166 protein-coding genes and 1 tRNA gene (2 of these 167 running past the window's edge) are annotated in these 230,686 nt (G+C 42.3%); 57 read left to right on the top strand and 110 right to left on the bottom strand.

Translation table 11 applies throughout. The annotated features are described in order from the left end of the window. On the bottom strand, window positions 1–931 hold the 5' portion of the coding sequence (locus tag DEO27_RS09140) for a beta-N-acetylhexosaminidase (protein WP_112569165.1). The gene continues 629 nt to the left of window position 1, outside the view; 931 of the gene's 1,560 nt are visible here — the first part of the coding sequence; it begins with the start codon at window positions 929–931; its stop codon lies beyond the left edge, outside the window. A gap of 417 nt (window positions 932–1,348) precedes the next feature. Here DEO27_RS09140 and nagA point away from each other — a divergent pair, with 417 nt between their 5' ends. The 5 genes from nagA to DEO27_RS09115 all read left to right on the top strand — a co-directional run bounded on the left by nagA (window position 1,349) and on the right by DEO27_RS09115 (window position 8,928). Beyond that, window positions 1,349–2,554, top strand: a complete 1,206-nt coding sequence (gene nagA, locus DEO27_RS09135; RefSeq protein ID WP_223818198.1) for an N-acetylglucosamine-6-phosphate deacetylase — start codon at window positions 1,349–1,351, stop codon at window positions 2,552–2,554. 23 nt (window positions 2,555–2,577) lie between these two features. Further along, window positions 2,578–3,333: a 6-phosphogluconolactonase gene (locus DEO27_RS09130; RefSeq protein WP_112569168.1), complete on the top strand. Its 756-nt coding sequence runs from the start codon at window positions 2,578–2,580 to the stop codon at window positions 3,331–3,333. A 35-nt stretch (window positions 3,334–3,368) separates the two neighbouring features. After that, window positions 3,369–3,980 carry a carbohydrate-binding family 9-like protein gene (locus DEO27_RS09125; RefSeq protein WP_112569170.1) on the top strand — a complete coding sequence of 204 codons (612 nt, stop codon included), beginning with the start codon at window positions 3,369–3,371 and terminating at the stop codon, window positions 3,978–3,980. 287 nt (window positions 3,981–4,267) lie between these two features. After that, window positions 4,268–7,291 carry a SusC/RagA family TonB-linked outer membrane protein gene (locus tag DEO27_RS09120; RefSeq protein ID WP_112569172.1) on the top strand — a complete coding sequence of 1,008 codons (3,024 nt, stop codon included), beginning with the start codon at window positions 4,268–4,270 and terminating at the stop codon, window positions 7,289–7,291. Window positions 7,292–7,296: 5 nt separating this feature from the next. Then, complete coding sequence (locus DEO27_RS09115) at window positions 7,297–8,928, top strand: RagB/SusD family nutrient uptake outer membrane protein (protein WP_112569174.1); 1,632 nt, start codon at window positions 7,297–7,299, stop codon at window positions 8,926–8,928. A gap of 183 nt (window positions 8,929–9,111) precedes the next feature. Here the strand turns inward: DEO27_RS09115 and DEO27_RS09110 are convergent, their stop codons facing one another. Next, window positions 9,112–10,173, bottom strand: coding sequence for a substrate-binding domain-containing protein (locus DEO27_RS09110; protein ID WP_112569176.1), 1,062 nt, complete (start codon window positions 10,171–10,173; stop codon window positions 9,112–9,114). A 189-nt stretch (window positions 10,174–10,362) separates the two neighbouring features. On the opposite strand from DEO27_RS09110, the gene DEO27_RS09105 reads away from it, so the two are divergent. The 4 genes from DEO27_RS09105 to DEO27_RS09090 all read left to right on the top strand — a co-directional run bounded on the left by DEO27_RS09105 (window position 10,363) and on the right by DEO27_RS09090 (window position 15,375). Next, complete coding sequence (locus DEO27_RS09105; RefSeq protein WP_112569178.1) at window positions 10,363–11,475, top strand: acyltransferase family protein; 1,113 nt, start codon at window positions 10,363–10,365, stop codon at window positions 11,473–11,475. A gap of 167 nt (window positions 11,476–11,642) precedes the next feature. After that, window positions 11,643–11,930, top strand: a complete 288-nt coding sequence (locus DEO27_RS09100) for a hypothetical protein (RefSeq protein WP_112569180.1) — start codon at window positions 11,643–11,645, stop codon at window positions 11,928–11,930. A gap of 173 nt (window positions 11,931–12,103) precedes the next feature. After that, complete coding sequence (locus DEO27_RS09095) at window positions 12,104–13,762, top strand: tetratricopeptide repeat protein (RefSeq protein ID WP_112569183.1); 1,659 nt, start codon at window positions 12,104–12,106, stop codon at window positions 13,760–13,762. Between the two features lie 110 nt (window positions 13,763–13,872). Continuing rightward, window positions 13,873–15,375 carry a glycoside hydrolase family 43 protein gene (locus DEO27_RS09090; protein ID WP_112569184.1) on the top strand — a complete coding sequence of 501 codons (1,503 nt, stop codon included), beginning with the start codon at window positions 13,873–13,875 and terminating at the stop codon, window positions 15,373–15,375. A gap of 99 nt (window positions 15,376–15,474) precedes the next feature. Here the strand turns inward: DEO27_RS09090 and DEO27_RS09085 are convergent, their stop codons facing one another. The 3 genes from DEO27_RS09085 to DEO27_RS09075 all read right to left on the bottom strand — a co-directional run bounded on the left by DEO27_RS09085 (window position 15,475) and on the right by DEO27_RS09075 (window position 19,817). Further along, the gene (locus DEO27_RS09085; protein ID WP_112569186.1) at window positions 15,475–16,377 is read right to left on the bottom strand and encodes a helix-turn-helix domain-containing protein; all 903 of its coding nucleotides are present in this window, start codon (window positions 16,375–16,377) and stop codon (window positions 15,475–15,477) included. Between the two features lie 31 nt (window positions 16,378–16,408). Next, window positions 16,409–17,224 (bottom strand): SDR family oxidoreductase, encoded by an 816-nt coding sequence (locus tag DEO27_RS09080; protein ID WP_112569187.1) that lies wholly within the window; start codon window positions 17,222–17,224, stop codon window positions 16,409–16,411. Between the two features lie 91 nt (window positions 17,225–17,315). Further along, the gene (locus DEO27_RS09075; protein ID WP_112569190.1) at window positions 17,316–19,817 is read right to left on the bottom strand and encodes a TonB-dependent receptor domain-containing protein; all 2,502 of its coding nucleotides are present in this window, start codon (window positions 19,815–19,817) and stop codon (window positions 17,316–17,318) included. 177 nt (window positions 19,818–19,994) lie between these two features. On the opposite strand from DEO27_RS09075, the gene DEO27_RS09070 reads away from it, so the two are divergent. Continuing rightward, window positions 19,995–20,972, top strand: a complete 978-nt coding sequence (locus DEO27_RS09070; protein WP_223818197.1) for a DUF1080 domain-containing protein — start codon at window positions 19,995–19,997, stop codon at window positions 20,970–20,972. Between the two features lie 88 nt (window positions 20,973–21,060). Here the strand turns inward: DEO27_RS09070 and DEO27_RS09065 are convergent, their stop codons facing one another. From DEO27_RS09065 to DEO27_RS08910, 32 genes are all read right to left on the bottom strand, one after another. Continuing rightward, complete coding sequence (locus DEO27_RS09065; protein ID WP_223818196.1) at window positions 21,061–21,900, bottom strand: ATP-binding protein; 840 nt, start codon at window positions 21,898–21,900, stop codon at window positions 21,061–21,063. A gap of 150 nt (window positions 21,901–22,050) precedes the next feature. Beyond that, window positions 22,051–22,299, bottom strand: a complete 249-nt coding sequence (locus DEO27_RS09060) for a hypothetical protein (protein ID WP_146749993.1) — start codon at window positions 22,297–22,299, stop codon at window positions 22,051–22,053. Between the two features lie 4 nt (window positions 22,300–22,303). Next, the gene (locus DEO27_RS09055) at window positions 22,304–25,723 is read right to left on the bottom strand and encodes a hypothetical protein (protein WP_146749994.1); all 3,420 of its coding nucleotides are present in this window, start codon (window positions 25,721–25,723) and stop codon (window positions 22,304–22,306) included. Between the two features lie 286 nt (window positions 25,724–26,009). Continuing rightward, window positions 26,010–26,600, bottom strand: a complete 591-nt coding sequence (locus DEO27_RS09050) for a porin family protein (protein WP_112569198.1) — start codon at window positions 26,598–26,600, stop codon at window positions 26,010–26,012. Between the two features lie 181 nt (window positions 26,601–26,781). Continuing rightward, complete coding sequence (locus tag DEO27_RS09045; protein ID WP_112569200.1) at window positions 26,782–28,107, bottom strand: TolC family protein; 1,326 nt, start codon at window positions 28,105–28,107, stop codon at window positions 26,782–26,784. 13 nt (window positions 28,108–28,120) lie between these two features. Continuing rightward, complete coding sequence (locus tag DEO27_RS09040; RefSeq protein ID WP_112569202.1) at window positions 28,121–28,798, bottom strand: ABC transporter ATP-binding protein; 678 nt, start codon at window positions 28,796–28,798, stop codon at window positions 28,121–28,123. Between the two features lie 344 nt (window positions 28,799–29,142). Continuing rightward, window positions 29,143–31,545 (bottom strand): ABC transporter permease, encoded by a 2,403-nt coding sequence (locus DEO27_RS09035; protein ID WP_112569203.1) that lies wholly within the window; start codon window positions 31,543–31,545, stop codon window positions 29,143–29,145. Between the two features lie 126 nt (window positions 31,546–31,671). After that, on the bottom strand, window positions 31,672–34,068 hold the full coding sequence (locus tag DEO27_RS09030; protein ID WP_112569205.1) for an ABC transporter permease: 2,397 nt from the start codon (window positions 34,066–34,068) through the stop codon (window positions 31,672–31,674). A 92-nt stretch (window positions 34,069–34,160) separates the two neighbouring features. Then, window positions 34,161–36,530, bottom strand: coding sequence for an ABC transporter permease (locus DEO27_RS09025; protein WP_112569207.1), 2,370 nt, complete (start codon window positions 36,528–36,530; stop codon window positions 34,161–34,163). A 97-nt stretch (window positions 36,531–36,627) separates the two neighbouring features. Continuing rightward, a complete protein-coding gene (locus tag DEO27_RS09020; protein ID WP_112569209.1) occupies window positions 36,628–39,006 on the bottom strand; it encodes an ABC transporter permease in 2,379 nt (792 codons plus the stop codon). Window positions 39,007–39,085: 79 nt separating this feature from the next. Then, window positions 39,086–41,473, bottom strand: coding sequence for an ABC transporter permease (locus DEO27_RS09015; protein ID WP_112569211.1), 2,388 nt, complete (start codon window positions 41,471–41,473; stop codon window positions 39,086–39,088). Window positions 41,474–41,552: 79 nt separating this feature from the next. After that, window positions 41,553–43,913: an ABC transporter permease gene (locus DEO27_RS09010; RefSeq protein ID WP_112569213.1), complete on the bottom strand. Its 2,361-nt coding sequence runs from the start codon at window positions 43,911–43,913 to the stop codon at window positions 41,553–41,555. Window positions 43,914–44,044: 131 nt separating this feature from the next. Beyond that, entirely contained in the window at window positions 44,045–46,462 is a 2,418-nt protein-coding gene (locus DEO27_RS09005; protein ID WP_112569215.1) for an ABC transporter permease, read from the bottom strand. Window positions 46,463–46,805: 343 nt separating this feature from the next. After that, a complete protein-coding gene (locus tag DEO27_RS09000) occupies window positions 46,806–49,220 on the bottom strand; it encodes an ABC transporter permease (protein ID WP_190295358.1) in 2,415 nt (804 codons plus the stop codon). A 281-nt stretch (window positions 49,221–49,501) separates the two neighbouring features. Next, window positions 49,502–51,898, bottom strand: a complete 2,397-nt coding sequence (locus DEO27_RS08995) for an ABC transporter permease (protein WP_112570654.1) — start codon at window positions 51,896–51,898, stop codon at window positions 49,502–49,504. 97 nt (window positions 51,899–51,995) lie between these two features. Continuing rightward, on the bottom strand, window positions 51,996–54,464 hold the full coding sequence (locus DEO27_RS08990) for an ABC transporter permease (protein ID WP_112570652.1): 2,469 nt from the start codon (window positions 54,462–54,464) through the stop codon (window positions 51,996–51,998). Window positions 54,465–54,534: 70 nt separating this feature from the next. Further along, window positions 54,535–56,952 carry an ABC transporter permease gene (locus tag DEO27_RS08985; protein ID WP_112570650.1) on the bottom strand — a complete coding sequence of 806 codons (2,418 nt, stop codon included), beginning with the start codon at window positions 56,950–56,952 and terminating at the stop codon, window positions 54,535–54,537. 84 nt (window positions 56,953–57,036) lie between these two features. Next, window positions 57,037–59,457 carry an ABC transporter permease gene (locus DEO27_RS08980; protein ID WP_112570648.1) on the bottom strand — a complete coding sequence of 807 codons (2,421 nt, stop codon included), beginning with the start codon at window positions 59,455–59,457 and terminating at the stop codon, window positions 57,037–57,039. A gap of 203 nt (window positions 59,458–59,660) precedes the next feature. Next, entirely contained in the window at window positions 59,661–60,698 is a 1,038-nt protein-coding gene (locus DEO27_RS08975) for a DUF4097 family beta strand repeat-containing protein (RefSeq protein ID WP_112570681.1), read from the bottom strand. Between the two features lie 161 nt (window positions 60,699–60,859). Next, window positions 60,860–63,235, bottom strand: coding sequence for an ABC transporter permease (locus DEO27_RS08970; protein ID WP_112570646.1), 2,376 nt, complete (start codon window positions 63,233–63,235; stop codon window positions 60,860–60,862). A 188-nt stretch (window positions 63,236–63,423) separates the two neighbouring features. Further along, window positions 63,424–65,847: an ABC transporter permease gene (locus tag DEO27_RS08965; protein WP_112570644.1), complete on the bottom strand. Its 2,424-nt coding sequence runs from the start codon at window positions 65,845–65,847 to the stop codon at window positions 63,424–63,426. A gap of 108 nt (window positions 65,848–65,955) precedes the next feature. Next, the gene (locus tag DEO27_RS08960; protein WP_112570642.1) at window positions 65,956–68,376 is read right to left on the bottom strand and encodes an ABC transporter permease; all 2,421 of its coding nucleotides are present in this window, start codon (window positions 68,374–68,376) and stop codon (window positions 65,956–65,958) included. A 72-nt stretch (window positions 68,377–68,448) separates the two neighbouring features. Beyond that, window positions 68,449–70,839: an ABC transporter permease gene (locus DEO27_RS08955; RefSeq protein WP_112570640.1), complete on the bottom strand. Its 2,391-nt coding sequence runs from the start codon at window positions 70,837–70,839 to the stop codon at window positions 68,449–68,451. A 239-nt stretch (window positions 70,840–71,078) separates the two neighbouring features. Beyond that, window positions 71,079–73,463 carry an ABC transporter permease gene (locus DEO27_RS08950; protein ID WP_112570638.1) on the bottom strand — a complete coding sequence of 795 codons (2,385 nt, stop codon included), beginning with the start codon at window positions 73,461–73,463 and terminating at the stop codon, window positions 71,079–71,081. A gap of 96 nt (window positions 73,464–73,559) precedes the next feature. Further along, the gene (locus tag DEO27_RS08945; protein ID WP_112570636.1) at window positions 73,560–75,926 is read right to left on the bottom strand and encodes an ABC transporter permease; all 2,367 of its coding nucleotides are present in this window, start codon (window positions 75,924–75,926) and stop codon (window positions 73,560–73,562) included. 106 nt (window positions 75,927–76,032) lie between these two features. Beyond that, window positions 76,033–78,417, bottom strand: coding sequence for an ABC transporter permease (locus DEO27_RS08940; RefSeq protein ID WP_112570635.1), 2,385 nt, complete (start codon window positions 78,415–78,417; stop codon window positions 76,033–76,035). Between the two features lie 78 nt (window positions 78,418–78,495). Next, window positions 78,496–80,862, bottom strand: coding sequence for an ABC transporter permease (locus DEO27_RS08935; RefSeq protein ID WP_112570634.1), 2,367 nt, complete (start codon window positions 80,860–80,862; stop codon window positions 78,496–78,498). Between the two features lie 120 nt (window positions 80,863–80,982). Next, a complete protein-coding gene (locus DEO27_RS08930; protein WP_223818195.1) occupies window positions 80,983–82,095 on the bottom strand; it encodes an ABC transporter permease in 1,113 nt (370 codons plus the stop codon). A 35-nt stretch (window positions 82,096–82,130) separates the two neighbouring features. After that, on the bottom strand, window positions 82,131–83,375 hold the full coding sequence (locus tag DEO27_RS08925; protein WP_112570632.1) for an ABC transporter permease: 1,245 nt from the start codon (window positions 83,373–83,375) through the stop codon (window positions 82,131–82,133). Window positions 83,376–83,436: 61 nt separating this feature from the next. Continuing rightward, window positions 83,437–85,806: an ABC transporter permease gene (locus DEO27_RS08920; protein WP_112570631.1), complete on the bottom strand. Its 2,370-nt coding sequence runs from the start codon at window positions 85,804–85,806 to the stop codon at window positions 83,437–83,439. 194 nt (window positions 85,807–86,000) lie between these two features. After that, window positions 86,001–86,678, bottom strand: coding sequence for an ABC transporter ATP-binding protein (locus tag DEO27_RS08915; protein ID WP_090525339.1), 678 nt, complete (start codon window positions 86,676–86,678; stop codon window positions 86,001–86,003). A 130-nt stretch (window positions 86,679–86,808) separates the two neighbouring features. Beyond that, window positions 86,809–88,065 carry an efflux RND transporter periplasmic adaptor subunit gene (locus tag DEO27_RS08910; protein ID WP_112570679.1) on the bottom strand — a complete coding sequence of 419 codons (1,257 nt, stop codon included), beginning with the start codon at window positions 88,063–88,065 and terminating at the stop codon, window positions 86,809–86,811. A gap of 473 nt (window positions 88,066–88,538) precedes the next feature. On the opposite strand from DEO27_RS08910, the gene DEO27_RS08905 reads away from it, so the two are divergent. From DEO27_RS08905 to DEO27_RS08895, 3 genes are all read left to right on the top strand, one after another. Then, on the top strand, window positions 88,539–89,897 hold the full coding sequence (locus DEO27_RS08905) for a sigma-54-dependent transcriptional regulator (protein WP_112570630.1): 1,359 nt from the start codon (window positions 88,539–88,541) through the stop codon (window positions 89,895–89,897). Beyond that, window positions 89,887–91,233 (top strand): sensor histidine kinase, encoded by a 1,347-nt coding sequence (locus DEO27_RS08900; protein ID WP_112570629.1) that lies wholly within the window; start codon window positions 89,887–89,889, stop codon window positions 91,231–91,233. Before DEO27_RS08905 ends, DEO27_RS08900 begins: the two co-directional genes overlap by 11 nt. Window positions 91,234–91,338: 105 nt before the next feature. Continuing rightward, window positions 91,339–91,869 (top strand): NADPH-dependent FMN reductase, encoded by a 531-nt coding sequence (locus DEO27_RS08895; RefSeq protein ID WP_112570628.1) that lies wholly within the window; start codon window positions 91,339–91,341, stop codon window positions 91,867–91,869. Window positions 91,870–92,020: 151 nt separating this feature from the next. Here the strand turns inward: DEO27_RS08895 and DEO27_RS08890 are convergent, their stop codons facing one another. Beyond that, the gene (locus tag DEO27_RS08890; RefSeq protein WP_112570677.1) at window positions 92,021–92,680 is read right to left on the bottom strand and encodes a YceH family protein; all 660 of its coding nucleotides are present in this window, start codon (window positions 92,678–92,680) and stop codon (window positions 92,021–92,023) included. Between the two features lie 111 nt (window positions 92,681–92,791). On the opposite strand from DEO27_RS08890, the gene DEO27_RS08885 reads away from it, so the two are divergent. Next, window positions 92,792–93,601, top strand: coding sequence for an MBL fold metallo-hydrolase (locus DEO27_RS08885; RefSeq protein ID WP_112570626.1), 810 nt, complete (start codon window positions 92,792–92,794; stop codon window positions 93,599–93,601). Here DEO27_RS08885 and DEO27_RS08880 read toward each other — a convergent pair whose 3' ends face one another. Together DEO27_RS08880 and DEO27_RS08875 are read right to left on the bottom strand one after the other, a co-directional pair. Further along, a complete protein-coding gene (locus DEO27_RS08880) occupies window positions 93,602–94,384 on the bottom strand; it encodes a zinc-dependent peptidase (RefSeq protein WP_112570624.1) in 783 nt (260 codons plus the stop codon). Between the two features lie 16 nt (window positions 94,385–94,400). Then, window positions 94,401–95,108 carry a DUF92 domain-containing protein gene (locus tag DEO27_RS08875; RefSeq protein ID WP_112570622.1) on the bottom strand — a complete coding sequence of 236 codons (708 nt, stop codon included), beginning with the start codon at window positions 95,106–95,108 and terminating at the stop codon, window positions 94,401–94,403. Between the two features lie 59 nt (window positions 95,109–95,167). On the opposite strand from DEO27_RS08875, the gene DEO27_RS08870 reads away from it, so the two are divergent. From DEO27_RS08870 to DEO27_RS08830, 9 genes are all read left to right on the top strand, one after another. Further along, entirely contained in the window at window positions 95,168–95,854 is a 687-nt protein-coding gene (locus tag DEO27_RS08870) for a class I SAM-dependent methyltransferase (protein ID WP_112570620.1), read from the top strand. A gap of 249 nt (window positions 95,855–96,103) precedes the next feature. Beyond that, complete coding sequence (locus tag DEO27_RS08865) at window positions 96,104–103,192, top strand: IPT/TIG domain-containing protein (protein ID WP_112570618.1); 7,089 nt, start codon at window positions 96,104–96,106, stop codon at window positions 103,190–103,192. After that, window positions 103,192–103,881 carry a hypothetical protein gene (locus DEO27_RS08860; RefSeq protein ID WP_112570616.1) on the top strand — a complete coding sequence of 230 codons (690 nt, stop codon included), beginning with the start codon at window positions 103,192–103,194 and terminating at the stop codon, window positions 103,879–103,881. The genes DEO27_RS08865 and DEO27_RS08860 overlap by 1 nt, the downstream gene beginning before the upstream one ends. A 99-nt stretch (window positions 103,882–103,980) precedes the next feature. Next, complete coding sequence (locus DEO27_RS08855; RefSeq protein WP_112570614.1) at window positions 103,981–104,835, top strand: pirin family protein; 855 nt, start codon at window positions 103,981–103,983, stop codon at window positions 104,833–104,835. Window positions 104,836–104,927: 92 nt separating this feature from the next. Next, window positions 104,928–105,902 (top strand): YeiH family protein, encoded by a 975-nt coding sequence (locus tag DEO27_RS08850; protein WP_112570612.1) that lies wholly within the window; start codon window positions 104,928–104,930, stop codon window positions 105,900–105,902. A 100-nt stretch (window positions 105,903–106,002) separates the two neighbouring features. Continuing rightward, on the top strand, window positions 106,003–106,932 hold the full coding sequence (locus DEO27_RS08845; RefSeq protein ID WP_112570610.1) for an AraC family transcriptional regulator: 930 nt from the start codon (window positions 106,003–106,005) through the stop codon (window positions 106,930–106,932). Window positions 106,933–107,043: 111 nt separating this feature from the next. Next, window positions 107,044–107,901, top strand: a complete 858-nt coding sequence (locus tag DEO27_RS08840) for an oxidoreductase (protein ID WP_112570608.1) — start codon at window positions 107,044–107,046, stop codon at window positions 107,899–107,901. Window positions 107,902–108,104: 203 nt separating this feature from the next. Continuing rightward, entirely contained in the window at window positions 108,105–108,902 is a 798-nt protein-coding gene (locus DEO27_RS08835) for a ThuA domain-containing protein (protein WP_112570606.1), read from the top strand. Window positions 108,903–109,157: 255 nt separating this feature from the next. Further along, window positions 109,158–112,070 carry a triple tyrosine motif-containing protein gene (locus DEO27_RS08830; RefSeq protein WP_112570604.1) on the top strand — a complete coding sequence of 971 codons (2,913 nt, stop codon included), beginning with the start codon at window positions 109,158–109,160 and terminating at the stop codon, window positions 112,068–112,070. Window positions 112,071–112,135: 65 nt separating this feature from the next. Here DEO27_RS08830 and DEO27_RS08825 read toward each other — a convergent pair whose 3' ends face one another. The 6 genes from DEO27_RS08825 to DEO27_RS08800 form a co-directional block, all read right to left on the bottom strand. Continuing rightward, complete coding sequence (locus DEO27_RS08825) at window positions 112,136–112,894, bottom strand: ThuA domain-containing protein (protein WP_112570602.1); 759 nt, start codon at window positions 112,892–112,894, stop codon at window positions 112,136–112,138. 19 nt (window positions 112,895–112,913) lie between these two features. Next, a complete protein-coding gene (locus DEO27_RS08820) occupies window positions 112,914–113,390 on the bottom strand; it encodes a hypothetical protein (protein ID WP_112570600.1) in 477 nt (158 codons plus the stop codon). 75 nt (window positions 113,391–113,465) lie between these two features. Beyond that, complete coding sequence (locus DEO27_RS08815) at window positions 113,466–114,224, bottom strand: ThuA domain-containing protein (RefSeq protein ID WP_112570598.1); 759 nt, start codon at window positions 114,222–114,224, stop codon at window positions 113,466–113,468. Window positions 114,225–114,249: 25 nt separating this feature from the next. Continuing rightward, complete coding sequence (locus tag DEO27_RS08810) at window positions 114,250–115,002, bottom strand: ThuA domain-containing protein (protein ID WP_112570596.1); 753 nt, start codon at window positions 115,000–115,002, stop codon at window positions 114,250–114,252. Between the two features lie 9 nt (window positions 115,003–115,011). Continuing rightward, window positions 115,012–116,145, bottom strand: a complete 1,134-nt coding sequence (locus DEO27_RS08805) for a redoxin family protein (RefSeq protein WP_112570594.1) — start codon at window positions 116,143–116,145, stop codon at window positions 115,012–115,014. Window positions 116,146–116,168: 23 nt separating this feature from the next. After that, entirely contained in the window at window positions 116,169–118,022 is a 1,854-nt protein-coding gene (locus DEO27_RS08800; RefSeq protein ID WP_112570592.1) for a glycoside hydrolase family 9 protein, read from the bottom strand. Between the two features lie 376 nt (window positions 118,023–118,398). Between DEO27_RS08800 and DEO27_RS08795 the strand changes: the two genes are divergently transcribed. From DEO27_RS08795 to DEO27_RS08770, 6 genes are all read left to right on the top strand, one after another. After that, window positions 118,399–118,836 carry a PTS sugar transporter subunit IIA gene (locus DEO27_RS08795; protein ID WP_112570590.1) on the top strand — a complete coding sequence of 146 codons (438 nt, stop codon included), beginning with the start codon at window positions 118,399–118,401 and terminating at the stop codon, window positions 118,834–118,836. After that, window positions 118,829–119,299: a PTS sugar transporter subunit IIB gene (locus DEO27_RS08790; protein ID WP_112570588.1), complete on the top strand. Its 471-nt coding sequence runs from the start codon at window positions 118,829–118,831 to the stop codon at window positions 119,297–119,299. The genes DEO27_RS08795 and DEO27_RS08790 overlap by 8 nt, the downstream gene beginning before the upstream one ends. Window positions 119,300–119,341: 42 nt before the next feature. Next, window positions 119,342–120,934 (top strand): PTS system mannose/fructose/sorbose family transporter subunit IID, encoded by a 1,593-nt coding sequence (locus DEO27_RS31700; protein ID WP_223818194.1) that lies wholly within the window; start codon window positions 119,342–119,344, stop codon window positions 120,932–120,934. 12 nt (window positions 120,935–120,946) lie between these two features. Beyond that, a complete protein-coding gene (gene ptsP / locus DEO27_RS08780; protein ID WP_112570578.1) occupies window positions 120,947–122,659 on the top strand; it encodes a phosphoenolpyruvate--protein phosphotransferase in 1,713 nt (570 codons plus the stop codon). Then, window positions 122,656–122,922, top strand: a complete 267-nt coding sequence (locus DEO27_RS08775) for an HPr family phosphocarrier protein (protein ID WP_112570576.1) — start codon at window positions 122,656–122,658, stop codon at window positions 122,920–122,922. The genes ptsP and DEO27_RS08775 overlap by 4 nt, the downstream gene beginning before the upstream one ends. A 167-nt stretch (window positions 122,923–123,089) precedes the next feature. Continuing rightward, window positions 123,090–123,848, top strand: coding sequence for a 6-phosphogluconolactonase (locus tag DEO27_RS08770; RefSeq protein WP_112570574.1), 759 nt, complete (start codon window positions 123,090–123,092; stop codon window positions 123,846–123,848). Window positions 123,849–124,114: 266 nt separating this feature from the next. On the opposite strand, the gene DEO27_RS08765 is transcribed toward DEO27_RS08770, so the two are convergent. The 4 genes from DEO27_RS08765 to DEO27_RS08750 all read right to left on the bottom strand — a co-directional run bounded on the left by DEO27_RS08765 (window position 124,115) and on the right by DEO27_RS08750 (window position 132,126). Then, window positions 124,115–125,263: a glycoside hydrolase family 18 protein gene (locus tag DEO27_RS08765; RefSeq protein WP_112570572.1), complete on the bottom strand. Its 1,149-nt coding sequence runs from the start codon at window positions 125,261–125,263 to the stop codon at window positions 124,115–124,117. Between the two features lie 23 nt (window positions 125,264–125,286). Then, window positions 125,287–126,546, bottom strand: coding sequence for a DUF5009 domain-containing protein (locus tag DEO27_RS08760; RefSeq protein WP_112570570.1), 1,260 nt, complete (start codon window positions 126,544–126,546; stop codon window positions 125,287–125,289). A 22-nt stretch (window positions 126,547–126,568) separates the two neighbouring features. Next, the gene (locus DEO27_RS08755; RefSeq protein ID WP_223818193.1) at window positions 126,569–129,565 is read right to left on the bottom strand and encodes a glycosyl hydrolase family 28-related protein; all 2,997 of its coding nucleotides are present in this window, start codon (window positions 129,563–129,565) and stop codon (window positions 126,569–126,571) included. Between the two features lie 1,067 nt (window positions 129,566–130,632). Beyond that, entirely contained in the window at window positions 130,633–132,126 is a 1,494-nt protein-coding gene (locus DEO27_RS08750) for a PLP-dependent aminotransferase family protein (RefSeq protein ID WP_112570568.1), read from the bottom strand. A gap of 84 nt (window positions 132,127–132,210) precedes the next feature. Between DEO27_RS08750 and DEO27_RS08745 the strand changes: the two genes are divergently transcribed. The 4 genes from DEO27_RS08745 (at window position 132,211) to DEO27_RS08730 (ending at window position 136,292) form a co-directional block, all read left to right on the top strand. Then, a complete protein-coding gene (locus DEO27_RS08745) occupies window positions 132,211–132,780 on the top strand; it encodes a DoxX family membrane protein (protein WP_112570566.1) in 570 nt (189 codons plus the stop codon). A gap of 29 nt (window positions 132,781–132,809) precedes the next feature. Beyond that, on the top strand, window positions 132,810–133,613 hold the full coding sequence (locus tag DEO27_RS08740) for an MBL fold metallo-hydrolase (RefSeq protein ID WP_112570564.1): 804 nt from the start codon (window positions 132,810–132,812) through the stop codon (window positions 133,611–133,613). Window positions 133,614–133,807: 194 nt separating this feature from the next. Further along, the gene (locus tag DEO27_RS08735; protein WP_112570562.1) at window positions 133,808–135,424 is read left to right on the top strand and encodes a carboxylesterase/lipase family protein; all 1,617 of its coding nucleotides are present in this window, start codon (window positions 133,808–133,810) and stop codon (window positions 135,422–135,424) included. Window positions 135,425–135,428: 4 nt separating this feature from the next. Continuing rightward, window positions 135,429–136,292 (top strand): alpha/beta hydrolase, encoded by an 864-nt coding sequence (locus DEO27_RS08730; protein WP_112570560.1) that lies wholly within the window; start codon window positions 135,429–135,431, stop codon window positions 136,290–136,292. Between the two features lie 60 nt (window positions 136,293–136,352). Here DEO27_RS08730 and DEO27_RS08725 read toward each other — a convergent pair whose 3' ends face one another. From DEO27_RS08725 to DEO27_RS08700, 6 genes are all read right to left on the bottom strand, one after another. Beyond that, on the bottom strand, window positions 136,353–137,120 hold the full coding sequence (locus DEO27_RS08725; protein WP_112570558.1) for a hypothetical protein: 768 nt from the start codon (window positions 137,118–137,120) through the stop codon (window positions 136,353–136,355). Window positions 137,121–137,493: 373 nt separating this feature from the next. Further along, window positions 137,494–138,870, bottom strand: coding sequence for an OmpA family protein (locus tag DEO27_RS08720; protein WP_112570556.1), 1,377 nt, complete (start codon window positions 138,868–138,870; stop codon window positions 137,494–137,496). Between the two features lie 310 nt (window positions 138,871–139,180). Beyond that, window positions 139,181–140,020, bottom strand: a complete 840-nt coding sequence (locus DEO27_RS08715) for a maleylpyruvate isomerase N-terminal domain-containing protein (protein WP_112570554.1) — start codon at window positions 140,018–140,020, stop codon at window positions 139,181–139,183. Between the two features lie 29 nt (window positions 140,021–140,049). Further along, the gene (locus DEO27_RS08710) at window positions 140,050–140,478 is read right to left on the bottom strand and encodes an OsmC family protein (protein WP_112570552.1); all 429 of its coding nucleotides are present in this window, start codon (window positions 140,476–140,478) and stop codon (window positions 140,050–140,052) included. Between the two features lie 90 nt (window positions 140,479–140,568). Continuing rightward, window positions 140,569–140,985, bottom strand: a complete 417-nt coding sequence (locus DEO27_RS08705; protein WP_112570550.1) for a DUF3052 family protein — start codon at window positions 140,983–140,985, stop codon at window positions 140,569–140,571. Then, entirely contained in the window at window positions 140,985–141,419 is a 435-nt protein-coding gene (locus DEO27_RS08700) for a DinB family protein (RefSeq protein ID WP_112570548.1), read from the bottom strand. Before DEO27_RS08700 ends, DEO27_RS08705 begins: the two co-directional genes overlap by 1 nt. 84 nt (window positions 141,420–141,503) lie before the next feature. Here DEO27_RS08700 and DEO27_RS08695 point away from each other — a divergent pair, with 84 nt between their 5' ends. The 3 genes from DEO27_RS08695 to DEO27_RS08685 all read left to right on the top strand — a co-directional run bounded on the left by DEO27_RS08695 (window position 141,504) and on the right by DEO27_RS08685 (window position 143,768). After that, window positions 141,504–142,751, top strand: a complete 1,248-nt coding sequence (locus DEO27_RS08695) for a nucleoside recognition domain-containing protein (protein WP_112570546.1) — start codon at window positions 141,504–141,506, stop codon at window positions 142,749–142,751. A gap of 72 nt (window positions 142,752–142,823) precedes the next feature. Beyond that, window positions 142,824–143,243, top strand: coding sequence for a hypothetical protein (locus tag DEO27_RS08690; protein ID WP_112570544.1), 420 nt, complete (start codon window positions 142,824–142,826; stop codon window positions 143,241–143,243). A gap of 111 nt (window positions 143,244–143,354) precedes the next feature. After that, a complete protein-coding gene (locus DEO27_RS08685) occupies window positions 143,355–143,768 on the top strand; it encodes an OsmC family protein (protein WP_112570541.1) in 414 nt (137 codons plus the stop codon). A 218-nt stretch (window positions 143,769–143,986) separates the two neighbouring features. Here the strand turns inward: DEO27_RS08685 and DEO27_RS08680 are convergent, their stop codons facing one another. Further along, window positions 143,987–144,604 carry a TetR/AcrR family transcriptional regulator gene (locus tag DEO27_RS08680; protein WP_112570539.1) on the bottom strand — a complete coding sequence of 206 codons (618 nt, stop codon included), beginning with the start codon at window positions 144,602–144,604 and terminating at the stop codon, window positions 143,987–143,989. Window positions 144,605–144,781: 177 nt separating this feature from the next. Here DEO27_RS08680 and DEO27_RS08675 point away from each other — a divergent pair, with 177 nt between their 5' ends. Next, window positions 144,782–145,909, top strand: coding sequence for a mechanosensitive ion channel family protein (locus DEO27_RS08675; RefSeq protein WP_112570537.1), 1,128 nt, complete (start codon window positions 144,782–144,784; stop codon window positions 145,907–145,909). Here the strand turns inward: DEO27_RS08675 and DEO27_RS08670 are convergent. After that, complete coding sequence (locus tag DEO27_RS08670; protein ID WP_112570535.1) at window positions 145,906–146,391, bottom strand: DUF4126 family protein; 486 nt, start codon at window positions 146,389–146,391, stop codon at window positions 145,906–145,908. The two genes, DEO27_RS08675 and DEO27_RS08670, sit on opposite strands and share 4 nt — an antisense overlap. A gap of 111 nt (window positions 146,392–146,502) precedes the next feature. Between DEO27_RS08670 and DEO27_RS08665 the strand changes: the two genes are divergently transcribed. Then, window positions 146,503–147,048, top strand: coding sequence for a hypothetical protein (locus DEO27_RS08665; RefSeq protein WP_223818192.1), 546 nt, complete (start codon window positions 146,503–146,505; stop codon window positions 147,046–147,048). A 66-nt stretch (window positions 147,049–147,114) separates the two neighbouring features. On the opposite strand, the gene DEO27_RS08660 is transcribed toward DEO27_RS08665, so the two are convergent. The 4 genes from DEO27_RS08660 to DEO27_RS08645 all read right to left on the bottom strand — a co-directional run bounded on the left by DEO27_RS08660 (window position 147,115) and on the right by DEO27_RS08645 (window position 153,741). Continuing rightward, a complete protein-coding gene (locus DEO27_RS08660; protein WP_112570533.1) occupies window positions 147,115–150,537 on the bottom strand; it encodes an efflux RND transporter permease subunit in 3,423 nt (1,140 codons plus the stop codon). Window positions 150,538–150,562: 25 nt separating this feature from the next. Continuing rightward, window positions 150,563–151,666 (bottom strand): efflux RND transporter periplasmic adaptor subunit, encoded by a 1,104-nt coding sequence (locus tag DEO27_RS08655; protein WP_112570671.1) that lies wholly within the window; start codon window positions 151,664–151,666, stop codon window positions 150,563–150,565. Window positions 151,667–151,699: 33 nt separating this feature from the next. Further along, window positions 151,700–153,052, bottom strand: a complete 1,353-nt coding sequence (locus DEO27_RS08650) for a TolC family protein (protein ID WP_112570531.1) — start codon at window positions 153,050–153,052, stop codon at window positions 151,700–151,702. 77 nt (window positions 153,053–153,129) lie between these two features. Continuing rightward, the gene (locus DEO27_RS08645) at window positions 153,130–153,741 is read right to left on the bottom strand and encodes a TetR/AcrR family transcriptional regulator (protein ID WP_112570529.1); all 612 of its coding nucleotides are present in this window, start codon (window positions 153,739–153,741) and stop codon (window positions 153,130–153,132) included. Between the two features lie 209 nt (window positions 153,742–153,950). Between DEO27_RS08645 and purB the strand changes: the two genes are divergently transcribed. The 4 genes from purB (at window position 153,951) to DEO27_RS08625 (ending at window position 157,365) form a co-directional block, all read left to right on the top strand. After that, complete coding sequence (purB, locus tag DEO27_RS08640; RefSeq protein WP_112570527.1) at window positions 153,951–155,294, top strand: adenylosuccinate lyase; 1,344 nt, start codon at window positions 153,951–153,953, stop codon at window positions 155,292–155,294. A 237-nt stretch (window positions 155,295–155,531) separates the two neighbouring features. Further along, a complete protein-coding gene (locus tag DEO27_RS08635) occupies window positions 155,532–156,083 on the top strand; it encodes a NifU family protein (protein WP_112570525.1) in 552 nt (183 codons plus the stop codon). Window positions 156,084–156,237: 154 nt separating this feature from the next. Next, the gene (locus DEO27_RS08630) at window positions 156,238–156,798 is read left to right on the top strand and encodes a Crp/Fnr family transcriptional regulator (protein ID WP_112570523.1); all 561 of its coding nucleotides are present in this window, start codon (window positions 156,238–156,240) and stop codon (window positions 156,796–156,798) included. Between the two features lie 96 nt (window positions 156,799–156,894). Further along, window positions 156,895–157,365, top strand: coding sequence for a RidA family protein (locus tag DEO27_RS08625; protein ID WP_223818191.1), 471 nt, complete (start codon window positions 156,895–156,897; stop codon window positions 157,363–157,365). Window positions 157,366–157,506: 141 nt separating this feature from the next. Here the strand turns inward: DEO27_RS08625 and DEO27_RS08620 are convergent, their stop codons facing one another. From DEO27_RS08620 to mtaB, 5 genes are all read right to left on the bottom strand, one after another. After that, entirely contained in the window at window positions 157,507–158,307 is an 801-nt protein-coding gene (locus DEO27_RS08620) for a hypothetical protein (RefSeq protein WP_112570521.1), read from the bottom strand. Window positions 158,308–158,403: 96 nt separating this feature from the next. After that, window positions 158,404–159,195: an inositol monophosphatase family protein gene (locus DEO27_RS08615; protein ID WP_112570519.1), complete on the bottom strand. Its 792-nt coding sequence runs from the start codon at window positions 159,193–159,195 to the stop codon at window positions 158,404–158,406. Continuing rightward, entirely contained in the window at window positions 159,161–159,649 is a 489-nt protein-coding gene (locus DEO27_RS08610; RefSeq protein WP_112570517.1) for a GtrA family protein, read from the bottom strand. Before DEO27_RS08610 ends, DEO27_RS08615 begins: the two co-directional genes overlap by 35 nt. After that, window positions 159,642–160,811, bottom strand: coding sequence for a prolipoprotein diacylglyceryl transferase (locus tag DEO27_RS08605; RefSeq protein ID WP_112570515.1), 1,170 nt, complete (start codon window positions 160,809–160,811; stop codon window positions 159,642–159,644). The genes DEO27_RS08610 and DEO27_RS08605 overlap by 8 nt, the downstream gene beginning before the upstream one ends. Before the next feature lie 28 nt (window positions 160,812–160,839). Beyond that, the gene (gene mtaB / locus DEO27_RS08600; RefSeq protein WP_112570513.1) at window positions 160,840–162,159 is read right to left on the bottom strand and encodes a tRNA (N(6)-L-threonylcarbamoyladenosine(37)-C(2))-methylthiotransferase MtaB; all 1,320 of its coding nucleotides are present in this window, start codon (window positions 162,157–162,159) and stop codon (window positions 160,840–160,842) included. 178 nt (window positions 162,160–162,337) lie between these two features. Between mtaB and DEO27_RS08595 the strand changes: the two genes are divergently transcribed. Continuing rightward, window positions 162,338–162,946 carry a hypothetical protein gene (locus DEO27_RS08595; RefSeq protein ID WP_112570511.1) on the top strand — a complete coding sequence of 203 codons (609 nt, stop codon included), beginning with the start codon at window positions 162,338–162,340 and terminating at the stop codon, window positions 162,944–162,946. 82 nt (window positions 162,947–163,028) lie between these two features. Here DEO27_RS08595 and DEO27_RS08590 read toward each other — a convergent pair whose 3' ends face one another. Beyond that, on the bottom strand, window positions 163,029–163,292 hold the full coding sequence (locus tag DEO27_RS08590) for a hypothetical protein (protein WP_112570509.1): 264 nt from the start codon (window positions 163,290–163,292) through the stop codon (window positions 163,029–163,031). A 6-nt stretch (window positions 163,293–163,298) separates the two neighbouring features. Between DEO27_RS08590 and DEO27_RS08585 the strand changes: the two genes are divergently transcribed. After that, window positions 163,299–164,057 (top strand): hypothetical protein, encoded by a 759-nt coding sequence (locus DEO27_RS08585; protein ID WP_112570507.1) that lies wholly within the window; start codon window positions 163,299–163,301, stop codon window positions 164,055–164,057. A 5-nt stretch (window positions 164,058–164,062) separates the two neighbouring features. On the opposite strand, the gene DEO27_RS08580 is transcribed toward DEO27_RS08585, so the two are convergent. The 7 genes from DEO27_RS08580 to DEO27_RS08550 all read right to left on the bottom strand — a co-directional run bounded on the left by DEO27_RS08580 (window position 164,063) and on the right by DEO27_RS08550 (window position 169,555). Next, the gene (locus DEO27_RS08580) at window positions 164,063–164,791 is read right to left on the bottom strand and encodes a (Fe-S)-binding protein (protein ID WP_112570505.1); all 729 of its coding nucleotides are present in this window, start codon (window positions 164,789–164,791) and stop codon (window positions 164,063–164,065) included. Window positions 164,792–164,804: 13 nt separating this feature from the next. Further along, window positions 164,805–166,127, bottom strand: coding sequence for an MFS transporter (locus DEO27_RS08575; protein ID WP_112570503.1), 1,323 nt, complete (start codon window positions 166,125–166,127; stop codon window positions 164,805–164,807). A gap of 57 nt (window positions 166,128–166,184) precedes the next feature. Beyond that, the gene (locus tag DEO27_RS08570; protein WP_190295357.1) at window positions 166,185–166,517 is read right to left on the bottom strand and encodes a YnfA family protein; all 333 of its coding nucleotides are present in this window, start codon (window positions 166,515–166,517) and stop codon (window positions 166,185–166,187) included. A 119-nt stretch (window positions 166,518–166,636) separates the two neighbouring features. Beyond that, window positions 166,637–167,161, bottom strand: coding sequence for a DinB family protein (locus DEO27_RS08565; RefSeq protein ID WP_112570499.1), 525 nt, complete (start codon window positions 167,159–167,161; stop codon window positions 166,637–166,639). 82 nt (window positions 167,162–167,243) lie between these two features. After that, on the bottom strand, window positions 167,244–167,591 hold the full coding sequence (locus tag DEO27_RS08560) for a hypothetical protein (RefSeq protein ID WP_112570497.1): 348 nt from the start codon (window positions 167,589–167,591) through the stop codon (window positions 167,244–167,246). Window positions 167,592–167,632: 41 nt separating this feature from the next. Beyond that, on the bottom strand, window positions 167,633–168,961 hold the full coding sequence (locus tag DEO27_RS08555; RefSeq protein ID WP_112570495.1) for an MFS transporter: 1,329 nt from the start codon (window positions 168,959–168,961) through the stop codon (window positions 167,633–167,635). Between the two features lie 69 nt (window positions 168,962–169,030). Further along, a complete protein-coding gene (locus DEO27_RS08550; RefSeq protein WP_112570493.1) occupies window positions 169,031–169,555 on the bottom strand; it encodes a hypothetical protein in 525 nt (174 codons plus the stop codon). A 75-nt stretch (window positions 169,556–169,630) separates the two neighbouring features. Here DEO27_RS08550 and DEO27_RS08545 point away from each other — a divergent pair, with 75 nt between their 5' ends. Next, entirely contained in the window at window positions 169,631–170,125 is a 495-nt protein-coding gene (locus DEO27_RS08545) for a hypothetical protein (protein ID WP_112570491.1), read from the top strand. Window positions 170,126–170,152: 27 nt separating this feature from the next. On the opposite strand, the gene DEO27_RS08540 is transcribed toward DEO27_RS08545, so the two are convergent. Then, the gene (locus DEO27_RS08540; RefSeq protein WP_112570490.1) at window positions 170,153–170,674 is read right to left on the bottom strand and encodes a GNAT family N-acetyltransferase; all 522 of its coding nucleotides are present in this window, start codon (window positions 170,672–170,674) and stop codon (window positions 170,153–170,155) included. Between the two features lie 180 nt (window positions 170,675–170,854). On the opposite strand from DEO27_RS08540, the gene DEO27_RS08535 reads away from it, so the two are divergent. After that, on the top strand, window positions 170,855–171,277 hold the full coding sequence (locus DEO27_RS08535; RefSeq protein WP_146750027.1) for a hypothetical protein: 423 nt from the start codon (window positions 170,855–170,857) through the stop codon (window positions 171,275–171,277). A 98-nt stretch (window positions 171,278–171,375) separates the two neighbouring features. Here DEO27_RS08535 and DEO27_RS08530 read toward each other — a convergent pair whose 3' ends face one another. The 5 genes from DEO27_RS08530 to DEO27_RS08510 all read right to left on the bottom strand — a co-directional run bounded on the left by DEO27_RS08530 (window position 171,376) and on the right by DEO27_RS08510 (window position 177,686). Then, window positions 171,376–173,115 carry a thiamine pyrophosphate-dependent enzyme gene (locus DEO27_RS08530; RefSeq protein WP_112570486.1) on the bottom strand — a complete coding sequence of 580 codons (1,740 nt, stop codon included), beginning with the start codon at window positions 173,113–173,115 and terminating at the stop codon, window positions 171,376–171,378. A 183-nt stretch (window positions 173,116–173,298) separates the two neighbouring features. After that, entirely contained in the window at window positions 173,299–174,408 is a 1,110-nt protein-coding gene (locus DEO27_RS08525) for an XdhC family protein (RefSeq protein WP_112570484.1), read from the bottom strand. 18 nt (window positions 174,409–174,426) lie between these two features. Next, the gene (locus DEO27_RS08520) at window positions 174,427–176,583 is read right to left on the bottom strand and encodes a xanthine dehydrogenase family protein molybdopterin-binding subunit (protein ID WP_112570482.1); all 2,157 of its coding nucleotides are present in this window, start codon (window positions 176,581–176,583) and stop codon (window positions 174,427–174,429) included. 27 nt (window positions 176,584–176,610) lie between these two features. Then, window positions 176,611–177,219 (bottom strand): c-type cytochrome, encoded by a 609-nt coding sequence (locus DEO27_RS08515; RefSeq protein WP_112570480.1) that lies wholly within the window; start codon window positions 177,217–177,219, stop codon window positions 176,611–176,613. Continuing rightward, window positions 177,216–177,686 carry a (2Fe-2S)-binding protein gene (locus DEO27_RS08510; RefSeq protein WP_112570478.1) on the bottom strand — a complete coding sequence of 157 codons (471 nt, stop codon included), beginning with the start codon at window positions 177,684–177,686 and terminating at the stop codon, window positions 177,216–177,218. The genes DEO27_RS08515 and DEO27_RS08510 overlap by 4 nt, the downstream gene beginning before the upstream one ends. A 288-nt stretch (window positions 177,687–177,974) precedes the next feature. Between DEO27_RS08510 and DEO27_RS08505 the strand changes: the two genes are divergently transcribed. After that, window positions 177,975–180,476, top strand: a complete 2,502-nt coding sequence (locus tag DEO27_RS08505) for a gliding motility-associated C-terminal domain-containing protein (RefSeq protein ID WP_112570476.1) — start codon at window positions 177,975–177,977, stop codon at window positions 180,474–180,476. A gap of 189 nt (window positions 180,477–180,665) precedes the next feature. Continuing rightward, window positions 180,666–180,747: transfer RNA gene (locus tag DEO27_RS08500), tRNA-Leu, on the top strand. A 236-nt stretch (window positions 180,748–180,983) separates the two neighbouring features. Here the strand turns inward: DEO27_RS08500 and DEO27_RS08495 are convergent. The 4 genes from DEO27_RS08495 to kdsA form a co-directional block, all read right to left on the bottom strand. Further along, window positions 180,984–182,387: an undecaprenyl-phosphate glucose phosphotransferase gene (locus tag DEO27_RS08495; RefSeq protein WP_112570474.1), complete on the bottom strand. Its 1,404-nt coding sequence runs from the start codon at window positions 182,385–182,387 to the stop codon at window positions 180,984–180,986. A 208-nt stretch (window positions 182,388–182,595) separates the two neighbouring features. Beyond that, window positions 182,596–183,927 (bottom strand): nucleotide sugar dehydrogenase, encoded by a 1,332-nt coding sequence (locus DEO27_RS08490; RefSeq protein WP_112570472.1) that lies wholly within the window; start codon window positions 183,925–183,927, stop codon window positions 182,596–182,598. Between the two features lie 110 nt (window positions 183,928–184,037). Further along, entirely contained in the window at window positions 184,038–184,973 is a 936-nt protein-coding gene (locus DEO27_RS08485) for an SIS domain-containing protein (protein ID WP_112570470.1), read from the bottom strand. A gap of 23 nt (window positions 184,974–184,996) precedes the next feature. Continuing rightward, on the bottom strand, window positions 184,997–185,773 hold the full coding sequence (gene kdsA, locus DEO27_RS08480) for a 3-deoxy-8-phosphooctulonate synthase (RefSeq protein ID WP_112570468.1): 777 nt from the start codon (window positions 185,771–185,773) through the stop codon (window positions 184,997–184,999). Between the two features lie 317 nt (window positions 185,774–186,090). On the opposite strand from kdsA, the gene DEO27_RS08475 reads away from it, so the two are divergent. The 5 genes from DEO27_RS08475 (at window position 186,091) to DEO27_RS08455 (ending at window position 189,547) form a co-directional block, all read left to right on the top strand. Then, window positions 186,091–186,420, top strand: a complete 330-nt coding sequence (locus DEO27_RS08475) for an ArsR/SmtB family transcription factor (protein WP_112570466.1) — start codon at window positions 186,091–186,093, stop codon at window positions 186,418–186,420. A 6-nt stretch (window positions 186,421–186,426) separates the two neighbouring features. After that, window positions 186,427–186,846, top strand: coding sequence for a VOC family protein (locus tag DEO27_RS08470; RefSeq protein WP_112570464.1), 420 nt, complete (start codon window positions 186,427–186,429; stop codon window positions 186,844–186,846). A 122-nt stretch (window positions 186,847–186,968) separates the two neighbouring features. Beyond that, a complete protein-coding gene (locus tag DEO27_RS08465; protein WP_112570463.1) occupies window positions 186,969–187,457 on the top strand; it encodes a VOC family protein in 489 nt (162 codons plus the stop codon). A gap of 24 nt (window positions 187,458–187,481) precedes the next feature. After that, the gene (locus DEO27_RS08460; RefSeq protein ID WP_112570461.1) at window positions 187,482–187,982 is read left to right on the top strand and encodes an SRPBCC family protein; all 501 of its coding nucleotides are present in this window, start codon (window positions 187,482–187,484) and stop codon (window positions 187,980–187,982) included. Window positions 187,983–188,167: 185 nt separating this feature from the next. Continuing rightward, window positions 188,168–189,547, top strand: a complete 1,380-nt coding sequence (locus DEO27_RS08455; protein WP_112570459.1) for an MFS transporter — start codon at window positions 188,168–188,170, stop codon at window positions 189,545–189,547. 65 nt (window positions 189,548–189,612) lie between these two features. Here DEO27_RS08455 and DEO27_RS08450 read toward each other — a convergent pair whose 3' ends face one another. Further along, entirely contained in the window at window positions 189,613–190,848 is a 1,236-nt protein-coding gene (locus tag DEO27_RS08450; protein ID WP_112570457.1) for an MFS transporter, read from the bottom strand. A 355-nt stretch (window positions 190,849–191,203) separates the two neighbouring features. Between DEO27_RS08450 and DEO27_RS08445 the strand changes: the two genes are divergently transcribed. Continuing rightward, the gene (locus DEO27_RS08445) at window positions 191,204–191,800 is read left to right on the top strand and encodes a TetR/AcrR family transcriptional regulator (RefSeq protein ID WP_112570455.1); all 597 of its coding nucleotides are present in this window, start codon (window positions 191,204–191,206) and stop codon (window positions 191,798–191,800) included. A gap of 5 nt (window positions 191,801–191,805) precedes the next feature. On the opposite strand, the gene DEO27_RS08440 is transcribed toward DEO27_RS08445, so the two are convergent. Then, entirely contained in the window at window positions 191,806–193,251 is a 1,446-nt protein-coding gene (locus DEO27_RS08440; protein ID WP_112570453.1) for a TlpA family protein disulfide reductase, read from the bottom strand. Window positions 193,252–193,528: 277 nt separating this feature from the next. On the opposite strand from DEO27_RS08440, the gene DEO27_RS08435 reads away from it, so the two are divergent. Then, a complete protein-coding gene (locus tag DEO27_RS08435) occupies window positions 193,529–195,892 on the top strand; it encodes an alpha-L-rhamnosidase C-terminal domain-containing protein (protein WP_112570451.1) in 2,364 nt (787 codons plus the stop codon). Window positions 195,893–196,020: 128 nt separating this feature from the next. Here the strand turns inward: DEO27_RS08435 and DEO27_RS08430 are convergent, their stop codons facing one another. From DEO27_RS08430 to DEO27_RS08330, 21 genes are all read right to left on the bottom strand, one after another. Continuing rightward, the gene (locus tag DEO27_RS08430; protein ID WP_112570449.1) at window positions 196,021–196,632 is read right to left on the bottom strand and encodes an MCP four helix bundle domain-containing protein; all 612 of its coding nucleotides are present in this window, start codon (window positions 196,630–196,632) and stop codon (window positions 196,021–196,023) included. A 108-nt stretch (window positions 196,633–196,740) separates the two neighbouring features. Continuing rightward, a complete protein-coding gene (locus DEO27_RS08425; protein ID WP_112570447.1) occupies window positions 196,741–197,763 on the bottom strand; it encodes a LacI family DNA-binding transcriptional regulator in 1,023 nt (340 codons plus the stop codon). 110 nt (window positions 197,764–197,873) lie between these two features. Beyond that, entirely contained in the window at window positions 197,874–199,109 is a 1,236-nt protein-coding gene (gene fucP, locus DEO27_RS08420; RefSeq protein ID WP_112570445.1) for an L-fucose:H+ symporter permease, read from the bottom strand. A 65-nt stretch (window positions 199,110–199,174) separates the two neighbouring features. Then, the gene (locus DEO27_RS08415; RefSeq protein ID WP_112570443.1) at window positions 199,175–202,144 is read right to left on the bottom strand and encodes a discoidin domain-containing protein; all 2,970 of its coding nucleotides are present in this window, start codon (window positions 202,142–202,144) and stop codon (window positions 199,175–199,177) included. 140 nt (window positions 202,145–202,284) lie between these two features. Then, window positions 202,285–204,561, bottom strand: a complete 2,277-nt coding sequence (locus DEO27_RS08410; RefSeq protein WP_112570441.1) for a GH92 family glycosyl hydrolase — start codon at window positions 204,559–204,561, stop codon at window positions 202,285–202,287. A gap of 142 nt (window positions 204,562–204,703) precedes the next feature. Continuing rightward, entirely contained in the window at window positions 204,704–205,894 is a 1,191-nt protein-coding gene (locus DEO27_RS08405; protein ID WP_112570439.1) for a DUF4185 domain-containing protein, read from the bottom strand. Between the two features lie 8 nt (window positions 205,895–205,902). Beyond that, window positions 205,903–207,078 carry a prolipoprotein diacylglyceryl transferase gene (locus DEO27_RS08400; protein WP_112570437.1) on the bottom strand — a complete coding sequence of 392 codons (1,176 nt, stop codon included), beginning with the start codon at window positions 207,076–207,078 and terminating at the stop codon, window positions 205,903–205,905. A gap of 84 nt (window positions 207,079–207,162) precedes the next feature. Then, complete coding sequence (locus DEO27_RS08395) at window positions 207,163–210,255, bottom strand: SusC/RagA family TonB-linked outer membrane protein (RefSeq protein WP_112570435.1); 3,093 nt, start codon at window positions 210,253–210,255, stop codon at window positions 207,163–207,165. Between the two features lie 40 nt (window positions 210,256–210,295). Further along, window positions 210,296–212,002, bottom strand: a complete 1,707-nt coding sequence (locus tag DEO27_RS08390; RefSeq protein ID WP_112570433.1) for a RagB/SusD family nutrient uptake outer membrane protein — start codon at window positions 212,000–212,002, stop codon at window positions 210,296–210,298. A 27-nt stretch (window positions 212,003–212,029) separates the two neighbouring features. Then, complete coding sequence (locus DEO27_RS08385; RefSeq protein WP_112570667.1) at window positions 212,030–215,128, bottom strand: SusC/RagA family TonB-linked outer membrane protein; 3,099 nt, start codon at window positions 215,126–215,128, stop codon at window positions 212,030–212,032. Between the two features lie 95 nt (window positions 215,129–215,223). Next, window positions 215,224–216,231: a DUF4961 domain-containing protein gene (locus DEO27_RS08380; protein WP_112570431.1), complete on the bottom strand. Its 1,008-nt coding sequence runs from the start codon at window positions 216,229–216,231 to the stop codon at window positions 215,224–215,226. Between the two features lie 25 nt (window positions 216,232–216,256). Continuing rightward, entirely contained in the window at window positions 216,257–216,700 is a 444-nt protein-coding gene (locus DEO27_RS08375; RefSeq protein ID WP_112570429.1) for a DUF5004 domain-containing protein, read from the bottom strand. A 27-nt stretch (window positions 216,701–216,727) separates the two neighbouring features. Next, window positions 216,728–218,479 (bottom strand): RagB/SusD family nutrient uptake outer membrane protein, encoded by a 1,752-nt coding sequence (locus DEO27_RS08370; RefSeq protein WP_112570427.1) that lies wholly within the window; start codon window positions 218,477–218,479, stop codon window positions 216,728–216,730. A 285-nt stretch (window positions 218,480–218,764) separates the two neighbouring features. Further along, window positions 218,765–219,595 (bottom strand): alpha/beta hydrolase, encoded by an 831-nt coding sequence (locus DEO27_RS08365; RefSeq protein WP_112570425.1) that lies wholly within the window; start codon window positions 219,593–219,595, stop codon window positions 218,765–218,767. A 15-nt stretch (window positions 219,596–219,610) separates the two neighbouring features. Then, complete coding sequence (locus DEO27_RS08360; RefSeq protein WP_112570424.1) at window positions 219,611–220,996, bottom strand: SGNH/GDSL hydrolase family protein; 1,386 nt, start codon at window positions 220,994–220,996, stop codon at window positions 219,611–219,613. A gap of 42 nt (window positions 220,997–221,038) precedes the next feature. After that, entirely contained in the window at window positions 221,039–222,733 is a 1,695-nt protein-coding gene (locus DEO27_RS08355) for an RICIN domain-containing protein (protein ID WP_112570422.1), read from the bottom strand. 124 nt (window positions 222,734–222,857) lie between these two features. Next, on the bottom strand, window positions 222,858–225,197 hold the full coding sequence (locus DEO27_RS08350) for a GH92 family glycosyl hydrolase (protein WP_112570420.1): 2,340 nt from the start codon (window positions 225,195–225,197) through the stop codon (window positions 222,858–222,860). Window positions 225,198–225,460: 263 nt separating this feature from the next. Beyond that, on the bottom strand, window positions 225,461–225,874 hold the full coding sequence (locus DEO27_RS08345; protein WP_112570418.1) for an SRPBCC family protein: 414 nt from the start codon (window positions 225,872–225,874) through the stop codon (window positions 225,461–225,463). Window positions 225,875–225,878: 4 nt separating this feature from the next. Beyond that, window positions 225,879–226,382, bottom strand: coding sequence for an SRPBCC family protein (locus tag DEO27_RS08340; protein WP_112570416.1), 504 nt, complete (start codon window positions 226,380–226,382; stop codon window positions 225,879–225,881). Further along, window positions 226,379–226,699, bottom strand: coding sequence for an ArsR/SmtB family transcription factor (locus DEO27_RS08335; protein ID WP_112570414.1), 321 nt, complete (start codon window positions 226,697–226,699; stop codon window positions 226,379–226,381). Before DEO27_RS08335 ends, DEO27_RS08340 begins: the two co-directional genes overlap by 4 nt. Window positions 226,700–226,753: 54 nt before the next feature. After that, window positions 226,754–227,134, bottom strand: a complete 381-nt coding sequence (locus DEO27_RS08330) for a DoxX family membrane protein (RefSeq protein ID WP_112570412.1) — start codon at window positions 227,132–227,134, stop codon at window positions 226,754–226,756. Between the two features lie 203 nt (window positions 227,135–227,337). Between DEO27_RS08330 and DEO27_RS08325 the strand changes: the two genes are divergently transcribed. After that, window positions 227,338–228,141, top strand: a complete 804-nt coding sequence (locus DEO27_RS08325; RefSeq protein WP_112570411.1) for a TPR end-of-group domain-containing protein — start codon at window positions 227,338–227,340, stop codon at window positions 228,139–228,141. Between the two features lie 48 nt (window positions 228,142–228,189). Here DEO27_RS08325 and DEO27_RS08320 read toward each other — a convergent pair whose 3' ends face one another. Together DEO27_RS08320 and DEO27_RS08315 are read right to left on the bottom strand one after the other, a co-directional pair. After that, window positions 228,190–229,389: a Gfo/Idh/MocA family protein gene (locus tag DEO27_RS08320; RefSeq protein ID WP_112570409.1), complete on the bottom strand. Its 1,200-nt coding sequence runs from the start codon at window positions 229,387–229,389 to the stop codon at window positions 228,190–228,192. 12 nt (window positions 229,390–229,401) lie between these two features. Continuing rightward, window positions 229,402–230,406, bottom strand: coding sequence for an FAD:protein FMN transferase (locus DEO27_RS08315; protein ID WP_112570407.1), 1,005 nt, complete (start codon window positions 230,404–230,406; stop codon window positions 229,402–229,404). Between the two features lie 68 nt (window positions 230,407–230,474). Here DEO27_RS08315 and DEO27_RS08310 point away from each other — a divergent pair, with 68 nt between their 5' ends. Then, on the top strand, window positions 230,475–230,686 hold the beginning of the coding sequence (locus DEO27_RS08310; protein ID WP_112570405.1) for an NUDIX hydrolase. It continues 355 nt past the right edge of the window; the window shows 212 of its 567 coding nt (coding positions 1–212); it begins with the start codon at window positions 230,475–230,477; its stop codon lies beyond the right edge, outside the window.

The raw sequence follows: 230,686 nt of genomic DNA, 5'->3' as shown, positions 1-230,686 counted from the left end.
ACCAGGAAGTCATCACCACGCCCTGATAATGTAAAGCTTTGATCTGCGGTATAAAATTGTGGATATTCTCGAAATGATTCCACCACTTTTCAATATAAAAATTATCGGGCTCGCTGCGAATAGATGGCGCACCCCATACTTCATAGCCACTGGCCAGCAGCTTATCACGGTTGCCAAAAAGATTTGGGTTCCAGCCATAATTCCAGTCAACAAAAACTGTTTCTTTAGGCAACAAGTGAATATAGTCCGGGTATTTCAGGGCGATATCTGCCCATACTACCGGTTTCTTGCCCAACCCGCTAACAATATCGCATATGAGTTTGATATGATCAAAGTATAATCGTGACAACCCTACTTCGGCAGCTTTCTTTTTACATTTTTCACAATGCCCCAATAAAAAGGTTTCGTCGCCACCAATGTGTACGTACGGCGAATCATGCAGGCTGATCATATCTTTAATCAGCTTGGTAAACAACTCCCGGTTCAGTTCATGTTCGCTTGGGCATACCTGCGAAAAATCCTTATCGTCTTCCCTTAATGCAGCATACTTATAATGCCTTAAGATGTATTCAACATGCCCAAAAGTTTGCTGTAACGGGATAACATCTATATGCAGACTGCCACAGTATTTTATAAAATCTTTTACCTCTGCCCTTGAATAAGCGTACTTATTAGAGATAACTACTTCCCCGCTATAAGGATATGAACCCTCCCACTCCATAATCAATGTATTGATGCCCTGGTTATGCAGTTTCAGCGCTAATTGTTTTAACGCCGGCATGGTCATTACCTGGATCCGCAGATCAACGTGAAAGGCTTTCACCTTTAACTTATTCTGCGCATGGCTTTGAATGTTAATCGAACAAAGTAATAACACCACTAATAAGTATTGCTTTGTAAGTTTCGTGAAATTGAGCCGAGGGTTTTTCATATCTTAATTTCGTTTTATCGTGTACGTACACGATAAAACGAAATTATCTTGTTGGTTTTAATTTTCCAAATATTATTATCCCTAAATTGAAATAAAATTTGGAGCGGTCAAATTGAGCTGCATTAAATTTCAGTTTATAATCATCAATTTAGAAACCAGCTGAATTACTACGAAAGCAAACGCCTCTCCTATTGTATTAGCATGGGCATTTACGCTCTATCTGCACAGATAATTAAAAAATATTTTTTTGATATTGAAAATTCACTATTATTGCATCGTGTACGTACACGAAAAATAAACCAAAGTAAAACTGAAAACATTTTTACCGATGATATATGGCTACCTTGCCGACGTTATATTACTGCCCTGTTACGCATATCTGGTATTTTTCGCGCTACGGGGTTACAAACTAAACACATGGAAACTAAGGACCAACTAATGTCACCTTTTTTAAAAATAAGCAACGCACGCATTATAACGCCCAACGGCATTTACCCTAACGGCACCTTGATAGCCGAAAACGGGCGGATCAAAGTCATTGAAAACGGCCCGGTTGATTTTACCTGCGACAATGAAATTGACGCCGGGGGAAATCTTTTATGTCCCGGTTTTATTGATATCCATGTGCATGGCGGAGGCGGTTTTGATTTTATGGATAACAACGTTGAAGCTTATTTAAAGATAGCCGAAATGCACGCGCGTTTTGGGACTACCGCCATGACCCCTACCAGCCTGAGCTCGAGCTTCACCGATTTGGAGAAGACATTGGAATGCTATGAATCAGCATCGCTGGTTAATATTAAAGGCGCTCAATTTATTGGTTTTCATATAGAAGGACCTTATGTTTCTATGGAACAAAAGGGAGCACAAAACCCGCTTTATATCAAAGATCCTGATCCAGCCGAATATACCCGGATTATTGAAAGATTCCCTTTCGTAAAACGCTGGAGCGCGGCTCCCGAACTGCCCGGAGCTATGGATTTTGGCAGATATCTGAAAAGCAAAAACGTATTAGCTGCAATAGCACATACCGATGCTGTTTTTGAGGATGTGATTGAAGCGTTTGATAATGGATTTACACATGTAACACATTTCTATAGCTGCATGTCCACTGTGTTCCGTAAAGATGCTTACCGCTATGCCGGCTCTGTTGAGGCTACGTATTTTCTGGATAATATGACGGTTGAGATCATTGCTGATGGCGTACACCTTCCCCCCGCCCTGCTCAAATTAGTCTGCAAACTGAAGGGATATGATAATATTTCATTGATTACCGATGCAATGCGAGCGGCCGGTTTGCCTCCCGGTGAAAGCTATCTCGGTACTTTGGAAGATAATTTTAAAGTTATTGTGGAAGATGATGTAGCTAAACTACCTGATCGCTCGGCGTTTGCGGGCAGCGTGGTAACATGTGATAAGTTGATTAAAAACATGGTTCAACTGGCAGATGTGCCACTGGGGGAAGCGATAAAAATGATGACGATTAACCCGGCCAGGGTAATGGGCGTTGATCAGCAAAAAGGTTCGTTAATAGTGGGCAAAGATGCAGACCTGGTATTAATGACCGACGACTTTAATGTCTTGCAAACCATTGTGAAAGGACAAACTATTTACAAGGCTTAAAAAAGGCTTTTTTTGATAATCAAATGAAAACGACATACGAAAACCTAAACGTAATCATCCTGGCCGACAGGCAAGCGCTCGGCGCGAAAGCTGCCGCCGATGCCGCAGTAACGATAAATAAATTACTGAGCGAAAAAGAGCATATCAACATCATTTTCGCGGCGGCCCCCTCACAGTCAGCTTTTTTAGAGAGCCTGAAAAATGATGATTCCGTTGAATGGGAAAGGATTAACGCTTTTCACATGGACGAGTACCTGGGTTTACCTGCAGATGCGCCTCAAAGCTTTGGGAACTTTTTAAAAGAAGCCATATTTGGTCACGCCAATTTCCGGAGCATAAATTACATAAATGGCAATACAACGGATATAAATACGGAACGTAAACGTTACGCCCGCCTGCTTAATCAAAACCCGCCTGATATTGTTTTTATGGGGATAGGCGAAAACACGCATCTTGCCTTTAATGAGCCCTTCCAAGCCGATTTTAATGACCCCGAGATTATCAAGATCGTAACACTCGACCCGGTTTGCCGCCAGCAGCAGGTTAATGATGGTTGTTTTAAACAACTTGAAGATGTACCGGTAAAAGCATTAACCCTTACCATACCGGTCTTAGTAGCAGCTAAGTATATATTTTGTATGGTACCGGGGATCAATAAAGCCGATGCGGTACGGAAAACACTGAATGAGCCGGTATCAGTTGAATTTCCGTCAACCATTCTGCGTGAACACCATAACGCTACCTTGTACCTTTATACTCAAAGTGCCTCGCTATTATAAGCTATCATTTCAAAGCCCTGATTGTACCATAAATCATGATCTCTACAGAAACAGTTATTCCGTTTTCTGCCGCAGGCAGCGATATGGCTGCGCTGAGCCTGCAACATGCTTTATGGAATACATCCTTACAACAGGAATCCCAAATTGGCATCGCCCATGATAGCAATGGTATATGGTTAGCTTTTGATGTCTGGGATAAATTTCTGCATTCTAAAAAAAGAAGTTTCAACGATGACGTTCACTTTGACAATTGCGTAGAGTTTTTTTTCCGATTCCCCGGCGATATAAACTATTATAATTTTGAGTTTAACTGTCTTGGTTCAATAAAAGCGGCTTACGGTCCGGATAGGTTTCAACGAAAGTTTTTACCTGCTTTGATACTGCACAAAATAGAACAAAACCTACAGGTTTCTATCAGCAACCAAAATAACACCGGGTTAATCAATTGGAAAATCAATGTTTATATCCCCCTTAACGCGTTGCTATTTAGCAATATATCCTCTCTTCAAAACATAACCTGCGAAGCCAATTTCACCCAATGCGGCGATATGCTCCCTCAACCTCATTATTTTTCGTGGGTTTACATTGATACCCCCTCTCCCGATTTCCATCGCCCTGAATTTTTCAGGCAGATACATTTCTCCTAAAGTTCTTTAAGCTCCTCCTCTATTTTCATCCTCCTAATTATCCTGATTTTATGGTCTTTATAGACCTAAAAACCTGCTTTTCCCGCTTTTTTAAACCTTTTTAGCCCTAATCGATAAATAAATTCCCAAAACGTTTGGAAAATTATTAAAAACAAATAAATTTGTTTACGTGTACGTACACGTTTATATTGTTACCGTTAACGTAACAATAATTCTTCTGCCAGTTTCTACCATTTTTAATCACAGATCAATGAATTAACATTTATTAAAACCAAACAATTAGAGCTATGATGAAACTACGACCACCTATCAACATGCATGCTTTTGCCTTAGACGGATACACCCTATCCCGGTGTTGGGGTAAGATGACATTGAAGTTTGCCGTGCTTTTTCTGTTTATTATAGGAAGCTACCGGGCAAGCGCGCAAAACTACCTGGTTAGCGGCCGGATAATTGACAGCCTAACGCTTCAGGGCGTAAGTGGCGCTACCATCAAAATTAAAAACACAACCAAAGGAACGGTTGCCAATCCCGACGGCTCCTTTAAAATTGAAGTAGCCGCCGGCGCTATTTTGGAAATCTCGGCAGTAAACTATCATCCTGTAGAGGTTAAGGCCAATCAATCGGCACCAATACAGATCATGATGACTTCCATCAACAAAACACTGGCCGATGTTGTTGTTATAGGCTATGGAACCGCCAAACGATCGGACGTTACGGGCTCGGTGTCATCGGTTCCCAAAGCCCGTTTAGCCGAAATACCGGCACCAAACGTGTTACAGGCAATGGAAGGTACCGTTGCTGGCGTTAACATCACCACAGGTACAAATGCCCCGGGGGAAAGTCCCAGCATTGTGGTGCGTGGCGTTAACACCATCACGGGAAGCTCTGATCCGTTGATTGTTATTGACGGAACGCCATTTCAAAGTCTTTCCTTAAATGACATCAACACCAATGACATTGCTTCAATAGATATATTAAAAGATGTATCGGCCACTGCCATTTATGGTACACGTGGTGCCAACGGTGTTTTACTGATCACTACCAAACATGGTAAAGCAGGTAAAGCGTCAATCTCTTTCAGTAACTATGCGGGGCCGGAATATTTTGCACATAAGGTGAAACCTATGGGCCCGGCGGAGTATGTGCAGAAATATGCCGACTATAAACTGGAAGCCGGTGTAGACAATAATTTCCCCGTTCCGAACCAATATGAGCAGGAAAATTATGCTGCCGGGAAAACTACCGACTGGCTAAAGGAAATTTCACAACAGGGCTTTATTCAGGACCATAACCTGAGCATTACAGGTGGCGGCAAGGATGTAAGATACTTTGTATCGGGCGATTACTTCAGCGAAAAAGGCTTGCTCAAAGGTTTCCAAAACAAACGCGGGAGCATCCGCTCAAACATTGATGCTACATTGGCCAGCTTTTTAACTGTTGGCGCTAACCTGTACATGACACTCAATAACTTTGACGGCGGTCGCGTAAACCTGCAGCAGGCTATGCAAATGAGTCCTTATGGTAGGTTTAAAGACCCGGATGGCAATTATACAATTTTCCCCATGTCGGGCGATCTGGCTTTTCAAAGCCCTATGCTCGGCCTTACAACAACAAGGAACGACAGGCGCGAGAACTTCATAACCAACGTTTATGCTGAAGTAAAACCATTCGCTGGGCTAAAATACCGTGTTAATGCCAGTTACAACTACCTCCCTACCCTGTATCAATACTACCAGGGAAGATTGGCCGGAGATATTACCAATGGCTCGGCAACGGTAAGCAATGGCGAACGGAACAACTGGGTGGTTGAAAACATTCTGACCTACGAAAAGAACTGGAATAAGCACCATATTGACTTTACCGGTCTTTATAGCGCCCAGCAGAACCGTGAGTATTCATCAACCATCAATGCATCAGGCTTTATTAACGATGCGCTGCAGTTTAATGCATTACAAGGCGCTTCTACGTTCTCGGCGTCTTCATCGTACATTAAAACTACCATTGTATCGCAAATGGCGAGGATCAATTACAGCTATGATAGCCGTTACCTGATAACAGCCACAGCCCGTCGAGACGGTTACTCGGCATTTGGCAGTAACACCAATAAATACGGTACATTTCCATCGGTTGCTGTGGCCTGGAACATGAGTAATGAATCGTTCATGAAAAAGGCTGAGTTTATTGACAACCTTAAACTACGTGGTTCATATGGTTTATCAGGCAACCAATCGGCGGTGGTACCTAACTCAACAGTTACTACGTTTTCAACCACCAGCATTCCGTCAGGTGGCAAACCTACAACTGGTATTGTTGCCGATATATTGGGCAACAGCGACCTGAAATGGGAAAGCACTTATGGCGCTAATATAGGTATCGATTTCAGCTTATTTAAAGGTCGCGTTAGTGGTACTATCGAAGGGTACAAAACCACCACAAAAAACCTGGTGCTTTACCGCCAGCTACCTGCCGCAACGGGCTATCTCAACATTGTATCCAACGTGGGTAAAGTTGGCAACAAAGGTATTGAGGTTACTTTACGCACCCAAAACATCATCAGCGGTGATTTCAGATGGGAAACCAACTTCAACTTCGCGGCCAACAACAACAAGATTCTCGACTTGTATGGCGACAAAAAAGACGATATCGGCAACCGCCTCTTTATTGGCAAACCTATTTATGTTATTTATGACTACAAGCAGGTTGGCGTATGGAAGGTTGGCGAAGATCCATCTAAACAAGATCCTGGCGCCATCCCCGGCGATTTGAAATTTGCCGATCTGGATCATAACGGCGTTATTACATCTGATGGTAAAGACCAGACTATCCTCGGCCAATCAACACCTAAATGGACAGGCGGTGTTACCAGCGCGTGGCATTATAAAAACTTTCACCTGAGTGTGTTCATCCAAACCGTACAGGGCGTTACCAAATATAACCAGCTAACTAATTTTGTTGACTATGGTGGCAGGCAAAACGTTGTGAGTGGCCTGGGCTACTGGACACCAACTAACCAAAGCGATGTCCGTCCGTCCATCAACTATGTAAATTACCTTAACTACGGCTATCCGCAAAAGGCAAACTTTACCCGTATTAAAGATGCTACTTTTAGCTATACCATGCCTAATTCATTGGCCGATAAGCTCAAGCTCAGCGCCCTTACTTTGTATGTAACCGGCCGTAACCTGGCAACTTTTACCAATTGGTTTGGATGGGATCCCGAAGCTAACTACGCCGCAACCGGCGACACCGGAGGCAATTATCCTTTGGTACGGACATTTATTATTGGCGCAAACATCACATTGAAATAAGCATTATGAAAACATATATCAAACTGCTAACGGTGCTGCTCGCCATAGGTGCGATGCTCAACTCCTGTAAAAAGGACTTTTTGAAGGAGACCGTTTACTCCAAATTTACCCCTGCGGCGCTCAAAGATTCACTTGCCTTTGAAGCGGGTATAGTAGGTTTACAATACACTTACAACCTCTGGAACAATCAAAACGAAAACCAGAATGGTAACCAGGGCTTTCTGTGCGTATGGCAAATGGGCACCGATGTGGCCTATAACAAAGCCATCGATGATCTGGACCCTATGGCCATACCCTACACAAACTATGAAAAACTTACCTCAAGGGATGTATCGATAGATTTTGTTTGGAGATGGTGCTACCTGCTCATTAACAACGCCAATAATGTGGTAACCAATATTGATCAACCAGAGTTAACCCTATCAACCGGCTTTAAAAATCGTATTAAGGGACAGGCCTTATTTTACAGAGGATTAGCCTATAATTACCTGGCTACCTTATTTGGCGGCGTGCCTATTATTACCACGCCGCTTACCGCGCCTAAAACTGATTTTGTACGCGCACCGCTTGATGATGTAAACAAGCTCATTGTACAGGACCTTACTTTTGCTAAACAAAACGCGCCAACGGTTGATCAATTAGCAGTAGCCTCAACACCACACACCGCTATGGCTTCTCAATTATTGGCAGAGGTTTACCTGAGGATGGGCAAAAACCCTGACGCTGAAACCGAGTGTAACTCCGTGATTAACAGCGGCTTTTTTAGCTTGATCAGGAACCGTTACGGCGTACATGCCAACCAACCCGGCGACGCCTTCGCCGATATGTTCATTTTTGGTAACCAGCGTCGTAACCAGGGCAATACCGAAGCCATCTGGGTGCAGGAAACAGAAAACCCGGCATCGGTACCTAACGGTGCAGGCCCGGATATTGACAGCAAGTTTCCGGGATATCACTTTACCGGTTCACAACACCGCAGGGCCTGGGGTAGCCGCTACTACAACACGCCGGGTATGATCATAGGCGATAGCTTGGGCGGCCGTGGTATCAGTCGGATGGCTTTAACATACTTTGTGCTTAACCTGTATGATAAGAATGACATGCGCAACTCGCAATACAACCTGCGTCGCAAATATTATTATAATGATCCGTCAAGCTCCCTTTACGGCAAATTGGTTACGGGGCCGGGTATTGACACCAACCGTAACATTGTACCCAAAACAAACAAGTGGGACCAGTTTGACCCTAACGATGAGTTTGGCAGCAGCATGATCAAGGATATGATCATCATGCGCCTGGGTGAAACCTATTTACTTAAAGCCGAAGCGCAATTTAAACAGGGCAACACAGCCGGTGCCGCCACAAGTATAAACGTACTGCGCGACAGGGCTCATGCCCCTTTAGTTAATTCAGGACAAATTACAATGGATTTTATATTGGATGAGCGCGTACGCGAATTGATTGCCGAAGAGAATCGCCGCATGACCCTGATGCGCACCAAAACACTGGTTGACAGGGTTAAAAACCGCGGGCAAAAGATCACCAGCATATCTGATAAGTATTTGTTGTTACCGATACCTCAATCAGAGATTGACCTGAATAAGGATGCTCAGTTAACACAAAACCCCGGCTATTAACAGCGTGCACCGTTAGGTGCTACCTATTTGTAGAATCATGATTAAATTATTTTCTGCGCCGTAGGTGCTACCCTAATGGAGAAGTTTATAGTCGATATGATAAGGGTAGCCTCTACGAGGCACTAATTTTATAATTAATTTATCTACAAATAGGTATCTCCTACGGGGAATCAAAACATTATTTTAATTTTTATAATAATGGAAGTTTTCTTTGGTGATGATATCTATCGGCATGTAGTTAGTACGTTCTGCATCACCTAAGCCAAAAAGATGTTTGTAGAGCGCCATGATACCCTGGTAACCTTGCTCTTTAGGGCGCTGACTGATAATAAATGAGATAGATTCATTTTCGAGGCAACGGATATTTTCTTCAATAAAATCATAGCCAATTAGGATTAGTTTTTGCGGGTGATCTGCCAGCACACGCGCCACCACGTTTACCCTTGAGTTGGTGACAAACAATACCCGCGCATTTGGGGCCGAAGCCAGCGCTTTACTAAGCTGTTTTTTAACCGATTGATTATCGGTATGGTTGATATTAAGCGTAAGTATCGTATTGGCAATATTATGTTCCTCAAAATACTTCCGGAAGCCTTGTTCCTTTCTTAGTAAATGGTGATCGAGTTCCAATTCGGTAGAGATATTGACTATAAATATATCGTCGGCTTCGCGGGCCATCATGCTGATAATCTGCGCCGCAAGCCTACCGCTTTGAAACAGGTCTGGCCCGATATAACTTAAGCTCTCCTGCCGGGGCAGATCAGAGTTGATAAAAACAAATGGGATATTGGCCTCCGTTAGCTTCTTGGTAAGCATAAGTGACTCTTCAATAAACGACGGTGCAAGTAACACCCCTTGTAAATCAGCAGCCAGTATCTGCTCGCTCGCAGTGGTAAAGCTATTTTTTGAATCTAAATCATAAAAGAAGTGCGTGACGCTTACTCCAAACTGCTTTAACTCGTCCACAGCTTGTGTGATACCCACCAGCGGGTACGACCAGTAATTGGTTTCGCTGGATGTTTTCGGGATAAGTACACCAATATTCACCTGGTCGCGACGGGCCAAAAGGCTGGCCATTTTATTGGGCCTGAAATTCAGTTCTTCAATAATGGCATTAACCTTTTTACGGGTTTCGTCTGATACACCCTTGCGGTTATGGATCACCCTGTCAACCGTACCGATAGAAACATTAGCGAGCCGGGCAATTTCCTTAACACCCGTTGAGTTTGAGTTACTTTCTTTCATGTTCAGACACCAAATATACAGACGAATTGAGTTATTCTATCTTCTTTTAAAAACACGTGTATTGTTGTTACACAAATCTTCACAAAACTAAAATAAATCTAAACGTGTACGTACACGTTTAGATTTATTTTAATTAAATTGCAGCATAATTCCTTTTGATCCATAAATATTTATAAGCCAACCCAATTAATGAACTCAGTAAAAGAGCGCCTCCAATCATTAGATGTTTTCCGTGGCCTTACTATTGCTGCCATGATCATTGTTAATACCCCCGGCGATCACGACCACGCTTTCGCCCTATTAAAGCATTCGGAATGGAACGGCTGTACCCCTACCGACCTGGTATTTCCCTGCTTTATTTTTATGATGGGTATTTCTATTGTTTTCGCTTTGCAGTCAAAAAAAGATTATCCTGAAAAACACAGCGATATTATTCTCAAAGCGCTAAAAAGGATGGTTTTGTTAATTCTAATCGGTTGGGGAATTCAGTTGGTGTATAATTTCAGCTTTAGCACATTGCGTTTCCCGGGCGTACTGCCCCGGTTAGGCGTTGTGTATTTTCTGTCGACAGTGATCTACCTATATATCCCTCAAAAAAGATGGAAATACGTTTTCGGAGGAATTTTAATCGGATATTATATTGTTGTCTGCCTTATCCCCTTGCAGGGTTCCTATGCTGTAACACCTACGCATAATATCGCTGCTGTTATAGACAGGTTTTTCCTTTCAGAAAAGCACCTCGCCAAATTTGCGTACACAGATCCCTGTGGCATAGTAGGCACTTTGCCGGCAGTTTGCTCGGCTATGGTAAGTTTATATGCGGGTGCGATATTAAAAGAGCTGAAACTATCTGCAAAAAATAAATTCGGTAGCCTTGCCGTCATGGGCTGCTTATTCACCATAGCCGGGTTGCTTTTCAGTCTGCTCTTTCCGTTAAACAAACCGCTTTGGTCAAGCTCATATGTTTTATATGCCGGCGGGATCTGTATGGTAGCTTTCGCGCTTTGCTACCTGCTTATCGATATTAAAAAAATCAAAATGCCTTATTGGATCTTCACCGTGTTTGGTATTAATGCTATTGCCTCCTATGTGCTATCTGAAGTATTGCCTGAACCTTTTGGATTAATTCATATCACAACAGCTCAGGGTAGAATTTCAGGGATGCATATTATTAACGATCTTGTTTTTAAGAACATAGTTGGCCCGCAGTGGGCATCTTTTATTACCGCTATTATATTTACACTGATAGTTTGGCTACCTATGTTAATATTTTATAAGAAGAAGATAATCGTGAAAATTTAGCGGTTACTGAAAGCCCCTTAACCAACCATCGCCATAACTGCCACAACAATACTGTAGGCCATGTATATGTTTCTTTTGGTAATACATGATCCCGATTAATTTAGGATATTTACAAATAAGCTGGCATTTACTTTCGTAACGCCAACTGTCGAAAAAACAAATACCCAATGAAAACTTTAGCAGAATTTAAAGCATCATTAACTGCAGAACAGCCAGACGGCGGACTTTCTGTACTATTAAAAAGTCTTTGGTATGATGGTAAAGGCGATTGGCATCAGGCGCATGCGCAGGTTGATCACCTGGGTGATCAGGCATCGGCCTGGGTGCACGCATATTTGCACCGCAAGGAAGGCGATATTGGAAATGCCGACTATTGGTATAGTAGAGCAAGGCAGACCAGGCCAAACATCTCTTTAGGAGAGGAATGGGAACAATTAGTATTACATTTTCTTTAATCGGACAAACCTGGTAGTTTCCACTGACAGGAATAGTAAGGCAGCTATATAAAAATTTATGGCTGCCTTTAATTTTATAGTTACTCCCGGCAAAAGCAAACAAATATTGTAATTTAAGTATTTGCTTATAAACCCATACACAATTCAACCTCAGATAGTTAATCATTTCAACTATGAAAGAAAAATTGTTTGCCATTGTCCCGCTTCTGCTTATTTCAACGGTTGTATTTTTCTCCTGCAAGGAAAAAAATACAGAACCATCAAAAGATCAGATCAATGAAATAGGACTTAAAAGAGGAGAGCTTGTTTTATGCGGATCGCCCGATAAACATTTTGGATCAGTTGAATTTGAAATATCTAATAAAGGAAAAATCAAAGACGATTTTAACCTTGCCGTGGCCCTACTGCACTCCTTTGAATACGACGAAGCAGAAAAGGCCTTCGCGAAAATAATTGATAAATCGCCGGATTGCGCAATGGCTTATTGGGGCGTGGCTATGTGCAATTATCATCCGCTTTGGACGCCGCCTACCAAAGCAGAGCTTAAAAAGGGCGCTAAAGCTGCCGAAATAGCCCGTTCCATTAAACCCAAATCGACCAGGGAAGCCGAATATATAGATGCGATCTCGTCCTTTTATCAAAACAGGGATAAATCAGATCATCATACCCGGAGCATCAATTTTGAAAACGGCATGGCCAAAGTATACAGGGATTTTCCTGAGGATAAAGAAGCAGCCGTATTTTATGCCCTTGCACTCGATGCCGCCGCCGATCCTGCCGATAAGACGTTCAAAAAGCAAAAAAAAGCAGGCGCCATTTTATATTCCCTTTACCCTAATGAGCCCAATCATCCCGGAATAGCACATTACATAATCCATACCTATGATTACCCTGGGTTAGCTCAACAGGCCTTGCCAATGGCCAGAAGATACGCCAATATAGCACCATCCTCGGCTCATGCACTTCATATGCCATCGCATATTTTTACACGTTTAGGTCTGTGGGATGAGGCCATAACTTCAAACCTCGCTTCTGTTTCGTCGGCGCAATGTTATGCACCTGCAGCCGGTATCAAGGGGCATTGGGACGAAGAGCTTCATGGGCTTGATTATCTGGTTTATGCATACCTGCAAAAAGGAGATAACAAGGATGCAAAAAAGCAATGCGACTATCTGCAAACCATTACAGAAGTGCATCCTGTAAATTTTAAAGTTGCTTATGCTTTTGCTGCCATTCCTTCACGTTACCTGTTCGAAAATAAATTATGGGATAAAGCCGCAAAGCTGACTGTATCACCTTTAAATTTTCCATGGAAAAACTTCCCGTGGCAAGCCGCCATTGTTCATTTCACACGATTAATGGGTGCTGTACACATCGGCAGTATGGACACCGCTAAAGCGGAATTGGCAAAACTAAACGTTATCCATGATACACTGACCATGCAAAAAGATTTGTACAAGGCAAACCAGGTACAAATACAGATTAAAGCAGCTGAAGCCTGGATGCAATTTAAAGCGGGAAAAAATGAAGACGCTCTCAATTTGATGAACCAGGCCGCCGACATGGAAGATAAAACAGAAAAGCACCCGGTTACACCCTGTGAAGTAATCCCGGCGCGAGAGCTTTTGGGCGATATGTTATTAGAGATGAATAAACCGGATAAAGCTTTGATAGCTTATCAGGCCGATCTGAAAACGCACCCTAATCGTTTTAACGGAACTTATGGGGTAATTATGGCAGCAAAAAAATCAGGAGAAAACATAACGGCCGAATCTTATCAGCGACAACTGTTAACGTTTGCTAACCCGAACAAGCCGGCATCAACTCATTAGTATGGTTATATCCAATTCAGGACAACTTATATTGAGCCAAACAAAAATCGGTTTAGCAACACTTCAATAGCGGAAAATAACGATATTGCCGTTCCAAAAACCAATACCTGATGAAATTATTAACCTTACGTTTCTTTGCTTTCCTGCTTTTATGGACAACCATAAATCAATGTACCGCCCAAACAACCACAGCTGTTATACCCGGTGATTTTCCGGATCCTACCGTTATTGCTACCCCCAACGGTTATTACGCAGCGGGAACATCATCAGAGTGGGCCCCGCATTTCCCTGTTTATCATTCAACCGACCTCAAGACCTGGAAACAGGTTGGATATGTGTTTGATAAGGCACCCGAATGGACTGTAGGATCATTCTGGGCGCCGGAATATTATCATATTAATAAAACCTACTACATTTATTATACTGCACGGCGTAAATCCGATAATGTTTCCTGCATCGGTGTAGCAACATCAAATTATCCCGATCATGGTTTTACAGACCGTGGAATTATCGTTGACCATGGGAAAGAAGCCATAGATCCTTTTATATACAATGACAATGGACAATTGTATATCTCATTCAAAGCATACGGCCTCGATAACCGCCCTATCGAACTCCTGGCTTGTAAACTTTCGGCAGATGGTTTGAAAACCGAAGGAGAAATGTTCTCGCTCTTGAAAGATGATAAACGTATAGGTATGGAGGGACAAAGCATCTTAAAAAACGGGAAGTATTACTACCTGTTTTATTCTGCCGGAGGTTGCTGTGGTGTACGTTGCAGCTACCATGTTAAGGTAGCAAGGGCTACCAGCTTTTCCGGTCCGTATGACAAGTATGACGGTGAAGAGTTGCTAAAACCTGCAGCTGGTTGGAAATGCAGCGGACACGGAACCTTCGTTAAAAGTACTACCGGACAATACTTTTATCTGTGCCACGCATACAATGAGCGTAGTGAAGTTTTCACTGGGCGCGAGGGCGTGTTGGCTACGCTTTCATGGCCCAAAAACAATGGATGGCCTATCATGAAAGCGGTTGCTACACCACGCCAGCTTCCAGGGATACATGATACCTTTACCACTAACAAGCCCGCACTATATTGGCAGTATGATTTCCACAACGCCAGCCCTGTTGTAAAACAAGGTAATGGCAAGTTTAATTTATCGGGCCAGGTGTCTGAAAAAAATAAAGCCGGGATTGTATATGGTGTTCGCCCGGTATCCGATCATTTCGATATGACTACGACTGTATCTAACAGCAATAACGCGCTTAAAGGCCTGGCCTTTTATGGCACTGTCAATTCGGCTTTAGGAATTGGCACTTCGGGTAAGCAAGTAAAATTATGGATGATTAAAGACGGCAGTTTTACTGTTATTGATTCTGTTACCATAGCATCTGATGCACCTGTACGACTTAAATTCAGTATGGCACCCGACAGAACCTGCAAAGCTTATTACGCCGCACCAAACCAGGATTGGAAAGAAATATCTGCCGGAAAAAGTATCCCTGTAGATTTTTTACCGCAATGGGACCGGCCTCAACGTATAGGCCTGTTTTTTAAAGGCGAGCCAACTGAAAGTGCCCAATTCAGCACATTTGATATTGTCAATAAATAAAGCTTACGGGCAAACTGTCCAACCCAATTATAACAAAAAAGACGGCCTATAAATGACCGTCTTTTTTGTTATATCAATTTCAGACCTCCAAAAAACCAATCAGTTGTTACTTCGGTATGCTTTTGGCGTAAAGCCGGTTTTGCTTTTGAAGATCTTTGTAAAATGTGAAGGATGATCAAACCCGAGCTGATAGGCAACTTCACTAACCGACTTACCCCTTTCCCAAAGTAACAGTTTCGCCTTTTCAATAAGCTGTAAATGAATATGCTCAAGCGTTGTTTTGCCGGTATATTTATGCAACAGATCGGACAGGTAATTAGGCGAGATAATAAGTTTCGAAGCAAAATATTTCACTTCCGGTAAGCCATCATTAACCAGTGTTTCACGTGTGAAATATTCGTTCAGCAATAGCTCAAAACGCTGCACAATGTCATGATTTGTTTTGGCCCGCGTCAAAAACTGGCGATCGTAAAATCGGTTACAATAACTAAGCAGTAATTCAATATTACTCACGATTAAGCCCTGGGTGTGCTTATCTATATTTTGTGAATATTCCCGTTCAATCTTTTTAACACAATCCAGCAGTACTTGCTTCTCCTCGTCCGAAACATGCAGGGCTTCATTCAAATCATACAGAAAAAAAGAATACTGATGAATATTTCGGCCAAGCACAGTACCGTTAATCAAATCCGGATGAAAGAATAAGGCCCAGCCCTCCTCCAACTGAACTTCAGGCTCCGAACTGATCACCTGTTCAGGAGCAGTGAACAACAGCGATCCTTCCTCAAAATCATAAAGCTGCCTGCCATAATGCAGGTTACCCTTGAAACTCTTGCAAGAGATGATATAAAGGGACATTTGGTAAGCCTCGCCTTGCTCCAACAAATTATGCCGGATTGTTTTAAGGTCGATAACCGAAACCAGCGGATGACGTGGCGTACCACATTGATAATGCCGGTGCAACTCATTGATGGAACGGATACGGATCAGTTCTTTTTTCATTTTTAAAGATATGAAATCTCCTTAAAGCGGATTAACTAAAGAAAACCTGGTCAAAATGCTTGCGAAACACCTCCCCGCCCATCTCAGTCCGGGTTTTATATAAGGCCTTTCCGTCTTCGCCTGCAATATACCTTAACTGATCCTTGCCATCAGTCACAGCTTCAAATACTACTTCAGCAATATCCTCGGCAGGTGTAAGGTTTTCAGGAAGTAAAAGATGGCTCATGATACTGTTAACCTTATCAATTGACGGTTGATAAGCTTCAACCTCGTGGATACCATGGGCCATTGAACGGCCTACGTAATCGGTTCTGATGCCGCCCGGTAAAATGTTTTTAATACCGATATTAAACTTCGAAAGCTCAAAATACATACTCTCGCTAAACCCTTCTATACCCCATTTGGTTGCATGATACATGGAGCTGAATGGAAAGGCAGTCATACCGCCCATAGATGATGTTGTTATAAATAATCCGCCACCCTGTTGCCTGAAATGCGGTATAAAAGCTTTGGTTACCCTGATAACGCCTAATAAATTGGTGTTTATCAATCCTGCTATCTGCTCGTCGTCATAACTTTCTAAGGGGCCAAATAATCCATGCCCTGCGTTGTTAAATACTACGTCGATCTTTCCTAAGCCGGCAGCCTTTGTTACACACTCGGTAATTTGTTTCGGGTCATTAACATCAAGGGGCAACAAGGTAACATTTGCCAGTGCTGATAGCTCTTGCTGATGTTGAGGTGAGCGCATGGTTGCTATAACATTCCATCCTTTGCTTTGAAATAATTTGGCGGTAGCTTTACCCAGGCCAGATGAGGCACCGGTGATAAATATTGTCTTTGTCATTGTTTTAATTTTTAATACAATACAAAGGTGGCTTTATACCGGGCCTTAAAATTATATCTTTCTCTGAATTACTTATACATTTCCCGGATGCTTATTTACTGTCATTATTGCTTCCGCTGTCTTTTAAGTCATCATTATTGATGGTCTTTTTAGGCTTTTTAGGTTTAGCCTGGCTAAGGCCGCCAATGCGGTAACTAAACCTGATTTCGAAACTGCGTACCTGTGTTATGTTAACCGCCTGCTGGCTGATATTACCCGAGTTAACCACCGTAGGCACGTGAAATCCGTTAGTCAGGAAGTTATCAAGCCCTATGCCTATGCTGCCCTTTTTCTTGGCGAAATATCTGTTAAAGCTAACGTTGTAAACCCCAAAACCTCCCTGGTAACCCTGTAACTGGATCTGGCGTGAACGACGGAATGTGAAAGCCTGAATAGAATATTTATCCGACAGATCATAGCTACCGAATAAACGGTAGTTAGCTACCCAGCCCTGGTTATTAGCGCGAAACAATGGATCAGGATCCTGGTTATCAAGGCTCAGGTGATACATATCAATACCACCATTGATGCTTAATTTATTGATTGGGGATAAATTGAATGAAAGGCTTAACCCGTAAGCATCCTGTTTGCCTAAGTTTTGGTACGATGTCCTCACTGTATCGCCGCTGCTTGTCCTGATAGTTTGGATAGCATCGTTGGTAGAGCGCATAAAGGCAGATACGTTAATGCTATTGTTTTTGATATGAGTGCTGTAGCCCAACTCAAAGTTATTGGTATACTCAGGCGAGAGCGCCGGGTTTCCTACAGTAACGTTAAGCGGGTTTGATGCCTGGATATTAGGGTTTAAAAACTCAAGCGATGGGCGCTGGATCCTACGCGTAAAACCAAACTTGATCATATCGCCATTATCAAACTTACGGGCCAGGTTTACACTTGGTACCAGTACACCGTAATTTGGAATATTAACTGATGAGCCGCTGTTAAAATCAGCCGTAATGTTGGTATACTCATACCTTGCACCGGCCTTAAGTGTGTAATTTTTAATAGGCGAAAGCGTATATGACAGGTAACCGGCCGCTACGTTTTGCTTGTAGCTGAAAGCGTTTGATAAACTGGATGATGATATAGGCTGGTAGTTAAGCGAGCCATCGGCAGCAGAAAAATAGGTATAATCACTGCTTACCGTTCTGATAATATCTTTGGCGCCAAACTCCAGCAATTGGTTCTTGAATGTAGGTGTTTGGTAATCAGCTTCAAAAGTAAGTTCTTTATTAACGCTGTTATTATTGTTTTTTAGGCCGCCGGTTGCCGCGCCACTGCTTTGATCCAGATAGATATTCTCGAAATTGTTATTCCGGTTATTCTGGCTGTATTCGGTCAATATACTGAACTCGCGCTCTGGCTTTTTGCCTGTAAGTGTATAAGTAAGGGTTGCGTCTACCTGGTTGGAGTTATTGGTGATCTTGTTCTGCTGCAGCATAGAGCTTGTCAGTTCATCATTAAGATAACTTTGTGTCAGGAAATTATTTTGCGTTGTGGGACGGTTATTGGCGCCTATTACCACGCCCAGGCTAAGCGAGTTATGTTCGCTGATATCATAGTCCATACCAAAATTATACCTACCAAACAGCGATTTATTTTTAGTTGTGGCACTTTGCGTAGTAAGGTAAGTATCATTTGAAGTAAGGCTGCTTACTGTTTGGCTGTTACTGAAAGAGCCCGGAGAGTTGTAGCTGCCGCGACCAAAACCGCCTAACGAAAAGTTAAACTTACCAACTTTATAACCGCCGTTAAGGCCAAGTCCGGATCCGCGGGTACCGGCGGTACTGTTAATGTTAAGCGTAAGCCCCTGTAGGGTATTTTGTTTTAATACGATATTGATGATGCCTCCTGAACCTTCGGCATCATACTTGGCCGATGGAGAAGTGATCACTTCCACGCTCTTAATCAGATCGGCAGGAATCTGCTTCAAGGCATCCGCAACACTGGCCGACATCATAGCCGATGGCTTGCCGTTAATGAGTACTTTGATATTCTGGCTCCCCCTCAAGCTTACGTTGCCGTCCATATCTACCGAAACCATAGGTACACGTTTCATCACGTCAGATGCGTCACCGCCACGTGCGGTAAGGTCATTTTCGGCATTATAAACCGTGCGGTCGATCTTTTCTTCAACCAAAGCCTTTTTCGCCGTTACCTGTACTTCATTCAAAAGTTTAGCATTGGGACTCAGCAAAACACGGCCCAGTTTTTTCGATTCGCCATCAGCAAGGTTAATTCCCGATATGGTTTTATCGGCATAACTTAAAAAACTGATCTTGACGTTATATATGCCCCTGTTTAATTTTCCGATAGAAAACTTACCATCTGTAGCTGTAAGCGAGCCGGATACTATTTTACCGCTGCTTTGGTCAATAATGGTTACCGTAGCATAATCAACGGGTTTACCACTTACCGAATCAAGCACCGTACCCGAAATACCGGATGAAAACTCATCGAGGTTAGAGGTTATGTTGCTTTTTACCCGGCTGCTTGCAGAGGAAGCTAAAACCGCCAGGATGAACAATATGAAGAGAGAGATTTTTTTCATCATTACTATTTATTACCGGCAAAAGAACCCAAAATCACAAACTTCCTAAACCGTAATAGACCGTGGGCAAAAACTAATCGACGTACAGGTAATAGTTATCGAAGTGTGTGTCAGCTTGACACATCAAAAAATCGATCGTTTAGTTAAAATATTGAATGTTAGTTTGTAGATTTAAATATTATGAGAAACCAAACTACCACTAACCAAACTACCACTTACCAATTTTTCCGCATGCAGGTTATCGCTGCATTGCTGCTTTTGATAATTTCGGAGGCAAAAGCCCAGCAGATAAAAGATCCTGCCGTTATCGGTCGCTGGGATATCACTATGGACAAAGGCGGCAAAAGTATTCCATCATGGCTGGAAGTTCAGAAATCTGGCACACACACGCTGATTGGCCGTTTTACTTATGCATTCGGAAGCGCACGACCGATATCGGAAGTAAAACCAAATAACGGAAAGTACAGCTTCTCTATCCCTCCGCAATGGGAAGAAGGAAACCGCAACATGGATTTTGAGTTTGAGGTTAAGGGCGAAGAGTTAAACGGCACGATGGTTTATACCGATGGCGTGACTTACCATTTTACAGGTGTGCGTGCACCGTCAATGACCCGGACAAAAGCACCGGTATGGGGTAAACCTGTTAAACTGTTTAATGGTACAGATACCAAAGGCTGGCATACCGATGGCAAAAATCAATGGGTAGTTGAATCCGGCATTTTAAGAAGCAAACACTCCGGCGCCAATCTTATCACCGATCAAAAATTTAGCGACTTTAAATTACATATCGAGTTTCGTTACCAAAAAGGCAGCAACAGCGGCGTTTATCTGAGAGGGCGTTATGAGGTACAGGTAATTGATACCAAAACCGGCGAACCGGAGCCTATTAACAACCAGTTCAGCGCTATTTATGGTTTCCTGCCTCCTAATAAAATGATGGCTAAAAATGCCGGCGAATGGCAATCATACGATATTACCCTTGTAGGCAGATTAGTTACTATTGTGGCTAATGGTACTATGGTAATATGCCAGCAGGAAATTCCGGGTATTACCGGCGGAGCTATCGACAGCAAAGAAGGTGAACCAGGGCCGCTATTGATTCAGGGCGATCACGGCCCTATCGATTACAGGAACATTGTTATTACTCCTGCTAAATAAAATACTAAACTATAAGAAGAAGCCCTGCCAACTTAGTTAGCAGGGCTTCTTTTTTTATTAATACCAGCCTAAATTATCTACCGGTATATTAATTATTTACGAGCTTATAGGCCATCACTTTCTTTGAGAAAAAAGTCGGCACGTATAAAATATGATTAACTGTATCATACCCCAGGTCGGCAGTACTCATCTTTTGCGCTTCTGAATCAAGCAGTACTTCTACTTTACCATCCGCAGACACATAAAATATATGCCCAGACCAGCAAGTGATCAGGAAATCGCCATTACCAACCGGTTCAAGGCCATCACCATTGCAAGTAATTGTCGCTAATTGAGATAAATTTCCTTTGCTATCGGCTTTCATAAACTTTGGCCCGCTCATAATATACAGGTCGTTACCTACTGCTTTAAGTCCGTTCACACCGGTTACCTGGGTTAAGAAGGTGGTTGCCTTTCCTTTTTCAACGCGGTGGATCTTGAAGGTTTTGCTATCTGATACATAAACCACACCTTTTGAATCAACGGTAACATCATTTAAAACTTTAGCGCTGTCGATAGCTATTTTATTGATCACTTTACCGGTTTTGATATCAATAACAACCAGTTCAGACAGATCGGCTACATATAACTTGTCGCCAAACCGTCCCATGCCTTTAGCAGAGTTTAAGCCTGTTGTAAAATCAAGGTCGATGATTTTGCCATCCAAACCTATTTTGGCAACCCCTCCTTTACCAACAGCGGTGTTGGAGTTTCCACCAATTTCGGATACGTATAAAATGTGTTTTTTAAAATCAGGTAAAACCGATTCGGGGACCCGTACAACGGAATCGGTTTCCCAAAGCTTTTCTAACCGGTGAGTTTGGGCAGAAACGCCCTGTACCATAAATGCCAGTAAAGCAGGTAGTGCACATTTAAAAAAGTGTTTCATAGCAGGTTGTTTTATTGGTCAAGATACAGATAATAGCACAACCGATTGAATATCAATATGATTTATTTCTGTAATAAAACAACACCGCTTTGCTTATGAAGACAGCAAGTAATTTTTGAGGAATATTTTAATGGAACTTAAATACAACCATTAAGCCCGTTGCTCAAGGCTTGTATTTGATTTATTTTGCCGGATCAGGTGCCGCGCGGTAAACACTACGGCTACTATCATTAACACCCATACCCAGGTATCTAAGGGACAACCATCAGGTCCGCCATCATTACCATCACAAAGCCCATCGCCCGGATCCGCAAAGGATAGGGATACCGTAAGCAAATTTATTATTGTAAAAGCTATTATGGATTTCCATTTTGATACGATCATAGATAATACACACATACTGTTATTGTTTAAAAAACATTCCACTTCCAATTCTATCACCCGTGCTTTCATTAACCGCAACTACTATGTAAAGGCCCCGGCTTAAACCGGTAACATTTTCCTGAATAGTGTTTGTGCCTGTTGCTGATAGTTTTTTGACAATTGCCCCCGAAGGACTAACTATATTTATTTTAACCTGATTGGCAGATGTTTGTTCTAATTTTATATTAACCGTACTGGCCGAAACTACTGTTGGATAAACCAGGAACTTGTTTACACCCGAACCTGGTTGTATTTGAAAAGTGAGTTTATCAGAAAGTTTATTTTCGCCTGTTACCAGGTTTTGGCTAAGCCTGTAAATGATTTGGCCTGTACCGGGTGTTGGATCGGTGTAAGCATATTTGCCGGCGCCTGTTGACCGCAGGCTATCTATAGTTAAAAACGTCTTGCCCCCGTCGGCACTTTTCTGAACGCCGAAACCTGTAAAATTGCTCTCGTTATTGGTTTCCCAGTTTAAGGTTATTCCCTGTGTAACCTTTTTTCCGGTAAAGCTTATTAGGCGGTAATCATGCCCCGGAACTATACCAATAGAAAGATAGAACCTGTCATGCGCATAGCTGGCCGCGTTCGATTCTACTTTGAACGCGTACACATCATTATGCACCACATCAAGCGAATCATTGGTGTATTTATCTTTCAGGTAGATGGAATACCTTGGATCGATATTCTTTTTTATTGGAGCTGTGAGCTTATATGTTCCATAATTGGAGAAAGTAACAATCAGGTTTATCCGCTTTAATTTTTCGAGGTTACTGGTGTAGTTGGCAAAACAGCCTATCGAATCGCTGCTTAAAGAATAAAACAGATCGCCCTGTCCCGATGGCTGATAATATGGAGCGTCCTCGCCCGGAACAAATTTGGCGGAGGCGTTTCCATCGAAATTGATATCGGTAGAGTTATGTATTATCGTATCCTGTGCCAATTCCATAGTAATACGAGGCAAAATATCTCCATCATTAGTTGGGAGGCTTGAAGCAAATGAAGCTGCGATATTTTTACCCGGATTGCCCACCACATTAAATACCGGAGGCGTTGGAGGGCTATAATTTGAATAAGCCACCTTCATGGATTCATCAAACTTAATAGCTGAGGCAGAAGTTGCTACAGTAAAAAAGCCCTGCCCGGATAAGGCATACCTGCTTGCGCCTGTCCCTGCAGATCCTGTAGTACCCACACTGGCGTCATATAATGCAAATTTGGTTGATGAACTATTGGTTCCCGTATTTGTATCCTTAATCAACATGTAGTAAAATTTATTGGTAGTGTTAGCAGCGTAAAGTGCATGAAGGTCAATTACAGAAGCATATGGATTACCAATAAGATTAAGGCCTTTCTTTATAGCCGGAGTACTTGCGCTATATGACAAAGTAGCGGGTGCACTTACCGCGGTTGCAGTATAATAGGTTGGCGGCGTAGCGGGGAAATTAATAATATTCGCGGTTAACTGCGCATTAGTGGCTCCAGAACCTTTAATAACCGCGCCAAAAAAGTTTAATGTGGCATTATCCGTTGCCGGGAATGGCCTCACAAACGGGTTCACCACACTCCTGCTTCCCCTGAAATAGTATAAAAACCCATTGGCTGCCGGCAAACCCTGGCTTGTTGAACTGAAGGGCTTGTATTCATTATTTACCACTTGATTTATATCAGTTGTAACAGGGGCGTTTTCATCGTAAACAAATACAGAAGGACTATTACCCGTAGCCGTAGCGTTATCGAAACCATTGGTTGAACCTCCCGGACCTGTTATATAAGTGGTCGCAATAAGCGGGATGAGATTATAGGTAGGAAGCGAGCCGGTTGTTGTAAATGTTGTTGTCGTATTCGTTACGGGTGATGACATCAGCATATATCGGCGCAATGTGCCCTTCACATAACGCTGAACATTGATACTGCCTGTTATAGAGCCAGCAGCCAGCGTGCCGATACTTGCGTCACCGGCAGATGTAGAAAGTAACGTAAGCGCTGTTGTAGTTGCAGTTGCGTTACCCACCGCAAGTATGGATGAAGTATTGACGTTTAAGGTGTAGGTAGGCGCAATAGTAAATTTACTGCCCGAGGCCATTGTTTTGGTTCCGCCTGTTGTAAAGGTTACATTATAAAAAGCTGTACCGTTAGTAGTAGCATCTGTAAGTGTTTGGGTTGTGCCATCAAAAGATATTAGGGCGGCTGAATTAGGCGTAAATGTGCCTGTGTTGGTATAGTTGCGCGCAATGGTCACGTTTCCCGCTCCCATGGCCATTGTTCCCGAATTATTCAGATCACGATTAATATCGGTTGTACCTGCTCCTCCGGTTATGGTAGAAGTATTATTCCAGTCGGTACCAACTATGGTAGAAGTACTTGCATTGGCAAATGTGGCAGGTGTACTGGTAGTTAAAATTGAATCTATTCGTAATACCCCCGTTCCGGTACCTATCTGGGCAGTTCCAGAGCCATTTATAGTAATATTATCATATTGCGCAATTGAAGTATTAATAGTTCCACCACCAGTACCAAATCCGGCAGTGCTTGTGGTATAAACAGTGGGAGAAGCTGCAGTATAAATCACTGTGCACTTGCCACCAGTTGTTGACGAACCATTAAAATTTACTGAAGCATATGGGGTTGGTATGGAGGCAAGCGCGTTAGCGTTGGTTAAAATGAGGGTAGGGTTAGAAACAGTGTTAGCGTTTTTATAAGTAGTAAAAGAGTTTATTGTAAAATAACCAGAATTAGATGAAGTACTATTATGATTGGTAATGGTAATTTGCCCGCCAATAGTCATCGTTCCTCCTTCTAACCTTACACCACTTCCGTTTTGCAATTTAACGTTAATGTGAATATTTACATTGTTCGTAACATTAAGCGTGTTTACTTCTAAAAACAAATAGGCCTGGTTAGTAACAGGGACAGATACAGATGCATTGCCAAATATAATATTACTACAGGTTATTGATCCGCTCCCTCTAATATCATTATATATAGTACCATTAGTACTACCAGTATAATCCTGAAAAATATTACCCGTAACCGTTAGTGTAGAGTTTACCGTAAAAACTGTACCAGTTAACGAAGTGCCTGTTAATATGGCTCCGGCAGTGCCATTGTACTGTTTTTGGCCAAAATTTACTGATGCTACTGTAATGTTGGAAGCTAACGTTGGTTGGATTAGATATGGACCTGATACAACCCCAAAATTAACGATGTCGTCTGTTCGTCCGCTTGCACCGGGATAAAGTGTACCAGTTCCCGTTCCCGTAACCGACCAATTACTTGGATTTGTCCAATCGGTGTTTAGTGCACCGGCTGTCCAGTTAAACGTATAAACTGCAAGAGCCTTACCCGCAAAAAAACAAAGATTTATAAGAATTAGTAAAACTGGTTTATATGATATTTTCAAGACGGCCCTCAAGCGCATAAGTAACCTTCGTTTATTATTAGTTACTTTTTACGAAGAAATTTCAAAAAAGGTTTCCCATCGAAATATAAATTAACCATTAATTAACAACACATAGCTCTAAAATGATTATTCATGTATTCATAAATTAGTCTGTATTCTGTAAACGGATTAAAAAACAAAGGCCTTTGATCCGGGTTAATCAACAGTAAAATTCAAAATATCGCCTAAAGCAAAAAAGACCGGCCGTTGCCGGCAGGTCTTCTTATATTTTTGAATAAGCTGGAAATTATAAAGAGAATAATTTATAAGCCAAAGAAAGGCTAAACAAGCTTACTCGAGTGTGCGAGTTATCATTACCATAGGCAACTTTGTTTAAACCACCTTCATAACGTAAGTCAACAGAAAAGCTGCTGATATCAACGCCCGCTCCTACCTGGATAGCATAGTTGGCATCTTTATACCTTAAAGCGGTTGCATCATTTAAAGCATCTCTATCTCTGCCTGTTGTAAATGAAAGTACAGGGCCACCATAAAAACGTCCGCCTAAGCCCAAGGCACCAACTTTAGCACCTATTAACAATGGAACATCAAAACTTTTAAAGCTTTGCTTGTTTGGAGTACCTCCATTGTTTACAGTAACGCTTTTATCAGCAAAATAAAGCTCCGGCTGAAAAATAAAGCCTAAGCCACCAATTCGTGCCCAAGCACCAGCCTGGTAGCCTGCTTTATTATCGTTATTAAAAACGCCGTTAGATGGAAAAGTTGAATAATTTAAACCGCCTTTCAAACCGAACGAAAAACTCGGTATAACCTGTGCCTTTGATATGCCGATTGACAGTAAAAAAATAGAGAAGATAAGTAAAATTGATTTTTTCATTTTTATTAGGTGTTTGGAGTGATGTATTAAAGGTTTTGCAAGCAATAATGTTTGCAAAACTGGCGCTAAAATAGAAATATCCGGCTAAACATAACCGATAAGTTCGGTAAAAGTTTAACCAGATATTTAACTGTTAATCGGTAATAAAAGTATAGGTTTTTATTAATCTTAAACAATTACATCAAAGCGCTAAGTTGCCCTGGTAATAATCAAGTATTTTGGTACGGATAAAATAATCATACCGTGCGTTAATCAGGTTGGTGTTAGCCTGATCATAGTTTGACTTAGCTATCACAAAATCAACCGAAGTAATGGCGCCCGAATTAAATTTAACTTCGGCAATACGGTACGATTCGGCGTAGGCATCAACCTGATCACGCAACAAGTGATAGCGCTCAAGTGCCGACGTCATGTTGATATAAGCCTGGTCGATATTCTGTTTTAACTGGATCTTGGTAAAATCGTTATTGTATTTAGCTGTTTGCAGATCAATACGGGCCAGTGCTACCTTGTTACGATTTTGGAAATAGTTAAGGATAGGAATGCTCAACCCAACCCCAAAACCAGAGCTGTAGTTATTTTTTAACTGCGAATAATAACCCGTATTACCAGTACTTGAATAGTTGGTTGCTAATGACCCGAATGCTGAGATAGTTGGCCACAAAGCACCTTTTGCTGATTTCACTTCCTTTTCGGCACTTTTTAAGCGCAGGTCATAAGCTTTAACCAATGCCAGGTCATTTAACGCCTTAGTATAAATCTCTTCGGCATTTTTATCATAACTTCCGGGCAACTGATCGGCAGATAGGCGAGCAAGTTTAACGCTCTTATCCAATGGCACATTCATGATCTGCAACAAGTTGATCTTTGAAATTCCCATCGCGGCCCTGGTATTAACCGCGCCAATCTTACTGGTAGCAAGTGTGCCTTTCAAATCATACAAAGTAGCAGGTGGCGTAGCACCGTCTTTATTCAATATTACCAACCTGTCTACCTGTTTCTGGGCTTGTTCAACTTGTATATCGGTTGCCTTTAGCAGATCTTCATTATCAAGCACCTGCAAATAGGCAGTAATAACATTTAAAGTAACCAGATCCTTCGCCTGTTGAAAATCCATTTTACCGGCCTGGTATGCCAATGAGTAACGTTTGATATTGTTGATAAGGCTCATGCCGTTAAACAATGTCAGGTTACTGTTCAGGTTATACTGTGCATAGGTAATTTGTTGTGTTACGTAATTATAGTTTGTAGGGTCCTGGCTACGACCATTGCTTATGTTATGACTTACGTTACCGTTAATGGTAGGCAGCAGGTTTTCGCGTGCCTGGTTATAGGCAATTTCCTGTGTTTGCATTTGCAATTCGCTCTTTTTTACATCGAGGTTGTTTTTAATTGCAAGATCAATACATTGCTGTAAAGTAAGCACAGAATCTGCCGGGGCCTGGCTGTAAGCCTTTAAGTTTCCAAATACAACAAGACCGAGAAATAGTAATTTATAGTATCGCATTTTATTATTGAGTTCAGAGTTTTCTTGATGAATCGATCCTGCCGTCCAACAGATCGATAATGCGCGAACCGTATTCGGCATTTTTTTCGGAGTGGGTAACCTGTATAATAGTTACGCCATCTTCTTTGTTAAGCTTGCGGAACAGCTCCATAATCTCCTCCCCTTGTTTTGAGTTAAGGTTACCTGTAGGTTCGTCGGCCAGTAACAATTTCGGCTTGGCGATGAGTGCGCGGGCTATACCCACCAACTGCTGTTGGCCGCCTGATAACTGTGCAGGGAAAAGGTCTTTTTTACCAACAATGCTAAAGCGGTCGAGCATATCGGCTACCATGGCTTTACGTTCGGCACTTTTAAAGTCCTGGTAAATAAGCGGGGTTTCAATGTTTTCGTAAACGGTAAGCTCGTCAATTAAGTGATATGCCTGGAAAACGAAACCGATGTATTGTTTATACAAAGCCGAACGCTGTTTTTCTTTAAGCTGATGCACTGCATGCCCCTCAAAGTAATGGTAACCATCTGACGGCTCGTCCAGCATACCGATGATATTTAGTAATGTTGATTTGCCAGAACCTGAAGGGCCCATGATGGAAATGAATTCGCCTTCGTCAACCTCAAGGCTCAGATCGTTCAGGATGATGTTTCTGTTGCCCCCTACCTGGAAATACTTTGAAATATGCTGCAGTGATAACATTTTTAATTATTGAATTAGTTTGTTTATAAATAAATGAGTTAAACAATAATACTCATCATTTTGCGATTAACATATCAATAACATACCAAAGTTATATCTAACTAACTATCAATGCATTAAATGATATTACCAAATTATTACTGTACGCTTATGTAACAGAATGCGTTCGATTATGATACAGTGTTTTTGGGGAGCTGAAAGGTAAAAGGCCAAAGGTTAAAGGTTTTTGGAGACACGGGCAGCCATTGCCCTCCTTTTCCAGCCTCCTGTACCTACGCCCTAAAACAACAAAAGCCGAAAGGAGTAAACCTTTCAGCTTTGGCCTTTTACCTTTCGCCTAAAAATCAATCTCCCGAGCGCAAGCTCTTCACCGGGTTAGCAAGAGCCGCCCTGAGTGATTGCACGCTTACAGTGATAAAGGCGATGAATATAGCCACGGCTCCGGCTGCAATAAATACCCAGATCTGGATGCTGATTTTATAAGCGAAATCCTGTAGCCAGCGGTGCATGGCGTACCAGGCTATCGGCGAGGCGATGATAACAGATATGATCACCAGTTTCAGAAAATCGCCGGAAACCAGCTTTACAATACTGAAAACGCTTGCTCCCAAAACTTTGCGCACGCCAACTTCCTTTACCCTTTGCCTGGTTGAAAATACCGCCAGTCCGAATAAACCCAGGCAGGAGATAAAAATAGTAACCAGGGTAAACGCGGTTAATATTGACCCTGTGCGCTGCTCGGCTTTATACATGTCATCAAACTCCTGATCGAGGAAATGATATTCAAACGGCGTGGCCGGATTAAAGGCAGTCCACTTTTCTTTTACTGCCGATATAGTTTGTGTAAGATTATTTCCGGATGTTTTGATAAGTACCTTGCCAAAATAATCCTCTGTAAACATTACTATAGGTGTAATTTCCTGGTGTACCGACGCAAAGTTGAAATTTTGTACCACTCCCCTTACTTCACCGGTTCGCCCGTTAAGGCCAATGTGTTTACCTACTGCTTCGTTAGCCTTCCAGCCCAGCGCGTTGGCTGCTTTTTCATTGATGATAAACCCATAGCTGCGTTTGTTTTCATCGGCCTCGGTCGAACGTTTTTCATCGGCATCTGTAAAATCAATGCCTTGCACCAGTTTAATACCAAGCGTTTTTAAAAAGTTGCGTTCAACAGGCAAAGCGGTTACCGAAAGGTTATAATCGCTGTTTTTACCGTCGGCGTGGTTAATGCTATATCCTCCATGAACATCTACCGGCGAATCATACGAGGCAGTCACATTAAGTACGCCTGGTAATCGCGTTACCTCGTTATTAAATGACTTAATATCTTTTAGCGATTTACCACCAATATCAATCACCATTACCTGCGACCTGTCGATACCGATATTTAAATGCTGGATATATTGTAATTGGCTACCCGCTATAACCGTACAGATCATGAAGAATACAGATACTACGAATTGAAAAATAACCAACGACCGGCGTAATGTCCTGCCACCCGAAGTATTGGTAAGTTTTCCTTTTAAAGTAACTATGGGGTTAAATGACGACAGGTATAACGACGGATAAGTTCCCGCTAAAAAAGTAACCACTATAAACAAACCGGCAAGCGCCATGATCAACCATGAAGTGTTCCAGGTTTGAAGGCTTAACTGCTGTCCTGAAAAATCGCTGAACCATTTAAAACTAATATCAGCCAAAAATAACCCGCCCAGCAATGATACAAGGGTGATCATGGCCGATTCTATGATAAACTGCGTAAAAAGCTGGGTCCGGGCCGCGCCCATTACCTTGCGTACACCTATTTCGTGCCCCCGCTCAATGGCTTTCGCTGTAACCAGGTTCAGGAAGTTAACACAGGCCAAAAGCAGTAGTATAACTGCCACGGCACCCAAAATATAAATGTATTTAATATTGCCCGATGGTGTGAGCGAATATGTAGCTTCGGATTTTAGGTGAACATCGGTCAACGGTTCAAGCGTGAACCACATTTTATGGCCCTGCCTGAAATCATCCTTGAACATATCGGCCACGTAGGTATTCATTTTTTGCTGAACCGAAGCCGCGTTAACACCTGGTTTTAACAACAGGTAAGAATAATCATTAGCCGAATCCCATCTGCGTGTTTTGGAGTGTTCGGTAATAGCGTACGAGCCTATCATATCAAACTTGATCTGAGAGTATTCCGGTACATCCTCAACCACGCCGGTAACCATCATATTTTGTTTGTTGTTTACCTTCAAAACTTTACCTAAGGCATCTTCATTACCAAAGTATTTTTTTGCTGTAGATGCCGTGATCACCACAGCCGATGGATCTTTAAGCGCGGTTGCGGCGTTCCCTCTCAAAAACTTAAAGCTAAAGATTTTGAAAAATGGTTCATCGGCCAATAAAAACCGTTTTTCATTGAATAGCTTATCCTGGTATTGTACCGGGTTATTGTACCAGTAAATCCGCACGCCATCCTCAATTTCCTGCAATTGCTGTTTAAATACAGGTACTGGTGCAGTAGGCGTTACCGCTACCGATTTTGCCTCGGCATCATCAGTGGATTTATAATTGTAAACCACCCTAACAATACGACTGGCGTTAGCATGAAACCTATCGTATCTCAACTCATTTAACAAATAGGTAGCCAATAATATAAAGCAGCCTATCCCAACTGCCAATCCCGCGATACTTATTAATGAAGTAACCCTATTTATCACCAGGTTACGCCATGCTGTTTTTATATAGTTTTTAATCATTTTCTTATTTCATTGGGTCATTTACTACGTGGTCATTAAGTCATTTTTATCAGCGTTCAATTATCAAAGCATGCAGAGCAAATGACTCAATGACGTGCAATAAAATGACGCAAAGCAAATGACTAATCATTCGCTCCGCAAGCTCTTTACCGGGTTAGCTACAGCCGCTTTAACGGCCTGGAAGCTTACCGTTGCAAAGGCTATAAGCAGCGATGTAAACCCTGCTGTGCCGAATACCCACCAGCTGATATCAATGCGATACGCAAAATCCTGTAGCCACCTGCTCATGGCATAAAACGCGATAGGCCAGGCGATGACGTTGGCAATCAGCACCAGTTTTACAAAATGGCCCGAAAGCAACATTACAGTGTTTTGTACGGATGCACCGAGTACCTTGCGTACCCCTATTTCTTTAACCCGTTTCTCTGCCGAATATGATGCCAGGCCGAATAGCCCCAAACAAGATATTATGATGATCAGCCCGGCTAAAATACTCACTACGGTGCTTACCTGGTTATCAACGCTGTAAACTTCTTTAAAATGATCATCCAGAAACTGGTATTCAAAAGGTACGCCCGGAAACTCCTTTTGCCACGTTGATTGTATAAACGCCACAGCATCCTTGGCCCTGCCACCATTGATCTTAACCGACATTTGGTTGAATCCTTTGCCATTTACCAAAAACAAAGTTTCTATTTTGTAATGGAGCGAATTGAAATTAAAATCTTTAGCAATGCCGGTGATCACACCAAGAGAATCAAAACCAAACCTTTGCCCTAACAACGATTCCATGTTTTTCCCTTTATGATCTTTCAGCAACTCTTTAGCCAGCGCCTCATTGATAATGTACTGCTTCCATACAGCCGAAGTATCGGTAGAGAAGTTTTTGCCCATCGACAGCTTGATCTTATACAGATCGAGGTAGTTATTGTCAACAACCAGCAAGGTTGATGTAAGCTGACGTAAAGGCGAATCGCCAAGTTTAAATGAGATACCGGTTTGATCAAGGTGACTCCCCAAAATATCCTGCGAAGCGGTAACTCCCTGGATCATCGAGTTGGAAAGCAACTCCTGTTTAAACAGGTCATATTTATTTTGCGGGATCAAGCCTAAGGGAACATTAACAATCTGATCCCGGTTAAAACCCGGATCCTTTTGCTGCATAAATTTAAGCTGTTTGATAACCAGCACCGTTGCTATCATCAAGATTACAGCACTCGTAAACTGACCAACAACCAAAATATTGCGCAGCGGTACTTTATTACCTCCAACTGAAGCAAAAGCTCCTTTCAATACTTTAACCGGTTGAAACGAGGACAGGAAAAGCGCAGGATATATGCCGGATATCACACCTACCAGTATTGTACTAATAAACACTACGCCTATTAGCATCTTGTTATCATGCAGCGGCAAACTGATATCGCGCTGGCTTAAACTGTTTACAAAAGGAATGGCCAAGCTTACCAGTATACAGGCAAAAATCAAAGCGATGAGGGATAACAACACTGTTTCGCCAAGGAACTGCATAGCCAGTTGAACACGACCAGCACCTATGGATTTGCGGACACCGACCTCCTTAGCCCGCTCAGACGAGCGCGCGGTTGAAAGATTAATGAAGTTGATACAGGCTATCACCAGCACAATGATGCCAATAACCGTAAACAGGTTAGTGATATGCTTATCAAATTTCTGATAATTAATATAATCCAAACCAATATCTGCCGAGTTAGCATGAACATCTTTCAGCGATAGCAGGAAAAGCTCGTAGCTTTTAGAACCGCCCTTGCCTCGGTATTTTTCAAGATATGCCGGAAATTTCTTTTCAAGTGCAGCAATATTGGTACCGGGAGCCAGTTCGAGATAGGTATTTAACCAGTTGCCGCCCCAATTGGTGAACATCCAGGGTTTGTAGATACTGCTAAACGAAAACAAACAATCAAACTGCAACTGTGAGTTTTTAGGCACGTTGGCCAATATACCGGTAACCGAATATGTTATGGTATCCTGCCCGTAATTGGTAATGGTTTTGCCCATTGGGTCCTGATCACCAAACATGCGTTTTGCGGCATCCTCGGTTAATAAAACGCTGCGTGGTTTTAATAAAGCGGTTTCCCTATCGCCCCGCAGCAACTTGAAATCAAACATTTTCAAAAAAACCGAATCAACAAAAAACACCTGCGGCATATAAACGCGCTTTAGGCCGTAGTTGAGTGGAAACTTTTGTTGCCAGCGGATCCTGGTAAAATTCTTCACTTCCGGAAAATCGGCCTTGAGGGTCTGCCCCATTGGGAACATGGATAATGCTACTTTTTGCGAGGCACCCATACCCTCAAACTTTTGCACCTCGTTAAGGCGATAAATATTTTTGGTGTGCAGATTGTCAAAGCTTTTCTCGTAATAAACAAAAAGCGTGATCACGATGCAGGCTGCCATACCAACGGCTAACCCAAAAATGTTGATAGCCGAAAAAACCTTGCTTTTCCAGATATTCCGCCAGGCGGTTTTGAAATAGTTTTTTATCATCTGTTTATTTCATTATGTCATCAGGTCATTAAGTCATTTTTGCTTTGAATTTTGGTCAATGACCTAATGACGCAAATGACTCAATGACCAACTTATTCACTCCTTAAACTCTTAACCGGGTTAGCGATAGCGGCTTTAATAGCCTGGAAACTAATCGTAACCAGCGTGATCACAATAGCAGCAATGGCTGATATAATAAATACCCCCGGCCCCACAGTTATCCTGTAATCATATTTTTGCAGCCAGCCTTGTAAAAAGTAAAATGCCAATGGCGATGCTATTACACAGCTTACCAGTACCAACAGCACAAAATCCTTCGACAGTAAAAACCACAACTGGGTTACTGTAGCACCTAATACTTTGCGTACCCCTATTTCTTTGGTACGTTGCTCGGCAATGTATGCGGCTAAACCAAACAGGCCAAGGCACGAGATAAAAATGGCCAAACCTGCAAATATGCCCGATAGTTTACCTACCAATACTTCCTGACCAAACTTGCGATTGTAATCTTCATCAACAAAGCGGTAGGTATAAGGATAAGCAGGACTATATTTTGAAAATACCTGCCCTATTTTATCAATGGCGTCATGTGGGTTTGCTTTTGCCGAAAGGCGGTAAATCATATTTTGATGCGGATTGTTATTATAAACAAACATGGTTGGATCTGCCTGAGCAAATGGCGATAACATCAGCGCATTTTTTACTACGCCAATTATCTTACATTTCTGTCCGCCATAGGTAATTGTCTGGCTTATCGGATTGCCTTTCAATCGTAAACGTTTAATGGCCGCTTCGTTAAAAACAATATTCAGCGAATCTGAAGCAACATTATTAAAATCCCTGCCGGCAAGCATTTTCATGCCTACTGTCTTAAAATAATCATTAGCTACAGCTATTACCCCCATTTCAACTGTTTCCCCTGCAAATTTTCCCGGCCATTGGTCAATATCGTTATGCATGTCGATATCGGTAACCGCGCTTGACGCCGACGAAACGCTTTGCACTAAGCCGCTTTGAATTAATTCGTTTTTAAACGCGTCAAAATGTTTACCGAGGTCTTCATTCGCATTAGTAGCCATTAACCGGTTGATATCGTACCCATTAGGGCGGTTCTTGGCGTACTGGATCTGCCTGTAAATTACAACTGTACTTATAATCAAGGCTATAGAACAGCTAAACTGCATTACCACCAAAATTTTGCGTGAGTAAGATGCAGAGCGCCCAACCTGTATGGTACCCTTTAAAACTTTTACCGGATTAAATGATGAAAGGTAAAATGCTGGTCGGCTTCCCGCTATTAAAGCAGTAACTAATACACAACCTATGGTTATAAACCAAAAAGCAATGTTATTAAACGGAATGGCAATAGTAGTACCGGTAAGCGCGTTAAACGGCCCAAGAGCTGCCTGCACAAAAATTATGCAACAGATAAAAGATATAACAGTGATCAACACTGACTCTGTCAGAAACTGGAAGATCAGGTGCTGACGCTGAGAACCAATGGCCTTGCGGATCCCAACTTCTCGTGCACGCTTTTCGGAGCGGGCGGTTGTAAGGTTAATGAAATTAACACATGCTATCAGTAATACCAATACGCCGATAACACCAAAAATATGCACATAATCGATAAAGCCTGCACTGGCTACGCGGTTCTTATAGTCGGAATACAGATGCCAATCAAGCATTGGCTGCATGATCACTTCAGAATTTCTGGCATTGATATTATCTTCTCCCTTTTCGATATTTTTGATCTTGGCAGCAAGCTTCGTATAACTTACACCCGGTTTTAGTTTAGCAAAAAGCTGGTAGCCATTATTACCGAAGCTTGCATGAGCGCCTTTCATGTACGACTGTGTTTGTTCCAAAAGACTGAAAGGGATCACGAACCTGAATTGCATCGACGAATTTGAGGGTATATCCTGCATTACCCCGGTAACTTTCAGATTATACGCGTTATCTATGAGCACAACTTTATCGATCACATTTTCGGTACCGAACAAAGCTATCGCGGTAGCTTTTGTTAGCACGATGGAATAGGCATCGGTCAAAGCGGATGAACGATTACCTTGCAGCATGGTATATGAAAAGATCTTCAGAAAATCGCTACCTGCCTGTATACCGCTAATCGATAGTTTTTTATCACCAACCATCAAGCCATGAGTGCCAGTCCAATCTGTGGTTGCCACATATTCAACTTCGGGAATGGTGTGCAACACGTCAGACAATTTCAACGAGGTTGAGCTAAATGTTAGTGTTTCTCCATTGCTGTTAAAGTTGCGGCGTACCTGGTACACTCTATCCGCATTAGGCAAAAACCTATCGTAGGAATACTCATTTGCGACCCAAAGCGCTATCATTAAGGCAACAGCCATCCCGGCTGCCAGTCCCAAAACATTAATAGCAGTATAAGCCTTGTTATTTAAGACATTTCGCCAGGCTATTTTCAGATAATTTCTAAACATTTCTCATCAATCATTAGGTCATTAAATAATTGAGTCATTGACTTCCGCGTTCCAAAAAATGACTTAATGACACGAAACAAAATGACTCAATGACAATTTATTCAGAACGCAAACTTTTAACCGGATTTGCCAGTGCCGCCCTGGCTGCCCGGTAACCTACCGTGATCCAGGCTATAATAAAGCTTGACAGTATCGATATCACAAATATTTGCGGACCGATACTGATCCGGTATTGAAAATCTTTCAGATAATTATGCATTGCCCACCATGCCAGCGGAGCGGCTATTACAAATGCAATAAGCAGCAATATGCTGAACTCCTTACCGAACAACCATAGAATGCTGCTGATATTAGCGCCCAATACTTTACGTACGCCAATCTCTTTGGTTTTACGCACCGCCATAAATGATACCAACCCATACAGGCCAAGACAACCTATAATGATCGCTATGCCGGCAAACGCTTCAACAAGTGTTAAAAGGATTCTATCCATTTCGTAAAAGTGGGCAATGGTATCGTCCAGGAACTGATATGAATATAATTCTTCCGGGAAGGTCTGGTTCCAGATCTTGTCAACCTGTGCCAAGGTCTCTTTAGCATTACGCATATCAATTTTTATAGCTACGGTACCCAAGTCCTGGTAATTAGGCATCACACATAAAGGCGAAATCTCTGAATGGAAAGAGTAATTGTAAAAATCTTTCATCACGCCAACAATGGTGCCCTTATAATCGCGGCCGTTAATGGCCATTTGTTTTCCAATTACGTCCTGCGGTTTAAGGTGTAGTTTGTTCACAAAGGTTTCGTTCACCAGGAGTTCTTTTACCGAATCTCCTTTAAAGAAATTTCTGCCGGCAATTAGTTTAATACCAAAGGTCGAAATGTAATTTTCATCGGCCTGTTTCGTGTTTACGCTCCAATGCTCATCTTCTGCACGGTTATCATACTGAATACCGGTATTACTGTTTGAACGGGATGCCGGGGCGTTAGCACAATAAGACAAATTTTCGACTCCTTTAATTTCGGTTATCCGATTGCGCATCGTGCTCATTTTCACCTTATCATTTTGAGGAAGTGGCACCAGCACTATGGCATTTTTATTAAAACCCAAATCGGCAGTTTGGGAGTAATGCAACTGTGATACCACGATGATAGTACCAATAATCAGCACCTGCGAGATGGTAAATTGGGTAACCACCAATACCCTGCGCAATGAAAACCCGCCAACATCTTTTTGCGACAGCTTGCTTTTAAGCGCCTTGATGGGCTGAAACCTTGCCAGTACCAAACCAGGGTACGAGCCCGAGAGAAACACCACCACAATGGTAATCAGCACGATGAAAGCACTCAGTTGCGGCCAGTTAAATACCATTCGCGCGTGGAACAGGTTATTTAATGCAGGCAGGGCAATTTCAGCCAAACCAATGGCTACACCAACCGCTATAATGCTGATAATTGCAGTTTCGGCAATAAACTGCCAGAACAACTGAAAAGGCTGACTGCCGAGTACTTTACGGATCCCCACCTCTTTTGAGCGGTTAAGGGCCTGCGCTGTAGCCAGGTTTACGAAGTTTACAGACGCGGTAATGATCAGGAATATCCCAATAAAAAACAGCGCCCACAAATAGCTTTTATCCGCATAGCCACCAAGCTCACGGTCAAAATGCATTTCGGCAATGGGCTGTAGTTTAAAGCGCCAAACCTGCAAATCGCGGCCGGTATAATTTTTCTTAACCAACTGAAGCATGGCTGTTTCAACCTGTGCCTTGGTTACTCCTGGTTTTAACCGGGTAAAGCCCTGGCAGCCGCTGTAAACACCACCCCAGTTATTTTCACGACCTTTACCAGCATATGCTTCCATACTTGAGTATGAAATAAGGATCTGTTGCTTTTGATCGGTATTGTTTGGTAAATCCTTTAATACGCCCGTTATGGTAACGTTGATATTGTTATCAAGCTTAAAAACTTTACCAATCGGGTTATCATTACCGAAACACTTGTGGGCCATCTTTTCGGTAACTACAGCCTCATTTGGATTAATAAGAATAGTTTTCCTATCCCCTTTTAATAACGGAAAATTCAGAATGTCGAAATACTCGGGTTCAACAAAGGCAACACCATCGTCTTCGCCAAATTTTTTCACTTCGCTGCCGCGTGTCAGGGTGATCAACGTTTTGTTGAAGCTGATATACCGGGCAGTTTTTTCGCTAAAGGCAAAATCATTTCTGTAACCTTTGGCCATTGGTTGCGGAATAGCGCCTACGCGGTCTACACCCTGGTCATGAAATTCGGTGTAGAAACGGTAGATCCTATCTTTATCTTTATGAAAAGTATCAAAACTCAGGTGATAGGTGATCAGCGTAAATATCAGTAAGCCGCAGGCAACGCCCAAAGCTAAACCAATAACACTGATGATAGCGTAAGCCTTATTACGAACCAAATTTCGCCAGGCAATTTTTATATAGTTTTTGATCATAGTTAAATTATTTAGTCATTAGGTCATTGACTCCGGCGTTCAAATGACTTAATGACGCGGAGCAAATGACTAAATGAAATTATTCCGAACGCAAACTCTTAACCGGATTAGTAACTGCCGCTTTTATGGCCTGGAAACTTATGGTAACCAGCGTGATAATTATAGCGGCAACAGCCGAAAGCACAAATACACCTGGCCCAATGGTTATCCGGTAATCGTATTTCTGCAGCCAATCTTTCAAAAAGTAAAAAGCTACCGGTGTTGCAATGATGCAACTTAACATTACCAGTAAAATAAACTCTTTTGATAGCAGCAGCCATACCTGTGCTATGGAGGCACCCAATACCTTGCGGATACCGATTTCTTTGGTGCGTTGCTCGGCCACGTAAGCCGCTAAGCCAAACAAACCAAGGCATGATATAAAAATAGCTAATCCCGCAAAAACCCCGGCCAGCTTGCCAACCAACGCTTCAAGGCTAAACTTGCGGTTGTATTCCTCATCAACAAACTGGTAGATGTAAGGATATGCCGGATTATACGTATCAAAGATCTTCCCAATCCTTTTAATGGCATCTTGCATGTCCGCGTTGGGTGCAAGGCGGTACATGATGTTATTGCCTCCCCTGCCATGATTAAATACTGCAGGCTGTACAGGCGTAAAAGGTGACTCCATCAAGGCATCTTTTACTACGCCAATGATGTGCACCCGGCCCATAAAACTATAGTTTATAACTTTATTGATAGGATCTTTCAGACCCATGCGTTTAACAGCAGCTTCATTAATGATAACATTTGTTGTATCAGCTGCCCACTCGGCCGAAAAGTCACGACCTTCTTTCATAGCCATACCCATTGTTTTGAAGTAATTGGGCGATACAGAAATGGCACCGACATTAATACCTGTTTCTCCCGCATTTTTACCGGGCCAATTTTCTACACCGGCATGGCTGTAAATATTGGTAACAGGACTTGAAGCCGAGGCTACACTTTCAACCATTCCGCTTGCTATCAGATCATTTTTTAAAGCGCTATAGTTATGTTCCAGATCGCCGCTCATATCGGTCATCATCAAGCGGGTTGAGCTATAGCCGGTAGGCCTGTTTTTGGCGTATTGAATTTGCTGGTAAACAATGATGGTACTTATAATGAGGGCAATAGAACAGCTAAACTGCATTACTACCAATATCTTGCGCGGCAATGAGGCCGATTTACCAACCTTGATAGTGCCTTTCAAAACCTGAACAGGGTTGAACGACGACAGATAAAATGCAGGGCGACTACCTGCTAATAAACCAGTAAGCAGTACATAAGCAATCATTGCTCCCCAAAACAATACATTGGTATAAGGAACACTAATAGCGCTACCTACAATTGCATTAAACGACGGAATAGCCAGCTGCACCATCACTATCGATAACAAAAATGAGATGAAAGTGATCATGATCGACTCGGCCAGGAATTGGGCTATAAGGTCACTGCGTTGAGAACCGATAGCTTTACGCACCCCAACCTCGCGGGCCCGTTTTTCTGAACGTGCGGTTGAAAGATTCATGAAATTGATGCAGGCAATGAGCAGCACCAAAATGCCTATCACACTAAACATACGCACATAATCAATAAAACCACCAACAGCCTTGCCGTTTTTGAAGTCATTATACAAGTGCCATTTTTTTAGCGGATGGATAATTACTTCCGGTTTGGCCGGACGCATTTCCATGTTATGATCATAAACAATGTTTTTAATTTTAGGTGCAATCTGCTCCATAGTTACGCCAGGCTGCAACTCCAGGTACATATTAAACGAGTTGTTTGTCCACATGGTGCGGGCTCCCTTCATCCAACCTTCAGTTGCTTCCTTAAAGGCAAAAGGCGTTAAAAAGCTAAATTGAAGCGTAGCGTTTTTAGGGATATCTTTTACAACACCGGTTACTTTTAAATTCTGGCTGTTGTCGTAACGTACTATCTTATTGATAGGATCAGCATTACCAAACAAAGCCGTGGCGGTCGACTCGTTCAGGATAATGGAATTTGGCTGGGTAAATACATCTTTAGCATTACCCTTTATAAAAGTGTATTTAAAGATTTGCAAAAAATCCGGATTAGCTGCACCTCCGGCTACATAAAGCTTTTTATCGCCAACCAACAGGTCGTGCCATTGCATCCCTATCCAATCGGTTTCGGCAACACGCTTGATACCCGGAATTTCCTTACGCAACACATCTGCCAATGGCAATGAAACAGCTGTTTGCGTATGCTCACCATCGTGCTGGGTGGTAAAATGCTGTTCAACCTGATAAAGCTGCTCATAATTAGGTAAAAACCTGTCATACGAATACTCATTGGCCACCCAAAGACCAATCATCAGCGCAACCGCCATCCCGGCAGCCAGTCCCAGTATGTTAATTGCACTATAAACCTTGTTGTTAAGGATATTGCGCCACGCGATTTTTAAATAATTCTTGATCATTTTTTAGTTCATTAGTTCACTGGTTCATCAGTTCATTGGTTTTCGGCTTACAATTACTGCAAACTGCCACTGCCGACTGCTACTCACTTCTCAAACTTTTCACCGGGTTACTCAACGCTGCTTTAACGGCCTGGAAACTTACGGTTGCCAGTGCTATTACGATGGCAGCTATCCCTGCGGCGGCAAATACCCACCATTGTACAGTTACGCGGTACTGATAACTTTGTAGCCAGTTATTGATGGCATACCATGCAACCGGGAAAGCGATCAGGCATGAAATGGCCACGAGTTTCAGAAAATCGCGCGATAACAAACCGGTTAAACCTGCTACCGATGCGCCGAGTACTTTGCGGATACCTATTTCTTTGATCCTTCTTTCGGCGGTATAGGCCGCTAAGCCAAATAACCCAAGACAAGATATAACAACGGCCAGCGAAGCAAACACACCGGCCAACTTACCAGTAAGGGCTTCTGTTTTAAACAGCTCATCAAAATCAGCGTCAACAAATTTGTACTCGAAGGGATAGCCCGGATTAGCACGCTTGTAAACCTCGCCTGCCTTAGCCAGAGCTTCAGTTAGGGTAACGCCCTGTTTAAATCGAATAGTTAAAATATTATTGTTTTGCGGCCGGCTAAACAACATCAGCGGCGCGCCCGAAACGTACATGTCATTGTATAGGAAATCTTTAATGATCCCTGCTATTTGATAAGGCTTGCTGCCTCCATCCCTGATAATACCGCCCACATGCCCCGCTTTGCCCATTTGTTTGGCAAAAGCTTCGTTAATGATCACGTTGCTGCTATCAAGCTTGGCATTGGCATAAAAATCCCGGCCTGCAATCAATTTCATATTCATGGTTGATACAAACTGCGGGCTCACACTTTCAATAGTGATCAATGGATTTTTTGAGGCGTCTTTACCATCCCATGAAAAGTTATCGGTATTGCTCCAGATCTGTAAAACAGGATATTCGCTTAATGAAGCATCGGCCACAACACCGGTTTGTTTTAATTCATTATTTACCGCCGCGAAGTGATCTGTCAGCTTGCCTTTGGTATCGATATAAACAAGGTTATCTTTTTCATAACCCAGTTCCCTGTTTTTAACATGTTGAATTTGCTGATAGATAATTACCGTACCGATAATCAATATGATCGAAACTGAAAACTGAATTACCACCAAACTTTGCCTGATAAAACCTGCGCCTGCCGCTGATGGTAATTTGATGTTCTTTAACACCGCGATAGGGTTAAATGATGACAAGTAAAACGCAGGATAGCTGCCAGCCAGCAAACCGGTAATCAAGCCTATCGACAATAAATAAAATAAATGCACTGGCTGCAAAAGATCGACAGTAAGCTCCTTTTGAACCATATTATTGAATGATGGCAAGGCAGCATAAACTAAAAACACAGCTACTATTACTGCAATAAATGCCATGATTACCGCCTCACCTATAAACTGGGCTATAAGCTTGCCTTTACCTGCCCCCATAACTTTACGAACACCAACTTCCTTAGCCCGTTTTTCGGACCGGGCAGTTGAAAGGTTCATGAAATTGATACACGCTATGATGAGGATAATAAACGCGATAGCCGAAAACAGGCGAACATATTCGATGCGGCCACCATCCATTTTACCGTCGGTAAATTTATCGCGCAGGTTCCAGTCATTCATTCCGAAAAGAAAAGAGACCGTTTTATTACCGTTCTTTTTGGTTCCGATATAATTAGCCAGCTTTTTGTTAACGGCATTAACATCCGCAGATGGTTCCAGCTCTACATAAGTTCGGGCCCAGTTGGCGCCCCAATCCTGCATCCAGGGCTGCATATGATCGATGTTTTTTAAGGGCGCGAACCATTGCATCTGGAATGTTGAGTTTTTGGGCAGATCGGTAAATACACCGGTGACAACAAAATCCTGCTCATTATTCATTTTCAAGGTTTTTCCAATTGGATTGGCATCACCAAAAAACTTTTTCGCCATGGTTGTATTAATCACGACCGAATGCAGATCATGAAAAACATTGGCTTCGTCGCCATGAACAAAAGACAATTTAAGCATCGGAAAAATCTCCGCGTCGGCATATGAGCCTTGCTCATTAATCACTTTTTCACCCAGGGCGAATACTATATCGTCTTCTCCGGCCATCCGGACGGCATTTTTTACACCAGGGATATCGCCTTTCAAAGCGGCAGCCATCGGCCCGGGAGTGGCCCTGAATGTTGAAGTTTTACCATCATAGGTCTGATTTTCACGCACTGTGTACAGGTTGTCCCGCTTTACAAAATTGTGATTAAAGGTTAACTCATCCTGCACCCACAGGAATATCATAGACGCGCAAGCCACACCTATAGCCAAACCGGCGATATTCAAAAAGCTGTAAGCCCGGTTTTTCATCAAGCCGCGTACAGTGGTTTTAATGTAATTTCCTATCATGGTTGTTTCATTAAGTCATTTACGTTGTGTCATTTGCTTCGCATCATTTATTCCCATGTCATTGAGTCATTATACATTTTGCTTTGCGTTTTTGATAATGACCTAATGACGCGAAGCAAATGAAACAATGACTATTCAGATCGCAGACTTTTAACCGGGTTAACAAGTGCCGCTTTAACTGCTTTATAGCCTACTGTTACCCACGCAATGATCAGCGATGATACTATCGCCAGTAAAAAGATCCATACACTCATGGAAATACGGTACACAAAGTTTTGCAGCCAGCCATTCATAATATACCATGCCGCAGGCATCGCTATCAGGAACGAGATTCCGATAAGTATCATAAACTCCTTCGAAAACAGGAATACGATGCTGCTTACCGAAGCACCCAGTACTTTACGGATGCCGACCTCTTTTGTGCGCTGAACGGCCATGAACGATACAAGTCCGTATAAGCCGAGGCACGATATAAATATGGCAATGCCGGCAAATATCTTGTATACCAGGGCCATCTTATTTTCCTGCTCGTAAAATTTGGCTATGTTTTCATCCAGAAAGTAACCGTTATAAGCATATTCGGGATACGTGTTTTCCCACAGCTTTTGCAGTTGAGCAACTGTTTTGTTCAGGTCGGATGTTTGAATTTTGATACCGATCTGGCCTTCAAATTTCTTAGCCGGAGAGATCACAATCGGTTTTATAGCTTCACGGAGCGAATTGGTTTTAAAATCTTTAACCACTCCCACTATTGGCAACCATCTGCCACCACCTAAACGTAACGTTTTGCCGATAGCCTCATTGGCATTTTGGATACCCAATTTATGTATAAAGGTTTCGTTAACTACGTATTGCCTGGCGGTATCGCTTACATCATAGCCTTTGCCGGCAACAAATGTTAACCCATAAGTTTTAAAGTAGTCTACATCACCAAACTTAAGATAGGTGTTAAAACCTACATCTTTGGTGGAGTTATTAAAGTCGAAATTGGTGCCCCAGTTATTTTCTGAAGATGGCACATCCGATGAGAACGCGATGTCTTTAACATTAGGATTTTGCAGTACCTGCTGCTTAAATGATTCCATTTTATGCAGGCTCAGGCTATCAGTATAACCGGGAATAATAAGTAAAGCATTTTTATTGAAACCCAAATCGGCCTTGTTGACATAATCCATTTGGTTTACGGCCACAATAGTACCTATAATAAGCAATTGAGATATGGCAAACTGGGCAATTACAAGCGCGCGGCGAAGCGGGATGCCTCCTATCGAAGCGGCTGTAATTTTATTTTTAAGGGCAAGCACGGGTTTAAAGCCTGATACCACTAACGCAGGATAAATGCCCGATAACAGCACTATGGTTATGGTACTTGCTACCAGGAACAATATGCTTCCGGTCGTAAACAGGCTGATAGTATCAGGTACATTGGCTATATTTTTGAGTTGTGGCATGGCCAGCCTCGCCACGGCCAACGCAATCAACGCAGAAGCAATAACAATAAGCGTGGTTTCGCCAATTACCTGGGCAATTAATTGCGGACGGGTGCTACCCAATACCTTACGGATACCAACTTCCTTTGACCGGCCAACAGATTGCGCTGTAGACAGGTTAATAAAATTGATAGAAGCCATAATAATGATCAGCAAGGCTATAAACGACAGGGTGCGCAAAGTAGCCTTACTGGTACTATGATCACCAAGCGGGTTACCTATGCGGGTATCAAAGTGCATATCGGCAAGCGGCTGCGGCAGTAACGTGGTTTGTGCCGATCCTTTTTTGAAATGCTTGGCGGAAAATGCCTTTAACTGGTCATCAATACTACTTTTCGACATGCTTGCCGGGAACAGCATAAATACTTCGTGGCTGCTGCTTGTTGATCCCCATTCGGCACTGTAGTTATAATCTTTAGGATGTTGTTTCCAGGTAACAAATGATACCATTATCTTAAACGGGAAATCGCTGTTTACCGGAGCATCTTCAACAACACCAGACACTTTCAGTGTTAAAACATTATCCATTTTAAGAGTTTTGCCTACAGCGGTAGTCCAGTCGCCAAAGTACTTAACGGCCGAGCTTTTATCTAAAACCACCATATCGGGGTTAGCCAATACTGATGGGCTGCCAGCCAGCCATTTATAGCTAAAAATATCGAAGAACTGCGGCTGAATAAACAACACACCTATATTTTCGGTGAATTTTTTATCGCCGCTGTTGCTGCCGGCCGCTTCTGGTACGGTGATCTGGCTACCATAGCTGCTGTTCAAAGCGGCTACTTTAGCTTGTGGGATATCCAACCGCAAGGCATCGGTAGCCGGAACCGCGACACCGGGATTAGTAGTACTTTCCGACTCGTGTTTTTCTTGTGTTACTATACGGTAGATATTTTTATAGTTAGGATTGAAAGTATCAAAACTAAGCTCAAACTGAATGATGACGAAAATGAGCAAACAGGCTGCTAAGCCAACTGTTAAGCCCGCAACATTTATGGCAGAATAACCTTTGTGGCGAACAATGTTGCGCCAGGCTATTTTGAAGTAATTTTTAAGCATACCGTACAGCGATTTTTTATTTCAATGTAAAACATATACCAAAATAAAAAACAACTGAATATCAACAACTTAAACCAACATCAAATCATTAACTGTTCGTAAGCGTAACACCTTGTGTACGGTAATGATACAATGAGGTTAGAGGTTAGAGGTTAGAGGTTAGAGGTTAGAGGTTAGAGGTTAGAGGTTAGAGGTTAGAGGTTAGAGGTTAGAGGTGAACATTTCTGAATAGTTAAGGGTTTCAAAAAAATATAGATAAAAAGTCATCCGTAACAATCAAATGACTTCTTATCTATATTCCAAAGAAACTAACCTTTAATCTCCAATCACTGATCTATGAAAATCACTCTCCAGACCTCAAACTCTCAACCGGATTTGTCATAGCCGCTTTGATGGATTGGAAACTTACCGTTACAAACGCGATTAACAAAGCTATAAAAGCTGCCGCCAGAAACACCCACCATTGAATATCTATACGATAGGCAAAATTTTGCAGGTATTTGCTCATCGTGAGCCAGGCTATGGGCGACGCTACTACAACAGCTACAAGAACCAGCCTTAGAAAATCGACAGAAAGCAAACCGGTTATATGAGCCACCGATGCGCCGAGTACTTTGCGAATCCCAATCTCTTTGGTGCGCTGTAAGGTCAATAAAGATATGAGCCCGAGTAGGCCAAGGCAGCTGATAAAAATGGCTATCACCGCACTTGAGGTAATGAGTTTATTTAGCAAATCTTCCTTTTGATAAAAATCGGCTATTTGCTGATCGAGAAAACGGTATTCAAATACGTTGTCGGGATAAACCATCTGCCATTCCCTTTTAATATGCTCAATAACTGCCGAAGGGTTTCCCGAACTGATTTTTACGCCAGCATATTGGTAACCTTTTCTGAATGTAGAAATATATTCAGGAGCGATAGCCGTATACAACGATTTGGCATGAAAATCTTTTACCACACCTACTATAATACCCGGATTGTTGGATAAGTCGCCTGCGGTGAAACGCCTTCCGAGAGCCTGTTGCGGATCTTTAAGTCTTAATTTACTAACCAGCAATTCGTTAACCAGGTATTCGCGGGCGGTATCACTTTCTACTATATTGCGGCCTGCTACCAATTGCAGTCCAAAAGTTTTAATATAGTCGGCATCGCCTATTTGGGTATAGCCAACAAACTTTTCCCAATCGCGGGTATCATATTTAATTGATCCTCCTTTATCGGCTGTAGACGACGGAGCCCGGTAACAGAAAGAGACGCTTTTTATTGCAGGATCGGCCATTAGCTGATTACGCAAAAAATCGGTTTTGCCTTTGTCATTATTAGGAACAGGCAGCATGATAACCGCGTCTTTATTAAAACCGAGATCCGTTGTTTTGAGGTATTTAACCTGCATGGTTATCAAAATGGTGCTGATAATAAGCACCTGCGCAATCACATTCTGCACAATAATTAAACTTTTACGGGTAAAACCCGCTGATTGCGTTTTGCCGCCAACCTGGTTTTTCAACGCGTTAACAGGCTTAAACCGGCTTAATATCAGCGCGGGATATGATCCTGCAGCTAAGATGATAATGGCTAAAACTGCCACTATAAAACCTGCAAGCCTGTAATCGGCAAAAAGGTTAAAGTTTAATTGAGTTTGCAGCCAGTTGTTCAAAACAGGTATAGCCACGATCACCATTACAAATGATAATAATGCAGCAAAAACTACGATGTATGATGTTTCGGAAATAAACTGGATAAATATGGCACCCGGCGAGCTACCCAATACTTTCCGGGTGCCTATCTCTTTAGCCCGTTTAAAGCTTTGCGCGGTAGCCATATTGATGAAATTAACACAGGCTATAATTATAAGCAGCAAACCGATTACACCCAGTGTTACTAATAACGACCGTTGGATAACGCCCGCAAAACGGCCATCAAAATGCACTTCGCTTAATGGCAGCATCATAAAATGGTATGGTTTGGCTTCTGCCGCGCCTTGCGCCTTCACATTCAACTGGTTTATATCATTTTCAACAACATCAGCGCTCACCCCATCTTTGAGTTCAACATAAATGGAATTGGTTGAATTAATAAAATTCCAATCGTTATACATCGGAGTATAAACATCCGGGTAAATATTTTTAAGCGTTGATATAGAAAGAAATATATCTGACTTCAGATCGGTATTTGCCGGGTGATCTTTTACCACGCCTGTTATCGTAAAAACATTTTTATTATCAACCTTGATGGTTTTACCAATGACGTCCTGGCTTCCAAAATACTTTTCGGCCAGTCCATTACTTATAACAGCAGTATTGGGCTCTACAAGAGCTGTGTTTTTATTACCCTGTTCCCATTGATAATCGAACACGTTAAAAAAGTGGTCATCTGTTATGCCAATGTTTTCGTGCTCAGCAAACATTCTTTTGCCCGTGCCATTATTTTGAGGAATAGTTACGTTGATATCGTGCATTCGCAATAATGCAGCTACATCTTTCACCCTCGGATCGCTTGCCTTTACATCCCGCGCCAAAGCTAAGGGAGCTCCCTGGTCATATATCGGAGCCCCCTCGAAGGCTGTTAGCCGATGTACCACCCTGTATACCTGTTTGGCATTATGGTGGTAGGTATCAAAACTCAAATGATAGGTGATAAACTGAAAAAGTATAATACTGCAACCAATGCTCAGCGCCAGGCCAAACATATTGATAAACGTATAAAACTTATGCTTCCAAAGGTTGCGCCAGGCTATTTTAAAGTAGTTTTTTATCATATCCAATACTTTATACGATGATACGCAAAACCCTTTAAATGAGTAGTTAAAATGTGTTAAAGTTAAGTGAAAGGTGAAAGGTGAAAGGTGAAAGGTGAAAGGTGAAAGGTGAAAGGTGAAAGGTGAAAGGTGAAAGGTGAAAGGTGAAAGGTGAAAGGTGAAAGGTGAAAGGTGAAAGGTGAAAGGTGAAAGGTGAAAGCGTCCAATGTTTTTCAAACACCGGACGCTTTCATGATTTAGTGCTACGTTTTGGTTTTTGCCTTTAACCTTTCGCCTGAAAATCACTCGCTTCTCAAACTGTTCACCGGGTTGGCCAGTGCGGCTTTAATGGATTGGATGCTTACCGTTAGCAGCGCGATGATTAATGCGATGCAGGCTGCAGCGGCGAACATCCACCAGGAAATATCAATGCGGTAGGCAAAATCCTGCAGCCATTTGTTCATCATATACCAGGCAACCGGAAACGCGACGAGGTTTGCTATCAATACAGTTTTCAAAAAATCTGCCGATAACAGCCTGATGATACTTTGTACACTTGCACCAAGCACCTTGCGGATCCCGATCTCCTTTACGCGCTGCTCGGCGGCGAAGGCGGCCAACCCCAGTAAGCCCATAGCAGATATCGCGATTGTTATTGAGGCAAATACGGTGATCAATGTCGAAGAGCGTTGCTCGGCATGATACAATTTGTTATAACCTTCATCTAAAAAATTGTACGCAAACGGTTGATCGGGCACAAATTGGTTCCACACGTTTTGTGCGGCCCTAATAGCCCCGGCTGTATTGCCAGATGCCGTTTTTATGTAAAAACTACCGGCCCAATCGGTATGGTTGTTTATGACCATGGGCCCTATTTTTTCGTGCAGGCTCCTGAAATTAAAATCTTTAACTACACCGGCCACAATACCCGAATCGCCGTTAAACTTAAACCGTTGCCCGATAATTGGATTACGAAGCCCCAATTGCTTTACTGCTGTCTCGTTTAAGATAACGTTGTGTTGGTCGACATTGGCTTTGCCAAACCAATGTCCCTCCTTCATTTTCAGGCTCATCATTTGCTGAAAATTTTCATCGGCAGATAATGTAGCTACAGAAGGCTTGTAATCTTTAGGACGGCCGGCCCAATCCATCGATCCCGACATTTTGGTACCGTTATTATAAAAGTCATCGCTCTGTGATTGGGCTACCTCTTTTATCGGGCTTTGCTCCCGAAGCTCATTGGCAATACTGCTCAGCATCGAAACCCGTTTTTTGTCATCAAACCCTAATACATTCCACGGAATCCGGAAAGAAAAAACATGCTCGCGATTGTAACCGAGATCGGCCTTCTGCATAAAATCCAACTGACGATAGATAACCATCGTACAAATGATCAGCATAACAGAAATACCAAACTGCACAACAACCAATGCTTTACGAACGCCGCCGTCTTTGATATTTAAGGTACTGCGACCTTTAAAAACACTTAAAGGTTTAAATGAGGATAACAAGATGGCCGGATAAAGGCCGTTAAATATGAAACTTACCAGTAACGTGCCCAATAATATAAGCCAGGTTGTGGTTGAAGCCAATGGCTGGGTAAAATGTTTTTCGGTTACATTGTTAAACCAGGGCATAAATAGTTGGATGCAAATGACAGAAAAAATCAAAGCCAATACACTCACTACCAGCGACTCGGACATAAACTGGCCAAATAACTGAAACCTACCCGCTCCAACTATTTTACGTACACTCACTTCTTTTGAGCGCACACTTGCACGCGCTGTAGTAAGGTTTACATAGTTAATACAGGCTGTAGCCAGCAGCAATACAGCCAATATCATAAATATGCTAACCAGCCTGCGGTTACCATGTTCAAACGATGAATTTTGCAGATCATTTTCAAAGTGCATATCCTTCAGACTAATCACGTTTAGCGCTGTATTTTCGCTATCCTTGTTATTTTTCCGGATGATATCGGTAAGCTTCTTTGCTGTTTCATTTGTATTCACGCCTGGTTGCAGCTTAAGAAACGTAAGTCCGTTGTAATTTCCCCAATGCGTCGATTGTTCTTTTTCATGCGGATTTACAAGCTTCGCGGCTACCGGAATCAATATATCATACTGAAAAGTTGAATTAGCCGGATTATCCTTAACCACAGCCTGCACTTGATAATTGACACTATCAAGCCTAAGCATTTTACCCACTGCTTCGCCATTGCCAAAGTATTTTTTCGCTGTTGACTGCGTGAGGATTAAGCTAAACGGGTTTTTAGAAAAGCTTTCGGCGCTGCCATCAACAAAGTCATAATGAAAAACATTGAACCAGTTAGCATCAACATAAGCATACTTTTTTTCGGAGATCAGCTGCCCCTTATTATGAACGGTGATCATGTATCCGGGCCATAAAAAAGTATAATCTTTAACTTCAGGAATTTCCTTTTTGGCCACCCCACCCAACAAATAAGGCGACGATTCCCAAACCCAGGTTTCGGTCTTAGTTAAGGTAAGCTTCGCCTTCACACGATAGATCCGATCAACATCTTTATGATAATTGTCAAAACTAAGCTCGTTTTGCACCCACAACATAATGAATACCGCAGCAGTAATGCCAACCGTAAGTCCGGCAATATTGATAAAGCCCGTGGTACGGTGTTTACTTAAATTGCGAAACGCTACTTTGAAATAATTCTTAAACATATTTTTATATCATTTTGTCAATGGGACATTAAGTCATTGGCTCTCTCATTTAATCATAAAATGACTAATGACGCGAAGCAAATGACTCAATGACAAATTATTCTGAACGTAAGCTTTTGGTCGGGTTCGCCAATGCAGCCCGAATGGTTTGGAAACTGGATGTAATCAAAGCTGTCAGCAGCATTCCTCCTCCGCTTATTACAAAAATCCACCAGCTTATGGTAGTGCGATCTGCGAAGCTTTCCATCCATTTGTTCATAGCATACCAGGCCAGTGGTGTTACCAGAACAAAGGCCAGTGCAATAAGCAATACCAGTTCGGTTGATAGCATGGTAACTATTTGTGTTACGGTGGCGCCAAGCACTTTGCGTACACCTATCTCCTTGGTGCGCTGATTGGTATTGTAAATAGCCAAACCTAATAAACCAAGACAGCTGATAAATATTGATAAACCAGTAGCCCATGTTAGCAGTGTTGAGGTATGCTGCTCAGCATCATAAAATTTAGCAATATTTTCATCAAAAAAGTGATATTCAAAATCATCTTCAGGATAAATTTCTTTCCAGGCCTTTTCCATCGATGCGATAGCTTTTTTCCAGTCATTACCGCCGGCAGTTTGCGGTTTAAGCGCGATATGAAATGTGCCGTTGTTGTAATAGCCATTGTTAATATGAATGCAAGTAGGCTTTATGGCCGAACGTATCGACTCTAAGTGAAAATCATTCACTACGCCAACAATTTGCATTTTTTTATCTCCATTAAACTTATCAATGTATTTGCCAACTGCATCATTTGGGCTTTTAAAACCAAGAATTTTGGCGTATGTATTGTTGATCAAAAGTCCGCTGGTGCTATCGCTGTATTGTATGTTGCGCCCGGCCAAAAGTTTTATCCCATATACATTGATATAATTAGGATCACCCATGCGTTCATATAACTCAACTTTAATCTCCTTTTTACCGTCGTTGTAAGATGATTCCGTCGAGTTAGTTCCACTTGATGAAGGTGCATCTTTACCCAAACTGATCAAACTAACCTGAGGAAGCGCCTGCAGCTTGTTCTTAAATACCTGATTTTTGCTATGTGTCCGGTTTTTCCACGGCGAGTTAATGATCAGGATAGCATCCTTTTTAAAACCCATATCTTTTTTAAGGGCATAATTAATTTGCTTACTTACCAGTACAGTAGCCATTATAAAAAACTGGGCTATTACAAATTGCGTAACGGTAAGCGATTTGCGTAACCAGGCATTTCGGGTTTTACTGCTATTTGATGAGGCTTGATTTTTAAGTACCAAGACTGGCTTGTAACCCGATAACAGAGCAGCGGGATAAAAGCCAGATAAAAGACTCACCAATATCGTCAATAAAAAAAGGAATATGAACAGGTTGGGCTGATGCAGCAAATCGAGCTTGATACCTTCGGGAATGAAATCTTTAAACAACTTTAATATAACCGGTGCGAGTACCACAGAAATAACTACCGCGATAATGGTTATAAAAAATGTTTCGCTTAAAAACTGGATAACCAGCTGAGCCCTGCTGCTGCCCATGGTTTTACGCACGCCAATTTCCTTGGCTCTTTGGGTTGCTTGTGCAGTTGTCAGGTTAACAAAGTTGATACAGCCAAGCAAAAGCAAAAATGCAGCTATGGCCAGCAAACCATATAGTGTTGGCTTATCGGCTACCCGTCCTGAAGAAAACGTGTAGTATATATTATTAAAATGAAGATCGCTTAACGGTTGTAAAGTAAAATTGCGTGAGTTGCCTTTATTTTCGGGTTTAGGGGGATTATTCTTTTTAAGAATAAGATTCAATTGCTTTTCAAAATTGCTGACCGAAGCGTTTGGGGCCAACTTAACAAACAGTATAGACGACGAGGTAGTACCTCCCCAATCATCTAACCTTAACTCATCAGAAAGGGCTTTGTTGTTTTTTGCAGTTGAATAAGAAAGAAAATCATGAAAAGCAAAGTCGTTATTTCCTTTTAAGGGTTCAACTATACCGGTAATGGCGGCGCTAATAGTATCATACGTGATAACCCGGCCAATCATTTCACGGTATGAAAGTTTGGGGAAGTATTTTGTAGCCTGGTCGGCTGTTAATACGGTTTGATTAGGCGCGTTCAAAGCTGTTTTTGCCGAGCCGGCTAACCAGTTATACTTAAACATGCTGAAGTAACGACCGTCCGAAAGGATTACGTTATCTTGTAGTTTAAACTTAACAGGTACACCACCTTTTCCCGGAACAAGCACGTTAGGTTGGCTCAGTTCAAAAAATGGCGCAGTTAGCTCCACTCCGCTCACGTTGTTCCGCACCGCTTCGGGAACTGCCCCGGATACGCCACGGTTATGTGCTTCCTCACCCGAGAAAGTGTAGTTTGAAACTACCCTGTAAATCCGGCTGCTATCATCAAAGTTTTGATTAAATGTAAAATCAAAATGTACAATGAGGTAAATGACCAGCGCCGAACTGATGCCTATAGATAAGCCTATTACATTGACGAACGTGAAAAATTTATGCCTCCAAAAGTTACGCAACGCGATTTTGAAATAATTTTTAAACATGGTAGTTCATTGGTTCAATTGTTCATTAGTTCATTGGGGCATTCAAACTGCCTACTGCCACTGCACACTGCTACTCGCTTCTCAGGCTCTTAACCGGGTTGGCCATTGCGGCCTTGATAGATTGATAACTGATAGTTGCAAAAGCAATGATCAGCGCTATTACCCCAGCCATTACAAATACCCACCACTGGATACTTACCCTGAACGCAAAATCAAGCAGCCATTTGCTCATGGCGTACCAGGCAATTGGCAATGCAATTACTGCCGCAACAATCACCAGCTTTAAAAAGTCTTTTGATAATTCAGTAACAATTTGCGGGATGCTGGCGCCGAGCACTTTGCGCACGCCAATTTCTTTTACCCGTTGTGATATGGTGAAAGCCGAAAGGCCGAACAAACCTAAGCAGGCAATGAATATAGCCAGGCACGAAAATATGGTAAACAAGTTGCCTTGTTCCTGCTCGCTGTTGTATAACTTTTGGAACCTTTCATCAAGGAAGCTGTATTCAAACGGTGTTTCGGATTGATATTTTTTCCAGGTTTGCTCAAGGGTTGCTAATGCCGAATTAACATGATTACCATCGATTTTAACAGTTACCTTTCCATAATTATTATTAGCAAATGAGGGCATCTCCATTAACAGCGGGATGATATTCTGATGTAATGACTCAAAATGAAAATCTTTAACCACGCCTATCACCTTTCCTTTAACACCGCCGTAGCTCATATCCTTACCAATAGCATTCTCAGGCGATTTCCATCCCAATACACTCACTGCCGATGTATTGATCACAAAATTATTGCTATCGGTAGCAAACTCACGACTGAAGTTTCTGCCAGCGGCCATCTTTATGCCATAAGTTGAGATAAAGCCATAATCGGCGTTGATGCATTTAATATCAGCTTTAACAGGTAGCGGTTTATCGCCATCAAAAACAGAAACACCCTGATCGTCCAATAACCGACCTGATGGAATACGCGATGAACGGCCAATATCCTTTATGGCTGGGTCGCGTAATATATCTGCCCTGAAAGCTTCAAACTGATTAGCCGGGATACCTTTTAAGGTAACCAGGTGATCTTTATTAAAACCAAGTGATTTTGTCTGTATGTATCTTAACTGCTGAAAAACTATCGTGGTAGCAACAATAAGAATAATAGAAATAGAAAACTGTACAACCACCAACACTTTGCGAAAAGAGATATTTCCAGACCCAACTTTGAGGATTCCTTTTAAAACCTTTATCGGTTTAAATGACGACATGAATATAGCCGGGTAGATACCACTGATAAGGCCGATAACCAAAGGCAGCAACAATACCGCAGTTAATATAGATGGTTTAAACAAACTGGTGATTGACAAATCAAGCTCCGAAAGCTGGTTAATAAGCGGCAACAATGCCCAGGTTAAGAGGAGGGCCAGTGCAAGTGAAAAATAAGTGATCAATACCGATTCACTTAAAAACTGGGTAATGATCTCTTTTTGCTGCGCGCCTATCACCTTACGTATCCCAATCTCTTTGGCCCTTAGTGTTGAGCGGGCTGTCGAGAGGTTCATGTAGTTGATACAGGCTATGAGCAAGATAAACAAAGCGATGGCCGAAAATATATAAACCCTTTTTATATCCCCGTTTTGCTCTACTTCATCATCAAGATGCGAGTGTAAGTGAATATCCAGGAACCTTTGAATATGCAACTGTGTGAATTTAGACTGGCGCGGCTGGCCGGGAGAATTCATGTACTTATCTATAAAGGCAGGAAACTGCGAGCTGATGCGATCAATATTATAATTATCGGGCAACAACAGATAGGTAAAAAATGAGTTGTTACCCCAATTGGTCGCCAATGCATTCCTTCCATAAACCTTATCATCATTTAGTGTATTAAATGAGATAAGCATTTGAGGGTGCATTTGTGAATTGGCCGGAAAGGGTTTAAAAATACCGGTAACCTTAAAGTTAAACTGATTATCAAGCCTTATCTCCTTGTTCATAGGATCTTCGTTGCCGAAGTATTTGCGCGCCATATCCTCGGTCATCATTACTGTATATGGCTCGCTAAGCGCGGTTTTAGGGTCACCGGCTACAGTTTTCAGGTCAAAAAAACTAAGGAAGTTCTCATCTGCAAAATAAGATCCCTTTTCGGTTAGCAACTTATCCTTATAACGCAAAACTACATCTCCGTTAGGAAACAACCGGGTAACCTTTTTAATATCCGGAAACTCGTTTTTTAACAGCGGACCAAAAGGCGGTGCCACTGCTCCCAAATGGAGGTTAACAATGCCGTCGGCTGTATTAAAGCTCCGGCTCACACGGTAAATATTGGGGGCGTTATGATTAAACTTATCATAACTAAGCTCTTTAACTATATAAGTTAAAATAAGCAGGCAACAGGTTAACCCGATAGTTAAACCCGATATATTGATGAACGAAATAAATTTATGCCGGGCAATATTGCGAAAGGCACTCCGTAAATAATTCTTTATCATGACTTTTTAGTTCATTGGTTCAATTGTTCATTAGTTCATTGGTACTTGTATAGTCCGCTAACTGCAAACTGCCACTGCCAACTGCTACTCACTTCTCAGGCTCTTAACCGGATTGGCCAAGGCCGCTTTAACCGATTGAAAGCTTATGGTTATTGCTGCTACTATGAGCGCAATGGCTCCAGCTAATAAAAACACCCACCATTGTATGCTGATACGATAGGCAAAATCCTGTAACCATTTGTTCATAGCAAACCATGTTACCGGGAACGATATGATTGATGCTATGATAATCAGCCTTAAAAACTCTTTCGATAACATTACTGTAATGCTGCCGGTTGAAGCACCTAACACTTTGCGGATACCAATTTCTTTAACCCGTAGCCTGATCATGAACGCGGCCAGACCAAACAAACCTAAGCTGGCAATAACCAAAGCGATGCAGGAGAATACGGTAAATATCTTTCCTGTCTGTTGTTCTGAAGCGTAAAGTGAAGCATATTGCTCATCGAGGAAGGAATAGCTGAAAGGAGCTTCCGGTCTGAAATTGTCCCACTCGGTTTTAATACCGGCAATAAGCGATTTTATATCTCCTGTCTTAACCTTTAAAATAATAGTGCCGGTACTATGTCCTGATAATAGCATCAACGGGGCAATTTTTTGCCGGGCCGAAGCATAATGAAAATCCTTAATTACGCCCACTACCTTATACTGCGAACGGGCCGAACGCACGATGGTTTTGCCAATGGGGTTCGAATTACTCCAGCCCAAACCTTTAACCAAGGCCTCGTTTACAACAACCGACATGGAATCTCCTGGGAACGACGGATAGAAATTACGCCCGTTAATTACTTTTAAACCTAAAGTAGGAACATAATTTTCATCAACATGGTAAATATTGGTATGGATTTCTGCGTGGCCGCCTTTGTCATCAAATTCTTTGGCGTCAATCTGCGTACCGTCAATACCAGCTAATTTGCCCGGCACACTGCTTGATATGGTAGCATTTAACACCTGCGGATTACGCAAAAGCTGATTTCTGAAAGCATCCGCGTTATTGCCCAGTGTGTAGGCATCGTTAATTACTAATACCTGGTCTTTATCATAACCCAGCTTTTTATTTTGCATATAATGCAGTTGCTGGTACACCACAAAAGTTGATATGATAAGCGCTGTTGATACCGCGAACTGAAAAACGATCAATCCGCTGCGTAAAACACCTTTTCCTTCGGCTTTGGTAGCGCCGTTGCCTTTCAATACGGCAATGATTTGGAACGACGACAAGAAGAACGCAGGATAAATACCGGCCAAGATACCCACAACAAAAGCGGTAAACAATTCGATAAGTAAAGCTTTAGGGCTCAGGAAAAATGCAAGTTCAATATGCTTTCCGGCTAAGTTGTTAAATAATGGCAATAACAGGTATACCATACCTAAGGCCAATAACAACGCCCAAAAGGTTAGCATAACCGATTCCGTAAGGAACTGAGAAACCAGTCCGCTTTTTTCTGAGCCGAGTACCTTACGGATCCCTACTTCTTTTGATCGCTTAGCCGAACTTGCTGTAGACAGGTTGGTAAAATTAATACAGGCCAATATCAGTATAAAAACAGCCAGTGCCCCGAAAATATATATATAATGAATATCGCCATTGGGCTCCAATTCATATTTGGTTGCCGAATGCAGGTGAATATCGCTTAGCGGCTGCAGGAAAAACTGGAAAGTATTTACAGATTTGCTTGCCTGGGCTATGCTTGTGCCCATGTCGTGCGCAATTTCGGGCACCACAAATTTCCGCACCATCTCCGGGAAAGCGGCTTCCAGCTTCTTAGCATCGGCATTTTCATTTAGTACTATATAGGTAAAATAGCCAATATTGCTCCAGGTCTGTTTTCTATTTTCAACAAAGGGGGCCATATTCAAAAACGCGTCACCATGGAAATGCGAATCATCCGGTATTTTGTCAATTACACCGGTTACCTTGTAAGGCGTACCATCAATAATAAGTGATTTACCAACGGCTTCCTGGTTGCCAAAATATTTGGTAGCCATAGCCTTGGTAATCACCATGCTGTTAGGATCGGTAAAGCAGTTTTTATCATCACCATTAATCAGAGGGATCGAAAACAGGCGGAAGAAATTGGCATCTATCATTTGCACATGCTCTTCCTTGAACTGCCTGTCGTTATATTTGATAAAAACCGGCCCGCGACCGGCAAGCCTTGTGGTTTCCTTTACTTCGGGAAACATGTTTTTGATACCCTGTCCTACCGCAATATCCACCAAAGGATATTCGCTTACGCCATTATTTTCGATGGAACGTAAACCAACACGATACATTTGTTTTGCTTGAGCCGGGTACTGATCGTAGTTTAACTCGCTGTACACATAGGCACAGATCAACATACAGCAGGCTAAACCCACCGATAAGCCAAAAACATTGATAAATGAAAATATCTTGTTGCGTTTTAAACTCCGCCAGGCGGTTTTAATATAGTTTTTGATCATGAGTGTACGGTTAACCTATTTTATGGTTTTAAAATGCATACCAATAAACAAAACAACTTATTATCAATGAGTTGCAATTTATTTAAAACCCAAACTGTACGAAGACGTAACACCTTGTGTACGGTTATGATACACTCCGGTTAATACAAAAGGCCTGTTACTAATTTAAGTAACAGGCCTTTACAATATCATTGTTATCCTTATTAATTTACAGTAAGATTAACCCTGTTACTGCCGCGTACTTCAACTAATGAGCCACCGCCGTTAAGTTTGCCTTCTACCCTTTCTTTATCTTTATTTCCTGAAAAACCATCACCAAGATTAGTTTCGATCTTATCGGCACGTATATCAAGGTTCAGGCCTTGTTTTGATGGCAATTGCAGATCAACATGGCCCGAGCTTACGTCAATTTTCACTGATTTGCCTACACTTAAAAACTGGGCATGGAAACTACCTGCGCTTGTTGAAGCATCAAGACTGCATGACAGATCAGTAAGGTTAATGCTACCGCCTGAAGTACCGGTCATGAAATCGCCATCAATTTTGTTACCGCTGATACTACCACCACTGGTAGTAGCTTTGATGTCGCCTTTTAAACCATCAAGGTGCAATGAACCGCCCGATGTTTCCAGCCTGATATGCCCCATGCAATTGCGGGCTTCAATGCTGCCACCAGAAGTTTGCAGGTCGATGTTTTCTTTTGAATCGCTTACGTGGATACTACCGCCGGAGGTACGGCCCTTGATAGTACCGGTAATTTTATCCATGTGCAGGCTGCCACCGCTGGTTTCAAATTGCTGTATACCGGTTAAATTATCCAAATGGATACTGCCGCCACTGGTGTTTAGATTGGTTGCCACATTGCCGGGTACATAAACACGGAAAGATATGCTTAATGACCTTTTCCAATCCCAGTTATTATCTTTTTTGGTTTTGGCTTTAGCATGAAGCTCGCCGCCATTGACGTCGATACTTAAATCGTAATTCTCGTCAAGGCGTTTTTTGATCTCCTCTTTCGGCAGGTCGCCATTGCCGTTATTGCCCTGTATAAAAACCTCAACCCTTGGTTCTTCGCCAGACGCGCCGCTAACAGTAATGCTACCACCCGATGTATTAACAAACACATCTTTAATTGACTGGCCGGATAGCGATTTGGTTAGATATGGTGTTTTCTGGTTATTTTGAGCAAAAGCGCTGCCGCCTGCACAGGCAATGAATAACACGAGTAAATACTTTTTCATAATAATGATATTTGGTTTATATATACAAGACCAAGCCATTAACAGATACGTTGCATGGCGGTGAAAATAATTTTATCATTATAGAGCACAAAAAAGCCCGTGAGGACACGGGCTCGGGGAATATTTTAACTGCAAACTGCCACTGCTATCTGCCAACTGGCCTACTCGCTTCTCAAACTCCTGATTGGATTTGCCAATGCCGCTTTAAGCGACTGGAAGCTAATGGTAACCACCGCTATTACAAATGTAAGTAAAGCCGCCAAAGCAAAAATCCACCAGTGTAAGGGTGTTTTATAAGCGAAACTCTGCAGCCATTTATCCATGCAATAGTATCCCAAGGGGATAGCAATTATTGTGGCCAACAGAACCGGTTTCAGCAGGTCTTTAGATATCAGGATGAGGATATTTTGTACCGACGATCCCAGCACTTTACGAACGCCGATCTCTTTGGTACGTTTAGCCGCGGTAAACGAGGCCAAGCCAAACAAACCTAAACAGGCTATAAATATTGCCAAGCCTGAAAATATACTTAACATAGTTTGCTGCCTGATATCATTGCGATACGTGGTATCAAATTGCTGATCAAGAAAGCTAAACTCAAACGGATAGATCGGTGCAACTTCCGCGTAGATGTTTTTGATAGCTGTCAAACCTGCCTGTATATTTCCAGGCTTTAATTTGATAACGGCCACACGCCTGTCTTCGCTTGGAGATATGATGAGCGCATCCATGTTTTCTTTAAGCGAAAGGAAGTTAAAATCTTCCACTACGCCAATGATTGTCCGGCGATTATTATCGCGCACTGTGTTTCTAACCCATTTGCCGATGGCCTGCTGCGGCGTAAAACCAAGCTCTTTAGCCGCCGTGCGGTTAATCAATACCGAGTTGGTGGTATCAGTTGCAAACTGTGGCGAGAAATCCCTGCCGGCAACGATCTTCAGTCCAAACGTTTTTACGTATTCAAAATCGGCAAATTCCGATCTGGACTTGAATGTTTCGTGCTGTCCTTCAACCTCAAAACCCTGCATATCAAAAAAACCACCCGGTTCGCCCGACATCAGGGATACCGATTTTACATAATCTGAGTTTTGCAGCTGATGTTTAAATGTTTGCTTGTGATCATAGATGTCGTTATTATCTATTTTCACAATAACGGTTTGTTCTTTGTCGTACCCCAGCGATTTGTTTTTCACATACCGCATCTGGTTAACGATCACGATGGTACCAATGATCAGTAATACCGAAATACTAAACTGGAATACCACCAGCGATTGCCTGAAGAAAGCTCCGCCTTTACCCAGCTTAAGCTTTCCTTTTAAAGCCTCAATAGGCGAAAACGCAGACATGAATATAGCAGGGTAACTTCCGGCCAGGAAACCCACAAATAAAATAACGGCTAAAAGAAACAGGTAAATTGGCGCGCTGTTCCATGATACGGTAAGAGCATAACCCAACAGACTATTGTATGATGGCATCAGCAGAAAAAGCAAACCTATCGAAAGCGCACACGAAATGAGTGCCAGCAACAACGACTCGCCGATAAATTGCCATACTAAATGATTTCGCAAAGCGCCCAATACCTTACGCATGCCAACCTCTTTGGAGCGTTCAACAGCGCGGATGGTGGCGAGGTTCATAAAGTTGATACAGGCGATGATCATGATCAGCACTGCTATCGAAATAAAAATAAACACAACCATTTTATCGCCGTGTTTCACCGCATCAAACGATGAGGCATTTTCAAAATAAATATCTTTAAAAGGTCTTAGGCTCAGGTTAAATTTGGCGCCAAAACGCTCCATATCTTTCCCCATATATTTCTCCATAAATTGAGGGAAGCGGCTTTCTAACCTCGCGGGGCTACTATGCTCATTCAGCAACAGATAAACAAACAAGCCATTATTGATCCAAACATTAAAATTGGGGTCATGGGTATAATTGGATATCGGCATCACCAAATCAAAATCAAGATGCGAATTTGAAGGGACATCCTTAGCAATACCGGTCACCTTTAATTGCACGTGTTTATCCATCTTTACCACCTTGCCCATAGCGTTATCAATATTGCCGAAATACTTTTTAGCGGTAGTTTCGGTAAGCACCACACTGCCAGGATTATTCAAGGCTGAAGTAGCATCGCCCCTAAGTAACGGAAAAGTGAACAGCTGGAAAAAATTGGAATCAACCGCGTAAACCTTCTTTTCATTAAATGACTTTTCTCCAAAAGATATCAGGTTATTCTGCGGTGAAACCCGTACAGCCATCTTTATATCATGCGAAAAATCATTCAGCATGGCAGGTGCATAAGGTCCCGACAGGTATGAAGTAGGCGGTTTTGACTTATCAAAACCACGCATTACGCGGTATATGTTTTTGCCTTGCTTATGAAAATTATCCACGCTAAACTCGTTCATGATATACAGGAATATCATCAGGCAAACGGTTATACCCATGGTTAACCCTAAAACATGGATCAATGAAAAAGCCTTATTCCGATAAAGGTTCCTCCAAGCTGTTTTTAAATAGTTTCTTATCATATTTTATATCATTATTTCATTGAGTCATTAAGTCATTTTATAATGGGTCAGGACAACCAATGCCCCAATGACACGAAGTAAATAACTCAATTACCAATTATCTAACTGCCATTTGCCGCTGCAAGCTGCCACTCATCCCTCAAACTCCTTACTTACTGCATCCTGCCACTGCCACTAATCCCTTACTGCTACTCATTCTTCAAACTCCTCACCGGGTTGGCCAATGCTGCTTTGATTGATTGAAAACTGATGGTTATAAAAGCGATCAACACTGCTGAAACCGCGGCCAGTACCACTACCCACCATTGTATATTTTGACGGTAGGCAAAACCCTGAAGCCACTGCTGCATGGCAAACCAGGCCACCGGAACAGCTATTACTATAGCTATAGCAACCAGTTTGATAAAATCTTTTGATAACATGCCCACAATGGCAGCTACGTTGGCACCAAGCACCTTACGGATCCCTATTTCTTTAGTACGTTGTTCGGCTGAATAAGCTGCCAGGCCAAATAAGCCTAAACAAGCAATGATGATGGTTAAACTGGTAAAAATGATGAATATAGTACCCATGCGTTGCTCAGCACGGTATGATGAATCAAAATCCTCATCCATAAATGTATATTCAAACTCCTTACCCGGCTTTATGGATTTCCACTTATCCTTAATCATGCCCATTAAAGCCGTAATATTAGCTGCATTAACTTTTACACTTAAAGCGCCTGTATTTTCTCCATACATCAATATAACCGGGGTAACGTTGTTACGCAGGGAAGCAAAATTGAAATCCTTAATCACCCCAACAATATGATATTCCTTGAATGTTTTGGCCATGTTATCCATAGGCAAATACATAGGTTTATTAAGCGGATCCTTTACCCCCATCAGTTTTGCCGCGGTTTCATTGACAATCATAGCTGCCGAATCGGTTGGCATCTGACTCGAAAAATTGCGACCTTTAGTTAACTTGATGCCGAGCGTGGAAAGGTAACTGTCATCCACTACCCAGGTCTGTGCTAATACTGCTTTTTTAGGATCAAGGGCACGCTCCTGGAAAACACTGCTGCTGTTACGGTAATCGGAAGTTGGTAAAAAGCCGGTCATGGTTACCCCCATTACGCCGGGCAATTGTTTTACTTCATCCCTGAATACTTTGCTCTGCGCCCCAAGATCATATACACCATGCACAACCAATACCTGGCTGCGATTATAGCCGAGATCTTTATTCTGGATATATTTAAGTTGGTTATAAATAACCAATGTGCCGATAATGAGCGTGATGGAGATAAAAAATTGGAATACCACCAACGAGCTCCTTAACATACCTCCCTTGAAACCAGATGACAGTTTACCTTTTAAAACATCTATAGGCTGAAATGCCGAAAGGAAAAACGCCGGATATGAACCTGCCAAAAAGCCGATCACTAAAACGGTAAGCAGTAATGCGGGAACCAGCCAAACCAATGAGCCAACGCTAAGCTCCATAGCTTTACCCGAAATATTATTGAATACCGGTAGCAGGAAGTAAGCTATCAGCATCGCGATTACGGTTGCCAAAAAGGTTACCATAATAGATTCTGACAGGAACTGGGCTATAAGCGATTTACGTCTTGAGCCGAGCACCTTACGCACACCTACCTCGCGGGCACGGTTTGCCGAGCGGGCGGTTGAAAGGTTCATGAAGTTGACACAGGCTATCAGCAATATAAAGATAGCCACCGCGCCAAAAATGTATACATACTGGATATTGCCGTTATGATCAAGCTCCGACATGAGGTTTGATTTAAGGTGAATATCTTTCAATGGCGCAAGGCTCAATTGATACCTGTTACCTGCACTTTCAAACGAATCGAAATTGAGATGCAAAATATCCTGCAACTGCGGACCGGCATATTTGCGCATTAATGCAGGAAATTTGGCCTCAAACTTTTTAGCATCTACACCCGGTTTGAGTAGTACATAGGTATTGAAGTTGTTGCTGAACCAGGCATTCTCTTTACTTTCCTGCGCCGATGCCATCGACACGAAAAAATCATAATGAAAATGTGATTGCTTAGGCAAATCCCTGATTACGCCGGTAACCTTGTAAAGCTCCCTTTCATCAAACGTGAAAGTTTTACCTACAGCCTGCGTTGTGTTAAAATAACGTTTGGCTGTACTTTCGGTTATTACTACAGTATGGGGTTCCACCAGCGCCTTTTTAGGGTCGCCGGCTACCATTGGCAGGGTAAATACATCAAACAAGGTTGAGTCGGCTAAAACCACACGATTTTCGTGGATGACCTGATTGCCTTTTTTTACGTTGTAGCCACCACGCTGTAATAAACGGCAGGCCCGTTCAACCTCGGGATAATCATTTTGAAAAGTGGCACCCAACGGTGCCGGTGAGGATGCATAAGTTTGGTCGATACCACCAAACTTAATCTGCATATTGGCACGGTAAATTCTATCGGCCTTTGTGTTGAACTTGTCATAACTCAGTTCATCAACTACGTAAAATACAATCAGTAAACACGTAGCCAGCCCAAGAGCTAAACCAAAAACATTAATTGCGGTAAATCCCACATTTTTTTTCAATGTGCGGAAAGCGGTTTTAAGGTAATTTTTAAACATGGTTTATTTCATTAAGTCATTGAGTCATTAGGTCATTTACATCTTTCAGTGCTCATCAGCCACTCAATGACTTGATGACGCGAAGCAAATGACCCAATGACTAAAAAATCATTCATTTTTTAAACTATTAACCGGGTTTGCCAGGGCTGCTTTTACCGACTGGAAACTTACTGTAACAACAGCTATCAGCAATGCCCCTGCACCTGCCAATACCAGTACCCACCATTGTATGCTGATGCGGTAGGCAAAATCCTGCAGCCATTTATTCATCAGGTACCAGGCTAAAGGTGTGGTTATAGCGATAGAGATCAGCACCAGTTTTATAAAATCTTTTGATAATGTGTTTACTATGGCAGATACACTTGCACCCAGTACTTTACGGATCCCTATTTCTTTAGTGCGTTGTTCGGCAGCGTAAGCAGCTAAGCCAAACAAACCAAGGCAAGCAATAGAAATGGCCAGCACTGTAAATATAATAGCTATGGTACCGGTACGTTGCTCTGTGCGATAGTTGGCATCAAAGTCCTGATCCATAAAGGAGTAGCTAAACTGGCTTTGGGTCATGCCCTGCCATTTAGTTTTTATCTGGTCGATAAGGGCCGGTAAATTAGCGGTGCTCACCCTAACGCTCAGGTTGCCGGTGTCTTCGTCCATTAAAAAAATCATCGGACTGATATTTTCCCGCAGCGAGTTGAAATTGAAATCTTTTACAACCCCTATGATATGATAAGGTTTGATATGATCCCTGTTGCCATCCATATTGCGATACAGGATCTTATTAACCGGATTAGTAAAACCCAGGAACTTGGCCGCTGTTTCATTGATCACCAGGCCCGTTGAATCAGTTGGCATACTGGCAGAAAAGTCACGACCGGCAGATATCTTCATACCAAGGGTGCTGATATAATCAGCATCTATCCGCCAGCTTTGCGGAAACAAGGCCGTTTTTTGGTCGGATGCCGCTTCTTTGTAAAATATAGATGTTCCCCTGTTTTTTCCGGTTGGTAAATAACCTGTTAAAGTAGCGTTAACCACGCCTGGCAATTGCTTTATCTCATTTTTAAAAGATTTAGCGTGTCCGCCAAGCTCAAATGCGTTATCGATAACAAGCACCTGGTTACGATTATAACCCAAGTTTTTGGTTTGGATATAGTTGAGTTGATTATAAATAACGATAGTACCTATAATGAGGAATATGGAAATAGAAAACTGGAAAACAACCAATACACTCCGGAGCCAACTACCTTTAAATCCGCCGGCCAGTTTACCGCTTAACACGTTAATAGGCTGAAATGCAGAAAGGAAAAATGCAGGATATGATCCGGCAGCGAAACCTACCACCAGCACAATAATCAGCAAAGCAGGCAGCAACCAGGCCAATGTTTGCGAGCCAACAACCATCTCCTTCCCCGATACCTGGTTAAACAACGGTAAAAGCAGTAGCACTGCAAAAAAAGCGATAACGGCAGCGGCCAGTGTCACCATTACCGATTCGGTTAGAAACTGAGCTATTAAGTATTTGCGCGGTGAACCTAAAACCTTGCGTACCCCTACCTCTCTGGCCCTGTTAGCCGAACGGGCTGTAGAAAGGTTCATAAAGTTGATACCGGCTATAAGCAATATAAATATGGCAATAGCCGAAAATATATAAACATATTGTACCGAACTGTTGCTGCCTAACTCGCCGGTACGATTTGAGTGCAAATGGATATCGGTCAATGGGGTAAGGTTAAGCCTGAAATAACTACCACTTTTCTCAAAATCGGCAATATTCACATGCAAAGCGGTTTGCATTTGCCCTTCACTGTATTTTTTTAGTAAGGCGGATAATTTCTTCTCAAATAATTTAGAATCTGTACCTGGTTTTAATACCACGTAGGTGTTATAATCACTCCTTAACCATTCACCCGAACGGCTATCCGGCCAGGTGATCATCGATATAAAAAAATCAAAATGAAAGTGCGATTGCTTTGGTAAATCCCTGATCACCCCGATAACTTTTAATAACTGGTTGTTGTCAATAGCCAGCGTTTTACCTACCACATTAGTGCTATTAAAGTACTTTTTGGCAATAGATTCGGTGATAACAACGGTGTTAGGCTCTTTCAAAGCCGTTGCCGGATTGCCGTTGACCATCGGCAGGGTAAATACGTTAAATATCGATGGGTCGGCATAAACGTTACCATACTCCAGGATACTTTCATTTCCTTTTTTAACGTGGAAACCACCGGCAACTTTAAGGCGAGTTGCCTCTTCAACCTCCGGCAGATCTGTTTTTAAAGCCTGCGCTAACGGAGGCATTGCTACCGCATATAATACGTTATTGTTACCAAATTTCAGGTCTTCATTAACGCGATACGTGCGATTGGCTTTTTCATTATAACGATCATAGCTCAGTTCGTCGGCTACATAAAGTACAATCATGAGGCAGGTAGCAAGCCCAAGTGCAAGCCCCAGTATATTTATAACCGTAAACCCCACGTTTTTGCGCAGGGTACGGAAAGCTGTTTTAAGGTAATTTCTAAACATGGTTCATTGGTTCAGTTGTTCATTAGTTCATTGGTGTTAAGTTGCATAACTGCTTACTGCCACTGCAAACTGCTACTCACTTTTTAAGCTCTTAGCCGGGTTAGCATTTGCAGCCCTTACGGATTGTATGCTTACGGTTACAAAAGCAATGATGACTGCCAGGATACCAGCTACAGCAAAGATCCACCAGTTAATATCAACCCGGTAAGCAAAGCTTTGCAACCATTTACTCATGCCATACCAGGCCAGAGGCGATGCTATCAGTGTGGCTATCAACACCAGTTTCATTAAATCTTTTGACAACAGGGTAACTATTGAGGTTACACTCGCGCCTAAAACTTTCCTGATGCCAATTTCCTTTACCCTTTGCTCGGCAGTAAAGGTTACCAACCCGAACAAGCCGAGGCAGGCTATGCTGATAGCGAGTATGGTGAATATGAGCAGGATGTTACCCTGTTTTTGTTCTGATTGATATTGCCTGGCGAAGTTTTGATCAAGGAAATGGAATTCAACTTTGTTTTCCATATCAAACTTGCCGTAGATCTTGCTGATGTAATCAAGCGTTGCGGGGATATTATTTTTGCCGATGCGAACATACATATTGTCCTCGTCATTGGCTGTAAACGGCAGATACAGCATCATGGGCGCTACCTTGTGTTGTAAGGAATAGGTGTTAAAATCTTTAACTACACCAATTATTTTCCGGCTGATCACGTTACCATTATTATCCAAACCTACCCTTACTGAGCGACCGACAGCATCTTTCCAACCCATCTCGTTAACCAGCGTTTGATTTACTATGATGGCTTCCTGCTTGTCTGTACTCATATCCGGAGAAAAATTGCGTCCTTTAGCCAGTTTTATCTGTAAGGTTGGGATGAAATCCTCATCGATAATCAGGTTCTCCACTACTTTTGACTCAGAATTGGCTTTTCCATCCGAACCGATGTTAAAATAATCTGAGCCTATGTCATTATTACCAATAGGATTCCCTGCAATACCTACAGCCTCAACAGCCGGATTTTGCAACAGCTGACTTTTAATAGCGGCTATTTTTCCCCGGGCTGATTTATCGCTGATATGAAAAGTAAGTGTCTGGGCTTTATTAAAACCAAGGTCCTTGTTCATTACATAATGTAACTGCCTGTAAATGATACATGAGCCGGCTATCATAACAATGGTAATTACAAACTGGAACACCACTAATGATTTCCTGAACAATATAGTTGCAGCCTGGCTGCCCATCTGGCCTTTCATGGCAGCGATAGTCCGGAAACCGGATAAGAACAAAGCCGGATATAAACCGCTCAAAACACCGGTTACCAAAGCAAATAAGCCAAATATGATGACCGTTGTGCTGAAACCAAACTGTAACAGCACCAAGTTTTTCCCCGAAAGCTGGTTAAAATAAGGCAACAGGAATTGTACCATTACCGAGGCGATGAGCGCAGCTATCAGGGTAAACAAAACAGATTCGGCAAAGAACATCGTGATCAGTTGCTTTTTGCTTGAGCCGATAACCTTGCGCACGCCAATTTCTTTTATGCGTATCGATGAACGCGCTGTGGTAAGGTTAACATAATTGATTACTGCTATGGCCAGTATCAGCAACGCCACCGCGCCAAATACATATACATAAGTGATATTGCCGTTGCTGCCCAACTCATAATCGAGATTCGAATTGAGGTGAATTGAGGTTAAGGGTTGCAGTTCCATACTGAACTGGATAGCACCAAGTGCGCCTTTCAAGTATTTATTAAAAAACGCGTCTGAACCAGCCTGGATCTTCTTAAAATCATCATGGTTTTTCAGCAATACATAAGTATAGATGTGTGAATTAGCCCAGGTATCGGTATATGCCTCGGGTAGCGACCTCAAAGCATTGAAAGTAAACTGAGAATTTGCCGGCACATCATCAATAACCCCGGTAACGGTATTTGGACTATTTTCGATAAGTACTGTTTTATCCTGAGCATCAGCAGCATTCCCGAATAGTTTTTCGGCAAGGGTTTTAGTGAGTACTATACTTTGCTGTTTACTTAAAGCGGTGTTGGGATCGCCCGATAAAAAGTGATGGGTAAACAAGTTAAAGAAACCTTTATCGGTAAACAACATCCCACCTTCGTTGATCTGTTTTTCACCATAGGTTATTTTGCCGCCGCCCTCCGCATCAATGCGAATTGCATCTTCCACTTCGGCATAATCATTTTTTAAAGCAGGCGCATAAGGTGGTGATGTAACCGCAAGATTGAATTTACCACCATTCCAGGTACCATGTTGCACTACGCGAAAAATACGATCGGCCTTAAGGTTATAACGGTCGTAACTCCATTCATCAACAACATAAAGGCTAATAAGCCAGAACGCAGCAATACCGGTAGCTAAGCCGAAGATATTGATAAACGAAAAAACCTTGTGTTTGATGAGGTTTCTCCAGGCTATTTTGATGTAATTACGTAACATAGGTAAACGGTTTATACATCTAAAATAGTAAAACATGTACCAATTATTTAAAATATTAAAAATCAAATAGTTAAATAAAACACATCAATTTAAAACCGTTCGGTAATGGAACACTTGCAGTACGGATGTGAACGATATTTTCGAGGTAAAAGAACTAAAGGCAAAAGGCTAAAGGCCATAAAGTTGAAATCAAATTATTTTGAAATCACCTTTTACCTTTAGCCTTTTACCCCTACTCATTATTCAGAGCGTAAACTCTCTACCGGATTTGCCAGCGCCGCTTTTATGGATTGAATGCTGATGGTAGCCAGGGCAATTAGTGTTGCACCACCTCCGGCCAACAGAAATATCCAAACTGTCATATCTATTTTGTAAGCAAAATCCTGTAGCCATTTACTCATCGAATACCAGGCTATCGGTACGGCTATCAGGATTGAAATGATAATAAGCAACACAAATTCGCTGGCCAATAAACGGATAATTCCGCCAACACTTGAACCAAGTACTTTACGGATACCAATCTCGCGCGTTTTAACCTGGGCCGAATAGGTTGCCAACCCGAACAAACCAAGACATGAGATCACAATTGCCAGGGCCGAAAATACGTTGAACAATGAACCCGTATGTTCTTCACTGCGATATAAACGGCTAAAGTTTTCATCAAGAAACGTATACTCAAGTGGGAAATCATTATTATACTGTTTCCAGGTGTTTTGTACAGCAACGATGGCTTTTTGAGCGTCGCTGCCGGTTGTTTTGATAAACATTCGGAAACACTGATCGGGACGATAGCATAATACAGCAGGTTCAATCTTTTTTCGCACGGAGGCATAGTTGAAGTCCTTCACCACACCTATGATAGTTCCCTTCGTTCTCTGGATCCTGATACTTTTACCAATTGGATCCTTTAAGCCCATTGCCGATGCGGCAGTTTCGTTTATTATAAAGTGAGTGCTATCTGCAACCGCACCCGTAAATGCTGCCCCTTCCTTTATTTTAAGTTTAAAAAAGCCTATATAATCCTGATCAACAAAAATAGGATGAAAAATAAGGTTTGCTTTTGCAGGCTTGCCTTCCCAATCATTGTCGCCTGTCCACCCATCAAAATCAACAATGTTGCTACTGCTTCGGGTAACGGCCAATACTCCGGGCTGTTTTAGTAATTCGGCTTTGGCGGCGTCATAATGCGGTTTGATATCCTGCATACCAAACATTAGTACATTCTCTTTGTCATACCCGAGATTGCGGTTACGGATATAACTGAGCTGTTTTCCTATAACCAGCGTACCAATAATAAGCACTATCGAAACGGTAAACTGCAAAACAACCAGCACCCGGCGAAAGGCGGCGTTTCCAATCCCGGTAGTAACCTTACCCTTAAGGGCTTTCAATGGCTCAAACGATGATAACAGTAGTGCAGGATAAACACTTGAAGCCACAAGCGTGCCAACAAGCGTTAATACAATATAAAGCCATATCTGATAGCTATTTAAAGAAAGCTGCAATTCTTTACCCGAAAATTGGTTATAAGCGGGCATCAGCGCATACATTAAGGTTATAGCAAACGCGGTAGCAATAGCAAACAACAATGTAGTTTCGACTATAAACTGAAAAAATAGCTGCATTTTACCTGCGCCAATGATCTTACGCATACTAACCTCTTTGGCACGAAGCATAGAACGGGCCGTTGAAAGGTTTACATAATTTATACAGGCTATAACTAAAATCAGGATTGCTACGATGGCAAACGTGCGTACAGTCGACATGCCACCATCGCTACCGTCAGCCTTGTACAAATGCATTTTCAGGAAAGGTTGTGCCAGGTAAGGAACCGGCGCGTCATCCGGTTTGTTACGCTCGTGGATTGCCCGCAGCTGTTTTTCTAATTTATGCAGATTGGTACCTGGCTTGAGCAATAAATAAGTTTCAAAGCTAAAATTAACCCAGTCGGCATCCATCGAGTTGATACGGCTGGTGCCGTTATAACTGGTTCTATTTTTAACATAGGCCTCATTATTGAAACGGCTTATGGGCAATAATATATTATAACCTATACTTGAATTTGTTGGATAATCGGAAACTACACCTGTAACATTCAAAACATCATTACGGCCAAGGGTAATGGTTTTACCAATTGGGTTATTATCTCCAAAATATTTTCTGGCAATCTTTTCAGTTATTATTATCGAATTGTTATCAGTGAAGGGATGCTTAGCATCGCCCTCCAACAGCGGAAAATTAAAAACACTGAAATATGACGGGTCGGCAAACGCCACACCGGGTTCTTCAAAAATCTTATCCTTGTACCTGAATGATGCGCTGCCTATATTCATGATACGCGCGCCATCCTTAACTTCGGGGATCTCGTTTTTGGCAAACGTTGTTACCGGCGCTATAATTTCAGTAAATATCTGCTTGCTTACATCAGTGCCGCCAACTATACTAATGCGATACAGGTTTTCACTTTGCTTATTAAATCTGTCAAAACTCAATTCATCCTGCACCCAAAGCAGCATAAACAATCCCACTACAAGGCCAAAAGTTAAGCCTATCACATTAATGGCGGTGTAAAACTTATTGCTTACAATGTTACGCCAGGCGGTTTTCAGATAGTTTCTTATCATGGTTATATCATTAAGTCAGTGGGTCATTAAGTCATTGTTCATTGCCCACTACCAATCGATGACCTAATGACGCGGAGCAATGACCTAATGACAGGATTATTCGTTCTTCAAACTTTTAACAGGATTACTCAGTGCTGCTTTGATAGCCTGCCAACTTACGGTGAGCAAACAAACGATCATACTAATCCCGATAGTGGCGATAAATACCCAGGCGCTCATATCTGTACGGTAGGTATAATGTTGCAGCCATTTGCTCATATTGTACCAGCTTAGTGCCGAGCCAATAACAAAAGATATAACCACAAGTATTAAAAACTCTTTCGACAGGTTGAACCATAAGCTGCTGATGCTGGCACCAAGTACCTTGCGAATGCTGATCTCTTTTTTGCGCTGCTCAGCGGAGAACGAGGCTAAGCCAAATAAACCTAAACAGGATATAATGATAGCCAACACCGTGAATGAACTCGACAGCGAACCTAATAACTTTTCATCATCAAACTTATCGGCAAAACTTTGATCAACAAACCTGTATTCAAAAGGGAATTCGGGATTATATTTTTTGTAGATCTTACCTATGGCTTCCAGACTTTTTGATACAGGTGCGTTAGGATTTAAACGGATGCCGATCTGGTTTGCCCAGTTCTTATCAAAACCTATAATAGCCGGTTTTACCGGTTCATATGGCGATCCCCAAACAAAATCTTTCACTATCCCTACTACCGTGCAATTACGTCCCTGCCATTTTACAATTTGTCCGAGTGGCTCTTTTAAACGCATCAACTTAACAGCCGACTCATTCATAATGAGCGATAAAGAATCGGCCATGCGACCGGGAATATAATCGCGCCCCTTGACTAACTCGAGTTTGTAGGTTGAGATGAAATGGAACGACGTAACGATCTGATCAATTGGAATTTTGTCTTCTCCAGGCAATTGCCCGGGCCAATTAATACCCCAGCTACTGCTATTGGCACTGGCTATGGAACCTGATACCTCTGTGGCATCAACAGCGGCACCCGAAGCGATTATATCATTTCTGAAACTATCAAACGATTTAACCATACCTTCTTCAAGGTCAATTTCAACCAATCCGTTCTGGGAATACCCTACCGGCCGGTTTTTAATATAGGTAATTTGTTTATAGATCAAAATGCTTGAAAGGATCAGACAGGTAGCAAATACAAACTGTACAACAACCAGCACCTGCCTTGAATGCAGTGTTTTTTTCCCGGTTTTATGCATCCCTTTTAAAACCTTAACCGGTTTAAACGAGGATAAAAACAAAGCGGGGTAACTGCCGGCCAGCGCACCGGTTAACAGGGTTACCAAGATGGCAGCCACCCAGGCCCAGGCATTGGTAAATGGAATGATCAGTTGCTTATTAATTACTTCGTTAAAATAACCGATGGTAGCCATCATAATTAAAACAGCTACGATGAACGATAGAAATGCAGTAAGTACCGATTCGCCTAAAAACTGTTGAATAATAGCTATCCTGCGGGCACCTACTACCTTTCGGATCCCAACTTCGCGCGAGCGGCGCTCCGAACGGGCGGTTGAGAGATTCATAAAATTGATACAGGCAATCAATAATATACCTATCGCCAAAAACAGGAACAAGCGTACATACTCAATTGCCCCGCCGGTATTTACCCCGTTTTTAAACTGCCCGTACAAATGACCTTTTACAAAAGGATACAAAAACAATTGGTTCTCCTTGTTATTAGGATCGTACCGTTCAACTACCTTATTGATCTTTTTGTTGAGCTTATCTAAATCGACGCCCGGTTTCAGCAGTACATAGGTCTGGAACGAGTAATTGCCCCAGCCTGACTGCCTTACCCATTGATTATCGGCTTCATACTTTTTCCACGATTCAAAGGCTTTAAACCGGAAACGTGAGTTTTTAGGCAGATCTTTAAATATTCCTGTTACTTTTAAAGGTGTTTTAGCGTTAACCTTAACGGTTTGCCCCATCGGGTCTGCATCGCCGAAAATTGATTTGGCTGCCGATTCGGACAGGATAATCGACGATGGATCTTTGAAAACATCGTTTTTATTACCTTTTACAAATTGCACCGTAAACATACTCAGAAATGACTCATCGGCCACTAACGTGTTTATTTTAAGCGGTTTGTTATTGTAATTAAACAATTGGTCGCCTCCCCAGGTTGAACGCGCAACGGATTCTATCTCAGGGTAATCTTTTTGCAGCGCGGCTGCGGCCGGTACCGGGGTCGAACCGTTAGTATATATTTCGCCGTTAGAGGGCTGGTTACGCAAAACAGAATATAACCTGTCCTTATTTTCATGGAACCCATCATAGGTAAACTCGTTGTAAACATACAGCAGCAGCATAAAGCTCACCGCCATACCAACGCCTAAACCACCAATGTTTATGGCCGAATACAGCTTATTCTTAATTAAGCTTCGCCACGCGATTTTTAAATAATTCTTAAACATATCTATTATTTCATTAAGTCATTTGGTCATTAAGTCGTTGTTTATTGCTTACATAATCGGCCATTCAAAATGACTAAATGACGCGCAGCCAATGACTTAATAATAATTATTCTGATCGTAAACTCTTCACCGGGTTAGTCAGTGCCGCCTTAATAGCCTGAAAGCTCACTGTTGTGAAAGCTATTACCAGGGCCAGTACACCTGCAAATACAAATATCCACCAGCTGATACTTATGCGATAGGCAAAATCCTGCAGCCAATTGTGCATAGTTATCCAGGCTACGGGGAATGCTATCAGCGATGAAATAAGCACCAGGATCAAAAACTCTTTAGACAGCATATTTACAATCCCCGACACTGAAGCCCCAAGTACCTTACGAATACCGATCTCGCGCGTGCGTTGAATAGTACTGTATGATGCAAGGCCCAGCAAGCCAAGACACGAAATAAATATGGCCAATACCGCGAAGTTCAGGAACAAATTGCCGAACGTTACCTCAGAAGCATATTGCTTGTTAAAGGTTTCGTCAACAAACACATAATTAAATGGTCTTTCCGGAGCTAAAGTTTTCCACCTGTTTTGAATGGCAGCGATAGTTGCAGGAACCTCTTTAGCTGCTATTTTTAAGGTAAAAGCACCTGTACCACGTGTGTTTATACGCATATTCAGAGGCTTTACTGTTTCCTGTAATGATTGAAAATGAAAATCCTTCAAAACGCCGATGATCTTACCGGTACGCCCCCACTGCGAATAATTCCGGCCTACAGCATCGGCAGGGTTGCGGTAACCAAGGCTTTTTGCAGCAGCTTCATTGATAACAATGGCCTTTGTCGTATCGGTGCCAAAGGCTTTTGAAAATATACGACCGGCAATCAATTTCATTTCAAACTGCGGAATAAAATCATAATCAACATCATACATATTCATGTTCATTTGCTGCATGGCGCCGGCCTGGTTCTGAATTTCAGAATACGCCACGCTATTACCGAAACCCGGGATGGCCCCCGATGCCGTGGCACCCAAAACATTAGGAATTTTCCTCAACTCATTCTTGATGATTTCCTGCCTGCTTTGTATTGCCGAATCACCACTGAAATCAATAGTTAACATCTGGTTTTTCTGAAAACCAAGCGATTGGTTACGCATAAAACTCAATTGGTTATAAACCACTATAGTACCGATAATAAGCACTATAGATATGGTAAACTGTGTAACCACCAGTCCCTTACGCAATAAAATACCTTTGGTTGATTTGCTAAACCTACCTTTTAATATGGTAACAGGTTTAAAATTTGACAACACCAGTGCCGGGTACAAACCAGCACATAGCCCTATAACACAAGCGATTAAAAACAGCTGAAACAGGTAGCCATTGTGAAAGATACTGTCACTTATCACTTTACCAGCCAACTGATTAAACAACGACAATAACAAAAAGCTAAACAAGGCCGAAAACAGGAACGAGATTAAACAAAGAATGACCGATTCGCTCAGAAATTGAATAGTAAGCTGCTGTTTCATTGCTCCAATTACCTTGCGGATACCTACTTCCTTAGCCCTTTCAGTTGCCCGGGCCGTTGTAAGGTTTATGAAATTAATGCAGGCTATCAATAAAATGAATACGGCTATAATAGAAAAGATGCGAACGTTGTACATGTTGCCTGATTCGGGCGCGCCGCGTTTGGATACCATGTAAACATCTTTTAATGGTTCCAAAAAGTAGGCATAATCCATACCTTGCTTTTTATCAGCTTCGGTATAATGCCTGTTAACAAAGGCTTTCATCCGCGATTGCAGTTTGTTGACATCGTATCCCTTTGGCAACATGATATAAGTAAAATTGCCAAAGTTGCCCCACTGGTTTAACCTGTCTTTACTTTGTTTTGCTATGGTTGCAATAGACACGAGCATATCAAACTTAAAGTGAGCATTAGATGGTACATCTTTTACCACGGCAACAACGCTTGCAGGATTTTTACCATCAAGGATTAATGGCTTACCGATCGGATCTTCGGTACCAAAATATTTTTTCGCGGCCTTTTCAGTCAAAACAATAGTATATGGCAACGAAAAGGCCTTACCAACATCACCTTTCACAACCGGAAAAGTGAACATTTTAAACAACGAAGGTTCAGCAAAAAGCGCGTTATTTTCCTGTAGTTTTAAATCACCGCGTTGTACAAGGAAACCCGCGCCAAAAATGCGGGTGTTAGCCTCTATTTCCGGATAATCCTGTTGCAAAGCCGGACCAATAGGCGCTATTGACGACGACCAGTTTAAGGTTTCGGTAGGTGTTTTGATATCCGATACCACACGATAGATCTGATCAGATTTTTCATTAAAATTGTCATAACTCAGCTCAAATTTTACGTACATAAAAATCAGGAAAGCAGCCGTCATCCCAACAGCCAGCCCGATAATATTAATTATCGAGAAACCCTTGTGTCGCCAAAGGTTCCTGAACGCTATTTTAATGTAATTCTTTATCATGATATTGGTTCACTTGTTCATTAGTTCATTGGTTTGCATGGCTCAACTGCAAGCTGCCCACAGCCACTGCAAACTGAATCACTCGTCCCTCAAACTCTTTATCGGGTTTATCATGGCGGCTTTTATGGCCTGGTATGATATGGTAACGGCTGCTATAATAAATGACGACACTATCGCCACCATAAATATCCCGGGCCCTATATTGATATGATATGCAAAATTTTGCAACCAGCTATGCATTACATAATAACCAAGCGGTGCCGCTACGGCGAACGCTATTGCAATCAGGTAAATAAACTCTTTGGTAAACAGGGCCACAATACTTGAAACTGGTGCCCCTAATACTTTACGTATACCAACCTCCTTGGTACGTTGTGACGCAGCGAAGGCTATCAAACCATATAGACCCAAACAACCTATAAAAATTGCGATGTATGAGAAAAGTTGGAACGCCACGTATACCTTTTGCTCCTGTTTGTAAAAATTGGCTATGTGCTCATCAACAAACTGAAACTGGAAAACATTATCGGGATACAGTGCCGACCATTTTTTACCGATGTAACTGATAGTTTCACTCATATTGGCCGGTTGCATTTTGATACTCGCCATGAAAAACCGGTCCGGGTTATATTCCAATACACATGAGCGGCGTTTTTTATGTTTCGATTCGCTTTGAAAATCCTTCACAACGCCGACGATGGTCGCTTTTTGATCACCATTAATCGTTATGTGCTTATTTATAGCCAGCTGCGGATTTTGGATACCCAATTTCTGCATCATCGTTTCGTTGATGACAACTTTATGAACAGTATCCTTTTCGTTCTTTTTCCAAATCTTTTGTCCGGCCAGCATTTGCAGCCCGAACATATCTGTAAACTTTTCATCTATGGCTTTGTACTCGGTAACATCGTCTTTAGGGAATCCCAGCTCTACAGATGAAAAGCTGGTAAAGTTGCTGTTGAATGCCGGCGCGCCTGATGAAAAACTAATCTCTTTTATGCCAGGATACCCTGCCAATTGCTGATTTAACACGTCCCGCTTTTTCATGTCGGGCAGCCCTACAGATACTACGGCTTCCTTATCAAAACCAAGATCCTGATTTTTAAAAAAGTCCATCTGCCGGGCTACAATCAATGTGCCTATGATCATGATTTGCGATATCGCAAATTGCCCTATCACCAGGCCCTTGCGCAAAGTAAGCTTCCCGCTGGCACCCGCGTTCTTATTCTTAAAACTATCAACCGGCTGAAATGCTGATTGTACAAACGATGGATATAAACCCGCAAGTAGGATCACAGCTACGGTAATGGTAGCTATCCAGCCTATCACCGTAGCTTGTGTCAGTTGCGAAGCATCGACATTGATAGACATCCATGCCGCTGCTTTTGACAGGAACAAAGCGCATAAACCAACACCCAGCAACACCGAAAATAAAACCAGCACGGTAGTTTCGCCCAAAAACTGTTTAATAAGCTGCGGGCGACTTGCGCCCAGCACTTTACGCATACCTACCTCTTTAGCCCGTTTGATAGCTTGGGCTGTAGCAAGGTTGATAAAATTGATACACGCTGTAATAATGATGAGCAACGCCACGCCTATTAATGCGTAGTATGTATCTTTCGAAGTCGGTGTAATGATGTTGTTGATATAACGCTGATCAAAGTGAATATCCTTCAAAGGCTGAAAAGGTAAAACAGCCGCTTTTGCTACATCAGCGCCCCAATTCTTTTTGATAAAGGCTGGCATTTTGCTATTCAGTTGTTGGATGGAATAGTTTTTTGGCAAAACAATATAAGCATAGCTACCTCCGGGAATAGCCCAAAAGTTGCCCATCATTCCTTTTAAGTTATTTTCGATACTGCTTAATGAAATCAGGAAAGAGAATGGTACACTGGTATTTGCCGGCAGATCTTTAATAATGCCTGTTACCTTTACATCCAATCGATTTTCAAAGTTGATCAGTTTGCCGACAGCGTTGCTACTGCCAAAATATTTTTTAGCGATACTCTCGGTGAGCACAACACTATTTGGCTTTTTAAGGGCCGTGTTCGGGTCGCCGGCCAGCCACTGGTAATCGAAAACCTTATCAATCTGGTTATCGCCAAAGGCTACATTATGCTCATTATACCGGCTTTCGCCGATCTTAATCATGGCATCGCCCTGGTAAAAAAACTGTGTGGCTTGTTCCAGTTCAGGAAAATCAATCCGCATGGCCGGTATAATTGCCAGGGATACATTAGAGTTAAAATCAAGTGCATGTAGGGTTACCCGGTATGTGCGGTCGGCTTTGCTGTTGTAACTATCGTAACCAAGCTCATTTCTTACAATCAGGAAAATTACCAGGCAAGCCGCTACACCCAAAGTAAGTCCGAAAATATTCAGAAAGGCGTAACTCAGGTTACGACGGATATTCCTGAAAGCAATAACTACATAACTCTTTAACATGACGATTCATTTTAAATCATTTGGTCATTAAGTCATTTTTTGCCCTGCGTTTGAGCCAAATATTTGCAATCATTAAAAATGACATAATGACGCGAAGCAAATGAGCCAATGACTACTATATTATTCAGAACGTAAACTCTTAACCGGGTTAGCCAAAGCCGCTTTAATCGACTGAAAGCTGACTGTTATAAAAGCAATCATTATCGCCGCTGCACCAGCCCCGGCAATAACCCACCATTGTATGTTTATCCTGTAGGCAAAACCTTGCAGCCACTTATTCATAAAATAATAAGCTATTGGTGATGCAACTACAAAGGCAATGAATACCAGTATTAAAAACTCTTTTGATAACAAAGTGGTGATATTGGCAACTGAAGCACCAAGCACTTTACGAATCCCAATCTCCTTTTTGCGCCTCAATACTACAAAAGCTGCAAGGCTTAACAAACCAAGGCACGAAATAAGCATAGCCAAGCCGCCAATGATGGCAATCATGCTTCCTGCCTGTCTTTCGGAATGATATACTTCGTTAAAATGATCGTCAATAAACTGATATTCAAAAGTATTGTCGCCACTTATGGCGTTAAACGCTTGCTGTATATCCTTTAATGTTTGGCTAACATTGGTACCCGAAACTTTAACGTATAAGTTGGTTTGCCAATAAGGTATATAATCCATGCTACCAATAATAAGTGGCTCGATGGTTTTATGTAAACTACTGTAATTGAAATCCTTTACAACGCCAATAATCCTGCCGGGAGGTAACGAAGTTATGTTGATAGGCTTACCAACAGGATTGGGATAGCCTATTTGCTTTGCCAGGGTTTCGTTGATAATATATTCGTTTTGCTGATCCTTACTAAAGGCATGGCCAGCCATTATCTTCATGTCAAAAAAACTGATATAATTTATACCAGCATTCTCCATGTTTACGGTGATCTTTTTCGCCTCGCCGTTTGGTGCAATAAAGTCGATGCCAAATAATGAGCCATTGCCGCCCATTTCCATAAAGCCATTGGTGATATCTTTAACCCCCTTTACTTTAGTAATCTCTGCTTTAAGTACCTGCATTTTTTTTGCCAGCCGCAAATCCATTGGCAATTTTATAACCTGATTATAAGAATAGCCAAGATCGCGTTGCTGCATATATTTTAGCTGCTTAAGTATCACCATTAAACTGATCATGAATATAACGGCTATTGCAAACTGGCCGGTAACCAGAACATTACGCAATGATGATTTTGAACCGCCCAATAACAGCTTTGTTTTTAAAGCTTCACCAGTGTTGGCTCTTGAGATAAACCAGCCGGATAAATACCAGCCAGTAATGTAGTTCCTATCAGTATACCTACAAAAACAACAGGCATAGCGCCGTGATAAATACTTCCTGAAGTAAGCTCCCTGTCAAGCAGTTTATTTAACAATGGCAAAAAGATAGTGATAAGCAACAGCGCTGATATCAATGATAATAATACCGAAAAGAAGGTTTCAATAAGTACCTGGAAAACTACATGAAAACGCCTTGCGCCTACAATTTTTTTGATGGCCACTTCTTTACCTCGGTATCCCGCAATGGCTGTAGTAAGATTAACAAAGTTTACACAAGCAATTAAAAAAACGGCAATGGCTATTACTATAAATATATTGAGGTATTTACCATCAATCTTTTTATAGTTGAGCTGATCGTAGCTAATATTGACAGAGCCGGTATGGATACGGTTTAAAGGTTGTAAGGTAAAATCAATAAATTTGCTTTTGGAATGAATAGTTTTTGTCAGCCTGTTTTCAAGTAAGCCTATATTTTTGTTATTGGATATTTTCAAATACGTTGCCCCCATTAAAACATTATAATTTGTACCCAAAAAGCTATTTAAAAACTCTTTAGGGAAAGGCACCATTGCCTCAATCTGCAAATGGGAGTTTTTAGGCATATCGGCAATTACATTGCTTACTGTAAAATTAGTTACTGATGTATCAGCAGTATGTAATTGAATAGTTTTGTTCAATGCAGGGCTATCGCCAAAAAGCTTATGTGCGAGACTGGCGGTAAGCACAATGGTATTTTGATCGCGGGTGAACTTATTTCTTTCACCCTCAATCATAAGCGGGTTAAACATGCTGGCAAAGGTGGTGTCGGTACAAACCAGCTTTTCAGCCTTTATCTTTTTACCCTTGTATTCCATAGTCACCGATGGATAAACAAGTGGTACTGCAGGAAAAACGCGTGTATAGCTATCTATTTCGTTATTATTAGCCTTCAGAAACGGCGCAACGGGCGGGCCAACAATTGCAGCTGTGGATGGTGCCGTACCATCGTAATGCATATATTCAGTAAGACGATAAACCTTATCCGCATTCGGTACAAAGTTATCAAAGCTTCTTTCGTTACTAACAAATAACCCAATGAGTACACAGGCCGCGATGCCAACAGCAAGACCCAAAATGTTTACAAAAGCGTAGGCTTTGTTTTTGAGTAAATTTCGATAAGCCGTTTTTAAATAAATTTTAAGCATCCTGGGTTACTGATATAATTGATATTAGTTTTCTCCTACTGCGCTACATCTCTATCAACACTTATTCTGATCTTAAACTCTTAACCGGGTTAGCCAAAGCCGCCCTCACAGCCTGGAAACTAATGGTTGCAAAAGCTATTATTACTGCACCACCACCCGCAACAGCAATAAGCCACCAATGAATTTCGGCACGGTAAGCATAATCCATCAGCCACTTATTCATGGCGTACCATGCTATTGGCGACGCAATTACAATAGCAAGAAGAACCAACAACAGAAAATCCCGTGACAACATGGTAGTGATATCACCAACACTGGCACCCAACACCTTACGAATGCCAATTTCTTTAACTTTAATTTGCGCGGTATAAGTAGCCAAACCAAAAAGGCCCAGGCATGAAATAAATATGGCTATACCTGCGAATATGTTGAACAATGTACTGGTGTGCTGCTCAGACTTATACATTTCGTTATAAGCGTCATCCAAAAAGCTATACTCGTACGGGAAATTAGCGTTGTACTGCTTCCAATATTTTTCTACCAGCTTAATAGCCGCCGGCGCGTCTTTACCGGTAGTTTTTACGAACATTTGCCATGAGCTCGGCCTGTAGGAGAATATAGCCGGTTCGATGGTTTGTTTTAACGAAGCGAAATGGAAATCTTTTACAACCCCAATAATCGTTCCGTCAACGTTATGAAGTTTAAAGCGTTTGCCAATAGGATCTTTAATCCCTGCAAGTTTTACAGCAGTTTCGTTAAGGATATAGTGCGCCGAATCTGACTTTACACCGGTAAAGCCTGTGCCTGCCGCAAACTTTAGCTTGAACATTCCAATGAAATCCTTATCCATATCAAAAGGACTGATTAACAGGCTTACATCCGATGCTTTCCCGTCCCAATCAGTATCACTGGTGCTTCCGTTCCCAATTATTACACTGGTATTACCTGTACTTACGCCTTTTATTTCGGTATGGCTTAACAACTCGGCTTTAATAGCTTCGTAATGATCTTGCATGGCCCGCATAGGCAGTGAAAACACATGCTCTTTATCGTAACCCAATTGTATGGAGTGGATGTATTGAAGCTGTTTATTGATAATCAATGTACCGATGATCAACCCAACGGAAAACGCGAACTGGCACACTACGAGAACCTTTCTGAAGGTAGCGTTTCCTGCACCAGCTATCTTTCCTTTAAGCGCGTTGATAGGCTTGAAAGATGAAAGCAATAATGCCGGATATATACTTGATGCAACAAGCGTTGCAATAATGGTCAAAACAATAACCTGCCATACGTTGGCGTTGAACAGGTCGAAGTGCATTTGTTTGCCCGAAATGCTATTATAAACAGGCATTACGGCATATATAAGCAAGAAAGCCAGCACCAGGGCTATTGAGAAGCACAATACAGTTTCGATAATGAACTGCATAAAAAGCTGGCTCCTTTCGGCTCCGATGATCTTGCGCACGCTCACTTCTTTTGAACGAAGCATGGAGCGGGCAGTTGAAAGATTGATGTAATTGATGCAGGCAATGAGCAATATCAGCACTGCAACAATCGAAAATATTTTAACTATTTGTATCCCCGCAGATGTGCCATCGGGGTTATACAAGTGAATATCTTTTAAAGCTTGTAATTGAAAAACACCATCGGTAGGTTTTATACCCGGCTGGTTTTTCATATGGATGTCGGTAAGTTTATCGGCGATGGCTTTGGTAGAAACATCTGGTCTTACTTGCAAAAAGGTAGTAGTATAGTAATTGCCCCAATCCTGATCCATTGATTTCCAGAAATCCTTACCGGTATATTGTTTCTTTTTTACATTCATGGAGAATAAGATATCTCCACCAATACTTGAGTTGGCCGGAAAATCTGCCAATACGCCCGAAACTGTATATGGATCCTTACTATCGCCGGTGAGTATTTTGCCTATTGGATCTTCATTACCAAAATAACGTTTGGCGGTACTTTCGGTAATAACTATTGACTGATCATTAGGGAAAGGAGCTTCGACATTCCCTTTCAATAATTTAAAATCGAACATGGTAAAAAAGGCATCATCAACATATGATGCTTTACCAAAATCCTCTTTCAGCAATTTGTCTTTATACCTAAAAACCGAATAATCATAGGAGGTTACAACCCGCACCGCGCTCACCACGCCCGGTACCTCTTTTAACGCAAATGCTGCTACCGGCCCCGGTACACCACCCCAAACCTGTTTACTTGCGCCAGTACCTATGGAAGCGTTAACTTTATAAATGCTTTCGACTTTGCTATGGAAACGATCATAACTTAGCTCGTCCTGCACCCAAATCAAAATAAGCATACCAACAGCCAGGCCAATGGTGAGGCCAACAATGTTTAAGGCACTGTAAAACTTAGTGTTAATTAAGTTTCGCCATGCGGTTTTCAGGTAATTTTTAAACATAGGAGTAGCGGTTTAATAACAAAAACACTCCAAATGCCCTTCTCCGCAAATGCGGGGAAGGGCAGCAGAGGCAATTATTAACTTATTATAAACTGATTTCGGGGGCGGTGGTCTAAGTCCGAAGTCGAAAGTTTTAAGTCGGAAGTTCTTCTTCTCCCATGAACTATAAACTATCAACAATGAACTCAAATAAGCTACACCATGATATTTTCCATAACGGTTTGTCCGTCAAGCAGGCGTATAATACGGTGACTGTAACGGGCGTCATGCTCAGAGTGGGTAACCATGATAATGGTTGTTCCCTGTTCGTTCAAATCGGTAAGCAGTTCCATCACGTCGTTACCGTTGCTGCTGTCCAGGTTACCGGTGGGCTCATCCGCAAGGATCAGTTTTGGTTTGTTAACAACCGCACGGGCTATAGCCACACGCTGTTGCTGACCACCTGATAGTTGTTGCGGATAGTGGTTACGACGGTGCATGATCTGCATTTTGTCTAACACCTCTTCTACCCTTTTAACACGCTCTGAAGCGGCTACACCGGTGTAAATCAAAGGAAGTTCAACGTTTTCAAATACTGTAAGCTCATCAATAAGGTTAAAGCTCTGGAACACGAAACCGATATTATGCTTACGCAGATCGGCGCGTTTACGTTCGTTAAAATGAGCTACCTCAATTTCGTTAAAAACATAGCTGCCGGCATCCGGATCGTCAAGCATGCCCAGGATGTTAAGCAAGGTTGACTTACCACAACCTGACGGGCCCATAATGGCCACAAACTCGCCCGTTGCTACTTCCATCGATAACTTGTTTAACGCGATGGTCTCTACCTCTTCGGTACGGTAGAATTTCTCAAGATTGGAAATTTTTATCATTGGTGCCTCCGTTATTCATGCCACCTGTATGGCGGCCTGATCTTATTTTTTGTTTATCTTAATTTATTAATTAGTTCGGTTTATATTATAATGACGCTTGAACAGAGCCCGGCGTTGCAGCCGGGTTAAGTTATTTTTTCAGCACAAGCTCCTGAATATCACCATAAGTTTCATAGCTTGAAGTAATAACCTTATCGCCCGGATTTAAGCCTTCAGTTACCACGAAATAATCAGGGCTCTGGCGTCCAAGTTGGATATTTACCTTATATGCCTTTGTGCCATCTTCACTTACCTTAAAGATCCAGTTACCACCGGTTTGCTGGAAGAAACCACCTTTAGGTACCAACACAGCCTGCATCTGATCGCTCAGCGCCAATCTTACCTGTAGGGTTTGTCCTTTACGGATGCCAGTTGGCACTTTACCTACAAATTGCATATCTACCTGGAAACTACCTGTGGCTTTTACCTGGGTATATACCTTTTTAATAACCAGGTTATAGGTTTGTTCGGCAAATTGAAAATCGCCTTTCAGGCCGGCATAAATACGTGACAGGTAATGCTCGTCAATATCAACCCTAACTTTAAAGCCCGATTGTACGTCTATCTGCCCTAAGTGCTCACCTTTGTTTTTGCTCTGTCCTACTTCGGCATCCATTGAAGTTAACTGACCATCTGTTGGAGCAACCAACACTAAACCGGCCACTTTTTTGCGCATCAGTTCAAGCGTGGTTTTCATGTGGGCATATTGCTCCTGCGATTGTGAAGCCTGTTGCTTAACCAACGCTGTATCCTGCGAAAGGATTTGTTTAGCCAGTTTATAACGGTTCAACTGGTAATCATAAGTATTTTTTGCCGACTGATATTCCTGCTGACCGATAGCCTTTTGATCATAAAGGTGTTTATCCAGTTTGTAGATCCTTTCGGCTTCTTTAAAAGCATTCTCTACATCGGCCATTGTATTTAGCTTGCTAATGGTATTTTGCTGGGCGTTATTGTGAGAGATCTGCATCTGGGTTTGCTCAGCGTAAACCGCGGTTTCCTGGTTAGCTAAGGTAAGCTCAAGATCGGTGTTAGACATTCTTAATATCCGGTCGCCTTTTTTAAGGTTGGCTCCGTCTTCAACATATTTTTCTTCAACAACACCACCTTCTGACGCGTCAAGAAATATGGTGGTCAGCGGCATAACTACGCCATTAACCGGTATAAACTCCTGGAAAGGGCCTTTAGTAATAGTACTTATAGTTAAGCGTTCAGTATCAACATCAAGTTTACTTTTACCAGATGTAAGATAAATACTGCCGCCAATTAGTAAAATAATGCCTGTAATACCTGCAATGGTAAGTATCTTCTTGCTGTTCCAGGTCTTTTTCTCAATTTTTCTGTCCACTGTATTTTTATAATATTTTGAAATGTTATAACAAAAAGATATGCCACAAATTAAAATACTGTTTTTCAATCATTTAAACACAAAACATAGTATTTAAGCGTACGCTTCTGTTACATCAGGTGTACGGTATTGATACAGTGTTTTTTCATATAATAATGGCCTTTTATATACAAATACAGATTAGCACTTCATTGTGAAGCATTTATATGATATGCTGCATAAAATGCGCGGATTTAGCATAAAAATTGTAACAGATGATAACATTAGCGAGTCTTTGATTTATCGTTCATATTAGATGGTTTGTTAGCGTATAGTTCATGGCAACAATGCCAAAAGTTTATTCAGGTAGTTTCGATAATGAGATACAATTTAATTTAAATTTATAACTTTTATTAAATTGACACCTTAATAACTATATGTTATTATTTTGAGGCACCATAAACAAACATCTACGAACTATTAACCAAAAATAAATGATACTTAAAAAAGCTACCGTTTTAATTGTTGACGACGATCCGGACGTACTTACCGCGGTTAAACTTTTGCTTAAACCCGAAGCCCGGGAAATCATCACCGAAAAGAATCCGGAAAACCTAAACTGGCTGCTGCAACGCAACGAGGTTGACCTGATTTTGCTTGATATGAACTTTAACAGCGCCATTAACACCGGTAATGAGGGGCTATACTGGCTGCGTAAGGTAAAAGAGTGGAAGCCGGATGTTTGCGTGATTATGATAACGGCTTACGGCGATATTGATTTAGCTGTGCGTTCGCTTAAAGAAGGCGCTAATGATTTTGTTGTAAAACCATGGCATAACGAAAAGCTGATAAATACCATTAAAGACCTGCTTGATAAAAAAGAAGGCGGCGCAAAAACAACCAAAACACCGGTTAAAAGTACAGCAGGCGACACCTCGATACTTGGCGAATCGGATGTGATGCAGGATATTTTTTATAAGGTTAATAAGATAGCTCCTACCGATGCCAATATCCTGATCCTTGGAGAGAATGGTACAGGTAAAGACCTGATGGCGAAAGCTATCCATGAGCGGTCGTTACGTGCCGATAAACCTTTTGTTAAGGTAGATGTGGGCGCTTTGACGGATACCTTATTTGAAAGCGAACTATTCGGTCATAAAAAAGGTGCTTTTACCGATGCCCGTGAAGACCGCATGGGCCGTTTTGAGGAAGCTCAGGGTGGCACTTTGTTTTTGGATGAGATTGGTAACATCAGCCTGCAACAGCAAGCTAAGCTGCTTACTATTTTGCAAAACCGCCAGGTAACCCGTTTGGGGACCAACAAACCTGTTGATGTGGATATCAGGCTGATTTGTGCTACCAACGTGCCGTTGAGCGAGCTTGCTAACGAAAACAAATTCCGTAAGGATTTGATATATCGAATTAATACCGTAGAGATCAATATGCCGCCGTTGCGTCGTCGTAATGAAGATATCGTGATCCTGGCGCGTCACTTTGCAAAGTTGTATGCCAGCAAATACCTCAAACCGTCAATGGATTTTGATGCAGCGGCTATTAACAAGCTAAAGTCATACAATTTCCCTGGCAATGTGCGTGAGTTGCAATATACCATTGAACGTGCCGTGATTATGGCTGATGATAGTACCTTGAGGCCTGATGATCTGATCTTTTCGATATTGGAAACATCTACAGAAAGCGTGGTTGACGCTGACAACATTCCGCTGAGTGCGCTGGAAAAGAACGCTATATTGCGTGTGATTGAGAAGCATAACGGCAACATTACCCGTGCCGCTAAAGAGCTTGGCCTTACCCGCACCGCCTTATACCGAAGATTAAGCAAATATGATATTTAACCGTTACGAATGGCGGCTTTTGCTGCGTGTATTTCTATTACTGCTTGTACTTACCGTTACGGCCTTTGTTATTGTAAACCTTGGCCAACTGTTGTATCTCGTGATCCTATTGCCATTGGTAGCCTACTCGGTTGTAGATATGATCCGTTTTCAGAAAAAAGCGCAGGACGAGGTAAATCAATTTGTAGAATCTATCCATTACCGCGATTTTTCCCGCCATTTTGACGTACGTAAAGCGCCTAATGAGCTTAAGCCCCTGCGTAAAGGTTTTAACGATATCAACACCACATTTAAACTCATAAGCCGCGAACGCGAAACTCAATACCATTATCTCCAAAAGATCCTTGAACTGGTTGATACCGGTATTTTATCATACGAAGAAGAAACCGGCGAAACCGGCTGGATCAATGAAGCTTTTAAAACCATTATTGGCGTACCTTATTTAAAAACAGTACACTCGCTCGAGAAACGAGAGCCGTCATTATATGCCGAGCTCATCAAACTTAAACCCGGCGACAGCAAGATCATCACCGTTACCCGCAACCAGCAGCAGGTTAAAATACTGGTAAATGCCAGCCTGATGCGCAGCGATGAGAAACTGTACAAACTCATAGCTTTTCAAAACGTTAACGAGGCTTTAGACGAAACCGAGTCAAAAGCATGGTCAAAGCTGCTGAACGTAATGACGCACGAGATCATGAACTCGGTAGCCCCAATTTCTTCTTTGGCCGATACACTCAAGAACCGCCTGCAAAGCCCCGATATTACAGAAAGCCTGCCACACAGCGACCTGGAAGATATTGAACTTGGCATCGATACCATCAAACGCCGCAGCGAAGGCCTGCTCAAGTTTACCGAAAGCTACCGTAGTCTGAACAAGATCACCAAACTTGATCTGAACAAGATCATGGTTCGTAATATATTCGAGAACCTGAATAGTTTAATGACGCCTACGTTGGAGAAAAAGAAGATTGAACTGGAGATCATCCTGCGCGATCCGACACTTTCTATCGAGGCAGATATTAACCTGATTGAACAGGTAATGATCAACCTGCTGGTTAACGCCATTGAAGCGGTAAAAGACCGTGAAGAACCACGCATTACCCTCACTGCCGAAATTCAGGGCGGTAAAACCTTTGTGAAAGTTATTGATAACGGATTGGGCATGCCTCCCGAATTGCTTGATAAGATCTTTATTCCTTTCTTTAGTACCCGTAAAACCGGCAGCGGTATTGGCTTAAGCCTGTGTAAACAGATCATGCTGTTGCATAAGGGCAATATCCAGGTACAATCAACCGAAGGCAAAGGATCAGCATTTATTCTCTCTTTTGTATAGCCGGGCTTCCTGAATGGGGAGTTGCCAAGCATACTATCTTTATGACTTTGCAAAAACTTACGAAGTTTTGGAAACTTCGTAAGTTTGGTTCAGCAACGTCTACGCATGAATTATAAAGGCAATATTCTCACTATTTCCGGCAGCTTAAGGTCAGGCTCATCCAACCATAATATTTTGAGGTTTTTAGGTGGATTAGCTCCTGCTGATATCAATTATTCCATATACGATAGATTATCAGACATCCCACCTTTTGATCCCGGACTCGACCATGAACACGCGCCGGAAGCGGTTTCGGAACTGCGAAGTTCTATGAAAAACGCATCAGGTATTATTATTTGTACGCCTGAGTATGCGTTTGGCGTTCCGGGGCAGCTTAAAAACATGCTGGACTGGATGGTTTCGAGCAGCTCGCTGGTTGATAAGCCCGTAGCATTGATTACTGCGTCATCAGTTGGCAGTCATGCACATGCCGCTTTGCTCCTGACACTCGGAGCGCTTTCTGCGAAAGTAATTGACGGAGCTATTTTACTTATTCCGTTTATCAGGAGTAAAATTGACGCAAGCGGAAATATTACAGATCTGGAAACCGAAAACGCGTTGCGGAATGTAATGGATACTTTTTTGGCGGAATTATGAAATATGAAACTCAATGCCGAATTGATAAACAAAGCATTAAAAAAGTTATGTCATGCTGAGGAACGAAGCATCTTCTTCCCGCGCTATATAACGGCCATACTTATTGAAGAATATGCTTCGTTCCTCAGCATGACAATTTTATAATTTTCTCTTACTCCACTCCTAACTCCTTCATCAGCCTGCCCACTGTCTCTTTCAATTCAGCAATTTCCTGTTCAGCTTTTGCCAAACGGGCTTCAAGCGCCGATGAGGATACACGACCGGTTGGTTCATCAGCAAAGTCATCATCGCTAAATTCAGGCGTACCGCCTAATAAATGAGCATATCTAACTTCCTTTTGACCGGGGCGCTTAGGTAATTGCACAACATATGGTATTTCTCCTCCGGCCAATCTATCTAATACTTCCTGTACCTCCTCTATCGAATCAAACTCGTACATACGGCCGCTGTTTGTATTCAGCTCACCAGGTGTTTGAGGTCCGCGAAGGATTAGCAGGCAGATCAGCGCTACTTCTGAAGGTATCACCGGAAAAACAATGGCAAAATTGTGTTTATATTTTATGTTGCGGATTGAGCCACCGGTTGCGGTTGACATCAAACCACGTCTTTTCAATGAATTTAGTGCATTAATAACGGTGTCGTCATCATAATTAGTAACCGGCTTACGCGATGTCTTCTGGTTGCAGGCAGCCACCAGACCATTGAGGGTCATGGGATAATAATCAGGCGTGGTTTTGGCTTTTTCCATTAAAGTACCAAGTACACGTAGCTCTTCTGCATCAAGTATGGGTAAAGTTTGCGGTGAATCCATGGCTAAATATAAGCAGGTTTTTATAGCGTCAAAAAAAATTGCTAATTTTCTGAATGCTAAAATCATTAGGATTAAAATAATAACATCAAAATAGTTTACTTTGCACTTCTAATGTCTTTATTCATTACATCATTAAATTCGGGAAGTAATGGCAACTGCTATTACGTGGGGAACGATCAGGAGGCGATATTGGTTGATGTAGGCATTTCATGCCGCGAAACTGAAAAACGCATGGTTAGGCTTGGGCTATCCATGCAAAAGGTAAAAGCCATTTTTGTATCGCATGAACATTCAGATCATATCCGTGGTATCCCGGTACTGGCAAAAAAATACCAGTTACCAGTTTATATTACCCCTGGAACATTAATGCACCTTAACGGTATTGATGACCGCCTGATTCATCATCTCAAGGGATTTGAAATTGTTAATATCGGAAGCCTGGAAGTAACGTCTTTTCCCAAAATACATGACGCGTCCGAGCCTCATAGTTTTATCGTAAGTTGCAACGATGTTAAAGTTGGTGTATTTACCGATCTTGGGATTGTGTGCGATCAGTTGATCCGCTATTTCAGCCAATGCCACGCAGCTTTCCTGGAAGCCAATTATGATGACGATATGCTGGATAAAGGAGGATATCCTTATTATCTAAAACAGCGTATCCGTGGTGGAAAAGGCCATTTATCAAATAAACAGGCGCTGGGCTTATTTACAACACACCGTCCACCGCACATGACCCACCTGCTGCTTTCACACCTCTCCAAAAACAATAACGACCCCAAACTGGTGGAAGACCTGTTTACCAACTGCGCCGATGGGATCAATATTATCGTGGCTTCAAGGCATGAGGAAACACCTGTTTACTACATTAGTAACTCGGTTGTGCAGCATGAACCATTGGGCCAGCTTGGCCTTAACTTTTAATCAGGCAACATTATCATCCGCCAGGTCCTGCGAGAACATCGTACTCAACATTTCATAAAGCTCAGGATGTTTATGCTTTAATTCGTTGGGCTTTTGAAAAAAGTATTCAGCAACAACCGCTAAAAACTCAGCCTCATTGGTGATAGCATAAGGATTAATATCGGAGCGGCCGGCTTCAATTTTGTGAATTTCCTGGTGGATCATCTTTAGCCAAGGCATCACATATTCGTGAGCCAAAAGATTTTCCGGTACGCCATCTGTAGCACCGTCAGATTTATCAAGCAGGTGCACAAACTCGTGGATAGCGGTGTTCTCCTTCCCTGCCGATTTACTGAAACCTTTGGTTAAGGCGGCTCTCGACAGGATCATCTGCCCGTTCATGTACCCGGATCCCACCATTCCTAAAATGCTCCGGTTTTCACCCTCAAATTGAAACTCATTATCAAAAGTATCGGGATACAGGATCACGTTAGTGAGGTTGCGATATTTCCAATCATTAAAACCAAATATCGGGATCACAGCACTTGCAGCTATCATTACTTTATCAGCATCGCTTACGGTTGTGCCAATCCCTTCAATAGTTATATCCGATAAAAAACCGATAATTTTCTGTTCAAACAGCGCTTTTTGGGTATTGTCGAGGTGTTGATAATAAGGAATATGTTGTTCCAAAAGCAGCTTATAATTAATCCCAGCAACGGGTACTTCATTCACTACTTTCTTTTTATTCAGAAAAAAGAAAACAGCCAGCGCAATTATGATAAGGAATATAACAGGGAACATTTATATATAGATTAAATTATAAAACAAGGTAAAACAGCAACATAAACAATGCGGCTACGAGGGTATTTAAAAAGTTAACGGTATTGTTATTGATTAAACCTTTTCTTTCCAATATAGCCCCCAAAACGGAATCTGTGAGATTACCAAGCGTCCCGGCTGCCACTATCCAGATGAGGTTTACTGTCCATCCCATTCCTATCGCATAAACAGTAGCAATAACAACAGAACCAATTACGCCAATTAAAGTACCCTCAACACTGATTACCCCATCAAGCCCCCGTGTATCCGGCTTAAGGGTTATAATATTAAAGAAACGCTTGCCATAAACCATCCCCAATTCCGATGAAAGCGTGTCTGCCGTTGCAGAAGCAAAACCGGCAGCTATCATCAATTGTAAAACAGGTGCATATGCAGGTAATGCGAGGATCATAATTCCGCATAAAGCAGCTGTGCCGGCATTAGCTAAAACCTGTGCGGCGGTTCTTCCACCTTTTTCAGCGGCATTGATATCCTCTTTAGTTTTACTTTGTACCGACGTAGCTGCCGAGCCTAAAATGAAAAAAGTGGTCATCATGGCTAAGCCTGTAAAACCGGCTCCGGCAAATACCAATATGGCGACGGCGGCACCGGTCACCGCGGCTATAACTGTTAGCTTGCGGGCAGATATGCTATATACCATACCAGCCGCCAAAATAAGCGTTAACAAACCATAGCTTAACCACATAGCCTATCGAAAGGATTTATTGCCGCTAAATTAAACTTTCAATTCATACTTTTGGGCACATGAAAGATATACTGGGCCAGGCCATACATGATCATTACCATAAATTAGCAAATCACAAGCTGTGGATCAATAATCAATATGGCCCGAAGGAAGAAATGCCAATTGATGTTTATTTCCGGGATGAGGACGATATGCCTGATATTGAATGGCTGGCCATGAACGAATGCCGCGGAACAGTACTGGATATCGGCGCCGGAGCAGGCAGCCATGCTTTGGTATTACAGGCGCGCGGCTTTGATTGTGTTGCGCTTGACATATCAACTTTAGCCTGCGAAGTAATGAAAGAGCGGGGCGTGACAAAAGTAGTTAAAGGCGATATTTTCGTTTACGATGAGCAAAAATACGATACCCTGCTACTGCTTATGAACGGCATAGGCCTTACCGGAACGCTCGAAAATCTCAAAGTATTTTTACAGCATATCAAACTGCTGCTTAATCCCGGCGGTCAGATTCTTTTCGACTCATCAGATATTTCGTATCTCTACGAAGATGGCCTGCCCGAAAAAGGCTATTACGGTGAATTACTTTATCAATATCAATATAACCGCCAAAAAACTGACTGGTTCCACTGGCTATATGTTGATGAAAAAACACTTGAACCCATTGTTAATGAAATGGGCTTTGACATGGAGGTGTTGCTGGAAGATGAGTTTAAACAATACCTGGTGCGGTTAACGCTAAAGTAAAACAGCGAAATATTTTCAACTCACTATACCTATTTCCAACAAGTAGAGGATATTTAACTATTTACCCTACTTATAACACATCGCTTACGAAATTATTTGTTATAATTTTACTTAGTTATTATTCTTTAGCAGTACATTTAGGGTAAAATTTAAAACTTATCACGTTAACTCAAAAACTATCTCCCCGAAGATCTAAATAAACAGATCTTCAATATTCTCCTTGCACCAAACCAAACTTTTCACAATTCTATGCATAAGCTATCTTTACTTGCTTTGATAATCGGCCTGTTTATTTCTGCACAACTCAGCGCCCAAAAGCCTAATATCAGCTATCCCGGTCCACAAACCCTTTTCCTCGGAAAAAGCATAACCCCTATTAAGATAAATAGTACAGGAGGTGCGATCCCTAATTTAATTTATCCCCAGTTCAGCAAAATCCTGAGCTCAACTGCCGTTGTTACTAATTTTGTGCGATTTCCTTCAGGGGATATTTATGGTCAACTATACCGGAGCATTTTGCATATAAAGCCCGATGGCACATATTCAACTCTTGCCGGAGGCAACCAGGCTGGCTATGTTGACGGAACTGGTACTGACGCTCTTTTTGGAGAAATAAATAACATCGCAAACGATGCGGAAGGCAACTTGTATGTAACTGAAGACAACTATCGCGACGGGTTAAATTCCAGGGTTAGGAAAATCACGCCTGCCGGTGTGGTCACAACATATGCACAGGGCTTTAGAGCGCCGCGCGGAATTGTAGTAGATGCCAATGGGATAGTTTATGTAGCAGAGAGCGCCGGAAGGATCATGAAAATCACCAAAGATGGCACAACTTCGGTATTTGCAGGACAGATTGGAAACGGATTTAGCAATGGTGTTGGCGCCAGTGCATCGTTCAATAACCCTGATGGTTTAGCTATTGACAAAGCAGGCAATTTATATGTTGCCGATTACAACAATAGCATGATCAGGAAAATTACACCTACAGGATTGGTAACTACTATTGCAGGTTCTGGAAAAAATGGAGATGACGACGGGATTGGAGCTGCTGCCACATTTAATGTTCCCGAAAATATAAAAGTTGATTCAAAGGGCTACATAATCATTACGGAGCATACTGGTTTATTACGAAAAATCACTCCTGCAGGCGAAGTATTTACCATCTCGGCACCATATTATGATAGCAATGGCCAGGTTATTTATCAGCCGATTTCACCTAAGATAGCGCTTGATGAAAACGATAATGTTATGACCTGCGGGGGAATTTTCTTTAGCGACGGCTTTTACAAAATAAATACGACAGGCTATAATATATCGCCGGCATTACCAGCCGGATTGGTTCTGAGTCAGGATGGGACAATCAGCGGCACCCCATCGGTTTTGGCTGACGCTGCAAATTATAAAATTATAGCTTCTAATGCCTCAGGCATGGCTTCAACCACAATCAACTTGAAGGTTGTGCTATCCTCAGATCCTCCGGTCATCAATTCTTTTAGCCCCACGGCCGGGCACTTCGATACCCGGATAATTATAACCGGCAATTTTTTTACAGAAGCTACAGCGGTAACCATTGGCGGTAAAAAGGTTGATTATTTTGATGTAACCCCTACCAGCATCACTACTTATGTACCTGCAGGCGCCACCTCGGGTGAGGTAACAGTTACTACGCCAAGGGGAACAGCCCGCCTTTCCGGCTTCAGTTTTATTCCGCCTCCTACGATATCTTCCGTTTCGCCATTAAGCGGATGGAAAGGCAGTAAAATAACTATTAACGGCACTGGTTTTTCGGATGTTAGCCAGGTTTATTTTGGAAGTTATTATGCAGCATTTAAAATAGTTTCTCCAACTCAAATAGAGGCTACGCTACAGGAAGGGGCATCTGGTGATGTGAGTATATCGGCGCCAAGTGGGTATGGTACATTCCCGGGGTTCACTTATATTTATCCTCCTTCGGTCTCGTCAATTTCACCCGCCAGCGGCGGCGCAGGTACAACAATAACAATCAACGGGAGTAACTTTAATAACACTACTGCAATTAAGTTCGGTAATACCAACGCTACTTCATTTAAAGTTGTTTCGCCAACGCAAATCACCGCTGTTGTAGCCGCAGGATCATCAAATGGCATTACTGTCACTACGCCAGCAGGCACTTCAGGATCCTATTATGACTTTACCTTTATGCCTCCGCCTGTAATAACACAAGTTTACCCAACTAAGGCAGGGTATAACTCAACCATTATTATTTATGGCTCGGGCCTAAGTGGCGCGCGGGTAACTATAGGCGGGGTACCTGCCAATATCAGCTTTAATTATGAAAGTCAATTATACGTTAATGTTGGCTATGGAGCTTCGTCCGGCGACATTACGATTACGACAACAGGGGGAACCGTTACCTATCCGGGCTTTGTTTTGGTACCTGCACCAACTATTACATCATTTACCCCGCAAACAGCTGCTGCTGGGGATAAAGTAATCATCACTGGTACTAATCTTGATGAAGTCGATAACGTTTCGTTCGGTGGGATAAGCGCTGCTTTTAAGGTTTTGTCCCCAACCACTATAGAAGCAACTGTAGGCTACGGAACATCAGGTGCAGTTACGGTTTCTTCAGAGGGCGGTTACGCAAGTTTACAAGGCTTTGTACATACGGGGCCTGTTATTACATCATTTTCGCCGGCCAGCGCAGGTATTGGCGAATCTGTTATTATTAAAGGTAGCAATTTTACTAATACTTCGGCAGTTGAATTTGGGGGAGTACCTGCTACTTCTTTTACAGTCAACTCTCCTACGCAAATCACAGCTATAGTTGGCACAGGAAAAACAGGAAACATAACAGTAACAACGCCTTTAGGCAAAGCTTCAGTAGCAGGCTTTGCACATCCCGGCCCGGTCATTAACTACCTCACTCCTAATTATGCCGGATCTTTATCTGCCACACCAATAACTATAACGGGCATTAATTTCACCGGGGCTACCTCTGTGAGTTTCGGTGGTGTGCCGGCTGCATCTTTTACCGTAACTTCGGCAAATAGTATTACAGCCACCCCGGCTGCTACAAGTATGTCGGGTAATGTAGTAGTAACAACTCCGCAGGGTAGCGACAAAATTTCAGGCTTCACCTGGGTGCAGGCGCCTGCCATTACTTCTTTTACCCCCGCTTCGCAAAAAAACGGTGGTGTGGTAACCATTACAGGCTCTAATTTTTACGGAAATATAACCGTAAAATTCGGAGGTGTTCCGGCATTGTACGCGTATGTGTCGTCTCCTACAACTGTAACTGCAGCAGTAGGCAATGGAGCTTCCGGAGATATAACAGTATCTACAGTAGGAGGCACAGCTGCCTTAACCGGATTTAAATATTCATCGCCAACAATTACAACCCTCACCCCCTCAATGGCAGCTATAGGTCAAACAGTTATTATAATGGGTGAAAATTTAGATGCTGTGCAATCTGTAAAATTTGGCAATACCGATGCAGCGTCTTTTAAAATTGTTTCTTCTAAAGAAATTGATGCTGTGGTTGGCAATGGTACAAGTGGTACAGTTAGCGTTACAGCGCCAACTGGCACCGCTAATAAAGATGGTTTCAACTTTGTTTATCCACCTTATATATACTCTTTTACACCAACTTCGGGCGGTTCGGGTACAATAATGAATATTAATGGTTCATACCTCGCCAGCACATCCGAAGTAAAAATTGGTGGAGTACCTGCAACCATCACTTCTGTTACCGACAATTTAATTACAGTCAAAGTAGGCGCCGGCGCTTCCGGTAAAATTTCGGTTAAAACCATAGCCGGCACAACTGAATTGGATGGTTTTACCTGGTATCCTGCCCCTACTATAACCTCTGTAAATCCGTTAAAGGCCAATGCGCAAACAACAGTAACCATTAATGGTACAAACTTTACAGGTATAACCCAACTCCAGTTTGGAGCTAACTATGGCAACTTCAAAATAGTTTCACCAACTCAAATTACGGCAGAGCCGGTATACGGCGAATCGGGGGATATTACGATTACGGGGCCTGGTGGCTCGGTGGTATTTCCCGGGTTTACTTTTATACCGGTGCCGGTGGTAAGCTCTTACACAAAAAGTGGCGACGCCTCAAACGCGGTGGTTACCATTACCGGAAATAACTTTCAGGATGTTACCGAAGTTAAATTTGGTGGTGTAACGGCAACATCGTTTACTGTTTTATCGCCTACAAGTATTTCGGCTAAACCTGGTGCCGGTGCTACAGGTGCTATTTCGGTAACAGCGGCTGGCGGTACGGGTACGCTACTCGGCTATTTATATGACACGCCTCCCTCAATAGCTTCTTTTTCACCAGCTTCAGGGCCTATAGGAACAACGGTAGCCATAGAAGGGGATAATTTTAGTACAACGTCCCAAAACAATGTTGTGTTTTTTGGCCCGGTTAAAGCCAGGGTCAAAAGCGCAACAAAGACCCATCTTGAAGTTTTTGTGCCCGCAGGTGCTAACAACTCAATAACGGTAATTAATACCGATAAGAAATTGTCTGCAACTTCAAATCTACCATTCCACGTAACCAATAATAACGGAGGACCCACTTATTCGAACAAGCTGGATATCAAATTTAAAACAGGACTTGGACTTTATCAGATTGCCGATTTTGACGGAGATGGCAATCCCGATTTGCTGATACCCAAAGATGATTCTCTTTATATTCTCAGGCATGGTGCCGATCCGATGTTATCCAAGTCATCATTTATGCAAAAAGTTCTACTTCAAACTGAAAGGCAGGTACTTTCTTCGGTTGTTGGCGATGTGGATGGTGACGGTAAAATGGATATTTTGTTTAGCACTAATCCCAGCGTAGTTCTTTTACACAACACATCCACTAAAGGAAATATTTCCTTTGAAGCGAAAACATTAGAAAATTTGAATGGAGCTACCCTGGGGACCATGATACTTAGAGATATGAATTTGGATGGCAAACCCGATCTGGTACTTTATGACTTCAATATCTATTGCTATCCTAACACCTCTAACGGATCAAGCATTTCGTTCGGCCCCTTAATGGGCCTTCAAAATACATCGTCGAGCGGTACAATTTCTTTCACGCTTACAGATATTGACGGAGACAATAAGCCTGATCCTATTGGTGGGAGTTCTTACACAGGCATATCCGTATTTAAAAATAATTCGGTACCGGGCGATCTTTCATCTTCAGATTTTCCGCCAACTTACTTTTCACATCCGGGGTATTATTACATGGCATGGGATATGACCACCGGCGATTTTGACGGAGATGGAAAAGTAGATCTTCTCGAAGACGACTTTTCAAATGGCGTATTACTTATTTCGAGGAACAAAGCAACGAAAGGAACAATAGATGCCTCATCATTTGAACCTGCAAAGGCTTTTGCCAATTATCTCTTAACGGATAATCCTATGGCTGCGGATGTGGACGGAGACGGAAAGATAGACGTAGTTGGATCAAACACCGGGGTTTACTATTCTCGCAATCAATCCTCACCAGGTAATATCTCACTTGCTTTGCCTGCGCCGCTCCTCCCCGGAACCAACAATAGTTCGGCGGGTGGCGTAAGATTTAATGACATGGATGGCGATGGCAGAATGGATTTAATACTAATCAGCAATGGCACAACATTGTCAATTAACCATAATGGGCCAGCCGTGACGCCAAAAATTACATCAGTTTCGCCGTTAACAGCTAAAGCGGGGACAAAAATAACCATCACTGGCGAGCACTTTGATGAAACAACTGTTGTGAAATTTGGCAATAAAGTAGCACAATCATTTAAAGTTGATTCAACTCAAACCATCACAGCTATTGTGGGTGATGGCGAAACAGGAGCAATTTCAATTCAAACTCCCAATGGCCCGGCTTCTTTCCCGGGGTTTGTTTTTATACCGGCACCGATAATAACTTCGGCAAACGCATTAACAGACGGCAGCGGCACACTTATCATTAATGGTAGTAACTTAACAAAAGCTACCAACGTAACTATAGCCGGTGTTCCAGCCTCAGCATTTACTGTAAATTCCGACACTAAAATTACAGCCACCTTTGCCGGTATCAGCGGAGACCTTACGGTAACCACTGCAGGCGGTACAGCAACGCTGGCAGGGGTAACAGTTAAAACAAATCTTGTGATCAATTTTCCGGCCCTTGCCAACCATACCTATGGAGATGGTGATTTTCTTTTACCTGTAGTTAGCAATAACACTGCTATTCCTGTAACTTATAAGGTAGATAAACCTGATGCCATTACTATAGTAAATGGCAAACTACATATCATCAAAGCAGGGACAATAACCATTACTGCATCACAAACCGGCGACGCCTTGCATAACTCTGCCGTAGAAGTTAAGCAGCTACTGGTCATCAATAAAAAGGCACTACAGGTGAAAGCAAACGACCAAACTCGTGTGTTTGGAACGGCAAACCCTAATCTTACGTTTGAGTACACCGGCTTTATCTCCGGGGAAGATCAAAGTAAGCTATCCGTACAGCCGGTAATTAGTACGATAGCAACCCAGCAATCGCCGGCCGGCATTTATGACATAGTGGTTAACGGGGCTGTTTCCGATAATTATGATTTCAATTACATTAGCGGTAGGCTAACCATTACCCCTTCGGTAACTAATTTGAAAATTGCCGCCAATAGCGTAACCTGCAAAGGCCAAAACAACGGTTCAATAACAATTTCAGCTGCGCAATCTGCAAATTACACAGCAGCAATTACTGGTAACAGCTTAAATAAAACCTATACTTTTAATACGGAAACCAACATTAGTAACCTGTCGCCGGGTACTTATAACGTTTGCGTTACAGACGCAGCATTGGCAAACACCCAACAATGCTTTGACCTGGTTATTACCGAACCAAAAGACCTGTCCGTATTTACTTCAGTAAATGAAGCTACAGAAATGGTGAACATAACGATGGATGGAGGTGCATCTTATGATATCAAACTTAACGGTGTCAGCTATAAAACAAGTGATAACACGATCTCATTACCGTTAAATAAGGGAAGTAATACTTTAACAGTGAGTACAGACAAACTTTGCCAGGGGATAATAGAAAAGATACTTAATATTTCCGGCTCTCTTCCTTACCCTAATCCTTTCCAAAACATTTTACATATTAATATTGGAAAGCGCGTTGCCGCAAAAGCAACACTTAAGATTTATAGCTTAAATACAGGGCTGCTTAAACTAACCAAGGATTACACCAACCAATCAGAAGTGATCAGCATGGATGTATCCAGTTTAGACAAAGGCGTTTATTCCCTTAACGTAGTTGTTGATGGAAAAGAAACGGTTTATAAAATTATAAAATAATGAAACAGAGGATATTTATCATACTAAGCATAGTTATCTTGGCGGCGTGTGGCTCAAAGAAAAACGATCCGATTGCCCCTACTTTAGGCAAACCAGTGCTGCTAACACCAGCTCAAAACGAGGTTTGTACCCAGGGGAGCGTTATTTCCACTTCTCAAAGTACGGTAACGCTAAAGTGGTCTGCCGCTGCAAATGCAACCAGTTATGAAGTAAACATTAAAAACCTTTCAGATGGTACAAGCGCAACTCAAACCACAGCCAATACACAATTTGACGCCACGTTAAAAAGAAACACACCTTATTCATGGTGGGTTACATCAAAGGCCGCAAGTAGCACAATAACGCCACAAAGTGATACGTGGAAGTTTTATAATTCAGGCCCTTCAGTTATAAACTACGCGCCATTTCCTGCCGAGATTTTAGCACCCACAATGAACCAGGTAATAAAAGCTACGAATGGAAAGATCACACTATCATGGAACGGAAGCGATGTGGATAATGACATTGTTAATTATGATGTCTATTTGAGCGATTCGGCATCTCCAATTTTATTACAAGCTAAAGTTTCAGATAGTAATTTAAAAGATGTGGCCGTTTCGGCAGCTAAAACATATTATTGGAAAGTAGTAACCAGAGATTCAAATGGAAACACTTCGGTTTCTGACATTTATCAATTTACGACAAATTAACACATCCCTTAACTTTATCGTTTTTAAATTGTAATTGTTATTAGGGTTGTTCCTTTTTGAATGCAGAATAAACTATTTTTATTCCAACAATATCATCCCATGAAAAAAGCCATCACCCATATCCTTGCAGGTCGCGAAAAAAAGATCACTGCCGAAGAATCCGTACGCCAGCCCCTGCCCCACAAAGATTTCAGGTTTGCAAACCCTTTCATAGTACTGCACCACATGGGGCCGGAAGTAATAGCACCTGGTCAGGCCTTACGGATTCACCCGCATCCACATCGCGGCTTCAGTCCGTACACTATTATGTTGCAGGGCGAAGGTTATCATAAGGATAACGCAGGCAATGACGAAATCATTAAAGCAGGTGATGTGCAATGGATGTTTGCAGGCAAGGGGATTATGCACAGTGAAGGCCCAACAGCCGAATTATTGCAGCAAGGTGGTGTACAGGAGCTTATTCAGCTTTGGATCAACGCGCCGAAAAGCAAAAAATGGGACGAGCCCTTTTATCAATCGGCCAAAGCCAACCAATTGCCTAAAGTACTTATCGGTGATGGCCTCGACTTTAGTTTAGCCAGTGGAGACTATGAGGGCAAAACCGGCCCAATCAAAAACTTCACACCGGTCATCTCAATAGTTGGTAAAATAGCATCAGGCCAAGAGGCCGATTTTAAAGCAACACCGGGTTACTGGGCATTACTTTATATTATAAATGGCACCGTTAATGTAAACGGGCAAACCATCGGTCAACATAATCTTATTGTGTTTGAAAAGGAAAGCGAAGAAATTTCTGTGTTGGCTGAAGAGGATTCTCAAGTACTATTCCTTTCGGCCGAACCTATTGATGAACCGGTATCCGCTAAAGATAACTTTGTGATGAACACACCCGAAGAAATTGAACAGGCAATCGCCGATTATCAAAACGGTGTATTCGGCTCGCTGAATTACTAAATACATAATAACTTTTGGTTATCACAGATTGCATTTTATGATGAAAATCTACCGGTAATTCAACACACCTTTGTATCATTAACAAAGGAAAAATGAATACCCCACATCAATTAAACAATACCGGCGGCCTGTTACTCAACATCAATGAAAATGCCCGCAAGGTTATATTTGCCATTTGTATAGTACTATGTCTTATGCCCTTTATGAGCCCGGCGGTGGCTTTATTATTAGGCCTGGTAGTAGCGCAGTGCTCTGGTCATCCTTATTTGCATCTAAACCATAAAGCCACACACATTTTATTACAGGTATCGGTAGTTGGTTTAGGCTTTGGCATGAATGTGCACAGCGCCCTGCAGGCAGGTAAGGAAGGCATCCTGTTTACCATCGCCTCTATAACCGGAACGCTGCTATTCGGCACCCTGCTGGGCAGGTGGTTAAACATTGAGAAAAAGACCTCTTATTTAATTTCATCAGGAACAGCCATTTGCGGAGGGAGCGCCATCGCAGCCATATCACCGGTTATTAAAGCCGAAGAAAGACAGATCTCTGTGGCATTAGGCTGCGTGTTTATATTAAACTCTATAGCGCTCTTTATTTTCCCGCTTATTGGTCACTATCTTAATTTATCACAAACCCAGTTTGGTTTATGGTGTGCCATCGCTATACATGATACCAGCTCAGTAGTTGGCGCAGCAAGCAAATACGGCGCCCACGCGCTTGAAGTTGCAACTACTGTAAAACTGGCAAGGGCATTATGGATCATCCCTGTAGCTTTTCTTTCTACATTCTTGTTCAAGAACAAATCAAAAAAAGTAAGTATCCCCTATTTTATCGGGTTGTTTATACTGGCTATGGTAGCTAACACCTACCTGCCTGTTGTAAGGTTGATAAGCCCATATATAATCAACATAGCAAAAGCTGGGCTAACACTAACCTTGTTTCTGATAGGCGCAGGACTTTCACGCAGGGTATTAGCGTCAGTCGGTCTGAAACCACTTTTACAGGGCGTAGCGCTTTGGATTGCCATATCTGGTGCAGCACTGTATGCGGTTATGCAATTAGCATAAGCGCATCAGTATTTAATATCAGGGTCATTAAATACTGATGCAGCGCCCTACCTATCTCAAACGCTGATTTGCTGCTTACATTTGTGAAAACTTGTTCGCCATGAAACAAACTACACTCGACGCTAAGACCATTGATACCCTGCGCGATCTGCCGGATATGATTCCCGTGTTACGTGAATCATTCGAGAACTGGACTATAAAAGTGTTCGATCGTAAGCACCATGAGTGCCGCAATTATTTGTCACCTAACAGGCGAGACTTTTATAAGGTATTAATGATAACCGACGGCGCGGGAGTTTTTACCATGGGGCTTAATACTTATTATATTGAGGAGCCCACCATCCTTTTCATCCATCCAAACGATATTATATCATGGAAGAACCTTTCGGATAAATCGGGCGGACATTATGTGCTTTTCAAACGGAGCTTTATTAATGATCATCCTCAGCTTAAAACAACAATTGACAAATACGGGCTATTTACCGAAAAAGGCAAAAGTGTTATCCGTTTAAAAAACTCAGATCTGCCGATACTTAATAGTTTGTTTGAACGCATGGGTGTTGAAGACCTGTCCAACAATCATTTAAAGGATGACGCCTTGCAAGCTTATATTCAATTACTAATGGTTGAAAGTATGCGTGTAGCCCAGTTCCCTAAACCAGATAATGTATCAGACGAATACCATTATATCCACCAGTTTTTTCATTTATTGGAGAAGGAAACATCCGGCATTAATTATACATCGCCCATAAAAATGAAAACTGCCAAAGAGTTCGCGGCCAACCTTTCGGTACACCCTAACCATTTGAATGCGGTGTTAAAGAAATACACAGGGCAAAATGTAAGTACGCATATCCGCAACCGACTGCTTGAAGAAACCAAGGCCTTGTTAGTACAAACCGACTGGACTTTACAAGATATTGGCTACAGCATCGGCTTTGCCGAGCAGCCTAACTTTAGCCTGTTTTTCAAGAAAAACACAGGCATAACGCCTGCCGAATTCAGGAGATCATACCAGGCTACTACATAATTCAACTACTTCTTTGATTTTCATAATAAGCGCTTTGCTTTTGCTATAAGCCTCCGCTGCTTTTGTTGCCAACTTTGTAGTGTAAACAAAAACAAATAAAAGCAACACAAAATGAAAACTCAAAAAGTATGGTTTATAACCGGAGCCTCAAGAGGTTTTGGTTTAGAAATATCAAAAGCCGTTTTAGCATCTGGCGATAAGTTAGTAGCCACAGTTCGTAAAAACCCCGAGACACTAAGCGCCCAGTTTGATAACAATCCTAACCTGCTTGTTGTACCATTGGATATCACCAATGAAGCAAAGGCAAAAGAAGCTGCCGCGAAAGCAATCGAGCACTTTGGCCGCATTGATGTTTTGGTAAATAATGCCGGTTTCGGCTTACTATCAGCCGTTGAAGAAGCTACCGCCGAAGAGGTAAAAAAGAATTACGATACCAATGTATTTGGTTTATTGAATGTAGCCCGCGCCATTTTACCTTATATGCGTAAAGAACGGGCCGGCCATGTAATCAATATATCATCGGTTGGGGGCCTGGCAGCTTATTTTGGCTGGGGTGTTTATGGCTCAACTAAATTCGCGGTTGAAGGACTTACCGAAGCTATGGCATTGGAACTTGCTCCGCTTGGCATTCACGCAACTGTTGTTGCTCCGGGCTTTTTCCGTACCAACTTCCTTGATGAAAGTTCGCTGATCCGCACCTCAAATGAGATTGCCGATTATCATGAAACCGTAGGCAATATGCGCGTACTGGCAACCGAGCTTAGCTACAAACAACCCGGCGATCCGGAAAAACTGGCACAGGCTTTCATTAAACTTGCAGCTGCAGAAAATCCTCCGGTACATTTACCATTGGGTAGTGATACACTGCAACGTTTCCGCGAAAAAACAGCCGCCTTTGAAAAGGATATCGAAGCCTGGTACGATGTAATAGTTGGCACCGACCATGATGATGTAAAACAGGCAAAATAACCGCTGCACGAAAAATACATTTAAAAAATCCCGGTAATAAATTTTGTTACCGGGATTTTTTATTGCCCCTCTTTTATAAGCCGGATCATCTTTTAATTAATATATCTGCACTACTTTACCTCTACTTTTTGCCACGATTGATCTCAAATAGAAAGTTTAATTTATCATTGCAGGAATCTGAATCTTAACAATAAATATAATCGATGCTTCCTGATCGCGCTATCGCAACAAAATCTAACACCATAGCCTTTTTAACAATCGTATTTATCATGGCTATGTTTAACAACGTTGCCCAGGCACAACAAAATACAAAACCACGCTTTAAAGTTATAGCCATTGCTGAGGTTGGCGGTGGGCATGCCTTATTTGACGCGGCAGCTAAACCCTGGCTTGATAAGCTTGCCGCTGACAGCAACTTTACCATAGACTACATTAGCGATACCAAAAAGATTACCAGGGAATTTCTGAAACAATATCAATTATTTATTCAGCTGGATTATCCGCCCTATCCATGGGAAAAGGAAGCCCAGGAGGCCTTTACAGATTATATTGAAAATGCCCGCGGAGGCTGGGTCGGCTTTCATCATCCTACTCTTTTGGGCGTATTTGACGGCTACCCAATGTGGCAATGGTATTCTGGCTTTATGGGTGGGATACAGTTTAAACTACACATTCCTGGTGGCACAGCAGCAATGCTTCATGTAGAGGATCAGAAACACCCTGTTATGAAAGACCTGCCGTCAACTTTTATTACAGAGGACGAATGGTATATCTATGATAAAAGTCCACGCCCTAATGTACACGTACTGGCCAGCATTGACGAGGCGACTTATTTACCCGGTAAAGATGTAAAAATGGGCGACCATCCTGTGATCTGGACTAATGAGCATTTCAAAGCCCGAAACGTTTACATAGCCATGGGACATTTTCCTCAGCTTTTTGATGATGTCGCGTTTACAACCCTTTTTCGCAACGCCATATTTTGGGCAATCAGCAAATAATCTGTTGGCCGGAAACCTAAATTAAACCTCATAATTGTTATTTTAACAACATTTACGCAGCCCCTACAATACTACTACAGCAATCCATTGCAGGTTTAAAACGTGTGCAACTAAACTGTTTTAGCCCTTTTTGAAAGATTTAACTGTGCCGTATATGTAAAATGTTGATTAAATTACGGCTCTTAAGCAGCTCGGGCTTTCGCCGGGCTATACTAATTATTGACAGGGTTAATCCCCCTTGCAGGAAAACCGTTAATGAAGAAAATTCTCCTATTTGTTATTGTTCTGCGTGCATTACTGTGCACATCTTTCGCTCAAACTACACTTGGTACTCCGGCCATTAAAAACTACACGCACAATGAATACAACGCCGGCAGCGAAATCTGGGACATAAAACAGGATAAGAACGGCATCCTTTATTTTGCTAATGACGAAGGCCTGCTCACATTTGACGGCAGTTATTGGAAAATTTATCCGTTGCCCAATAAAAGTGCTATAAAATCGGTAGCTATTGATCAAAGAGGCCGCGTTTATGTTGGCGGGCAGGATGAGGTTGGGTACTTTTTCCCGAATGATGCCGGGATCCTCAAATATCACTCGCTTAAACAATTGTTACCACAGAAGGCAAGACAATTCGCCGATATCTGGGATATTGTAATTCATAATGACGAGGTATTTTTCCGTACGATAGAGTGCATTTTTGAACTGAAGAACAATACTATACGCACTTTCGATGCACCAGGTGGCTGGATGCTGCTAAGCCAGGCAGGCGGTAAGCTATTTGCCCATGATAAAGATATTGGCCTGGTTACATTTAAAGACTCCCGCTGGCAAGCCTGTGTACAACAGCCAACAACGGGCTTAAGAATAACCGGCATTACCGAGTTCAGCAAAGATACCTTACTGGTAACCACACGTAAAAATGGCCTTTTCATCATGGTGGGTGCGTCATTGATTAAAAAAGCCACACCGACTGATGGAACCCTGCTTACCGATCTTGTAAACTTTGTTCAGAAAATTGGCTCCGACAGGTACGCTATAGGCACATCGGCAAAGGGTCTAATTATAATTGATGGTAAAGGCAAGCTGGTAGAGCAGTTCTCAAACAATCAGGGATTGCAAAACAATAATGTTCATGGCATTTTGTTAGACAATAACCGCAATCTATGGCTCGGCCTGGATAACGGGCTCGACTTTATCAACTACAACACTTCAGTTAAAAACATTTACCCCAATCGCGAAAACCTTGTAAAAAGCAATGCGGTAAGCATTTTTAATAATAAACTGTTCATCGGCACGTCAAACGGTTTATATGCGGTGCCTATAGGTGCACAACAAAAAGATATTAGTACTGCCACAGGTACTTTTACCGAAGTACCAAACACCAAAGGCCAGGTGCTAAGTCTTACGCAGATCAATGGTCGGCTGTTAGCAGGCCACCAGGACGGCGTTTTACAAATAGATAATAACGAGGCCAAACTGATAACTCCCGGCCCCGGTGCCTGGATGGTAAAAGCCTTCCCTCCGTCGCAGGATATTATAGCCGGAACCTATACGGGTTTTCAGCTTTTAAAATATAATAATGATGGGTTTAGTTTTGAAGGCCGATTAGATGGCATTTATGAATCGTTAGGAAATCTTGCGCTTGATAACAGGAACTTTGTATGGGCAACCCATCCTTACCGCGGAGTATTCAAAGTACAGCTATCGCCCGATAGAAAAAAAATAGTCGGTTATACTCAGTATACCCAAAAAAGTGGGCTGCCATCGGCACTGAACAATCACATTTATTTTATTAAAAACAAAATAGTAGCAGCCACCGAAAGAGGTGTTTATGAATACAACACTACCGAGGGCGACTTTATACGGTCTGCATTTTACAAATCCATATTTAATAAAGATAAAGTTGAATTCCTAACCGAGGATGGCAAAGGCAATATCTGGTTTATCAGTAACCAGCGCGTTGGCGTAATTGACTTTGGTAAAAGATCAACCAATTTGCCTTATAAGGTAATTTATTTTCCAGAGTTGGCCGGTCAAACTGTAAAAGGCGCTGAGTATATCTATCCTCATGATATGGAAAATATCTTTGTGGGCTCAAACAACGGTGTATTCCATTTAAACTACCGCCAGTATGTATCGTCAGAAAACAAACTGAACGTATTACTGACCACAGTAAAAGCCATAGCCGAAAAAGATAGTCTGATTTTTGGAGGGTATTTTGTTAAAAATAACCGGCTTGCCCAGGCACAAAACACACAGCAGGTGGTATCGTTATCCAACCACTGGAATTCCTTCCATTTTGAGTACACCTCTACCCTGTTCGCCCAAAAAAGCAACGAGGAGTTTAGCTATAAGCTCGTTGGCTTTGACAAGGATTGGTCGCAATGGTCGGTTAAAACGGAGAAGGATTATACCAACCTTCCGTATGGCAAATACACATTTTCGGTAAAGGCACGTAATAACCTGGGTGCGGCATCGGCACCGGTAAACTACACTTTTATTGTAGAACCTGCATGGTATCAAACTATCTGGGCATATCTCGTTTATTTATTGATCGTAGTTTACGTAGTTTACTTGGGCGTAAAAGCGCAGCAAAAACGTTTCGCACTCCATCAGCAACGCCATGAAGAAGAACAGAAAAGGTTAAGCTACCTGCACAGCCTTGAGCTTGATCGTAACGACAAAGAGATCATAGCACTTAAAAACGAAAAACTTGAGGCCGAACTAACCTATAAAAACAAGGAGCTGGCTACGCTAACCATGCAAATGGTTGATCGCGGAAAATTGCTGCTCAATATCAAAGATGAGTTAATGGCGCTTATCAAGAAGCACAACATTGCCGATGCTTCGTACCAATTCAGAAGTGTTTTTAAACTACTGAGCGATACCGAAAAAAGTGATGACGATTGGGACAACTTCGCGTTGTATTTTGACCAGGTACATAATAACTTTTTAACCACCATGAAATCCAAGTTTCCGGGACTAAGCTCAACCGACCTGAAATTATGCGCATACCTCCGGTTAAACCTGTCATCAAAAGAGATTGCCCAGTTGCTTAATATCTCGTTAAAAGGTGTAGAAATCAGCAGGTACCGCGTACGTAAAAAGCTTCAGCTCTCTACCGAAATAAACCTTTATGATTTTTTGATAGAGGTGACCAAATGATAAATAAAAAGCCAGGCTGCATTAATGAAACCTGGCTTTTTATTTATCTGAAATACATTAAGACATTATTTTTTCCCGGCCAACCATAGCAAAGCATCTTCAAACATTTGATTTTGCTCGGGCGAGGTAAATATCAGATCGCCATGCCCCATGTTCATATATAGCATTTTGTATTTGGTATTAGTCCATACCACAGGAATATCGCCATCACGAATGATATCCTTTTTACCCAACGGGTAATTAGCCGGATCAAGCGTTACCAGTACTTTAATATCTTTATTATCCCGCGGATTAGGCTTCCAACCATACCACTCGTTTATAGGAGCAACATAGCTTTTACCGAGACTTTTGGTAACCGGGTGCGTATTATCGTCCACAATCATTTTGGCGGGCAGCGGTGGCCAGTTATTATTATAAAATGTTGCTCCTAAAAAATCAACAAACCATGGCCATTTGGTGTACTTATCGTTATAGCCAGATACATGGAAACCCAACCAAGAACCGCCGTTGCCCATAAACTTTTCAAACGCGCTTCTTTGCGCCTGATTATGCGGAAACTCATTAAGCCAAATAACTACCTGGTAATTTTTTAATTTTTTATCGTTCAGGTCGGCCCAGTTGCTTGTGGTGTCAAATGCAAAGCCTTTTGCTTTAGCCATTTTGCCATAAAACTTTATGGCGTCCATGGCAAAATCAACGTGATCGCTTTCAACATTGGTGGAGTATAAGGCCAGTACTTTAAATTGAGATTGCTGTGCAAAAGCAGTGTCAACCGCCAAAAATATCACCAACAGAAACACGGTAGTATATATCAATTTCTTCATTACAAATACTTCAACTGGATTATTTATTCATTTCATTACCAAGCGAATCCATTATGCTATTTACAGTGGAGCTCACCCCTTTAAACAATGGCTCATCATCTGCCGACCACGGCTTGCCCCGCCTAAAATCCCACCAGCGGTATTCTATCTTTGAATATTCGTTTGAGATGCCTTTTTCAATTGGCTTTTCATATATATCAAAAACCTTGACCTCATAAGTAGCGTCGTAAACTATCACATCAACCACAAACCTTACAAAATAGTAATTACCGGTATTACCTATGTTAACCCTGGTGGTATAAGTACCGACGACTTCGCCTTTCTTTTCATTAGCTACAGTTATTGTCTTTTCATCGCCCTTAAACCAATTCAAGGCTTTGGTATAAAGATCAGCTTTTTTAAAAGTTGGGTTCAGAGCGTAAACATTGTCAAAATAAACTTTCCCATTACGCATTTGCAGCAAAATAGGCGATGTATTCCCCTGTGCTATAGACATGAGAGGCATAAGTAAAAGACACAAGAACAATAGCTTTTTCATCATGGTTGTGAACACAATTAGGTTTGTTGAATATTATTTTTCAGCTGCCCAGAAAATAGCATTGCTGAAAAGCGTGGTATAATCCTTACTCTCAAAAAGTATCGGCGAATGGCCCATAAAAATATAAACGTTGCGGGCTTTTTTTGCAGGGTTAGTCCATACAACCGGGTGATCGCCCATGGTAATGCCATCTTTAGGCTCATAAGTTGATTCATCTACCGATGCCAGTACATGCACATTAGGCCGCGGATCTTTATCATAAGTATACCACTCTTCCTTCTGAACCAGGAAGGATGGTGACACGCCTTTCATTACCGGGTGGGTTTTATCCTCGACATTGACGGTGCCTTTGGCGAAGGTCGCTATGTAATTTTTAAAACGGATACCGCCCATAAAATTCCAGAACCAGTTCCACATTGGGTAACCGTCAAACTCGCCCAAAAGGGTTGCATGGTGAAAACCAATCCAGCCTCCCTTGCCTTCGTCAATATATTTTTCAAATGCTTTAACCGCTTTTTCTTTCCAGGCATAGGGCGGGTAGTCCAGCTGGATAAACAATTGGTAATTAGAAAGAAACGCACTATCAATTGTATCAGTAGTTTGAATATAATCGATAGAAAAATTATTATCAGCAGCCAGCTTGTCCAGCCATACTTTAGCTGCTTTTGAATACTCAATATGGTGGCCGCCGTTTTCATAAAGGGCAATCACTTTAAAGCGCGGGGCTTTTTGCGCCCAGGCGCTTACAACGGTTAACAGGCAAAAACTTAATATCAGTACTATTTTTTTCATGGTGATTGTTTACAGGTTGATGATTTTATTTTGATCCCGCCCAAAGGATAGCATCCCTGAGCAGTGTTATATAACTTTGATTGGTGAATACCGATGGATCATGTCCAATACCGATATAGATCATGCGGCGGTATTTTTCATTCGTCCAGATAATGGGATGATCACCCATTGGCTTGTTTTGTTTATAACTTGATTCGTCGGCGGTAGCCAGAACACGCACATTGGGCCGCGGGCTTTTATCAAACTCGTACCATTCATCAGAAATCTCAAATTTAGCAGGCAGATTTTTGGTGGCCGGATGTTGCCGGTCTTCCACAATAACAGCTCCTTTTTGATAAGCCGGATGCGGCGAATACACTACTCCTCCCATAAAATCCTCAAACCATTTCCAGTATTTGGTATTTTTAGCCAAAAACTCCGTTCCGGTTAAACCCGCACCATGAATCCCGACCCAACCTTTCCCTTGCTCAACAAACTTTTGCAAAGCGGCCTGCTGACTGTATGAAATATCAAAGGGCGCCAGTTGCATCATCACAAATACCTGGTAATTCTTTAGGTTTTCGTCATTGATCTTGCTTGAATCGTCGGTATAATCAACTTTAAAATGGTTGTCCTCACCCAACTTTTCGAAAAACGGTTTGGCGGCGGTCATCATTTTAATGTGATCATCTGACCGGGAAATCACCACCAAAGCTCTGAATTTATATTGCTGCGCAACAGCAATATTTATCAATAACAGCAGAATTAGTGTATTTACAAAATATTTCAGCTTGCTCATCGATATCAATTATTTGTAGATCCTGCCCATCATGGGGTTATTCCAGATCACTTTTTTTAGTTCTTCGATATCGATGGCCCCCTGGTGACTATATACTACTTTCCCATCCGGATCAACCAGCATGGTATAAGGCAAAGCCCCATCCCATTTAGGGTCTACCGCCTCAATCATTTTGTATTTATCATCGCCGGTGTAGATGTAATTAGTTCCTGACGATTGCTTGCGCTGTAAAAACTTCAAGGCTTTATCCTTATTAGCAGGATCATCGGCACTGATACTCACAAACTCAAGCCCCCTGTCGCGGTACAGCCTGTTTAACGTAACCAGATCATCAAACTCGGCTACACAAGGGCCGCACCAGGTGGCCCAAAGGTTGATCATCCTTAGCCTGTCCGAATGATTTTTCACAACAGTCGCTATTCCGGCAGCGCTGATGGTATCAATTTTTACGGGTTCCTTTGCCCATTGAATTTGAGCCTTATCTATCCAATCCTTTTTCTCGGCCCATTTAACCGAGCAACCGAAAGTCTTTGTAACAGGCACTGCAATATCTTTACCTGCAAGCACAGCGTCGATAGCATTACGTGCATCCTGCGATTTTGGGGTTTTGGCAGGATTTTCCATATTATCAATCCGGCCGTTGTACCTAAGCTTCCTGTCTTTATCAAACACGAAAATATGGGGAGTAGCAACGGGACCATATTTGTTGGAGGCCACTTCAGTTTCGCCATCGTACAAGTATGGGAAGTTGAAGCCTTTATCTTTGGCCCGTGTTTTCATTTCTTCAAATGAATCGCCTAAATCACTGTATCCCAATTCATCATAACGCAATGAGGAAGGATTATTGGGGTTAATAGCCACAACACTAACACCCTTTGATGCATAATCACTGGTTAGTTTAATCACCCTATCTTCATAGGCCTGTGATGTTGGGCAATGGTTACACATAAAAACCACAACCAGCACTTTGGCATTTTTAAATGATTGCAAGGTGTAGGTTTTGCCATCAATACCCGGCAAACTAAAATCAGGTGCCTGAGCGCCGATAGCCAGCGTTTTGTGCTCATCTGCCGCAAAGCAAAATATCGGGATGCATAATAACAACGCGAGGGCAAAACTTATATGAAAGTTCCAGTTCTTCATAACTTAGGTATAATGGTTTACAATTAATCGCTTGTTGAAACCGCCAGTAGGTACCAGGCCGTGTGCGGCAACCATTGCTCGGCCCAGCGCCAGTCCGAGTCTTTGCCCGACACAGCATAGGGAATATTAAAGTCAATATCATCCTCATTATCAAAGCCCGAGGTAATGCCATTTACAATACCGCCCGGCGCGTTGGTATATTCAAACGTGCCAAAAAAGCCATACGCCGGATTGTTATGCCCTGTACCCTGCAGCATACTGGCATCAAATGGGTTCAATCCTAAAATCCAGTTAAGCTGATCAATAGCGAAACCTGAAAGCTGGTCATGAAAAGTTTTATCATCCTTAAACAGGTTTGCAGCCATCCGCGCGGCTGTAGCTACTGAACCAAGCCTTGCATTTTCTCCCTGCCACCAGGGAGAAGCATCACTGCCATGCGGGAAAAAGAAAGCACTATGGCGGTTGCCCAAAGTATCCTGCACCAATTCGCGGCTATAGCCAAAGGGATTATTTACTTCATGTGTGATAGCTAACTCAAACTCCATTGACTTCCTTACTGCCAATTTGATCCTTGCCTGCAGATCGGCAGCAGCATATGGGTAGTAATACAGCAGACTAACAACCGGCAGCCCTCCATCTGAAGGGTGAAAGAAAGGCCGGTCTTTATCATCGGCACGCCAAAAGTTTTGATACTTATTCCAGGAGCTCAAGCGATTGAGCAGATTATTTGCCCGTTTTTCGGCTGCTGTTTTGTATATCTCTTTATGAGTTACCTTGTAAAGCTCAGTCGCGGCGCTTAAAGCACAATAATCATCAAGGATATTCTCCTTTTTATCATAATCCATTTGCGGGTTTTCCTTTTCCAAAAAGGCAAAGGCATTTTCAGCGGCCTTCAGGTAATCTGCATTGCTAAACTCTCCCGACGTTTGGTAAGCTGATGCCATTGCCAACGCGGCGATAGAAATCCCTGCACCCGAACGATAACTGGCTTGATAACTGCGCCAGTTTTTACCGGTTGTGGTTTTGGTGAACGATTGATCTTTGGTTTGCTTGATCCGGTAGTTACCTTCATTCGCCTGAATTACGCGGTCTTTAGGTAACTTACCGGGTCCGGGCGAAGAAACAGAACGGTAAAAAGAGCCGTTTTTCGCCTGCATCCTTACCAGGTAATCGGCTCCATACATAGCCTCATCTAAAATCCGCCTGTTAAACTGTCTGAAATCAGTTCCGGGGCGCGCGCTTAACAACTCATAGGTTTTGAACAGACTAAAAGCCGTTAATGAGATTTGCTGCGGATTAAAATAATTAGAGAATGACAGGTGTGAAAGATGTTTGCCATAATCGCCGGTGGCATCATACCAACCGCCGTGCGCGTCAACAGTGTCCGTTGTTCCTGATAATACCAAATGATGATCGGCTTTATCTAACAAGCCGGAGCTTCGCTGTCCTTTAAAGTAATACACCACATCAGATATGGTTGCTTTTTCAAGCACGTTTTTACCAATAATAAAGGGGTAAGATGAAATAACACCCTTAGGTGAATTAAATTGGATTTTATAAGCCCCCGGTTTTGTAAAACCGCTAAAATCAAGCGTCCAAAATTCAAAGTTCTTCCATTTGTTCACGGGCCCGCTGTAGTTGATTTGCCCGGTAAATGCAGTATTTCCTTTATCAGCATCAATAAGGTTAAATGATGTAAAGGCAAGATGACTATCCGCAACTATAATGGCGCGTTTGGCCTTATTATCCTCGTAACCTACATGATTGGTTACCACTTTAATACTTTGTGCCTGCACAATAAATGGCAATCCTGCTAAAACAAGGCAACACTTTTTGCATATAGCCGAAAGAAGATCGATACGCTTTTTTAGGTTCATATATAAAGTTAAGGAATTATAAAATGGTTGGCAGGAAAGCGTTTTGTATCCCGTTTCAAAGCTAAAACATAAAGTTGCTGATGGATATTTTCATGCCCCTACATTAGCACTACTGATAAGTCAATAGTTCAAAGTCCAAAGTCAAAAGGCTTTTGACTTAAAACTCCGAACTTATGACCTCGAACTTCATTATATGCCTTCAAACTTCTTCAATAGCCGAAATCGGCACAATAAATTACAGTAGTGGTGTTGTAGTGCCTTCAAAATAGCAATTGAATAAAGTTTGACTGATAATTGCAAAAGATTAATTTTCATATATAAACCAATTATGAAAGCTCCGCGACCTTAAACGCGGATATAAAAACCTTAATTATCGATGGAGAATACCGGAAGCACAAGAAAATTTCTAATAGCAACGCATGGCAAGCTTGCAGGTGGCATAAAATCGTCGCTTGATATTATTACCGGCACTGCGGATAGCATTTTTTTGATTGAAGCTTATGTTGATGAAAACCGCTCATTAGAAGATGATATCAAAGCGGTAGTTGATCAAATTGGCGACAATGATGAATTGATTGTTTTTTCGGATATCATGGGGGGCAGTGTTACTAATCAAATCCTGCAATATGCCCTGCAGCCTAACGTACATGTGGTTTCGGGCTTTAATCTGCCGCTGGTCATTGAAATTATATTGGCTGATGCGAACACTCCCGCAGAAAAAGTAATTGCCGAAGCTATTGAAAACGCTAAGCAACAAATGGTATATGTAAATAAACTTTTAACCGCGCAAAACCAAGAGGAAGAAAATGATTAAGCTAACCCGTATTGATGACAGGTTGGTACATGGCCAGGTAGCTTTTACATGGACGCCTGCGCTTGGTGCCGATTGCCTGCTGATTGCCAACGACAAAGTGGCCAAGGATGAGTTTATGAAGATGACCCTCGGCCTTGCAAAACCGGCAGGCACCAAGCTATTGATCAAACCGATAAAAGAGGCGGCCGCTTTTTTAAATGACGAGAAAAGCAAAAACGCGAAAGTTTTAATCCTGATCAATAGCGTTAAGGATGCAGCCGCACTGGCAGTGGAAGTGCCCGAAATAACAACAATCAACTTCGGTGGCTTACGGTCAAAAGACGGCTCAAAGCTGATCTCAAAAGCGATAGCAGTTAATGACGATGATATAGCTATCATTCGCGAAATGCTGGCAAAAGGCCTTGAGCTTGAAGTAAGGCAGGTACCTACTGATAACAAACAACTTGTAGCAAACCTGATTTAAATAAACATATCTAACAAACTAACAAACAACAACCTAACAAAATTGTCAGTATCATACTTACTCATCGCGCTGATAGCGATGTTTGGACATTCGGAAGATTTTCTGGGCACTACCCTGCTTAGCCGCCCCCTGGTGCTTGGCCCGCTGGTTGGCCTGGTGCTTGGCGACGTAACCCAGGGCGTGATCATCGGTGCTACGCTTGAACTCATATTCATGGGAAACATCAAGGTTGGCGCAGCTATACCTCCTGATGTGATCACGGGTGGCGTACTGGGTACCGCGTTTGCTATCATCTCAGGTAAAGGCCCCGCAATTGCACTGGCCATAGCCGTACCTGTTTCCATACTGGCCGAAATGGTGATCAGTGGTTTGTTTGTATTGCGGGCTATGCTCAATAAAAAGTTCAATCAATATGCCGAAGATGGTGAATTTAAAGGCATTCAACGCCTGCATATCATTTCAGGCCTATTGAGGCCGGTGCTCATGGGCATTATCATTATGCTTGCGCTGCAATTAGGTGCCGGCGCTATGAAAACATTTTTGGACATGATACCGGCGTGGGTACAAACAGGCTTACAGGTTGCAGGCAATATGCTGCCCGCATTAGGTTTCGCGCTGCTCATGAACCTCATGTTCAATAAAAACATGGCCCCTTATTTTTTCCTGGGTTTTATGTTAGCGGCTTACTTGAAATTACCGGTAATAGCCATTGGCGGCTTAGGCGTTATTATTGCTTTATTGGTAACCCAGGTTGCCTCTAAACCTGTCACAGATGAAGATGATGATGATGATTTTGGATTCGATGAAGAACCGGCAAAGCAAATAAAACCAAATCCAAAGCTTAGCAAACGTGATATCCGGATGCTGTTCTTTCGTTCGCTGGCGCTGGAAGCCAATTTCAATTTTGAAACCTGGCAAAATACCGGCTTCGCGTTTTCCATTATCCCGGTTCTTAAAAAGCTTTACAATACCAAAGAGGCCATGGCGGCGGCATTGAAAAGACATCTGCAATTTTTTAATACCAGTCCATACGGTTCTACATTAATAATGGGCATCACGGCTGCCATGGAAGAGCAAAACAGTAATGACGAAGATTTCGATGAAGAATCTATCAACTCGGTAAAACTGGGCCTGATGGGACCACTGGCCGGAGTATTCGACTCTTTGTTTTGGGGCACATTTAAAGTGATTGCCGCCGGGGTTGGAACATCGCTGGCTATTAAAGGCAATATCCTGGGGCCATTGTTGTTCCTGCTCATATTTAATGTTCCACATCTACTGCTACGTTATAAACTAACCTTTGTGGGCTACGATGCAGGCACCCGCTTTTTGCAAAACCTGGCCAAAAATAATGTAATGGACAGACTCACTAAAGGCTCATCTATTTTAGGGCTGATGGTTGTTGGGGCTATGCCGGTAACGCTCATGAACATCACTACACCATTACATATCGGCACAGAAAAATCCGCAGTGGGCGTTCAAAGCATTTTAGACCAGGTAGTGCCTGCCATGATACCGTTGGGACTTACTTTTTTAGTGTATTATTTTGTTAAAAAGAATATTAAAACCACATACCTGTTATTAGGCCTGCTGTTGCTTGGTTTTGCAGGGAGTATTATCCACCTGTTTGCATAAAGAAAAACATAAATGAAGGGAATTGGAGTTTCACCGGGCATTGCTATAGGAAGGGCGTTTGTTATTAAAAAAAACGCGCCTGCCACCAACGGTATTGTTTTAAAAAACCAGGTTGAGATAGTAGCGGAAATTGAACGCTTTGACATTTCGGTTGTCAACGCGCTTGCCGAGATCGATGCCATCAAGAACAACTCGCAACTGATGCTCAATGATGATGACATAGCTATACTGGAAACACAGGTGGAGCTGATCAATGATCCGCAGATTCGTGAAGATGTGGTAGCTAAAATTGAAGAAGAGAAAAAGACGGCGAACGATGCTATGATAGAAGTTACCGCCGGCATTGTCGCCCTGTTTGAAAGCATGGATGATGAGTATATGCGTGCCCGCTCGGCTGATTTTCAGGATATCGGTAACCGGATCCTCAAATACATCAACCGTACAGGCGATACCAATAACCGCTCTTTTGAGCCGGATACCATTGTTATTGCCGATGACCTCACTCCTTCTGATACGATCACTTTAGACCTGAACCTTGTCACCGGGTTTGCAACACAGGCGGGTAGCCGCACCTCGCACGCGGCCATCATAGCCAAATCAAAAGGGCTGCCTGCGGTTGTAGCCTGCGGCGATGAGTTAATGACTATCAACCATAACGACTTTATCATTTTAGACGGCCTCAGCGGTTCGGTTTATGTTAACCCAGGCGAGGATATTATTAGCAGATACTCGGCTAAATCCGCCTCCTTCAGGCAACAGGCCGAGGTATTAAAAACGGTGAAAGACAAGCCTGCCATTACCGCCGATGGTAAACAGGTAACCCTATTGGCCAATATCTCGGATGCCGATGACCTGGCTATGGTGCACGATAACGGCGGCGAAGGTGTTGGCCTTTTCCGTACCGAAATGCTGTTTATGGATCGAGATACATTCCCGGATGAAGAGGAACAATTTGAGTTTTATAAAAAAGCAGTATTACAGGCAAAAGGCAAACCTACAGTTATACGAACCATTGATATAGGTGGCGATAAACACCTGTCATACTTCAACTTACCAACCGAACTTAATCCTTTTCTTGGCTATCGTGCAATCCGTATTTCGCTCGATCAGGAAGGTTTATTTATTGTGCAGCTTAAAGCCATTTTAAGGGCCTCCGCATTTGGATCGGTTAGTATCATGTTCCCCATGATCTCTAACGTAAAAGAAATTCGCGAAGCGAAATTCATCCTGAATAAAGCAAAAAACGAACTGTTTGAAGCTGGTGTCGCATTCAACAATGATGTGAAGGTTGGGATCATGGTCGAGATTCCGTCAGCCGCTGTTACGGCGGATATCCTTGCTAAAGAAGTGGACTTTTTCAGTATTGGCACCAACGACCTTTGCCAGTATACCCTGGCTGTAGACAGGATGAATGAAAAGATCACCCACCTGTACGATCCGTTTAATCCCGGTGTACTACGTCTCATTCTGAATGTAATTGAACAAGGCCGTGCGCATAACATACACGTGGGCATGTGCGGCGAGATGGCCTCCGACCCGCTGGCAACCCTGTTATTATTAGGCATGGGGCTTGAAGAGTTTTCCATGAGTGCTGCCTCCATTCCAGCAATTAAAAACATCATCATTAATAATAGCGAAGCAACAGCTAAGCAGGTATGCCAACAGGTAATGGCCATGGATAGTTCAGAAAACGTTATTGCTTATTTAAAGGAGATAACCCAATGATAACCAAAGATTATATCATCACATCGGCGCAGGGAATGCATGCCCGACCGGCAACCCAGCTTGTTAAACTGGTAAAAGGCTTTAAATCGGCCACCAGTTTAAAAAAAGGCGACAAAACCGTTAAACTGAACAGTTTGCTTAATATCCTATCGCTGAGCATTAAAGGCGGCGAAACCGTTTCGGTAATTATGGATGGCGAGGATGAAGTGAGCGCAGCAGTTATTATCGATGATTTTTTCACCAAACAGCTTAAAGAACTTTAAAACAACTAAGCTATTCGTTGCCGTTGACTTTAGTCAACGGTAAAGGCAACAGTAAGCGGGCTTTAGCCCAAATACAAGCAACAATTCGGCTAAAGCCATTAAATTATTTGTCACTATTCCGTTGACTAAAGTCAACGGCAATGAATTAAAAAGCATAGAAATTATACATGAAAGTAACTATAACCAAAAGCGAGCAGGAATTTGATATCACCGCGGCATGGCGCATCATAGCGCAGATGCTTGAAAAACGAACATCGGTAATTGGCCTTTCAACCGGGCAAACTACCATTGGGATGCACCGCATTGTTTCGGAAATTCACGCTCAATACCCGTTTGATGTATCAAACATTACCCTGTTTAATGTAGATGAACTCACTAACCTGGAGCGCGAATACACAGGCAGTTGCTATACCATGATCCTGAACCAGATTGCCGGTCCGCTGGGGATTCCTGAAAAAAACTTTATTATGCCGCCTACCCTTTCTAATGATTTTGTGGCAGAGAGTATCCTGTTTGAAAAACGCCTTGCCGAGCGAGGCGGAGCCGATTTGCAGATGCTGGGTATCGGCAGTAATGGACATATTGGCATCAATCAGCCAGGAACGCCCTTTGAAAGTGAAACCTGGGTATCACCAATGGATCCGGATTTTGAAGCACGCGTACGCCGTGAAACTCAAGTCCCACCAGAAACCGAACTTGGTGGCCTAACCCGTGGCGTTAAAAACATTATGCATACCCGCAAGCTTATCCTGATAGCAAAAGGCAGCCATAAGGCCGAAATCATTAAACAAGCCATATTAGGCCCTGTAACCACGGATATCCCGGCATCTGTAGTACAACTACATTCAAATTGCGAGATATTGTTAGATGCGGATGCGGGCGCTTTAATAGCCGATTACGCTAAAGAACGTGGTTATAATTGGTAATTTATTTATAATCAACCTGAACTTTATAAAGCAGGCCACCGGGTACAATATAACCCTCAGCTTAAGGAATCAAATAAACAAAGGATTTTAAAACTCCCCTCTTGAGAGGGGGCGCGGAGGGGCGAGGGTAGCAGGGGTGTGTTCTGCCGCAAGCTTATCGAAGCAGAAACACACCCCTCCGCCCCTCTCAAGAGAGGAATCGCACAATCCCACGCTGTTCTTTGTTAAATTAACGCTGTTCTTTTTGCAATGAGTTTATACCATTTTTAATTCAAATGACTATTAGCGGCGTCAAGCAAATACTCTTTCCTATCATCTACGTATTCCCAGAACATTACCCCAGCCATGCCGTTCTTTTTCACGTACCGACATTTCTTTTTAATTGACCATTCATCGTCAAATGATAAAAACTGACGGGTTGTGGGATTATACAAATACGGTGCTTTCGCACTCTTATCCCGATAATATTTAAATGCTTTGTTGGTAAGCAGACTATCTTTTATAAAAGTATAACCACCGCCCCGCATCCTTTCAAGATTGCGTGAACCCAATCCGGTTTTGGTACTGTCCGACACTCTTGTGGAACGACTGTAAAAAGCCATCCCTAAAACAAGCTTATTCCGCGGAACACCAGCTTCAATAAAAACCCGGGTACCATTATCCGAATTATTTTCTGTCTTAAGATACTTTGAAGCATACAAGCCGGTATGATGTACCGCTACATCGGCACCGTAATCGTAAGTCATGAGGTTGATATAATCCAGGCAAGCGCCTACTTTATCCATTTCTGTGTTCTGCACAAAATGCCTGAAGGCACCTACGGCTGCTGTAAGCAACAATTTTTTACCGGTTTCTTTTTCAAGCGCGTTCAACTGAGTCCTCAGTTCCAGGAATAAACTGGTATAGTTCTGTTTATCCTCCGGGCGATGGACGTTACCTGCGCCGGATTCATTGGGATACTCCCAGTCGATGTCAATACCATCCATTTTAAACTTACGTACCAATTCAACAGCACTTGCCGCAAAAGCCTTACGCGAAGTATCGGTGAGCGCCATATCCGAAAAGTTTTTGCTCCACAGCCACCCGCCTATCGAAATCAAAACTTTCAAATCGGTGTTCTTTTTCTTTAATCCAACCAAATACCTGAAGTTGATGGTATCTGTTCGGGGGTGGGTAAGAAAAGCCCGGTTCCCGATCACATTTACAAACGCGTAATTAATATGGGTAAGCTTTGCCGGATGAACCATGTTGGTATCTATTAACCCCCGAAAGCCACTTACATAACCGATTATAACATGATTTTTAGCCCGGTTTTTCTGCGCATAAACCAGGTTTGCCGAAAGTATAAGGCATAGGAAAGCCATCAGCCGGGTTCTATATTGCCCCGGCCGCAATAATGATGCAAAGTTTGTCATTAGAATTTAGGTATGTATAATATTTAAATCTTCAGGCGTAATCTTTTCTTTTCAAGTAATCCGACAAATAGAATAATAACCACGGCGGTCAGGAATGAACGCAGTAACCCCGGAAATCCATTGTTAATAATACTCGGATAATTAATATGAAATAACTCCAGTATAAAAACCTGGAAATACGGGATCAGGTAACAGGTGAGCGTACTGGTGCCGGCGGGTTTGATCCAGTTAAAGGCGCTTATTTTCCCTTTAACATCAACCACATATATCAATATTAAAAACGCCAGCGTAGTAATGCCCGAGCAAATGAGCACCCATGCCGGTGTTGAACGAATTTTAGAAATCCCTTCGGTATAAGGTCGTAAGGCAAAACCGACAATCAGGAACAAAACGCCAATAATAGCCAGTGTAGCCCAAATCCGTTGTGTTTTCCCTTGTTCAACCAGCCTGGCGTAGATGCCAGAGATCACCACTCCCCCCATAGTTAAGCTCATGGTTGAGGCATCATGGATTATCCAGAGTGGCTTTAAAAAGATAATCGCGTTACCAAGAAAACTTCCGGTGACGTCGTTACCAGCGATAGTGACCATTTCTTCATCACGTGTTACTTTTATCTTAAATACCGAATGGGCGATAATATTAATGGCTATCAGTACTATCCATGCTACGATAAGACTGTTTAACTTGCCTTTAACCGCGAAAAATATCAACGCGCAAACCAGGTAGGCCCAGCCTATTAAACCTAATATTCCCCACCAGGATGGTTCCATCCCCCGTACCTCACCATCCTCGCCACCTTTATAAATTACGGCCATGGCTATCAGCATAATGATCCCCAGTATTTGCAACGAATACTTTTTAGCCTTTGCCATAGTTTCGGGATAATCCAGCCAGATCAGGAAGAACGCTGTTGTGATAACCAGTGCCCATGCTGCTTTCGGAATTATAGCAGCCGATGAATTATAATCTTCAAGGTTTACATGGTAAAAACCCATAATGAGCAACGCGACACTCCTTATCAGTATGTAAAACAAAACCTGCCGGCCGCTATCACCTTTTTTGATCCTGTTATTGATGGCAAATGGTAACGACAAGCCAACAATGAACAAAAACGCTGGAAAAATAGTGTCGGCAAAACCCATCCTGTCTTCAAAACCCTTAGCATGGTCTATCCATTCGGGAATATGCTTTACACCGCTGGCATCGTTAACAAATATCATCAGCAGCATGGTGATGGCACGCAATACATCGATAGATAACAGGCGCTTAGGTAATTGTTGCATGTGGCTTTTATTTAGGGGTGTTCTATTTAACTTTTACGGAAAACAATGAGTTATGGCTCGTAATATATAAAGTATTATTGTCCGAACCACCAAACGCTAACCCAGTTGGCCGCTCGGGTACTTTTATCACATTGATCTGTTTACCGGCGCTGTCGTATACATAAATCTGTCCGTCGGCTATATAAACATTTCCTTTATCATCGGTTGCAGAGGCAAACTCTCCCCTTTCGGCAAAATATTTCAAATCAGAAAGATAACCATCCTTAGTTACCGTTGTGCTCACGGTACGTTTGTCATACTCATCACTGCTGTATAATGGCTTTCCGGGATATGCGGCTGCCAATGCTGTTGATCTGGCCAAATCATACACTGCCGGGATAATGGTAACCCCATCGGGCGCTACAAAACACTCTGTTGGCTTATTTACTGTTACCATATTAAAATCATGGTAATCGCGCCAGCGGTGTGCCGGGTACAGCACTTTATAAACCGGGTTTACCTGCCCCATGGGTACGGTTTTCAGTTTTTGGATAGATTCATCGGGATTATTAGGGTCGATACTATAAGCCCAGCTTGCAAATCCCGAATTACCCCATCCGCTGAAAGAGGTGCCGGCAGCATCGGCAGGGTTATCAAATTTCTCGGGCTTACCGTTTACCAGATAGCCTGGCTTCGGCACATATTTAAAAACTACAAGCAGGTTATCATTTTTGTCACAAGCTAAGGACAGCGGCTCCCATGGATAATCAGCCAGCAAACTAATCTGCTTATCCGCCGCCGACCATTTATAGATCCGCTTCATGCGCTGCTCGCTGAAATAGATATTGCCTTTACTATCGGCACATACCGCCGATGCAAATTCAAAACCTGTTGCAAGCTTATTGATAGTGCCGCCTTGCTGTTCGGCCGTGTTAGCTTTATCATCAATATAAAGTCGTGCAAATTCCCATGGCCTTACTTCGGTAGCGGTATTGATGTCATATAGCGGCAAAGTAGTGGTATATTTTATCTGGCTGTAATTGTGCACATTCAGCAATTCGATGTTTTTACCGCCCCATTTCCTGATAGAATACGGCGCGGGCTTGTTAACCCTGATCACCCTGAACATATACAGGTTGGCAAACACCATATTACTTGAATTTTCCAATTCCATTGGCTGGCATTCGGTACTTTCCCTGCTTTCTTCTTCCAGTTGCATGGCGTATACTTTCCAGTTGGCAACGTTATTGAACCGAACCTCGTTACGCACGTGATGCTCTATCGACATGGCATAAATACGACCGGGAGTTTGCGTATTGGAAATATAAGTACCGGCCGTGGCGTAAGTATTGGCACTCCAGATATCCTTAAAAGTACCGCCACCGCCATCTGTTACCCAAAGACTCCAGTATTGTGTATCCCAGGAGGGGTCCATGCCATTTTGTGCCCGATTGTAGGCACTACCGCCAGCTGTACTTTTGGGCGTGCCAACACGTTGCATACCGCCATGACCACCAACAAATTTCACATCATTCATATATGAACCGGCGCCTGCCATCCATTTGCAGGCTACAGCGCGTGGATTATCGGCATTGGTACAAAGGCCAATACCGCTTAAAATGTTGCTCCCTCCTTTTGATGATTCCAGCAGTGCTACCGGCCCACCAAAGCCTCCGAAAGCAGGTGTATTATCGGCAATTAAAAACTGTGTAGCAATGGGGTTTAAACCAATCAATTTGGTATCGGGCTTTAGTTTAATAGTTTGGCTAACGCGATACCAGCCTTGCGGCACATATATGGTTTCGTATTTGTCAATAGCTGCCTGTATAGCTTGTGTATCATCATTAACGCCATCGCCTTTAGCACCGAGGGCTTTCAGGTTTGCCCAGGTTTCAATTGCCGGAAAATCGGGAATGTCCTTTTTGGCGGCCTCCGGCAACGCGGTCAAAGGTTCTTGTTCATCGGTGGTTTTATATTGCGGATCGGCATCAAGACCATCCATCTGCAAACCGTAAGTAAAGTTTTTTACACGGTAGATATTCCCCGTTCCACGTGTTGTTTTGCCGCTACGACGATAGCTGGCCAATACAGGCACATTACGGCAAACAACATTGCGAAGGTTGATCTGGTTAAAAGCATTATCCTCATTACTGATGATGATAGCAGGTCCGCTTACGCCATCAAAACGGCAATCCTCCATAAATAATTTTTCATGGTAGTTTGGGTTTATGCTGATTACTGTTGGCACGTGCTTAACATTCATCCGCACAATGGTAAGCCCTGCCTCCTGTGTGCGGATAGCAGCTTCTCGCTGCCCTTCAAAATAGGTATCAACCATCATAAACTGCCAGCCAGGTGATGGTTTGGTGGTATAGATGCCATACTGGCCGCCAAAGAAGCGAATATCTTCCATTTCGTTACCTACATCAAACATACCCGCCAGTCCTTTGCCAATATTTACATCCACATGAGCTATAAAGCTATGCTGGGCAAAATGGGTGCGCATAGCAACCGCGTAAGGATTACCATCATTTATTTTAAGGTTAATGTTTGATATTGAGCTATAAAAAGTTGACGCGCCCGCATCATGTACCTCATCGCCAGGTTTGGAAAGATTGCTTACAAACCAAAACATGTACTTAGCGTGGCCTTTATCATTTTCATCAGCACTTTGAAAGCCGGGCGAATTTTTAGCCAGGATAATCTGCGGTCTGTTTTTGCCATAACCTATCAGCCTTACAGCAGTTGGTATAAATATAGTTTTGGAGATCAGGTATTTTCCTTCGGGGATAAAAAGCACGCCGAAGTTATGCTCGGTTTTTACTTTGGTAACAGCAGCTTGCAGTTCATCTGAAACATCAGTTTTGCCATCGGCCTTGATCTTAAAATTTTCAGGTGTAAAATAAACAGCGTCCGAATCCTGCAGGCGGGCCTGGTATACTGACTTACCTCCATTATCATTCTTTGCTGAGATATTATTGCCGAAACAAAAAGTTTGAATAAAAATAAACGCGGTGACTAACAGGGTTCCCTTTTTCACTTTTTTATAATATGGTTTATATGGTACCGGTATCCAATGTTCACAATATATCAGCCGTGCTTTTTAACAGATTATGTAAAATTGCTGATAGGCGTATACTGGATTGTTGGTGCACAAATCTATCTGATAGTGCTGTTTGATACTATTATTACGGCACTACATCACCACTACCATAAGTAACATTAGCGCTAAACAAGAAAATTGGTAACAAAGGGAGGTGTTTTTGCGCCGGGAAGAGAAATAGAAAAAGGATTACTTAGGCATTTGCATGAGCTTTTACAAATACCTTTAAAACGAAAATGGGCAGCCAAAGGCCGCCCATTCATTAACTGGTTTTAATGTCCAATTATTTTGCAGTTTTTCTTGCAGGAGTTAACGGAACAATAATAACAGCTAAGAAAAGGGCAACTTCTAATACGGTTAACATAACTTTAATTTTTTAAAATGTTTTAATTACTGAACTAACAATGTTTTAGGGAATTACAACCGTTCCTACAGGCATGCTGTTGCAGGGATGCAAGAACAATTGTATCATTCCTGGCAGGCATTCAGCTAAATATATGCCATTAAAAAATCGCCCCTAAAAATCAAGATGTTAGGCCAAAAACATCATTTTTTAAATTCAGCTTTTCTATAAATTCAATTTTAAAAACACAGATTTTTTGAATTTAAATTTGCTTTTCACGTTAAGTATCAAAAAAATAGGCCTAAACCGGGTTAGAAAAAATCATTAAGCCGTTTTTTGCCGAATTATTTTTACAAAAACCGTGAAACCAGCATTAATTTATTTTTAGCGAAATTTATTTCGCTACGTAATTTCACACATTGCGTTACAAGGTTAAAAATGCTCTATCAAACATTTTTTTGTAAAAAAAATGCACCGTATTTTTAAATAACACCCCCCTTAGCAATTTGAAAAAAATTAACCGACAATTTGTCACAAGCATGACAAATACCAATTTTGGCAGAAAATTGACTCCTTAAAAACCTGACACACAACTGCCAAAACATGACACGGGCATTAGTCAAAGCGATATTATTCGGTATTTACCCCCTATGCCAAACTTTTAAGCCAAGTGCAGACATTTCATGATGGCCTTTTTCCAGATACTTACCGCCTCAAGCATTTCTTTTTCATTTAAGGAGGCAAAACCTATTCGCACAAAGCTGTGCCTAACTGACTTATCATAATAATAGTCGAGCCCCGCCCCTATGGATAAGCCCAATTCGTTAGCTTTTTTTGATACTATTGCTGTGTCAAGGTCATGAAGATACTTTACCCATATTGCAAAGCCACCGCTGGGTATTTTAAATGAAATATATTCGCCCAATTGCTCCTGTAGCAGCCGGCAAAGGATATCACGCCGTTCGTGATAAAGCTTATTAGCTTTTTTAAGGTGCCTGCCGATATCGCCATTCTTTAACAAACTTGCCATAGCCTCTTCGAGCAAATGCTCGCCCTGCCTGTCAATCAGCCTTCGTAACCGCGTAGCCTGAACCATGAAGTTTTGAGGCGCAATCATAAAACCAATGCGGATTCCCGGAGCAATTGTTTTACAAAATGAACCAACGTATATTACGTTTCCGTAATAATCTGCACTGGCCAATGGCAATATCGGGCCGCTGGTATAGTGAAAATCAAAGTCATAATCATCTTCAATGATGGCGAACTGATATTTGGCAGCCAGTTCCAGTAAATGCATACGCCTTTTGGAGCTGAGTGTAACCGTAGTAGGCTGGTGGTGATGCGGCACAACATATAACATCCGCACTTTTTTAACCTTACAGATAGCTTCGACAGCATTAATATCTATGCCATGCTCATCTACCGGCACAAACGCCAACTGAGCGCCAGCCTGCTCAAACACTTCATTGGCACCGTTGTATCCCGGGTCGCCAACAATTACGATATCGTTTTTATTGACCAGTACCTGGGCACACAGGTAAAGCGCCATTTGAACGCCTTTGGTTATTAAAATATCTCCGGGAGTTACGTGCAGGCCACGGGTTTCGCCCAAAAAACGGGCAAGTTCGTTTCTTAAGTTTTCCGAACCCTGCTCCGGGCCATACATCAGATATTTATGCGTAAAATGATAGCCCGCCATTCGCCTGTATTCGCGTACCATTAAGTCAACAGGCGCAATACGGGTGTCGGGAAAGCCCTCGGTAAAGGTTAGGTTGCCGTCGGGGATACCGACGAACATACGTTGCGGCCCGATCCTGTTGTCATCCACCTTGAATGATGTTTTGTTAGCCAGGCTATGCTTCATGACGGCCTTTTCGATTGGCCGGGGTGCAACATCGGGCAGATTTTTAGCCACGTAGATCCCTTTGCGGGGTATCACATCTACCCAGCTTTGGGCATAAAGCTCGTCATAAGCGGCCACTACCGTTTTGCGATGGACATTTAAAGTTGTCGACAAGGCCCGACTGGCAGGAAGTGCGGAGCCGGGCTTCAAAGTGCCCTGCCTGATATAACGGATAATACCATTACTAATTTGCAGGTAAACAGGCACCTGGCTGCTTTTATCCACGCTTAATAAGCTTTCAACAAGCATCATATTGGACTATCTTTAATCTACATTCTGGACTACAATTATAGTCCAAAAGCATGGTAATTTTGATCATCAAAAAAAATAAAACCCATGCATATCAATCAAAAACTTTCATCCATATACCTCAGGGTAGCTATAGGCATAAGCTACCTGTGGGAAGTAGCCGACAGGCTTGGTTTATTCGGCCCCAATGGGCATCCTCACGTTGGCTGGGGCGACTGGAAACATTTTGTGGCCTACGCCAAACAAGTAATGAGTTTCCTGCCCGAAGGCATAGTAAACCCGCTCGCAACTATCGCCACTATCGGCGAGGGCGGATTTGGACTATTGCTGATATTGGGCTTATTTACCCGTATGGCAGCTATTGGCAGCGGCATACTGAGTTTATGTTTCGCTATCGCGATGGCAATCTCTTTCGGCATCGAATCACCTTTGGGCTATTCGGTTTTTACACTGAGTGCAGCAAGCTTTCTGCTGGCATCATTAACGCAATATTCGTGGACTTTGGATAAATGGTTAGCCACACGGCTCGTTAATAAGAAGTTATCAGCCTACCAATCCCAGCAAAATGGATTGAAAGCTGATGACCAGGACCTTCACCACACTGTCATCGATCTAAAACAGATCAGGGCTTTAGCTCAGATAGATTATCGCATATAAAACACCTCTTAGACAAAGTTTATAAAATCATGAACAAAACCATCATCTGCGGCACTTGTGGTACACAATTTTTGGCTGAACCAACGACGCCCTCAATTTGCCCGATCTGTACCGATGACCGTCAGTATGTTTCGGAAAGCGGTCAGCAATGGACGCTTTCTACTGAATTAGAACATCATACAATTAAAATCACACAGCTAAACGAGCACCTGTACGCGCTCAAAATACAACCAGATTTTGCCATAGCCCAAAGGGCATTACTATTGATCTCGCCGGAAGGTAATATTTTGTGGGATTGCATCCCATATCTGGATAAAGCAACAATAGATTTTATCCGGGCTAAAGGTGGGTTAAAAGCCATCGCCTTTTCGCACCCGCATTATTATAGCAATATGAATGATTGGGCGGCCGAATTTGAATGTCCAATCTACATCCACCAAAACGACGCCGAATGGGTGCCTTTTGATAGTCCATATATCTACTTATGGGATGGTAACACTACCCAACTTTGGGACGGGATAAGTATAGTGCATATCGGCGGGCATTTTGCAGGTAGTTGCGTGTTACATATAAAAGGATTAACACCTCAAGGTATGATGCTTTGCGGCGATACCTTTAATATAGCCCGTAGCAAGCAGCACATGGCTATCATGTACAGCTATCCTAATATTATACTACTCTCCAAAACAGAATTTGCCAAAGTTTATCAAAAAGCAGCTCAACTTAATTTTGATACGGTTTACGGCGCATTCGAAAACCAGGATATTGAGGGCAACGCTATGGAAATATTTGAAGCTTCGATGCAGCGATATAAAGATAGTTACGGCTTATAAAAACCCAGAAACACAATATTTAAACAGAAATTTCTGAAAGTAAAAAGTATGATATAAATTGTATTTGGCAAAACCATTGTGTTATATTTACACAATAACATCAGAATTAATTGCTGATTGTTATATTTCTTCTTCCAGGATCCCTCGAGCGTGCAGGGACCTATTGCTTTAAACCAATTTAACCAAATACAATTATGAAAAAAAACAGTACCCTCATGCTGCTTTTATTTATTTGCTTTTTACCCGTAACGGTATTTTGCCAAAACAGCAATGAACCCGTTGTTGCCGGTAATGATGTGGCTGTAACATCAACCGAAAGCGGTAAAGTAAAAGGCTACATCCACAATGGCATTTATACCTTTAAAGGTATCCCCTATGCCAAAGCCGACCGTTTTATGGCTCCCGAGAAACCTACACCATGGACAGATGTACGCAGTTCAAAAACTTACGGCCCGGTTTGCCCTACTGATCCTACAACAACCGTTAATGATGAATTTGAGTTTGCCTTTCAGCATGATCTGGGTTACTCAAACGAGCATTGCCAGTCGCTCAATGTATGGACACAGAAATTAAACGATGGTAAAAAACGCCCGGTAATGGTTTGGCTGCACGGCGGTGGTTTTACCGCAGGCTCATCAATCGAGCTTCCGTCATACGATGGTGAAAACCTTGCAAAAAAGGGGGATGTGGTATTGGTATCTGTAAATCACCGTTTAAATATCCTTGGCTTTCTTGACCTATCTGCCTATGGCGATAAATATAAAGGTTCATCAAATGCAGGGCTGCTTGATCTGAAAATGGCTCTGGAATGGGTTAAACAAAACATAGCCCAGTTTGGCGGCGATCCGGATAACGTAACCATCTTTGGTCAGTCTGGCGGTGGCGGTAAGGTTACATCCCTAATGAACGCACCATCTGCAAAAGGTTTGTTTAAAAACGCCATTGTTGAAAGTGGCAGTTATATCACTAACTTCAACGAAAAATCGGTTACCCAAAAAGTTGCCGCGGCGTTATTGGAAGAACTTCACCTGCAACCTTCACAAGTTGATTCACTTCAGAAATTACCGTATGATATATTAAACGAAGCCGGTAAAAAAGCTATGCGCAAGGTATCTGCCGATTTAAGAAAAGAAGGAAAAGGCATAAATGGCTGGGGACCGGCTTTAGACGGGGATTTCTTGCCTTATCAACCATCCGATCAGGCAGCTAAAGACCTGTCTAAGAATGTCCCGCTATTGGTAGGCACCACCAAAAACGAATTCGCACCATTTGTACCCGGCCCCAAAAGCCAAACAATGGATGAATTAAAGGCGAGTCTGCAAAAAAAATATGGCGATAAAACAGATGCTTTCATGGCTGCCGCTCAAAAGGCCTATCCAACCATTTCAAAGCCATCAGAATATACTGATATCGAATTTAACTTCCGTTCATTAGCTATCAAACAAGCCAATGAAAAAGCGGTGAGCGGTGCCGCACCGGTTTATATGTACCTATTTACCTGGCAGTCACCTGTAAACGGCGGCATGTACAAGGCTATGCACTGTATGGATATCGCTTTCCAGTTTAATAACATAGCACGTTGCCAGGAAATGACAGGCGGCGGTAAAGAAGCCTATGCCCTTGCCGATAAAATAAGCAGCGCATGGATAAACTTTGCTAAAACCGGCAACCCCAACACATCTTCATTACCTAAGTGGCCTGCATATACAGCCGATAATGGCGCGACTATGATACTGGATAACCAATGCGTTGTTAAAAACCACCCTGATGACGAGTTATTGCAAATAGTAGCAGCCGCACCTAAACCGTAAGCACATGAAAAGGCTAACTTTAATTATCCCCCTGGTACTTTACAGCATATGGGCTTTTGCTGCAAAGGTTGATACAGTGCAGATTCCAAGTGCTGCTATGAACAAAACTTATAAGGCGGCTATTGCTTTTCCAAAGGCTTACGCAAAAGGCAAAGCCAATTTCCCGGTGCTATACCTGTTACATGGTGGCTATGGGCATTTTGACGATTGGCTGCTTAAAACGCCCGATAAATCGCTGGTAAAAGACCTTGCCGATGAATACAATATCATTATTGTAATGCCCGAAGGTGAAACCTTTAGTTATTATGTTGACAGCCCGGTTGATCCTAACAGCAAGTTTGAAACCTATATCATAAACGAAGTAATTCCATTCATAGATAGTAAGTACCGTACCATTGCCGATAAAAAAGGCAGATTGATCACCGGTTTATCTATGGGTGGCTTTGGTTCTTTGTACCTCTCGACAAGACACCCTGAACTGTTTGCGGCTGCCGGAAGCATGAGCGGCGCCCTCGACCCAAACATGACCACCTGGAAATTACCTCCCGACAGGTTTGAGATGCTTACCAAAATGCTTGATAAAATCTGGGGACCGATGACACCGGACTCTTTCCTGCCCTACTCGGTAGTGAACATGGCCGATCAGATGAGGAGAAACGGTTTACCGCTGGCAATTAATATTGGAGTTGATGACTTTTTGCTTGAACCAAATAGGGAATTGCACAGAAGATTGGTTTATAATCATACCCCTCATGATTATTCAGAACAACCGGGAGGCCATACCTGGGAATTTTGGCAAAATGCCTTACCGGGGCACTTGTTATTCTTCAGCAAGGTTTTAAAAGCGAACGGTACTTATATTTTGTAAGGACTACAAGTATAAAGGGAAGGTATTGTCAGCCTTCCCTTTATACTTTTTCGCGTAACATTAACAAGGAAAGATCAACGCCGGAAGATGCGCATGCTCTTCGTTTTCCATATTTTCCCAATCCCAAAGGCCGTTTAGTTGCGAGCTACGGTTACTCAAAACAAAAAAGTCTACCTGCATTACGTTGGCCAAAACGTCAACGGTTTTCATGATGTCCCGCTCTTTAATATTTACGAGGTTAAGCCCCGAATTGCAAAACAACTGCCTGAACACGGTTTCTGCATAACTATCGTTCATGTGCGGCAATCCCGATTCGGTAATATTAAAAAGCGAAGCTTTTACATCCAAAGCCTCGCTCATTTTACTTAAAAAACTTACAATATCTTTTTTGGCATAACGCAAATCGGCGAGGTAACCAATATTGTTAATATTAAAAGAGGCGTCTTCAGGAATAGCCAGCAGCGGGCAGCATGCGTGATTTAAAATAGGCAGAACCTGGTCATTGATCTTTTTAGTAGTTCCACAAACACCTTTAATAATTAACCCAACGTCATATTTAGCTGTAATAGCATGGAGCGACATTCCTAAAGTATCCAGATAGCTAAGGAAAACTATATTCTCGGCGTTTTTATTTTGGTCTTTAAAGCCAAAGTCTTCGTTATCAAATATGTCATGCGCTGTGGCGTCAGATAACTGAACGCTTAGCGGTTCGGGTACCGTGTTCATGACAATTACTTTAGTTTTTAGTTTTGCGCCTAAATTACCAGCGTAAGTGAGCGCGTAATTACTTTCCTTTTTAAGATTGTGAATCACTAAGATTGCTTTCATAGCTAAATAGATATATGAGATGTATAACAGTGAACAAGTGATAAAAGAAGCTGTTTCTTAATTTGTAATTAAAAAAGTCATAAAAAAGTCAGTTTAATATTGACATTAATTACCGGCAGGCTATAAACCTTAACCTTTAACTAAAAGACCCGCATTCTTTACCACTTGTTGCAATAAACGCGCATATCGATCATTCTTTTAAATAACTTATTTTAAATTACACTGATATTAAATAAGGGCACGGTACGATGTCGCAGGAAGACGAAAAGAGTCCATTTTACGCGTGTATTATACTTGACAAGTCAGCTTATATAAAAGCAAAGGCCACTCAAATGAGCGGCCTTTGCTTTTTATGGAATATTAACAATATCTATTAATATAAGGTAAACTCAACCCTGCGGTTAGCCTGACGACCAGCAGCGGTTTTGTTTGTAGCAATTGGCTGGGTTTGACCATAACCGGTTGCTTCGATACGTGATGGATTTGCACCTTTGCTTGCCAGGTAAGATTTAACAGACTCGGCGCGATCTTTTGATAAACGCATGTTTAAATCTGCAGAACCTGTGTTATCAGTATGGCCGGCAAGTTTCAGGCTGAAGTTTTTATCAACCAGTAACTGTGCTACCCTGTCCAGACTTGGGTATGAGTGAGCACGGATAGTTGCTTTACCCAAATCAAACTCAAGGTTTTTGATAGCGTCTTTAACTACTTTCTTATCTTCTTCGGTTACATAAACCACCGGTTTAGCTAAAGGACAACCAGAACCATCAACTTTTTGACCTGCTGGCGTGTTAGGGCATTTATCGTTTACGTCCACAACACCATCACCATCGCTATCGGTAGTTAACTTAGCTAAGTTAGCGTTGGTTGTAGCAAGGTCGCTTGCAAGCTGAGCATTTTTAGCTTTCTCGGCATCAATTTGCTGTTGTAGCTCGGCACGTGTGCGTTGATTTTCCCACTGGTACTCGGTACGCATTGATGATACCGGGTTATGAACGGCCATCTGCGGCTTTTTCTTGCTGCCCAATGCAAACTCTAAACCAACGTGAGCGTATGAAAATCTGTCATCGCCGCCGCCAAAGTTATAGCCATCAAAGTTATCTGACTGCACAAAGTTAACCTGGTAACCCAAATCAAGATTGATACCCGGAGCAAGGTTGAATTTCAAACCCGCGCCAATTGGAATGAATACTTCGTTAATGTGACCGTTGTCGGTTTTCTTGAAGTTTTCCTGCTGACCACCGGCCGGTGTAATCCTCGGCGTGTAGTTCATATACCCAGCACCAGCAGTTAAGTAGGGCTGAATGAACGGCCGGTCATGGCGCCAGTTGATATTTGCCAATGTAAAGTTGGCGCTCAAGGCTGCCGACCAGTTTAGTTTTGTAGAGTACGAATCATAAGCAGAAGTACCGGCTGTGGTTACGTGGCTGTTTGATGATGCCACCTGGCCACGAAGGAAATCGGCTTGTAAGCCAAATGATGGTAAAATTTGTTTCTTAATGTAAGCACCGTATCCAAACTGTTCGCTTGGGTTGGTAAAATCCTGTCGGTTATTACGGCCGAATATGGTGTAAGGAGTTAACAATCCTCCATGTACACCAATTGACCAGGTGCGTAATTGATCACCGCCTGAAAACGGTTTTACATAATCTCTTGCTGCTGCTGAAGTATCTGGTGATTGAGCGAATAATTTACTGCCAACCAGTACCCCTGTAAAGAGCAGTGAGGCTTTTTTTAAATTTGTTTTCATATTTCTAATTTTAATTCTCCGTTTAACATTTAAGAAAAACGTACATTGGATAATCCAACATTGATGCCATCAGCATTTGGCAACCGGAAAACTAGGCCTTAAATCAGTCTAAAACAAATCGAAAAAATAAAGTAAAAATTTAATATAAACCGTTGATTAACTAAGCGAAACAACGATACTTTTATGATACAATTCAGATTAGTTGAAATACGTAATTTGTATCTATTATTTAACTTTTTGTACCAAATGGTTAATGAGTTAAAAACAATACAGTTTTGTACAGATAAGGAGTAAATAAACAAAATAGTTGTTAAGCCATTACGGCAACCATATTGAACAGATTTTCGCCCAGGTTAATATTTCCGCTGACATGAGATGAATCCAACGCGGTTTGTGGATCGATACCTTTTGTAAATACTTTCCAGGCAATATCGGGCGACAGTGTAATCTTAGTATCCGGCGCAGAACCGGTGTTTTGGGTAAGCATCCAGCCATCGGCAGTTTTGAGCAGGAACCAGTCGCCTCCGGCTTCACCGCTTATGGTAACCTGGATTACCGCACCGGCATTGGCAATAACAGTACGATAAGCATGCGGAAGCCCGCGCATAAATGTATCAATACAGGGGTAGAATAACTCGGCTGTAATAATACCCTGCTTACCAACAGCTTCGCGAATTTGTTGCTGATGATGAAACTTTTCGGTGTATTCGCGGGCAATGTGAAACCAATTAACAGACTCCTCCTCTCCTGCCCAGGCTACAGAAAATGGCGCGGGTGCAAGCAGATCGGCTTTTGACATTATTTCGCTGTATTGCCGGCCCGTCGCTTCTAAAAGTTCGATTAACAATTGCGGGCTCACACGCCTCATGGCTTTTACCCAGGTTGCATTTAAGCCATTCAAAAAATCAACTAAATCGCTGTAATTATTGATGGGGATTGACGGGGGATCGCCGATAAATTGCTGCGACAAGGAAATAACACGCATGTTGCCATCAAGCAAATGGGCGGCAATATCCTTCACCGTCCAAAGCTTTGCCAATGTTGGCTTATTCCACTCTTCGGCCGATAGCGACTTAAGCAGTTCTATCAGCTTTTGATCCAAAAGGGGGAACAGGTGCACTGTTTTAATAGGGACTTCCTGTTCCGCCATCTGGTATTTTTTATTCGTAATAAATTTTATTATTGGGCCGGGTGAACAATCACCTTCCATTTAATTGCCGCACCAGCCTTTGAAAGCGTTGCAGCAACAGAACAGTATTTGTTGATAGAAAGCTCGGCAGCACGTACGGCTTTATCTTCATCAACATTACCATAGATATGAAATTCAATATCCACATCTTCCCATAGTGAAGGCTCTTTACCGGCCTCACGCTCGCCATTAACCACCATTTTATAGTCGGTTATTTCCTGGCGTTGTTTTTTTAGGATACTAATCACGTCAATTGCAGAACAACCGGCAAGGCCCATTAAAAGCATCTGCATTGGGCGGATACCAAAATCCTGGCCGCCACTTTCCGGACTACTGTCCATTTTTACTGTGTGTCCATTAGCGTCAACAGCTTCGAAGCCAAAATCGCCATGTACACGTTTTAATTCAATCTGAGCCATATTATCTGGTATTATTGCGCTAAGTTATATAATTAAGTGCTTATGCTAAAACACACTACTGTTGTTTAATCGGTTTTAGTAAAAAATGACCTATGTTATATATTTTCTGCTTTTAACAGGTATAACCAGCTTTAAACCTGACCAAACCTCATCAACTGCGCAAACTTTAATATCAACCAGGCCAATTTGCAGGGCAAAATTCCTGATCAAATCTTCGGTAAGATCAGTGACTACCTTTGATGCCTTTTTGGGCCAGGAAACCCAGATCATGCCATCCTGCTTTATTTGTTTCATGAACTCCGGGAGTTTAGCACGATATTCATCTGCGCTTTTGCTAAAGAAATGGATCACATCATTTTCATGCGAAACATCGGCAGTAAAATAAACATCAGGAGGCATATCGGTAAACAAATCGATGTAATGCTCGGGCGCGTTGATCAGCATTAATCTTGCTCCTGCTTTTATGCCAAGTTTTTTCGCCAAAGGTGTACCCGAATAGCCAGCCATTACAATATATCTTTCAGGTGATGTAACATATGGTCAACGTAATCGGCGGCAAGCCATTCAACCGTTTGCAGGTTTGGCTCCTGTTTGCTGTTATCACAACGGGCGTTTAACCTATCGGGAGGATAATTATTCAAAACCCGTATAATTTGCAAGTTTAACAATGCCCAAAGTTCAATCAGTTCGTTGATATCCGCGTCCTGGTAATGAGCAGCAGCAACCCACTCCACCTGCTCATAGGTGAGCCTGAAGTTCTCTTCATAAGTGCAGCGAACAAAACGTTGCAGGTTGATCTGGGCGCTGTCAATCAAATGACCTATCACTTCTTTTTTTGACCATTTGGCAGGCGATGTTTTATAAGTCCAATCGATATCCTGTCCCTTTAACAGTCGTACATCGTCAATAATTTGGCTGAGTTTATTAATCGCCTCGTTCATTTATCTATTTTATAAGTGGTATAAAAATATGAGCATTTCATATTAAACAGCAAAAGCACTAACTTCAGAGCCTTAAACATTACTATGGCGCTTAACTATATCTGGATAGCTTTTTTTGTAATTGCATTTGTAGTTTCACTCATAAAATTAGTTTTTTTTGGCGATACAGAAGCTTTCAAATTATTGGTTGAAGGATTGTTCAATTCATCTAAGTCGTCGGTAATGGATATCGCCTTGCCATTAATCGGTTCTATGGCGTTCTGGCTCGGTATTCTGAATATTGGCGAAAAAGCCGGGGCCATCAATTTTTTATCGCGAATAGTCAGGCCATTTTTTAGTCGTTTGTTTCCGGATGTGCCTAAAGATCACCCTGCTACCGGTCAGATGATGATGAACTTTTCGGCCAATTTAATGGGGCTGGATAACGCGGCCACCCCACTTGGCTTAAAAGCTATGGGCAGCCTGCAGGAACTAAATCCCGATAAGGAAACCGCGTCAAATGCCCAGATCATGTTCCTGGTGCTGCATACTTCCGGCTTACAATTATTACCGGTCACGATCATCGCGCAAAGGGCTATCTTAAACTCTAAAGATCCTGCCGAGGTGTTTTTACCTTGTATTATTGCTACTTATGTGGCTACCGTTGTGGGCCTGATCGCAGTAGCTATTAAACAAAAAATCAATCTTTTTGACAGGGTAATTATTGGCTGGCTTGGCGGCGTTACAGCTTTTATTACACTGGTTGTATGGTACTTTACTACTCAGCTAACTAAAGAACAAATTAGTACGGTATCATCCGTTATCAGCAATGTAATGCTGTTTACCATACCGGTGATATTCATTGTTGGCGGACTTATAAAAAAGGTAAATGTATTTGAAGTTTTTGTTGAAGGTGCTAAAGGCGGCTTTGAAACATCGGTAAAGATAATCCCCTACCTGGTAGCCATGCTGGTTGGTATCAGCGTTTTCAGGAGTTGCGGCGCATTGGATTACATGAATGAAGGGCTGCGCTGGATTTGTGTACAATTCCATTTAGATACTCGCTTTGTTGACGCGATGCCGGTTGCCTATTTAAAACCGCTCAGCGGATCGGGCTCCAAAGGCATGATGATAACGGTGATGCAAAACTTCGGTGTTGATAAATTTGCCGGGCGACTTGCCGGAATCTTCAACGGTTCGGCGGATACTACCTTTTATATTGTGGCGCTATACTTTGGTTCGGTAGGCATTAAAAAATCGCGCTACGCTATTCCGGCCGGACTTATAGCCGATCTGGCCGGGGTTATCGCGGCTATCTTTATCGCTTACTTATTCTTCGGCCATCAGCCATAAGGGCTGTTTAACAAAGGGTTGCTTTTATTCATCAATTAAATTGCTACTTTTATCGCACCCTTTTTTAAACTAATGACTCAAACTTACCTTAAGGAAAAGCACCTTAAAAAAAAGCGTGCTATGAAAGGCGTGTACGCCATTGTGATTGCCGGCCTGATATTTATATTTATTATGGCCAAATTTGCTACATCGGGTGGCGTTTCAGAAGTACTTTCGTTCAGTAAAGCACCCACTGCCGAAGACGCTTTTAAAATAGCTACTGAATTTGTTACGCCAACCATACGTAACAGCAATATTTCGTTCCCCGATGATAAATACCAGTTTGGTAAAAAGGCCGATTCTATTTTTATCATTAAATCATACGTACTTTCGAAAGGTAGCAAAGGCGAAACAAACCGAACCAATTTTGAGGTACTGCTGAAGTACAACGGTGGCCCTAAATACCTTAAAAAAAGCTGGGCACTGGTAGATATTAACGAAAGCTCTGAATAAATAAAGTCAGAAGCATTAAGTCGAAAATCAAGAATCAGGTTCCTTGACTTTTTAACTTGGAACTTATGACTTTAGACTAAAGACTAACCGTAAATTTTATATAATGGCTTTATGGAAGAAACCGGAATTGAGTTGATTGAAAGTGCCACAGCATTTATAGGGCATACTCAGTATCAAACAATAGTTAATAGCGGCGGCCACGGGCTCATCACCGACGAACCTTTAAAAGCCAATGGCAGCAACACCGGCATGAACCCGTTCAGCTTATTGCTGGCCAGCCTTGCAAGTTGTACCGTTATTACCCTGCGCATGTATATCGACCGGAAAATGTGGCCGGTAGAAGAAATTAAAGCTGATATTGAGATGTATAAAACTTTAAGCGGCACACGTATAGAAACCAAACTCAGTTTTAAAGGCGAAGTTAATGATGAGCAACGGGACAGGTTACTTAAAATAGCGAACGCTTGTCCGGTTCATAAAATACTGATTGGCAATATCGAAATTAACACAAATATCAGCGCATAAAAAGCCCGCGCGGCAAAAAGCTACGCGGGCTAAATCACTCTAAAACAATCACCTCTTAAAAAAGAAGTATCTGTAAATAATTAAACAAAAAGGTAATTACCAGCCTGTTAGATTACTTGCAGACACAAATATACCCATAAGTAGCAGGCACAGTATTAAACCGGCAATTCATTTGACGGCTAACTGACAGTACAGGCTTTTTATACCTTCAGATGACTTTAGGCCATTAGCCCCTTGATAAAAATATCAAGCAGAAGCAGTTTTTTGGTGTGGATTTCTTCGAGGTGTTCCTTACGTGGGAAGTTGGTTTTCTTTTGAGATATGGCCCCAACCCTGATACCATGTAGAGCATCCATCAATACGTCAACAATCTCTTCAGGGTTGTTTACCGGCTTTATCGCACCTTTCTCAACTTCAATCTTAATCGCATTACTTAACAGGTTCAATTCGGCACTATGCACTTCGCCCACTATTTGCCAGATGGTTTCGGGCAGGTTTTGTTCATTAAGCCTGAAAAAATCAAAAAAGTTATAGTTATTAACGATAAACTCGTGGTGGGTATTTACCTGGAAATTGAATGCCTCTTTTAAGTTAGTAAAGCTATCTAACCTGTTCTCAAGCGTTTTTAGATAGTCGGTAGCAAGCTTGCGCATTACGGCAATGTACAGCTGACTTTTATCCGGGAAATAATAATAAAGCAAAGCTTTTGACATGGATAAGTCACCGGCTATTTCGTTCATGGTTGTTTTTGAATAACCATAATGTAAAAAACGCTGGTGCGAGGCCTCTAAAATTTTCTCCCTTTTAATATCCTGCTGGTCATTAGCTGCTGCCATGTGAAAAATTTTGCTTAAAAACAGGTAAACAAATAAGTCAATACAATCGATTTCCTGACTTTTTTAACAAAACTATCAAAAATTCATCAAATAAATGTAGCAACACCCTTCCGCAGGGCATTTGCTAAAACAATTTTACATTCCAACTATTTTATAGGGGACACCAATTTTTTGATTATGGATATTGGAAACAGATTACCACCCGATTTGCTTGAGTTTTCGCAACGGATTCCCGCCTTTGCCTGGAATTTAATCATTATCGCTTCGGCAATACTTATTGGTCTCGTCACTAAATTTATCATTACAAAATTATTCCGGATCTACGCTCAACGCAAAGACACTGACTACTCCATACTACGATCAATAATTGTAAACCTTGGCCCGGCAGTAGCTTATTTTATACCGCTATTCCTGTTTAATCTACTGTCGCCGTTACTGCGGATGAACAAACTCTATTATCAGCCGCTTGATAAAACCATAGAGATCTTGCTTACCATATCATTTGCAGGCCTTATTGTGCGCTCTGTTCGCATTTTGGAAGATTACATCTATCACACTTACGACCTTAATAAGGTTGATAACCTGAAAGAACGTAAGGTGCGAACGCAGATTCAGTTTATCCGCAAGATCATCGTGGTAACTATCATCTTCTTGACTATTGCTATTATCCTGCTTAGTTTTGAAAGTATGCGTAAGATAGGTACAGGCCTGCTCACAGGTGTTGGTATAGGTGGTATCATTGTTGGTTTCGCGGCACAAAGCTCGTTAGGCAACCTTTTGGCCGGTTTTCAGATAGCCTTTACGCAACCTATCCGCATTGATGATGTTTTGGTTGTTGAAGGCGAATGGGGCCGTGTAGAAGAGATTACCCTCACTTATGTTGTACTAAAGATCTGGGACGAACGGCGACTGATACTGCCCATCAATTATTTTATCCAAAAGCCTTTTCAAAACTGGACGCGCACTTCTGCGGATATATTGGGCACTGTATTTTTATATATGGACCACACCGTTCCGGTTGATGCCATCCGTGAGGAGTTTGAGCGGTTGATTGTAAAATCCCCCCTTTGGGATAAACGGGTTAAAGTAGTACAGGTAACCGACGTACGGGAGCATACTATCGAAATCAGGGTATTGATGAGCGCAAGCACCTCGTCAAACGCTTTCGACCTGCGTTGCTATATCCGCGAAAACCTCATCACTTTTATCCAAAAGAATTTCCCCGGCAGCTTGCCGCGTTCACGTAACGAACTCAGCAACTTGGGCGAACTTGAAAAATATATTCAACCTGCCACAGGAGCTTAAACCAATTTGCTTAAGCTGATGCCCGCCCCAATTACCAAAGCGTCTTCGGCTGCGCCAATCAACGGATCGGCGACATGGTTAGCCTTAACTATATTTTTGCGTAGATAATAGCTTGCGTAGGTTGCCGCTATTGCTGTCGCCCCTCCTATCAATGCTCCGGCTAAGGCTTTACCACCAACAGCTTTATAAATACTTGCACCGGCCAAAGCACCTGACAAACCTCTGCCGGCTACGCCTGCCGGCTCTATTCGGTTCGGTGTTGATGGTAATTTATCGGCGATAAGCTCGGTAACCGATAAGACCTTCAAAACAGCTGCTACGGTTGTTGATTGCATGAATCTCAACGGCGATTTCTCCAGTTTTTTTGATGGATGAGTACTAAGTATATGAGTAGTTATAACAGGAGCCGATAAGGTACGCATTCCGGCTAATGTACCGATGCCAATCACCGGCCAAAATGGTTGTGATATTTTAAGTTTCATTTGCTTCAAAACATTTTTTAAAGAACTAACAATACCCCGTAATGTTCTGATTAAAAATACAAATCAATTATCAAATGCGCGTGTTATTTAAACACATCAACATTAAAAACTATGAGAATACATGAAAACAATGCCCTTGGCCAACTTGGCTCAGCCATTGGAAAAGGCCTTTTGGCGGGGCTCGCGGCAACGGCGGCCATTACGCTATCGCAAATGATAGAAATGAAAATAACTAAACGTAAGCCAAGCGAAGCAACACTCAAAGTAGCTGAAGAAACTACAGGGGTTAAACCTGCTACAGAAGAGGAAAAACCCAAACTATCACAGGAAATTCATTGGACTTATGGTACAATATGGGGAGTTTCACGCGGCTTATTATCACTAACCGGGCTTAAAGGCTGGCCGGCAACCGCGGTACATTTTACTGCTATTTGGGGTACAGCGTTGGTAATGTTACCTAAATTTAAAGCTGCTCCTCCTATCACAGAAGAAAAGTCACAAGCCATCGCTATAGATGCATTACATCATGCGGTGTATGCAGTTGCAGCGGGATTAGCTTTTGATGCCTTAGATGCAGGCGGCAAACATGAACGCAAATTCAACAAACTGGTTAAGCAATTACGCTTAAAAGGCATCATCAATAAATTCAAATATTAAAACCTGGTATAACAAAAACGGCCATGCTAACTTAACATGGCCGTTTCTATATCTATTAGCCTTATTTTAAACTACTTCTGGTTCTAACACCGCCGCATGTTTAGGTTCAACAGATTTTTTGCCGAATAACCTTGCTTTAAGGTTATAACGGATCAGGTATAAACAAGGTACAAGTATCAGTGTAATAACCGTAGCAAACCCCAAACCGAAGATCATTGTCCACGCCAATGGGCCCCAGAAAGCAACGTTATCGCCGCCAAAGTGGATATGCGGTTCGAAATGGGTAAACAAACCTACGAAGTCGATATTGAAACCAACCGCCAGCGGTATCAAACCTAAAATAGCGGCAGTTGCTGTAAGTAATACCGGTGTCATACGGGTATGGCCGGCTTCAACTACTGCATCGTGAATGCTCACGCCCTGTTCAAGCAGCATATCAGTAAACTCAACCAGTAAGATACCGTTACGAACAACCACACCCGCTAAAGCGATGATACCAACGCCGGTCATTACGATAGACATGGTCATACCGAACACACTGACGCCCAGCAATACACCTATAATACTAAAGAAGATCTCGCTAATAATGATAAGCGTTTTACCGATTGAGTTGAACTGGATCATCAAAATAACCAAGATCAACCCGAAAGATACTGCAAGTGCCGACAACAAAAAGGTCATGGCCTCCATCTGGTCTTCCTGGCCACCGCCCTGACGAATAGTCACATTATCCGGCCTCTTAAAGTTATTTATCGCTTTAAGGATATTGGCATTAACCTCGTTAGGATTATTTGGCTTAATTACATTTGAGCCAAGCGTTAACACCCTACGCTGTTGTTTACGTTTGATATTACTGTAAGTGGTGGTATAGCGCACATCAGTGAAAGCCGATATTGGCACCTGGCGTATCGCGCCACTCATGGCCATATCACGGTATGTAATTTTCAGGTTTTTGATCTCATCAATATTACTGCGCTGACTTGGCAAGGTCCTTACCATGATTTTATAATCGTCCTCGCGGGTATTGCGAAAATCGGCTGCCTTCCAACCATAAATTGCGGTAAACAGGTTTTGATTGATTTGCTGAGAAGATACTCCCTCACGGTTAGCACGCTCACGATCTATATCAAACACAATTTCTGGCTTATCGCTTTGCACGTCGGCAATCAGGTTTTCGATACCAGCAATATTTTGCTTAGCCAAATAACTTTTAAGCCTGTTGCCGGTAGCAACCAGCGTATCCAGGTTATCACCCACTATCTCAATACTGATATCTTTTTGTACCGGAGGACCGCTGCTCTCCTGTGCAACAGCTATTTTTGCACCGGGAATCCCTTGTACAGCCGCACGGATGTTGGCTAATACCTTTTTGGTATCCTTACCGTTACGTTTACCAAATTCAACAAACGCTACGGTAACCTTACCTTTATTTTCATAATCGCCCTGATCTTCATCAGTAGGATCGGTAACCCCTTTTGTTACGTTTGAAATAACTGACGACACGATATCCTTATCAGGCTCAACTACTTGTGCAACGCGCTTTTCTATCTGTTTGGTTACTTCATTGGTATAAGCCTGATCGGTACCGATAGGCAAAGTAATGTACACATAGGCAAAGTTAGGGTCGCCCGATGGAAAAAATTCGGGCGTTTTACCCCGTACGGCCATCAGGAAAATTGCAAAAATAAATAAGCCGATAGTTCCGACCAGAACGGTTACCGGCCTGCGTACGGCACGCTCAAGCCATTTGGCATACCAGTTTTGAAATTTAGGCCAGGCATTTTTCTGGAACCTATCGATAACGCGCAGCAGGAAGAAATGGTTAATCAGGTACAATACCATGATCAACACCATCAGGTTTCCAATGCCAACGTTCATCAGGTAGCCAATAACTGCAGCAATCGCCAAAAATATCATGGCTCTTTTTGTAGGCCTGTCAAATTTAGGATGATCATGCTCGCCGTCATGGTGAGGCCTCATGAAATCAACCGCGAATACAGGGTTGATGATATAAGCTACCACTAACGATGCCAACAAAGTAATGATCAATGTAATTGGCAGGAAGAACATGAAATGCCCAATTAAACTGTTCCAGAAAGCCAATGGCACGAACGGAGCCAAAGTGGTCATGGTACCTGAAAATACCGGAAGGAACACCTCTCCTGCCGCCATTTTAGCAGCCTCTTTAATTGGCACTTTCCCATTGGCAAAAATACGGTGTGTGTTCTCTATTACTACGATGGCGTCGTCCACCACAATACCCAGCGCCAGCAGGAACGAGAATAACACGATCATATTGAGTGTAAAACCAATGGCAGGCATCACCAGGAACGCAATAAAACATGACAAGGGTACAGATAATGCTACGAAAATAGCATTGGTTGTGCCCATAAAAAACATCAGGATAACGGTAACCAAAAGGAAGCCGATAACGATGGTGTTAATTAAGTCATTAAGTGTTGTACGCGTTTTATCTGACTGATCGCCCGTAACAACAATATCCAAGCCTTTAGGGAAAACCGTTTTCTGCTTCAATTTGATCAACTCGTTGATCTTATCAGAAGCCTCAATCAGGTTTTCGCCCGCCCTTTTACTTACGTTAAGGGTAATTACATTTTTGAAGTTAGGATTATCATTGGTTTTTAACCTTGCATAACTTTCCTGCTCTAAAAACGAGTCCTTAACCTCGGCAATATCCCTTAAATAAACAGCCTGCCCTTTAGGGTTACGGATCACCATGGCAGCCACTTCATCGGCATTTTTAAAATCCTGCTTAATATCAATGGTTCTGCGAACGCCGTCGGTTTTAGCAGTACCTGTTGATGACAATATATTTTCGTAACCAATGGCTGTACTAATGTCCGGCAGGCTTAGTTGCGCGGCAGCCATCTTGTTCATATCAACATTAACCTGTATTTCAGGAGTTAAAGCACCTACCTCATCAACTTTTGAAATTTCCTTGTAGCTTTCAATTTCATCTTTTAATATATCAGCATATTCCTTTAGCTTTTTCAGATCATAATTACCTGAAATATTGATATATAAAATAGGCAGATCGGCAACGTTAATATCCGAAACAACAGGATCGGTATAATTATTATCATTTTGCGGGAGATCCTTCTTGGCTTGGTCAATCTTATCCTTTACGTCTATTTTTGCATCCTTGATATCAATATTAGCCTGAAATTCGGCAGTAATAATAGAAACATTCTGAACCGAGTTTGAAGTCACTTTCTTCAATCCCTTTAATGATTTCAGCTGCTTTTCTATCTGGCGTGTTACCAGGTTCTCGATATTTTGCGGAGACTGACCGGCAAAGGTTGTTGTGATAAACACCTTTGATTGTGCTATATCCGGAAAGTTTTCCTTAGGCAAGCGGTTATAACTTACAAGGCCAAGCACCGTGATCAGGAACATGAGCACATAAATGGCCGTTTTGTTATCAATAGCCCAACTTGAAGGGCCAAATTCTTTCTTTACATCTTTCATAATGAACAGATCAATTGGTTAATAACTAATTGGCCGATTGAACAACTTTGACTTTATCGCCGTCTTCAACCTCTGTTGCGCCTTCAACTATCAATTGGTCGCCGGCTTTCAAACCTGATAATATCTCGGTTTGGCCGCCATAAGTAATACCTGATTTTACGTTTACCTGTTTTGCAATACCATTCTGGTTTACAAAAACATGGTCGCCGGTTTCTGACTTCTGTACCGCTTTTACAGGTACAGAGATGGTGTTATTTTTTGAATAGTCGGCTATTTTTAAAATAGCTGTCATGTTAGGGCGCAATGTGCTGCGTACCGGCAGTTTAATCTCAACACCAAAACTACGTGATGTAGCGTCAATAGCTTTAGCGGCAAATGTTACTTTGGTAACTAATGAATCGTTAGCATCCGGAATTAAGATCTTAACATCGTTACCGGTGTTTACGCTGCTCGCATATGATTCGGGAACATCAGCCTTTACTTTTAAAACATCGGCATTAACAATACGGATACCTGTTTGGCCCGGTGTCGCGCTCTGCCCAAGTTTCAGGTCCATTTGATCTACAGTACCGTTTATGGGTGATATGATACGATACAAGGCCGATTGCTTTTTTAACGATGCTAAAGCTTTCTGGCTGCTTTGTAAGGTGGTTTGAGCCTGAAGATATTGTACTTCGGTACCTATTTTTTGGTCCCAAAGATTTTTTTGACGATCAAATAGTTGTTGGTTTAAACTTACCTGAGCTTCGCTTTGAGCGATGTTTTGCTGCATAACGCTATTATCAAGCTGTGCAAGGATCTGACCCTTGCTTACATGTTGGCCTGGTTTTACATAAAGCGCGGTAATGGCAGCCTGCATTTGCGGATAGGCAGTAACATTATCCTGCGCATCTATTTTACCCTGTATTTGAACGTAGTTGGTAAAATTGCCCGTTTTTACTTCAGTAACACTTACGTCAGTGCTTTTTGCCGAATCGGTAGTGCCCATTTCAGACTGCAGCTTCTCAATTTTTGAATTGATATCTGATTGCTGCTTTTTCAGATCGGCAAGCTCGGCCTTTTTATCTTTAGGCTTACTTGAGCAGGCCGCAAGTAAAACCAGGAATGGTATGTATATAAATTTTTTCATTTTCATTATTATATATTGAGTTTCGCGTTGTTGTTATTTAATTCGTCCGTAAGCTTTGTCAAGGTCAACTTTACTAACCAGAGCGTCATACAGGCCTTGTATGTATTTATTATCGGCATCTTCAAGCCCTGTTTGCGCTTGCGTAACCTCAATACTTGAACCTACACCCTGCTGATATTTTATTTTTGAAACGCGCAATACTTCCTGCGCAAGGGTTTGATTACGTTTTTGGTTATTAAGCGATTGTAAGCCGTTTACGTAAGTAACATGGGCCTGATTAGCCTGTAGCTTTAGACCATTTTTAGCGTTCTCCAAATCATTTTGTGATTTGAGTACTGCTATTTTAGATTGCCTGATCTGGTTAACACGCTGAAGACCACTAAATATTGGTACGTTTAAAGTTAAACCGACGTAACTTGACGGAAAACTCATTTTATACAAGTTACTAAAATTATTGTCCTGATATGATGAGGTATAAGCCGCGTTAGCTTTAAGCGATGGCAGAGAAAGCGATTTTTGACGTTTCAGGTCCAGTTGCCTAAGGTCGACATTGGTCTCGGCTAAATTGTACTCGATGCGGTTGTGGTAAAACGCGGTATCGGCAGCAAGATCGGCTGTATTGTCTTCAAGTTTTATATCTTCAAGTTTATCCTTCAAACTAAGCGCATATTCAATAGGCATACCCATCTGAAACTTAAGTACCTGATAATTTAAAGCCAGTAAACGAATAGTGTTTTCGCGGCTCGTAACTAAGTTATTGTACTGGACAACAATCCGGTCAACATCAATTTTTTCAACAAAGCCCTGCTTATTTTGCTGTGTGGTTTCATCCATTTGCTGCTTTAGCTGAGCAATATTGGCATTCAATAATCTTAGCTGCTCGTTGCTAACCAAAACCTGGTAATAAGCTTTAGTAACATTAACATTAGCTTCAATTCTTGAACGGATATGACTGCGGATAGAAAGTTCCTTATAGGTTTTAGAGGCCTTTAAGCCAACAAGATAGCTACCATCAAATAAAATCTGGTTAGCATTTACCCCAAAGCTCGACTGGTATTTAACACCGAACTGAATAGGAACAAAAGTACCGGCCGGCTGTCCAAAAAATTCTCCGGGCAGTAATGTTGTTGGAATTTTCAGGTAATCCTGAAACGATGCTGTACCGGTTACCTGGGGCAAACCTATACCTGTGGTTTCCTTAACTTTATACTCGGCGCTCTTGATATCAAGTTTGGCATTAACTACCGAATCCTGATGCTCATAGGCATAGTTAACACAATCCTCAACAGTAAAGTTAAAGGTTTGTACGTTGGGCGCTGCCTCCTGCCCAAAGCTTTTAAAAGCTATGGCGCAAATTGCAGCCGCCGTGAAAAATAGATATTTCATTATATATGTTGTGATTGAGTGATTTAATTTAACTGGTACAAATTTCATGCAGTTAGTGACAACCTTATGTCAGCATGTTATTCATTATTAATATTCTTATACTCGTTAAGCAGTTTATACCCTTCAATGGTACAAATGCCATAATTAAAGTGATCTAAAAACTGAACCTGCACTTTCCATGGGCTAAAATCCCTCACCGGGAAAATGGATGTATTAAAGCCCAGTTCTACCTGGTTAACCCGCATCCGTGCTATAATGCGTACATCAATATCTTTACGGATATACCCCTGCCCCATTCCCTTGATCAATAGCTCTTCCATTTTTTGGATCAAGATCTCTGCCTTGAATTTTTGAAAATCGTTCCAGGCTTCGGGATGATACTTTTGCAAATCGTGAATAACTATCGGGTTAATCCTTGAAAAGATCTCTTCCGAGCATTTGGTCATGTTGATCATCTCTTCAATCACATTAGCCGATTTGCTGATGATATCATTCATTTGATCCTCATCTTCCTTCAGCTTCTGTTTAGTGAGTGCTACCACCAGTTCATTCTTATCCTTAAAAAACTGGTAAATGGTTTTTTTTGACATACCAAGATGCCTGGCGATATCATCCATGGTGATACTTTTAATACCTGCGGTTAAAAACAGGTCTTCGGCGCCTTTAATAATTCTTTCGGTTTGACTCATTGACTTTCCGGGTCAAAACTAAGGAAACATTTTTTGAATAAAAAGTTTCCAATCATTTTTACTTTTTCATTACAAATATTTGTCCGTTTTTAAAATTCATTTAATTAATGCTTGTTATACAGTGGTTTATTTGCGAAGCTTTTAATCTGCCTTAGGCCATCAAAAATGATTACCTTTGCAAAAATTTTCATCCACTCTCTTTTTAATATATGACGCTTACTTCACTTTCAGCGATCTCGCCTATTGATGGCCGTTATAGAAACACCACTGCCGAACTTGCCGCATACTTTTCAGAATATGCCCTTATCAAGTACCGTGTATTTGTTGAGATAGAGTATTTCATCGCACTTGCCGAATACCCACTACCTCAGTTACAAGCATTTGATAAAAATCTATCAGAAAAGTTACGCGACATTTACAGAAATTTTTCGGAAGATGACGCTGAAAGTATCAAAGTGATTGAAAAAACGACAAATCACGATGTTAAAGCCGTTGAGTATTTCATTAAAAAAGAGTTTGATAAATTAGGTCTGGAGCCTTTCAAAGAGTTCATTCATTTTGGCCTTACCTCGCAGGATATTAATAATACTGCCATCCCATACACATTTAAACTGGCTTTAAATAACAGCTACTACCCTGCTATTACTGATCTGGTTAACATCCTGAAATCATTTGCTGCCGATTGGGAAAATGTTCCTTTACTGGCGCATACGCATGGGCAACCAGCTTCACCAACCCGCCTGGGTAAGGAAATCCTGGTTTTTGTTGAGCGTTTGGAAAGCCAACTTGAACTGCTGAAACCTATCCCTAATTCGGCTAAGTTTGGCGGTGCTACAGGTAATTTCAATGCGCATAACATCGCCTACCCGGCTATCGACTGGAAAGCATTCGGCAATAATTTCGTTAACAATATCTTAGGTCTTAAACGCTCACAGTTTACTACCCAGATTGAGCACTATGATAATTTTGCCGCGCAATGCGATGCATTGAAACGAATTAACAATATCCTGATTGATCTTGACCGTGATATGTGGACTTATATCTCCATGAATTACTTTAAACAAAAGATCAAAGCCGGCGAAGTTGGCTCATCAGCTATGCCACATAAGGTTAACCCTATCGATTTCGAAAACTCCGAAGGTAATCTGGGTATCGCTAATGCTTTATTTGAGCACCTTGCAGCTAAACTACCTATTTCAAGGCTACAGCGCGACCTTACCGACTCTACCGTATTAAGGAACATTGGTGTACCGTTCGCGCATACGTTGATCGCCATTAAATCAACCGTAAGGGGATTAAACAAACTGTTACTAAACACAGATGCCATTAATGCCGACCTTGAGGCTAACTGGCCGGTTGTTGCAGAAGCTATCCAAACCATATTAAGGCGCGAAGCTTACCCTAACCCTTACGAGGCACTGAAAGACCTTACCCGTACCAATCAGCAAATCAACGCTAACACAATAGCGGAGTTTGTTGATACGTTAAATGTAAGTGATGCCATTAAAGAGGAGATTAAAAAGATAACGCCGTTAAATTATACAGGGATTTAAATGTCTAAATTATATTGATGTGCAAATTTCAGATGTGCAGATGTGCAAATGATTCTTTGATTTATTGATGCTTTGATTGTGCATCAATTTGCACATCTGAAATCTGCACATTTGAAATCTACTCATCTGCACGTCGAAAACCTGCGCATCAAAGAAATGTCATAACAAAGTTTAAGGTAGCATTTAATAAAAAAGCTCATTAAATTTGTTAATTAGATTGAATAAAAACACGAAACGATGAACATCAACGTATATACCGAATTAACGCCTAACCCGGCAACTATGAAATTCATAGTTAACAAACTGCTTATTAATGGCAGCGTTGACTTCGCTACTAAGGAAAGTGCCGAAAAATCACCTTTTGCAAAGGAACTTTATAAGTTCTCGTTTGTAAACGGCGTTTTCTTTGCCAGCAATTTTGTAACCATTACCAAAACTGAAGGCAGCGACTGGGCAGATGTTGAGCCTATCATGAAAGAGTTTGTTAAAGGCGCTATCGAATCTGAATTAAAGATTCAGTTAGAGGAAGAAGCCGAAGCAGGAAACTTTGAAGGCACCGAAACTGAAGTTAAAATTCAGCAGATTTTGCATGATTACGTTCGCCCGGCTGTTGAGCAGGACGGCGGCGCTATCACTTACCGCTCATTTAATGAAGGTATAGTAACCGTTGAACTTCGCGGTTCATGCAGCGGTTGCCCATCATCAACCGTAACCCTTAAAGCCGGTATCGAAAACCTGCTTAAACGCATGGTGCCAGAAGTTACCGAAGTGGTTTCTGAAGCGTTATAATATTGGAGATTGGGGTTTGATCCCCATTGCTTACCCGTCGTCGGGCAAATACTATTTTAGGTATTTGCCCGATTTTTTTTGGCCGATTGAAGTCACAATAAAATTCTTTTGAACAACGCGATTTCACAACTATCTTTATATATCAACTTAGATAATGCGGCATAAATTAAGAGAACATATAGAAAAGATAATACCTCTCACTGATGATGAGTTTGAATTTATAGCTACTCATTTTACAACTAAAAAATTCAAGAAACATCAATTTCTCATTCAAGAAGATTCAGCTGTGAAGTACAATTACTTTGTAATTTCAGGGCTTTTAAAGCTTATATATGCTGATGATACAGGAAAGCAACATATCGTCGCTTTCGCTATGGAAGACTGGTGGGAGACCGATTTCTATGCCTATTATACTGAAACTCCCGCAACAATGTCATTGGAGTGCCTCGAAGATACCGAGGTGCTATGCTTGACACTTGAAGATTATAAGAAGCTTTGTAGTGGACTTCAAAAGATGGAACGCTTTTTTCTTGAAAAAGCAACTTTTGGTTTTCTTTCTTCCCAAAGGCGTATCATATCCACCCTTACATCTAACGCTAAAGAGCGTTATGAACAACTGCTTAAGCAATACCCCACACTTATCAATCGCGTACCCAAAGCCGCACTGGCTTCTTATCTGGGCGTTTCCCGCGAAACCTTAAGCAGGCTATTTTAACGATGTGATCTACCTCACTTCAAAAACGTGAGGAAGGTCAACGTGCCATTCCGGATGTTATTAACAAGTTTGCAGTGCGCAATTTAAAACGCTAACATGAAAAAAACAGCGACACTTTTAGCATTCTTATTAATTACAACCGCCCCCGTTTGGGCACAATCAAAAAGCATCAGTAAAATGGAAAAGAGAATTATTAATCCTTGGGAATGGCAAGACAAACGCAGCTATGTACAAGCAGTAGAAGTAAAAAATGTAGAAAGCACTTTATATGTTTCGGGACAAACAGCGATAAGCGCCGACGGAAAATCGAGCGACGAGGATATGAAAACACAACTGATTAAAGCATTGCAAAATCTTGAGCATGTAATCAATGAAGCTGGATACGAGCCAAGAGGCATTGTACGACTGAATATTTACACAACAAACACAGCCGAACTTTGGCCCCATTTCCCAGTATTACAGGACTGGATAGCCAAACATGGAATTAAGCAGGCGTTGACTTTGTTAGAAGTAAAAAGCCTGTTTGAAACTTTAAAGGTTGAACTTGAAGCTACTGTGGTAAAATAAAGTTGGCTGGATATCAAAATGCTACTCGCCACAAGGTTATTTAAGTTACGGAATAGAATTTAACTCTTGTATCAACTTGAGTAATACAAGTTCTATAAAAGCAGAAACTGACATTCTAATCGGGTTTCTGCTTTTATAATGTTACGTTGAAAAATTCAAACTCAATATAAAAACATCATCTCCGTATTTCAATAAATAATCATTCCTTGATCCATTCTCAAATTTAAGCTCAAAAACGTCAAAAGATCGTACCCCCCAAATAGACCATATCGAAAATAAAATTCTGTTTCTCATAACCCCTAACCATTCTTTATCAACATCCGGCTTCACGCGTTCAAGAGGTGATCTTATTTGTTCCAATAATCCTTTCAATATATCAAACCCCTCTTGTTCGGTGGAAAGTAATACCTTTTTATAGTACTGAGGGGCGCCATTAACAGATAAATAATATGGCAAAGCTCCACGACTTTTAAATGAACCAAATTCATATTCCCAACTTATATAATCCTCACATAAAGTATCATACTCAGACGCAATTTTCAAGTAATTATTTATTTGATTAACCTTGTAGTTAACATCATAAGCGGGTTTAAACCGGTTGGGAATAAAAGATAAATTAAACTTTTCAAACCCCTTCATAAACTGGGTGGAAAACCATATTTCGTCCCATTCCAAATACGGTTCTCCATGCAAGCTAAAAAATTTTTTCCAGAGCCACTCTTCGGGAGCAAGTTGCCCATTCTCTTCTACCCAAAAATCAGGGATTGAGTGATCGCTGATCTCAAACATATCTTTTGAAAGTACTCCTACCTCATTTGATTCGTCGAGAAAATAATATTGATTATTGTCAATTCCTAATACCAAATACTCCTGATCGGGGCGGGAACTATAAGGAAATCCATACCCATCAGACATCGGAAAAGTTTTGAATTTAATCTTCATTTGGGAGCGGAATTTAGGATACGCCTAAAAATGATATAAGTGTCAGAACGCTTAAAAACGAATCAAATCTACTTCAAGATGACTTTGAATAAATGCTTACTTAAAATACTTCTGCACCACCTGAAGCATTTCCCCAGTTATCTTACCATTAGTAGCCAGTAACTCACGGGTATCCAATACTTCTGAGCCGCCTTTAAAGTTTACAACTTCGCCTCCTGCTTGCTTTACAATTACAATACCTGCGGCCACATCCCAGGCGTTGAGGTTATACTCGTAAAAAGCATCAAAACGCCCGCAAGCTGTATAAACCAGGTCGACAGCGGCCGAGCCTAAACGACGCAAGCCATGGCTGGTACGCATCAGCTCGGTAAATAATTCGATATAGGCAGCTTGTTTGGTAAAATCATAGTATGGAAAACCGGTTGCAAGTAAGCTGGTGCCTACTGTGTTGTTTTTGCTTACGCTGATCTCTTTGCCATTCAGGTATGCGGGCGCATCCTTCCAGGCGTAAAAACATTCGTCGAGGTTTATTTCATATACAACGCCGGCAATCAGCTCGTCGTACTCTTTTAAAGCGATACTTACCGAAAAAGCAGGTACACCATGGATAAAATTGGTAGTGCCATCAAGCGGGTCGATGATCCAGTTATAGCGTTCGCCTATTTTAGTGGTTGTTTTTTCTTCGGTAATAAAACCTGCTTCAGGCAAAATTTTGCTCAGGCCTTTTACAATGGTTTCTTCGGCGGTTTTATCAACGTATGATACCATATCGTTGAGGCCTTTATACTCTATCCTATCAGGATCAAACGCTTTACGCTCCTGTCTGATGAAATCACCTGCTTGTTTTGAAACTTCAATTACCTGGTTTAGGATGTTCGCTGTTTGCATGGTTACGTTTTAATGATAGGCTAAATGAAAAAACTTTATGGATAAAAAAGCTTGCGAAGAACAGGCTTAATGCCGCCGAGATCCTTGCTACCGTTGGATTAAAACTGCAAGCCTGGATCAATATTTTCACAACGGATAAATTGGCGAAGAAGCCGATAAAGGCTACCGTGACAAAACGAAAAAACTGCTTGCGCGGTGCCGACTTCGACTCGTTAAATACCATGTATCGGGTGATTAAAAAATTAACCACAACGCCCATAAAAAACGATAATGCCAGCGAAACTGTGTAGTTACGAACCGTCAGTCCGAAAATGTGGTAAGTATGCTGCGTAAGCAGATTATGGTAAAAAAGGTAAAATGCACAAACATCTACCAAAAAACCGGCCCCGGCCGAAAGCACAAATCTGAATACCTGGTTATTAATTAATTTGCCTTTTGATTTGTTATCAGCCATTTGTAGTGCCCAGTGCTTTCTTTTCTTTGTTTAGTCCGGTAATGATTAATGCCGCGCCGCCCAAAACCATGATCACCGAGATCATTTCGGCCTGGGTAAATGAAACACCGGCAACAACATATTTAGTATTAACCCTGATGAGCTCAATAACGAAACGCTCAACGCCAGCCAATATCATGTATACACCAAACAAAACGCCCGGAGCTTTAAAATTGTGCCTTATTTTCCATAATACAAAGAACAGTAATAAACAAATTACAGATTCGTAAAATGAGGTTGGGTAAACCGGGTATTGCAGCTCATGACAAAACTTACCCATACAGTTCACCATCTGCACGCCTTCATCATTCACATTGTGTGGAAATTTAAAGCTCCACATCCAATTGGGAGCCCAGCTTAACCAAGCCGGTTTGGCTGCAAGGTTAACAATACCCCAGTCGCCATCGCCACTCATCTGGCAGCCTACACGACCTAAAGCGTAAGCCAGCATCATACCCGGACCGCCAATATCAAGCATATCTAATGGTTTAATGCCGTGTTTGTTAGCAATATAAAGCACGGCCGCTCCACCACATATCAGGCCACCATAAAAGGTTAAACCACTAAAACCAACCAGCATACCAACCGGGTCTTTCATAAAATCGCCCCAGTTTTCCAACGCATTAAACAACTTAGCGCCTGCAAAACCAAACACCGCAGCCCAAAGCAATATACTACCTAATAATTCATGAGGATGTACATCAATATCTTTAGTTATCGGTTTGTCAAGCTTTTGTTTATTTGCTTCGTACCATGCCCAATATGCAAAAGCTGCGGCTCCAAGTATGCCACCAATCCAGTTGCCTCTTAAGGATAGTAAAAATTCTTGCGGCGTATCTAACAGCATTTGGTAGTTGAGCGCGCAATCAACAATTTTATAACCCAATAAAAAGCCAAAAATACCATTGCTTATCAACTCGGTACTTGACGCCTGTAAACCTATAGTAACCCGCTTTTTAAAAGTATGGATAACACCTAATGCTTCTTTACGTTTAAACTCCTGGCCAAAAGCCCAGTAACCACCCACAAAAGCTATCGCCACAAAAAAACCAAAAGTTTGTATGGGTAAAGGCAGATTAAAACCAAAAAGATATTTTAATAACGATGTAAGCGTAGGAAACATAGGTTATATTTTAAGGCGAATATAGAATTTAATGAACTAATATTTCTTCGCCTTCTGTTATTTCAACATCACCATCAGGTGAAATATTTGTTAGATGTACTGTCTTCAATTCATTAACCAGAACAGGATCATACTTAGTACGCACCTTCACATAATTACGGGTAAAGCCGTGCATAAAGCCATCTTTAATATCGCCCTCAAACAAAACTTCCTGGTTTTTACCCAATTGACTTTCGTAAAAAGCACGGCGTTTTTTATCAGACAGGATGTGCAACATTTTGCTCCGTTCTCCGCGTGCAGAACCAGGAACAGCCCCCGTCATCTGGGCAGCCAAAGTATTTTCTCTTTCCGAATACGTGAATACGTGCAGGTATGAAATATTAAGTTCGTTCAGGAAATTATAGGTATCAATAAAATCTTCCCTTGTTTCGCCGGGGAAGCCAACAATAACATCCACACCTATGCAACAATCGGGCATCAGTTCTTTTATTTTGGCCACTCGGTTAACATAAAGGTCGCGTTTATAACGACGGCGCATCAGTCCCAGGATCTTGTCCGAACCCGATTGAAGCGGAATATGAAAATGCGGCACAAAACGTTTTGAAGCGGCAACAAAAGCGATGATCTCGTCGGTAAGCAGATTAGGCTCAATGGACGAGATCCTGAAACGGTCGATACCTTCTACCTCGTCAAGCGCCTTAACAAGGTCAAAAAATTTATCCTCGCGCTGTCCGTTACGGATCCCGAAATCGCCCAGGTTTACACCGGTAAGTACAATTTCTTTTACGCCCGATTCGGCAATTTGCCGGGCCTGCGCAACAACGTTTTCAATGGTATCGCTCCTGCTCGCGCCACGCGCCAGCGGGATGGTACAAAAGGTACAAGAGTAATCGCAGCCGTCTTGTACTTTCAGGAAAGTACGGGTACGGTCGCCAAAAGAATATGCAGGTACAAACTCGTTAGCTTCAGACACGGGCTGATTAAGCACAAGTGCCTTAGGCCTTTTAGTTAAATCGGTAATATGATCAACTATCTGGAATTTTTCGGCAGCGCCAAGCACCATGTCAACACCTGGAATTTCTGCAATTTCCTGTGGTTTAAGCTGGGCGTAGCAACCTACTATAGTTACGTAGGCATTAGGCGAAATTTTAAGCGCCTCCTTAACAATCTTCTTACACTTTTTATCGGCATTATCAGTAACCGAGCAGGTATTGATCACAAAAACATCCGGCGTTTCGGTAAAATTCACCGTATCATAACCGGCCTGGTTAAACAGTCGACCAATAGATGAGGTCTCCGAATAATTCAGCTTGCAGCCTAAAGTGTAAAAAGCGACTTTCTTGTTCATTTCAAACGGCAAAGATACAGTTTTTTATAAAATGTTGGTTCGAAGCATTTTTCATATCAGCGTAAAAGAATAAATGTTAAAACTGGCAGGCAGTGGCTATAACAATTTGATAATTTCGTTTATCAGCATCATTTCTGTATTTTCAAACCGATTTTACATATTCTAAACCTTATCAGCCATGATCATATACGGTATCAAAGCCAAGCTCTTAAAATCCGAAATAACCAACGACACCTGCCCAAACTGTAATACAGCCAACAGCATCCAGATGAATGTATTTCAGCGCTGGGCGCATATTTTCTGGATCCCATTTTTTCCGATAGGTAAAACAGGTGTTTCGCAATGCCTTAATTGCAAACAGGTCTTAAAGTTAAAGGAAATGCCGGCCTCGCTCAAATTAAGCTATGACAACCTGAAAGTACAAACCAAAATACCGGTATGGACATTTGCCGGGTGCTTTTTGATAGTTATTGGATCGATACTTTTTTATATAAGCGAAAAGCAGAAAGCTAAAAAAGTAAACCAATGGGTTTTATCACCGCAGAAGAATGATGTTTTTCATATTAAACTCAAGAATGATCACTATACCCTGTACAAAGTAAATAAGGTTTCAGGCGATTCGGTTTACCTGGCCCTGAATAAATACGAGGTTGACCGCGAAGACGGGCTTGATGATATTGCCGCCAAAGGCGACACTGCTTATGACAATGCACAGGAAGGCGTTGCGAAACCGTTTCTTGTAGAAATGGCAAAAGAAGGAACCATTCTGGATATTGAACGGAAGTAAGCTTATGACTCCTAAACCACGCTCCTATTGGTTCGCTAAATTCTTCGAATGCCTGTATACGTTCATAGCAATTTATGATTGCTTAATGACGTTGTTGGGCTCTTTCTTTTACAAACTGTTTAATTCTTTTGGTGATGTTTCCTTTGCGAGGCTTTTCACCTGGATTATTGCTGGTATGTGTGTCTTTTCGGTGGTATATTCCGTTTATTGGCATCAAATAAGCAAGAAAGAAGGATTTAATTCCGGGATAAGGCACGCTTTTTTGCGAGGCGTTATACGGTACTTCGTCGCCTATCAAGTGTCTGCTTATGGTTTTGCCAAAATTCTGAAAACCCAGTTCGGGCATGTTTACATGAGAGATAATACCCCTGTAGGCGAGCTAAGCGGCTTCGATCTCACCTGGAATTATTTTGGCCACTCCTACACTTTCGCGATTATACTGGGATTGCTTCAGATTGGCGGCGGCGTTATGCTTTTATTCAGGCGTACTACCTTATTAGGCACCTGTTTATTATTACCGGTAATGTTAAACATTGTATTGATCAATGTATTTTATGATATAGCCACAGGGGCATTCATAAACTCAATTATTATAACTACCGGCCTGTTATACCTTTTACTACTACGATGGCCGGATATTAAACCTGTTTTATTTAAAGAAGTGGTAATACCACAGTTAAGGTTAAGTTTTGCAAAACCAGTTTTAAAACTTTTGGTAATCGGCCTTGCTTTTTATAGCATTTACCGCTATGTAGTAGCTGTACCATCATCGACCTTTACGGGAAAATGGAAAATCAAGGAATTCAAACGAAATGGCAAAACTGTCGGTGAAAACGATTGGATGAATGGTGCGCAAAACTGGTGCTATATATACATTGAAGATGATGGCAGAATATCATTATGTGCAAATCCTTACGTGTTTGAAGCTAACCGGGCATGGTTTGGCCGTTATAATTATAATGCTAACCAAAAAACATTCAATGTACATTTCGACGGTGGCACAAACAATGATACCACAAAGGTAAAGATCAGTAACTACAACGGAAAGCAAATGCAATGGGATACCAAAGTGTATGATGATACCTTAAAATTGAAACTGATTAAAGAATAGCAGGATTACACATTCCCCCAGCCCAGGGCCAAAACATCAGCGATGTGCATGGTTTGAATTGGCAAACTATTTTTATCGATATATCCCTGCATGTGCATTAAGCATGATGCATCTGTCGAAATGATGTATTCCGCGCCGGCATCAAGCGCGTTATTTACCTTTTGTTGTGCCATCGCTGTTGAAATACCATCAAACTTAACTGCAAAGGTGCCGCCGAAACCACAGCAGGTTTCACCATCTTTCAGGTCGAGCAATTCGAGGCCAAGTACTTTAGAGAGCAATTGACGTGGCTCATCTTTGATCTTACATTCGCGCAGACCGGCACAGCTATCATGATAAACAGCCTTGCCATCAAGCTCCGCGCCGAAATAATCATACTCCAGGATATTTACCAAGAAATCGGATAGTTCGTAGATATTTCCTTGTATTGCCCGGCATTTGTTATGCACGGCAGTATTGGTAAACAGGTCGTTATAATAGTTTTTCACCATGCCGGTACAAGATGCCGAAGGTGATACTATAACACTATCTTCCGAAAAATCACTCAAAAATTTGCTACCAACCTCTTTGGCATCATCCCAAAAGCCCGCATTAAAAGCCGGCTGACCGCAGCAGGTTTGCGCCGGATTATAACTAACCTTGCAACCTGCTTTCTCCAGCAGTTTTACAGTATTAAAAGCTGTTTCAGGAAACAACTGATCTATAAAACACGGTATGAACAACTCAACCTTCATCGGCACAAAATAGTTAACGGGCGCTAAAATCCAAATTTTTATTGACGTTTCGTTCCGCTTTCAGCAAAGAAAATAATAAAATTAAGCCGACAATGAAAAATACGCCCAATACCAGGACTGAATTTCGCGGACTTCCGGTTATTTCTTCAAAAAAACCAAAGCTAAATACACCACCTACTATAGCCAGCTTTTCGGTAACATCATAAAAGCTGAAAAAGGATGCCGTATCCGGGATATTTTCGGGCAGATATTTTGAATACGTTGAGCGCGACATAGACTGGATACCTCCCATCACTAAACCTACCACAACAGCTATGATGTAGAACTGTGTTTGCGTATATGTAAAGTAAGCAGCTATGCAAACACCAATCCACAGGATCACCACGCCTATTAATACCCTTACGTTGCCATATTTACCCGACAAGCGCGACATGAGCGTTGCACCGAAAATAGCAACCAATTGAATAATTAAAATTATCGTGATCAACTGCGGGGTTTCCATTTTCAATTCCTTGGCAGCAAAACCGGTAGCTACCAACATAATGGTTTGTACCCCCATCGAATAAAAAAAGAACGACGGTAAAAACCGCTTTAACAGCGGCATTTCCTTAACCTTTTTCCAAACATGGCCTAACTCAATAAATCCCCCCTTTATAATGTTATGGCTATGGCTTACCGCGTTAGGGCTACCTTTAGGCAACACGCTGAACGGGATCATGGCAAACCCTATCCACCATAAACCTACCAATAGAAACGACAGGCGCGGCGCAAAGGTTTTGTCAACAATACCAAACCACTCCCCTTTCAGCACAAACAAAAAGCAAATAAGCTGCAGCAGTACGCTGCCTATATAACCGTAGGTAAAACCTTTGGCGCTTACGTTATCCTGCATATCAATCGTAGCAATTTCGGGCAGGTATGAATTATAAAACACAAAACCTCCGCTGTAACCAATAGCCGCCAGAGCAAAACAGATCACGCCCATCTCCAGGTGATCTTTATCAAAATTGAACAACGCGCAGCATGCCGCCGAACCAAGCAGCGTAAAAAACAGCATAAAAATCTTTTTATTGCCTTTATAATCGGCAATAGATGATAATATGGGCAGTAGCAATACCATCACCAGGTAAGCAGCCGACAAAGCATAATCTGAAAGCGCAGTGTTTACAAAGCTTTTCCCGAAAAAGTTAACCCTATCACCATTGGCATGATTGGTTGTTATGGCAACATAATACGCCGGAAAAATGGTTGAAGTGATGACAAGGTTATAGGCAGAATTGGCCCAATCAAAGAAAGCCCATGCCCTTATGGTTTTTTTGTTGTTTTTGTTTTCCATTTGCTCACTAAATGTATGCAAATTTTACAAACTGCAAAAAACAGACTATCCTCTCAATCAATGTCCGCGCGGCGCGTAAACAATGATACAAGCACCTATCAAGGCAACCAAAGCTCCGATAATATCATACCTGTCTGGCTTAAAACCGTCAACCTTCCAGGCCCAGATTAACGCCATCACAATAAAAATGCCGCCGTAAGCCGCATACACACGCCCGAAGTTAGCGGTTTGCCAGGTAGCAACAACCCCGTAAAGCGCAAGGATAACAGCACCTGTAATTCCGAACCAAAACGGCTTATCTTCTTTGAGCCAAAGCCAAACCAGGTAGCCTCCACCTATTTCAAATAAACCGGCCAATAAAAACAAAGCAAAAGAGCGAAGGATTGCCATTATAAAAATTTAGAAATGATCACGCTACTAAAGATATAAAAACTGCGGCATTAGCTTGAGACTATCAATAAAAAAGGCCTCCTGTGCGGGAGGCCTCTAATTATTCTTGTAAATCAAGCTTAGCTTCTGTCATAAAACGCAGGCGGCTCAATTCCTAATGAGCGGAGATAGACATAAGCCTGGCCGCGGTGATGAATTTCATTATCGATGATGTATTGAATAATGCTGTTTGCAACCCCTTCGTACTGACCAAAAGCCAATACTGTTTCCTGAAAGCGTTCGGCAGGGATCTGCGCCCAGTAGCTTGTTATATCTTCGGTCGCGTTGTCCCACAACTTTAAAAGATCATTTTTCGAGTGGGCTTCAACTTTCCCGGTATGATGATCGAGGCCTGCGATTGGTGTCCAGTCGTTGGTTACAAGTCCCTTTACCCCGGGGCTACTCATGCTGATGATTTCTTTCACCATTTCTGAAAAGGGGCGCATTCCACCTATCGAATAGTTAAAAAGCGCTTCCTGCGGAAAAGCTTCAATCAGGCGACGGGTAACACGGCGCTGACCAAGCCAGCTTTGTAAAAGTTGATCGGGTGTATAAACAGATACTACACCAGTTTCTGTTGGTTGTTGAATTGCGTTGGTTTCCATTGTATTGTGGTTTTGTTTTTGATTACAATACAAAGTAACCACAGGCCGGTGACAACCCTATGTCAGCAGGAAAAAAGAAAAATCAACTATTTGTATTTTGGATAAATTCAACCACCTGCTGCTGCTCATAATCCGACAGAGAACCCTCCGAATAATGCCATTTAGCGGTAGCGTCACCATCAAACATAATTTGCCCTAAATAATCCGGATTTTTTTTATCATCAAGCAGCGGCTTGCTTTCACCAATTTCGGGAGCTATTTCCTGGATCTCAAAAAGGATTGCTTCGCCATCGTTACCGCCCTTGTAAAGTTTGTACAAGCCAGTGGCGTTTAACTCATGACTTGTTGATTGATGAAGCACCGGCTCGATGATAATATTTCTTTGTGTGCCGTTATCATCGGTTACATTGTGATTAACTGTATGGATCATGGCTTACGTTTTTATATAGTACAAGCCTGCCGCCAAATTGTTTAGACACCAGCTTCAACGTTTTGCTTGCGGATCTTGCTCTCGGTAAACATCAGTACGATAAGCATAATTAATCCCAACACAAAAAAGCCGTCAAGAGCAAGCGTAGAGTCGCGCATTTCGTTAGTTACGGCCTCCACAAAACCAAAGCAAAACAGGCCAACCACAATCGAAAGCTTTTCGGTAACATCATAAAAGCTGAAATACGAAGCCGTATCCGGAATATTCTCGGGCAAGTATTTGGAGTAGGTTGAGCGCGATAAGGATTGTACCCCTCCCATCACTATGCCGATAACCACTGCCGCCGCGTAAAACTGGGTTGAGCTGGTGATAAAGTAAGCATAAAGGCAAATGGCCGACCATACCGCCACTAAGCCAACCAATGTGCGCACATTTCCAAACTTCTCAGATGATTTGGATGCGATCAATGCGCCCGGTACTGCGACAACCTGTATGATGAGCACGATTGAGATCAGGGCAGCATCGGGCATGTGTAATTCTTTGGCAGCAAAATTAGCCGCGACCAGCATAATGGTTTGCACACCAACCGAATAAAGGAAAAATGAAGCCAGGAAGCGTTTAAGCAAGGGCATTTTGCGCACCTTGCCAAAAACTTTGGCCAGTTCTTTAAAGCCACCTGTAAGTACATTATAGCTATGTTTACCGGCGTTAGGTTGTCCTTTAGGAAGCAGGCGGAACGGGATAACAGAAAAACCAATCCACCAAACAAAAACCATCAGGAATGAGATCCGGGCCGGTAGCCAATCGTCGGTAATGCCAAACCAATTTGGCTGAAGCACCACGATAAAGCACAATACTTGCACCACTATGCTGCCAACATAGCCATAAATAAATCCTTTGGCGCTCACAGCATCTTGTTTATCGGGTGTGGCAATTTGTGGCAGATACGAATTATAAAACACAAAGCCGCCGCAATAACCTATCGAGGCGAGCCCAAAGCACAGCATCGGGATTTCAAGCCCCGTGCCCGGTTTAAAGAAAAACAAGCCGGCACAAGCCAAACTACCCAACCAGGTAAATAATTGTAAGTATGATTTTTTATTGCCCCGGTAATCGGCTATGGAAGTAAGGATGGGCAATATAGCCGCCACGATTAGATAGGATAAGCCCAATATATAGTTTGATAAAACCGTGTTCACATACTTATGCCCAAAGAAAGTAACCATTTGGGTGTTTTTTGAATTGAACTTGGTTACCTCTACAAAGTATGCAGGGAAAATAGTAGAGGTAATAACGATATTGTATGACTGATTGGCCCAATCAAACATACACCAGGCCCAGATGGTTTTTTTATTATTTTTTGCTTCCATTGCGGCCTTAAAAGTATGAATTTTAGAGGAAGCCCAATTTACAGAGGAAAAATAAATTGCTTTATATCATCAACGGCCGTAATTTATTTTAGGATGATCGATATCATACTTTAACCTGTAGTAAATTAAAATAAAGGTCACTATCAGCGTTAGGATTACGATGAAAACATTCTTATTAAATTCTTTTTCTTTTTCCGGTGTGTCTACAGAAATTTTGTATTCCCATTCAATCCCATATTTAACCTTCAACCTGTTTGCAATATATTCCACGAGTTTATAACATCTCGTTTTTCGCAGATCGTTAACCGCTTCAACAATGGAAAAAGTAGCAAGCAAAACCATGTCATCCTGATTCTTTATATAAATTTCAGCGCATGTATTTGTTCCCCTTGATCCTTGATTGATCGTTATCAATACTAAGCTATTTTTGTCGATAACAACGGCTTTAGATTTTTGTCGATCGTTGTAAATAATCGCTGTTGAATTTAAATGAATTGTTTTTTCGAACGATGATACCGGGTCTTCATAAGTAACAACCAAAACACCCTCACTCTCTTCCCTTAAAAATAAACCTGGTGCAAAGCGTGTAATCATACAGCTAATGTAAAAACATAGTTTAGCTTTATTTTGATTTGTTGTAGTTTTATCAGATAATCAAAAACAGTAAATATGTTCAATTATCTTCATTTTACAGATCAGTTCGGCTCTTATCTTTACAACGATGATTTTCAGGCGTTCTTAGCTAAAACCTTCACCGATCTGAGTCGATACAATATTTTGGAGAGCGACTATATACGGTCTGAAACCCTGCATATTGATTTAGGCTTCACCAACGATGATGCTGTTATTGATGAAGATGAATTGATAGTTTTGGAACCAGGACAACCAATATTTTCCCATCTGAATATTTACCCGAAACAAGATATTCAATACTTCCTGCCTTTTGAAATTTCGTTTACCGACACCAGGAACGATGTCTTCCAAAAAGCAGGCAACCCAACACAAACCAATCACGAAGTTTCACCACTATTGGATAAACATTTCCTGATAGACCACTATAAAATAGGCGATCTTGTATTAAGTATAGATTACGATCCACATGATGAAAATATCAATTTCATCCAGATCAGGGATAATAATATTGTAGCGCATTTGAAATTATAACAACACAAAGCTGTTAACCAAGTTTTTTCAGGCATCTTTAAGAATCGCATATAAGTGCTCATCCATAATTTCGCCGCCTTTTATGATCGCGTCTTTCATGATACCCTCCTTAGTAAAACCCGCTTTTTCAAGCACCCGCATTGATGCCAGGTTGTTACCATTTACAGTAGCCTGGATCCGGATGATATCAAAGTTGTAAAACGCATATGGAATAATTAACCGAATAGCTTCGGTGGCTATTCCCCTGCCCCAATACTGCTCTCCCAACCAATACCCTATTGAGGCACTCTTGCGATAGATGTCATCACCTTGCTTAAAGTCAATTGCCCCAACCGCGTTATCGTCGATTACGATAGCTAAATTTGTCACAACGGCCTTACTTTGATGAGCTAATACCCATCTTTCAGCATCAGCCTTGGTATAGGGGTGCGGAAAGCGATCAAACAGGAAACGAGCAACATTGATATTATTGGCATGACGTTGTAATGATGCAGCGTCGGTTAATCGCCACGGTCTTAAAATGAACTTGCTGCCTTTAATTGGTACCATAGTTATTGCATGCTTGCGTAAAGGTAGTTTTTGATTAACAAGCCAGTATAAACTTCATAATAAGTAATGATTTAACTCCATTTATCTATAGCTTTATATCAGCAATAAAAAAACATCTTGAAACTTTATCCTTTTTTGAATATCAAAACACATCCGCAGCACCTGCTGATCCTCACTGCTGTGTTACTTTCTGCTCTTTCTTTATTGAGTAACAAACACTCATCATTTGATATCAACCTCCACGACACTTATTTTGTGATATCCATGGCAGCAATGTGCCAAATTTTGGTAGTTACTTTAATTATTTTATGGCTATTTTATTTTCTTGCCGATAGCATATTGCCTTTATTAACGCTGCGCTGGCTTCACATAGCAATTACGGCAACTGTTTTTTCCATCGTTATTCTTAAAATCTGGCTGTTGCCAAATCCTGCGGAGGCGCCACGGCGGTACTATGATTTTGTAGAATATCAACAGCAAAAGCAACACATGGACACCATTATTTACAGCACAATTATTATGTCCTTACTCATTTCCCAAATACTTTTTTTAATCAATCTTGTAGCGGGTATTTTCAAAAAAATATCGCCTATCAATTCATAACAAACAATATCACACTTAAACTTTCAGTTGAACCCAAAAACAAAACAGGCAGCAGAAGTTCAAGACTCCCGCTACCTGTTATTAATGGCATTTATGTATTAATCAAATATCTCAGGCAAATGCTTATAGTTGCCTTTTACAGTTGCTAAAACCTCATCAAATTTACCACCAAGCATCATTTTGGTCATAGAAACAGCCATGCCAGCAACCATTTTAAGTTCGATATGCGGAGGGAGGGCAAGGGCTGTTCCGTCGGTATAAACATTCACCAACACAGGTCCCTCGTGCGCGAAAGCCTCGGCTATCCCCTGTTCAAGATCCTGCGGATCATTTATTGTGATCCCTTTTATACCCATTGATTCGGCCACGAGCGTAAAATCAGGGTTGTGCATGTCGACCTCGAAATCCGGTAAACCCATTACCTCCATCTCAAGCTTCACCATACCCAGCGCGCGGTTATTAAACACAATAATTTTTATAGGCAGATTATATTGTTTGATGGTAGCCAGATCACCCAATAACATAGAGATACCTCCATCACCACACATAGCCACTACCTGCCTGTCAGGGCAGGCCAACGCGGCCCCTATGGCATGCGGCATGGCATTAGCCATAGAGCCATGAACAAACGAGCCGATCATAGATCGGCGACCATTCGCGCTGATATGCCGGGCACTCCAAACGTTACACATACCGGTGTCACAGGTAAAAATAGCGTCGTCAGAAGCATATTCGTCCACCAAAGCCGCCAGAGCTTCCGGGTGGATAGCGTCATGTTTGCCATAGTCTTTAATATAAGCCTGCTGCTGTTCTTTCACTTTGGCATGTACGTGCAGCTGAGCGTCTAAAAAGCTTCTGTCGGTTTTTTCTTTAAGTAAGGGGATTAAAGCTTTTAAAGTAGATTTAATATCGCCATAAAGGCCCATATACAATTTGGCCCGCCGACCAAGATTTTCGGGCTTGATATCAATCTGCACTATCTTTTTATCCTGCGGATAGAAAGGCGTGTAAGGAAAATCGGTACCCAAAAGGATAACAAGATCGCTCTCATGCATGCTATGATAGGCAGCAGGGAGACCAAGCAAACCGGTCATGCCAACCTCGTAAGGGTTATCGTGCTCCAAAAACATTTTCCCGCGGAAGGAATAACCAACCGGGGCTTTGATCAACGAAGCAAGTTCAACAACTTCATCGTGTGCATCGGCACAACCAATACCACCAAAAATGCAAACCTTAGGATGACGGTTGATTAGATCAGATAGTTGTACCAGCTCTTCCCATACCGGGGTAATATTGGCCTTGCAAAAAAAGTTATTTACCGATGAATCAATTTCCACCGCCTCCTCTCCTGCCACATCTCCCGGAAAGCCCAAAACGCCAACACCCTTACGCTGAATTGCGGTTTGAATAGCAGCCTGCACCATACGTGGTACCTGTTTATTATTGGCGGCTACCTGGTTATAGTAGCTGCAATCGTCAAAAAGCTTAATAACATTGGTTTCCTGGAAGTAATTGCTGCCAAACTCCTTGGTGGCGCAGGTTGATGCAATAGCCAGAACAGGGGCTCCCGAACGGTGAGCATCATAAAGACCGTTTACCAAATGCACATGCCCCGGCCCACTACTGCCTGCGCAGCAGGCAAGACCGCTTAATTGCGCATCGGCCGAGGCTGCAAAAGCGCCGGCTTCCTCATTACGTACATGGATCCATTTTAATTCGGGAGTTCTGCGGACGGCATCGTTAAGTTCGTTCAAACTATCGCCCGTAATGGCGTAAATGCGCTTAATACCTGCCTGTATCAGCATATCTACAAGCTGTTCAGCTACTTTTTTTGACATGTTTTTTTGTTTAACGTTAGTGATGTAGTGATTTCTAAAGATAACACCAAACACATGCCATTTGTTAAAATATTAAAAGTCAAATATTTGTAATAAGAAGGCTTCTTGATATATCGTGATTTTGCGCTACCAGTCTGAAATATCGCAAATGCCTGATCGGAATCTCTTTATGTGTTCCGCCTTTTAAGCGCTGTGGATCAGGCTTGTTTTATATTTCAACGAGTTTCCGTTTCGTGCTGCAAACACCGCTTTTATTTCCGCTACAATTGATAATGCGATCTCTTCTGATGTTTCCGAGCCGATATCCAGACCAACCGGCCCGTAAATAGCTTCGAGATTTGCGGGACTAACAAATGTTCCCCCTGCCTCCAATTCATCCAGCATACGCTCCAATTTTTTCCGGGGACCTAAAATTCCGATATAAGAAGTTTGTAAGGGTAAAATGGATTTCAGAAAAGCAATCTCGTAGTTATAATTATGCGTCATCAGCACAAAGGCTGTCCATTCGTTTATTTCAAGATTAGCCAAAACCTGGTCGGGTTTTGCAATTACTATCTTATTTACCGAGGGGAACCGTTCTGCTGTAGCGTAATTAGGCCTGCCGTCAACCAAAGTAATATTCCAACCTAATACCGAGGCTATTTTGGTTAAAGGCATAGCATCATTCCCCGCGCCGATGATTACTAAAGAGATTAAAGGCTTAACGCATTCAACAAAGGCGGTATAACCATTATAGGCGGTAACCGACGAGCGCTGATTATCCAGTGCATTTCTTGCATCCTCCAGCAACTCATTCTGATATGGCAATGTTTCTAATCCGTTTGGCAAAGTTTCATTTCCAGTCAGGCATAAACACGATCCCGGTTGCGGAGCCTTACGGTCGGTCATGGAGAATACCGTAACTAAAACTGTGTATCCGCGTGAGGCTATTACCGCTTTCAGCAGGGTTACCGGGTTTGGTTGCTTGTCATTAATGGGCTCGATGAGGATATGTATAATACCATTGCAACCGAGGCCTACACCAAGTTTGGCATCGTCGTCATCCATCGTATCATAAGTAACCAGAAGCGACTCCTGCTGTAAAATAACCATGCGGGCTTTGCGCAAGGCATCTCCTTCCAGGCAACCGCCGCTTATAGCACCTGTTAGCTGACCATCTTCGGTGATCAGCATCCGTGCCCCCGCCCTACGGTAAGCCGAACCTTCCACGAGCACCACCGTAGCCAAGGCCGTCTTTTTGCCCGATTTTACCGCCTCCTCATAAGCCGCTACGATGTCAATGATTTCTTTCATGCAATCAAGAATACTTTATTAAACGGCATTCATATTAAAAGGCAGTTTCCTGATACGGTTACCGGTAAGATCATAAATAGCATCGGTAAGCGCAGGCGCAAACGGCGGCAAGCCAGGCTCCCCAACACCACCGGCATCCGCCGTGTTTTCCATAATATGTACTTCCACAGGCGGGGCATCGCTCATTCGCGGCATCAGGTAGTCATAAAAATTATTCTGCTCCACCAGGCCGTTTTTAAAGGTGATCTCGTGTATGGTAGCTGCCCCAAGGGCCATCACTACCGAGCCTTCCACCTGTGCCTTGATGATATCCGGGTTAACGTACCACCCACAGTCCATTACGGCCCAAACTTTATCTATCTTAACTTTGCCTTCCGCATTCCTGGAAACTTTCACTACCTGCCCCACGGTGGTTTCAAAGCATTCTGTAATGGCCACGCCGTAACCCTGATTTTTTTGCCTTGATTTCCATCCGGAAACCTCTTCCATCCGATCTATCAATCGTTGGCAACGCTCGTCTTTCAGGTATTTCCTCCTGAAATCCAACTGATCCTGTCCGGCTAAAACGGCCATCTCATTCATGAAACTTTCGTAAGCAAAACCATTGGTTGAGGCATAAACAGAGCGCCACCACATATTGGGCAACGGCATTTCATAAGGCACATCAGCAAAACTGATATTTTTTATACTATCATAGTAAGGCTTTAAAAAGCCTTCTGAAGTACTTCCGTTAGCTTTGCCACGCGCAGGGCCATTCCAATGATCGATATTTTGACCAGCCATTTTGAATTTCAGGGCGCTTATCTCTCCATTTTCAATTGATCCCTGACCACGGTAAGAAATCCCGGCACGATAAGGCCCCTGTTTTATATCATCTTCGCGCGACCATACTACCTGAACCGGTGCGCCAATCTCTTTCGAGATTGCAACAACTTCATGGGTATAATCTAAAAAGGCTTTTCGACCGAAACCGCCGCCTAAAAAAGTCATGTTAACTATCACTTTATCTTTCGGCATCTTGAATTTGGTACTGATATCATTCAACACCCAATCCGGCGCCTGTATCGGCCCCCAGATCTCAATTTTATCCGGCTGATAATATGCAGCGCAATTTAAAGGCTCCATAGCGGCATGCGACTGATATGGCGTTTGATAGATCACGTCGATCTGTTGCGTCGCCTTGGCTAAAGCGCCGTCAGGATCTCCTTGTTTTTTGTGCGATAACCCTTCTTCCTTTTTGAGCAACTCTTCATGGGCTTTGTAGATATCAATGGTATTTACGTGTTCAAAACCGCTATCATCCCATTCAACCCGCAAAGCTTTCCTGCCTTGCATGGCAGCCCAGGTCGAATCGGCAATAACAACCACTCCATCACGCGTGGTATTAAAAACCATCATTTGTATTTTAAATACCTTCTTGACACCCGGAACTTTAAGTGCAGCTGAGTCATCAAAGCTCTTTATCTTTCCACGCAACCTCGGGCTTCTTTCAACCGCGGCGTGTAACATACCTGGCAGTTTTTTATCCAGGCCAAAAATAGCCTCGCCATTGGTTTTCATTGGCGTATCGAGCCGATTAAGTGGCTTACGGATCAGTTTGTATTCCGAAATGCTTTTAAGCTTTACATCTTTTGGCGGTGAAAGCTTTGAGGCATCCGTTACCAGTTCGCCGTAATTGAATTTTTTACCGGAAGGTTTATGGATTACATGGCCCGATTGCGCATAACACTTACTCGCAGGAACGCCCCATTTGTTGGCTGCCGCAGTAATAAGCATTTCACGCGCGGTAGCGCTCAAATTAAGCAGCTTTTTATACGATCCCCTGATGGTAGAACTGCCACCTGTGATCTGGCTGCCATATTTATCAGGATCGCCTATGGCGAATATGACATTTATATCTTTCAGATCAACTTCCAGTTCTTCGGCAATAATCTGCGGAACCGACTGGTAAGAGCCCTGCCCCATTTCTGCACGGTGATCCGTCAGGGTAACCTTGCCATCGGTATCTATCCGCATCCAGGCATTAAATTCAAAGCCCGACTGACCATCTGCCGAGGCGGCGATCAGTTCTTCATTTTTTGCATTGGCCGGAAAATAAAAGCCTAAGCATAGCGCTGTTCCTGCCAGGCCAGACACCCGCAGAAAATTCCTTCTTGATATTGAGTTGGTTTCCATAATGGCTACTCTAATTCGTTCAAAATTTTATTTTGCTTTAGCCGAAGGGGCATATGCACCCTTGGCTATCCATAAACGCACCTGGGCAGCAAAAGCCGGTCTGCTCATTGGCGGCAAAGTACGGCCATCTCCGGGATGCCAGGCCCAGCCAACCAGGTCATCATGAGCCATATGTTCAATCAGTTGTGCTTTTGTGCGTCCACCGTTTTGTTTTGGATCCAACAGTTGCAGGGCCAATTGACGTGGGGTACGCCCCTGGAATACCATACGCATATTAGCCGGTGGCAATCCCCATTTTGGATTCCCGGGAGGCATGTGTAAACCCGCAGTGTTCTCGGCTTGGTGACAATTACTGCAGCGCACCGAATAAAGCCCCTTTCCATCTGCTCCGCGCTTTACATTCATGGTATGGATATGGTTGTCATCACCCTGTAATGGAGAATCTCCGGCGGGATGGCAATTCATACAGCGCGCACTCTTTAATACGGTATAAACAGACATGAAAGCTTTCACTGAGCCAACACTGTCTTTTGGTAAAACCAGATATTTATTAGTTTTTACAGTTTCTGGCCGGAATGATAGTGTGACTAAACCTGTGATTGATGCAATCAGAATAATGACAATCAGTTTTTTCATAGCTTGGCTCCTTCCGTCTGCATTGCGGCAGCCTTATGAATGGCAGCCCTGATACGTTGGTATGTACCACAACGGCAAATATTACCAGACATAGCGTCATCGATATCCTGATCGGATGGGTTTGAGTTTTCACGCAATAATATCGCACCAGACATGATCTGTCCGGACTGGCAGTAACCACACTGCGGAACATTCATTTCATTCCAGGCCAATTGCAACGGATGATCATTGTTTGCCGAAAGCCCTTCGATTGTTACAATACGCTGGCCGGCGGCGCGGTTTAACTTGGTTACGCATGACCTTACCGCTTCACCATTAAGGTGAATTGTGCAAGCACCGCATTGAGCGGCCCCACACCCGTACTTGGTGCCTGTTAAACCAAGAATATCCCTAATAACCCACAGCAGCGGCATATTGGGGTCAGCATCTACCTCGTGGTGTTGCCCGTTTACAGTAATATTGATCATGATGCAATAATTGGTACAGTAAATTTAGCTTAAAAAATCCAATATGAATATCGCGTATCTGATACTTTTTCAATTACGATATTCAAACCAAAACTTACGTTTTTCAAACCAATCAAGGTCTTGAATACTATCCAAACACTTCAATAACAACATATCAGTATTATAATATTACTTTAACATTAACTTGGTGTTGACGGATTTAATTTGAAAAACATTAAACCTTCATCTTATGATAACACCCACAAATCAGCCTACTTATCACAAACAGCTTAGCATATTGCTTTGCCAATGAAAGCGAAACTTGTTGTAAATATTATAACATGGGCCTTATTGGGCCTTGGCTTTATAGTTTCCGGCATATCAAGCGCCAACGCAGAAACCTTTATTGTAACCAACCGGAACGATTCCGGCCCAGGTTCATTAAGGGAAGCGTTAAGTTTAGCCAACAATAACGGCGAAACTGAAACAGATTATATAACTTTTAATCTACCTGGCAATACCGTCGCAGATAAGACAATAACAATCCTATCAGCGTTGCCTCAGGTTAATACCCCTGTAATCATCGATGCATCTACACAACCCGGCGACCTGCTTTCTGCAAATGGGGCCAAAGTAATCATTGAAGCTGCAGGGCCTTTTTTTAATATCGACGGCACCCTGGCCTACCGAAGCGATTGTTTTTTTGTAAGCGATGGCGGCTCTATTTTTGAGTTATATGGGGTAATTATCAGGAACTTTAAATCGCGGGAGACATTTAATAAACTATCTTCCGGAGATGCTGTGTTTGCCGATGACGCGGCTGTCCGGATGGTTATCGGGGCACCCGGAAAAGGAAATGTATTTTATAATAACGGCGGGGCCATCGAGGCCCAGGGCATTACAAACTACATTATCCAATCAAATTTTATCGGCCTGCGGGAAGACGGTGTTCAATTTGGGGATAAGATCCAGATAGGCATAGCATTAACACCTGAAAAAAACTGTCTCATTGGCGGAGATAACCCTGATGAGGGAAATGTAGGTTTCGGCGATTTTGACTTCGGGAATATTTACGCCGGCATCAACCTGGTTATCAAAAACAATATATTCAATGCAAACCAAAAATTTCAGAGAAGCACCCCGGCGGAAGCCTTGATCAAAGATCAACATTTCCAGGTGTCCATATTCGCAAACTTACCAACCAACCCTCCCAACTCTTCGGAAATTGAACTTTCCGGCAACACATTCGGCTGCGGCCTTCAGGTTTCAAAATGTACAGGCATTAAGATGTCAATCTCCGGGAACTATTTTGGCACCTCTGCCGATCAAACCTCAAAATTACCGGTATACACTGCTGCGATAGACATCAACCAAACTACCGGAGCCATACTTATCGGCGGAGCAGATGTTCAACACGGAAATATTTTCACAGGTGGAGTGGCTGCCCCCGGGATTAAAGCCACCATACAAGCAGCAGCCAGCGACAAAATTGAATTATCGCATAACAGTTTCTTTTGTAATGAAAAACCCGCATTTTCATATACGGATAAAGGCCCCGGCCAAAAACCTCTTGAAGCACAAATTGCCTCAGTGACTGCAAATTCAGTAAACGGACAATCAAAACCCGACGCAAGGGTTGAACTGTTTTATACTGACGTTGACTGTACCGGCTGTGAACCCAAGGCCTTCCTGGGCACTGTAACGGCCAATAACTCGGGCGCATGGCAGTACATCGGCAATATAAAGCCGGGATATGGAATACTTGCTGGCGCAACGCTCGATCAGGTCAGTTCGGAGTTTACCAACATTGTGATATACGCAGATCAGATTTCGATAAAAAATGCAGGCTGCGCTACCGGCGGTTCAATATCAGGCGTAACAATAGTAAACGCTGATAATTTTGAATGGGTAAATGAGACGGGCGCAGTAGTTGGCAATCATCCCGATTTAAGCAATGTTCCAGCCGGGCGATATAGATTATTGGCAAAGCAGACGTTTTGTACAACTTACAGCCCTTATTTTAAAATTGAGAACATCCCTCCCCTTACTGTAGTCAATGGCTCCGGAACAGTCTTTAATGAGCAATGTGGTGAAAAAAACGGTCACATAGAAGGCATCAAAGTTGCAGACGGAACCGAACCTTACACTTATACATGGTCTGCTAACGCTAACCAAATACCCGGCTCATCTCCCGACTTAAACAATATTAGCGCCGGGACATACCAACTTATAGTTTCTGACGCAGGAGGATGCTCACTAAGCCCATTAACATACATAGTACAAAACGAAACCACGAATATCTCTCCGCCTGTAACCAAAGAGCTTGTGAATTGCAATGGGACAGTAACTATTGAAGTACAGCATCCTGTTTCCGGCTACGTGTATCGTCTTTATGATTCCCCAATGGGCGAATTCCCCTTGCAACAAAATGCTGATGGCAGGTTTGCATTACCCGCAGGAAGCAATGGCACCTATTACGTTGTTCAGGCTTTAGGAACATGCGAAAGCCTGAGATCGGCAGGCCTGATTACCGGCGTAACAGCGCAAAAATTAACCATACCAAACACGATAACACCCAACGGAGATGGAATAAACGACACATGGACCATCAGCGGACTTGAAAACTTCCCAAACGCGCTTGTACAGATCTTTAACCGTTACGGAGCAAAAGTTTTTGAGTCTATCGGACCGGCGCATTTATTTGACGGCACCAGTAAGGGTAAGCCTTTACCGGCAGGTGTTTATTACTTTGTTATCAGTCTATCAAAGGGATGCGATTTATTATCGGGCGATATAACTATTCTGAAGTGAAGTATAATGGCCCGCACAGATTGACACTGTTTATATTTATTTTTATGAAATGTTAGCATACTTTGAACAGTCAAAAAAAGGTGTGTTAAAAATTAATTCCTACTAAATGAGGACGATAGCGAAAAAATGAAAATTATGTTTTTAAGTTTACAATTAAACACTATCTTTGCAGCCTGTTAAATCAGAAACGCGGAAGTGGCGTAATTGGTAGCCGCACCAGACTTAGGATCTGGCGCTTCACGGCGTGGGGGTTCGAGTCCCTTCTTCCGCACAGAATGTAAAAAGCCTCTTTAAAGCAATTTAAAGAGGCTTTTTTTATGGCTTTATACTGCACATTGATCCAACTGTCTCTATAAATACAATCAGTAGGAAAAGCCATCTCTCAACACACAACCCAATTATAGGATTAAATAAAATTAAAATGCCGTGTCAATTTGTAGCTATTAAGCTTAATTGACACGGCATTTTGATTATAAGAAGTATTCCGACCCCAATCAGAAAATAATATTAAAACGCGTTCTTCTCGCCTTTAAACACGTTCCAAACGGTTAAGAATATGATTTTCATATCTAAAAGGAACGACCAATTTTCGAGATACCAAACATCGGCCTCAACACGCTCAAGCATAGCCTGGGTAGTTTGTGTTTCGCCCCTTAGGCCCGAAACCTGCGCCCAACCAGTAATACCTGGTTTAAGGAAATGTCTTACCATGAAAGTATCAATCAGCTGTGAATATTGCTGGGTATGGCTGATCATGTGCGGCCTTGGACCAACTATAGACATGTTACCCAATATCACGTTAAAGAATTGAGGTAATTCGTCGATACTGGTTTTACGAATAAAAGCCCCGGACTTGGTTATACGCGAATCACCGCGTGTGGCCTGTTTTTTATCCGAATCGTGATTAACCCGCATACTACGGAATTTATAGCATTTAAACGGCTTATTATCCCTTCCAGAACGTTCCTGCACAAAGAAAATAGGCCCTTTTGATTCGAGCTTAATAATAATGGCCAGGATCGGGAATAACCAGCTAAAAATAAACAGGATAACAAATATCGAAAAGCAGATATCAAACAAGCGTTTAATAGAGCGGTTCAACATGTTCTCCAAAGGCTCGGGCCTTACCGAAATGATGGGAATATGCCCAAAGCTTTGGATAAAGGTTGGTTTTTTTGCATAATCATAATACTCGGGCACAAACTTAAACCTGATCAGGTTTTTGTCGGCATCAAGCATGAGTTGCTCAATTTTTGTAGCCTCAGAGTTAGGAAGCGTACAAAATATTTCGTCAACCTTGTTATTAAGCACGTAGCTTATACAATCATTGGTACCACCCAAATAAAGGCTTTTATCCAATACGCTGTTTGAGCCGTCATCAAAAAAGCCAAGCAGGTTGTAACCACGCTCAGGGTTTTGCTTAAAAAAGCTGTACAAATCCGACCCAATGCGGCCGCCACCTATAATAATAACGGTACGTGTATCAATAAGGGTTGCACGGTCGCTTTTACGGATGCTGAGGAATATTAACTTCCACAAGCCGAGCAGGAACCCAAATAACGCCAGCGAATAAAAGAGGTATTCGCGTGTTATAAAATAAGCGTTGGTTCCAATTAATATAATGATAGTGAAGCAGATAAAGCTTACAAACAACAGGTAAGTTTTAATTACGCCCCGATAAGTTTTAATTGAATCTTTATTGAGTACATGTTCATACAAGCCGGTAATGTTTGCAGACAGGAGCCAAATCAAATTGAAAACCAGCACAATAGGTAGATATTTCCTGTTGTTAATCCAAAAAATGTATGAGCGGTCTTCGATGAAGTAAGAAATTACCATGCTCATATTAAGTATAATATAATCGATGGTAAGGTTCACTGCTTTAATAAAAGTAGCGTATCTGTGAATCATGTATATGGGCTTATGTAGTATGCAACCTGTTAAAATTACTATAATTATTCATAAATAACAATGTCATAATTAAATGGAGACACAGTTACGAATGTATTATTTTGACAGCCACAAAATTAGAAATTAAGAAATTTATTCAAAATGAATTCTCTGTTAAGAGTGAGAAAAAGTGAAATTTTATATGAAAAAATAATTGTATAAAAAACATTTACAACCGTCCGTTTACAACATCTTTGTTTAAAATGCCTTTTATATCGTAAATTATTGATGACGACGTATGTTTTAAAGCCAGATAGTCGATGTCATAAAACTCCTGGTGTGCCACAGCCATAACTATAGCGTCATAAGCACCGGTTAACTCATCGTAGTTTTTCAATGTAGAGATCCCGTATTCCCTTTTTACTTCTTCAGGATCGGCCCAGGGGTCATATATTTCGCAGGTTGCATCAAAACCATCAAAGCCTTTAATAATATCAATTACCCTGGTATTACGTACATCGGGGCAATTTTCCTTAAAGGTAAATCCAAGCACCAAGATCTTTGAGTTTTTAACCGAAATATCATTCTTAACCATCAGCTTAATAACCTCAAGCGCTACGTAAGTTCCCATGCCATCATTAAGCCTTCGGCCTGCCAGTATAATTTCGGGATGATAGCCCATTTGCTGTGCTTTTGCTGCAAGGTAATAGGGATCAACGCCTGTACAATGCCCGCCTACAAGACCGGGCTTAAAATTCAGAAAATTCCACTTTGTACCGGCGGCAGCCAATACCGCATGGGTATCAATATCCATGATATTGAATATTTTAGCCAGCTCATTTACAAATGCGATATTAATATCGCGTTGCGAATTTTCTATTACTTTACAAGCTTCGGCAACTTTAATAGCGGGTGCCTTGTGCGTTCCGGCAATTACTATTGACTGGTACAAGCCATCGATAAAATCGGCCGCTTCAGGCGTTGAGCCGGATGTTACTTTTAAAATATTGGTAAGGGTATGAACCTTATCGCCCGGATTTATGCGTTCCGGCGAGTACCCCGCAAAAAAATCGCTGTTATATAACAACCCCGACTCTTTTTGTAGAACAGGGACACAAACCTCTTCGGTTACCCCGGGATATACGGTAGATTCATAAATAACCACATCTCCCCTTTTCAATACGCTTGCTATCGACTTACTTGCCCTGACAAGCAGGCTCAGATCCGGCCGGTTATGCTGGTCCGTAGGGGTGGGAACAGAAACAATATAAACATTGCAGGAAGCAATATCCGCTAAATTTGAGGTAAACGTAAGCCCATTGCCTTGCTCCTTTAAAGCTAAAACTGCAGATAGTTCTTCAGTGCCGGTTTCAAGGGTACGGTCAAAAGCATTGCTCAGCTCGTCAACCCGGCTTTGTTTGATATCAAAACCTTTTACGGGATATTTTTTTGCAAATTCAACTGCAAGAGGCAGCCCAACGTAACCAAGGCCAATTATTGCAATATGGATATTTGCAGGAGCCAGGAATGTATTGGTGATCGGGTTCGATTGATCAGACATTTATTTAGTACGGTAGAAGATTATAGACACCGGTAAAGTTAACTAAATATTATCAGAATCGGTTATTCCCAATCTAAAGGCCAAACAACCAAAGCTATCTAAAACCGGGTTTATGCGCTATAGATCTGGTAAACACCGGATATTGATCTTTCTTCGGCAGAACCCACCAACAGCGTAGTGATCTTTTTTTCAAGCATTAGCTGTTCGGCGTAACCTACAAACTCCTCTTCGTCAATTATAACCGGGTTCACGGTCATAATTTCGGGGATAGATAGAGTTGTAGTATCCGGGTGCTTAAGTAAGGCCCTCCTGAGATCGCCATCTGTCACTACTCCGTTTATCCGGGACGCGTCACCTACCATAACCATACCCAACCTGCCTTCCGACATGCGTAATAACAGATCCATAAACGAGGCATCTTCATTGATAAAAGGTAGTTTATCGATGCGCATCAGGTCTCTAACTTTTACCAGCAATTTACGCCCCAAACTACCTCCGGGATGAAAACGGGCAAAATCATGCTGCTTAAAGTTGCGGGACTCCATAAGGGCAATGGCCAAAGCATCGCCCATAACTAAAGCCGCTGTAGTTGATGACGTAGGCGCAAGTTCGAGCGGGCAAGCCTCCCGCTCAATTCTTATATTCAAATGATAGTTGCAGTTTTTGGCAACTGTTGAAGCCGAATTACCGGTGATGCCTATCATTACATTCTTGTTCCACTTTAAATATGGTATAAGCTTGAGCACCTCATCGGTTTCACCCGAATAGGAAATCAGCAAAACGGCGTCATTGGAACTAACCATACCCAAATCTCCGTGAAATGCTTCCCCCGGGTGCAAAAAGAAACTTGGCGTACCGGTGCTGGCCAATGTAGCCGCTATCTTTTTACCAATAAGACCGGATTTACCAATGCCAATAACTACAAGCTTACCGGTTGATTGAAGAATTGCATCAACAGCCGCCGCAAAAGTATCGTCAATTAAACCGGCCACATGCTGCAGCGATTCAATTTCAATATCAAAAACCCTTTTCGCAATATCTTTCATAGATCCGGATACTCAAACAAAAATTACCCAATCAACGGAATTATAGTTTTCTCAAGGTCATGAAGCTTAACCATGTTTGGGCCATCACTCAGGGCATTATCAGGATCGGGATGGGCTTCCATGAAATATCCGTCGGCACCAAAGGCTTTGGCAGCAAGGGCCATCATCGGTACAAAAGTACGGTCGCCGCCGGTTTTGCCACCTGCACCACCCGGACGTTGTACCGAGTGTGTACAATCCATACAAACCGGATGACCGAATGCCTTCATATCATAAATATTCCTGAAATCGACAGCTAAGTTATTATAACCGTACATGTTACCGCGCTCGGTTAATATTACCTGGTTGTTGCCTGCTTCAATAAGTTTTTGAGCAGGGTAAAACATATCATGCCCTGAAAGGAACTGGGCCTTTTTTACGTTAACTATTTTACCGGTTTCAGCAGCAGCAACCAAAAGATCTGTCTGGCGGCATAAAAATGCCGGGATCTGCAATATATCAGCAACTTCGGCAACAATAGCTGCCTGAAATGGCTCGTGAATATCTGTTGTAACTGGCAAACCAAAACGCTGCTTAACATTCATCAGCATTTCCATACCTTTTTCTAAACCCGGCCCGCGATAAGAGTGAATTGATGTACGGTTGGCTTTATCAAATGATGATTTAAAGATCACCGGCACATTATACTTCTGCCCTATTTCGGCAACCTTTTCGGCAACTGTATATAGTAACTCCTGGTTTTCCATTACACAAGGACCCAGAATAAAGAACGGCTTTTGGCTTATTTGTTCAAACAGCATATTGTAAGGATATATTATCTGCTACAAAGATGATGATTTTTTTGAGAATCATACAGGAGGGGTATTTACACCCTGGGCAAACGTATGTAAACAGGGTTAACACAACTTAACACTTTTCAAATACAACAGCCATAAGATATTCATAACCAGTATTTTATTTTTTTTACAGGGTTAACATTAAGCTGATGTTTTTCTGAGAAACTAAACATGTCCATCTGTATGTAATTATTATCGAAAAAAATATCATGAAAACTTGCGTAAGTGATTGCTTACATATAAATTTGTAAGCAATCACTTACATATTAATATCATTTCAGATGAGACGAGACGTTTTTCAGGCCATTGCCGATCCAACCCGCAGAGATATCATTAACCTGATAGCGTTTAAGCCCATGAACCTGAATGCAATAGCAGATAATTTTGATGTGAGCCGTCCGGCCATATCGCAGCATATAAAAATCCTGACCGAATGCGGCCTCATCGCCATTAAAAAACAAGGCCGCGAAAGATATTGCGAGCCACGGTTGAAACAGCTTAATGAAGTAGCCCAATGGGTGGAACGTTACCGTAAGGTTTGGGAAGAAAAATTTGACGCCCTTGACACTCTGCTTGAAGAATTAAAAAACAATGATAAACCTTTAAAATAATCAATTATGACAAAGCAATTCTGGATCAACCTGCCTGTAAAGGATGTAAATGTATCAAAAGAGTTTTTCAGCAAACTCGGCTTCCGGTTTAATTCGCAATTTGGGAACGGCCCAAATTCTGCAGCTATGCAAGTTGGCGAAAAAGACGTTATCGTTATGCTTTTTGATGAAGCTACCTTTAAGGGCTTTGTCGAAAACTGCGGTCTTGCGGATACCACAAAAGGAGTTGAAGTCCTGCTCTCTATCGATGCGGAAAGCAAGGAGGAGGTTGACCAACTGGCACAAAAAGCCGTTGATGCTGGCGGCAAAAGCAACCACAAACCCCGCGAGATGGACGGCTGGATGTACGGATGCCTGTTTACCGATCCTGATGGCCACAGTTGGAATGTACTGCACATGGACATGAGCAAAATGCCCAAAGGATAAAAAATCAATTTGTCGCTATCGCCCTCTTATCTCGTCGTTTTTGCACCCTATTAACCCCTGATGATGCCGGTAACTTTGAGATATCAAAAGCAACAAATTTTAACCAATAAAAACAAAAACCAATGGCAACATTTAAAGCAACCCAGAAAGTAACTCCTTTTTTATGGTTTAACGGCAACCTTGAGGAGGCTTTGAAATTTTACACTTCGGTATTTAAAAATTCAGAAAGTGAAGTAAGTTCCCTTACCGACCCAGGCAACGGCCGTAAAATGTTAGTAGGTACATTCCGGATAGAAGATCAGGAGTTTTTAGCTTTGGACGGCGGACCGATGTTCAATTTTTCGCCGGCTACTTCATTTTACATTAACTGCAAAAACCAGGAAGAAATTGACTACCTGTGGGAGGCTTTGCCTGCCAACGGCGGCAAAACCAATCAATGCGGCTGGCTTGACGATAAATTTGGCGTTACCTGGCAAATTGTTCCGGAAGTGATGAGCGAATTACTTTACAACAACGAAAATCCTGAAAAAGCAAAAAGGGTTATGGCTGCCATGATGCAGATGACCAAAATGGATATCAAGCTTTTGCAGGAAGCTTATGACAATGATTAACCAATCACCTAAATAAAAAACACAATGATCACCACAAAAAATCAAACCGGCATTAAGGCCGAACCAGGCAAACAGGAGCTTTTTATAACCCGCGAATTTGAAGCTCCACGCGAACTTGTTTTCAGGGCGTTTACAGATCCTGACCTTATTGTAAGATGGCTGGGCCCGCGCGACCTTAAAATGCGCATAGACAAATATGACTGTCGCAGTGGAGGCGCTTACCGCTACATTCACACCGACCCGGCCGGTAACGATTATGGTTTTCATGGGGTGATACATGACGTAACAGCTCTGGAGCGCATTATCCAAACATTTGAGTTTGAAGGCTTGCCAGAAAGCGGCCATGTAATCCTTGAAACAACCCGGTTTGAGGCCTTGCCCGATAACCGCACAAGGGTAACCGTCCAATCCGTTTTTCAATCTGTAGCCGATCGTGATGGTATGCTGCAATCAGGTATGGAACGCGGCGTTAATGATTCGCACCTGCGTTTGGATGAGCTTTTTGAAGCGGGAGAAATAAAGTAATGTACACTATATCATATGTTAACCTGATCAGCTTTATTTCAGAATAAAAGCAATCAGGTTAACATTTTTTATTCCTGATCCTGAAACTCATAAGTCACATAAGGGTCAATAAAGATCCTATTCTAACAAACCGTTGAATAGTACCATTCCCGGTGCAAATTGATCCTTAACTTTGGCGGCTTCTTATGAATCAAAAAACACGCACAAACCCTCCGGGCTTTGGCTGGGCGGTATTAACTACCAGTCTGGCTTTTGTCGTAGCCCAGCTTGATGTTTCCATCGTCAATATCGCTTTACCTGAAATAGCCAAAGCATATCACGCCGGCATCAGCACATTGCAATGGGTAATTGATTCCTATACACTTGCTTTTGCCGTGCTAATGCTATCGGCAGGTAGTCTTAGCGACCTTTTAGGATCAAAAAGGATATTCCAGATAGGCCTGATCATTTTCGGTATTGCATCGGCGGGTTGCGGGTTGGCACCAGACGCGCTTACGCTTATTATTTTCAGAATTGCGCAGGGTATCGGCGCGGCCATGATGATCCCAAGTTCACTCGCGCTACTTAATCATCAGTTTGCCCATACACCACAACTCCGCACCCGCGCCGTAGGCTTATGGACAGCAGCAGGAAGTGCCGCCCTTGCCGCAGGGCCAACCATTGGCGGCTTACTGATAGCATTTAGCAGCTGGCGGTATATTTTTATCGTTAATATTCCCATTTGCATTATTGGTTATATCCTGAGTTTCAAAATGGAGCAAACAGCCAAAACAAACAAAAAAAGCTTTGACCTTGCAGGGCAATTTACCTGGATGCTATCGGTAACCACATTAATCAGCGTAATTATCGAAGTACCAAGACTTGGATTCAATAATGTAATGATCTGGGGCGGATTGATATTAAGTTTAGTACTACTCGGTGTTTTCTTATGGATCGAGCACAAAGTTGCTCACCCCATGTTACCTTTCCATTTGTTTAAGTCGGGAAAATTCAACTCACTTTTAGTACTGGGGGCTGTTTTAAACGGCTCTTATTATGGCACTGTTTTTATCCTAAGTCTGTATTTGCAAAAAGTACTTAATTACCCTTCACTTACTGCCGGTTTTGCATTCCTGCCGCTCACCATAGGTTTTGTTATATCCAACGTTATCAGCAGCCGGGTAATTAATCGTTACGGTATCCAAAAACCTATAATTATTGGGCTCACTATGTTTGCAGCCGGATTTGCCGGTTTATTCATAGCTCACGAACATACCCCCTATCTACAATTATTTCTGCCTTTCCTGGTCATTCCGATGGGAATGGGTCTTGCTGTGCCGGCTATGATTAACGGTATCTTATCAAGCGTAGATAAAACCCTGTCGGGTACGGCCTCAGCCATATTAAATACAGCAAGGCAAACAGCCGGAGCCATAGGAGTAGCCGTTTTTGGCGCTATGGCAGCCGGGGGATCGACGGCAATTTTAGGTGCAGTATCCAAAAGCGCTGCGATATCTATCTGCTTGACAGCCATAGCCATGTTTTTGGTAACAAGAGGGTTGAGAAAAACAAATACGATAAAATAGCCTCAACATAAAAAAGCCGGTAAAATATTTACCGGCTTTGAATATTTCTTAGCGCAACCTACTACTTATACCGCAACTTCTGCTGCTAAAATAACGGCCGCCTCTTGTTTTTGGTGCGAAGCCCTTGCCCTGATAAAAAGAACCAGCGTAATAACAGCTAATATCGCAAAGGATAAATAAGCGGTTCCTAATAACTGTTGATTTTTAATAGCCATGAGGTTCACGATTCCGTAGCTAAAAAATGAAGTTACGATATAAAGCGACCCACCGGTTACACCGCTTGCAATACCCGCGTTTTTAGAGAAACGCCCTAAACAGTAAGCAAATATGTTATTGAATATAAAGCCCGACAAAAGATGAACTAAGGCAGTGAATGCCATCAGGGTAAATAAATTTGTTTTAACCCCTGCTGTGAAGACCATTAGAGCGGCAAAGCCTAACTGTAAAGCAAGCGCTACTGATACCTTTTTAACAAGCGGCTTTTTAATAAGCGTTTTAGAAATGATCCCACCTGCCATAAGTGATACTCCCGAAAGCAGCGAACAATACCCCGTTACCACAGGCGAAAAATGAAACACGTGTTCGATTATAAAAGGACTACTCATGCCGTACACTACCAGCATAGCGTAACTTAAGGAAATCAGGATCAGGCCTAAAGAAAAATCAAAGGTTTTAATGGTAGAAACATAAACCTGCAAAATACTTTTTGCCTTAAACGGATGATAATTTTTCAGCGATTCGCCACCGTACATGAGTTCCAAAACCAGGAGCGACAGCGTAGCTATCCCGAGGAAAAGGAAATTTGATTGCCAGCCAAAGGCAGCTTCGAGATAGCCGCCAATAAATGGCGCTACAATGGGTGCTGTAGCCCAGATGATAGAAAAAAGACTGGTGTAATGCTTCAACTGTTCGCCGGAGTACATATCTACAAAGTATGCCCTTTTCCCTACTACTATAAGCGCGACCGTAATACCCTGCAAAACACGCATAGCATAAATAATGTTAATATTATGAGAAACCGCTATGGTGAAACTCGCCAGCGCGAATACCAACAGAGAAATTGTACCGATACGATAGCGGCCAAAGCTATCAAGCAAACTACCTACAAACAGCTGACTAACGCCCGAACTGATCATAAAAGCGATAAGCGAAAGCTGAACGGCCGAATTATTTACAGCCAGTTCACGCGCCATTGACGGCAAAGAGGGTATATAGATATCAGTGGCAAAGCCCGAAAGCGGGATCAGCGCGAACGCTAAAACAGTACTGATGCCCCTGTGATGTTCCTTTATAAGTTTCATAACTGAGTGTTAAAATTTGATTAAAATCAAAGCTTGTTAATTGTGTATTTCTTTATTACCGGCAAACAAAAGTAGACCAAACAGTTTATTAAATAAAACTATTTAGTCTACTTTTAACGATAATTACATTGCTATGTCAATCATTAATTTAGTAGCTGTATTAACACGAACTTTAATAAAATCAGTGTAAAAAAATCAAGCAGAAACAGTATTCCCCTCTAATTAAATAATACACAACAGACTATTTTACAGAACATTACAACAAAACAAACTCCCAATATCATTTAAGCAGATAATTACATCACTTTACTTTTTTAAACCATTTAGTCTATATTTGCACAATAAATAATTGAAAATGAACAAAGGCGAGCAAAAAAGGCAATTCATAATTGAGCAGGCGGCCATTTTATTTAATGAGAGGGGAATTGCCGGAACATCTGTTGATGATGTTCTTGAGGTTGCTAATACCAGCAAGGGGTGCTTTTATGGTCATTTTGAAAGCAAGGATGAGCTGGCGCAAGCCGCTGTTGACTACCTTTTGGGCAGGTTAAACGACCGCAGGAACAACACTATAAATAAACATAAAACCGCTATCGCGAAAATCGGCGCGGTTTTGAATAATAGTAAAAACCCGCTTAACAGTTATATTGAAGGCGGTTGCCCTATCGTAAACTTTTCTACAGAAACTGATGATACTAATCCTGCCATCAAAAGCAAGATAAAGGAAATGGTTACTACAGCCATAACTACCATTACCAATGTTATTAAAGAAGGGATTAAAAACGGCGAGCTTTCAAATGCCATAAACCCCAGCGAATTTGCTACACGGATGATGCTTTCGATAGAGGGGGGCAACGCCATGTGCAGGGTACTAAACAGCACCAAGCCCATGCAGATCATGATCAAAAGCCTAAAGGCTGAACTGGCATCATACGCTCTTGAAAAAGCCTAAACACATTATGGCTTTGCGATGGCATCATTAATCAGCTGTTCGGCCTGAACAGTTCCCGGCCCGGGTGCATCAAAGCTGAGCATTTTGCCATCTTTATCAATAAGTATATACTTTGGAATAGCATTAGCCACGTAAGCCTGGGCCACTGTGCCTTCGTTATCATAAAGTTGCAACCAGTCGGGCTTTTCTTCTTTGAGGGCGTTCCTCCACTCCTTTTCTCCGTCGTGCACAGCAATACTTACAAAAGCTACCTGCTTATTAGTTTTAAACTTGTCGCTTAGTTTTTTATATGCAGGCATTTCCTGACGACATGGCCCGCACCAACTGGCCCAAAGATCAATATAGATAACTTTTCCTTTAAAATCGGACAGGTTAAAAACCTTGCCCTGGTCACTGGGTAAAGTAAAGGCCGGAGCAGGTTTTCCAATTTGTATCTGCATTAACTGCTGCTTCTTTTCGATAAAATTATTGGCAAGGTTCTTCTTTAAAACAGGGCTGCTAATTGCATTGATAAATGTCTGCATTTCCTTTTGAGTTGCAATTAACTGCTCTATAGAATTAGATCCACCTATTCTCTTTTCAACAAAACGGTTAAGATAAAAGTCCCTGACTTTTCCGGTAAAAAGTTGTTTGATTTTTTCAAGGGTATAACCGGGCTTCTTTACAGATGCCGAATCGCGCAACAAATCCAGGCGTTGTTCACAAGCATAATAAAGCGGCAATACCCATGATTTATAATCTTCTGATACTAAATACTCATCATGTGATACCCCATTTACAAATGCCGGTGGCGTATTTTTCGTTACCAGTTCCCGCGCCTGCGCCGCGTTATATTTAACCAAATCAAGATGCTGAAGCAGCATGTAAAAGCTCATGCTTTGATTATCCAGTTCAATTATTTTCTTAAATGTATTGAGATATTTATCTCCCATTGCGGGTTCCTTAAATACTACATTTAATACTGAATCTTCCAGCGTTTTTGATTTTTTAAGGAACTGTATCAATTCATCTGTCTTCAAATCAAACCATGCGGTCTTATCATCCCGTACCGCTATGATCGAATCCATTTTCACCCGGTATTGGCTGCTTTGGGCACCAAGTCCGGTAATCTTTTTAGTTTTTGACAGGCTGGTATAATCAGAGGCATCCCCGGTAATCCGGAGGTCATAGCCCGGAGCCACATAGATACGATTGATCTGCGTATTATTTTGCTGAATACTGGTGCGCTGCGGCTTAGCTATCTTATAAGTTTTCAAATAAAATTCGCCCGCGGCATTAAGCCTGATTGTATCGATAAGAAGTTTTCCGTTAACGTCCTCAAAAAAGATCTTCAGCATCTTTTCGGCAGAATTGGTAAGCTTTCCCTGTATAATAAGCGGCTGAGCTGTGGTTTGGGCCACTCCCTTACTAATACAATAAAATGAAAGCAGGAGCAGGATTATTTTTTTCATAGATGTAATTGGCAGGTTTAAACAAATATATACTTCATCGGGTGATTTTACTAAGAGTTAAAGATTTAGTCTGCTTAATATCCAACCCAATGATGCAGTTCTACTGCATTAGCTTCGAAATGAAAAATGTATCCGAATCAACTTCTAAAACATAAAAAAATCAAAAATTACAGTAAAATGCTAAATCGATTTAATTATATTAGTCGAACCAATTTTATGATTTAAACATACAGGTAAAACCAACCTGAGCCATCACCAATAAACCAATTAAATCTGCATGAAACGTTTGCTACTTTCAATTTTATCAGCTGCAATTCTACTTTTAGCGCACAATAGCAATGCCCGACCGGTTCAGCCACCGGATGAACGGACACGGAACGCGCAATGGATCTCCATGCCTGCTATAACCGGGAACGAATATGGTGTTTACTACTTCCGCAAAAACATTGAGCTCACTAATAAACCGGCAAAGTTTATTGTCAATGTATCGGCCGATAACCGATATAAGCTTTATGTAAATGGCACATTAGTATCGCTCGGACCGGCCCGCGGTGATACCTTTTACTGGAACTATGAAACTGTCGACCTTGCACCGTATCTCGTAGCCGGTAAAAATACGGTGGCTGCTTTAGTATGGAATGAGGCACAATATCGTCCTGAAGCACAGATCAGCGTACGAACAGCATTCATTATTCAAGGCAGCACTGCTGCCGAAGAAGTCCTGAATACCAATAATACCTGGAAAAGCATGCAGGACAGAGGGTATCAACCTATCTGGGGCTATTTTGCCGCAAGCACCGGGGAGATGGTGGATATGAATAAATCAATCATGAACTGGTATGCGCCAGATTTTGATGATAGTAGCTGGCCTAAAGCGGCTAACCTTTTTGGCGGACAATTGAAAGGGCAATGGGATGGTTTCGGATGGCAATTGGTGCCTTCATCAATTCCACAACGGGAGTTGGTCTATGAACGGATCCCTACCGTACGTAAAGCCACCGGAATGGATATCCCCCAAACTTTCCCCGGCACCAAAGCACCATTGACCATTCCTGCTAACACTACGATTACTATGCTGCTTGATCAAGTCCATCTTACCAATGCTTACCCTACTATAAACTTCAGCGGAGGAAAAGATGCCGGCATCTCCATAAGCTATGCAGAATCGCTTTTTGATAATTTAAGCAAATACAAAATGCGGAAAGGTAACCGTAATGATGTGGATGGGAAAGATTTTTCGGGCAGAAAGGATAGTCTGATCTCCAATGGCGACAAAGGACAATCATACACTACGCTCAATTTCCGCACTTTTCGTTACATCCGTTTAATTATTCATACCCAAAACGAACCCTTGGTTATCAACGATCTGTATGGCACCTTCACAGGATATCCATTTAAGCAAACTGCCGTTTTCAATACCGATAACAAGGAGATAAAACAAATCCTTGATATTGGCTGGCGCACCGCCCGGTTAAACGCCGTTGAAACTTATACCGATTGCCCGTATTACGAACAGCTACAATACATCGGTGATACCCGTATCCAGGCCATGATTTCTTACTATTACAGTGGCGACGACCGCCTGGCCCGCAACGCCATTAACCTGATGGACCATTCGCGTTTGGCCGAAGGTGTTACGCAAAGCCGCTACCCTACTCATGATACCCAAATTATTTCAACCTTTTCGTTATGGTACATAGGCATGCTACATGATTACTGGATGTACCGCGGCGACAGCACTTTTATTAAAGATAAACTGGAGGGCGAAAGAGCGGTATTAAAATTCTTCAGTCAATATCAGCAAGCCGATGGTTCATTAAAAAATACCCCGTACTGGACATTTGTGGATTGGGCCAGCGGTAAAAACTGGGAAATTGGATCACCGCCCAAAGGCACAGATGGTAGTTCGGCCATAATTGACCTGCAGCTATTGTGGGCCTACCAATGGGCTGCCGCAATGGAAGCCAAGATGGGATTGTCTGATTATGCCGCTTTGTACAACAAACAGGCTGCTAAGCTTAAACAAACCATTCAACGTAAATATTGGGACCCGGCGAAAATGCTTTACGCCGATACCAAAGACAAAGACCATTTTTCACAACATGCTAATTCCTTAGCGATACTTACCGACGTGGTAAAAAATACAGATCTCCCCGCATTGTCTAAAAGATTATTGAGCGACACCTCCTTAACCCAATGCACCATTTATTTTAAATATTACCTGCACCAAGCGTTGGTAAAAGGCGGTTTGGGTGATGACTATATGAACTGGCTGGATATCTGGCGCGAAAACATCAAAATGGGGCTAACCACCTGGGCCGAATATTCAGATCTTAAATACAGCCGTTCGGACTGCCATGCCTGGGGCAGTAGTCCCAACATCGAATTTTTCAGAACAGTTTTAGGCATCGATAGCTATTCGCCGGGATTTAGTAAGATAAAGATTGAGCCACATCTGGGAACAATAACCAAAGTAAGCGGCGAGATCCCTCACCCTAACGGAAAGGTTGCAGTGAGTTACGCTCTGGAAAACAACAAGTGGAGAATAAAGATCAATTTACCGCAGCGCACATCCGGTATTTTTGTATGGAGGTCAAAAACATACATGCTTAAAGGCGGTGAGAATGTGATGGTTATTTAAGAAAATCTCCGATCGTCATTGCGAGGAACGAAGCAATCCCCGATTAGCAGGTTCGCCCTGTATAGTTCGCGATTGCTTCGTACAGCAATGACGATTTTTAAAAGTTGTAATCAAAGACTTACGAAGTTTTAATTCATCAAATGCCGTTCATCCTGCCGTAATATCATCTGTTCCCTGGCACTTAGCAGTACCATGATAAACAGTCCGAGTAAAATGCAAACCACAACACCAAAATTGGCTGTCAGTATGCTTGAACTCACATTCCTTTGCCCGCTTTGCAGCAAGCGGCTACTTTCGCCAACCTGTATAGCTATCAGCTGATCGAGTGATTTAAGCGCCTGGGTAAAAACATACTCCGCGTTATTTTCGTCCGCTTCCTGCTTTCTAAGGTTATTCAATTGAATGCGGAAAGCCTTCCACTTTGCCGATTCTTCTTTCGTTAATTGAGTAGCTTCATATTTTTTCGCCAGTGCTTCTATAGCGGCATAATTACTACTGATTTTAGCCTGGGCATCCGGGGCCGATGCCGCTGCAGTCAGTTTATTTTCATAAAGCTTGTTGCTTATTTCGTGCACAAAAGTAGCCGGCAGCAACCGATCATTCATAATGGAAGTCAGCGTTTTATCTAACGCTCTTACATTGTCACGGCCATTCCAGTTAGCCAATAAAAGCATGGCTGTGAGCACAGCTAAGGCCAAGACCAATCTTGCCTTATTTTTTATAATAAAAGCCCGTGTCATAACAGTAAATTTTTAATAAAGATAATAAAAGGATGCCCGGTTACAGAAAACCTATCCTCGGCAAGTGTATCACTTACGCCTGCTAATATATGGTTCTTTTAAAATTAATCAATCTTTTAAACCGGACGACGAACCCCTGATCTGGAGATTGGTTTTAAGAATTATAGAATGCGAAGCTGTGCTAACTCCTTTTGTATTAAGTTTTTTGAGCAAAACTGTGATCACATTATCAGCAATTTCATCAACCGGCTGAGCAATAGCGGTTACCGGCGGCGAGTACAGCTTAAAAACGTCATAATCATCAAAGGAGATAACTGCCATATCATCAGGTACTTTTACACCCAGCGTACTAAATATCTTTAATCCGCACGTGCCCACATGGTTGGTGCCAAAAACTACCGCGTCGAGGTCTTTATGCTTTTTGAAAAAGGCTGTCATTGGCTTAATGATCATTTCCTCGTCCTGGTTAAAAACTATTTCTTTAACTACTGGTGTAAAACGGCTCTCCTTCAGCGCATCCTTATACCCCTGTACACGGGCCATCATTTGTGTTTGCGAGGAAGCAAATGTAACAAAGGCTATATTTTTATAACCCTGCTGTATTAAATGTCGAGTGGCGTTATAGGTGCTGAAAAGGTTATCAATTTCAACATAATCGGTATTTACTTTAGGTAGATGCCTGTCGAACATCACCACCGGTAAACCATCTTTAAGCAGTTGTTCTACATCATCTTCAATACCCTCTGGCGGGGCGATAATATAACCATCCACATGTCTGTCACGAAACATATTGATGAGTTCCTTGGTTTTTTGGGTATCGTTGTCGGTACTGCAATAAATTATCTTGTAGCCATTTTTATAAGCCCTATCCTCAATAAGCCGGGCAATGCTGGCAAAAAATGGGTTTGAAATATCCTCAACCATTAAACCAATGGTATTTGACTTACCGGTGCGCAAACTTTTAGCCAGCGAGTTAGGTTTATAACCTACCTCTTCAACGTATTTGGTAACGCGCTCCACCAGGTCCTCACCTATCCGCTTTTCTTTGGCCCGGCCATTCAGTATAAATGATACTGTGGTTTTAGAAACCTTTAATTCATTGGCTATATCAACAATCGATAGTTTTTTCACTCGGCTAAAAATTGGCTAAAATCAAATATAAAATATAATAGCTCAATAACCATAGATTATTGAGCTATTATTGGCCAAAATATAAAAATAAATCGATTAAGCTACTTTGATTATACACCTTGCTTGTTAAGCTTCGGATAACTGATACCGAATAAAAATATCACCGTATAACAAATGATAGGCAGGTAATAAGCTGTAGCTACATTATGATTAGCGATTAAGCCCATAATAGGCGGAAATAACCCGCCCCCGACAACGCCCATTACAATAAATGAGGATGCGTTTTGGGTTTGCGCGCCTAAATTTTTCAACCCAAGACTGAATATGGTCGGGAACATAATACTAAAAAAGAAGTTGATAAACAGCAATGCAACAAACGAAACCACGCCAAAACCTTGCGCCACAATGATACACATCAGGATATTGCCCAGCGCAAATATCGACAGCAATTTATTGGGCGCTATGTAACGCATCAGGAAGGTGCCAATAAAACGGCCGACCATCATCATCACCATACTTAACGAAAAATAATAACCAGCATGCTCATCTGTCAGGTGCATGATCTCATGGCCGTAGTTAATGAAAAATGCCCATGTACCGCCTTGGGCAGCTACGTTAAACAACTGAGCTATAGCAGCAAAAACAAAATGCTTTTTCTTGAACAGGCTCTCCTGAACGTGTCCCTCACCGGCAACAGCGTATGAATCTGTAGCCACTACATGCGGATCCTGCAATGGCGGAACTTTTAAAAATGAAAATGCTACGCCCACTAATGCTATCACCGCGCCTATTACAATATACAGATGCTTTACCGATATCAGGTCGTTGGAATGTTCCTGCCCTCCTTTTAAAACAAAATAGCCGCCCAACAACGGACCAATCACACCGCCCACGCCATTGAAGGCTTGAGAGAAATTGATACGTTGATCGCTGGTACGCTGATCACCAAGCGAGGCAACAAAGGGATGGGCCACAGTTTCCAGTGTCGCCAGGCCACAGGCAAGTACAAATAACGCGATCCGGAAGAAGTCAAACGATTTAGCATCGGCCGCCGGAACAAAAAGGAATGCGCCTGCAGCATAAAGTCCGAGACCTAAAAGCACGCCATTTTTATAGCCGAATTTTTTCATGAACATACCAGCCGGGATACCCATTACGGCATATGCGCCAAATAATGATAGCTGCACATAAGCAGAGCGCGACTTGGAAACGTGCAAAACATTCTGAAAGTGCTTGTTCAAAGTATCGCCGAGGGTCATGGCTATCCCCCAGAGCATAAATAACGAGGTAACAAAAATAAGTACAACAAGGAACTTACGTTCGGTAAATTTAGGTTTGGTATCCATTGTGCAGGTTTGTGTGTTAATTGGACCGGTAAATTAGTTTAAAACTTCAATGTACCAAAGGCTTATTATTTATTTTCTACCCTTAGCGGGTTATTATAGGGTTCAACCAATAATTTCAGATGATCCTTCCCCAGTAACGTAGCATCAAATTCTATCCTGATATCCTTTGATTCGCCTTTCATGAGCGAAAAATAATTATCATTCATAATGGCCGGTAAGATCTGCTCACCGGTACTTGCTTTAGTTGCCTGCACACGAATAGCAAAAGCAGCCGCCTTTGATAATAATGGGTTGCTGATCTTAGCATCTACATAGTATTTGCCATTTATTTGTTTTGTAGCGGATGATACTTTCAGATTAACTTTTGGCAATTGATTAAGGGCGGTGAAATCTGTGCGTTTATTACCTCTCCAGTAAAAATTATCTGATACCAGTTTCCCGCTTTTATCCACCAACTTCAGTTTGATAAAATGAACATCGGTAAGGCCGCTGCTTTTAGGTGCTCCACCGTACACCTCAAAATCCCAAAGCGAATATCCCCAACCCGAGCCGCGCTGTAAACCGTACATGCGCACGTACCGGCCTTTTACCTCATCAAAAGTGATTTGCTGCACGCCGACATGGCCGTCGCCATTTTCGTAAACATCTTTCCAGCTCTTGGCATCATCAGATACCTGGATCTTGAAAGCTTTGCCGTAAGCCTCTTCCCAGTTCAATTTTGCGCCATTTATCTCCTGCTCCTTGCCAAGATCAATATAAATCCATTCGGCATCGTTGGAGTTACTGGCCCACCTGCTGCCTGAATTACCATCCGTTACAGAACCAGCCTCGCCCATAGTAGTTGATGAAGCAAAAGCAGGTTTATTCAACGCCAGGTTTTCACGGTTATCTGCAAAAGCTATCGTAAAGCAGTTTAGGGCAGTATTTGATGGAGCATCAATAGTTTTTGACAGACTATATTGTTTTACGACCTGCCCGTCGCTGTTATAAACATCGGCGTAAGCTGTCAGAGCATTTTCGTCGTTACGGGTTGTGTTGATTACCTTGATAGCGTTATTTACCGGATTCCATTGAATATGCAATGGCTCGCAAGCTTTTTTTGCTCCCCAGTAGGCACCGGTTAAATCATAATAGTAATCATAGGTTTGCCACACCAACGATGGGTAAGCCGACTGGCTCATCCAGGTCATGATGCCGGAAGCATCCTCCCAGATGTTATCTTCCCAGCCCTCGTACATGGCTTTATTGGTTTCGATGTTCAGTAACTGGGCTTTACGGCAATAATCTTCAATACCCGAAGCTGCACCGTAACGATTTTTAATGCCATCATCGTACCTGTCGGGCCCGGCATTGCCTGCCGATGGGCCAAAGAAGTGCATATTCCACATCTCGTTTCGAGGCCACCATTTATCCTTCGGCATAAATTTTTTAAAGCTATCGAAATTGGTAAATACCGCGGTACCTATCTCAGTCCGCAAACCCCAACCCTGGTTACCACCAAAACCGTTAGGAAAACGACTAAAGTACCAGCGCGGATCAAAGTTAGTCCAAGGGCCGCTGCCTGTCAGGTTACCGGCATGAGAATTCGGCTGATAATACCTATCATTTCCATCGTAAGCGCTGATATCCTCCCGGAGCCAATTATTAAGCGGCGGCAAAGGTTCACCCTCATTATCACCGCACCAAATGGCAATTGAAGGGTGATTCCTGAACCGTTTTATTTTTTCGATGGCATTGGCGTTAAATGTATTTACATCATTAGGGAGGTTAGGGATAGAATTAAGCCAGAAATCATCCCAAACCATAATGCCGTATTTATCACAGGCGTCATAAAATTCTTCATCGGTAGTAGATCCTATCCAGTTACGGATGATGTTAAAGTTCATCTCTTTGTGGAGGCGGACCTTGGTATCATACTCAGCGCCACGACAACGCAACATGTATTCGGCCATGCCCCAGTTGCCACCTTTTAAAAACACTTTTGTACCGTTCACATATAAATGCAAAACATGACCAACGGTATCGTAGCTGTACTTTTTAACACCGAATTTGATCTGTTTAGTATCAGAAATATCATCACCAAGCTTTAGGCTTAAGTTACAAGTGTACAGGTTGGCATCGCCGTAACCATTTGGCCACCATAACTTGGGGCCATTAATTATCAACTGCGAAAAATGCTTAGGATCGATCCTGATCTCTGCGTTACTATTAGCCCCGACAAATACCTTTTGCGTAAACTGAATATTCCCCGGATTAATAACGCCTGTTAACACGCCCGTTTGAAAAGCATCAGTACTATTTTTTACCCCGAGGGAAACAGATACTTCGGCACGGGCGGTAGTTGGCACATCCGTGCGGATCCAGGGATCATTGATGGTAAGGCTTCCGGTATTGGTCAGGTATACATCATCGGTAATGCCACTGTTGAGGCCGGGCACATAAGGCATCCAATCCCAGCTGGCGCTGGGGATATAAGTTGGGCTTGCGTAATTTACCAAGGGATTTAGCGGACAATAAACCAGAACGGCTAATGTATTGGCACCGGTTTTACTAACCAGTTTAGTTACATCATACATGCCGCGTTGCATAAAACCATCCAAACTGCCAATCTTTTTTCCGTTAAGGTAGATCTCGGCTTTACGATTTATCCCCTTAAAGTTGAGCCAGATCTTTTGTTTGGTGAAATTGTCGGGGACATTAAATTCTGTGCTATACCAGAAGTTACGATCGTATTTCTTTTTATCAACCTTGTAGATATTATCACCAAAATTGGGATCTTTCTCCAATCCGGCAGCTACGTATGATGAGAATACGGTACCGGGAACAATGGCTTTTACCCAATCTGCAGCCGCGTAGCCGTTCTTGTAGATATCAAGGCTATCGGCTCCCAGATCAGTCTGCGCCTTTACTTTCCAGGTTATTTGTTTGTTGGTATTGTTCAGGTAAAATATCTCCTGGGCCGATGTTGCGTTGAACAACAGTAGCATGGAGGCTATGAGTAAGAATAGTTCTTTTAATTTGTAAATTTTGATCATAAAATCGTTTTAGCGAGTATATATTTAAAAGGCGTCATTGCGAGGCACGAAGCAATCCCCGATTTGCAGATCGGCTCTGTATCGTTTGGGATTGCTTCGTTCCTCGCAATGACGGTTTTCATTATTCTTCTTATTTCTTTCTACTGAGATTTCGAAAGCGAAAACGGCCTGTCTTCAGGCGCTATCCCGCGGTTCAAGGCTGGTTTATTGCCCATTTCAAAATGCAATACGCCACCATTCATGATATCTGTCTGGGTGATCCAGTTGTGCGTATATGGCTTGCCATTTAGCGTAGCCGATTGGATATACACATTCTCTTTGCTGTTATTATTAGCCTCAATCACGAACTTTTTGCCATTTTCCAAAGCGATGGTCATCTTTTTAAACAGCGGACTACCAATCACATATTGATCGGTACCGGGGCAAACGCTGTAAAACCCTGCCGCGCTTAACACAAACCATGACGACATCTGGCCTTCATCCTCATCGCCGGGGTAACCGTTTTCACTTGCATTGTACATCTTGTCCATCACATCGCGTAAATGTTGCTGGGCTTTCCATGGCTGGCCGGCGTAGTTATACATATAAAGCAAATGATGGATGGGCTCGTTGCCCTGCGCATATTGTCCCATTTTAAATTCGGCCATCTCCGTCATTTCGTGAATTACCTGGCCGTATCCTCCTACTTTAATGGTTCCCGGTTCTGTAAATACCGAATCGATCTTTGCAGTAAAGTTCTTTTCCCCGCCCATCAGGTTGATCAATCCCTGTGTATCATGAAAAACCGACCAGGTCCAGTGCCAGGCATTCCCTTCGGTGTAAGGGCCGCCCCAATCCATAGGATCAAAAGGCTCTATCCAGTTACCCTGTGCATCTTTCGAGCGCATGAACCGTGTTTTGGTGTCGAACAGATTTTTATAATTGTACATCTGCCTTGCAAAAACATCTTTGTAAAACTTATTACCGGTGAGCTTTGCCAGCTGGTAACCGCAAAAATCGTCGTAAGCAAATTCCAACGTCCAGGCGGTTGAACCAAGGGTTTGTGGGGTAAATGGCACGTAGCCATTGGCATAATATTCCTTCCAGCCCGGGCGACCATTAGCACTCCCCCATGGGCCTTTGTTGGTTGCTTCGTGGTAGTAAGCTTCAAGGGCTTTCTTAGGATCAAAAGTGCGAATCCCTTTTACCCATGCATCCGTCAACAAAGAAATAGAATGATTCCCGAGCATCCCCCCGGTTTCGGCCGGGAATGACCAAGCCGGTAGCCAGCCGCACTGCTGTTGTGCATCAAGTAATGCCTGTACTAACTGACCTTCCATTTTAGGATGCAGTACTGTATTTAAAGGAAACTGGGCGCGGAAAGTATCCCAAAAACCATTATCGGTATACATATAACCATCATGTATCTTGCCATCATAAGGGCTATAATAATATGGCTTACCATCTTTTCCATACTCAAAAAACTGGTGCGAAAACAAATTGGCATGGTACATACAGGAATAAAAAGTAGCTTTTTGATCTTCGGTACCACCCTCAACAGCCATGCGGCCAAGCAGTTGGTTCCACACTTTATCCGCCGCTTTATGGGTATCATCAAATGATTTGAACTTGCCCAATTCGGTATTTAGCGTAAGTTCAGCTTGTTCGGGACTGATATAGGACGAGGCTACTTTGGCCTGTACGGTTTCACCATCTTTAAATTGGATATAAGCCCCAACACCCTCTCCCTCCGCTGTTTCGCTTTTTGCTGCTATGGTGTTCTTTTTATTTTCCCAGGTGCCATAACCGGTAAACGGCTTGTCAAAAACAATAACAAAGTAATTCCTGAAATCCTTGGGGGCCCAGCGGCAATTATTCACGTAGCCGGTTATTTTCCGTTCAGATGGAATGATCTTTACTTCACTCATTTTGGTGTAGCCATCCAACACAAGGTATGAGGCTTTAGCTTTCGGGAATGAGAACCGCAAATGCGCCCCTCTTTCTGTCGGTGACATTTCGGCGGTGATGTTGTTATCAAGCTTTACTTTGTAGTAGCTGGGCTGGGCAATCTCGTTATCGTGACTAAATGATGCCGCTCTTTCATCTTCATTGACAACCAATTTACCGGCGACCGGCATCAGCGAAAACACTGCGTAGTCATTAACCCATGAGCTGCATTGATGTGACTGCTGAAAACCGCGGATGGTATGCTCAAAATACTGATACTTCCATCCATCACCATTTTTACCCGTCTGTGCCGTCCAGGTGTTCATGCCGAAAGGCAGCGAGGTAGCCGGATAGGTATTGCCGTACGAAAACTCATACTTGGTATTGGTACCCTGCCGGGTATTCACATACTTTACAAGATTAGCCTCCTGTGCAAGCAGGTTTCCGGTATAAGCAAGCGCAGCGGCGCAAACAAGCGAACGTATTTTCATTGGTTTATAATGGTATCAGGACTTGGTAATTGAAGAAAACCATCCCTGAACAAAATTAATAATTAAATCGATTTAGCAAAGTAACATTTTAAATAAGGTCATTAAAGAAAAAGTCTCCCTGAAAGCTCATTTAAAATATTGGCTATTCAAACTTCACCCTGATAAACCTTGGCCTGTACAGGTTGGGATATTTTTTCAGATCGTTTAAAAAATCAACGGAGTTAATATTGTAACTGATCAGTAGTTCACCCGGTTTTGATAAACTCGGATGGGCTTTAGCGTTATAAACCACAAACGTTTTGGCGGTTAAATCCGGTTTGCAATCCCACAGTTTAATGATCGGGCCGAAGGGACCAACCGGGCTTGCCCCTATCCGCATGCCTACGGATGTGGTCATTCCCCCTACCTGGAATATCAAAGCGTAACGACCATCAGGCAGCGGATTAAAGCTTAACTCATTTGATACGCTGCTTGTTACGTTAGCAACCTGTTCCATATCACTTACCCAGGCTTTTCCATTGTAGAAGGTCCATTTGCTGTAATCTTCAAAATCTTTGGGTAAAACACGGGCAACCATCAGGTGCTTAGCCATGCCGCGCACTCCGTAAACATAAATATAACCATCGGGCTTTGGTGCACCGGCTTCTTTGGTGTTTACATAGATGCCTGCACCAAACGAGCCGCTTTCGCCTTTTTGATCCATAAGGTAAAATGGTGTATCCATTTGCTTGAGGTCTTTATAAGGTGGTTTGCTCTTTGCCGGAATCTTGATAAGCGTATTGCCAACCTCCCTGAAACCAAACGCCTCATTACTTACATTACGAACCCGGTATCCAAAAATGTAAATATTGTTGTTCAAGGCCTGGTTAACAAAACCATCCCCAAGCCAATAGTAGTCTGTAGGGCCGGTATTAGGTGTATGTGGGATAAAAACCGATTCGGGTTTACCTTTGGCATTTTTATCCCAATAAAATTTCATCTGTTTATCCAAAGGCTCGTTGCCTCTTAATTCGGCTACCGCATTATGGATCATTACCGTTCCCGGAGCCGTAGTATTGTCGCGTACCGCGCCAATCATACTATCGCTAAAAATAAAAAGCACTTTATCACTGGGTTTTGCCTGCCCGGTTTCCCTTCCATTTAAGGGGATAGTATAAATACCATCGCCGCCAAACCACCCCGAATCACGTTTTAACAAAGCTGACCATTCGGGCGCGGCCTCAACTTTAAATTTAATATTGGTTACGTCAACTGTATCAGCCTTTTGAGCAAAGGTTTTATTTGTTAAGGTCAAGCTCAAAAAGGCTAAACAAGCAAGGGCGTTCTTTTTCATTTCGATATTTATAATACAGGTAAATGTTTGTGCTGTTGGGTTCTGTGTTTGACAATCAGGGTAGCAAAACCTGTTAATCCGCCCAGCAGCATTAAAAAGCCAATTAAACCGGCCTGTGTAAAGGGCAAGCCTAAAAAATGATACACCGGATTGATGCGGATCTGCTCTATCAAAAAGCGCTCGGTACCGTTAAGTACAAGGTACAGGAAAAACATAAAGCCGGGTGTACCTATACGTTTACGAAAGGCCCACATTAACAGGAACATGCCAATACACAATGTAGCCTCATAAAAAGGCGTGGGATAAACCGGGTTAGCCAATTGGTTACAGTAATTACCTATACAACCAGGCATCGGCATACCGGAATTTATAGCGTTATGCGGATAGCTAAATGACCACATCCAATCGGGTAACCAATTCAACATAACAGGTTTTAAGTGTATGTTAACCTTACCCCAATCGCCATCACCCGAAAGCTGACACCCTATGCGGCCAATACCATAAGCCAGCATCATACCCGGCGAGCCAATATCTGCAAGATGCACGAGTTTCATATGGTGCCGGTGACCGATATACAAATAAGTTAATGCACCAAATATCAACCCTCCGTAATAAGCAAACCCATTGGCCGAAAATATAGTACCCAGCGGATCATATCTTAACCTGCCAAAATGCTCCACAATATCAAACAACTTAGCCCCAATAAAGCCGAAAAAACCGACACTAAAAACGATAAGCCCCATTAATTGATAGGGATGCACAGTATATTCAGTTGTTTGGGGCTTAGGGAGCGCGAATTTCTTTCTGTCGTTATAAATCCAGAAAGCAAACGCCCCGCCGATAAGGATTCCGGCAGTCAGGTTTCCCTGGAGTGAAAGAATATAAGCTCTGGGGTTTGCAGCGAAAATAGCGTAGTTAAAAACAGCCCCAAAAAGTTTAAAACCAAATAAAAAACCCGGCAAAAAATTAATGATCATTTCAGCAACCGAAGCAGGCTTTCCAACAATTACCTTACGTTTAAACGCGTTGATTTTGCCAATGGCTTCATAGCGTTTAAATTCGGAGGTAAAAACTATGTAGGCAAATAAAAAGGCAAGCGCCATAAAAAAACCAAGCGTTTGGATAGGAAACCCAACCCGGATATGGAAGAGGTAAAATATCAGATCGCCGATGGTTGGAAACATATCCTAAATTAAAGTTTATCTGCCAAAACAAAAAGAGAACCGGTACCTGCGTACCGGCCTCTTTTGTGGTTTATGTATTGGTTATTAAAAGCCTGCCTGGATACCCAGGTTAATTACGCGCTGGTTAATATATGCATCACCTGCAGTATTGGTAGCAATCTCCGGGTCCTGCTGGTATTTCTTGTAATTATCAAACGTGAGCAAATTGTACGCGCTCATGTAGATACGGGCGTTATTGATCTTGAACGGCAACAGTTTAGTTGGTAACTGGTAACCGATATCAACCGTTTTTAAACGCACATAATGCGCGTTCAGCAACCAGTAATCAGAGAAATAAGCTGTAGGGCTATTTACCGAAGTTGGGTTAGTAGTTAACCTCGGGAAAGCCGCGTTAACCGGATTCTCCGGTGTCCATCGTTCCTGGTGTATAGGTTGAAACTGGCTCTGGAATGGCTCGATACCTGTGCCGATAACCGCGAAACTGTAATTGAATGATCCCTGTAAAAGCACGCTTACGCTGAAACCTTTGTAAACGGCCTGTAATGATAAGCCCAATATGGTATTTGGCAGGTTTGGATTACCGATAGGCCTTTTATCAAATACGTTGATGACGCCGTCGCCATTTAAGTCCTGGTACTTCAGATCGCCCGGTTGCAACGGAATTCCGTTATCAGGTACCGGAACCGATTTACTTCCCGAATTAATCGCGGCAATATCCGCAGCAGTGTAATATCCCACAAAATGGTAACCATATTGCTGACCGATGGAATGCCCTGTTTGCGCCAGCCATGGGTAAGCCGGTGTAGCCTCATCCTCATACAGTATCTTGTTTTTGGCATACGAAAACACGAAACCCACATTGTATTGTACTTTACCAAGAGTGCTATGATAACTGATCTGCCCATCAAGGCCCTGGTTACGGGTTCTACCGATATTTACTGCAGGCAAACCGACGCCCAATATTTCAGGTACGCTACCCGGGGTAATCAGCTGATTGTAACGGATATCATGGAAATAATCGGCGGTGATGGAGATTTTATCATTAAACAAGTTAGCATCTAATCCGATATCGATCTTTTTGGCGCGTTCCCATACAACGGTTGGATTGCCCAATGATCCCTCAGAAATGGTTGTATACCCCTGCGCAGTTTCGCCAAAGTTGTAGCCTCCCCCCTGGTTATAAACCTGGTTGTATACATAACGGTTACCCGGTGCGGCATCTGAGCCAACCAGACCATAGCTTCCCCTCAGTTTCAGGAGACTGAAAACCGGCATAGCTTTTTCAAAAAACGACTCTTTTGCAATGTTGTAACCAAAGCTCACAGCCGGAAAAATACCAAAGCGGTGATTGGCGGCAAAGCGATCTGTACCGTTGTAGGCTACGTTAAAATCAAACAGGAATTTCTGCTTAAAATCATATCCAACTTTGCCCGATACACCACGGAATTTTTGCGGAACACCAACCTGGGCTCCATCCAGCAGCGGATAGGTAAAATAAGTTTGTGAGGTTTGATTAAACAATAGCAATCCCGAAAAATGGTGCGAACCTCTAAATGTCCTATCGTAATTGGCGTAAAGTTGCAGGTTATAGTTATTAGTGCTGATGTCCGTACTACCTGTTAAGGCGTAAGTTTGATATACATAGGTAGCTCCCGGCCTCAATGAGTACTGATTGGTTGTAGGGTCATAATGATAGGCCGGAATACCACCGTTAAAGATCTGTTTGGTAAACTGCTCTATACTGGAGTATGCTACACGGCCTGTTACCGAAAGTCCATTGGTCAGATCATCCAGCCTCTGAGTAGCGCCAAAAAGCACGTTAAAATCGGTACGGCGCGAGTGCTGATAACCTCCTGTAGCCAGCCTTGCGTTAAGCGTTGGCAGGTGATCGGGATTAAACGATGAATACGCATATGAGTAACTGCCGTTAGGGTTTAGATATGGCGCGGTGAAAGGCGTTTCCTTGGTAAAATTGTATACTTCGCTAACTGCATTCTCATTGTAAGGCTGGTTCAGATCAGAGAAGCGGGTGGTTATATCCAAGCGTAAGTCAAGCGTTTTATTGGCTTTAAGATCGAGGTTTGAACGGAAATTATAACGTTTAAAATAATAATTGGTATTTACCAAACTTTGCGGGTCGGCAAAGTCTCGTACCAAACCGTTCTGATTTAATGCCCCTCCGGAGATAAAGTATTTCACTCCGGTAGTACCGCCTGAAATATCAAGGTTGGCATTAGTTTGATAGGTATACTTTTTAAAGATCTTATTATACCAATCCACATTAGGGTGCCCGTAAGGATCAGATCCGTTTTTAAACAGGTCGAGGTCCTGCTGGGTAAAGCTAAGCGGGATGCCGTCATTATGTTGCGCCTCGTTAATGAGTACTGCTGTATTGTATGAATCTAAAAATTGAGGTGTTTTGGTTGGCTGCTGAATTCCGCTTTCAACACGGAGGTTTACTTTAGGCGTACCCGCCTTACCACGGCGAGTAGTTACCACCAATACTCCATTAGCGCCTTTGATACCGTAAATTGCTGTAGTGGAGGCATCTTTTAGAATAGAGATACTTTCTATTTCATTTACGTTGATCTGTTGTAGCTGATCATAACTGTATTCAATATCATCCACAATAATAAGCGGCTGGTTACCTGATGGGTTCAATGAACTTACGCCACGGATATAAAAATCAGAAGCATCCTTACCCGGCTGGCCCGAAGACTGTTGCGAAAAGAAACCCGGCAATTTACCGGTTAAAGCATTCTGTACGTTGGCTGTTGGTACCGTGCGGATTTCACTGGCCGAAATTGAACTTACAGCACCCGTATTGGTGATACGTTTTCTTGTTCCGTAAGCCACAACCGCAACCTCATCTAAACCGTTGGTGTTGGTTTGCAGTATGATGTCCATTCTGCCTGTTTCCGGAACACGAAGTTCCCTTGGGATATAACCGATGAAACGTACAATGATGGTGTTTGATTTGCCCTTCAGAACAAGCCTGAACTTACCGCTCTGGTCTGTAATGGCGCCGTTATTGGCAACGCCCTTTTCGATAACCGATACCCCTGGCAATACCCCGGTAATATCGCGCACGGTGCCGGTTACGGTTCGGCTTTGCGCAAATGATACTGCCGGGAGCAGGATCATTAATATCTGAAAGAAAAGTATTATTTTTCTCATAAAGCTTAATTTTTTTGGTTTAACTGAATCGGTTTTGAGATTACCATCCTGGATTTTGTTTCATATTCGGGTTCTTCAAAACCTCATCATAAGGTATCGGGTACAGGTACATCTTTGGCGATTCAAATTTGGTAGTGAGGGCGTTTACCACATTATAAGTAAGGCTTGAGCCTATCTTCACAATGCTCATACCTTTTTGAGGCTGGTTCATTACGGTACCGGCAATTTTCCAGCGGCGGATATCAAAGTAGCGGTTCTCTTCAAAGGCCATTTCCAAACGGCGCTCATTTTGAATGATGGCGCGCATCTCATCTTTGGTCATGCCCGGTTTAAGCCCATAATTGACTGTTCCGACATCGATTCCTGCACGTTTTCTGATGCTGATCACCGCGTTGTAAACGTCGGTGGTAGCCCCCGCCGATTCGTTGAGAGCTTCGGCGTATCCTAAAACCACATCGGCATAACGTAAGATCTGCCAGTCGATCACGTGCGCTGCATAGGCATTTGTATTTTCAAAATTGCCCATGAACTTACGCATGTAATAGCCTGTTTTGGTTTGCTGCAACGAACCATTAGGCTTGCTGATCCCCCCCTCAAACAATTGCAGATCGGAGTTAAGCCACCTTGTACCGTTGTAAAGCACCGTGTAGGTTAAGCGGGGATCGCGGCTTGCGTAAGGGTTATCCGGGTTATAGCCAGATGCAGGATCTGTGATAGGCAAGCCATTTTTCATTGGAAAAGCATCAACCAATTGCTGCGTTGGGCTTGTTTGCCCCTTGCCTACTGCACCCGTAAAGCCAATCGGTCCGTTGGTGGTTTCTATTGATGATGAATTATCCGTTTGGCGGATAAATATATTTTCCGAACTGTTCTGAGTCAGGAACACATCTTTAAAGCTGGGCAGCAATGAATAAACATTCAAATCCATTACAGCTTTTTCGGCAGCGGCGGCCTGTACCCATCTATCTGCACTAAAATCTGTGTAACCTGTTACCGGATTCGAAGCATCAATATTTTGCCCGTTAAACAGCGGACTTGCAGCATATAGTAACACCTTTGCTTTTAAAGCCATAGCCGCACCTTTTGTTGGGCGATGGTAATCGGCATTAGGGTTGCTCAGCGGAGCGGTCATCAGTGTATCCTTAATGGCATCGCATTCGCTTACAATGTATTTGATACAATCGGCAAAAGAATTGCGGGGCAGGGATACATCATCGGTTATAGTAAATACCTTATTACCCAATAATGGTACGCCACCGTAACGTTTAACCAACTCAAAGTAATACAGCGCCCTTAAAAAGCGGGCTTCGCCTTTCCACACATATTTCATGGAGTAGCCATTGTATTGAGCCATTACCGGCACCACATCTATATTGTTCACAAACTCATTTGCCTTGCGGATACCGGCATAGTAGTAGGCCCAAAGATTTTCATCTGTAGGAACAGTGTAAGAGTTGTAAGCCGCCGTTGACAGTACTGTAACTTCATTTGATGCACCCGCAGCCGATGATATGGCATCATCACTCGCGGCATCAAGGTAATCGCCTCCTATCCTGCTATGGCCATTTTGTAATGACGCGTAAATCCCGTACAGGAACATTTGAGCATTGGTTCCCAGCGAATCCTTTTTATCAAACACGTAGTTAATGGTCACTTTATCAACCGGGAATTGCTCGTATTTTTTACACCCGGCCATTACGGTGATGATGCCGGCGGCCGCTAAAATTATTTTGTTGAAATTCTTCATGATCGTCATATTTTATGATGGCCAAAATCAAAGCTTAATGTTAACACCGGCATTTACTACCCTTTGAATCGGGTAAGCAGTACCATAAACCTCCGGATCAAAATCTTTGTAGCCATACAGTGTATACAGGTTTTCGCCGTTTACAAATACCCGCAAGCCAGATAATCTGAGCTTGCGTGCCCATTCATAAGGCAGGTTATAGCCCACCTCCGCATTTTTTAGCCTCACATAATTTCCTTTGCGTAAGTACAGGGTTGAGTTAGCAGTATTGTTGGCGTTGCCCAGCGATAACCGCGGTGCCGTAGCAGTAGCAGCGGTTTCAGGCGTCCATCTGCCTAAAATGGTTTCGTAGGCCTGTCCGCTATAGGTAAGCCCCAGGAAACCAACACCGGCAAAGCCATTCACCTGCGAATTATTAAACATCAGCTCACGGTTGGCCACACCTTGTAACAGGAAGCTCAGACTAAAGCCTTTGTAGTTAAAGCCACTTGATAATCCGTAATAAACCAACGGACGATTACCGCCAATAGCCGAAACATCAAACTGGTTAATGATATGATCACCGTTAAGGTCTTTATATTTTACATCGCCCGCTTGTGCTGTGTAGCCGGTAGTTGTAGCACTGGTAGCTGCATCCTGGGCATCTTTGAAATAGCCGATAGCGGTATAACCATAAATTGCGGTAGTTGAACGGCCGGTATGTTTCAGCCATGGATATGGGTATGGTTCCTCATCGCTAAAAATAATTTTTGACGACTGGATCGACGCGTTGCCCGAAATAAAGTAATTGAAGTTTTGGATATGGTTCTGATAAGTTAACGTGAGCTCCGCACCTTTATAAAGATTGATGCCCAAGTTTTCATAAGGGTAAGCTGTACCTAACAAGGCTATACTGTTTCCTCTAACTTGCAGTAAATCATAATACCTGTCGCGGTAAACATCAGCAGTGATATTGAAGTGATCATTAAACAATGAGATATCCGTGCCTACATCCAGCTTACGGGCCTTTTCCCAACGGATATAGGGGTTAGCAAGCGTATTTTCATAAAACCCCTGTACCGGGCTTTTTGAGGTTCCCGTACTGTATGAATAGCCGTTTGTAGCGCCGTAGGTTTGTAAAAAATTATAATAACCGTAATTATCTACGTTGTTGTTTCCGGTTTTACCATAGGTGGCGCGCCATTTCCATGAGCTTATCCAGCTAAAGTTATCTTTGATAAAACCCTCTTTACCCATTTGCCAGCCAATACCACCCGCATAAAACAAACCATATTGATTGCCTGGCGGATAACGGTTGTATCCGCTGCTGTTGGCTGCCGCCTCAATAAAGTACTTGCCATCGTAATTGTAACCTGCTTTTAAAGCGCGGTTTGTGGTTACCTGTGAAAGGTCATAGTTCAATACTACCGAACGAACATCATACAAGGCCATACCGGTAATGTTATTTTTGCCGAAAGTTCTGTCGTAATTAACTGAGGCCTGCGCAAATGAGTAGCGGGCGCTTGATACCGTACTATATGAATTGCTCTGCGCGATTGATGATCCGACTGCCGAATAAGAACTATCCGCATTAAACGAGTAAGCGTTGTTTTGCAACGAGCGGTTTAAGAAGCTTTGCGATGAAAAAGCGAGATTACCCTTTGCTTTAGCGGATAAGCCCGGCGTGATGCTATTCAGATTATAATTCAGATCGAGGTTGGCGAGTACATCATTACTGTTGGTGCGCTGATATCCTGAGAATTCGGTTTGCGAAAGCAGATTATTGGTGTAAGTAGTTGTACCTGCAAATGAGCCATTAGGATTACGTAAGGCATAAGCATTATTGGGCAAACTATAAAGTGTGCTCAGTATATTGCCGTATCCTGCTCCCGGCTGCGTGCTTTGCTGAACACGACCAAACAGTTGCAGATCGACAGTAAACTTTTTTGTTACGTTAACCGCCAGATCGGAATTGATGATATATCTGTTAAGATCATTATTGGTATTATAGGCAACAGACGGATCCTGGCGAAACATCCCGGCTTGATCGAGGTAATTTAATGAAACGCTGTAACGCGCTACCTGTGTACCACCATTTACGTTAAGCTTATAACTGGTCATGGGCGAGTTATCACGTAATATGGTTTTGAACCAGTTGATATCCGGATGCCTGAAAGGATCGGTATGGTTACGGTAAGCATTAAAGTCAGCTGCACTGTAAAGAGCGGGTTTACCATCGTTTTGCAAAGCCTCGTTGTATAAATAAGCATACTGATACGCAGGCAGTGGATTTGGCAACCCTAAAGGTTGCTGAATACCGGTTTGTGCCGTAAATGAAATATGGGGCGCACCTACCTGTCCGCGTTTAGTGGTAATCAGTAAAGTTCCACGCGAGCTATTGATACCCAGCATGATATTTGAAAGCGCGTCTTTCAAAACCGAAACCGATTCGATACTTTCAGCATCAAGCGAGGCTATCTCCCGCTGAACGCCATCAATGATAGTTATCGGCGCTTGTCCCCTTAAAAAAAGACCAAACTCGCTATTGTCATTAGCCGAATAATTGTTGTGCTGCACCACAGCTCCAATAAAATCGTTTACAGTTTGCACACCGGTTTGAGGAGCAGCAAACCCGCTGTATTGCTGGGTATACAAGCCTGGCAATTGTCCGGGTAATGCGTAAGTGTATAAAGTAGAAGGCGTTGTAGTAAGTTGATTGGTATAAATAGTTGATACGGCACCTACACTTTTTGCTGTACTAACGGTATCGTAAAGTACACTGATAGTTTTGGGCTTTTGAATATAAGTATCTAAAAGTCTTACCCTAATACCAGAGGTGTTTTTCACAGCAATCTGGCGGGCATTATAATTCGCGGCGGTAAATGACAATACATCGCCTTTAACGGCATCAATAGCAAAGGCACCGTCCTTACCGGTAGTTTGGGTAATGTTTTTCCCTTTGTTGGTTACTTTAACACCCTGCAGCGGGTTGCCGTACTCATCAAGTACGATACCGCTGGCCTGACCGGGACGTGCAGGCGCCACGGCGGTAGTATCCTGCTGCGCAACCGCGTAACCGGCCGTGGCCAGCAGCAATAACAACAGTGTAATACCTGTTAAGCATCTCTTTATGTAGCAATAAGCCATATTTTTCAGGTTTAAAATTGTTGGCAATAGGTTTAAATATCGTTTTAGCAAATACACATTGGTTAAATGCATTGGCTGTTTTGTTTATCTATCGGTTAACCGCATTTAAATGTATAGGTGAACGGGGTATCTGTATTACCATAGCCAACCTTCGTTTTACCCGTTTTATCGGTCAGGAAGTACTCCATTCTGGTGATAGTTTGCGTATCCCCTACGTTAAAGAATGATCGCGGCCAAAATGTAAGCTGATATTTTTTACTGGTGGCTGTGGTTTGTTTGAGCATCGTTTTAGTGGTTTGCTCACAAACATTAATGGTTTTACCATCAGCGGTATAAGCAGTCGCGCACAGGTAAACTTCACTTTCGCCTTTTAAATGCGTATCTGTAACTGTCCCGTCAAAAGTCAGCGTCACAAAATCGTTATCCAATGATTTTGGTGGATCGATAGTGGTCAATTGCGGATTACAAAAGTCAACCAGGTCGCCGCTTCCACCAGTTACTTCAAAACAGTTGGCACCAGTTAATACGCTATAATAAGTACCGTTACCATCACTTGTAAAGCCGTTACCGCTATCCGTTATGGTATAACCCAGTTTTACCATCATATTATTGTTATCAGCACCTACTTTTGTCTTGATGTTTAGATCTACTATAAACTCTACTCCTCCTGTGTGACTGTATGCTTTATCTGTTTGGTAAGCTACCCATTCCACATCATCAATCAGGTTGCCACCATTGCTAAACATTTTTTTCATATAGGCAGGCCAGGTTAGCCCGCCGCCGTTTTTAGGTAAGGTACTATTGGGTATCAGGGACATCGTTCCGTTGCCCTGCTTACTGGTATAAGTTATGGTGGTGTTCTGCGCAGCTTTCCAGCCTTTAGGTACCAGAAATCCAAAGATCAGGTAATCAGGCCCCCCGTCACCGGCTGTGGGAATATCACAATGCACTGTTATGGGCACTATTGAGCCCACGGTAGCTGTGGCTGGCTGATCAACACTGGTGATCTGTTCACCGCAGCAGGCTAAAGCAATACACAGTACTACCAAAGCGCACAGCTTCCATAAATTTTTACCTTTTATATGTAGTAAATATGATCTCATAATTTATCTGTTGCTTTGGGTTTAATTAATTGGCTTTTTCAAGCACATATACGTAGGTGTTGTTAGTGCAACCCGGACTAAAGGTTATACTGAGCTGCCTTTTGCCGTTAACTATAGGATAGGTAAAAGCGGTTGAAACCGGCTTGTCGCCTGTAGCAGTAAAGGTGATCTTAAATGGATACTGCGGATCATCCAGCGCGAAAGCTCCATCCTTGCTCACCAGGAAAGGCAGCTTGTTTACCAACGTGTAACCTTTATCGGTGAAATTGATCCGGAACTGGCTAAAATCAATGATGGAGGTTAAATCGGTACCGTTACGGGTAGCTTTGATCACCCGCCAGTTACCAGCGATATCTTTTGGTGCCTCGCTGCCGGGCACTATTTTTTCGGTTTTACATGATGATACTGCCAGCATAATGACGGCCACAAGCACCAGGTAAATCCGTTTTGCTTTGTAATTATATTTCATATTAATACTATTTATGCTGTCGGGTAATTAATAGCCTGGGTTCTGGATCAATTCGGGCGACTTAGCTACTTCGCTCTGCGGGAAAGGCCACAGGTACATTGCTTTGCGGAAATTGCGTTTGCGCACATCAAATTGCTTGTATGCCACGGTAGCCCCATCACGGTCAACCTCCATACCTTTGGTGGTGATGTTATCCGTTTGATCAGCAATTTTCCAGCGGCGTACATCCCAAAAACGGTGCTCTTCAAAAGCCAACTCAATACGGCGTTCGTTTTGAATGGCCGTACGCATTTCAACCTGGCTCAGCCCCGTTGGCAATTGGTACGGATTTAAACCGGCTCTTTGACGGATTGCCTCAACTGCAGAATAAACAGCCCCGGTAGGCCCTTCATATTCATTAGCTGCTTCGGCGTAATTCAGCAGGATCTCGGCATAGCGGATCAGCGGCAGGCAACGACCGGTACGGTGTTCAAAATCATTTGCAACCGCCGCCGGGTCAAGCATTTTATTGGTATAATAACCAGTTGTGGTACCAACATGCACAGCATCCGGCCCGGTTGTATTTCCGTTGTATTTACCTACAAAGATATTGATAGGTGATGTGCCGGAAGCGAGCCTGATTTGTAAAGGCGTTTGATCATGAATAATACTGTAATCCAAGCGGGGATCGCGATTGGCATACGGATCATTAGGATTGTAGCCCGATGCTGGATCGGTAATCAGTTTACCATTGCTCATTGGGAAAGCATCCACTAAGCCCTGTAATGGAAATGCACCGTTTTTACCTGTGCGGCTTGGAGGCTGCCATAATGTTTCCAGATCGACATTATCCGTCGGGCGCATTAGCTGAAAAATATACTCGGTATTTACACGCTTGGTAAACAACTTCTGGAAGCCAAAACCGGGAGCGGTCGCGTTATCTATATTCAAGCTATAAGCTCCGGTGGATATAACTGCTTCGGCTGCCTGTTCTGCCAGATGCCAGCGTTCCGGGTCGCTGTCCGGATACCCTGCCAAACCAACTGACTTCCCTTCACCTATAGACTGGCCATTAAACAGCGGGCTCGCGGCATACAATAACACCCGTGATTTTAGGGCAAGACAAGCTCCTTTTGAAGCGCGACCGTAATTTACCCCCGATTGCACAGTTGGCAGATCTTGCGCTGCGGTGTCGCATTCGGCCAAAATATACTTTACGCAATCCGCATAGGTATTACGGGCAGCAGGAATCTTATCTGTGTAGGTATAAATACTATCACCCAATAAATGTACGCCGCCATAATGTTTTACCAATATAGAATAATACCAGGCACGTAAAAACCGGGCTTCGGCCTTCATTTGTGTTTTCACAAAGCTATTAATAGGCGCTTTAGGCAGATTTTTGAGTAACTGGTTTACCGACCGGATATTGGTATAGCAGGTTTTATAAGCGTCATCGGTAACAACAGCAGCATTGATAGTACCGGTTTCAAAAGCGAGCGCTGTTGAACCTGCAGATGCAGATACTTCAGCCTCGTCAGAAGCAGCATCGATACCTCCATTGGGCGTAGGCGAAAGTATCGGCCCGTATATAAACCTGCCTGCCGCCGCACTGAAACCAACATTACTATAGATATTGGCTAAAAATGATACGGTATTGGCGCTATCGGTAAATACCGTGCCTTCGGTTAAGTTTGATGTTTGAGTTTGCCCCAGAAAACCATCCTTTTTACACGAGGTAAAAAACAGAAAGCCCCCCAAAACCGAATAAGCAAGAACCTTGAAGTAAAGTTTTTTCATACTATAGGGTTAGTTAACATCAAGCTACGACGAGGAAAATATAAAATCGTTTTAGCAATTCCATATTATTAACCCCGGGAGCTAAAGTTTAAAAACTGTTTGTTAATTGGTTTATAATTCAGATGTTGAAATCTGATACTAATATAGTCTATAAAAACGATTTAGCAAATTTTTTATTCGATTTTATAATATTTTTCAAAATCGTAATTTCTTTGCCTGGATTTTAACAATTACAACATTTACAATCGGTTGAAAATGTTGTAATTGTAAGGTATACTTATCCCCCTATTTAATCCCGTTAAAAAAGCGACTAAAAAAGAGGGCCTGGTAATTGATAGAATTGCCCCAATATTCCCAGGTGTGTGCTCCCGGCCTTACCGTATAATCATGAGGCACTTTGCGCTCCAGTAGTTTTTTATGCAATTCCTGGTTTGCCTGATAAAGAAAATCGTCATAACCAACATCAAATGTAATGGCGAGCGAGTTTGGCTTTAGCAGATATATCAGGTTAACAACGCTGTTTTGTTCCCATCTATCGGGATGTTCGCTGTATTTGCCAAGCACCCTTTCAATGCCAAAGCTATCCGGAAAGGGCCTGATATCAACCGCGCCGCTCATGCTTCCTGCAGCGCCAAATTTATCCAAATGCTTAAAAGCTAAATATAAAGCGCCATGACCGCCCATACTTAAACCGGTTATGGCCCTCCCCTTCCGGTCGGTTATAGTTGAGTAATGTTTATCAATCCAGTTTACCAGCTCGGTGCCCACATAGGTTTCATATTGCGATTCCTTAACGGCAGGACTGTCAAAATACCAACCGGCAAAATCGCCATCGGCACAAACTATAATAAAATGGTAAGTGTCGGCCAAACCGGCAACTCCCGGTACTTTTTTGATCCAATCGCTGTAGTTACCGCTGAAGCCATGCAACAGGTACAATACCGGGAACTTTTGGGTATTTGAATAATCGGAAGGCTTAATTACAACTGCCTTAATATCCTTGTTCATCACGGCGCTGTGGGTCAGCACCGTATCAACCGTCGCAGCGTTAGCTTTGAAGCCGCAGACCGCAAGGCAGGTAAATAACGGAATAAATAATAGTTTTTTAAAGTTCATCTGTATATAGTGATTTTATTTTGAGGCGATTACAGTAATGCGATGATTTTGCGGTTTGTTTATAGCATAGATCTGGTCGGTAAGTACATCCATTTCCCTTTGCCATGCATCGCGCAAGTTTTTGTACCGGGCGCGGGTATAGTTATCTTTATTACCGTTTACAAAAATGTCTTTTTTGGCATACTTGCTTATGGTATCCATAGCCGCGTTGGTATCGTGAAATAACAAACTTTTGCCTTTCAAAAAGTCAAACTGCATCCAAACATACATACGGATACGCCTTTCAATGTCCCAGCGCTCCTCGTTCAGTTCCCTGATCTGGATAGCCTGCTGATATTGCGGCGTGGTAGTGATTTCGGCCAGGTTGATACCTGCACTCAGTTGCTCGGCCGACCAGTTGCCCATTTTTTCGCCATCAATAAGCACATCGTAGTTAGCTGCTTTTAACCCCTTGATTGCAAGCAGTTCCTGGTTCATCTCTTTGGTAAATGGCACAACCTTAAGTGCATCAGCCTGTTTTTTGCGGTTTCCCCAACCACGTGGAATAGTATCTATAGGATAAGGCAATGAATTTGCAAAATAGTTGAACGATACCGAACCAGCGGCAGATACAACGTTGGTTATCTTGCAATTAACAGCTTTGATAGCTTTTTTGCTTTTAGCATCAACAGCTACATCTGCTACTACCTTATTGCTAAAACCCTGTGCTTTTAAAAACAAGTAAGCCATTACCAGGTGTCCATCGTTATCGGGGTGTACCCTATCATTAGGGGTTAAACTAAATGTTGAATCTTTAGCCTGTTCACGCAGGTTGATCTCGGTCATGGGGTGGAAAAAATCAACATAGCCCCAGTTATTCTTTTTAGCAGCATCCCGTTGAAAATCGATCACTTTTGAGAACGCGATGCTTTTTTTAGGATAGATATTCTTGGTAGTGAACTTGCTGGTTTCATCATAAGGCGAACCCAAAATGAAAATCTTGCGGATGTCGGGGCGTTGTTTCAACTTATTTTCCAACAGCGCATAGTTATCGTACGAGCTTTGAATCCTTTTATCCATAACCTCTTGTGCATCTGCACGGTACCATTCAAAATAACCGGTATCATTCATACCCCAGGTTAGGGTTATCACATTAGGCTTTTTGCTGAACACATCATCCTCAAAACGATCGTTGATCTGTCCTACTACGTCGCCGCCTATGCCCGCATTATAGCAGGTAATTCGCATATTTGGGAAACGGGTCATGTAATACAACCAGATATATGAGTGGTAGTGCCCCCCATCGGTAATGCTGTTGCCAACAAAGGCCACCCGATCTCCGGCATGAAATGGCGCTATATTTTGGGCAAATGCTGCTCCCCGCGCCGTTATCAATACTAATAATAAAATCAACTTTTTCATTAACTGTTAATTATAATGTGTTCAGCAAAAAATAAATTCAAACTATAGGCCCACTAAACTATACGGAATCCTGACAGCTTTCACCTGGTAAAAATTAGGATCCTGGTTATTGTTTACGCAGGTGGTTGTACTGCAGCTGCCACCTTCGCCATTATAATTAAGGCAATAGGTAACAAGCAGCTCATTATGTCCGTTAACAAATTCCGGGTGAATGGCCGGAGTATAATACTTAGCCAAATGCCCCTGGTAAACATCATTAATGGTGAAAACCATTTTAGGCGTGGTGAAAGGCCCTTTAGGGCTATCGGCTGTTGAGATATAAATATTATGACTCGCCGGATCACAAAAATAACCCAGGTCCATCTGCATCATCACATATTTGTTATTCACTTTTGATATGATCACATTTTGCTGAGTAGTGTTGCTTGCACCCACGGTTATAGCTGCGGCTGAGGCCGTTGTGCGGGTTGATGACCATGAGGAGCCTGTCCAAAACGACCAGTTAGCCGGATTACTTACAGGAAACCGGGCCAAAAACACGTTTGATGTATTGAAGTAAACGCTCTTGCTCCCGTAAACATATACAGAATCATTACTTACGTTTTTAACCATGCCGTTTGAAAAACCTGTTTCTGTTTGTCCAGACATGCCTACGGGCGTGATACGGGCCGCTGTGCCCCAGTTTAACCCTGCGGTATTTTGCGTAAGATCATAAAGTACCTGATTTTCAGGTGTAGATCCGTTGGCAGATTCAAACGTGTATAAGTAAACATGGCTGCCAGCCTCAATACCCGCTCCAGGCCAGCGATAAGTTGAATTATGATCGCCGGGGCTTTCGATGATCTCCATATTGCTAACCGGTGAGTTATTAGTGGTGATATTTGGCGTAAGGGATTGGTCCCAACTATGGCTGGCCGGCTGCAACAAAGCCGAATTATGGTATTTAAAAAACTGGCAGTATAACTGCCCGTTACTTTGAAGCTGTGATGATTCATAAGCATCTTCGGTTATCCAAAGCACTTTTCCGTTATTGGCACCATACGTAAGCGGAATACTTTTCCCCTCATCAAATGCTACAGTGCCATTGGTACGGTGAAAAAAGTTTACTACGTCATCATCACGGTAGGCTTCGGCAATAAGCCCGTTAAGCTGCCAGGTTTGCGCTGTGTTACCGGAAACAAAAGCCTCCTGTGTGATAGGAGTACCATTAGTGGTTGATGAACCATGGTTGGTAACTGCCAGACCATTACCCACGTTAATAATTTTATATATGCCGGTGCTTACCAATTGAATATACCATTGCTGCGCATTATTGGTATTGGCTTTATCCTGCCATAATCCTGTACCCGGAGTAGTTGTTGCCAGCGGCACCTCCAGATACTTGCCACTGGCCACATTCATGATCTTGAACTTAGTAGTACTGGTTATAGCACCGCTGCCTTGTTGTACAATTATCCATTTTTGATTGGGAGCTGTTGCCGTACCACTGCCTGAATATTGATTTTGCTGCGCACCAGCGCCATCATTAAGCATGCCGCTGCTATTAATTTCAATAGCCTTTCCGCTCAAAACATTGGTGATAAAAAAGGTACCATAAGCGCTTACCGGCGATCCGCTGGCCAATTGAACCGAATCCGTGCGTACAAAGGGTTTAGGGTACTTAACGGCAGCTTGTTTGCTGCATGATGTCAGCAAGGCCATTGCCGCAAAAGCACTGGTAAAAAGGTTTGTTTTCATAATTTTGGTTTGGTTTATAATTTGGTTTGATGTTTGGTTAGCGTTGTAAAATCAATTATTTATAAAATCGATTTAGCAATTAAACATAAAAATCACCCGCACCTTTACCTTTTTTTTTAAACTATTAAATCCCCCAGTTTTTATTTGGCGTTGCCCCCATGCTTAACTCAAGTGTGCCTCCGGCAGCAATATCCTTATAGTCGATATAGCATTTGTTATAAGTTTTACCGTTAAGCTTTGCCCCTTGTATGTAAATATTTTTTGCCGAATTATTGTTGGCGATAATGGTGAACGCCTTACCCTTTGCATATTTAGGATCGAGCCTCAAGGTTACTTTATTAAATACAGGACTGGTAATCTCCTGCCTGGTATCGCCAGGGCAAACAGGGTGCAAGCCACTGGCTGCCAATACATACCATGCCGACATCTGCCCTACATCTTCGTTACCCACCAATCCCTCTACAGAGTTTTTATATGCCCTGTTACAGATCTCGCGGGTCCACTTTTGGGTAAGCCAGGGAGCTCCCAACCGGTTATATAAAAACGGAACATGATGTACAGGCTCGTTGGAATGATTATAGTAATCGTTCCACATCATGTTATCGGGCGTTTTTTCAAAAAGATTGTTCAAATCGGCTATCACTTTTTCACGGCCGCCCATCAATTTTGCCATGCCGTCAACATCCTGAGGCACAAACCAGCCTTGCTGATAAGGATTACTCTCCACGCAGCCATACCATTGTTTAATACGCCCTTCTGCAGGCCATGGTAGCCAGTTACCGGTACTATCTTTGGGGCGGAACCAACCTTTGTCCGCATCAAAGATATTTTTAAAGGCTTCTCCCCTTTCGCCGTATTTTTTTGTGTCCTGTGTTTTGTTGAGCGCTTTTGCAAGCTGCGCAACGCACCAATCGTTATAAGCATACTCAAGCGTATAGCTTATGCCGCCACCACCCGGAGTATAGCCTTTATCGCCATTGCCAAATTTTTCAACAGTGCTCACGGCTAATTTATAGGCATCGGGTATGTTATAGTTACGAATACCTTTGGCATACGCATCGGCCATAACAGCTACCGCCGGGTTGCCAAGCATACAGCCGCTGTAAGCATTCAATAACTCCCATCGTTCCAGGTAATCCTTATTTTTTTCGTTAGCAAGGGTAACCAGTGAATTAACCAGGTCATTAACTAATGATGGATTAATAATGGTTTGCAGAGGCATCTGGCTCCTGAAAACATCCCAACCGCTAAAAATAGTCCTCTTCTTAAATGTTGTAGTATGATGAACCTTTCCGTCGCCGCCCATGTATTGCCCGGTAACATCACTTACAATGCGCGGATCAATCATGGTATGATATAACGCTGTATAAAACACCGTTTTTTGCTCAGCGGTGCCACCTTGGGTACTTACTTTTGATAAAGCGCTGTTCCATAGATTAACGGAGTGTTGGTGTACCGCGTCGAAATTCCAGTCTTTTATTTCGGCCTGCAGATTGGCTTTAGCACCGGCGATACTTACAAATGAAATTCCTGATTTGAGTATCACCTGTTCATTGGCGTTGGTTGCAAATTCGGTATAAAAACCGAGATGCTTGCCTTGTTTTTCTTTTAAACCTTTTGATACTTCGGCTTTGGCAACACGCTCCTGGTATTTATCGCTGGTTACATCGTCCAGTTTCCGGCTCCAATCGCCAGGAATATCGGCACTCCAAACACCATAATTTTTCAGCGGTTTGCTGAACTGTGTGTAGAAATATACGGTATAATCCGCCTTGCCATCGCCATTGCCCCAGCCACCTCCATCGGGCGTACATTTCATAAAACCTTCAATAGTATGATCATCAACCACCTTTATATACTGTAATGTCGATGTTCCACCTACCCTCCGGGCCAGATCAATCTGGATGCGTGATTGTTTGTTTTGAGGAAAGGTAAAACGCAGCATACCGCTGTGAGGGGCTGCAGTGGCCTCGGCTTTGATATTGTAGTCTGTCAGCTGAACGCTATAGTAACCGGCAGATGCCTTTTCACTTTTTTTATCATAAGCAGAACGGTATCCTACGCCGGTTGTACCTATCTTACCGGCACTTGTTTTAAGCGCACCTGTTGTCGGCATTACTAAAAAGTTCCCCAGATCGCCATACCAGCCAATACCGCTCATTTGAGTAAAGGCAAAACCTTCAATACTTGTATGCTCATAACTGTAGCCAGAACCATTATCGCCACCTGTTATCGTGTTAGGGCTTAACTGCACCAATCCATAAGGCGTAGCAGCACCCGGAAAAGTTTTACCTAAACCATGATAAACACCCGCCCCATCGGCACTGGTACTGGCGCCAATAAAAGGGTTAACATACGAAGCTACGTTTTGGGCTTTCAGTTCTGTGGCTACCCCGAGAGATAAACCCACAGCAAATACAGCGACTAAATATTTTTTTAATACAGGTAGAGTAGTTATGCTCATAATGGTAGCACCGGTTTTATTGTTTAAAATCTGGCAGTCCGAAACTGTGATTTATTATCGAAAAAAAACTCTAATCGGCGTAAGTTTTTTATGACAGATAATCATTCAGCTTTTAAAAAATTGACCGGTATTATTAATTGGTTATTACACGACCAAATTATATAATAAAATCGATTTAGCAAATTTTAGTTGATTTTTATTTTTCATAAAAACAGCGACTGCCTTTTCGAGACAGTCGCTGTTCAATATTGCTGTAACCGTTTTTAGTTTTCTTCGGTATACTTTTTAAAGTTGTTGAGTATAGCCTGCCAGCCATTTTTTTGCATTTCGATGGGGTTTTGGTCTTCCGGATCAAATGTTACCTCAACTTCAGTTTGATTGCCGCTTGCTTTAAAAGCTACAGAAGCTTGTCTCCCGTTTGGCATAGTGTAGGTAAACTTTTCGCCGTCAATAACTTCATCATAAGTGGCTTCAAAATCGAAACCGAAGCTTCCGTCTTTAGCCTCCATCCTTGCAGAATATTTGCCGCCAACCCGCATATCGTTGGATGCCGATGGGCATTGCCATGAAGGATCGGCAAAGTTCCATTTTGTAATATGCTCCGGATTGGTGTAGTAGTCCCAGGCTTTTTTCACGTCTGCATTTACCGTAGTGGTAACTGTGATCTTGTTCCTCATTTTATTATTTTTTTAAGGTTAGTAATAGTTGGTCAAGTTTTTCGAGTGTTGCCATCATGCCCTGTTCCATACCCATCTGGATCACAGTTTCCAGATCAGAAAGCGACTTATAGGTAACAACTGTTTCTACCAAAGCGTTTTCTCCCCTATCGGTAAAATTCACAAGCCACTCGGCCCTGGGCAGATCCTCGTTTATTTCGCCTTCGGCGTTACAGAAAGCATCCAATGCGGTATAGTAATCAATGGGCTTAATTTTCAAGTATCCTGTCCAGCCCCAATATTCTGTACCGTTTGGATCAACCATGGCATAATGCCAGTGGCCACCCTCGCTAAAATCCATCGACTTAGTTTTGGTTGTTAATGGCGCTGGCGCAAACCATTGGTCAAGCAGTTCTTGTTTGGTGTAGCAATCCCAAACCAATTGCCTGTCGGCCAAAAACTCACGTTTAATAGTTAATGTGTTTTTTACTTTGTCGGCAACGAAGTCGAAATACAAATTGCTTTTCATTTTTGTTGTTTTTTTAAGGTTGATAAAAGGTTATCGAGTTGCAGGAAGCGCGTTTCCCAGATTTTCCGGAATTGCTCCAGCCATTTGTCTATTTCTTTCATTTTGTCAATCTCCAATAGATAATAAATCTCCCGACCCTGGTGCTCCTGTTTCACGAGTTCGCATTCGGTTAAAACCTTCAGGTGCTTTGAAATTGCCTGGCGTGTAGTATCAAAATGCTCGGCGATAGCATTAGGCGTCATGGCCTGTAATGCAATCAAGGCAATAATAGCCCTACGGGTAGGGTCGGCAACGGCTTGAAAAATGTCTCTTCTCATTGAAGTGCTAATTACATACCGGTTAAATAAGATTAACCGGTTTATTTGAAAAACTTATTTCCTGATCATTGGCAGGTATTTTTCCCAATTATCGATGATCACCCAGGCAACAATCGCTATCAATACCAATACAATAGGCAAACCAGACGGAGCCACACTAATATTGGATAATAAAATACCGGTTAAAATAGGTACAAGCACAACTGCGCCAAGCGCTCTTGTTCTTGGGATAATCAATAACAAGCCACCCACAACCTCCGCAGCCCCTACCAGTGGCATGAGCCAGCCTATTTCCATATATGCCTGCATAACTTTCATCATTTTTTCGGGCATATCTTTAGGCATCGGCATGTAGTTCAGGAATTTATTCAGGCCGGCGTTAATAAACATAAGCCCGGTTAACAGGCATAAAACAAATTGGATTTTACTTTTCATGATTGGTTTATTTTAAGTTTATGAAACTGATTGGTTGCAAATATATACGCAACCAATCAGTTTCGCAAATTTATTTTGAAAAAATTTCCGGTTTGAATGCGTCAACGAATGTTTTAGTATACCAGCGAGTTATATCGGTTTGATTTAAGGTAGTTTCTGTATAGATTTACTCCATATATTTTAAAACACAAACCTAAACACTTATGGGAATATTAAATTTCTTTAAAAAGACTATCCAAAATGCGCGGGAAAATCAACCCATAAACGAAGAAAACCCTTTACGTAGAGGCCCAAAATTAACTCAAGAACGTAGCTCAATCAGTGATGAAACGTTTAATACCAGGCAATTTCAACAGGAAGTATTAGCTGTTGCTTTATGGAAATATAACGAGAACAAGCAGAATTATTCGTCGGCGTACAAATATCTTATGGAAATGGAAGATTTTCATTTGAGCGAAAAACAGGCAAATGAAGTTATTGAAACACTTAAACGTTGGAATGATCTTAAAAGTAAAAAAGATCGGTTTAATAGTTTAGTTAGCCAGGCCCAAACTTTAATTAATAATGGTTACAGAGAAAAAGCATTTGAATTAGTTTACAATGCTTACGTAGAAGATCCTTTTGATATAGAATTGGTGCAAGTCATCAGTCAACTGGCAGACATTGATAACCCACAGAGCCATGTTTTAAAAATATTTGATTCATTAGTGGCCATCAATCCACAAGATGCATATAATATCAAATACAGAAAGGCGCTTTATCTAAAAGCGAAAATGCGTTTTAATGAAGCTCTCGATATTTTTGAGGCACTTAATGTAGAATTACCTTTTGCATGGAACTACTACCAGACAGCAATAATTCAAAACCTGCTGGGAAACACTGAACTCTGTTTAAACAACCTAACTACAACTTTCCAACTTGATCCTGATTTGAAACAAGATGCAAGAAGCTTCCCTGAACTTCAAAACTTGCAGCAAGATCCAAGGTTTCTATCATTGATAGCATAAACCCTTAAAACAAAACGGCCCCATATTTATAAATATCGGGCCGTTAACTTATCCAATTTTATAACTATTATCCCAGTTACAGATCTTTTGGCTGTATAAGGCCTGATTACCCAGATGCACACTGATGGCTGTCCGGGCCCCGGTGAATACATTGCTATCAGGGAGTTCCTTATGCTGTATTTTCTGATAAAAATCGTTAAACGCGTACCAGGTACCATCTTTCGTGGCTTCCGGTAAAATAGGCGTACCACCGTCCCTGTTCCACACAATACGTGTCGCGCCGGTCACACCATCTACCGTTCCTTTTTCAGTCAGCAACTTTTTCTCGGGGTAAAACATACCCTGATCGGTTAGCAGGGATACGGTACCAAGCGTACCTTTTATTTTAAACAAGTACCCGTCATGTGCGTTGCCGCACATGGCGCCGAAGTTGCCGATCAGGCTCAGGTCCGGATAGCGGAGCATCAACTGTACGTTATCATAAGTTTCACGGCCATCTTTGAAAACATCGATGCCGCCGGTTGCAAAAAACTCCTGCGGATGGGTATCAAAAACCCAGTTAATAAAATCAATCTGGTGCGAAAGCAGTTCGGCCATTAACCCGCCCGAATATTCCTTATACATACGCCAGTTAATAGCCCGCTCAAGGGACGGATCAGGCACCGGGCGACGCCAGTTTCCGTTGCGGTCCCAGCGGCAATCTACCTGTGTTACTTTGCCCAGGTAGCCTTTGTTGATCATTTCCTTAACCCGGTAATATAAAGGCGAGTAGCGGTACTGATGCCCAACTTGCAATATCTGGCCGGTGCGCCCATGCATGAGGTTAACAAGTTCAAGCGCCTGCTCAATATTATAGGTCATTGTTTTTTCGAGGTATAAATGCTTGCCTGAGCGAATAACATCGGCAGCCACCTGGTAGTGCAGGTACAACGGTACAGCAACAATAATGGCCTCTACCTGTTTATCATCAATTAGTTTACGATAGTCTGTATATGTTTTTACGGCATCTGTTTTTGTCAGCTTTTGTGCTGCCGTCAATCTGAAGTCGAGCACATCGCATAAAGCAGTAATACGGTACTTATCAGGCATACTGTTAAGAATATTCATGATGCCGGTACCGCGGTCGCCACAACCGATCACTGCTATTTTAACAGGATCATTCACGGGCTCCATAGCGCTTAAATTATGATTGAGCAGTATCCCGCCCGTCAGCAAACCTGTATTTTTCAAAAAAGTTCTTCTCTCCATTTATTCAGTTTGTTATTTATATCCTTTAAAATAAACAGTAACCGTATCCGCTACATGGCCATCCGGCTTCCGGTATACGATATAAGCACCCATATCCTTCGTTTTAGCCAGAAAGCTCAGCGTGCGTTTTAGCCCCATTGCCATAAAACCGTTATCATACCCATCCGCAGTGATGGCGTCTTTCGCGTAAACCGTAACGCTGATCATTTCGTTTTGTACCGGGTAGCCCGTTAACGGGTTCATTAGGTGCGATACCTGTTTACCACCCGTTTCGTGATGCTTCCGGTAATTACCAGATGTGGTAATGGCGCCATCCCCCGGCTCAATCACTTTACGCATAGGGGCGGGATCAAGATCATCGCCGCTAATTCCCTCAATACCTACCTTAAAGGGTTCGTTCCCGGTTTTATGGCCTTTAATACGTAATTCGCCGCCAAGCTCAACAAGGTAGTTATGAATGCCATGTTGCTCCAATAAAGAGGCCAGTAAATCAACGGAATAGCCTTGAGCAATCCCGTTAAGATCCAGTTGTACTCCTGGCAGTTTTTTTTGCAAAAAATTTCCTTTTAGGGTGATCTTATCTGCGCCCACATTGGCAAGAAGAGCCTGTATTTCTTTCCGATCAGGGTCGTGGCCGGGTTTAACCACACCAAATCCCCAGGCATCAACCAAAGGTTTTACTGTAGGATCGACCAATCCACCGGTTGCCCGGTTAATCTGCAATGCACGCGCTACCAACACCTTGAATGTTTCATCTATTGAGATACCTCCCGCAGAATGATTAAACTTACTGATAAGCGAATTAGGCTGATACAGGGACACCGACTCATCAAAACGCTTTAATAAACTATCTGTTTGGCCCGTGCTCACCAGACTGTCGGGGGCGTAATAAACGATGCTATAGGTGGTACCCTGGGCATACCCCTTCAGCTCGAAGCGACGGAGTGGCTCCTGCTGTACAAAGGCACAGCATAACAAAATAAAGACGCAGGTACACGTCAGTATGGTTATTTTCATAGTCAGATAACCAAATGTAAGCTTTCTGTCGATTTATCTGAGCCGGTTTTATAACTTTGACACCTCTTATGTCAAACTTCATCAAACCCTGGATAGTGTTGGAGGATACCGACGTATCTCCGAGCCATTGGTTCCCCCTCAGAAAACAAAAGGCCAAACTTCCGAATGAGTTAATAATTGACGATTATTACTTTTCGCCATTAGGCAACGTAGTGCAGGTATTGCCAATTACGCCCAACAACGAAATTGTTTTGGTAAGGCAATATAAGCACGGGCTGGG

Origin of the sequence: Mucilaginibacter rubeus (assembly GCF_003286415.2) — a bacterium.
Classification (GTDB): domain Bacteria; phylum Bacteroidota; class Bacteroidia; order Sphingobacteriales; family Sphingobacteriaceae; genus Mucilaginibacter; species Mucilaginibacter rubeus_A.
This window is presented reverse-complemented; position numbering and strand designations above follow the sequence as displayed.

What these genes read in the sequence shown, in the direction of transcription:
- DEO27_RS08440 (WP_112570453.1), bottom strand. Translation starts at nt 193,251, where the DNA reads ATGAAAAAAATAATCCTGCTCCTGCTTTCATTTTATTGTATTAGTAAG.
- DEO27_RS08810 (WP_112570596.1), bottom strand. Translation starts at nt 115,002, where the DNA reads ATGAGCAAGCTGAAATATTTTGTAAATACACTAATTCTGCTGTTATTG.
- DEO27_RS08340 (WP_112570416.1), bottom strand. Translation starts at nt 226,382, where the DNA reads ATGAAAAGCAATTTGTATTTCGACTTCGTTGCCGACAAAGTAAAAAAC.
- DEO27_RS08670 (WP_112570535.1), bottom strand. Translation starts at nt 146,391, where the DNA reads ATGAAACTTAAAATATCACAACCATTTTGGCCGGTGATTGGCATCGGT.
- DEO27_RS08385 (WP_112570667.1), bottom strand. Translation starts at nt 215,128, where the DNA reads ATGGCTTATTGCTACATAAAGAGATGCTTAACAGGTATTACACTGTTG.
- DEO27_RS09005 (WP_112569215.1), bottom strand. Translation starts at nt 46,462, where the DNA reads ATGCTTAAAAATTACTTCAAAATAGCCTGGCGCAACATTGTTCGCCAC.
- DEO27_RS08955 (WP_112570640.1), bottom strand. Translation starts at nt 70,839, where the DNA reads ATGTTACGTAATTACATCAAAATAGCCTGGAGAAACCTCATCAAACAC.
- DEO27_RS08460 (WP_112570461.1), top strand. Translation starts at nt 187,482, where the DNA reads ATGATCACCACAAAAAATCAAACCGGCATTAAGGCCGAACCAGGCAAA.
- DEO27_RS08610 (WP_112570517.1), bottom strand. Translation starts at nt 159,649, where the DNA reads ATGGCTGATAACAAATCAAAAGGCAAATTAATTAATAACCAGGTATTC.
- DEO27_RS08350 (WP_112570420.1), bottom strand. Translation starts at nt 225,197, where the DNA reads ATGAGCATAACTACTCTACCTGTATTAAAAAAATATTTAGTCGCTGTA.
- DEO27_RS08400 (WP_112570437.1), bottom strand. Translation starts at nt 207,078, where the DNA reads ATGTTTCCAACCATCGGCGATCTGATATTTTACCTCTTCCATATCCGG.
- DEO27_RS08860 (WP_112570616.1), top strand. Translation starts at nt 103,192, where the DNA reads ATGAAACAGAGGATATTTATCATACTAAGCATAGTTATCTTGGCGGCG.
- DEO27_RS09000 (WP_190295358.1), bottom strand. Translation starts at nt 49,220, where the DNA reads ATGATAAAAAACTACTTTAAAATAGCCTGGCGCAACCTTTGGAAGCAT.
- DEO27_RS09035 (WP_112569203.1), bottom strand. Translation starts at nt 31,545, where the DNA reads ATGATTAAAAACTATATAAAAACAGCATGGCGTAACCTGGTGATAAAT.
- DEO27_RS09100 (WP_112569180.1), top strand. Translation starts at nt 11,643, where the DNA reads ATGAAAACTTTAGCAGAATTTAAAGCATCATTAACTGCAGAACAGCCA.
- DEO27_RS08705 (WP_112570550.1), bottom strand. Translation starts at nt 140,985, where the DNA reads ATGGCTGGCTATTCGGGTACACCTTTGGCGAAAAAACTTGGCATAAAA.
- DEO27_RS08380 (WP_112570431.1), bottom strand. Translation starts at nt 216,231, where the DNA reads ATGAGATCATATTTACTACATATAAAAGGTAAAAATTTATGGAAGCTG.
- DEO27_RS09105 (WP_112569178.1), top strand. Translation starts at nt 10,363, where the DNA reads ATGAACTCAGTAAAAGAGCGCCTCCAATCATTAGATGTTTTCCGTGGC.
- DEO27_RS08515 (WP_112570480.1), bottom strand. Translation starts at nt 177,219, where the DNA reads ATGAAAAAACTGATTGTCATTATTCTGATTGCATCAATCACAGGTTTA.
- DEO27_RS08360 (WP_112570424.1), bottom strand. Translation starts at nt 220,996, where the DNA reads ATGAAAAAGTTGATTTTATTATTAGTATTGATAACGGCGCGGGGAGCA.
- DEO27_RS08695 (WP_112570546.1), top strand. Translation starts at nt 141,504, where the DNA reads ATGGCGCTTAACTATATCTGGATAGCTTTTTTTGTAATTGCATTTGTA.
- DEO27_RS08545 (WP_112570491.1), top strand. Translation starts at nt 169,631, where the DNA reads ATGTTCAATTATCTTCATTTTACAGATCAGTTCGGCTCTTATCTTTAC.
- DEO27_RS09130 (WP_112569168.1), top strand. Translation starts at nt 2,578, where the DNA reads ATGAAAACGACATACGAAAACCTAAACGTAATCATCCTGGCCGACAGG.
- DEO27_RS08550 (WP_112570493.1), bottom strand. Translation starts at nt 169,555, where the DNA reads ATGATTACACGCTTTGCACCAGGTTTATTTTTAAGGGAAGAGAGTGAG.
- DEO27_RS08865 (WP_112570618.1), top strand. Translation starts at nt 96,104, where the DNA reads ATGCATAAGCTATCTTTACTTGCTTTGATAATCGGCCTGTTTATTTCT.
- DEO27_RS08390 (WP_112570433.1), bottom strand. Translation starts at nt 212,002, where the DNA reads ATGAAGAATTTCAACAAAATAATTTTAGCGGCCGCCGGCATCATCACC.
- DEO27_RS08590 (WP_112570509.1), bottom strand. Translation starts at nt 163,292, where the DNA reads ATGCCCGAACTGGGTTTTCAGAATTTTGGCAAAACCATAAGCAGACAC.
- DEO27_RS08830 (WP_112570604.1), top strand. Translation starts at nt 109,158, where the DNA reads ATGAAGAAAATTCTCCTATTTGTTATTGTTCTGCGTGCATTACTGTGC.
- DEO27_RS08465 (WP_112570463.1), top strand. Translation starts at nt 186,969, where the DNA reads ATGGCAACATTTAAAGCAACCCAGAAAGTAACTCCTTTTTTATGGTTT.
- DEO27_RS08555 (WP_112570495.1), bottom strand. Translation starts at nt 168,961, where the DNA reads ATGGAAGCAAAAAATAATAAAAAAACCATCTGGGCCTGGTGTATGTTT.
- DEO27_RS08760 (WP_112570570.1), bottom strand. Translation starts at nt 126,546, where the DNA reads ATGCAACAATTACCTAAGCGCCTGTTATCTATCGATGTATTGCGTGCC.
- DEO27_RS09070 (WP_223818197.1), top strand. Translation starts at nt 19,995, where the DNA reads ATGAGAAACCAAACTACCACTAACCAAACTACCACTTACCAATTTTTC.
- DEO27_RS09050 (WP_112569198.1), bottom strand. Translation starts at nt 26,600, where the DNA reads ATGAAAAAATCAATTTTACTTATCTTCTCTATTTTTTTACTGTCAATC.
- DEO27_RS08850 (WP_112570612.1), top strand. Translation starts at nt 104,928, where the DNA reads ATGAATACCCCACATCAATTAAACAATACCGGCGGCCTGTTACTCAAC.
- DEO27_RS08320 (WP_112570409.1), bottom strand. Translation starts at nt 229,389, where the DNA reads ATGGAGAGAAGAACTTTTTTGAAAAATACAGGTTTGCTGACGGGCGGG.
- DEO27_RS09095 (WP_112569183.1), top strand. Translation starts at nt 12,104, where the DNA reads ATGAAAGAAAAATTGTTTGCCATTGTCCCGCTTCTGCTTATTTCAACG.
- DEO27_RS08690 (WP_112570544.1), top strand. Translation starts at nt 142,824, where the DNA reads ATGACTCAAACTTACCTTAAGGAAAAGCACCTTAAAAAAAAGCGTGCT.
- DEO27_RS08870 (WP_112570620.1), top strand. Translation starts at nt 95,168, where the DNA reads ATGAAAGATATACTGGGCCAGGCCATACATGATCATTACCATAAATTA.
- DEO27_RS08980 (WP_112570648.1), bottom strand. Translation starts at nt 59,457, where the DNA reads ATGATCAAAAACTATATTAAAACCGCCTGGCGGAGTTTAAAACGCAAC.
- DEO27_RS08405 (WP_112570439.1), bottom strand. Translation starts at nt 205,894, where the DNA reads ATGAAAAAGAACGCCCTTGCTTGTTTAGCCTTTTTGAGCTTGACCTTA.
- DEO27_RS09110 (WP_112569176.1), bottom strand. Translation starts at nt 10,173, where the DNA reads ATGAAAGAAAGTAACTCAAACTCAACGGGTGTTAAGGAAATTGCCCGG.
- DEO27_RS08915 (WP_090525339.1), bottom strand. Translation starts at nt 86,678, where the DNA reads ATGATAAAAATTTCCAATCTTGAGAAATTCTACCGTACCGAAGAGGTA.
- DEO27_RS08540 (WP_112570490.1), bottom strand. Translation starts at nt 170,674, where the DNA reads ATGGTACCAATTAAAGGCAGCAAGTTCATTTTAAGACCGTGGCGATTA.
- DEO27_RS08485 (WP_112570470.1), bottom strand. Translation starts at nt 184,973, where the DNA reads ATGAAAGATATTGCGAAAAGGGTTTTTGATATTGAAATTGAATCGCTG.
- DEO27_RS08355 (WP_112570422.1), bottom strand. Translation starts at nt 222,733, where the DNA reads ATGAAAACAAACCTTTTTACCAGTGCTTTTGCGGCAATGGCCTTGCTG.
- DEO27_RS08415 (WP_112570443.1), bottom strand. Translation starts at nt 202,144, where the DNA reads ATGATCAAAATTTACAAATTAAAAGAACTATTCTTACTCATAGCCTCC.
- DEO27_RS08815 (WP_112570598.1), bottom strand. Translation starts at nt 114,224, where the DNA reads ATGAAAAAAATAGTACTGATATTAAGTTTTTGCCTGTTAACCGTTGTA.
- DEO27_RS09030 (WP_112569205.1), bottom strand. Translation starts at nt 34,068, where the DNA reads ATGATAAAAAACTATTTCAAAACCGCCTGGCGGAATATCTGGAAAAGC.
- DEO27_RS09025 (WP_112569207.1), bottom strand. Translation starts at nt 36,530, where the DNA reads ATGTTTAGAAATTATCTGAAAATAGCCTGGCGAAATGTCTTAAATAAC.
- DEO27_RS08510 (WP_112570478.1), bottom strand. Translation starts at nt 177,686, where the DNA reads ATGATCAATATTACTGTAAACGGGCAACACCACGAGGTAGATGCTGAC.
- DEO27_RS09090 (WP_112569184.1), top strand. Translation starts at nt 13,873, where the DNA reads ATGAAATTATTAACCTTACGTTTCTTTGCTTTCCTGCTTTTATGGACA.
- DEO27_RS08445 (WP_112570455.1), top strand. Translation starts at nt 191,204, where the DNA reads ATGAACAAAGGCGAGCAAAAAAGGCAATTCATAATTGAGCAGGCGGCC.
- DEO27_RS09020 (WP_112569209.1), bottom strand. Translation starts at nt 39,006, where the DNA reads ATGATCAAAAACTATATAAAAATTGCCTGGCGAAATTTGGTTCGTAAT.
- DEO27_RS09085 (WP_112569186.1), bottom strand. Translation starts at nt 16,377, where the DNA reads ATGAAAAAAGAACTGATCCGTATCCGTTCCATCAATGAGTTGCACCGG.
- DEO27_RS08735 (WP_112570562.1), top strand. Translation starts at nt 133,808, where the DNA reads ATGAAAAAAAACAGTACCCTCATGCTGCTTTTATTTATTTGCTTTTTA.
- DEO27_RS08770 (WP_112570574.1), top strand. Translation starts at nt 123,090, where the DNA reads ATGAAAGTAACTATAACCAAAAGCGAGCAGGAATTTGATATCACCGCG.
- DEO27_RS08685 (WP_112570541.1), top strand. Translation starts at nt 143,355, where the DNA reads ATGGAAGAAACCGGAATTGAGTTGATTGAAAGTGCCACAGCATTTATA.
- DEO27_RS08880 (WP_112570624.1), bottom strand. Translation starts at nt 94,384, where the DNA reads ATGTTCCCTGTTATATTCCTTATCATAATTGCGCTGGCTGTTTTCTTT.
- mtaB (WP_112570513.1), bottom strand. Translation starts at nt 162,159, where the DNA reads ATGAACAAGAAAGTCGCTTTTTACACTTTAGGCTGCAAGCTGAATTAT.
- DEO27_RS08575 (WP_112570503.1), bottom strand. Translation starts at nt 166,127, where the DNA reads ATGGAAAACAAAAACAACAAAAAAACCATAAGGGCATGGGCTTTCTTT.
- DEO27_RS08775 (WP_112570576.1), top strand. Translation starts at nt 122,656, where the DNA reads ATGATAACCAAAGATTATATCATCACATCGGCGCAGGGAATGCATGCC.
- DEO27_RS09075 (WP_112569190.1), bottom strand. Translation starts at nt 19,817, where the DNA reads ATGATGAAAAAAATCTCTCTCTTCATATTGTTCATCCTGGCGGTTTTA.
- DEO27_RS08960 (WP_112570642.1), bottom strand. Translation starts at nt 68,376, where the DNA reads ATGTTTAGAAATTACCTTAAAACAGCTTTCCGTACCCTGCGCAAAAAC.
- DEO27_RS08700 (WP_112570548.1), bottom strand. Translation starts at nt 141,419, where the DNA reads ATGAACGAGGCGATTAATAAACTCAGCCAAATTATTGACGATGTACGA.
- DEO27_RS08560 (WP_112570497.1), bottom strand. Translation starts at nt 167,591, where the DNA reads ATGATCCATACAGTTAATCACAATGTAACCGATGATAACGGCACACAA.
- DEO27_RS08490 (WP_112570472.1), bottom strand. Translation starts at nt 183,927, where the DNA reads ATGTCTGATCAATCGAACCCGATCACCAATACATTCCTGGCTCCTGCA.
- DEO27_RS08895 (WP_112570628.1), top strand. Translation starts at nt 91,339, where the DNA reads ATGAATTATAAAGGCAATATTCTCACTATTTCCGGCAGCTTAAGGTCA.
- DEO27_RS08470 (WP_112570464.1), top strand. Translation starts at nt 186,427, where the DNA reads ATGACAAAGCAATTCTGGATCAACCTGCCTGTAAAGGATGTAAATGTA.
- DEO27_RS08435 (WP_112570451.1), top strand. Translation starts at nt 193,529, where the DNA reads ATGAAACGTTTGCTACTTTCAATTTTATCAGCTGCAATTCTACTTTTA.
- DEO27_RS08750 (WP_112570568.1), bottom strand. Translation starts at nt 132,126, where the DNA reads ATGATGCTTGTTGAAAGCTTATTAAGCGTGGATAAAAGCAGCCAGGTG.
- DEO27_RS08335 (WP_112570414.1), bottom strand. Translation starts at nt 226,699, where the DNA reads ATGAGAAGAGACATTTTTCAAGCCGTTGCCGACCCTACCCGTAGGGCT.
- DEO27_RS08765 (WP_112570572.1), bottom strand. Translation starts at nt 125,263, where the DNA reads ATGACAAACTTTGCATCATTATTGCGGCCGGGGCAATATAGAACCCGG.
- DEO27_RS08315 (WP_112570407.1), bottom strand. Translation starts at nt 230,406, where the DNA reads ATGAAAATAACCATACTGACGTGTACCTGCGTCTTTATTTTGTTATGC.
- DEO27_RS08625 (WP_223818191.1), top strand. Translation starts at nt 156,895, where the DNA reads ATGAAAAAAACAGCGACACTTTTAGCATTCTTATTAATTACAACCGCC.
- DEO27_RS08620 (WP_112570521.1), bottom strand. Translation starts at nt 158,307, where the DNA reads ATGAAGATTAAATTCAAAACTTTTCCGATGTCTGATGGGTATGGATTT.
- DEO27_RS08570 (WP_190295357.1), bottom strand. Translation starts at nt 166,517, where the DNA reads ATGGCAATCCTTCGCTCTTTTGCTTTGTTTTTATTGGCCGGTTTATTT.
- DEO27_RS09125 (WP_112569170.1), top strand. Translation starts at nt 3,369, where the DNA reads ATGATCTCTACAGAAACAGTTATTCCGTTTTCTGCCGCAGGCAGCGAT.
- DEO27_RS08890 (WP_112570677.1), bottom strand. Translation starts at nt 92,680, where the DNA reads ATGGATTCACCGCAAACTTTACCCATACTTGATGCAGAAGAGCTACGT.
- DEO27_RS08790 (WP_112570588.1), top strand. Translation starts at nt 118,829, where the DNA reads ATGATTAAGCTAACCCGTATTGATGACAGGTTGGTACATGGCCAGGTA.
- DEO27_RS08495 (WP_112570474.1), bottom strand. Translation starts at nt 182,387, where the DNA reads ATGATTCACAGATACGCTACTTTTATTAAAGCAGTGAACCTTACCATC.
- DEO27_RS09115 (WP_112569174.1), top strand. Translation starts at nt 7,297, where the DNA reads ATGAAAACATATATCAAACTGCTAACGGTGCTGCTCGCCATAGGTGCG.
- DEO27_RS08975 (WP_112570681.1), bottom strand. Translation starts at nt 60,698, where the DNA reads ATGAAAAAGTATTTACTCGTGTTATTCATTGCCTGTGCAGGCGGCAGC.
- DEO27_RS09120 (WP_112569172.1), top strand. Translation starts at nt 4,268, where the DNA reads ATGATGAAACTACGACCACCTATCAACATGCATGCTTTTGCCTTAGAC.
- DEO27_RS08805 (WP_112570594.1), bottom strand. Translation starts at nt 116,145, where the DNA reads ATGAAGAACTGGAACTTTCATATAAGTTTTGCCCTCGCGTTGTTATTA.
- DEO27_RS08505 (WP_112570476.1), top strand. Translation starts at nt 177,975, where the DNA reads ATGAAAGCGAAACTTGTTGTAAATATTATAACATGGGCCTTATTGGGC.
- DEO27_RS08795 (WP_112570590.1), top strand. Translation starts at nt 118,399, where the DNA reads ATGGAGAATACCGGAAGCACAAGAAAATTTCTAATAGCAACGCATGGC.
- DEO27_RS08820 (WP_112570600.1), bottom strand. Translation starts at nt 113,390, where the DNA reads ATGTCTATAGCACAGGGGAATACATCGCCTATTTTGCTGCAAATGCGT.
- DEO27_RS08720 (WP_112570556.1), bottom strand. Translation starts at nt 138,870, where the DNA reads ATGAAAACAAATTTAAAAAAAGCCTCACTGCTCTTTACAGGGGTACTG.
- DEO27_RS08660 (WP_112570533.1), bottom strand. Translation starts at nt 150,537, where the DNA reads ATGAAAGATGTAAAGAAAGAATTTGGCCCTTCAAGTTGGGCTATTGAT.
- ptsP (WP_112570578.1), top strand. Translation starts at nt 120,947, where the DNA reads ATGAAGGGAATTGGAGTTTCACCGGGCATTGCTATAGGAAGGGCGTTT.
- DEO27_RS08565 (WP_112570499.1), bottom strand. Translation starts at nt 167,161, where the DNA reads ATGGAAACCAACGCAATTCAACAACCAACAGAAACTGGTGTAGTATCT.
- DEO27_RS08845 (WP_112570610.1), top strand. Translation starts at nt 106,003, where the DNA reads ATGAAACAAACTACACTCGACGCTAAGACCATTGATACCCTGCGCGAT.
- fucP (WP_112570445.1), bottom strand. Translation starts at nt 199,109, where the DNA reads ATGGATACCAAACCTAAATTTACCGAACGTAAGTTCCTTGTTGTACTT.
- DEO27_RS08395 (WP_112570435.1), bottom strand. Translation starts at nt 210,255, where the DNA reads ATGAGAAAAATAATACTTTTCTTTCAGATATTAATGATCCTGCTCCCG.
- DEO27_RS08375 (WP_112570429.1), bottom strand. Translation starts at nt 216,700, where the DNA reads ATGAAATATAATTACAAAGCAAAACGGATTTACCTGGTGCTTGTGGCC.
- DEO27_RS08525 (WP_112570484.1), bottom strand. Translation starts at nt 174,408, where the DNA reads ATGAAAGAAATCATTGACATCGTAGCGGCTTATGAGGAGGCGGTAAAA.
- DEO27_RS09015 (WP_112569211.1), bottom strand. Translation starts at nt 41,473, where the DNA reads ATGATCAAGAATTATTTAAAAATCGCGTGGCGCAATATCCTTAACAAC.
- DEO27_RS08475 (WP_112570466.1), top strand. Translation starts at nt 186,091, where the DNA reads ATGAGACGAGACGTTTTTCAGGCCATTGCCGATCCAACCCGCAGAGAT.
- DEO27_RS09065 (WP_223818196.1), bottom strand. Translation starts at nt 21,900, where the DNA reads ATGAAACACTTTTTTAAATGTGCACTACCTGCTTTACTGGCATTTATG.
- nagA (WP_223818198.1), top strand. Translation starts at nt 1,349, where the DNA reads ATGGAAACTAAGGACCAACTAATGTCACCTTTTTTAAAAATAAGCAAC.
- DEO27_RS08630 (WP_112570523.1), top strand. Translation starts at nt 156,238, where the DNA reads ATGCGGCATAAATTAAGAGAACATATAGAAAAGATAATACCTCTCACT.
- DEO27_RS08900 (WP_112570629.1), top strand. Translation starts at nt 89,887, where the DNA reads ATGATATTTAACCGTTACGAATGGCGGCTTTTGCTGCGTGTATTTCTA.
- DEO27_RS08715 (WP_112570554.1), bottom strand. Translation starts at nt 140,020, where the DNA reads ATGGCGGAACAGGAAGTCCCTATTAAAACAGTGCACCTGTTCCCCCTT.
- DEO27_RS08650 (WP_112570531.1), bottom strand. Translation starts at nt 153,052, where the DNA reads ATGAAATATCTATTTTTCACGGCGGCTGCAATTTGCGCCATAGCTTTT.
- DEO27_RS08330 (WP_112570412.1), bottom strand. Translation starts at nt 227,134, where the DNA reads ATGAAAAGTAAAATCCAATTTGTTTTATGCCTGTTAACCGGGCTTATG.
- DEO27_RS08370 (WP_112570427.1), bottom strand. Translation starts at nt 218,479, where the DNA reads ATGAAAAAACTTTACTTCAAGGTTCTTGCTTATTCGGTTTTGGGGGGC.
- kdsA (WP_112570468.1), bottom strand. Translation starts at nt 185,773, where the DNA reads ATGCTGTTTGAACAAATAAGCCAAAAGCCGTTCTTTATTCTGGGTCCT.
- DEO27_RS08325 (WP_112570411.1), top strand. Translation starts at nt 227,338, where the DNA reads ATGGGAATATTAAATTTCTTTAAAAAGACTATCCAAAATGCGCGGGAA.
- DEO27_RS08985 (WP_112570650.1), bottom strand. Translation starts at nt 56,952, where the DNA reads ATGATAAAGAATTATTTACGGAGTGCCTTTCGCAATATTGCCCGGCAT.
- DEO27_RS08665 (WP_223818192.1), top strand. Translation starts at nt 146,503, where the DNA reads ATGAGAATACATGAAAACAATGCCCTTGGCCAACTTGGCTCAGCCATT.
- DEO27_RS08875 (WP_112570622.1), bottom strand. Translation starts at nt 95,108, where the DNA reads ATGTGGTTAAGCTATGGTTTGTTAACGCTTATTTTGGCGGCTGGTATG.
- DEO27_RS08800 (WP_112570592.1), bottom strand. Translation starts at nt 118,022, where the DNA reads ATGAACCTAAAAAAGCGTATCGATCTTCTTTCGGCTATATGCAAAAAG.
- DEO27_RS08530 (WP_112570486.1), bottom strand. Translation starts at nt 173,115, where the DNA reads ATGTCAAAAAAAGTAGCTGAACAGCTTGTAGATATGCTGATACAGGCA.
- DEO27_RS09045 (WP_112569200.1), bottom strand. Translation starts at nt 28,107, where the DNA reads ATGCGATACTATAAATTACTATTTCTCGGTCTTGTTGTATTTGGAAAC.
- DEO27_RS08595 (WP_112570511.1), top strand. Translation starts at nt 162,338, where the DNA reads ATGATCATATACGGTATCAAAGCCAAGCTCTTAAAATCCGAAATAACC.
- DEO27_RS08940 (WP_112570635.1), bottom strand. Translation starts at nt 78,417, where the DNA reads ATGATAAAGAATTACATTAAAATAGCGTTCAGGAACCTTTGGCGACAC.
- DEO27_RS08740 (WP_112570564.1), top strand. Translation starts at nt 132,810, where the DNA reads ATGAACAAAACCATCATCTGCGGCACTTGTGGTACACAATTTTTGGCT.
- DEO27_RS08410 (WP_112570441.1), bottom strand. Translation starts at nt 204,561, where the DNA reads ATGAAAATACGTTCGCTTGTTTGCGCCGCTGCGCTTGCTTATACCGGA.
- DEO27_RS08725 (WP_112570558.1), bottom strand. Translation starts at nt 137,120, where the DNA reads ATGAAAGCAATCTTAGTGATTCACAATCTTAAAAAGGAAAGTAATTAC.
- DEO27_RS08925 (WP_112570632.1), bottom strand. Translation starts at nt 83,375, where the DNA reads ATGCTTAAAATTTATTTAAAAACGGCTTATCGAAATTTACTCAAAAAC.
- DEO27_RS08840 (WP_112570608.1), top strand. Translation starts at nt 107,044, where the DNA reads ATGAAAACTCAAAAAGTATGGTTTATAACCGGAGCCTCAAGAGGTTTT.
- DEO27_RS08710 (WP_112570552.1), bottom strand. Translation starts at nt 140,478, where the DNA reads ATGGCTCAGATTGAATTAAAACGTGTACATGGCGATTTTGGCTTCGAA.
- DEO27_RS08365 (WP_112570425.1), bottom strand. Translation starts at nt 219,595, where the DNA reads ATGAACTTTAAAAAACTATTATTTATTCCGTTATTTACCTGCCTTGCG.
- DEO27_RS08920 (WP_112570631.1), bottom strand. Translation starts at nt 85,806, where the DNA reads ATGTTTAAAAATTACCTGAAAACCGCATGGCGAAACTTAATTAACACT.
- DEO27_RS08905 (WP_112570630.1), top strand. Translation starts at nt 88,539, where the DNA reads ATGATACTTAAAAAAGCTACCGTTTTAATTGTTGACGACGATCCGGAC.
- DEO27_RS08990 (WP_112570652.1), bottom strand. Translation starts at nt 54,464, where the DNA reads ATGTTTAAAAATTATTTCAAAATCGCGTTGCGTAACTTTTGGAGGCAT.
- DEO27_RS08680 (WP_112570539.1), bottom strand. Translation starts at nt 144,604, where the DNA reads ATGGCAGCAGCTAATGACCAGCAGGATATTAAAAGGGAGAAAATTTTA.
- DEO27_RS08605 (WP_112570515.1), bottom strand. Translation starts at nt 160,811, where the DNA reads ATGTTTCCTACGCTTACATCGTTATTAAAATATCTTTTTGGTTTTAAT.
- DEO27_RS08455 (WP_112570459.1), top strand. Translation starts at nt 188,168, where the DNA reads ATGAATCAAAAAACACGCACAAACCCTCCGGGCTTTGGCTGGGCGGTA.
- DEO27_RS08995 (WP_112570654.1), bottom strand. Translation starts at nt 51,898, where the DNA reads ATGTTTAAGAATTATTTCAAAGTAGCGTTTCGCAATTTAAGTAAACAC.
- DEO27_RS08950 (WP_112570638.1), bottom strand. Translation starts at nt 73,463, where the DNA reads ATGATAAGAAACTATCTGAAAACCGCCTGGCGTAACATTGTAAGCAAT.
- DEO27_RS08885 (WP_112570626.1), top strand. Translation starts at nt 92,792, where the DNA reads ATGTCTTTATTCATTACATCATTAAATTCGGGAAGTAATGGCAACTGC.
- DEO27_RS09080 (WP_112569187.1), bottom strand. Translation starts at nt 17,224, where the DNA reads ATGACAAAGACAATATTTATCACCGGTGCCTCATCTGGCCTGGGTAAA.
- DEO27_RS08970 (WP_112570646.1), bottom strand. Translation starts at nt 63,235, where the DNA reads ATGATAAGAAACTATTTAAAAACAGCTTGGAGGAACCTTTATCGGAAT.
- DEO27_RS08835 (WP_112570606.1), top strand. Translation starts at nt 108,105, where the DNA reads ATGCTTCCTGATCGCGCTATCGCAACAAAATCTAACACCATAGCCTTT.
- DEO27_RS08580 (WP_112570505.1), bottom strand. Translation starts at nt 164,791, where the DNA reads ATGAAGGTTGAGTTGTTCATACCGTGTTTTATAGATCAGTTGTTTCCT.
- DEO27_RS08655 (WP_112570671.1), bottom strand. Translation starts at nt 151,666, where the DNA reads ATGAAAAAATTTATATACATACCATTCCTGGTTTTACTTGCGGCCTGC.
- DEO27_RS08965 (WP_112570644.1), bottom strand. Translation starts at nt 65,847, where the DNA reads ATGTTTAAAAATTACCTTAAAACCGCTTTCCGCACATTGAAAAAAAAT.
- DEO27_RS08520 (WP_112570482.1), bottom strand. Translation starts at nt 176,583, where the DNA reads ATGGAAACCAACTCAATATCAAGAAGGAATTTTCTGCGGGTGTCTGGC.
- DEO27_RS08430 (WP_112570449.1), bottom strand. Translation starts at nt 196,632, where the DNA reads ATGACACGGGCTTTTATTATAAAAAATAAGGCAAGATTGGTCTTGGCC.
- DEO27_RS09060 (WP_146749993.1), bottom strand. Translation starts at nt 22,299, where the DNA reads ATGTGTGTATTATCTATGATCGTATCAAAATGGAAATCCATAATAGCT.
- DEO27_RS08635 (WP_112570525.1), top strand. Translation starts at nt 155,532, where the DNA reads ATGAACATCAACGTATATACCGAATTAACGCCTAACCCGGCAACTATG.
- DEO27_RS08745 (WP_112570566.1), top strand. Translation starts at nt 132,211, where the DNA reads ATGCATATCAATCAAAAACTTTCATCCATATACCTCAGGGTAGCTATA.
- DEO27_RS08855 (WP_112570614.1), top strand. Translation starts at nt 103,981, where the DNA reads ATGAAAAAAGCCATCACCCATATCCTTGCAGGTCGCGAAAAAAAGATC.
- DEO27_RS08645 (WP_112570529.1), bottom strand. Translation starts at nt 153,741, where the DNA reads ATGAGTCAAACCGAAAGAATTATTAAAGGCGCCGAAGACCTGTTTTTA.
- DEO27_RS09040 (WP_112569202.1), bottom strand. Translation starts at nt 28,798, where the DNA reads ATGTTATCACTGCAGCATATTTCAAAGTATTTCCAGGTAGGGGGCAAC.
- DEO27_RS08450 (WP_112570457.1), bottom strand. Translation starts at nt 190,848, where the DNA reads ATGAAACTTATAAAGGAACATCACAGGGGCATCAGTACTGTTTTAGCG.
- DEO27_RS08935 (WP_112570634.1), bottom strand. Translation starts at nt 80,862, where the DNA reads ATGTTAAAGAGTTATGTAGTTATTGCTTTCAGGAATATCCGTCGTAAC.
- DEO27_RS08675 (WP_112570537.1), top strand. Translation starts at nt 144,782, where the DNA reads ATGGATATTGGAAACAGATTACCACCCGATTTGCTTGAGTTTTCGCAA.
- DEO27_RS08945 (WP_112570636.1), bottom strand. Translation starts at nt 75,926, where the DNA reads ATGTTTAAGAATTATTTAAAAATCGCGTGGCGAAGCTTAATTAAGAAT.
- DEO27_RS08730 (WP_112570560.1), top strand. Translation starts at nt 135,429, where the DNA reads ATGAAAAGGCTAACTTTAATTATCCCCCTGGTACTTTACAGCATATGG.
- DEO27_RS09010 (WP_112569213.1), bottom strand. Translation starts at nt 43,913, where the DNA reads ATGATAGGAAATTACATTAAAACCACTGTACGCGGCTTGATGAAAAAC.
- DEO27_RS08615 (WP_112570519.1), bottom strand. Translation starts at nt 159,195, where the DNA reads ATGCAAACAGCGAACATCCTAAACCAGGTAATTGAAGTTTCAAAACAA.
- DEO27_RS08825 (WP_112570602.1), bottom strand. Translation starts at nt 112,894, where the DNA reads ATGAAGAAATTGATATATACTACCGTGTTTCTGTTGGTGATATTTTTG.
- purB (WP_112570527.1), top strand. Translation starts at nt 153,951, where the DNA reads ATGACGCTTACTTCACTTTCAGCGATCTCGCCTATTGATGGCCGTTAT.
- DEO27_RS08585 (WP_112570507.1), top strand. Translation starts at nt 163,299, where the DNA reads ATGAGAGATAATACCCCTGTAGGCGAGCTAAGCGGCTTCGATCTCACC.
- DEO27_RS08345 (WP_112570418.1), bottom strand. Translation starts at nt 225,874, where the DNA reads ATGAGGAACAAGATCACAGTTACCACTACGGTAAATGCAGACGTGAAA.